The sequence below is a fragment of the Streptomyces sp. S465 genome (genome assembly GCF_026898115.1).
Taxonomy (GTDB): domain Bacteria; phylum Actinomycetota; class Actinomycetes; order Streptomycetales; family Streptomycetaceae; genus Streptomyces; species Streptomyces luomodiensis.
The window spans coordinates 1541398-1770263 of sequence record NZ_CP114036.1; the positions used below are offsets into that span (position 1 = coordinate 1541398).

The window sequence follows — 228866 nt, forward strand, 5'->3', positions numbered from 1 at the left end:
CGGTGGGTGTCGATGAGGCGGAGCATCTCCTGGGGCGTCCACTTGTCCATGACCACCAGGGGGTGGCCGATGTGCAGCGACGAGCTCGCGAACTGGAGGACGGCGGTGTGGTAGAGCGGTGAGCACACCAGATGGACGTGGTCGGGCTCTTCGGCGCGCGGCTTGATGCCGAAGAAGCGCAGGAAGCCGCCGAGGTGGCTGTCCTCGGGGAGCCGCCCGGTCAGCGGGCGGCGGATACCGCGCGGACGGCCCGTGGTGCCGGAGGTGTAGTTCATCACCCAGCCCAGCTCGCGCTCGGCGGGCGGCTCCCCGGACTGCCCCTCCAGGAGCTCGGCGTACGGGCGGAAGCCGTCGATCGCGCCGACCGCGTAGCGGTGGGTCGCGGGCAGCCCCGCCTCGTCGGCGGCGGCGGTCGCCGGCCCGCCGTAGCGCTCGTGCGCGATCAGCGCCTTGGCGCCGGAGTCGGAGACGATCCAGGCGATCTCGGGGCCGACCAAGTGGTGGTTGACCGGCACCAGGTAGAGCCCGGCCTGGGTGGCGGCGAGCGCGGCGACGAAGAACTCCACCCCGTTGGGCAGGACGACCGCCAGGGCGTCGCCGCGGCGCAGCCCGGCGGCGCGCAGCCCGCCGACGAGCCGGTTGCACACGCTGTGCAGCCGCCCGGCGGTCCACTGGGCGCCGTCCGGGGCGATGAGCACGGTACGGTCGGGTTCGAGCGCGGCCTGGGCCCAGAAGCCGTTGGGTGTAGGGGACATGGCGGTCCGGTCCTCCTTCTGACGGCGGTGTCAGGCGATCTGACGGCCGGCGGGTGGGGCGGACGCGGTCAGGCGCGTCCGGCGATGCGGTTGACGCGGTCGATGGCGCGCTCGAAGCCGCGGGTCAGCTCGTCGAAGACGGCCTGGACCGGGCGGACGGAGTCCATCCGGCCGACGATCTGGCCGACCGGCGTGCCGAGCAGGGGTTCCACCTCGTACTTCTGGATGCGGGAGACGGCCTCGGCGACCAGCAGTCCCTGGAGCGGCATGGGCAGCGGGTCCGGGCCGTCCCGGTCCTCCCAGGCGTCGGTCCACTCGGTGCGCAGCTGGCGGGCGGGTTTGCCGGTGAGGGCGCGGGAGCGCACGGTGTCCCCGGAGCCGGCCGCGAGCAGCTTGCGGGTGAGCGCCGCCGAATGCAGTCCGGCCTCCTCGGTGGTGAGCCAGAGGGAGCCGATCCAGACGCCCTGGGCGCCCAGCGCCAGCCCGGCGGCGATCTGTTCACCGCTGCCGATGCCGCCCGCGGCGAGCACGGGCAGCGGGTCCACGGCCCGCACCACCTCGGGGGTGAGCACCATGGAGGCGATCTCGCCGGTGTGGCCGCCGGCTTCGTAGCCCTGCGCGACGACGACGTCGAGTCCCGCCTCCTTGTGGTGGCGGGCGTGGCGGGCGCTGCCGGCGAGGGCGGCCACCAGGATGCCGTGGTCATGGGCGCGGGCGACGACATCGGCCGGGGGTGAGCCGAGGGCGTTGGCCAGGAGTTTCACGGGGTAGTCGAAGGCGACGTCGAGCTGGCTGCGGGCCACCTCCTCGAGCCAGCCGGTGATCCGCCAGCCGGACGCCTCGCCCTCGGCGAGCTCCGGGACGCCGTGTTTGGCGAGGGTGTCCCGGACGAACGCACGGTGACCCTCGGGGATCATCGCCTCGATATCGGCCTCGGTGACCCCCTCCACCTTCTTCGCCGGCATCACGACGTCCAGGCCGTAGGGTGTGCCGTCGGTGTGTTCCTGCATCCAGTCGAGGTCGCGGGCCAGCTCCTCGCCCGCGCCGTAGCGGACCGCGCCGAGCACGCCGAACCCGCCGGCCCGGCTGATCGCCGCGGCCACGGCGGGGAACGGCGTGAAGCCGAAGACGGCGTGCTCGACACCCAGCCTTGTGCTCAGCTCCGTCTGCATGGGCGGCAGGATGCCGCAGGGGGCCGGACGAGGGAAGAGCTTTTCTGACGCTACGTCAGATTCTTTGGGTGCCGCCGCCCACGGCCCGCCCGGTCATCGCCTCTCCAGCACCGCCATGGCCGCGTTGTGGCCGGGGATTCCGCTCACCCCGCCGCCGCGCACCGCTCCCGCGCCGCACAGCAGCACATTGGCGTGGCGCGTCTCCACCCCCCAGCGGCCGGTGCCCTCCTGGGCGTACGGGAAGGCCAGGTCCCGGTGGAAGATGTTGCCGCCGGGCAGCCGCAACTCGGCCTCCAGGTCCAGCGGGGTCTTGGCCTCGACGCACGGCCTCCCGTCGGCGTCATGGGCGAGACAGTCGGTGATCGGCTCGGCGAGGTGCGCGTCCAGCTCGGCGAGGGTGGCCCGCAGCAGCGCGGTGCGCGCCGCGTCGTTGTCCTCGGCGAACAGCCGGGCGGGGGTGTGCAGTCCGAACAGGGTCAGGGTCTGATAGCCCGCGCGGGCCAGCTCGGGGGCGAGGATCGACGGATCGGTCAGCGAGTGGCAGTAGATCTCCGAGGGCGGCCGGTGCGGCAGCTCCCCCGCGGCCGCCTGGCGGTACGCCTCCTCCAGCGCGCCGTACCCCTCGGCGATGTGGAACGTCCCGGCGAACGCCTCGCGCGGGTCGACCTCGCGGTCCCGCAGCGCGGGCAGCCTGCGCAGCAGCATGTTCACCTTGAACTGCGCCCCCTCGGCGGGCGGGGTGGGCGGCTCCTCGCCCAGCAGCCGGGCCAGCTCCCGCGGCGCGGCCCCGACCAGCACGTACCGGGCCGTCGCGGTGGACTCCCCCGCCTCGTCCGCGTACCGCACCTCCGCCCAGGTGCCGTCGGTGGCGATCGCGGTGACCTCGCGTCCGGCCACGATCCGCGCGCCCGCCGCGCGGGCGGCGCCGGCGAGGGCGTCGGTGAACGCGCCCATGCCGCCGACGGGGACGTCCCAGTCGCCGGTGCCGCCGCCGATCACGTGGTAGAGGAAGCAGCGGTTCTGCCGCAGCGACGGGTCATGGGCACGGGCGAAGGTGCCGATGAGCGCGTCGGTGAGGACCACGCCCCGGACGAGGTCGTCGTCGAAGGCGGCCTCGATCGCCTCCCCCAGCGGCCGTTCGAACAGCGCCTCCCACGCCGCGTCGTCCCCGACCCGCGCCCGCAGCTGAGCCCGGGTGGGCAGCGGCTCGGTCAGGGTCGGGAAGACCCGCTCGGCGACGCGCTGGGTCATGCCGTAGAAGCGCTGCCAGGACTCGTACTCCCGGTCCGACCCGGTCAGCCGCGCGAAGGCGGCGCGGGTCCGGGACGTGCCGCCGGCCACCAGCAGTCCGGTGTGGCGCCCGCCCCGGACATCGGGCGTGTACGAGGAGACCGCGCGCTTGCGCACCGCGAAGCGCAGTCCGAGGTCGTCGACGATCCGCCGGGGCAACAGGCTGACCAGGTAGGAGTAGCGGGAGAGCCGCGCGTCCACACCGGGATAGGGCCGGGTGGACACGGCGGCGCCACCGGTGCGGTCCAGCCGCTCCAGCACCAGCACGCTGCGCCCGGCGCGGGCGAGGTACCCGGCGGCGACCAGACCGTTGTGACCACCGCCGACGATCACGACGTCATACGCATCGCTGTGAGACATGTCCTCTGGTTAGCACGGGGTGATCGCCGGGGCCATGCCGTGGGCCCGGTGTGGGCGTGATGGGGAAGGCATGGCGTGGGCTTTTGCTCGAGCGAAGCTATCTGATTTTCATATTTGCGTAATTGGATCGCTGCGTTCCGTAAGATTTTAGGCTCATCCGATGCACGAACCGGCTTCCATGAGCGCTATCTGAACAGAGGGCGCAACACGGCGCACTCGCGGGGCGTGTGGGGGCCACTCCCCGTACGACGAACAGAAGGACAACGAAGTCCGTGAATCTTCAAACCGTGGTGAACGTCGCCACCGCCGTACTCGCCGCACGGGTATTCGGCAGTGACGCCATCGCCCTCCTGCGCCGAGCGGCCGCCATGGGAGTCCGCGTCGGCGTATCGGAACTCCATCGCAGCCACCAGAGGGGAGGGGAACGGTGACCAACGACTTCCTGCGCTCGCGCGACACCGCCTCGATGACCACCGGACTTCCCGCGGACTTCCGTGCCTTCCACCAACTCCACCGCAAGGCGTACATCGACCGGGCCATGGTCTACCTCGGCAACCACGCCGACGCCGAAGAAGCCGTCGACGCCGCCTTCGAACAACTGCTGCGCTGCTGGCCCAAGGTCCTGACCATGGAGAACCCGGCCGCCTACGCCTGGAAGGTGATGAAGAACCGGGTCTTCGACCTCGCCCGCGCCCGCAACCGCGGCCCCGCCCTCCTGGACAACGCGACCTTCGAGACCGCGATCCTCAAGGACGCGGTCGACCCCATCGCCGTCCTCGAGGAGAGCCTGAACCTCTATCAGGCGATCAAGCAACTCCCCGAGCGCCAGCAGGACGTGGTCATCCTGCTCCACTGCCGCGGCTACACCGTCGCCGAGACCGCCACCCACCTCGGCATCACCGAAGCCGGCGTCCGCTCCACCGCCCGCTACGCCCGCCGCCGTCTGCAACAGCTCCTGACCAAGGAAGACCGATGACCTCACCCATTGACCGCATCCTCGCGCGGGCCCTGCTCAACCCCGCCCCTCCCGTCGACCTCGACGCCGCCGAGGCCCGGCTCGCCGCCCGCTACGCCGACCCCGGCGGCACCCCGCCCCATGAGCGGCCCCCGAAAAACCCCCGGCGAACGGCCGCGGCCGCCGGGTGCCCGGCGCCGGGCGTGGACGAACGGATGGCGCAGGACCTGCACACCCTGTGCGAGGCGATCATCGCCCGCCCGGCCGCCCTGACCCAGCTGCGGGACTTCCTCACCCGCCGCATCCTCGAACCGCCCGGCGCCCGTGTCCTGGGCTGCGTCCTGCAACTGGCCTGCCATGAGGACCACGCCCAGTTCTGGTGGCAGTTCGCCGCCGGCGCGGGCGACCCCGCCGCCGCCTACTGCCTCTATCTGCACCACATGGCCCTGAACGAGGACGGCCAGGCGCATGCGTGGCTCGAATGGTGGCACCAGCAGGCGGGCCACGACATCCCGCCGGTCACCGACACCGTGGAGGACTGGGCCACCACCGACCACGAAATGGCCGCCGCCCTCCGCATTCTGCACGGACTCAAAAGGGGGCAGGAGGTCCCGCCCGCCACCACGGCGGTGATCGACTACGTCGCCCGTGCCGTCGACTTCACCGACGACCCCGACATCGACCTCCCGCTGCCCGAACCGGGATTCGCCGACCGCATCGAGGACCTCACCACCGCGCAGACCAGGTCGGCCGCCTCGCCCCCGCCGGACCGGGCGGTGCTGCCCGAGCGGCCCCGCAGCGGCTCACCCGCGTAGGGGTACGCCCGCGTGGCGGTTCATCCGCGTGGCGGTTCATCCGCGTGGCGAACCGGGCTCACCGGGCTCACCGGGCCGTGGTGTCAGCTCTGCCGCGCACGGCGCGCCGCCGCCTCCGCCGTCTCGGCGCGCCCGCCCAGCTGCTTCCGGCAGTGGGCCTCGTCGCCGCGGCTGACCAGGGTGTCGGGGTGGTCGGGGCCCAGCACCCGGGCGCGGGCGCGGGTCACCTCGCGGTAGTCCGCCAGCGCGTCGGACCAGCGGCCGAGCCGGCCCAGGGCGACGGCCACCTCACGACGGCTGACCAGGGTCTCCGGGTGGTCGGGGCCCAGGGCGCGCTCCCGCAGGGCGCACACCTCGCGCGCCTCGGCGAGCGCCTCCTCCCAGCGGCCCAGCCGGCCGAGGCTGACGCCGAGGCCGTGCCGGGCGCGCAGGGTCTCCGGATCGGCCGGGCCCTGGGCGCGGGTGCGGTCCTCGACGAGAGCGCGGTAGACCGCCAGCGCCTCCGAGTCCCGGTCCAGCTTCCCCAGGCCGATGCCGGTCTCGTAGCGGGCGGCGAGGGTGCCGGGGTGGTCGGGGCCGAGGGTGCGGGCGCGGGCGGCGGCCACCTCGCGGAAGATGTCCAGGGCCTCCGCCCAGCGGTCGAGGCGGCCCAGGGCGCACGCCACCTCGTAGCGGCTGACCAGGGTGTCGGGGTGGTCGGGGCCCAGCACCCGGGCGCGGGCGGCGGCCACCTGCTCCGCCATCCGGTGGGCCTCCCCCAGGCGCCCCAGACAGCCCAGGTTGAACGCGAGGTTGTGGCGGCAGCGCAGCGTGTCGGGGTGGTCGGCGCCCATGGTGCGCTCACGGGCGGCGAGCACGGCCGTGTAGATGTCCTGGGCCTCGGCACAGCGGCCGAGCCGGCCCAGGACGAACGCGGTCTCCTGCCGGGCGGCGAGGGTGTCGGGGTGGTCGGCGCCCAGCACCCGCCGGCGGCCCGCCACGACCCGTTCGTACTCGCGCAGCGCGTCGGCCGGGCGGCCCAGGACCCCGAGGGCGAAGGCGATCTCATAGCGGCTGGCGAGGGTGTCGGGGTGGTCGGCGCCCAGGGCGCGCTCGCGCTCGGCGGCCACCGCCCGGTGCGTTGCCACCGCCTCCTGCCAGCGGCCCAGCCGCCCCAGGTGCAGCCCGGCGCGGTGCCGGTCGGCGAGCCGGGCCCGCACCCCGGGCGGAAGCGGCGGCGGGGGCGGCGGAGTCGGCGGGGCGGGCTGCGCGGCGCGGCCCCCGGTCCAGGCGCCGGTGAGCGCGGCCGCCGCGTCGGGCGGGGTGGCCGACAGCGGCCACGCCTCGCCGGTGTGCGCCTTGGAGCCGGTGGTCATGTGCCGGGCCCAGCCCGGAAGGCGGGGAGCGCGCCGTCCCGCGGCCGGAGGCGCACCGCGCGCCTCGGACGGCTCGGACGGCTGAGGCGGCTCGGACAGGTCAGACGGCTCAGGCGGCTCGGACGGGTGAGGCTGCTCGGACGGCCCGGACGGCCCGGACGGCCCGGACGGCCCGGACGGCCCGGACGGCCCGGACAGCTCAGGCGACTCGGGCGGCTGAAGCTGCTCATGCGGCTCGGGGAGTGACGGCTCCGTCGGCCGCCGGGACGGGCGTGCCGGGGCGAGTCGCTCGACGAGCTCGAAGGCGCCCCCCGGGCGGCCTTCCGGGTCCTTGGCCAGCAGATCGAGGACGGCGCGCTCGAACCGCTCGGGGAGTTCGGGCCGGCGTTGGCGCGGCGGGGCGGGCGGGGTGTCACGGTGGCCGACGAGGACGCCCCATGCGTCCTCGAGGTCGAACGGCGGCGCCCCCGTGGCCAGTTCGTAGAGCACACAGCCCAGGGAGTACAGATCGCTGCGATGGTCGACCGGGCCGCCCGCGATCTGCTCGGGCGACATGTAGTGCGGGGTGCCCATGGCCACGCCGGGGCCGGTGAGCCGGGCGGTGAAGCCGACGTCGTGGCCGAGGCGGGCGATGCCGAAGTCGCAGAGCTTCACGGTGCCGTCGGTGAGCCGCATGATGTTGGCGGGCTTCAGATCCCGGTGCACCACGCCCTGGTCATGGGTGTAGGCGAGGGCCGCGGCCGTCTGCTCCGCGATGTCCAGGACATCGGGCACCGGCAGCGGCCGGCGCTCGTTGTCGGCCAGCAGCCGGCTGAGGTCACGTCCCTCCAGCAGCTCCATGACCAGGTACAGCACACCCTCGTGCTCACCGAAGTCATGCACCACCGTGACCCCGCGGTGCTGGAGCGCGGCGGCCACCCGCGCCTCCCGGCGGAAGCGCTCCCGCAGCACACCGGTGAACGCGGGGTCGTGCCGCGACCCCAGTGGTTTGAGGCATTTGACGGCGACGCCCCGGCCGAGCGACTCGTCGCGCGCCCGCCACACCTCGCCCATTCCCCCGCGCCCGATCCGGTCCAGCAGCCGGTACCGGCCCTGGATCAGCCTGGTGTCCGCCATTCTCCCCCCTGCCCTGGCGGAAGCCGGCTCGCGCCGCCCCCGTGGAGGCCGGCCGCGTGCGGCCCCGCCCCCGTCGCATCCCCGCTGCCCAGTATGGCCGCGTTTCGGCGGAGCTTGTAGGGCGAGGGGCGGCTGCCCGGACCGAGTCGCTCGACCGCCCGCAGAATGTGCTTGGGCGGCAGCTGCCAGCGGGCCCTGGGCGGGATGCAGCGCAGCGCCCTGCCCATCGCCCGCAGCCGTCGGGTGACCACCTGGGGCGGGGGCGCGGGGCGCCCGTACAGCTCGTAGGCGTACGAGGGCAGGGACCCGTAGGCGAGCGCGGCGAAGCGCCCCCAGATGACCTCGCGCGCCGGGACGAGCAGGGCGTGGACCGGGGGCCGCCGCAGAAAGGTGTCCACCTCGTGGGCCTCGGGGGTGCCGGCGAGTTCGGGGCGCACCTTCTCGAAGTACGCGGCGAGCGCCGCCGTATCGGCCGGTACGTCGGCCGGGTCGAGGCCGACCAGCCGGGCGGACACCACGTTCTCGGCGACATAGGCGTCCGCCTGGGCGTCGGTGAGCGGATAGCCGGAGCGCCGCATTACGTGGAGGTACGAGTCGATCTCGGCACAGTGCACCCACAGCAGCAGCTCGGGCTCGTCGACCCGGTGCCGGGCGCCGGTGACGGGGTCGGTCAGGGAGAGCCTGCGGTGGATGCCGCGGACCTTGGCGCCGGCCCGCTCGGCCGCCTCGGTGGTGCCGTAGGTGATGGTGGCGACGAACCGCGCGGTGCGCAGCAGCCGGCCCCAGGCGTCCTGGCGGAAGTCGGAGTTCTGGAGGACACCGCGCACCGCGAGCGGATGCAGGGCCTGGAGGTACAGGGCGCGCACCCCCGCGATCCACATCACCGGGTCGCCGTGCATCTGCCAGGTGACCGAACGGGGGCCGTACAGCCCCGGGTCGGCATCGGTTCCGCGCTGCCGTATGGGCGCCGCCATGGCCACCACCTCCCGACGGTCAGCCTAGGCGGCGCCGGGCGGACGCGGCCATGGGCAGCACGCGTCACGACGGGGCCCGGCGCGGCGTCGGCCACGGCGGCGACACCGCGCCGAAGGCTTACCGCCCGTCAGGACGGACGCCGCGCCGCCGCGAGACGCTCGCCCAGCGTGGTGGCGAACTCCTCCGCCCGCGCCAGCTGGGTCCGCAGCTCGGCCACCCGCCGCTGCGCGGCCTCCTGGTAGCCCCGCACCCGCTCCAGCAGGTCCGCCCGCTCGCCGGGGGGCAACTCGGCGCCGGAGTCGAGGCGGTCGGTGGCCTCCAGCAGGTCGCGCATCTGATCGAGGGTGAAGCCGAGCGGCTTCATACGGCGGATGACCATCAGCCGGGCGACGTCGGCCTCGGTGTAGAGGCGGAAGCCGCCCTGGGAGCGGGCGGAGGGGACCACGAGACCGGTCTCCTCGTAGTGCCGGATGGTGCGCAGGGACAACTCGGTCCGGGCGGCGACCTCACCGATCTGCATGTGCTTGCCGTCCACGCCTGTCCTCAGACCCTTCGTCGTCCCCGGCCGGCCGCGTTCCGCTCACCGGCCCGCCGATCTCTACCCTAACGTTAGGGTAGAGTTGCCGACGGTGAGGGCGTCCTGTCGCCCTCCCGCCGTTGCCGTGCCGGGGCCGATGCCGCCCCCGGCGAAGAACCGATTCTTGCAGGAGAACCGCGTGCGTGAGCCCATGACGCCCGACGCCGTGGCTTGTCCGCCGTGACGCTTCGCCCCCGGACGTGAGCCCGGCGGCCCCGTCACGCCGCTCCCCGCTCCCCGCTCCGTCCCCTCTCCGACGTCCGGCCCGCGTCTGCGACGGGGCCGTCCGCGGAGTGCCGGCCCGGCCCTCCGCGCCGTTCCCGCACGCCCCGGTCCGCCGGGAAGGGCGTGCCCGAGCACGAGGTTTCCCACTCCCTTGTCTTCTTCCACCGTCTCCCCGGCCGCGCGCCCGCGCGGTCTGAAACCCGATTGGCTGACCGATCCGAGGGTCTGGCGCACCGAGGTGCTGGCCGGCCTGGTGGTCGGGCTCGCGCTGATCCCCGAGGCGATCTCGTTCTCGGTCATCGCCGGTGTGGACCCGGCGGTCGGCCTGTTCGCCTCCTTCACCATGGCCGTCACCATCTCGGTCGTCGGCGGGCGCCGGGCGATGATCTCCGCCGCGACCGGCGCCGTCGCGCTGGTGATCGCGCCGGTGAACCGTGAACACGGCCTGGGCTACCTGGTTGCCACCGTGATCCTCGCCGGGGTGTTCCAGATCGCGCTGGGCGCGCTGGGGGTGGCGAAGCTGATGCGGTTCGTCCCCCGTTCGGTGATGGTCGGTTTCGTCAACGCCCTCGCCATCCTGATCTTCATGGCCCAGGTCCCCGAGATGACCGATGTGCCCTGGGCCGTCTACCCGCTGATCGCGGGCGGGCTGCTGCTGATGGTGCTCTTCCCGAAGGTCACCACCGTGATCCCGGCCCCGCTGGTGTCGATCGTGATCCTCACCGTCGTCACGGTGGCGGCCGGGATCGCGGTGCCCACCGTCGGCGACAAGGGCGAGCTGCCGTCCTCCCTGCCGGTGCCGGGCCTGCCCGATGTGCCCTTCACGCTCGACACGCTGACCACGGTCGCGCCGTACGCCTTCGCCATGGCGCTGGTCGGTCTGATGGAGTCGCTGATGACCGCCAAGCTGGTGGACGACATCACCGACACCCACTCCGACAAGACCCGCGAGTCCATCGGCCAGGGCATCGCCAACATCGTCACCGGCTTCTTCGGCGGCATGGGCGGCTGCGCCATGATCGGCCAGACGATGATCAATGTGAAGGTCTCCGGCGCCCGCACCCGTGTGTCGACGTTCCTGGCCGGCACGTTCCTGATGGTGCTGTGCGTCGTCTTCGGACCGGTCGTCTCCGACATCCCCATGGCCGCCCTGGTCGCCGTGATGGTCATGGTGTCGTTCGCGACGTTCGACTGGCACTCCATCGCGCCCAAGACCCTCAAGCGGATGCCCGCCGGTGAGCTCACCGTGCTGGTGATCACCGTCGCGGTCGTGGTGGCCACCCACAACCTGGCCATCGGTGTCGTCGTCGGCTCGGTCACCGCCATGGTCGTCTTCGCCAAGCGGGTCGCCCGCCTCGCCGAGGTCACCGCCGTCACCGACCCCGACGGCACCACGGTGGTGTACCGGGTCACCGGGGAGCTGTTCTTCGCCTCCTCCAACGACCTCGTCGGCCAGTTCGCCTACGCCACCGACCCCGACAAGGTCGTCATCGACCTGTCCGCCGCCCACATCTGGGACGCCTCCTCCGTCGCGGCCCTCGACGCGATCGAGACCAAGTACGCCCAGCGCGGCAAGAGCGTCGAGATCACCGGTCTGAACGAGCCCAGCGCCCATCTGCACGGCAGGCTCAGCGGCGAACTCACCGCCGGCCACTGACCAAGAGCGCGGCGGCTCAGCGGCGCACCCGGGGCATCTTCAGGCCGATCCAGGAGATGATCTCCCGCTGGATCTCGTTGTTGCCGCCGCCGAAGGTGAAGACGACGCTGCTGCGGTAGCCGCGCTCCAGCTCACCGTGGAGGACCGCGCCCGCCGAGCCCTCCTTGAGCGGGCCGGCGGCGCCGACGACCTCCATCAGCCAGGCGTAGGCGTCACGGCGCGCCTCGGAGCCGTACACCTTGACGGCGGAGGCGTCCTGCGGGGTCAGGGTGTCGCGCTGGAGGGCGTCCACCATCTGCCAGTTGAGCAGCTTCATGGCGTCCAGCCGGGCGTGGGTGCGGGCCAGCCGGGCGCGCACCCAGGCCAGGTCGATCACCCGGCGGCCGTCGGGGAGCCCGGTGTCGGCGGCCCACTGGCGGACGCCGCGCAGGGCCCGGATGGCCATGGTGCCGTGGGCGGCGAGGGTCACCCGCTCGTAGTTGAGCTGGGTGGTGATCATGCGCCAGCCCTCGTTCTCGGCGCCGACGCGGCGGGTGACCGGGACGCGGATGTTCTCGTAGTAGCTGGCGGTGGTGTCGTGGGAGGCGAGGGTGGTGATGGGGGTGGCGGAGTAGCCGGGGTCGTCGGTCGGGACCAGCAGGATGCTGATGCCCTTGTGGGGTGTGGCGTCGGGGTCGGTGCGGACCGCGAGCCAGACCCAGTCGGCGGTGTCGCCGTTGGTGGTCCAGGTCTTCTGGCCGTTGACGAGGTAACTGTCGCCGTCCCGTACGGCGCGGGTCCGCAAGGAGGCGAGGTCCGTGCCGGCGTCGGGTTCGCTGTAGCCGATGGCGAAGTCGATCTCGCCGGAGAGGATCCGGGGCAGGAAGTACGCCTTCTGCTCCTCGGTGCCGAACCGCATGATGGTGGGCCCGACCGTGTTGAGCGCCATCAGCGGCAGCGGCACCCCGGCCTGGGCCGCCTCGTCGAAGAAGATGAACTGCTCGACCGGGCCGAGCCCGCGCCCGCCGTACTCCCGCGGCCAGCCCACCCCCAGCCAGCCGTCGGTGCCGAGGCGGCGGATGGTCTCGCGGTAGAACCGCTTCTGCCCGGTGGAGTCGGCGAAGCGGGCGTAGGCGTCGTCGGGGACCAGTTCGGCGAAGTACCCGCGCAGCTCATCGCGCAACCGCCGCTGATCAGGGGTGTATTCGAGGTCCACGGCCCCTCCTGGAGTCTCGCGTGCGCCATGACGGCGGTCTGGGAGCGTCCTGGGATCGAGGGGCACGGTAGAACGTGTTCCAGCAATACGGAAGGGCCGTGGACCGGACCGGCGGGCCCGGTCCACGGCGCCGGTCTCAGCCCTCCGCCCGGGGCGGGGCGTCGTCAGTACCGCGCCGCACGACCTGCACCGGCCGGCCCGGACGCCAGGTGCGCAGCACCATCTCCCCGCCCTCCGAGGCGGTGTGCACCACCTCGGTCACCTCGGCGCGGAAGAGGTGGAACGGCTCGGGCGGCCGGATCTGCGCGGCGAACCGGGCCACCGTCTCGGGGTCGGTCACCTCGACCGCCCGGCCGCTCACCCGCACATCGCCCTCGGCGAGCCCCTCGCCCGGACCGGGGTTGGCCTGCACCGAGAACCGCGGATCGCGGCGCAGGTCCAGCGCCTTGCGCGAGTCGGGCATCATGCCCAGCCACAACTCGCCGGAGAGGAAGGTCACTTCGAGGGGGGTGACCCGCGGGGAGCCGTCCTGGCGCAGGGTGGCCAGCACATGGTGGCGGTAGCGCCGGAAGCGGTCCTGGGCGTAGCCGGCGAAGGCGGGTTCGGCCGCCTGGAATCCGGCCCAGCTGGTGGTCGGGTAGGTCATCGCCATGGCGCCCATGCTCGCGGCCTTTCCGGACGTCTCCTGTCGGGATTTCTCGGCCTGCCGGGATTTCTCGGCCTCGCGGGCCTGCTCCGCCTCCCACTCCCGCGCCTGGTCCGGCGGCCGGTAGGCGTTCCACTCGGTGCCGGCCAGCGGATAGGACACCCAGGTGCGGGCGTAGGCCGGGGGCCGGTCCCGGCCGCGCCGGAGCAGCAGCGCGGTGGGTTCGCGGGAGGTCCGCCGCAGCAGCGCGGGCAGGGTGGTGGACCGGTTGTTGCCGCTGGTCTGGGCGGAGGAGCAGCCCGCGTGGTACGCGACGGGCAGGGCGCGGTCGCCGGTCACCAGACAGGGCGGTCGCAGCCCCAGCCGCTGGAGCCCCTGTGCGGCAGTGCGGTAGCGCCCGGTGGTGCGGTCCGACTGGGCCGCGGTATGGCCGAGGACGACGAGCTGGCTCGCGAGGTGGAGCGTGATGACGATGCCGAGGGCGGCCGCCAGGTGCCGCGGTGAGCGTGCGGTCCGCACCGCGCGGGGGATCAGCCCGGCGATCGGCAGCGCCAGCAGCGCGTAGGCGGGCATCAGGAAGCGCGGTGCGGAGTAGCCGATGAGCAGCAGATACGGCAGGGCGAGGGCGGCCGCGCAGACGACCGGCAGCACGGTCAGCGGTACGGCGGGGAGCCGGGCGCCGGGGCGGCCGAGACCCACCCGCACCCGGCGCAGCGCGTGGCGGTCGCGCAGGGCGGCGCTGACGGCGAGGAGGGTCAGCACCGGCAGCGCCAGCCACCACACGGTCAGCTCCGGGTGGCGCAGCGGCACCTCGCAGGGGCGGCACAGCTGCGGTCCGTTGAGGCTGCGCAGCGCGGCCCCCACGCCGAAGTGCAGGCCCATGCCGCCCTCGACGTCGCTGGAGATGCCCAGCCGCTCCCCGATGCCGCCGAACCGGTCGTACGCCTCGCCGATCCACTGGGCGGCGCCGAGCAGCGATCCGCCGATCAGCGCGGGCAGCGCGGGCCGCCACAGGCGCGTTGCGATCGCGCCGATCAGCAGCGGCAGCGCGAGCCATCCCCCGTCGGGGGTGCGCACCAGGGTGACGCCCGCGAGGACGGCGGCCAGCCACCAGCGGGCGCCCGGTTCGCCGGGGACACGGAGGAACCAGCCGACGGCGGCGACGGCGCCGATCGCCACCCACAGGTTGGGCATCACCGCGGGCCCGCTGATCTGGGTGATCCACAGTCCGGAGAAGAGCAGCGCGGCCAGGGCGACCTGAGCCGGGGGCAGCAGCCGGGTCCAGACCCGGAAGGCGCCGTAGAGCGCGCCCGCGGACGCCAGCACGAGCAGGACGCGCAGCGCCCAGACCGAGTCGGTGGCGGCCACCACGGGTGCGACCAGGAGACTGATGCCGCGCGAGCGGGGTGCGCTGAAGTACGCGGACGGGGTACGCGGATCGACCTGGGAGACGTACACGGACTCGTCCCAGCCCAGCGCGTGCCCGGTGTGCGGGATCACCACGGCGAACTGGACCACGGCGTAACCGACGGCGACCAGCCCGAGCCAGGGGGCCGGGCGGCGGTACCGAAGCGGCTGACGGGGCTGGGCGCGCGGGGGCAGGACGGCGGCCGCCGGTGCGGCAGTATTCTCCATGCGCGCACCATATGATGTCTATGTACCTTTTTCGTCCTATTGGGCCATTCGGCCCAGCGTCCCAGGGGTGCATGGCCGCGACGGATCCGTACGCTGTTGCAGCGGTGCACAGCCCCCCACCCGGCGGAGGACGGACACACCCATGAAGATGCTCATCAACGTCCCCGAGACCGTGGTCGCCGACGCGCTGCGCGGACTGGCCGCCTCGCACCCCGAACTGATCGTCGACGTGGAGAACCGGGTGATCGTCCGGCGGGACGCGCCCGTCGAGGGCAAGGTGGCACTGGTCTCCGGCGGCGGATCGGGGCACGAGCCGCTGCACGGCGGTTTCGTGGGGCCCGGCATGCTGGACGCCGCCTGCCCCGGCGAGGTGTTCACCTCCCCGGTGCCGGACCAGATGGTGCGCGCCGCGGCGGCGGTGGACAGCGGCCAGGGCGTGCTGTTCGTCGTCAAGAACTACACGGGCGACGTGCTCAACTTCGACATGGCCGCCGAGCTCGCCGAGGACGAGGGCATCCAGGTCGCCAAGGTCCTGGTCAACGACGATGTGGCGGTCGACGACGGCCTCTCCACGGCGGGCCGGCGCGGCACCGGGGCCACCGTGTTCGTGGAGAAGCTCGCGGGCGCGGCGGCCGAGGAGGGCGCGCCGCTGGAGCGGGTGGAGTCCATCGCCCGGCGGGTGAACGAGCTCTCGCGGAGCTTCGGGGTCGCGCTCAGCGCCTGCTCGACCCCGGCCAAGGGCGGCCCCACCTTCGACCTGCCCGCGGGCGAGCTGGAGTTGGGGGTGGGCATCCACGGCGAGCCGGGGCGTGAACGGCGGGCGATGATGACCTCCCGTGAGATCGCCGACTACGCGGTGGAGACGGTGGTGGCCGACCTGCGCCCGGACAATCCGGTGCTGCTGCTGGTGGGCGGCATGGGCGCGACCCCGCAGCTGGAGCTGTACGGCTTCGCCGCCGAGGTGCACCGGGCGCTCGGCGAGCGCCGGGTGGCGGTGGCGCGTACGCTCGTCGGCAACTACATCACATCACTCGACATGGCGGGCGCCTCGATCTCCCTGTGCCAGGTCGACGAGGACCTCCTGCGGCTGTGGGACGCGCCCGTGCGGACCGCCGGGCTGCGCTGGGGCGCCTGAGGCCGGCCGGTTCCGATACGAACGCTGTCGCCGTTGGCTACGACCGAGGAGGCGCCTGTGTCCAGCAGTGAACCCGCCGTCGACGACGTGCTCGACACCCCTTTCTTCCTCCGCTGGCTCACCGCCGCGGCCGCGTCCGTGAGCCGTGAGGCGGCCCGTCTCACCGACCTGGACGCCGCGATCGGCGACGCCGACCACGGCACCAACATGCAGCGCGGCTTCGCCGCCGTGACCGAGGCGCTGGAGAAGGAGCCGCCGGGCTCGCCCGGGGCCGCGCTGATCCTGGCCGGGCGCCAGCTGATCTCCAAGGTGGGCGGCGCCTCCGGACCGCTGTACGGGACACTGCTGCGGCGCGCCGGCAAGGCGCTCGGCGACGCCGAGCGGATCACCCCGCAGCAGCTGGCGGACGCGCTGCGGGCCGGCGCGGACGCGGTGGCCCAGCTGGGCGGCGCCGCGCCCGGCGACAAGACGATGCTGGACGCGCTGTTCCCCGCCGTCGAGGCGCTGGGCGCGGGCGCCGGGTCGTTCGCGGCCGCGGGCGAGGCCGCCGAGAAGGGGGCGCTGGCCACCGTGCCGATGACGGCCCGCAAGGGCAGGGCCAGCTATCTGGGTGAGCGCAGCGCCGGCCACCAGGACCCGGGCGCCACCTCCGCTGCGCTGATCATCGCGGCGTTGGCGGAGGCGGCCCGATGACCGACGAGGGTGAGAAGGAACTGGTCGGGATAGTCCTGGTGTCGCACAGCGCGGCGGTGGCGGACTCGGTGGCCGAGCTGGCGAAGGAGCTGTCCGGCGGTGGCGCGGCGCCGGTCCGCGCCGCGGGCGGCACCCCGGACGGCGGATTCGGCACCAGTCCGGAGCTGATAGCCGAGGCGGCCCAGGCGGTCGACCGGGGTGCCGGGGTGGCGGTGCTGGTGGACCTGGGCAGCGCGGTGCTGGCCGTCAAGGCGCTGCTGGCCGAGGGCGACGAACTGCCGGAGGGCACCCGATTGGCGGACGCGCCGCTGGTGGAAGGCGCGGTGGCGGCGGTCGTCACCGCCTCCGCCGGGGCGGATGTGGACGCGGTGCTCCAGGCGGCCACGGAAGGCTACGACTACCGCAAGACCTGACCGGTCCCGGCCACACGCCGGACGTCCAGCGCCCTATTGAACGGGGTCCCGCCGGTCAAGGCGGGGCCCCGTTCAGTTGCCCGTTCCCTCTTACCCCGTTCAGCTTTCAACGAACTCTCCGCACCCCTATTGCACACCCGCTTATTTCCCTGATACTTCGCACGTACGGGGCGAGTTACCCGGTTTCGGCCCGCACCGGACGCGGCGGCTGCTTCCCCGCCCGCGCGGCCCACAAGTGATAGGCGCGATAGCAGAACGGGCTTCCGAATCCGTCGATCTTGCGTCTAGACTGCACACGTCCAATGGGGGGACCGGCGGCACTCAGGGGGAATACATGGGCGTCATTGAGTGTACCCGCGCACACCTGGCAGCCATCGAACCGATGATGCCCACGCGGATGCCGCGCCGACCAGGGTCCCATTGCGGCCCGGTCTGTAATCACGTGCGGAAATGACCGCCCGCGTCACCCGGATGGCTCCCTGAGCGCCTGAGCTTCGCACCCTTCGCAGCGCGTTCGACATTTCGACCAGGCACCGCAGTCGCGTCATGCGACTGCCTTCATGGTGTCGTGCACAGCGCCGTACACCGCATGGGCGGCAGTCCGTCCATTCCACCCGAGCCAAGGGTTTCCGCGTGCCTGTTTTCGTCTCCTTGATCAACGGATTTCGACATCTCGACGTGGAGGAGTCACTCGTATGACCGCACCCACGCTCATCCCCGGCCGCTTGGACGCCGATGCCGTCCGGGAGTCGGTGGACGTCGTACTCGAAGACTTTCTGACGGCCAAGGCCCGTACCACTCCGCAACACCATCTGCCGTATCTCTCCGGACTGCTCAAGGATTTCCTGTCCGGCGGAAAGCGCATACGGCCCCTGTTGTGTATCACCGGCTGGCAGGCCGTCGGCGGCGGCGGGGACGGCGAGGCGGTGATCCGGGTGGCCGCCTGTCTGGAGATGTTCCACGCCTTCGCGCTGATCCACGACGACGTCATGGACGACAGCGACACCCGCCGCGGCCGGCCGACCATCCACCGCACCCTGGCCGCGCTGTGCGCCGCCGGCCGCAGCCCCGACCAGATCGAGCGGTTCGGGGTCAGCGGGGCGGTGCTGCTCGGCGACCTCGCCCTCGCCTGGTCGGACGAACTCCTGCACTCGGCCGGTCTCACCCCCGCCCAGTTCGACGCCGTGCTCCCACTGCTGTCGGAGATGCGCACCGAGGTGATGCTGGGCCAGTACCTCGATCTGGCGGCCACCGGCGAGCTGACCGACGATGTCGAGGCCACCCTCACCGTCAACCGGTACAAGACCGCCAAGTACACCATCGAGCGTCCGCTGCACCTCGGAGCCGCCATCGCGGGCGCCGGCCCCGCGGCCATGGAGGCGTTCACCGCCTACGCCCTGCCGCTGGGCGAGGCGTTCCAGCTCCGGGACGATCTGCTGGGCGTCTACGGCGATCCGGAGTCGACCGGCAAATCCCAGCTGGACGATCTGCGGGCCGGGAAGAACACCACCTTGACCGCGCTGGCCCTGCGCGGCTCCGACCGCGCCCAGGCGGCACGGCTGCGCAGCCTCATCGGCAATCCGCTGCTGGACGAGAAGGGCGCCGCGACCATCCAGGAGATCTTCGCCGCCACCACCGCCCGGGAGGCCGTCGAGCAGATGATCGACGACCGCAGGACGCAGGCCCTGCGGGCCCTCGACGACGCCCCCTTCACCGCGGACGCGGTCAACGCGCTGACCCGGATCGCCCGCATGGCCACTGTGAGGAACTCATGACGACCGATCTCTTCCCGGCCGGAGCCCAGGACATCAGCCACCGCACCGTCCGCCCCTATCTGGAGGACTGCACCCGCCGCTTCCAGGAGATGTTCGACCGCCATGTCGTCACCCGGCCCACCAAGGTGGAATTGACCGACGCCGAACTGCGCGAGGTCATCGACGACTGCAACGCGGCGGTGGCTCCTCTCGGAAAATCGGTTTCCGATGAACGCTGGATCTCCTATGTGGGGGTGGTCCTGTGGTCCCAGAGTCCCCGCCATATCAAGGACATGGAGGCGTTCAAGGCCGTCTGCGTCCTGAACTGCGTGACATTCGTCTGGGACGACATGGATCCCGCGCTGCACGACTTCGATCTCTTCCTGCCCCAACTGCGCAAGGTCTGCGAGAAGTACTACGACCCCGAGGACGCGGAGGTCGCGTACGAGGCGGCCCGCGCCTTCGTCACCAGCGACCATATGTTCCGCAACTCGCCCGTCAAGGCGGCGCTGTGCACCACCTCCCCGGAGCAGTATTTCCGTTTCCGGGTCACCGACATCGGAGTCGACTTCTGGATGAAGATGTCGTACCCGATCTACCGGCACCCGGAGTTCACCGAACACGCCAAGACGAGTCTGATCGCGCGGATGACAACCCGCGGACTCACCATCGTCAATGACTTCTACTCCTATGACCGCGAGGTCTCCCTGAACCAGATCACCAATTGTTTCCGGCTCTGCGATGTGAGCGACGAGGCGGCGTTCGAGGAGTTCTTCCAGGCCCGGCTCGACGACATGATCGAGGACATCGAGTGCATCAAGGCGTTCGACCCGCTGACGCGGGACGTCTGCCTCGATCTGATCTACGGCAACTTCGTGTGGACCATCGGCAACAAGCGCTACAAGGCGGCCGTCAACGACGTCAACTCCCGTATTCAGTAAGGAAAGGGGGACCGTGACTTCCGCGAAGAGCTCCGCACCGCCGGAGCGCCCCTGGGCCACCGGCACGGCGCCCGGCTCGGTGCCGCTGCTGGGACACACCCTGGCGCTGTGGCGCCGGCCGCTCCAGTTCCTGGCCTCCCTGCCCGCCCACGGCGATCTGGTGGAGGTCAGGCTGGGGCCCAGCCGCGCCTATCTGGTCTGCCATCCCGAGCTGGTCCGCCATGTGCTGCTCAATCCCCGGGTGTTCGACAAGGGCGGGGTCTTCGACAAGGCGCGGCAGCTGCTCGGGAACAGCCTCTCGGTCTCCCGGGGCGAGGACCACCGCTACCAGCGGCGGATGATCCAGCCCGCGTTCCACCCGCCCAGGATCGCCGCCTACACCGCCGCCGTCGCCGATGACACCCGCACGGCGATCGGCTCCTGGCAGCCGGGGCGGACCCTGGACATCAGCGACACCATGCACGCCCTGCTGATGCGGGTCGCCGCGCGGACGCTGTTCTCCACCGGGGTCGACGAGGCGACGATCGACGAGGCGCGCCACTGCCTGCGCATCGTCTCGCACGGCATCTACAAGCGCACCATGGCGCCGTTGGGGATCATGGAGAAGCTCCCCACCCCCGGCAACCGGCGCTATGACCGGGCCAATGCCCGGCTGCGGCAGATCGTGGACAAGATGATCAGCGACCGCCGGCGGTCCGGCGCCGACCACGGCGATCTGCTCTCCACGCTGCTGCGCGCCGAACACCCCGAGACCGGGCAGGGGCTGGCCGACGGCGAGGTCCTCGACCAGGTGGTCACCTTCCTGGTCGCCGGGAGCGAGACCACCGCCTCGACCCTCGCCTTCGTCTTCCATCTCCTGGGCGCCCACCCCGAGGTGGAGAAGCGGGTGCACACCGAGATCGACGAGGTGCTCCAGGGCCGCTCGCCCGCCGCTGAGGACCTGCCGTCGTTGGAGTACACCCGCGCGGTCATCACCGAGTCGCTGCGGCTGTATCCGCCGTCGTGGATGGCGATGCGGGTCACGGCGGCCGAGACCGAACTCGGTGGCCGGACCGTCCCGGCGGGCACGATGATCCTCTACAGCGCCCAGGCGCTGCACCACAATCCCGAACTGTTCCCCGATCCCGAGCGGTTCGACCCCGAGCGCTGGCTCCCCGACCGCGCGGGGGAGGTGCCGCGCGGGGCGCTGCTCCCGTTCGGCGCGGGCAGTCACAAGTGCATCGGAGACGTCCTGGCACTCACCGAGACCGCCCTCATCGTGGCCACGATCGCGAGCCGGTGGCGGCTTCGCCCGGTGCCCGGGACGGCCTTGCGCCCCGAGCCGAAGGCGACGCTCGAACCCGGCCCGCTGCCCATGGTGTGCGTGCCACGCTGACGGCGCGCCATCCGGGGTCCGCCCCGGACCGGGCGCGCCCCGGACCTTCCGTACCCGACCTCGCGAGTGAAGGACTCTTCCGCATGAGGACCGCGCAGCAACCGGCGACGCGCCACTGGCGGCACGCCCTCGCCCCCGGCGGGCTTCCGCTGGCCGGCCACGCCCTGCTCATGGGCCGCAAACCGCTTCAGTTCCTGGCCTCCCTGCCCGCCCACGGCGATCTGGTCGAGCTCCGGCTGGGACCCCGGCCCGCGTATCTGCCCTGTCATCCGGAGCTGGTCCAGCAGGTGCTGGTGAACGCGCGGGTCTACGACACCGGCGGACCGGTGAAGGAGAAGGCCAAGCCGATCCTGGGCAACGGTCTGATCACCTCCGACTGGGCGGACCACCGCAGGCAGCGCCGGCTGGTGCAGCCCGCCTTCCAGGCCGCCCGGATCGCCCGGTACGCGGAGGTGATGGAGCGCGAGTGCGCGGCCGAGTCGACGGCGTGGACGGCGGGCCGGCCCGTCGACGTCAGCCATGAGATGCTCGCGCTCACCGCGCGGGTGACGGCGGGTGCGCTGTTCTCCACCGATATGGCGCCGCATGCCGTGGCCGAGATCCAGCACTGTCTGCCGGTCGTCGTGGAGGGCGCCTACCGGCGGGCGATCGACCCCACCGGCCTGCTGGCCGGGCTTCCGATCGCGGCGAACCGGCGCTTCGACGACGCGCTCGGCAGGCTCAACCGGCTCATCGACCGCATGATCGACGACTACCGGGCGGCGGACCGCGGCGACCGCGGCGATGTGCTGTCGGCGCTCTTCGCCGCCCAGGACGACGAGACCGGCGGCACCCTGTCCGACCAGGAGATCCACGACCAGGTGATGACCCTGCTGCTGGCCGGGATCGAGACCACCGCCTCGGCGCTGACCTGGACCTGGTTCCTGCTCGGCCGCAATCCGCGGGCCGAGGCCGCGCTGCACGCCGAGGTCGACGAGGTGCTGGGCGGGCGGGCCCCGGTCTACGCCGACGTGCCCCGGCTCGCGTACACCCAGCGGGTGTTCAGCGAGGCGCTGCGGCTCTTCCCGCCCGCGTGGCTCTTCACCCGGACCACCACCGAGGCCACCGAACTCGGCGGGCGGCGGCTGCCCCCGGCCTCGGACGTGCTGATCAGCCCGTATGTGCTGCACCGCGATCCGGCCCTGTTCTCCGACCCGGAGTCCTTCGACCCCGACCGCTGGCTCCCGGAGCGGGCCAAGGACGTGGCGCGCGGCGCGTATCTGCCCTTCGGCGGCGGCAGCCGCAAGTGCATCGGCGATGTCTTCGGCATGACGGAGGCGACGCTGGCCCTGGCCGCGATCGCGGGCCGCTGGCGGATGCGCCCGATTCCGGGGACGAAGATCCGGCCGAGGCCGCAGATGAGCCTCACCGCCGGTCCGCTGCGCATGCTTCCGCGACCGCGCTGAACGCGCTGCCCCACGGACCGCGGTGTTCGTCCGCCGCGGTCCGTCGACACACCTCAGGCGCCGGCGGCGCGGGCACCGGCGCCGGACGTGGGGGTGAACCGCACCGGCAGCCGGCGCGGCCCGCGCAGCATCAGGCCGGGCCGCCAGGCGAGGTCGGCCGGTTCGGCGTCCAGGGCGAGGCCGGGACAGCGCTCCAGCAGGGTCCGGACGGCGATGGCCCCTTCGAGCCGGGCCAGCGGGGCGCCCAGGCAGTGGTGGACGCCGTGCCCGAAGGCGAGGTGGCCGCGCGGCGAGCGCCGGATGTCGAAGCGGTCCGGGTCGGCGAACCGGCGGGGGTCCCGCGACCCGGAGGCCAGGACCACCGCGATGGACTCCCCGGCCGGAATGGCGGTGCCGGCGATCTCCACCGGCTTCCTGGTGAAGCGGAACGCGGCGCTCTCCACCGGGCCGTCATAGCGCAGCATCTCCTCGATCGCGCCCTCCAGCAGCGACCAGTCGGCGCGCAGCGCGGCCAGTTGCCCGGGGTGGCGGAGCAGCGCGAGGGTGCCGCTGGAGATCAGGTTGGCGGAGGTCTCGTAGCCGGCCACCAGCAGGACGAACGCCATGCCGAGCATCTCCTCGGCGCACAGCACGTCACCGCCCGCGTCCATGGTGCGGACCAGGGAGCTGAGCAGATCGTCTCCGGGGGCGCGGCGCTTGGACGCGATGAGTTCCGCGAAGTAGCCGGTCAGGTCCTGGACGGCGGCACCGGCGGCCTCCGGCCGGGTCAGGTCGGAGCTGTCCAGGTACCAGCCGTGGAACGCCTTGCGATCCGCCTCCGGCACGCCCAGCAGCTCGCAGATGACGGCCAGCGGCAGCGGCAGCGCGTAGTCCTCGACGAGGTCGGCCCGGCCCGAGGGGGTCATCACGTCCAGGAGTCCGTCCGCGATCCGCTGTACGCGGGGGCGCAGGGCCTCGATCCGGCCCGGGGTGAACGCGCGGGCCACCAGCCCCCGCAGCCGGGTGTGGTGCGGCGGGTCGGTCTGCACCATGTTCCGCCCGATGGCGTTGCCGCCGTCGTCCCGCCAGGTGGCCGAGTGACGGATGTCATTGCTCAGCCGGGGGTCGGTCAGCGCGGCACGGGCCTCCTCGTGGCCGACGACGAGCCAGAACTCACCGGAGGTGTCGGTGCGCACCCGGTGGACCGGGCCCCGTTCCCGCAGCCGCGCGTAGACCGGATACGGATCGGCGACGAAATCCGCGCCGAGCGCGGACAGATCCTGGGGCATGGCGATCCCGTCAGTCGGTTGGTGGCTTCCCCCGAAACCAGAACCGGGGACCGTTCCCCGCTCTCTCGATGATCTTAACACCTAACCGGAGAGATTCCCCCGGTTAGTGTTAGGGTTCGGGCCATGGGCAGCCGTGTGGAGAAAGAGACACCGTTGCGCCGAGACGCACGGCGCAACCGCGAGATGCTGATAGCAGCCGCCCGGGAGATCTACACGGATCAGGGTGTGGACGCCCCGCTCGACGACATCGCCCGTCGGGCCGGGGTCGGCAGCGCCACCCTCTACCGGCGGTTCGCCGGCCGGGCGGAACTCATCGAGGCGGTATTCGGCGACTCCCTGCGGGACATCCTGCGGGCCGCCGAGGAGGCCCGCTCGGCGCCCGACGCCTGGGCCGGCCTGACGGCCTATCTGGAGCGCATCTTCGGGCTGCTCGCCGCCGACCGGGGCACCAACGACCTGATGACCACCGGCATCCAGGGCGTCCCCTCGCTGGACGCGCTCCGCAAGGAGAACCACAAGACGCTGGACGTCCTGCTGCGCCGTGCCCAGCGGCAGGGCGCGGCCCGGGACGACGCCACCGCGGAGGACCTGCTGTTCCTGCTGGCCGCGCTCGGCCGCGCGGTCCCCGGCTCGACCGCCGCCGCGCCGCTGGCCTGGCGCCGCTATCTGGCCCTGCTGCTCGACGGGCTCCGCCCCGAGGGCGCCCACGCGCTCCCCGCCCCCTCGCTCACCCCGGACCAGCTCGGCGCCGCCATGCTCCAGCTCGGCAAGGCACGGCGGCCGCGCGCGGGGCGCGCGGACTAGCGGTCAGCGAACCAGCCGGTCAGCGGGGTGGCCGGGGGGCCCGGCGGGCCGCGCGCGCCGTGGGGAGGTAGCGCAGCCGCTCGGGCAGCAGCGGGACGAGGACGCGGACCACGGCGCCGAACCGGCGCAGCCGCCGCTCGTCCCGGCGGGTCCAGGTCAGCCCGAGGCGTTCCCGGACGACGGGCGGGAGCAGGCCGGTGATGACGCACACGTGCAGCCGCGCCGGCGGCCGACGGAGCGCGGGCCACAGGGTGCGCAGCGGCGCGCGGGAGCCGGGGGCGGCGGGATCGGCCGGCGCGGATCGAGCAGTTCCCGTGCCACGGCGTCAGCTCCAGCTCCTCGCGGACCATCGCCTCGACGTACGGCCAGTACTCCTCGGGCGTCGCGGGCATGTCACGCCGCTTGATGCCGAGGATGTCGCCGAGCCGCAGCAGCTCGTCGTAGAGGCGGCGTTCCTCCCGTTCGTCGAGCGGGCGGGCCAGATAGCGCGCGGCCCGCAGGAAGGCGGGGCAGGCGGTGGCGGGCATCCTGGAGCGGTGACCGGCCGGAGCGCGGCTCAGCCGCGCACCACACGGACCGGGAACGGCTCCCGGGCCGGCGGACCGGGCCGCTGACGGGGCACGTTCACACGTCGAGTCCTCCTCGCTTGACCAGCTGGCTGGCGATCACGTTCCGCTGGATCTCGTTGGTGCCCTCGCCGACGATCATCAGCGGGGCGTCCCGGAAGTAACGCTCCACGTCGAACTCGGTCGAGTAGCCGTAACCTCCGTGGATGCGGACCGCGTTGAGCGCGATCTGCATGGCCGTCTCGGAGGCGAACAGTTTGGCCATGCCCGCTTCCATGTCCACGCGCCGGCCGGCATCGGCCTCACGGGCGGCATAGAGGGTGAGCTGACGGGCTGCCGTGAGGGAGGTGGCCATGTCGGCGAGGTAGTTGCCGATGGACTGGTGCTTCCAGATGGGCTTGCCGAACGACTCACGTTCCTGTGCGTAGGCGAGCGCGTCCTCCAGGGCGGCGCGGCCGACGCCGAGTGCGCGGGCCGCCACCTGGAGACGCCCGGTCTCCAGACCCTTCATCATCTGGGCGAAGCCCTCGCCCTCGACACCGCCGAGCACCGCGTCCTCGGGAGCGTGGTAGTCCTCGAAGGACAGCTCGCAGCTCTCCACACCCTTGTAGCCGAGCTTGGGCAGGTCCCGGGAGACCGTGAGTCCGGACCCGTGCTCGACGAGCAGGATGGAGATGCCCTTGTGTGCGGGGGATGCCTCGGGGTCGGTCTTGCACAGCAGGGCGATCAGCTGTGAGCGGCGGGAGTTGGTGATCCAGGTCTTGGTCCCGTTGACCACGTAGCCGTCGTCGTCCTTACGGGCGATGGTGCGCATGGCCTGGAGGTCGGAGCCGCCGCCCGGCTCGGTGAGGGCCATGGTGGCCCGTATCTCACCGGTGGCCATCCTCGGCAGGTACCGCTGTTTCTGCTCTTCCGTGCCGAAGTGCAGCAGCAGTTTGGCGACGACGGTGTGCCCGCCCATGGCACCGGCCAGGCTCATCCAGCCCCGTGCCAGTTCCTCGGTGACCAGGACGTAGCAGGGGGTCGACACCGGAGCGCCGCCGTACTCCTCCGGGACGGCGAGACCGAAGATGCCGAGGGCCTTCATCCGCTCGATGAGCGCCTCGGGGTAGGTGTTGGTGTGGTCGAGTTCCCGCGCGACGGGCTTGATGTCCTTGTCGACGAAGTCGTGCACCGTCCGGACGATGAACTGCTCGTCCTCGGACAGGATGTCGAGGGTGCTCATGGGAAGAGGTCTCCTTGCCGCGGTCTGGGGAGTGGCCGCGAGGGGGTCGGACGGCCATGCGTTGGCCTCCGGAGGTATGGGTGGCCCGGACTCGAGTAACATCATCGGCACTCATGAGCGGCTGTGTGAAATAGCGATCCATGATGGATCCATACGGGTCGCGGATGGCCGGGAAGGAGGCACCCTGATGGACGTCAAACAGCTGAAGGCGCTCGTCACGGTCGCCGAGGTGGGCAGCGTGACCCGCGCCGCGGAGCTGCTGCACCTGGTGCAGCCCGCCGTCACCCGGCAGATCCGCACACTGGAGGAGGAACTCGGCGTCTCCCTCTTCCAGCGCACACGACAGGGCATGCGGCCCACCGAGGCCGGGGAGATCCTGGTGGACCGGGCGCGCCGGGCCCTGAACGAGCTGGAGCGGGCGCGCGCCGAGGTACAGCCCCGCCCCGGAGAGGTGACCGGCATCGTCACCCTCGGCCTGCTGGAGAGCACCAGCGACCTGCTGGCCGAGCCGCTGGTGTCGGCCGTCGGCGTCGCCCACCCGGGTGTGGAGCTGCGTCTGCTGACCGCTTATTCCGGCCATCTCCAGCAGTGGCTGGACGACGGCGACCTGGACCTGTCCCTGCTGTACAACCTGGACAGCTCCCCGTCCCTCAACGCCCGCCCCCTGGTCCGTGAGCGCCTGTGGGCGGTGGCCCCCACCGCGGCCGGGCTGCGCGCGGATCACCCGGTGCCCTTCGCGGAGGTCGCGGCGCGCCCCCTCGTGATGCCCGCCTCCGGCCACGCCCTGCGCACGCTGATCGATGGCGCGGCGGCCCGTTCGGGGGTCGCCATGGACGTCACCGTGCAGACCAACTCCATGCGCGTGCAGAAACAGCTCGTCCTGGCCGGACACGGCTGGACCATCCTGCCCGGCGTCGGCATCGCCGACGACGTCGCGAACGGCGCGCTCAGCGCCGCTCCCCTGTCCGAGCCCGACGTATGGCGGTCGATCGTCCTGGGGACCCCGCGGTACGGACGCGTCCCACCGGCCGTCGAGGTCGTCGCGCGGGAACTGACCCGCCTGATCGACTCGGCCGCGTCACACGGGCGGTGGCCCTCCGCCCGGTTGCACACGCCGGACGGACCGGGCGCGGACGCGTGACGCGGATGCCGCCTCGCGCCGATGATCGAACCGACGCTTCCGCCCGTTACCGATGGCGGGATCGCGGTGGCGTACCAGGCCCGCGACGCGGCTCGCCACCGGCGCGGCGGAGCGCGCCGCACCGTCCGGTCCGGGACCGTCGCGCGCCTCCCATCTGGACGCCACCCAGTCGCCCGCCGCCGCCCACAACCGTCGAAGACCGCATCGATCGCATCGAAAACCGCATCGAAGACCGCATAGAAGACCGCACTCCTCACCTGAAGCGCGAGGTCACACCTACCATGCAGCCCGGTACCGCCCCCCTCAGCTCCTACGTCGAAACGTGGCACCCCGAGCCGGTCACCGCGCACGACCCGATGGACCCGGGCCCCACCGCCGCCGTGTCGGCCCTCCTGGATCTGCCCGAACCCGCCGCGAAGGACGGTGACCCGCTCCCTCCGCTGTGGCAGTGGTTCCACTTCCTGCACTGGCCCGCCCAGCACGACCTCGGCCCCGACGGCCATCTGCGCGCCGCCCGCTTCCTGCCGCCGCTGCCCGACCGGCAGCGCATGTTCGCCGGGGGGCGCTGCGAGATCGTCGAGCCGCTGCGGCTGGGCGAACCGGCCGAGCGGACCAGCAGCCTCGCCGCGGTGACCCCGAAGCGGGGCCGCAGCGGCGAGCTGCTGTTCGTGACCGAGCGCCAGCAGTTCCGCCAGTCGGGCCGGGTGTGCATGGTGGAGGAACAGGACATCGTCTACCGATCCGGCCGCAGCGGCGGCGGACGGCACCCGGCCACCATCGACGACACCTCCACGCCCGATCCCGAGAGCCCCTGGCACCTGCGCCTCCAGCCCGGCCCGACGCTGCTGTTCCGGCTCAGCGCCCTCACCGCCAACGCCCACCGCATCCACTACGACGCCCCGTACTGCCGCGACACGGAGGGCTACCCCGGCCTGGTCGTCCACGGCCCGCTGCTCGCCCTGCTCATGCTCGACGTGGTACGCCGCAACGCCCCCGAACGCCGGGTGCGCTCGCTGTCCTTCCGGCTGCGGCGGCCGGTATTCGCCGGCGAGCACATCCTCGCCGAGGGCGCACCTTCCGACACCACCGTCCACCTGCGCACCGCGACCCACCGCGACGCCCAGCACGCCACCGCCGAGGTGACCTTCGCATAACCAGGGACATCCGAACCGCACACCGCGGCCCAGCGCACCGGTTCCGTCCCCTCAGGTCCCTGAACCGCCCATCCGCGAGCGGGCATGATGGCCACACGCACAACCGGCCGCGGAACTATGTCGCCCCACCACATGTGCGCCTGATCCGCGCCTTCCTACCGTGTGCCCGACACGTACCGTCCCCACCGCACACGAGGAAGTGGCGCACATGGCCTCGGCATCAACCGCTCCCCCACCTCCCGGCAACCTCCGGCGCATCGTCGCCGCGAGCCTCATCGGCACCACCATCGAGTGGTACGACTTCTTCCTCTACGGGTCGGCGGCCGCACTCGTCTTCAACCAGCTCTTCTTCCCCGACTCCGATCCGCTCGTCGGCACCCTGCTGTCGTTCCTGACCTACGCGGTCGGCTTCGCCGCCCGGCCGATCGGCGCCCTGGTCTTCGGCCACTACGGCGACCGGCTCGGCCGTAAGAAGCTGCTGATCCTGAGCCTGCTGATGATGGGCGGCGCCACCTGCGCCATCGGGCTGCTGCCCACCCACGCCACGGTCGGCTCGGCGGCGCCCGTCCTGCTCACCGCGCTGCGCCTGGTCCAGGGCTTCGCGCTCGGCGGCGAATGGGGCGGGGCGGTGCTGCTGGTGTCGGAGCACGGGGACGCGCGGCGGCGCGGGTTCTGGGCGTCCTGGCCGCAGACCGGCGCCCCCGCCGGACAGTTGCTGGCCACCGGGGTGCTCTCCGCGCTGACCGCGCTGCTCTCCGACGACGCCTTCGCGTCATGGGGCTGGCGGGTGCCGTTCCTGCTCTCGGGCGTGCTGGTACTGGTCGGCTTGTGGATTCGGCTCTCTGTCGATGAATCGCCGGTGTTCAAGGCGGCGCTGGCCCAGGCCGAGGCCCGTAAGGCCGCCACGGGCCGGGACGGCGCCGCCGCCGAGAAGACGCCGCTGGTCGCGGTCCTGCGCCACCACTGGCGGGATGTGCTGGTCGCCATGGGCGCGCGGATGGCGGAGAACATCAGCTACTACGTCATCACCGCCTTCGTCCTCGTCTACGCGACCTCCGACCACGTGGGCCTGGACAAGCAGACCGCGCTGAACGCCGTACTGATCGCCTCGACCGTGCACTTCGCGGTCATTCCCGCGTGGGGCGCGCTGTCGGACCGGATCGGACGCCGCCCGGTGTATCTGCTGGGCGCGGCGGGCGTGGGCGCGTGGGCCTTCCCCTTCTTCCTCCTCATCGACACCGAGGACTTCCCGGCCCTGGTGCTCGCCGTAACGGTCGGGCTGGTCTTCCACGGGGCGATGTACGCGCCCCAGGCGGCCTTCTTCTCCGAGATGTTCGCGACCCGGATGCGGTATTCGGGGGCGTCGATCGGGGCCCAGTTCTCGTCGGTCGCGGCCGGCGCGCCCGCACCGCTGATCGCCACCGCGCTCCTGGCCGACTACGACAGCGCCACGCCGATCGCCCTCTATGTGATCGCGGCGGCCCTGCTCACCCTGGTGGCCGTGGGCGCCGCCAAGGAGACCCGGGACCGCGATCTGGCCGCCGTCGAACCGGCCACGGCGCCCTCCCCGCGGCCGGCGGGGAGGACGGAGAGCGAGACGGGAACGGGACCGGGAACGGGGCCGGGAACGAGGACAGGGACGGAGACAAAGACAGAGACGGAGACAGAGACGGCGGAGCGCCCGGCCCGTTCGTCCTCGGCTCAGTAGCCCAGGGCCGAGGCCAGGCGGTGCAGCCGCAGGGCGAGCTGGATCTCCAGGGAGCGGGCGGGCGACTGCCAGTCGGGGCCGAGCAGCCGCCCGACCCGCTCCAGCCGCTGCGCCACCGTGTTGACGTGCACGTGGAGCGCGTCCTTCGTCCGGGCCGGGCTCATCCCGCCGGCGAAGTACGCGTCGAGCGTGCGGATCAACTCGGTGCCGCGCCGCTCGTCGTAGTCGAGGACCGGACCCAGGGTGCGGGTCACGAAGTCCTGGACGCCGGTGCCGTCCGGGGCGCCGTCGCGGGTACCGGCCAGCAGCAGGCCGAGGAAGCCGAAGTCCTCGGCGGCGGCGCCCTGTCCGGCCCGGCCCAGCGCCCGCAGGGCGGCCAGACAGCGCCGCGCCTCGGCGTAGGCGGCCGCCACCTTCCCGGGCCACCCGGCGGGCGCGGCCACCGGTGCGGAGGCGCCGACGGTGACCGGGGCGTGCACGGCGGTGCCCAGCTGCCGGGCGGTGCGGCGGGCGAGGGCGTCGGCGGTGTCGCCCTCGGCCAGCGGCAGCAGCAGCACGGTGCCGCCGTCACGGGTGGCGGCCAGACCGTGCCGGGTGGCCGCCAGATGGGAAGCGGCGGACCACAACCTCCGGCGCCCGGCGGCATCCTCAGCGTGCGCACCGCCGGCCCCGCTTCCGGCTGCGCCGCCAGAGCCGCTTCTCGATGCGCCGCCGGGCCCGCCTGTGGACATCCTCCCGGACCCGCCACAAGGTCCGCCTCTCGGTGCGTCGTTGGATCCGCTTCGGGGCATGCCCCCAGACCCGCCTACGGGCGCGCCACCAGACCCACCCCCGGGTGCGCCACCAGACCCACCCCCGGGCCCACCTCCGGGTGTGCCGCCAAGTCCGCTTCTCGATGCGCCACCGAATCCACTCCGGGGCGTGCCCCCAGACCCACCTACGGGCGCGCCACCGGACCCGCTTCCGGGCGCGCCACCAGACCCGCTTCTCGATGCGCCACCGAATCCACTCCGGGGCGTGCCCCCAGACCCACCTACGGGCGTACCACCAGACCCACCTACGGGTGCGCCACCAGACCTACCTCCGGGTGCGCCACCAGGCCCACCTCCGGGCGCGCCACCGGACCCGCATCGGAATGCGCCATCGAACCCGCCCGTGGGTGTCTCACCGGGCCCGCCCGCAGATGACCCGCCGGGCCCGGCGGCGGGTGTGCCGGTGTCCGGGGCATCGATGCTCGCGGCGAGCACCACGTGGGGCGCGTCCAGGTCCGCCCGGAGCCGTGCCGCGCGTTCGCGCAACAGCCGGGGTTCGCGGTCGGGGGCGTCGAGGAGGTCGTCCAGGAGCTCACCGCGCACCCGCTGTTCGGCCTCGCCCGCCGAGCGGCGGGCGAGTTGCAGCAGCGAGGTGACCATCGCGGCCCGCTCCAGGGTGCGCTGGTCCACGGGGTCCAGCCGGGGGTGGCCGCGCAGGATGAGCGCGCCGAGCAGTTCGCCGCCCGCCGATACGGCGGCGACCCAGTCCTGCTCGCTGTCGCGCACCGCGCGGCCGTCGGCGCGGGACCGGTCGACGGCCGCCGCGGGCGCCTCGTCGGCCTCGACGAACTCCACGGAACCGCTGAGCACTTCGGCCACAGCGTCGGCCACGTCATGCACCCCGCCACCGCGCAGCACCAGCTCGGTGAGCCGGTCGTGGACGTCGGAGGCGCGCTCGATGACCCCGCTGCGGTCCCGGATGATCTCGTTGGCGGCCTCCAGCTCGGTGAGCGCCGTACGGGTCTCGGCGAGCAGATGAGCGGTGTCGATCGCCACGGCGGCGTGGGCGGCGAACGAGCCGAGCAGCGCTATCTGTTCGCGCTCGAACACCCGGGCCCGGCGGTCGGCCGCGAACAGCACGCCGATGACGCCGCTGCCGAGCAGCAGCGGCACCCCGAGGATGGCCACGAGTCCCTCGTCCCTGACACCCGCGTCGATGGTGCCGGTGTGCTGGAACCGCGGATCGTGGAAGTAGCTTTCGGTCACATAGGGACGGGCGGTCTGGGCGACCAGACCGCCGAGCCCCTCCCCCATGCCGAGCCGCAACTGCTGGAAGCGGGCGGAGACCGAACCGTCGGTGACCCTCATATAGGTGTCACCGGCCGTCGGGTCGTTGAGCGTCAGATAGGCGACCTCGGTGCCCAGCAGGGAGCGGGCACGCTGCACGATCGCCTGGAGCACCGCGTCCAGATCGCGCAGTCCCGCCAGGTCGTGGGCGGTTTCGAAGAGCGCGGACAGCTCGGCCTCACGACGCCGCCGTCCCTCCAGCTCACCGCGCACCCGCAGGGCGAGCAGCTTGGCGCGCTCCAGGGCCGCCAGCCGGTCGGCCGGGGCCTTGTCCGCGCGGGCGCGCAGCACCGGGCGCTCGTACGCCTCGGCGGGCGCTCCGCGTACGAGCAGTTCCAGGTAGGGGGTCTCCGGCTGGTCGTCGGGCATGAGCACAGACATACTCCCGACGGGCGCGGCGGCGCCAGGCGCGGGGCGGCCCGGTGACGTCACCTCGACGGGGCGGCCGGGCAGGACGCGGTCCGGTGGCTGAGCCAATGGGCCACCATCCGACGGTGGCTGAGCCAATCGGCCCTCATGGCTGCGTGGCTGAGGCTGAGGCTGAGCCAATCGGCTTTCGTGGCCGGGTGGCTGAGCCAATCGCCCCTCCCCACCACGTGGCTGAGCCAATCGTCCTTCATCAACTGGTGGCCGGTCCTGTGGCTGTGGGCCGCTCAGTGGGCGGTCCATCCGCCGTCCATGCTGAGCGAGGCGCCGGTGACGAAGGACGCGTGCGGACCACAGAGGTACGCGACGGCCTCGGCGACCTCCTCGGGTTCGACCAGCCGCTTGACCGCCGCGTCGGCCAGCAGCACCTCGGAGAGGACCCGTTCCGGCGAGATCCCGTGGGCCTCGGCCTGGTCGGCGATCTGCCGCTCGACGAGCGGGGTGCGCACATAGCCGGGGTTGACGCAGTTGGAGGTCACCCCGTGCGCCGCGCCCTCCAGGGCGGCGACCTTGGAGAGCCCCTCCAGACCGTGTTTGGCGGCCACATAGGCCGACTTGTACGGCGAGGCGCGCAGCCCGTGCACCGACGAGACGTTCACGATCCGGCCCCAGCCACGCGCGTACATATGGGGCAGCGCGCCACGCACCAGCCGGAACGGGGCCTCCAGCATCACGGTGAGCACGCGGGAGAAGACCTCGGGCGGGAAGTCCTCGATGGGCCGGACGAGTTGCAGCCCGGCGTTGTTGACCAGGATGTCGGTGCGGGCGGCGGCCCGTTCGGCGGCGTCGAGGTCGGTGAGGTCGAGGGGGTGGGCCTCGACCGGACCGGGCAGCCCGGAGGCCGCGGCGACCAGGTCGGCGAGGCCCGCGGCGTCCAGATCGACGGCCCGCACCCGCGCCCCGGCGGTGGCCAGCCGCAGCGCGCAGGCCCGGCCGATGCCCCCCGCGGCGCCCGTGACGAGTGCGGTACGGCCGGACAGATCGAGGCCGTCGGACGGCCGGGGGGCTGGCCCTGGTGTGGTGGACGCGCTCATGAGGGGCACATTAGGCAGCCGTCGCGCCCGGACCGATGTGCCGACGCCACATACTTCACTCCGCGGCGATGGGGTCGAACCACGCCGGGCCGTCGTCGAGCGCCTGCTTGATCCGGGACAGGGAGAAGTCCTCCATCTCCGGCAGCGCGTCGAGCGGGAACCAGCCCACGTCCAGCGACTCGTCGTCGTTCACCCGCGCCTCGCCGCCGACCGCGCGGCAGCGGAAGCAGATGTCCACGAACTGGCACACGTCGTCGTTGGGGTAGGTCACCGGCGCCAGCGTCCGTACGAGCACGATGCGCTCGGGGACACAGCGCACCGCGGTCTCCTCCTCCACCTCGCGAACCACCGCGGTGCCCGGCTGCTCGCCGGGCTCGGGGATGCCGCAGATGATCGTCCAGCGACCGTTGTCGGCCCGGCGGCCCAGCAGCACCCGGCCCTGGTCGTCGAAGACCACGGCACTCACGCCCGGCAGATAGAGCAGCTGGTGGCCGATGGAGGCCCTGAGGTCGCGGATGAAGTCGGGGGTCGGCATGGGCAGAGGGTATCGGGCGGAAAAGGGAACGCGCCCGGTGGCCGTACCTCGCGTCCCACGCCCGGTGATTCAAGTGATGCACGGCCGACTCATCGTTTCTGCGCACCATATACACATTCCTTACGACAAGCGCTACTGTTCCGGATGTCATGGCTCGTATCCCGGCCGTAAGGCCGCCGGATGCGATGCCCGTCACGACGGGGGGTCGGCGGGATGACGTCATCAGTGGTGGAACCGGTCGTCCAGGGCCACGGCAGACCGGCCGAGGGGCGCGCCGGGGCATCCGATGTCGCGGGGGTCCTGATCCTGGGCGGCTGCGCCGTCTGGGCCCTGATCGCCGCCATGGGGCGGCCGGCCCGCCCCGAGGGGGTGCTGCTGGCCGTGCTGGCGGTGGCCGCCGGTTACGCATGCGGCCGGATGGCCGGATCACTGCTGCCGGTCACCTCGACGGCCGCCGCCGGGCTCGCGGGACTCGCCCTGGCCTGCATCTCGCCGCACGGGATCACCGGCCATGAGGGGCCGGGCGCGGCCCAGCTCACCCTGGCCACCGGCGCGGTCTGCTGCGCGGCCTGGGCCGCACCGCACGCCCTCCGCCCGGCCCTGTGGCTGCTGGCCGCGGCGGTCACGCTGACGGCCGTGGTGGGCGGCTCGACGGCGGGCGCGGCGGCGAGCGGCGCCGTCCTGCTGTGCTCGCTCGCCGCCGCCCGGCCGCGCCGGCTGCCGGCACTCGCCGCGTGCGCGCTGATCGCGGCGGTCGCGGTGGGCAGCACCTGGGCGGTGGCCAAGGACGCGGTCCCGGGCGGGCTGCCGTCCGCCCTGCGGGCCCAGCTCACCGAGCACCGGGTCCGGCTGTGGCAGGACGCGGCCCGTATCGGCGAGACGGACTGGGTGCGTGGTGTGGGCCCGGACCGGTTCGGCGAGCTGAGCTCGGCGGCGGCCCGGCCGGAGGGCCTGGAGGCCAAGCCCCATTCGGCGCCGCTCCAGCAGGCGGTCGGCCAGGGGCTGCCGGGGGTGGCGCTGCTGGGCGCGGCCTTCGGCTGGCTGCTGCACGCCCTGTGGCGCTCCTTGCGTCCCACTCCGGTGGTCCTTACGGCGGCCGCGACCCTGACGGCCCTGGCCGTCGAGTCCTGTCTGGGCAACGCCCTCAGTTTCTCCGAGATCACCGCGGGAGCGGGCCTCCTGGCCGGACTGGCGACCGCCAGCCGCCTGGACGACGGCCCGGGAACGCTTCCCTGACACCGGGTGCGGCCGGCGGGTGACACCGGGTGCGGCCGGCGGGGGCGCCTGGCTCGAGGGGAACGTTCCCCGGACAGAAAACGCGTCCCCCTCTTACGGGGGACGCGGACTCCTACGGGGGACTGGACCGGCTTTCGGGGGACGCGGACCGGCTAGACCTGGGACGCGCGGGCCGCGATCAGCCGCAGCCGGTCGCGGATGACCCGGACGGCCGCCTCCGCGTCGTCCACCGTGACCGTGAAGACGCGGCCGTCCCCGAGGCGGACCACCAGGCCCTCGCCCCGGCGCACCACCACCGCCGTGCCCTTCTCGGGGCGCCAGCGGTAGCCCCAGCCGCCCCACTGGCAGGGGGTGACCTTGTGGGCCACATCGGCGTGGACCACATCGCTGAGCGGGATACGGCGGCGCGGGAGCCCGATATGGCCGCAGCGGACCTCCAGCACCTCGTCGTCGACCCGCACCGCCACATGGACGAAGGCGAGGGTGCCGAAGAGCATCAGCAGTCCGGCGGTGACACAGCCGATGACGGACATCAGCAGCGGGGCGAGGCCCGAGCCCCACGGCGAGTCGACGGCGAGGTCGACACCGAGCGCCAGGCATGCGGCGCCCGCCACGGCCAGCACCCACTGCACGCGGTTGTGGGCGCGGCCGGTCCAGACCTCGGGCGGCTGCCCGTGGGCGGTCGGCTTGCCGTGGTCGTGGTGCCTCATGGTTGGCAGCGTACTCACCTTCCGGCACCACGGCAGCGGGGCGGATGAAACCGCTGGTGGGGCGCGTTTCGGTCAGCTCATCGCACGAGGCGTTCCGGTCAACCGCGCGCCGGGGCGACGGACGCCAGCAGCGCTCCCTCGGCGTAGACCAGGGCGGCCTCCGGCAGGGTGGCCTCGCGTCCGCTGAGGAGGACGGTCAGGCCGCCCGGGGGTACCTCGCCGGCCGGGGGGAAGGGGTCGGCGCCGATCCGGCGCAGGGCCTGGGCGGCGACGGCCGCGGCCGAGCCGTGGAGGGCGATCGGGGGCGCGTCGGGCTGTTGCACGGCGGCGCGGATGCGGTCGGCGACCAGTTCGTAATGGGTGCAGCCCAGGACGACGGTCGTTACCTCGCGTGGGGTGCGGGCCGCCGCGGCGGCCACCGCGGCGTCGATGCCCTCGGAGTCGGCGTGCTGCACCGCGTCCGCGAGCCCCGGGCACGGCACCTCGGTGACCTCGACGCCGTCGGCGAAGTCGCGGATCAGTCCGCGCTGGTACGGGCTGCCGGTGGTGGCCGGGGTGGCCCAGATCGCGATCGGCCCGCCACCGGCCGCCGCGGGCTTGATCGCGGGCACGGTGCCGATGACCGGCAGTCCGGGCTCCAGTTCGGCCCGCAGCGCGGGCAGGGCGTGGACGGAGGCGGTGTTGCAGGCGATGATCAGCGCGTCGGGGCCCAGGGCGGCGGCGGCCCGCGCGCAGCCCAGGGCGCGTTCGGTGACGTCCTCGGGGGTGCGCGGTCCCCACGGCATGGTGGCGGGGTCGGAGGAGAGGACGAGATCGGCGTCCGGCCGCAGTCTGCGCATCGCGGCGGCGGCGGGCAAAAGCCCGATTCCGGAATCCATAAGCGCGATCTTCACCCGGTCACTTTAAGGGATCGGTCCCGTGCGCCCGACGGCCGGGCCCGCCTTCCGGCAGACTTCGGCGGGTGAGCGCGCTGATGTGGATCGCCGCCGGGTCCCTGGCCGCATGGCTGTGGCTACTGCTGGGTCAGGGCTTCTTCTGGCGTACGGACGTCCGACTGCCCCTGACCGGCCCACCGAACTCGTCCGGCCCCCCGGACCCGTCCGGGTCCCCGGAGCCCGCCGCATGGCCCTCGGTGGCCGTCGTGGTGCCCGCCCGGGACGAGTCCGCGGTGCTTCCGGAGAGCCTGCCCTCGCTGCTCGCCCAGGACTATCCGGGGCCCGCGGAGATCTTCCTGATCGACGACGGCAGCTCGGACGGCACCGGGAAGCTGGCCCGTGAACTGGCGGACGAGTACGGCGGGCTGCCGCTGACCGTCGACTCCCCCGGCGAACCCGGCCCCGGCTGGACCGGCAAGCTGTGGGCGGTGCGACACGGCATGGCGCTCGCGGCGCGGCGTCCCGCCGTCGACCGTAAGGACGGCGGCGGCGTCGACTATCTGCTGCTGACGGACGCGGACATCGCCCATGAACCCGATTCCCTGCGGGAGTTGGTGCGCGCGGCCGAGGAGAACGGGCTGGACCTGGTCTCCCAGATGGCGCGGCTGCGGGTGGCGACCTACTGGGAGCGGCTGATCGTGCCCGCGTTCGTCTACTTCTTCGCACAGCTGTACCCCTTCCGGTGGGTCAACCGGCCCCGGGGGCGCACGGCGGCGGCCGCGGGCGGCTGTGTGCTGCTGCGCCGGGAGGCGGCCGAGCGGGCCGGGGTCCCGGAGGCGATCCGGAAGTCGGTCATCGACGACGTGGCGCTGGCCCGCGCGGTGAAACGGTCCGGCGGACGGATCTGGCTGGGTCTCGCCGACCGGGTCGACAGCGTGCGGCCGTATCCGCGCCTGGGCGAGCTGTGGCGGATGGTCTCGCGCAGCGCGTACACCCAGCTGCGGCACAATCCGCTGCTGTTGCTGGTGACGGTCGCGGGACTGGCGGTGGTGTATCTCGTACCGCCCGCGGCGGTGGCCGCCGGAGTGCTGACGGGGCGCCCCGCGCCGCTGGCGGCGGGCGCCGCCGCCTGGCTCCTGATGGCGGGCACCTACGTCCCGATGCTGCGCTACTACCGGCAGACCCTGTGGCTGGCGCCGCTGCTGCCCCTGACGGCCCTTCTCTATCTGCTGATGACCGTGGACTCGGCGGTGCGGCACCACCTCGGACAGGGCGCGGCCTGGAAGGGGCGCACCTACGCCCGACCCAGCGCCGCGCCCTGACGGCCGCGCCGCGCGTCCCCGATCGTCACTTGCGGCCTGGGGTCCAGTTCATGCCCCAGCCGTAGGCGTGGTCGAGGGTGCGCTGCGGGCTGACACCGCGCTCCGGCACCAGGTAGCGGGCCTCGCGCTGGACGACGAGGTCGCTGCCGGTGTTGGTGATGAGCACGAGCGCGCAGACCGGGGACGGGACGGTGCACTCGTCGAGCGAGAAGTCGATCGGGGCGCCGAACTGCGGTTGCAGGGTGACCGTGGCGTGGAGGTTGGCGAAGCTGCGGGCGCCCTCGTAGATGGTCACGAAGACCAGGATCCGGCGGAACGACTGCCGGTGGTCGAGGTTGATGGTGAGGTTCTCACCGGCCGCCCGCGCACCGGTCCGGTCGTCGGCGTCCAGGTGGATGAAGGGCGGTTGGTGGAGTGAGCCGAAGGAGTTGCCGAGCGCCTGGACCACGCCCTTGCTGCCGTCGGCGAGTTCGAACAGCGCCCCCAGGTCGAGATCGAGGTCGTTGTGCATGGCCATGGCCTTGCCGAGCTTGGAGGCCCAGCCCGAGAACTGCTTCTGCACCTGCCAGTTGAGGTTGATCCGCATGGTGCCGGAGGTGCCGCCCTGCTTGGTGAGCGAGACCGCGGGCGCCTCCTTGGTCAGGGTGACCTTGCTGAGGCTCACCGGCGCCGGGGCGGGCGCCGGGGCCGGGGCGGGCGGTGCGGCGGGCGGGGGCGGCGGAAGGGGCGTGGAGACGGCGGTGGGCGGCGGAGGCGGGTATCCCCCGGCCGGAGGGCCGGACGGCGGCGCGGGGGCCGCGTACGGGGTCTGGGCCGCGTAGGGGTTCTGTCCGACGTTCGGCGGGCCGGCCGGAGCGGGGGCGGCGGGCGGGACCGGGCTCTGCCGCGGTTCGTCGACGCTGATGCCGAAGTCCGTGGCGAGCCCCGCCAGCCCGCTCTGGTACCCCTGGCCCACCGCGCGGAATTTCCAGGCGCCCTGCCTGCGGTACAACTCGCCCAGGACGAAGGCCGTCTCGACCGTGGCGTCGTCGCTGTCGAAGCGGGCGAGCTCGGCGCCGCCGGCCGCGTCCAGCACCCGGATGTGCAGACCGGGGACCCGCCCGAACGTCCCTCCGTCGGCCGAGCCCGCGAGGACCACGGTGTCGATGGCCGGCTCGACCCGGGCGAGGTCCACCGAAAGGGTGTCGGTCACCGCGTCACCCGTGGTCCGCTTCCCCTCGTGGCGCACCGCGCCCGAGGAGTGCGCCGCCTGGTTGTAGAACACGAAGTCCCCGTCGGACCTGACCTTTCCGGACACCAGCAGCAGCGCCGAGGCGTCCACGTCCGGCACCCCCGGCCCGGTGCGCCAGCCGAGCTCGATCCGCACCGCGTCCGCCGGTACTGGCGTGTTACCGCCCTTGCGCATGGCCATTGTGTCCCCCTGCCTCTCTCTTCTTCGGTCACCCGGGTCGCCCGGCCGCCGAACCACGTCGTACGACCGGCGGTTACCCCGTGAAAACGCGCTCTTTACACGAACTCAACGTACCCTGACGACCGATTTTCCCGGGTTCGCTCTGATTGGGGATCCGCGGCCACTCCGAACACTGAAAACAACCCTCCTACCGGGCTCCCCAATCAGCACATCGTGGGCTTAACTTATGGTCTATGACCTCCCCCCGCAGCACTTACGGTGGCGGCTACTACTCCTCGCCGTCCTTCCCGGACACCCCCATCTACGACAGCCTTGTCGCCGAGCGGGGGACACCGCAGATCGCACCCATCAGGGTGCCGTCCGCCTACGACACCGGAAGTCATCTTCCGGCCCTGCCCTCGGCGCTGCCGGCACTGCCGGCCGCTCCCTCCCCGCAGCCCCCGCAGCAGGGATACCAGCAGCACACGCCGCAGCCCACCGGTCTGCAGCAGGCGCACACGCCCTACATCCCGCAGCAGCCCACGGGGCCGCGGGGCTACCCGGGCGCCCAGCAGCCGCAGGCGCAGCGGCCCAGCCCTGCCGCGCCGATGGGGTACGAGGCGATGCGCCCGGCCATGACCCGTCCGGTCGCGCCCCGCCCGGCGGCGCCCGCGCCGTCTCCTTACGACGACCCTTACGGTCGTCAGCAGCAGTACCCGGGCGGCCGGTCGCCGCAGCCGGGAGGCGGCTACTGACACGATTCGGGAGGTGAAGCGACCGGGCCGGTGCCCGGTCGCGGGAAGGATCGGGCCGGACGGGGTCTCCCCGTCCGGCCCCAGACGTGTCCGGGCACCTGACCCCGGTCGCCGAGGGCCGTTCGGCCCCTCCCCAGCGGTGGGGCGCACCGCGATGCTGGACCGAGCACTGCCGCGAGCCGGTCTCCGTCGCCGGGGGCGGGCCGGGCTCTCACTCCACTGCGGTGATGAGCGTCATCGACCGGCGCGCCCCCGTTCGGCGTGGGGCGCGGGACCGGAGGGGAGCCGGTCCCGCGCTCCGCGCGACAGGTGCTCCCGGCCCGCCGTAAGGGCGTTCTCTCACCCTTACGGCCGTGCTCCGCGCGGGCTCACCGGCCGGTGCCGCACTCCGCGCGGGCTCACGGGCCCGTTTCGCGCTCCCTGAGCCGCTCGGCGATCACCGCGGCCTGAATGCGCCGTCCCACGCCCAGCTTGGACAGGATCGCGGAGATGCGGTTCTTGACGGTCTTCTCGGCCAGGAACAGCCGCTCGGCGATCTGCCGGTTGGTCAGCCCGTCGCCGATCAGCAGGAGGATCTCCCGCTCCCGGGGGGAGAGCTGCTCCAGTTCCACCGGCCCGCTGGGCGCGGGTCCGCGCAGCCGGGCCATCACCCGGGCGGTCGCGCCGGGGTCGAGCATGGAGCGGCCGCCGGCCACGGTGCGCACCGCCGACACCAGATCGGATCCGTTGATCTGCTTGAGCACATAGCCGGCGGCGCCGGCCATGATGGCGTCGAAGAGCGCCTCGTCGTCGTCGAAGGACGTCAGCATCAGACAGGCGAGGTCGGGGAGGCGGGTCCGCAACTCCCGGCAGACCTCGATCCCTTCGTGGTCCCCGCCGTCGCCCGAGGAGCCGAGCCGGACGTCGAGCACCGCGACCCGGGGCCGTACGGCGGGGGCGCGGGCGAGGGCCTCGCGGGCGTTCGCCGCCTCGCCGACCACCGTCAGATCGGACTCGGCGTCGAGCAGATCGCGCAGTCCGCGCCGCACCACCTCGTGGTCGTCGAGCAGAAAGACCCCGATGGGGCCGTCGGGGTCGGCTGTCTGGGGCACGGCCTCTCCTCCATCGGCGCGCGGGTCGCCGGTCGCGATCCGGCTGCCCAGCTTTACGGTCTGCCGCGGGGAAGCGTAAGGGGCCGTTCGGCCCCCGAGCCGCCCGCCGCACCCACCGTCCCGATCATGGCGAGATCCCGCCCGCGTATGGCCCGTAAAGGTCCAGCAGCCGGGTGCGGGCGCTCTGTAGTCTGCGCCCGATCACCTGGGCACAGGCCAGCGCGAGGGCGTAGCCGAGCGCCGGGTCCTCGTCGCACAGCCGGCGCACCGCCTCCGCGTCGAACTCGTGCGCGCGCACCGGGCTGAGCGCCTCCGCGCCCAGATGCCAGGTGTCCGGCGGGAACAGCCAGGACCAGCCGATGAGCTCCCCGGGGCCGAGGGTCTCGATCACCGCGGCCCGCCGCCCCGGCACATGCAGATCGAGGGTGACCGCGCCGGTGCGGATGATCCAGAAGCGGTCGGCCTTGCGGCCCTCCTCGAAGATGCGCGCCCCGAGGGGAAGGACACATCGTGGGCGAGCGCCATCACCCGCTCCCGGTGTTCGGTCTTCAGCGCGCTCAGAAGTCCCATCATGACCTCACTCTGCCGTCTCCTCTCCCCCCTCGCCCCTCGGCGGTCACTACGCGTATGAGAGGCGGACGATCCAAAGCGATACACCGACGAACGGGTATCGCTTCACCCTTACCCATTTCCGGTCACGTTTCCGATATGACACGTCATTTATGGTCGCGACAACCGATGAGGCCAGACTCCCCGTACCCTCGGCTGCTTCACCGACCCTGTGATGTCGCTCGTACTCGTCACCAACGGGAGGCACTGGTGCTAGCCGACCCTCGTCGTCGGTCCGCCGATCGAGCCGGAGAACACCTGCTTCAGCGCCGTTTCACCGCCGACGAGCTGCCTCGGCTACGGGTGCAGGTCGAGGAGTGCGCGGCCTGGGCCGGGCTCAGCGAGACCCGCCGCGGCGACTTCGTACTGGCCGTCGACGAGATCGCCAACAACGCCATCGAGCACGCGGGCGGCACCGGATCCCTGCTGCTGCGGCGGATCGGCGACGAGCTGGAGTGCCGGATCAGCGACTCCGGCCCCGGCTTCTCCGAGGACGTCATCCCGCAGATCCTGCCGGGGCTGGACGGCGCGACCAACGGCCGCGGGCTGTGGCTGACCCGGCTGGTCACCGACCGGCTGGCGATCAGCGCGGGGGCGGTGGGCGCCGTGGTGACGCTGGCCATGCGGCTGCGCTGAGCGAGCCGCCGGACTCCCTCGGCCACGGGATCGGCGGAACGCCGGGACAATGGGAAGAGACATATCCATGTGCCGGCGGGAGAGGCGGTGGGCACGGTGGAGCTTCCCGTGGTCGTGGGGGTCGACGGTTCGGACGCCGCCTCGGACGCACTGGACTGGGCGGCCGAGGCGGCCGGGCGCCGCGGCCTTCCGCTGCGCATCGTCCACGCCTCCCTGTGGGAGCGGTACGAAGGGTACGTTCCGGGGACGGCCGCCGACCGCCCCGCCGAGCGGCTGCACAGCGAGGCGGTGCTGGCCACCGCGGCCGAGCGGGCCGGGCGGCGGGTGCCGGCCCTGAAGGTGATGACCGACCTGGCCGCCGACGACGCGGTCACCGCCCTGCTGCGCGCCGGGCAGAGCGCCGAGGCGCTGGTGGTCGGCTCGCGCGGCCGCGGCGAGTTCGCCTCCCTGCTGCTGGGCTCGGTCGGACTGGGCATCGCGGCGCGCGCCCAGTGCCCGGTGGTCGTGGTGCGCGGCCGCCCGGAGAACGTGCACGGTGGGACGAACCGGGTGGTGGTCGGGATCGCCGAGCGCGAGCGCCCCGGCGAGCAGGAGCCCACGCCGCCCTCCGCCGCGGTCGCGTTCGCCCTCCGCGAGGCGCGGCTGCGCGGCGGCGAGCTGGTGGCCGTGCACGCATGGCGCTGCGCGGGCCCCGAGGACCACGGGGCGCGCGAGGACCACGCACGGCGCGCCGCCGAACTGCTGGACGAGGCGCTGGGCGGCGCCACGGCGGCCGGGCTGGCGCCGGTGCCGGTGGCGCACCGCCCGGTCGAGGGATCGGCGCGCAAGGCGCTGCTGGACGCCTCGGCGCACGCCGATCTGCTGGTGGTGGGGGCGCGGCGGCGGCAGGGGCACTTCGGCATGCAACTGGGGCTTGTCAACCACGCCGTTCTGCATCACGCCAAGTGTCCGGCCGCCGTGGTGCCGGTTTCCTAGGCATCGGCCCCCGGCGGCCCACCGACCCTGGCCGAGTTCCTTCGCTCGCCGTCACCATCCGTGCCCGCCCCGGATACCCTGCTGGTGAGAGGCGCGAGGGGGATGGAGGCCAGGTGTCGGGCAGCGCGGACCAAGGACGCCATCCGGCCCTCCCCCAGCTCCGGCTCGATCAGCTTCTCGACGAGCTCCAGGCGCGGCTGGACGCCGCCCGGTCCACCCAGGACCGGATGCACAACCTGCTGGAGGCCGTGCTCAGTGTGGGCCGCGAGCTGGATCTGGAGCAGGTGCTGCGCCGGATCGTGGAGTCCGCGGTGGTGCTGGCCGACGCGGAGTACGGCGCGCTGGGCGTGGTCGACCGGCATCGGCTCTCCCAGTTCCTGCCGGTCGGCATGTCCGGGGAACAGGCGCGCCGCATCGGTCCGTTACCCAGTGGCCACGGACTGCTCGGCGAGCTGATCCGTCACCCCCAGCCGCTGCGGCTGACCGATCTGTCGGAGCATCCGGCGAGCTACGGCTTTCCCGAGCACCATCCGCCGATGCGCTCGTTCCTGGGCGTGCCGATCCGGGTCCGGGACGAGGTCTTCGGGAATCTCTATCTGACCGAGAAGCGCGGCGGCGCCCAGTTCGACCCCGACGACGAGGCGGTGCTGACCACCCTGTCGGTCGCCGCCGGGGTGGCCATCGACAACGCCCGGCTGTACCACGAGAGCCGGCGCCGCGAGCAGTGGCTGGAAGCGCTCGGCGTCATCACCCGTACGCTGCTGGCGGGCACCCCGGCGGGCGAGGTGCTGAGCATGATCGCCCGGCTCGCCCTCCAGGTGGCCCTCGCCGACTCGGCGGCGATCCTGCTGCCCGCCGCGGGCACCGATTCCCTGGTGGTCGAGGTGGCCGAGGGGCATGACGCGGAGCGCGTCGGCGGGCTCGTGGTGCCGTCCGACGGCTCGCTGGCCGGGCTCGCCGCCCGCACCGGGCGCCCCGCGGTCGCCTCGGACATACGGGTGGACTCGCGGGCCCGGTCCTGGCCGCTGCCGGCTCCGGAGAGCGAGTTCGGCCCGGTGGTGGCCGTCCCCCTGGTGGCCAACGAGCGGGCCTCGGGTGCGCTGCGGCTGTGCCGGCTCGCCGGGCGGCCGCCCTTCGACGACCACGAGGTGCAGCTGCTGTCGGGGTTCGCGGCGCAGGCGGCCCTCGCCCTGGAACTGGCCCGGCACCGCGCCGAGTCCGAGCACATGGCGCTGCTCCAGGACCGTGACCGGATCGCCCGGGACCTTCACGATCTGGCCATTCAGCGGCTCTTCGCGACCGGGCTGACCCTGCAGAGCGCGGGCCGGCTGATCGAACGCCCGGAGGCGTCCGAACGGGTGCGGCGGGCCGTCGACGACCTGGACGAGACCATCAAGATCATCCGGTCCACGATCTTCGCGCTGCGCACGGTCGGGGACGAGGACGGCGAACCCGCCACTTTGCGGCGCCGGCTGGTCAAGGCCGTCCGGTCGGCCTCCGACACCCTGGGGTTCGCACCGTCGCTGCTGATGGACGGCCCGGTCGACACCGATGTGCCGGACGAGACCGGCGACCATGTGCTGGCGGTGCTCGCCGAGGCGCTCAGCAACACCGTGCGGCACGCCCACGCCCAGCGGGCGGAGGTGCGGCTGACCGTCGACGGCGCCATCACCCTGACGGTCACGGACAACGGGGTGGGCATCGGGGATGCCGCCCCCAGCGGCGGGCTGGTCAACATGCGCTCCCGGGCCGAACTCCTGGGCGGCACTCTGGACATCGAGGCGCCCGAGGCGGGCGGCACACGGCTGGTGTGGTGTGTCCCCCTGACCGCCGACGGCCCGCCGGAACGGCGAAAGGGCTGACCCCGTGATATTGCTCTCTCTTCACCGAATCAGCGCATATCCGGCCCGCGATGCGGTACCCACGAACGGGAAAGGGGGTGTGTGATCCATGCGAACGATCTGGGGGCTGTGGCGCTGGCGGCGCAACCCGCTGCGCCGTAGGACCGACCTGCTGGAGGCGTACGCGGCGCTGGTGGCCGCGTCGCTCATCCTGCTCGTCGCCCCCGTTGTCGGCTGGATGTCGGGGTCCTGGGCGCACGGAGCGCTGGAGAAGGTCGCGCGCGAGCAGCGCGCCGAGCGTCATCCGCTCTCGGCCACCGTGCTGAAGGTGCTGCCGCAGCCACCCATCGACTCCGATCCCGAGACCGCCTCCGCCGCGGACGCCCACCGTCGTGTCCTCGCCCGCTGGACGGGGCCGGACGGCAGCAGCCACCAAGGCGCCCTGGCGGCCCGTCCCGACGCCGACCCCGGTGAGCGGTTCCGGATCTGGACCGACGACCACGGCCGCCCGGTGGGCCGCCCGCTGGACGCCGCCACGACCACCACGCACGCCGTGCTGGCCGGAGTCGGCGCGGCCGCGGGGACGGTGGTCCTGGTGGACGGCGCCCGGCGGCTGGTCGTATGGCGGCTCATGCGCCGGCGCTACACGCAGTGGGACATCGCCTGGGCGCGAGCCGGCCAGGACTGGGGCCGGGCGGACGCCGACAGCTAGCGTCGGCGGGCGGGCCACGCTCAGGCGTTACGGACGCCCGTGGACGGGCCGTTAATTGTCATATGAACGCCAATCCCGCCCGTCGTCCACAGGCACGTCAACTCACGGTGCCGTGCGCACGCTACGGTGGGCACTCCATATGCGCAGCGGCAGTCGGCAGCGGCGGTCAGGCGCGCACACCGACTACGCACGAGGTGGGGGCACAGCAGCACCATGGCACAGGGCTCGGTCGTCCAGGTGACGCACAGCGGAACGTCGCGGTGGCGGCGCCGCACCGGAGAGTACGCCTCCCTCACGGCGGCCCTGGAGGCCGCCGGGGACGGTGATGTGCTCTCCATCTCGCCCGGCACCTACCGCGAGAATCTGGTGGTGGGCCGGGCCGTCACCCTGCGCGGGCCCGAGGGCTCCGCCCGCGGTTCGGTGCGGATCGCGCCGGTGGACGGCGTCGCGCTGACGATACGGGCCTCCGCCACGGTCCAGGATCTGCATGTCGAGGGCCAGGACTCGGCCGCACCCGCGCTGCTGATCGAGGACGGCACCGCGGAGCTGGCGGACGTCCGGGTCGCCACCCGCTCGGCGGTCGGCATCGAGGTGCGCGGCGGCGCCCGGCCGACCGTGCGGCGCTGCACCGTGGACAACCCCGCGGGCGTCGGGCTCAGCGTGTTGGACGGCGCGGGCGGGGTGTTCGAGGAGTGCGAGGTGGTGGCCGCCGGGCAGTCCGGGGTGGCGGTGCGCGGCGGCGCCCGGCCGCGCCTGGAGCGCTGCCGGATCCACCACGCCTCCGGGGCCGGGCTCTCGCTGACCGGGGAGCACACCTCCCTGGAGGCCGTCGGCTGTGAGGTGTACGAGATCCGGGGCGCCGGGGTGCAGGTCTCCGGGCGCGCGACCGGGCATCTGACCGACTGCCGGGTGCACCGCACCACGTCCGACGGGGTGAACCTGGACACGGACGCGGTGCTCACGCTCGCCGACTGCGAGATCCACGACATCCCGGAGAACGCGATCGACCTGAGGTCGCGTTCGGTGCTCACGCTGACCCGCTCCACGGTGCGCCGCTTCGGGCGCAACGGCCTGTCGGTGTGGGACCCGGGCACCCGGGTCGACGCCAACCAGTGCGAGCTGCACGAGAGCACCGGCGACTACCCGGCGGTGTGGGTGAGCGACGGGGCCACCGCCGTGCTCGACTCGTGCCGGGTGCGCGAGGTGCCGGACGCGCTGTTCGTCCTGGACCGGGGGTCGCGGGTCGATGTGGTCGACAGCGATCTGTCACAGGTGCGCTCCACCGCGGTCTCGGTGAGCGACGGGGCCATCGTCCAGCTGGACGACTGCCGGATCCGGGAGGCGGCCACCGGGGCGTGGTTCCGTGACCACGGCAGCGGCGGCACGCTCGCCAACTGCACCATAGACGGCGCCTCCACCGGAGTGATCGTCACCAAGGGCGCCGATCCGACGGTCGAGCGCACCACGGTCTCCGGGCCGACGGAGGCCGGGTTCTATGTCTCCGCCGAGGGCCGCGGCACGTTCACCGGCTGCCGGGTGACCGGCAGCGGGGGCTATGGCTTCCACATCATCGACGGCTGCCGCACCACCTTGACCCGGTGCCGTACGGAGCGGTGCGCGCGCGGCGGTTACGAGTTCTCCGAGGCGGGCCCGGTCGTCGAGGACTGCACCAGCGACGAGAGCGCCACCACGGCGCCGGGCTCTCCGGCCGCGCCCGCCGCGCCCGGTGTCACCACGCCCGCCGTGCAGACCGCCGCCTCGACGGGCGGGCTGCTGGGCGGGGTCCCGGCGCAGCGGTCCGCCCAGACCGCCGCGCCCGCCGCCGAGCCCCCGGTCGCCGTCCGCCCCTCCACCGAGGTGCTGGGCGAACTGGACGCGCTGGTCGGACTGGAGAGCGTCAAGCGCGAGGTGCGGGCCCTCACCGACATGATCGAGGTGGGCCGGCGGCGTCAGCAGGCCGGGCTCAAGGCCGCCTCCGTCCGCCGCCATCTGGTCTTCACCGGCTCCCCCGGCACCGGTAAGACGACGGTCGCCCGGCTCTACGGCGAGATCCTGGCCTCCCTCGGGGTGCTGGAGCGCGGCCATCTGGTGGAGGTCTCCCGGGTGGACCTGGTCGGTGAGCACATCGGCTCCACGGCCATCCGCACCCAGGAGGCGTTCGACCGGGCGCGCGGCGGAGTGCTGTTCATCGACGAGGCGTACGCCCTCTCGCCGGAGGACTCCGGCCGGGACTTCGGCCGGGAGGCCATCGACACGCTGGTGAAGCTGATGGAGGACCACCGGGACGAGGTCGTGGTCATCGTGGCCGGGTACACCGCCGAGATGGAGCGCTTCCTGACCGTCAACCCCGGTGTGGCCTCCCGTTTCTCGCGCACCATCACCTTCGGCGACTACGCCCCCGAGGAACTGCTGCGGATCGTCGAGCAGCAGGCCGAGGAGCAGGAGTACCGGATCGGCGAGGGGGCGGCGGAGGCGCTGCTGAAGTACTTCACCGCCCTTCCGAAGGGCCCGGCGTTCGGCAACGGCCGCACCGCCCGGCAGACCTTCGAGGCGATGGTGGAGCGGCACGCGGGTCGGGTCGCCCAGCTGAGCGACCCGACCACGGACGACCTCACGCTGCTCTATCCGGAGGACCTGCCGGAGCTCATCTGACCGGCCTCCTCCGGCGGTGGCGGCGTCTGCTCCGGCAGCCGGGCCAGCAGCCCGGCCCGCTCCCGGTCGAAGAGCGGGTCGGCCTGGTAGTCCCCGTGCCCCAGGATCGGCGCGGGCAGCGGGTGTTCGGTCGTACGGCCGTAGACCATCGGGTCCTTGAACGGGTCGCAGTCGACCTCGGGCCCGCTGCCGTCGGGCAGCCGGATGGGGCCGCCTATCGGGTCGGTGTACCGCCACAGATTGCGCCAGCGGCGCATCTCGCCGTGGAGCGAGAGCAGTTGGTCGGGGCCGAAGTAGGCGGGGAACCAGCGCCCGTAGAGCCGCTCCAGCGGTGAGCCGTAGGTGAGCAGCGCGATCCGGCCGCGGGTGCGGTGGTCCACCTGCCAGGCCGCGGCGGCGGCCAGCACACTGCCCTGGGAGTGGCCGGAGATGACCAGCCGGCCGCCGTACCGGCGGGTCCAGGTCTCCATCCGCCAGGTCAGATCGGGCACCGCCCGCTCGGCGTAGCACGGCGGCGCGAAGGGGTGGGCGGCGCGCGGCCAGAAGGTGCCCACGTCCCACAGGATGCCGATGGTGCGGCGGGCGGCGGGGCTGCGGTAGGCGCGGCGGGCCCAGGTGATCAGCATCAGAAAGGCCAGCCCCATCAGCCAGGAGCCCAGTGCCTGCGCGGTCTGGGCGGCGGCGTCCACGACCCCGGGCGCGCCGTCGGCGGCCCGCCCCGGCACCTCGTCCGTGACCCAGGCCCCGACGATGGCGAGGGCACCGAGCAGCAGGGTGAACAGCGCGACGGGGCCCACGATCCACGGGACGGAGTCGGTGAGGCCGGCGCGGGCGATCGTGCCCGCGATCCGCCGGGTGCGCACGGCGTCGGGGCGCTCCTCCGGATAGCCGTCCATGATGGTCGGCAGCAGCCGGTTGCGCACCCGCCACACCCTGACGCTGAAGATCAGCAGCAGTCCGAGCAGGACCAGCAGCAGCGCGGGGATGGCCGTGGCCAGCCAGGTCAGCAGAACCGGCGGGGCGATGCCCGGCCCCTCACCGGGGGTGGCGCCGCCGTCCAGCCAGTCGGCGAACCGCTGGGCGACACCGCCGGCCAGCACCGCGCCGAGCCCGCAGGCGAGCGTGGCGACGGCGGGTCCGGCCAGCCCGAGCAGCGGGGTGCGGCCCAGGGCGTAGCCGCCGCGTCCGGAGCGCGCGGCCCGGTGGAGGGCCAGGGCGCACACCGCCATGGCCACGATCAGCGCGCCCTCCCCGATGACGATGGCGCAGAACGCCTGGTTGCCCGGAAGCTTGCCGGTGGACACCCAGCCGGGGCGGGACCAGCCGGCGTGCAGGACGGAGAGCGCCAGCACGGCGAGGGCCGCGCCGGGCAGCGCGGTGATGGTGATGCGGTCCAGCTCCCCGTCGACCTTGGTCTCGCTGCGGCCGCGGTGGCACACCACGGCCACCACCGCGGCCGCGCCCAGGGTGATCAGCGCCAGCAGCGCCCAGCCCGCGGCGTCCTGGAGGCCGCTGCCGCCCGGTTTGCGATCGTAGGTGGTGGTGGGCAGGGTCAGGCCCGCCGCGATGGTGAGGAACCCGGCGGCGGTGTGCGCGGCGCGCAGCCGGGCCACGATCCGGCGGCCGTACCAGAAGCCGGGCAGGCACAGCGCGGGGCGGTTGCCGGCCTCGGGGGCGGCCTCGTCGACGGGGCGCTCCAGCGGCGGGGAGGACTCGTACGCGCTCCAGGTGCGGTTGGACAGGTACCACAGCAGTCCGGTGAGCGCGCCGGGCAGCACCGCGGCCAGCGCGAGCCTGCGGCCGGGCTGGCTCCACCAGCCGTGGTTCTCCGGGGAGAGGAAGGCCAGCCAGGACGTGTCCGCGGCACAGTCGGCCGAACCGGCGCACTGCCAGGCGACCAGGTCCAGGGCCACCTCACAGGCACCGGCGATCAGCAGCACGGTCAGGCTGAGCGCCACGAGCCGTACGAACAGGCCGTAGGTGCGCACGGTCCGCTCGCGCCGGTCGGCCGGGGGCCGCATCCAGTGGGCGAGGTTGGCGACCATGAAGGGCAGCAGGAGCAGCCACAGGGCGCGGGAGCTGTTGCCCGAGGTGAGGTTGCACCATACGTACGCCTCGCGGATCGGGCCCTCGCGGCCCGGCTCCTCGCGCTCCTGCGGCGAGCGCCGCTCGGCGTCCACGTCCTCGGCCCTGCGGTAGACCGCGGCGGTCTCGTCGCCGGTGACCAGGCTGGTGCACGGATCGTCCAGCATCTCCTGGGGGGTGGTGCCGCCCACTCCGTGGACGAGCAGTTCCAGGTCGGGCGGCGGCGCTCCGCCCGCACCGGCCGACGTCGCCGGCTGCGTCGCGTCGGCCGGTGTGTCCGTACGCGTGGTCGATGCCACCGTGTCCCCCGATCCGGTGCGGTGCGGTCGTTCTGCTCCCAGAGTGTGCCCACCGGTCCCCGCTCCCGACCCTGACGGGGCGGGCGTGGCGAAATCGTGACCCGGGGTACTGCGCCCCTCGGCTGTCCCCGCCCCGTGCGAAGATGAACGCGCGGGCGACGAGGGCCGACCGGAAGGAGACGAGGCAGGGTGAGCGACAACCACAACCTGCTCGCGGAGCAGCGGCGTGCCCTGATCCTCGATGAGGTCAGGCGGCGCGGCGGGGTGCGGGTCAACGAGCTGACGCGCAAGCTCAATGTCTCGGACATGACGGTCCGTCGCGATCTCGACGCGCTGGCGCGGCTGGGCGTGGTGGAGAAGGTGCACGGCGGGGCCGTGCCGGTGGCCGAGGCGAGCACGTACGAACCGGGGTTCGAGGCCAAGTCGGAGCTCGAGCTGAGCGCCAAGGAGGACATCGCGAAGGCGGCGGCCGCGATGGCCACCCCCGGCACCGCGATCGGCCTGGCCGGGGGTACCACGGCCTTCACGCTGGCCCAGCAGCTGCTCGAGGTGCCGGATCTGACCGTGGTGACGAACTCGGTCCGGGTGGCCGATGTGTTCTACAACGCCCAGCGGTCGGCGGCGCTCGGCGGTGTGGGCCCGCGCCCCGGCGCGGCCACCGTCGTGCTCACCGGCGGAGTGCGGACGCCGTCGGACACGCTGGTGGGGCCGGTCGCGGACGCGGCGGTGCGCTCGCTCCACTTCGATGTGCTGTTCCTGGGGGTGCACGGCATATCGGTGGAGGCGGGCCTGTCGACGCCGAACCTCGCGGAGGCGGAGACCAACCGCCACTTCGTCCGGGCCGCGCGGCGGGTGGTGGTGGTCGCGGACCACACCAAGTGGGGCACCGTGGGGCTGAGTTCCTTCGCCTCGCTGGACCAGGTCGACGCGCTGGTCACGGACCCGGGGCTACCGGAGGACGCGCGGGCGGAGATCTCCGAGTACCTGCCGGAGCTGGTGGTGGCGGGCGAGCCGTCCCGCACCGCAGACATCTGACGTCATGTCACTTATCGTGTGCCCATGACACACCGGCTGCGTTCCGTCGGACTGGAGTACGCCGAGACCGCCCCGGTGCGGCTCGTCTTCGTCGCCGAGATCTCGGCCGCTCCGGAGGCGGTGTTCGAGGCGCTCGCCGACGTCGAGGGCTGGCCGCGGTGGTACCGGCAGGTGACCGGGGCCCGCCCCACGGACGGCGGCAAGGGCAGGGAGATCCGCCTCAAGGGCGGCACCCTCTTCCATGAGACGGTCATGGCGGCGGATCCGCACCAGCGCTACGCCTACCGCGTCGACGAGACCAACGCACCGGGGCTGCGGGCCCTGCTGGAGGAGTGGACGCTGCGGCCCTCGGGCGCGGGGACCGTGGTGCGCTACGTCTTCGCGCTGGACGGCACGGCGCTGCTGCGCGGTGCCGTGCGGGTGCTGCGGCCGGGTCTGCGGCGCGCGTTCCACCAGGCGGTGCGGACCCTGGACCGCCGGCTGGCGGCGGCCTGACGTCCGTACCGGCCGACGGTGGTCTGAGTCCGTACCGGCTGCCGGCGGCCTGAGTGCGTACCGGCCGGGGTTCGGCCGGTACGTCAGCCGGGCCGCCAGTCGGTCCGTCAGTCGGTCCAGGTGCCGGTGGCGAGAAAGACGTCGAGCGTCTTCGCATGGGGCTCGATGTCCAGCCCCTGCTCCTCCAGCCACGCGTCCGAGTAGTACTTGTCCAGATACCGCTCCCCCGGATCGCACAGCAGCGTCACCACGCTCCCGGTCCGCCCCGCGGCGACCATCTCGGCGACGATCCGCAGCGCGCTCCACAGCCCCGTCCCCGTGGAGCCGCCCGCCCTGCGGCCGATGACCCGCTCCAGAGCGCGGACGGCCGCGACGCTCGCCGCGTCCGGGACCTTCATCATCCGGTCGATCGCGCCCGGTACGAAGCTGGGCTCCATCCGGGGGCGGCCGATGCCCTCGATGCGTGAGCCGTGGTCGCTGGAGGCACCGGTGTCGTGGTGCACCCAGCCGTCGAAGAAGCAGGAGTTCTCCGGGTCGGCGACGCATACCCGGGTGTCGTACTGCATGTAGTGGATGTAGCGGGCGATGGTCGCCGAGGTGCCGCCGGTACCCGCCGTGGCCACGACCCACGCCGGTTCGGGATAGCGCTCCAGACGCAGCTGCTCATAGATCGACTCGGCGATGTTGTTGTTGCCGCGCCAGTCCGTGGCCCGCTCGGCGTAGGTGAACTGGTCCATGTAGTGGCCCCCGGACTCCGCCGCGAGGGTGATGGACTCCTCGTACATCGTCCGCGGGTCGTCCACGAAATGGCATTGGCCGCCATGGAATTCGATCAGGCGGCACTTCTCCCGGCTGGTCGTGCGGGGCATCACCGCGATGAAGGGCACCCCGATCAGCTTGGCGAAGTACGCCTCGGATACGGCGGTCGAGCCGCTGGACGCCTCGATCACGGGCTTGCCCGGCCGGATCCAGCCGTTGCACAGCCCGTAGAGGAACAGCGAACGTGCCAGACGGTGCTTGAGACTCCCCGTGGGGTGGGTGGACTCGTCCTTGAGGTAGAGGTCGATCCCCCAGCGCTCGGGCAGCGGGAAGCTCAGCAGATGGGTGTCCGCGGACCGCTGGGCGTCCGCCTGCACCTTGCGTACCGCCTCCTTCAGCCATCCGCGGTAGCCGTGGTCGCTGCGGTCCACGTCGATCGTCTCGGTGATCCCGCCCGCCGTGCCGTCCAACGCCCACTCCTCCTGCTTGTGCCCGTGCCCAGCCCGAGTGGCATACTCGTGCCGGTTCGCTCCTCATTGTCCCCCGGTGCGCCCTGGTGTCCCGGGCCGGTCACGGGCACACTGCCCAGCAGGGAAAATGAGAGGCGGCGGCACATGTGCCCGTCGGAGCCATCGGGGAGGCGGTTGTGATGGCCGATACCGAGTTCAACGCCAGGGGAGTGCGGATCGAGCGGTTCCTGCGCTCGGTCACCCGCGCCGGACAGGTCTTGATCAAGGACGGCAGGCTGGAGTTGCTGACCAGTTACGGCCGCGAGATCGACAGCGCGCCGGTGCAGTCGGTCCGCGCCAGCAAGCCCTGGTTCGTGGACGGGGACCAGGCCATGGCCACCGTGAACGGCACCCGCTACCGCCTCACCCTCGGCTCCCAGGACACCAAGTCCACCTCGGCCAAGTCCGGCTCCGGCACCGCCAGCCGCTTCCTCGACGCCGTCCGGTCGGCCCGGGGGCGCACCCGGAAGTAGTGGGGCGGCCGAGTTGCGCAGGCGCGCGGTGGGACCGACCCTGGACGCGTATCAGTATCACTGAGGGTCAACAAGCGGTGACGCTGAGAACCGTCCCACCGGTCGCGCCCAGCAGCCACCACTGCTGAACGTGTTCGTCGCCCGCATCTGCATCAGGCTAGCCCCAACTTCTTCAGGGAGTCGCAGCCGTGATCAGTCGTCCTAGCAGGCATTGCACGGTGGAGCTCCAGGCCCTGCCGTCGCGGATCGGACAGGTCCGCAGAATCGTGTCGGCGCAACTGCGCTACTGGCATCTGGATCCGCTCATCGACCCGGCGGCGCTCGGCGTCACCGAACTGCTCACCAATGTGCATCGGCACGCCGAGCCGGACAAACAGTGCACGGTGGAGATCGCCCTCATGCTGGACCGGCTGACGGTTTCGGTCCGCGACCAGGATCCCCGGCTGCCCCGCCTCCGCGCCTGTGATCCCGTCTCCACGCACGGCAGGGGGCTCGCGCTGGTCGCGGCCGTCAGCCAGAGCTGGGGAATGCACGCACGGGACGACGGCAGCGGGAAGGTGGTCTGGTTCACGCTGGCCGTGCCGCGCTCCACCACCACCGCCACGTCGCCCTTCGCGGCGCATGGAGCGGGCCGCAGCGCGCCGCCCCGCCGCACGGACGTCTCCCGCCCGGCACCGGCGCCCGCCGCGCCCATCACCGGTCCCGCGCCCATCACTGGCCCAGCGCCCATCAGCGGTCCCGCGCCCGAGCCCGCCACCGCCCCGGCGCCGGCCCCCGCACCCGTCACCCCGGCTCCCGCACCCGTGGCTCCGGCACCGGCCCCGACCCCCGTCGCCCCGGCGCCCGCACCGGCCGTCGCGCCCGCTCCGGCGCCCGCGGTGCGCGATCGAGCCCCCGCGGCCGCCCGGTCGGCCGTATCCCCCTGAGCGAGCGTCCCGCCTCCCGCGAGGCGGGACGGCCTGACAATGTTCTGTACCTACTAGTGTGTACGCTGACGCCATGACGTCACCGATGCTCGCCATGCAGTACCGGATCACCTTGCCCGCCGACTACGACATGCGGATCATCCGGCGCCGGGTGGAGACGAAAGGGCCGCTGCTCGACGACTTCCCGGGGCTGGGCCTCAAGGCGTACGGCATCCGTGAGCGCGGCGTGGACGGCTCGCCGGTCCATCAGTACGCCCCGTTCTATCTGTGGACCGCGCCCGAGGCCATGAACCGCTTTCTGTGGGGGCCCGGATTCCAGGGCATCGTCCGGGACTTCGGCAGGCCCCCGGTCGAGCACTGGCACGGGCTCGCCTTCGAACGAGGCCCGGCCACGGGCGCCGTACCACGCGCCGCCACCCGCCACGCCACTCCGGTCCCGGCCGCCGCCGATCCGGCGGCCGCCGTCGAGGACGCGCTGGCGCGGCTGGCCGAACGGGCCCGCACGGACGGCGTCCACGCGACGGCCCTCGGCATCGACCCGCGCGGCTGGGAGCTGATCCACTTCACCCTCTGGGAGGACTCCGCACCGCCCTCGGAGCCCGGCGACCGCTACCAGGTGCTCCATGTGTCGGCCCCGGACCCGGACGCGCTCCCCCGGGGACGGCAGTGGTGACCGCCGTAAGGACGGCTCCCGGCGGCCTCACCGCACGGCCTGGCGCGGCGGTTCGCCCGGTCCGGCGGCAGCCGGCTCAGCCCACGCCCAGCGCCGCCAAGGGGTCGTCCAGCACCGGCTGCCACGCCAACTCCGCCGCCCCCACCAGGCTGTTGTAGTCCAGCGTGCACGGCAGGATCGGGACGCCCCCGCTCCGGCCCCACAGGCTCCGCTCCGCCACCACCGCGCGCAGCCGCTCCGGGTCGGCCTCCAGGAGCTCGCGGTGCAGCCCGCCGAGGATGATGCGGTCGGGGTTGAGGATGTTGACCAGATTGGCGAGTCCGAGGCCGAGGCGGTCGATGAGCTGCTCGACGGCGGCCCGTACGGACCCATCCGTGGGGTACTCCTCGCGCAGCAGGTCGCGGGCCTGCTGCAACAGGGACAGCTCCGGGCCCGGGTCGCGTCCGGCCGCCGTGAGGAAGGCGAGCGGATCGGCCTCGATGTCCAGACAGCCACGGCTGCCGCAGTGACAGGGCGGGCCCTCGGGGTTGACGGTCAGATGGCCCACCTCGAGGGCGAGCCCCGCGCTGCCCGTGTGCAGCCGTCCGTCCAGCACCAGCGCGCCGCCGACGCCCCGGTGCCCGGTGGCGACACAGAGCAGGTGCTGGGCGCCGCCGCCCGCGCCGTGGCGGTGTTCGGCGAGCGCGGCCAGGTTGACGTCGTTGCCCGCGAAGCCCATGAGCGGCCCCCGGTCGTCGCCGCGGACGCCCGCGGCGGCCAGGCTGCGGGTGAACAGCTCGCGCACCGGAGCGCCCGCGGGCCAGGCGACGTGCAGCGGGTTCAGTGCGGTGCCCTCCGGTTCGGCGACCGCGGACGGGACGGCGAGCCCCGCGCCCACACAGCGGCGGCCGGTCTCCCGCAGCAGCTGGGCACCGGCCTCGACGACCGCGTCGATGACGTGCGCCGGGTCCGCGGGCACGGTCATGCAGCCCGGGGCGGTGGCCACGATCCGGCCGCCGAGCCCGACGAGCGCCGCCCGGAAACCGTCGGCGTGCACCTGGGCGGCGAGCACCACCGGCCCGTGGGGGGCGATCGAGAGCCGGTGCGAGGGACGGCCCTGCGCCCCGGCGGCCCCGAGCGGCCGCGAGTCCACCTGGATCAGGCCGAGCGCCTCCAACTCGGCGGCGACGGCGCCCGCGGTCGCGCGGGTCACCCCGAGTTCGGCCGTGAGCACGGCGCGGGTGGGGGCGCGGCCGGTGTGGACGAGCTCCAGCGCCGGGCCGAGAGCGCTTCGGCCGCGCTCGAGCCTTGTCCGTGTCTGGGTCACGCCCCTATTCTCACTTTGTGCCGACTCGAAACAAAACACGGACGGCCATCCGGGGCGCGCGCCGCTCCGCCACCACCGATCGTGACCTCGCCCGGCTCCGCGCCGCCATCACCGCGTTCTTCTTCCTCGACGGCTTCGTGTTCGCCGGATGGGTCGCCCGTATCCCCGCGATCAAGGACCAGACGAGCGCCTCGGAGGGCGCGCTGGGACTGGCCCTGCTCGGGGTGTCCGCGGGCGGGACGGCCACGATGATGGCGACCGGACGGCTCTGCCGTCGCTTCGGCAACCACCCGACGACGGTCGCCGCCGGGGCGCTGTTCGCGGCCTCCGTCGCGCTGCCGCCGCTGACCCACTCCGCACTCGCCCTCGGGCTGGTGCTGCTGGTCTTCGGCACCGGGTTCGGCGCGCTCAACGTGGCCATGAACAGCGCGGCCGTCGATCTCATCGCCGCCCTGCGCCGTCCGGTCATGCCCGGTTTCCACGCCGCCTTCAGCCTGGGCGGGATGGCCGGGGCCGGGCTGGGCGGGCTGATCGCCGATCACCTCTCCCCCACCCGCCATCTGTCGCTGCTCGCGGTCTTCGGGCTGCTGCTCGCGGCGGCCGCGGGCCGGACGCTGCTCACGCAGCCGGTGCCCTCGCCGCCGGTGCCCTCGCCGCCGGGGGACGTCGAGCCGCCGGCCGAGCCGGCAGCCGGGTCGGGGTCCGGGTCCGCTGCCGCCGCCCCCGAGCCATCGCCCGGGGCGCGGCCGGGCCGCGTCCGGTGGCTCGTCGCCGTCTTCGGCCTGATCGCGCTCTGCACGGCGTACGGCGAGGGCGCGATGGCCGACTGGGCCGCGCTCCATCTGCACCAGGACCTCGACGCGTCCGCCGGGCTCGCCGCCGCGGGCTACTCCGTCTTCGCCCTGATGATGGCCGTCGGCCGGCTGACCGGCACCGCGCTGCTCGAACGGCTCGGCCAGACCAGGACGTTGATAGCGGGCGGCGCCACCGCCGCGGCCGGCATGCTGCTGGGCTCGCTCGGGCCCACGGTCTGGCTCGCGCTCCTCGGCTTCGCGGTCACCGGGCTGGGGCTGGCCAACCTCTTCCCGGTCGCGATCGCACGGGCCGGCGCGCTGACCGGACCGGGCGGGGTCGCCGCGGCCTCCACACTCGGCTACGGCGGCATGCTGCTGGGCCCGCCCACGATCGGCTTCCTCGCCGACTGGTACTCGCTGCCCGTCGCGCTCACCACGGTCGCGGCGCTGGCGGCGGTGGCGGCGGTCGTCGCGTACGGGACACGGAACGCCACGCGGTCGTCCGGGAGTTGACTCCTCCCCGGCCGGCCGCCCCTTCGCCCGCCTCTCCTCCGGCGCGGCTCGGGGTCTGTCGGTGGTGGCTGGCATGATGCGGCCATGGAGACTGCCGCGTTGATCGAGATCCTGGACCGCGAGGGCCGGCTGCTGGCCGCCGCCGCGGCCGAGGCCGGGGTGGACGCCCCGGTGCCCACCTGTCCCGGCTGGCGGGTCAGGGATCTGCTGGAGCACCTGGGCGGGGTGCATCTGTGGGCCACGCGCTTCGTCGCCGAGGGGCTGACGGAGCGGGTGCCGGCGCCGGCCGCGCCGGAGCTGGACGAGGCCGGGCTGGTGGCGTGGTACCGCGAGTGCCACCGCGCGCTCGTGGACACGCTGACCGCCGCCGATCCGGAGGTGAAGTGCTTCACCTTTCTGCCCGCGCCGTCCCCGCTGGAGTTCTGGGCCCGGCGCCAGGCCCATGAGACGGCCGTCCACCGGGTCGACGCGGAAGCGGCGCGGGGCGGGGACTTCTCCCGGTGCACCCCGGAGTTCGCCGCCGACGGGGTCGACGAGCTGCTGATCGGTTTCCACAGCCTGGCGCGGTCCCGGGTGCGCACGGAGGTTCCGCGCACCCTCCGCGTGAGCGCATCGGACCGGGACGCGGTCTGGACGATACGGCTGTCGGAAGACGTACCGCGGATCGAGCGCGGCGGTGAGGGCGCGGCCGACTGTGAGCTCGGCGGGCCGGCCCACGATCTCTATCTCGCGCTCTGGAACCGGCTGCCGATCACCGCGCTGAGCGTGGCGGGCGACGCGGAGCTGGCCACGCTGTGGCGGGAGCGCTCGGGCATCTGATGCGCCGGTCACATCGGTTACCGGCGAGTAGGGTGTCGTGTTAGCTTCGCGTCATGTCTCGTCGTTCGATGTCTCCGCGCGGTCTGCGGCGCGCGATGAACTGCTGGCCGCCCTACCTCTTCGCCGGGGTACGGGTGGTCCACCTCGCCGAGGACTGGGGCAGCGCTCGGGTCAGGCTGCGGCTGCGCCGCTTCAACGCCAACTACGTGGGCACCCAATTCGGCGGTTCGCTGTTCTCGATGAGTGACCCGTTCTGGATGCTGCTGGTGATGAACCGGCTGGGCCGGGAGTACATCGTCTGGGACAAGGCGGGCGAGATCGACTTCGTCTCGCCCGGCCGCGGCGATGTGTTCGCCGACTTCAAGCTCACCGAGGAGCGCCTGGAGGAGATCCGGGAGGCCACGGCGGACGGCGGCAAGGCGCTGCCGTGGTTCGAGAACGACGTCGTCGCCGCGGACGGTACGGTCGTGGCACGCGTGCGGAAGCAACTGTATGTGCGCCGGAAGCGTCGTGACGGGCAGCGGGCCGGCGCGGACTGACCCGGCACCGGCCGACGGACACCAGGCGACGGAGGGCTGATACGAGATGACCGGACCCCGTTCCCCGGACGAACGCGACGCGCTCACCGTCGAGATCGTGTTCGCCCTCGTCACGGCCGGTCTGCTGGCGGCCGTGCTCTACGTCGCGGTCGCGAGTCCCGCGCTCTTCGGCGACCTGGGCCGGGCCCAGGAGGCGGCTTGGCAGACGGCCGCCTTCGCCGCGGCCACCGTCGGGTTCACGGTCCGGCTGGTGCGGGTGCTGTGGCTCTTCTCCCGGCAGCGGCGCTGATGGCCCCGGGTCCGCGGCCGTCACACTGGCAGTGCGCGGGGTCGCGCTGGGACCGCCGCGGGCCCGCGCTGGTCTGGCGCCACCCGCTCCACGGTGAACGGATCTCCCCGCTGACGCCGGACCGCCCGCTGTCCTTCACCAGCGGGCCCCGGCGCGAGTGCGTCGGCGTCCGCAGGGGCGCCCGGCACACCCCCTGCCCGGCCGGGGCCGAGGTCCCGGCCGCCGCCGTCTCCGCCCAGTGCCCGGACTGCGCCCGGCTGGACCGCTCGTACTCCGTGGCCGCCGACACCCGTACGGACGATCCGCGCCCTTACGACGTCTATCTCGCCTGGTTCGGCCCGGAACTGCTCAAGGTCGGGATCACCGCGGCCGAGCGGGAGGGGGCCCGGCTGCTGGAGCAGGCCGCGCTCTCGTACTGTCTGCTGGGCCGTGGCCCGCTGATGGCCGCGCGGCGCGCCGAGGCCGTGCTGGGCACCGCGCTCGGCGTCCCGGACCGCTTCCCCTACACCGCCAAGCGCGCCGCCCGCGAGGCCCCGCCGCCCCCGGAGCGCCGAGCGGCCGACCTCGCCGCACTCCACCGGCGGGCGCGCGGCCTGGGCGGTCTGCCGGAGTCGCTGGCCCTGGCGCCGTTCGAGCCCGTGCACCATGACGCGGCGTTCCATCTCGTTCCATCTGGACCGGGTGCGCCCCGCGCTGGGGCTGATCCAGCTCGTCCCCTGAGCCACCGTGGCCGGCCGTATCGACGCCGTGGCGGGCCCGGACATCCATCTGACCTCGACGGACGGCCGGCCCCTGCTGCTGGACACCCGCCGGCTGGCGGGCTGGCCCCTGGCGTCGGCCGCGGCGGACGCCCCGACGACGGCGCCGGTGGCGGCGTGGGAACGGGAAGCGCAGGCCCCGGAGGGGCTGTTCTGACCGCCGCGTGCCCGGGAGCCGTTACGTTCAGCCGAACCAACCGGGCCGGACCAGGCCCGACGCGTAGGCGAGCACGAGGAGTCGGGCGTGGTCGCGGGCCACCGGTTCGACCATGGTGCGGCTCACATGGGTCGTGGCGGTGAGCGGGCCGGCCCCAAGCCGGCGAGCGATCTCCTGACTCGACGGCCCCATGTCCACCAGGGCCGTCACCTCCCGCTCCCGCTCGGTCAACTCCGCGTCGGGGCCTCGCCGATCAACCTCGATGCCCGGCTGCGCCGACGGCAGGGCGTGGAAACCGGCGCGTACCAGGACCTGGTCATCGGCGACGCGGGACCGGTGTGTTCCTCCTGTCCGAGACCGGAATCCGGGCCCGGACGCGGACCCCGCCGTCCGCGTGGGCGCCCGCCTCCACGGTGCCGTCGAGCGCGGCGGCCCGCTCACGCATGCCGACCAGACCGTTACCGCCGCCCGTCACCCCGCCCCCCAACCCCAGCCGCGCTCTCCCTGAACCGGCATCACCCAGGCCGTACTCCGCCGCCGGACCGGCGTCGCTCACGACGCACCCGACCGGAGCGATGCCCGCCCCGGGGCGGGCGTCGCTGCGGGCCTAGCCCCGGTCCATCGCCGCCAGGGCGCGACGGGCGGCCGGGTGGGTGCGGACGAGGTCGCCCAGGGTCGTGGTGCCGCGGGTGATCTTCGTGAAGGCGCGCCAGGCCGGGCGGAAGCCGGTGATCGCCGCGTGGAACATCCCGGGGCGGCGGGCGAAGGCCGCGTAGAGGCGGCGGCCGACGCCCATCTCCACTCCGAGCCCGGCCTTGATCGCGAAGGCGTAGTTCAGGGCCTGGCGGCGGGCGTCCACCGCGTCGTGCGCCTCGGCGACGCGCACCGCCCACTCCCCCGCGAGGCGGCCCGAGCGCAGCGCGTAGGAGATGCCCTCGCGTGTCCACGGCTCCAGCAGCCCGGCCGCGTCCCCGCAGACCAGCACCCGGCCGCGCGACAGCGGCGAGTCGTCGGAGCGGCAGCGGGTCAGATGGCCGGAGGAGATGCTCGGCTCGAATCCGGCGAGGCCGAGCCGGGCGATGAAGTCCTCCAGATAGCGCTTGGTCCCGGCGCCCTCGCCGCGCGCCGAGATGACGCCGACGGTCAGGGTGTCGCCCTTGGGGAAGACCCAGCCGTAACTCCCGGGCATCGGACCCCAGTCGATGAGCACCCGGCCCGCCCAGTCCTCCGCGACGGTCGGCGGAACGGGGATCTCCGCCTCCAGGCCGAGATCCACCTGGTCGAGCTTGACACCGACATGCGCGCCTATGCGGCTGGCGCTGCCGTCCGCGCCGACCACGGCCCGCGCCAGCACCGTCTCACCGTCGGCGAGCACCACGGCGACCGTGCGCCGGTCCGGCACGGCCGGGCCGTGCTGCTCGACGCGGGTGACCGCGACGCCCGTACGGACCTCGGCGCCCGCGTCCTTGGCTGCCTCGACCAGGGCGGCGTCGAACTCCGGCCGGTTGATCAGCCCGAAGAGCGCCTGCTTGGAGCGGCGGGTACGGGCCAGCTTGCCGTTCAGCGAGAAGGTCACCGCGTGCACCCGCTCCCGCAGCGGCAGTTCGAACCCCGGCGGGAGCGCGTCGCGCGAGGGGCCGATGATGCCGCCGCCGCAGGTCTTGTAGCGCGGCAGTTCGGCCTTCTCCAGCAGCAGCACCCGGCGCCCGGCGCAGGCGGCGGCGTGGGCCGCGGAGGCACCCGCGGGGCCCGCGCCCACCACGACCACGTCCCATACCGTCTCATTGTCCGGGGCTGCGTTGTCGCTGCTCACGTGTGGATCCGCTCCCAATCGACCGATCTGATCCGCCTACCCGGCATCCTACGGCTCGCCGATGGATGACCCCGCTGTGGGATGATCGGCCACGCGGTCACGAGCCGTACATACGTGCCCATCGCAGCGCATCCCGCCGCTTGCCCGTCGCAACCCAGGAGTGTCACCCATGGAGCAGGCACCTCTCGCCGCCACCGTCGCCGCCCTACAGCCGCGCGCCAGGGCCGAACTGGCCGAGTTGGTGACCTTCAAATCGGTCGCGGACCCGGCGCAGTTCCCACGCGACGAATGTGAGGCCGCGGCGCGCTGGATCGCCGACGCGCTGCGCGCCGAGGGGTTCGAGGACGTGGCGCTGCTGGACACCCCCGACGGCACCCAGTCCGTCTACGGCTTCCTGCCCGGCCCGGCCGGCGCCCCGACCGTGCTGCTCTACGCGCATTACGACGTGCAGCCCCCGCTGGACGAGGACGCCTGGCTCACCCCGCCCTTCGAGCTGACCGAGCGCGACGGCCGCTGGTACGGGCGGGGCGCGGCGGACTGCAAAGGCGGCGTGATCATGCACCTCACCGCCCTGCGCGCGCTCAAGGAGCACGGCGGGGTCCCGGTCAACGTCAAGGTGATCGTGGAGGGTTCCGAGGAGCAGGGCACGGGCGGGCTCGAGCGCTACGCCGAGGCCCACCCCGAACTGCTGGCCGCCGACACGATCGTGATCGGCGACGCGGGCAACTTCCGGGTCGGGCTGCCGACGGTCACGGCCACGCTGCGCGGTATGACGATGCTGCGGGTCTCGGTGGAGACCCTGGCGGGGAACCTGCACTCCGGCCAGTTCGGCGGGGCCGCCCCGGACGCGCTCGCCGCGCTGATCCGCGTCCTGGACTCGCTGCGCGCCGAGGACGGCTCGACGACGGTCAAGGGCCTGGCGGCGGACGCGGTGTGGGACGGACTTCAGTATCCGGAAGAGGAGTTCCGCAACGACGCCAAGGTGCTCGACGGGGTCGGGCTGATCGGCTCGGGTACGGTCGCCGACCGCATCTGGGCACGTCCCGCGGTCACCGTGATCGGCATCGACTGCCCGCCGGTGGTCGGCGCCACCCCGTCCGTCCAGGCGAGCGCGCGGGCGCTGATCAGCCTGCGGGTGCCGCCGGGCGTGGACGCGGCCGAGGCGAACCGGCTGCTGACCGAGCACCTCCAGTCCTCGGTGCCGTGGGGCGCGCGGCTCTTGGTGGAGCAGGTCGGTCAGGGCCAGCCGTTCCGCGCGGACACCACGAGCCCGGCGTACACGGCGATGCGGGAGGCGATGCGCCTGGCCTACGACGGGCAGGAGATGGCGATCGCAGGACAGGGCGGCTCGATCCCGCTGTGCAACACCCTGGCCTCGCTCTACCCGGAGGCGGAGATCCTGCTGATCGGGCTGAGCGAGCCGGAGGCCCAGATCCACGCGGTCAACGAGAGCGTCTCCCCGCAGGAGTTGGAGAAGCTCTCGCTCACCGAGGCGCTGTTCCTGGGGATGTACGCGGTGGGCAAGGGCTGAGCCTCCCCTTCCTGGCCGCTTTGGGTGGCGGCGCTTTCCGTGGCGCCGCTTCCCGTTGCCCTGCTTTACGTGGCCGCGCTTGCCGTCGCACTGCTTGCCTCACCGCTTGCCTTCGCACCGCTTGCCGTCGCACCGCTTTACGTGGCCGCGCGTTCCGTCGCACCGCGGCGGTCAGCCGGTGCGGGGCAGCCCGTGGGGACGCCCGCTTCGAGGTAGAGCGGGCGTCCCTGCTCACGGGCGCGCAGCGCCCAGCGGAGCCTGCTCAGCCGTACCGGCGGCAGCAGCGCGGCGGCCTCGGTCTCGGTGACGAAGCGCCAGCCGCGCAGTTCGGAGCCGGGCAGCAGCACCTCGCGCGCGGCCTCGGTGGAGAGCTTGCCGCCGTCGAAGAGCAGCCGCAGGCCCCCGTAGCCGGGCGGCTGGGGGCGCTCCCAGTCGGCGACCAGCAGCCGCAGCGGTTCATCGAGCCGTACGCCCAGTTCCTCGGTGACCTCGCGCACCCCGGCGCACATCGGGGGTTCGCCCGGCTCGACGACGCCGCCGGGGAACTCCCAGCCGGGTTTGTAGGTGGGGTCGACGAGCAGCACCCGGTCCTCCTCGTCGAACAGCAGCACCCCGGCGGCCAGCGTCTCCGCCGTCGGCTCCGGGGTCTGCACGATGTCGCAGCTCCCGGCGCCCCCGCGGACGGCGTCGGCGATGTGCTCGGCGGTCTGGCGCGGGGTGAGCCCGGTGGTGTCCACGACATGGGCGTCGGCGGTCAGCCAGGTCAGGGCCGCTCGGTAGGGCGCGAGATGGGCCAGGCACCACTGGCGTACGGACTCGTTCGCGTGCGCGTCACCGGGTATCTCCTCGCGTTCGGCTATCCGCTTGCGAAGGATCGTTTCATCGGTGTGCAGCAGCACATGCCGCACGGGGATGCGACGAGCGGCGAAACCGCCGAAGATCTCATCCCGGTACTCCTGCCGGAGGACCGTCATCGGGACCACGAGCGGGCCGCCGACCTCGGCGATCAGTGCCGCTCCGGTGTCCACGACCAGCCGGCGCCACGAGGGCAGATCCTGGTAGTCGGACACCTGTTCAAGACGTTTGCGCGGAAGCATCATCCGCAGACCGTTACCGACCAGCTCCGGGTCGTAGAACGTGCTGCCGGGCATGAAGTCCACCAGTTCACGGGCCGCGGCGGTCTTACCCGCACCGAATGCACCGTTCAGCCAGACGATCACATTTCCCCCTATTCCATCGCCTCCTGACAGTTGCCCGCATCACCCTGCCACGGAAACGCCCGAAGACGACCGAGTGACGGATCGCGCGGCCCCGGATACCACGCCCGGTGAAGGGCTCGCGCTCGTCCCTCTGACGGGCTTCGGCGCCCCGCGGTTCGCCGACGGGGGCATCGGCTACCTCGAGGACGGGGGCATCGACCACCTCGCGTACGACAACTGCGATAACCAGGGTGTCGACGCCAAGCGGCGCCACCGCCGCGTTCCGGGCGCACGGCCCAGGGGGGAAGAGACGGCAGCAGCGGGGCTCAGCCGCCGGTCGGAGGGGTGCCCGCCGCCGGGCCGAAGCCCTCCAGCCGGGCCTCCTGCGCCGCCGCGGCGGCCGCGCCCACCAGTCCCGCGTCGGTGCCCATCTGGGCCGGGACGACCTCCAGTCCCTGGACGAACGACAAGGTCGCGTAGTCGCGCAGGGCGCGCCGCAGGGGCGCGAACAACACATCCCCGGCGCCCGCCACCCCGCCTCCGACGACCGCCACCTCGATCTCGACGAGCGCCGCGGTCGCGGCGATCCCGGCGGCCAGGGCCTGAGCGGCCCGTTCGAAGGAGGCCCGCGCGACCGGGTCACCGGCCCGCGCCGAGGCGGCGACGGCCTGCGCGCTGGTGTCGCCGTCCGGACCCGGGCGCCAGCCGGCGTCCAGGGCTCGGCGGGCGATGTTGGGGCCGCTGGCGATCCGCTCCACGCAGCCGCGTCCGCCGCAGGGGCACAGGTCCCCGTCCAGCTCCACGCTGATGTGGCCGATGTGCCCGGCGTTGCCGGTCGGGCCCGGGTGCAGCCGGCCGCCCAGCACCAGTCCGCCGCCCACGCCGGTGGAGACGACCATGCACAGGGCGTTCTCCCGGCCGCGCGCCGCGCCCTGCCAGTGCTCGGCGGCCGTCATCGCCGGCCCGTCGCCGACCAGCGACAGCGGCAGGGCGCCGGTGGTCTCCCGGACCCCGGCGACCAGCGGGAAGTCACGCCAGCCGGGGATGTTGACCGGGCTCACGGTGCCCACGGAGGCATCCACCGGGCCCGCGCTGCCGATGCCGACGGCGGCGACCCGGGACCAGTGCGCGGTGGCCGACAGCTCCTTGAGCACGGCGGTGACCTGCCGCATCACCGTCGTGCCGGCCTCCTGGGCGCGGGTGGCGCGGCGGGCGCGTACGACCAGCTTGCCGCTTCCGTCCACCAGGGCGCCCGCGATCTTGGTCCCGCCGATGTCGAGTGCGGCGATGAGGTCACGTGGCATAGGTGTCGACTCTCCTGGTGGGCGTGCTGATGGCCATGGGCGTTCGGTGTGCGGCAACAGTCTTCCCGCGACTGACAACGTTGTCCAGGGGCTATGCTCGACACTCCTTTTCCCACGACGACCAGCGACGGGACGAGCGCACTGTGACCGACACCGCCCCGGACACCGCCAGCCGCACCCCCACACGCCGTTACGGCACCCGGCCCACCATGAAGGACGTCGCCGCACGGGCCGGGGTCGGCCTCAAGACCGTCTCCAGAGTGGTCAACGGCGAACCGGGCGTCACCCCCGACACCGAGCGCCGCGTCCAGGAGGCCATCACCGCACTCGGTTTCCGCCGCAACGACAGCGCCCGCATTCTGCGCAAGGGCCGTACGGCGAGCATCGGGCTGGTCCTGGAGGATCTGGCCGACCCCTTCTACGGTCCGCTGAGCCGCGCCGTCGAGGAGGTCGCCCGTGCCCACGGCGCGCTGCTGATCAACGGATCCAGCGCGGAGGACCCCGAGCGCGAGCAGGAGCTGGTGCTCGCCCTGTGCGCGCGCCGGGTCGACGGCCTCGTCATCATCCCGGCCGGCCATGACCACCGCTATCTGGCCCCCGAGATGGCGGCCGGGGTCGCCACCGTCTTCGTCGACCGGCCCGCCGGCCGGATCGACGCCGACGCCGTCCTCTCCGACAGCTTCGGCGGCTCCCGCGACGCGGTCGCCCATCTGATCGCCCACGGCCACCGCCGGATCGGCTTCCTCGGCGACCTGCCGGGCATCCACACCGCCGCCGAGCGGCTGCGCGGCTATCACGCGGCGATGAGCGAGGCCGGGCTGCCGGTCCACGACGCCTGGGTCTCGCCCGGCCCCACCGACCCGGAGCGGGTCCGGGCCGCGGCCACCGCGATGCTGAACGCCGCCGAGCCGGTCACCGCGCTCTTCGCGGGCAACAACCGGGTGACGGTCACGGTCGTACGGGTCCTGGCCGAGCGCCCCGCGCCCGCCGCTCCGGTGGCCCTCGTCGGCTTCGACGACTTCGAGCTCGCCGATCTGCTCTCCCCCGGGATCAGCGTCATAGCCCAGGACTCGGCCCAGCTCGGCCGCACCGCCGCCGATCTGCTCTTCCGCCGCCTCGACGGCGCGGCCGGGGACCCGCGGCGGGTCGTCCTGCCGACCCGGCTGATCCCGCGCGGGTCGGGCGAACTGCCCCCGCCCGCGACCTCCACGCCCTGAAACGGCCCCTCATCGCCCCTGCCCCCGTCGCCGCCCGTTCCCCCGAACACCGCTCCCTCTCCGAACGCCTGAACGGCCCCGTTCCGGTTGCCCCGGCCCCCCGTCGCCCCGAGGGTGGACGCGGAGGGCCGGGACCCGGCCGGCGGAACGAGGGAGACGCGATGAGCGGGCGCCGAACGCGGACGATCTGCGCGGTGAGCCTCACGGCCGTGCTGGCGCCGGCCGCCGTCGGCTGTTCGGACGGCGGGGGCAGCCCGTCGTCCCAGGTGTCCCGGGCCTCCGCCGCCATCGCGTCCGCGAAGGCGTCGGCCAAGGCCGAACTGGACAAGATCAAGGGCGGTGCCCAGGCCAAGCGCGAGGTGAAGGTGGGCCGGGTGACCCACGGCGACGGGGGACGGGCCGTGGCACCGCTGACCGTGACCAACAAGAGCGCGCACACCGCGAGCTACGCCGTGGAGGTCACCTTCCGGAACGCGGACGGCGATGTGGTCGACGCCGTCGTGCTGCGCCTTTCCACAGTGCCGCCGCACCGGCCCACCAAGGCCACCGCGCGCAGCCACCGCGCGCTCACCGGCCGCGTCACGGCACAGGTGGGCACGGCGGTGCGGTACTGATCACCAGGGTGCCCGTTCGTTCTCTTCTCACTTCTCAGGCCGCGAGCACCTTGGCCTTGGCCCGCTCGTACTCCTCGGGCGTGAGGTCGCCGTGGTTCTTGAGCTCCACGAGATGCTCGAGCTCCTCCGCCCGGCCCGTCGTGGCGGTCGTCCGCACGAACTCCCGGAAGTCCGCCTCCGCCTTCTCGGCCCGCTTCATCTCGCGCACGCCCATCTCGCGGCCGCGTGCCACCAGGTACAGGAAGACGCCGAGGAAGGGCAGCACCAGGACGAAGACGGTCCAGCCCGCCTTGGCCCATCCGTTCAGCGAGTCATCGCGGAAGAGATCAGTGAACACGCGGAACAGCAGAAACAGCCACAGGATCCACAGAAAGACCCACATCGTGGTCAGGAACACATTCAGCAGTGGGTAGTCCATCGTCTGCCTCCCGTCGGACCCGCCCGGCGGGACCGCGAGGGCCCCACCAGGCCCACGACCTCAGCTTACGGCGGCCCACCCCCCGGCGGCGCAGCAGCGGATGCCGCGGGGGCGGACGGGGCGTAGGAATGGGAAGGCGGGGGTGGCACCGCGCGGCGGAGACCGGAAGGGCGGGCGGCCATGGACCTCCGGATTCTTCCACTCGCCGTCACCATGATGGCCGGGCCGCAGATCGTGGCCGCCGTCATCCTGGTGACCACCGCGCGACCGGTGCGGGTGTGCCTGACGTTCCTCCTCGGGGTGGCGGCCGCGACGACGGCGGGGGTCGCTCTCGCCCTGGGGCTGTGCGGACTGCTGGGGCAGGCCGTCCCACCGGGCAGCCCGGCCGACCCGGGGTCGGCCGCCTCGGTCGTCCAGCTGGTGCTGGTGGGACTGCTGGCGCTGGTCGCGGTGAAGAACGTGGTGCGGCGGCGGACGGTCGAGCCGCCGAAGTGGCTGGGCTCGCTGATGGAAGCCGGTCCCCGTAAGGCGCTCACGACCGGCTTCCTGATCATCCTGTTCATGCCGTCCGACATCGTGGTCATGCTGACCGTGGGGGTGAATCTGGAGCAGCACGAGGCGGGGTTGGCGGCGGCCGTGCCGTTCATCGCCGCCACCGTGCTGATCGCGGCACTGCCGCTGCTCCTCTACCTCCTCCTCGGCGAGCGGGCGCGGCGCGCGATGCCCCGGCTCCGGGAATGGCTCACCACCCACAGCTGGGTGATCAATGTCGCCGCGTGCCTGATCTTCATCGTGCTCATCCTGACGCCCTGACGGCCTGATGACGGCCTGTGGGGCTGGGGACCTAACCAGAACGTCCCCTGCCGTGCGCCCCCGTCCGGCCCGTGGCGGCCAGGAGGGCGACCACCGCGAGGGCGGCCAGCAGGATCACCACCAGGAAGAGCACCGTCAGCACGGTGGGATGGTTCCACAGGGCGAACACCGCGGCCGGCACCAGCAGGACCGCCGTCGTCAGCCCCCGCCGGTGGTCCGCGGTCCAGGTGCCGGCCCGTCCGGTGCGCATTCCGTGGTCCGCTCCCCAGCGGGCCACGCTGTCGGCGAGGATCTCGGCCCGGCCGCGTACCGTGCTCGGCAGCCGTCCGGGGCCGGCCAGATAGGCGCCGGCCGCCACCACGACGCCGAGCACCAGCACGGTGAGCACCGTGACCCGCAAGAAGCGCACCACCGTGTCGAAGAGGACCGCGGCGGCCTCCCGGGACAGCACGCTCGCCGGCACGTGGTCGAGGCAGTAGCGGCGGCCCACCACGAGGGCCAGCGCCAGGGCGAGGGAGGTCAGCGCGGTGCCCAGGGCCGCGCGGGCGAGCGCCCGGCGGCACCGGCGGGCGAGCAGCACTCCGATGCCGCCGAGGGTCACCGTCAGCGCGGGCAGCCAGTTGCCGGCCAGGTCGAGGAAGTGCGCCGACCGCCTGATGGTGGCGAGCCGGTCGGAGTGGAAGAGGACGAGCCGCTGGTGGATGTCGGGAATACCGGTCACCACAGGGAGTCCGGCGTCCACCAGCTGGTCTCTGACCCGTTCCACGGCGGCGCCGACGTTGAGGGTGACGGTGTGGCCCTCGACCCCGACCGGTCCGCCGCCCTTACCGGTGAGGGCGCCCACGACGGCGGTGTGGGCGGCCCGGTTGGCGCCGGTCCACACGGCGGGGAAGTGCTCACTGTGCACGATGTGCGCCGCGACCTTCCGCACCGCCTGGTCCAGGGCCGAGTCCAACTGCGGGGCCAGCCCCTCGATGGTGTCGGCGGCCCGGTCCGGAAGGCCGTGGGCGCGCAGCCAGGAGGCGATGTCGGCGGTGATCTCGCGGCTGTTGTGGCGGATGTCGACGGCCTCGCTGACCTGGTCCACGGCGGTGTCCTGGATCGCCGGGTCCTTCGCGAGCGGGGCGACCGTCGCCACGTAGCGGTCGGTGTCCAGGACGATGTCGTGGACCCACACCGTCAGCACGGACACCGGTACGAGCAGGCAACCGAGCAGGATCAGCAGGGCCGACACGGCGCTTCTGGCCATGACATCCATCTCCCGCCTTCCCCGGCGGGGGCGCATCCCGGGTGACACGTGCGGGTGAGCGAACATGTCCAAGCGGATCAGCGGCCCCGGCGGCGCCCGGACGGCTCCCCGCCCCCGTCGAACCGGCGGGCTCCAGTGGGTCCCTGAGGCCCCGACGGGCCTCAGGACCCCGCTCCGGACCCGGCGGATCTCTGCGCCTGGCGAACCCGTGGGCCCCGGCGGCCCCGCGGACCCTGGCGGGTCTGATCCATGGCGGGCCGGTGACCCCGGCGAACCTCCGGACCCCGGCGGGCCGGTGGCCCCGGCAGCCCTCCGGACCCCGGCAGCCCCGTGAACGCCAACTGCCCTCTGAACCCCGCCGGACTCCGGACCCCGCCGATCCCGTGGACCCCGGTGGGCACGAATCCTGACGGGTCGGTGGCCCCGTGGGGTGCCGGTGGGCTGGTGGCGGCACCGGGGCTCTGCGGCCCGCCGGGCTCCCGCCTCCGGTGGGGCCCTGGGCTTCCGGGGGCGATCAGGGGGTGGCCGGGGTGCGGCCTGCCAGGGTGTCAAGGTCGGTGCGGGCCAGGCCGGTCAGTCGTTCGACCTCGGCGGCGTCGAGGGCACCGCAGTCCAGGCCGCGCAGCAGATGGCCGCTGAGTGCCTTGGCGGTGGCCGGTTCGTCGGCGATGCCGGTGCCCCCGGCCGTACGGTCCACGTACGCGGCGAGCCGTTCCGCCGCGGCTTCCAGGCCCTCGCGGTAGAAGGCGTAGACGGCGGCGTAGCGGGTGGGGAGATGGCCGGGGTGCATGTCCCAGCCCTGGTAGTACGCGCGCGCCAACGACCGCCGGACCAGACGGTGGTGGAGCCGCCATGCGTCGTGGACCCGCTCGGTGGGGCCGACGGGCAGGACGTTGGTCGAGCCGTCGGAGAGCCGTACGCCGGTGCCCGCGGCGGCGACCTGCATCACGGCCTTGGCGTGGTCGGCGACGGGGTGGTCCATGGCCTGGTGGGCGGCGCCGACCCCGCAGGCGGCGCTGTAGTCGAAGGTGCCGTAGTGCAGCCCGGTGGCCCGCCCCTGGGCGGCGTCGATCATACGGGCGACGGTGGCGCGGCCGTCGGGGCCGAGGATGGCCTGGGTGGTCTCGATCTGGATCTCGAAACCGATGCGGCCCGGGGCGAGCCCGCGGGCCTTCTCGAACTCCTCGCACAGCCGGACCATGGCGGTGACCTGCTCGGCGTAGGTCACCTTGGGGAGGGTGAGCACCAGGCCGTCCGGCAGTCCGCCGGCCGCCATCAGCCCGGTGAGGAAGATGTCGAGGGTCCGGATGCCGCGGTCGCGCACGGCGGCCTCCAGGCACTTCATGCGGATGCCCACATAGGGCGGCGCGGTGCCCTCCGCGCAGGCGGCCGCGACGAGCGAGGCGGCGCGGGCGGCCGCGGCGTCCTCCTCGGCGTCGGGTCGCTGGCCGTAGCCGTCCTCGAAGTCGATGCGCAGGTCCTCCACGGGCTCGCGCTCCAGCTTGGCCCGGACCCGGGTGTGGACAGGTTCGGCGAGGTCGTCGGGGAGGCCGAGGACGGCGGCGAAGGAAGCGGTGTCGGGGGCGTGTTCGGCGAGGGCCGCCAGCGCCTGGTCGCCCCAGTCGCGCACGGTGCCGGCGGTGAACAGGTCGGCGGGTACGTAGACGGTGTGGACGGGCTGGCGGGTGCCCGGGGCGCCGGGGTAGCGGCGGGCGAGCTCGGCGTCGACGGCGGCGAGGGAGTCGGCGATGGAGGCCCGTACGGCACCGGACAGGCTGGTCTGCACCGTTTTCCGCGGCTTCCGAGTCTTCCGGGGCTTGCGAGACTCCTGAGACTCTTGGGGCTGTCGAGGCTGCTGAGGCTTCATGTCCGCTCCTCCCCCACTTCCACCGCTTCCGCTTTGCGGAAACGATGATCCGTAAGGCGAAGTTATCGGCGCGTTCGACAGCGGGTCAACACCCACCCGGCAGACGCGAGACCGGCAGACCCGAGGCCCCGCACGCGGATCGCGTACGGGGCCTCGCCAACGCCCTCCGGAGATCAGCCCTTGCGGGTCTTGACCTCCTCGGTCAGCTGCGGGACGACCTCGAACAGGTCGCCGACCACGCCGTAGTCGACCAGATCGAAGATCGGGGCCTCGGCGTCCTTGTTCACGGCCACGATGGTCTTCGAGGTCTGCATACCGGCCCGGTGCTGGATCGCACCCGAAATACCCGCCGCGATGTACAGCTGCGGGGAAACGGTCTTACCGGTCTGGCCGACCTGGCTGGTGTGCGGGTACCACCCCGCGTCCACCGCCGCACGCGAGGCACCCACAGCCGCACCGAGCGAGTCGGCCAGCGCCTCGACCACGGGGAAGTTCTCCGCGCCACCCACACCACGGCCACCGGAGACCACGATCGCGGCCTCGGTCAGCTCCGGACGCCCGGTCGACTCACGCGGCGTACGCGACACCACCTTCGTCCCGGTGGCCTGCTCGGAGAAGGACACCTCCAGCGCCTCCACCGCACCCGCGGCCGGAGCGGCCTCCACCGCCGCCGAGTTCGGCTTCACCGTGATCACCGGAGTGCCCTTGGAAACCCGGGACTTGGTGGTGAACGCGGCGGCGAACACCGACTGCGTGGCCACCGGCCCCTCCTCCCCCGCCTCCAGATCCACGGCATCGGTGATGATGCCCGAACCGATACGGACCGCGAGCCGGGCCGCGATCTCCTTGCCCTCCGCGGAGGACGGGAACAGCACAGCGGCCGGGGACACGGACTCGTACGCCGCCTGAACCGCGTCCACCTTCGGCACGACCAGATAGTCGGCGAACTCGGGCGCGTCAGCGGTCAGCACCTTCACCGCACCGTGCTCGGCCAGGGCGGACGCGGTGTTCTCGGCACCGGAGCCGAGGGCGACGGCGACCGGCTCGCCGATACGGCGGGCCAGCGTCAGCAGCTCCAGGGTGGGCTTGCGGACGGCACCGTCCACGTGGTCGACATAGACAAGGACTTCAGCCATGAAAATCGCTCTCCTGCGAAATGCGAAAGATCTGGGGCGGTAAGGTCAGCGCGGCTCAGATGAACTTCTGGCCAGCGAGGAACTCGGCGAGCTGCTTACCACCCTCGCCCTCGTCCTTGACGATCGTGCCGGCGGTACGGGCCGGGCGCTCCGTCGCACCGTCCACGGCGGTCCAGGCACCCTCGAGACCGACCTCGTCCGCCTCGATCTCCAGATCCTCCAGGTCCCAGGACTCCACCGGCTTCTTCTTCGCCGCCATGATGCCCTTGAACGACGGGTAACGGGCCTCACCCGACTGGTCGGTCACCGACACCACCGCCGGAAGCCGCGCCTCCAGCTGCTCGGTCGCGGTGTCCCCGTCACGGCGCCCCTTCACGGTGCCGTCCTCGACCGACACCTCCGACAGCAGCGACACCTGCGGCACGCCCAGCCGCTCCGCCAGCATCGCCGGGAGCACACCCATGGTGCCGTCGGTGGAGGCCATACCGCAGACCACCAGGTCGTAGCCGGTCTTCTCGATCGCCTTGGCCAGCACCAGCGAGGTACCGATGGCGTCGGTGCCGTGCAGATCGTCGTCCTCGACGTGCACGGCCTTGTCCGCACCCATCGACAGCGCCTTGCGCAGCGCGTCCTTGGCGTCCTCCGGCCCCACCGTGAGCACGGTGATCTCCGCGTCGTCGGCCTCGTCGGCGATCTGGAGGGCCTGCTCGACCGCGTACTCGTCCAGCTCCGAGAGCAGGCCGTCCACCTCGTCCCGGTCCACCGTCAGGTCATCGGCGAAACGCCGGTCGCCGGTGGCGTCGGGCACGTACTTCACACAGACAACGATCCTCAAGCTCACGCCGGCTCTCCTACTGCATCGTCTCTTCCGGGCTGCCTTGTGCTGGCAGCATAGGCGCCCTCGGGTGCTCTTCCCGGTCGGTTCGCGGCCGGGGCGGCTCATCCACCGTACGAGATATTACTCGCCAGTACATCCAGGGTGTTCCCCGGAAGCAACCCGGTTGAACTGTGACCTTGCCAACGGGTGAGCAGCGGGACGACGCCCTCACCGCGGAGACGGCTCAGTCGCGCAGCGCGTTGAAGCGCCCCTGGTGGTACAGGAGCGGACGGCCGGTCCCGGTCGCGGTGCCGTCGGTGACCTCGCCGATCACCACCCGGTGGTCCCCGGCGGGTATGCGGGCCACCACCCGGCACACCAGCCAGGCCAGCACCCCCTCGAGCACGGGGACGCCCTCGGGTCCCGGGCGCCAGCGGGTGGCCGGGCCGAAGCGGTCGGCACCGCTGCGCGCGAAGGTGGCGGCCAGCTCCCGCTGGTGCTCGTCCAGGATGTGGACGCCGACGTGCTCGGCCTCGGAGAGCACCGGCCAGCTCGAGGAGCCGGTGCCCACGCCGAAGGAGAGCAGCGGCGGCTCGGCGGCGACGGAGGCGAGGGAGGTGGCGGTGAAGCCGACCGGGCGGGTGCCCTGGGCGGTGATCACGGCGACGCCGGCGGCGTGCCGGCGGAAGACGGAGCGGAGGAGCTCGGACGTCGCGAGCGAGGACGTGCCGAGGTCGTGGGTGGCCGTCATGGAGTTGTCCTTCTGCCGGAGGGATGGGCGGGGGGCGGTGCTCGTCGTCGTTCGCTCACCCCTCCGGACAGCGCGCGCTGGCGGTCCGCACCAGGTCCACGTGCACCCGTCCGTAGAGAAGGAATCCAGGCCGCATGACGTTCACCCTGACCACGCCGGGTGCGGACCGTCAAGGGGGACCGGGGCGCGGCGGCTCACACCGCATCACCCAGAGCGGCGATGACATCGACCCGGCGCGGCTGCCCGGCGGCCCGCCGCACGATCCGCCCGGCCGCGTCGAGCACCAGCACGGTGGGGGTGCGGGTGATGCCCAGCGCCCTGACGAGCTCCAGCCGCGACTCGGCGTCGATCTCGACGTGCGCCACCCCGGCCACCATCGCGGCCACCTCGGACAGCGTCCGCCGGGTGGCCCGGCAGGGCTGGCAGAAGGCGCTGGAGAACTGGACGAGCGTCGCCCGCTCCCCCAGCTCCGCACCCAGCTCGGCGGCGTCCAGCCGCCGGCTTCCGTCGCCGTCCCGCACCCGCGCTCCTCCCGATCGGACCTCCCCGGTACAGCGTCCCGGGCGGCGGGGGGATTCCCCGGCGGGTCCCCGACGTGATGAGGATCTCCCGGTCAGGCGGCGCCACGCGGTAGCACAACGAGACGACATCGGGCAGCATCTGGCAGAAGCCGGAAACCTACGGCCGCGTAACTTCCGCCGGGAGAGCCCTCCCCGGGCATACAACGAAGGGTCCCCAATGGCAGAGCTCGTCTACCCGCCGGTGATCGGCATCGCCCGCACCATGTTCAAGACGCTCGATCTGCGTTTCGACATCAAGGGCACCGAGAACGTCCCGCGGCGGGGCGGCGCGGTTCTGGTGAGCAACCACATCGGCTATCTCGACTTCATCTTCTGCGGGCTGGCCGCCCGTCCGGCCAAGCGGCTGGTGCGGTTCATGGCGAAGGAGTCGGTCTTCCGGCACAAGGTGTCCGGGCCGCTGATGCGGGCGATGAAGCACATCCCGGTGGACCGGGCGGCGGGCATGGAGGCGTACAAGCACGCCCTGAGGGCACTGCGCTCCGGTGAGATCATCGGGGTCTTCCCGGAGGCGACGATCTCGGAGTCCTTCACCCTCAAGAACTTCAAGTCGGGCGCGGTCCGGCTGGCCCAGGAGGCGGGTGTCCCGCTGCTGCCGATGGCGCTGTGGGGGACACAGCGGCTGTGGACCAAGGGCCACAAGCGGGCCCTTGGCCGGCATCGCTTCCCGATCACGATGCGGGTCGGTGAGCCGATGGCGGCCGATCCGGCCGAGCCCTCGGACACCCTGACGGAGCGGCTGCGCGGCCGGGTGCAGGAGCTGCTGGAGGCGGCGCAGCGGGCGTATCCGGTGCGGCCCAAGGGTCCGGACGACACCTGGTGGGTCCCGGCCCACCTGGGCGGCACCGCCCCCGCCCCGGCCGAGGCCCTGACCCTGAACCGGCGCCGGTAGCCCGGACGCGCGGTATGCGCCGGGCGGGCACGGCGGCCCGCCCGGTGCGTACCGCGCGGGCCCGGTCGGCCGCTAGACGCGGCCCATCTCCTCCTTGAGCGCCGTGATGAAGCCGTCCACGTCGTCCTCGGTGGTGTCGTAGGAGCACATCCAGCGCACATCGCCCGCGGTCTCGTCCCAGAAGTAGAAGCGGTACCGCTTCTGGAGACGTTCGCTCACCTCGTGCGGGAGGCGGGCGAAGACCGCGTTGGCCTGGACCGGGTGCAGGATCCGCACCCCGTCCACCGCGCGGACGCCGTCGGCGAGCCGCTGGGCCATGGTGTTGGCGTGGCGCGCGTTGCGCAGCCACAGATCGCGGGCGAGCAGGGCCTCCAGCTGGACGGAGATGAACCGCATCTTGGACGCCAGCTGCATGGACAGCTTGCGCAGATGCTTCATGGCGCCCACCGCGTCCGGGTCGAGGACGACGACGGCCTCGCCGAAGAGCATGCCGTTCTTGGTGCCGCCGAAGGACAGGATGTCGACGCCCGCCGCGTTGGTGAACGCGCGCATCGGCACGTCCAGGAACGCGGCGGCGTTGGCCAGCCGGGCGCCGTCGAGGTGGACTTTCATCCCGCGCTCATGGGCGTGCTCGCAGATGGCGCGGATCTCGTCCACCGTGTAGACGGTGCCGAGCTCGGTGTTCTGGGCGATCGAGACCACCTGCGGCATCGCCCGGTGCTCGTCGTCCCAGCCCCATGCCTGGCGGTCGATGAGCTCGGGGGTGAGCTTGCCGTCCTCGGTGGGGACGGTGAGCAGCTTCAGCCCGCCGACGCGCTCGGGCGCCCCGCACTCGTCGACGTTGATATGCGCGCTGTCGGCGCAGACGACCGCGCCCCAGCGGTCGGTGAGCGCCTGGAGGGCGACGACGTTGGAGCCGGTTCCGTTGAACACCGGGAACGCCTGTGCGTGCGGGCCGAAGTGGCTGCGCATGACGTACTGGAGATGCGCGGTGTAGTCGTCCTCGCCGTAGGAGACCTGGTGGCCTCCGTTGGCGAGGGCGAGCGCGGCGAGGATCTCCGGGTGGACGCCTGCGTAGTTGTCGCTGGCGAAGCCGCGTACGTCGGGGTCATGGTGACGGCGGGCGTCGGTCCTCACGGCTTGGGGGTCAGCCACTGGCGGGTTCCGTTCACTTCCCGGGCGGGCCGGTCCCAGAGTCCGGTGATGGCCTCGGCCAGCTCCTTGACGTCCGTGAAGCCCGCGAACTTCGCGTTGGGGCGCTCCGCCCGCATGGCGTCGTGCACCAGCGCCTTGACCACCAGGATGGCAGCGGCCGCCGACGGGCCGGCCTCGCCCCCCAGTTTGTGGAAGGAGTCGGCGAGCGCGAGGGTCCATGCCTCGGCGGCGGCCTTGGCGGCGGCGTACGCGGCGTTGCCGGCGGTGGGCCGGGACGCGCCCGCCGCGCTGATCAGCACATAGCGGCCCTTGCCGCCGCGCAGCAGGGCGTCGTGGAAGGCGAGGGAGGTGTGCTGGGCGGTCCGGATCAGCAGATCGTGCAGGTGGTCCCAGTCGGCGAGCGGGGCGTCGGCGAAGGTTTTGCCGCCGCGCCAGCCGCCGACCAGGTGCACCAGGCCGTCGACCCGGCCGAATTCCTTCTCGATGCGGTCGGCCCAGGCGCGCGTGGCGTCCAGGTCGAGCAGGTCGACGGTCTCACCGGTGACGGTGGCCCCGCCGTGGGCCCAACGGGCCGCGTCCACGGCCTCGGCCAGCCGGGCCGGGTCGTAGTCGCAGGCGACGACGATGGCGCCGGCCTCGGCGAGGCGGAGCAGCGTGGCCCGGCCGGCCGGGCCGGCCGCGCCGGCCACCGCCACCACGGCGCCGTCCAGTGGCCTGATCCCCGGCTCGTTCGGGCTCGGGCTCGACGTCGGTGTGGTCATGCTCGCTGCCTCCTCGTCCTGCTCCGCCCGGGGGTCATGCGCCGCCGCGGAGCTCATGCCGCCGCCGGCAGGTCGCTGTCGGCCGTGATCCCCTTGGTGGAGGCGACCACGTCACGCAGCTTCTTGGCGAGCGCCTCGTAGAACATGCTCAGCGGAAACTCGTCGGGGAGCACGTCGTCGACGAGTTTGCGCGGCGGCTGGGTCAGGTCCAGGGCTTCGGGACCCTTGGCCCAGACCGAGCCGGGGTGCGGTGCGAGGTAGGTCGACACCAGCTCGTACGCCTTGAACCAGTGGACGAGCTTGGGGCGGTCGATGCCGTCGCGGTAGAGCTTCTCGATCTCGCCGCACAGCTGGTTGGTGACCTGCGAGGCGCGGGACCAGTCGATGTGCAGGGTGTTGTCCGTCCAGCGTACGACGTCGTGCTGGTGCAGGTAGGCGAAGAGCAACTGGCCGCCGAGCCCGTCGTAGTTGCGGACCCGCTCGCCGGTGACGGGGAACCGGAACATCCGGTCGAAGATCACGGCGTACTGGACGTCACGGGCCTGGGCGACCCCCTCGCCCTCCAGCCGCACGGCCTCCTTGAAGGCCGTGAGGTCGCAGCGCAGCTCCTCCAGTCCGTACATCCAGAACGGCTGCCGCTGCTTGATCATGAAGGGGTCGAACGGCAGGTCGCCATGGCTGTGGGTGCGGTCGTGGACCATGTCCCACAGGGCGAACGCCTCCTGGCAGCGGTGCTGGTCGGCGAGCATGTCCTGGATGTCCGCGGGCAGTTCGAGCCTGAGGGCCCGGACGGCGGCCTCGCTCACCCGGCGAAAGCGGGCCGCCTCGCGGTCGCAGAAGATGCCGCCCCAGGTGAACCGCTCGGGGGCGGCGCGGACGGCGATGGTCTCGGGGAAGAGCACCGCGGAGTTGGTGTCGTAGCCGGAGGTGAAGTCCTCGAAGGCCAGGCCGCAGTAGAGCGGGTTGTCGTAGCGGGTGCGCTCCAGCTCGGCCAGCCAGTCCGGCCAGACCATGCGCAGCACCACGGCTTCCAGGTTGCGGTCCGGGTTGCCGTTCTGCGTGTACATGGGGAAGACCACGAGGTGCTGGAGGCCGTCGGCGCGGGTGCGGGCGGGCTGGAAGGCGAGCAGCGAGTCCAGGAAGTCGGGGACGCCGAAGCCGTCCTCGGCCCAGCGGCGCAGGTCGGCGACGGCCGCCCGGTGGTAGTCGGCGTCGTGCGGAAGCAGCGGGGCGAGCTCCTCGAGGGCCTCGATGACGCGTCCGATGGTCGCCGTGGCGAGCTCGGGGGTGGGCGCGCCCTCGGCGTCGAAGTCGATGGAACCGTCTTTGGACTGCCACGGACGAATCGTTTCGACAGCGTCCTTGAGCATCGGCCAGGCCGGATGGTCGACCACACGCTCTGAAGGCAGAACGCCACCTTCCGCTACTGCGGACGAAAGGATTTCCGTCATGACCACTCCCTCACCGGAGAAACTCGCGTGAGACCACGGTATCCATGGACGCCTCCCTCGCTCAAGCGGTGGTACCGGAAATCATCCTGCGCCACACCCGCACCACCGCAGTTTTTCCTGCCCCCATCGGCTCGGCTCATGCCATGGGCGTGCCCCGGCAGTCCTGTCATCGGCGGCCGGTAGGGTGTGCGCCGGTCCGGGCGGCCCGTCCGCCGCCGAGCCGACGACAACCGCTTTTGCACTGCCTCCCCCCGACCCGACGAAGGCCGCCAAGGGCTGGCCGTCAGAAGAGCGAGACAGCGTTGACTTTTCTCACCATCGGACACCGCGGAGTGATGGGTGTCGAGCCGGAGAACACCCTGCGCTCCTTCATCCGCGCCGAGCACGAGGGCATGGACGTCATCGAACTGGACCTGCACCTCAGCAAGGACGGCGCACTCGTGGTGATGCACGACGCGCACGTCGACCGCACCACCGACGGAGCGGGCCCGATCAGCGACTTCACCCTCGCCGAGCTGCGCGAGCTGGACGCCGGGGACGGTGAGCGGATTCCGGTCTTCGAGGAGGTCGTGGACGCCGTGAAGGCACCGCTCCAGGCCGAGATCAAGGACACGGCGGCCGCCCGCGCGCTGGCCGAGGTGCTGACCCGCCGCGGGCTGCTGGACCGGGTGGACGTCCTGTCCTTCCACGACGAGGCCCTCGCCGAGATCCGCACCCTGCTGCCGGCCGCCCGCACCGCCCTGGTGGCCAGCCGCTACGGCCTCGATGCGATCGACCGGGCACACGCCGTCGGCGCGGGGATGCTGGTGCTCAACCTCCGCAGGCTGACCCTGGAGCTGGTGGAGCGGGCGCACACCGCCGGCCTCAAGGTCATCGGCTGGACCGTGAACACCCCCGACCATCTGAAGCTGGCCCGCGGCCTGCGCCTGGACGGCGGCACCACCGACTTCCCCGAGATCCGGCGGGCGGTCCGCTACACGGCGTGACGCCCCCGCGGATCCCCGTCATCCGTACGGCGACCCCTGCGGCGCCATGGGCGCTCAGCCGAGGGGCTTGACCAGCAACTCGAACTCGAGGTCGGCGCGGCGCGGTACGCCGAAGCGCTCATCGCCGTACGGGAACGGGATCATCCGGCCGGTACGGGCGTAGCCGCGCCGCTCGTACCAGGCGATCAGCTCCTCGCGGGCGGAGATCACCGTCATGTGCATCTCCGTCGCCCCCCACTCCGCCGCCGCGAACCGCTCGGCCTCGGCGAGGATCACCTTGCCCAGGCCCCCGCCCTGCAACGTGGGCCGGACCGCGAACATGCCGAAGTAGGCGTGGTCACCGCGGTGCTCGAGCTGGCAGCAGGCGATCAGCTCACCGGCCCGCTCGACGATCATCATGCGGCTGTTCTCGTCCCGCACCACGGCCGCGACGCCCTCCGGGTCGGTGCGCTGCCCGCCCAGGATGTCCGCCTCCGTGGTCCACCCGGCCCGGCTCGAATCCCCGCGGTAGGCCGACTCGATCAGGGCCACCAGCTCCGCCACATCCGCCTCGGTGGCCGGGCGGAAGGCGAGCGGGGCGGCGGGGCGTACGGTGGCGTCCGCGGTGTCCATGGCGTCGGCGGGTCCTTTCGTCGGGCGGCAGTAGACCTTAACCTGCCCCAAACGGGGCGGGAAACGGGACGGGTTGCGTAGGGTCGCGGCATGGTTCACGTACTGAGCAGCCGCACCCTGCTGCGGCCGACGGACCCCGAACGCTCCCGGGCCTTCTACGGCGAGACCCTCGGCCTCGCGGTCTACCGGGAGTTCGGCACCGGCCCCGAGCGCGGCACGGTCTACTTCCTCGGCGGAGGCTTCCTGGAGGTCTCCGGCCGCTCCGACACCCCGCCCTCCCCGGGCCTCCAGCTGTGGCTCCAGGTCACGGACGCGACCGCGGCGCACGAGGAGCTGACCGCGAAGGGGGTCGAGGTGCTGCGCCCGCCGCAGAAGGAGCCGTGGGGACTGGTGGAGATGTGGATCGCGGACCCGGACGGACTCCAGATCGTGCTGGTGGAGGTGCCCGAAGACCATCCGATCCGCTACCGACCGGGGATCTGACAGCCGAAGATGACCGCCGCCGCGCCGGCTCGGGCCAGCGGTCGAACGCGGCTCGGAGCGCGGCCACGGCGACCTCGGGGAGTACGTCCGCCCGGTGCGGCGAGCGCGGCCTCGGGGTGCGCCGCCCCGGCACCGTCCGCCGGTGCCGGGGCGGCGCGGGGAGGATCAGCCGACCTGGCTGCTGTCCTTGTGCTCGCCCCAGCCGTGCCAGCGGTCGATCTCGATCCAGGCGCTGACCCGGGCGCGGTCCCGCTGCGGGTAGTCCTTGCCGAGGTAGTGCCGGGCCAGCCGGTCGATATCGCTCAGATCCTCGTCGTCCTTGATCTCGACGACCCGGCCGATGATGCTGACGTGGTTGTACCAGTCGCCCTCGTCGATCACGGTGAGGGTGACCCTGGGGTCGTTGCGGATATGGGTCAGGCGCTTGCGGCCCTCGTCCATGTTGACCAGGACCCGGCCGTCGTCCCAGAGGTACCAGGTGGCCGTGGACACCGGCTGGCCATCGGACCGGAGCGTCGCGATCACGGCCGGGTTGGGCTTCTTGAGCATGGCGACCGCGGCCTCGGCGAGCGGGGGATTCGACACGGACTCTCCTCCTCGTTGAACAGGTTGCACGTCCCGTCGTGCGGCTCGGGCCTGCTTGATCCACGGGCCGCACCTCTCACGTTGCCACACCGCGCGCCCCGCGTTCCCCGCCGCACCGCGCGCCTCGCGTTCCCGCCACGGGGCACGCCGTGTGCTCCCCCACTGCGCCCGTGCGCTCGCGTAGCGGGCACCGGGGCAGGGGATGTCTCCGGTCCCACGTTCCTCCCCGGAGGTGTGCCGTGCACGGACCCGCGCTCGTCGGCTGGCTGCTGGTCGCGCTCTGCGCTGCCACGGGGGGCTACTGCCTGCTCCAGATGCGCGGTGAGCCGCCCGGACCGGGCCGGCGGATCGCGGGGGCCGAGGCGTTGATGGGGTGGGGGATGGCGGTGATGGCGGTGCCGTCCACCGTGCTGGACCCCCGGCCGTGGGGGCCGCCCGCCTTCGCGGCGGTCTTCGCCGTGGCCGCCGTAAGGGCGCTGCTGCCGGCGCGGCGCGGCGCCGGGCTCCCGGGACACCATCTGCATCACGCCATCGGGGCGCTGGCGATGGTCTATATGGCGCTCGCGATGATGACGGGCGCCACGGGCGGCCACCATCACACCGGCGCGATGGCCCCGGACCGGATGGCGGCCGGGGTGCCGCCGCTGACCGGGGTACTGCTCGGGTACTTCGCGGTGTACGTCGTATGGTCCGGGCTGCGGCTGGTATCGATGACGGACGGCGCCGTGGACGGCCGCGACGGCCGCGCGGCCGGTGCGGTGGGGGCCGGTCCGGCCGGCGCCGGCCGGCCGCGGCGGCCTGAGCTGCGGCATGCCTGGAGACTGTCGATGGGGATCGGGATGTGCGCGATGCTGCTGACCCTGTGAACGGGCGGTGGGCCCGCCCCGGTCGCGGGGTGGTGTGCGTCACTTCGCCGCCGGTACCCGTACCGGCCCCGGCGTCGTGATCATAAGGTGACCGCCATGATGGTCCCGTTCGCGCTGATGGGCCTCGGCGCACTGGCGGCGGCAATGGCGCCGCGCCTGCTCTCCCGCTCCGACTGGATCGACCGCGAACCCGTGCTCGCCCTGTGGGTGTGGCAGTGCGTGGTCGTCGGTGTGCTGTTGTGCTGCGCGCTGACCATGGCGCTCACCGCGGCGGCCGCCTGGGAGGTCGTGCGCGGCAATGTCTTCGCCCCCGCGCCCAAGGGCGTGGTGGAGGCGTACGCGCTGTCCGGCTACGGGCCGTTGGCCGGGCCCGTGGCCCTGGTACTCGCCTTCGGGGCGGTGTGGAGCGCGGTGATGCTCACCCGCGAGATCGGCCGCGCCCGCGCCTGGCGCCGCCAGCACCGGGCCGAACTCCTCGTCCGCTCCCCCACGTTGCCCGGTGAGGAGCCCAGCGGGGAGCGTCTGGTGGTGCTGGAGGGCGACAAACCGGACGCCTGGTGGCTGCCCGGCACCACGCCCCGGCTCATCATCACCACGGCGGCGCTGCGCCGCCTCAAGGGCCGCCGGCTGGACGCCGTCATCGCCCATGAGCAGGGCCACGCCCGCGCCCGCCACCACTGGCTGCTGCACTGCTCGGGCGCGCTGGCCTCCGGCTTTCCGCGGGTGACCATGTTCGCGGCGTTCCGCGACGAGGTGCACCGGCTGGTCGAGCTGGCCGCCGACGACTCCGCGTCACGGCGCTTCGGGCGCACCACCACCGCCCTCGCGCTGGTCGAACTCAACGAGGACCGCGGGGTGTTCGGCCCCTGTCCCAGCGCGCTCGCCCAGGTCCCGCAGCGGGTGGACCGGCTGCTGGCCCCGGCCTCCCGCCTCCCCGCGGCCCGCCGCTGGCGCCTTACGGCCACGGCGGCGCTCGTCCCGGCCGTGCCGCTGCTGGTCACCTTCGTCCCGGCGCTGCGGGCGCTGGGGTGGGGGTAAGCGTTCGCCGCTCTCGGCACAAGGTCACCTCCGGGCACAAGGTCACCTCCGGGCCGTCGCACGGCCTCCTGGCTCCCGGGCCCGTCCGTCAGCGATCATCGAGCCATGCAGCCGGCTCCCCTCCCCCGCCAGGCCGCCCGCACCGCGGCCGTGTTCACCGCGCTCTTCCTGGTGCTGCTCGCCCTGGTGGCCGCCCGTTGGGGACCGCTGGAAGGCGTCGACCGGGACATCGTCGTCGATCTGCACCGCTCGGCGGTGGAGCACCACGGCTGGACCCATGTGAACCGAGTGCTCACGGACTGGCTCTGGGACCCCTGGACCATGCGCGCGCTGCTGGCCGTGGCCGTGGGATGGCTGCTGTGGCGCCGGGAGCGGTGGCTCGCCCTCTGGGTCGCCGTGACGGCGGCGGTGGGGACGGCGCTGCAACAGGCGGTGAAGAGCGCCGTCGACCGGCCGCGCCCCCGGTGGTCGCATCCGGTGGACTGGGCTCACTACGCGGCCTTCCCGTCCGGCCACGCCCTGACCGCGACAGTCGCCTTCGGGCTGCTGCTGTGGCTCATGACGCTGCACGGGGCGCCGGCGGCATGGCGGCGGCTCATAGCCGTCGTGGCCGCCGTGTCGGTGCTGGGCGTCGGCTTCACCCGGCTGTACCTGGGCGTGCACTGGCCCAGTGACGTGCTGGGCGGCTGGCTGCTGGGGGCGGCGCTGGTGTGCGGGGCGATCGCCTCGTACGGCTACGCTCAGGGCCGTAGGAGCGAGCACGAGTCGTCCCGTGGTGGAAGAGTGCGGTCATGAGCAATCTCGATCTGAGGGCCGCGCCGACCGTATGCGGCGGCCGGAGTGACGTCACCGCCCGGCCGGTGCGCGAACTGCTGGCCGCCAAGCAGGTCCCGCTGGGTGAGTCCACCATGGTGCGCCGGCTGCTGCCGAACATCGGGCGGCGCATGATCGGCGCCTGGTGCTTCATCGACCACTACGGCCCGGACGACATCGCCCAGGAGCCGGGCATGCAGGTCCCGCCGCATCCGCACATAGGGCTCCAGACGGTCAGCTGGCTGCACGAGGGCGAGGTGCTGCACCGGGACAGCCTCGGCAGTCTCCAGACGGTGCGCCCCGGCGAGCTGGGGCTGATGACCTCGGGCCGGGCCATCGCGCACTCCGAGGAGTCCCCGCGCGAGCACGCCCGGCTGCTGCACGGGGCGCAACTGTGGGTCGCGCTGCCCGACGGCGACCGCCATATCGCCCCCCGCTGGGAGCACCACCCCGAGCTGCCCCTGGTGACCGGCGGCAAAGGGCTGCGGGCGAGGGTCCTGCTGGGCGAACTGGACGGCGCGGTCTCGCCCGGCACCACGTTCACCCCGCTGGTGGGCGCGGACATCGCCCTCGCGGCGGGCACCGACACCCGGCTGCCGGTACGGCCCGACTTCGAGTACGCGGCGCTCACCATGTCCGGCGAGGCCGAGGTCGACGGGGTGCGCCTGGCGCCCGGCTCCCTGCTCTACCTCGGCTGCGGACGGACCGAACTGCCGCTGCGGGCGGATGTGGACAGCGCGTTCATGCTGCTGGGCGGGGAGCCGTTCGAGGAGAAGATCGTCATGTGGTGGAACTTCATCGGACGATCATCGGAAGAGATCGTACAGGCCCGCCGGGACTGGATGGAAGGCCGGCGGTTCGGTGAGGTGGAGGGGTACGACGGTGATCCGCTGCCTGCTCCGGCGTTGCCGTCGGTAGCCATGAAGCCCCGGGGAAACCGCAACTGACCTGCGATGACGTTTGTCGGCCCGGTCGCCGTCTCCGGGGGTTCCCGCGGCGCCTCGCTTCTGTTCCGGGGTCACTTGATGAGGCGGTGACGGGCCGGTGGAGGGGAGCCTGCTGAGACGACCGCCGGTCCAGAGCTTGGCCGTCTGTGAGCGGTTTCAGGCATGCTTTTGCTGACCTGATGCTGACTTCGCTGACCCGCAGTCAGGTCATGTGGGGGTCAGCTGTGAGCCCCGGGCGACGGCCGGGGCTCGGGAGGAACGGGTGGGGCCCCGGTGCGCCGACGCACCGGGGCCCCACCCGCATCACCACCGTCTCGACAAGGTCACACCGCGTTCTCCGCGCGGGCGACCAGGTCCAGGGCGATGTCGGTGATCATGTCCTCCTGGCCACCGACCATGCCGCGGCGCCCGACCTCGACGAGGATGCTGCGGGTGTCCAGGCCGTAGCGCGCGGCAGCGGCCTCGGCGTGGCGCAGGAAGCTGGAGTAGACGCCCGCGTAGCCCAGGCTGAGGGTCTCGCGGTCGACGCGGACCTCGCGGTCCTGCAGGGGGCGGACGATGTCGTCGGCGGCGTCCATGAGCGGGAACAGGTCGCAGCCGTGCTTCCAGCCCATCAGGTCCGCGACGGCGATGAAGGCCTCCAGCGGGCAGTTGCCCGCTCCGGCGCCCTGCCCGGCCAGCGAGGCGTCCACGCGCCGGACGCCCTCCTCCACGGCGACGACGGAGTTGGCCACGCCGAGGGCGAGGTTGTGGTGGGCGTGGATGCCCAGCTCGGTGGCCGGGTCGAGGACGTCGCGGTAGGCGCGGAAGCGGTCGCGGACGCCGTCCATGGTCAGGCGGCCGCCGGAATCGGTGACGTACACGCAGTTCGCGCCGTAGGACTCCATGAGCTTGGCCTGGCGGGCGAGTTCGGCGGGCTCGGTCATGTGGGACATCATCAGGAAGCCGGCCACGTCCATGCCCATCTCGCGGGCGGCGGCGATGTGCTGCGCGGAGATGTCGGCCTCGGTGCAGTGGGTGGCGACCCGGACGGAGCGGATGCCGAGAGAGTAGGCCTGCTTGAGGTCGTGGAGGGTACCGATGCCGGGCAGCAGCAGCGTGGTGGGCACCGCCTGCCGGGTGGCGTCGACGGCGGCCTCGATCCACTCCCAGTCGGTGTGGGCGCCGACGCCGTAGTTGATGCTGGAGCCGGACAGGCCGTCGCCGTGAGCGATCTCGATCGCGGCCACCCCGGCGGCGTCCAGGGCCGCGGCGATGGTGCGGGCCTGCTCGACGGTGTAGCGGTGCCGGACGGCGTGCATGCCGTCGCGCAGGGTCACGTCCTGGATGCACAGAGCGGGCGGGGTGGCGGCGGTGCCGTTGGTCTCCGTCGCGGTCATCGTGCGGCCCCCTCGGTGGAGCGGTGTGCGGCCATGCGCTCTGCGGTACGCAGCGCGGCCGAGGTCATGATGTCGAGATTTCCGGCGTAGGCCGGGAGGTAGTGTGCGGCGCCCTCGACCTCGAGGAACACCGAGACCTTCGTCGCCTCGGTGCCGGCGGCCCCGTCAGGCAGCAAGGATCGCAGCGGATCGTCGTCCGCCACACGGTCGAACTGCACCTTCTGCTTGAGGCGGTAGCCGGGCACGTACGCCTGGACGCGGCCGACCATCTCCTCGACGGAGGCCGTGACCGCCTCGGTGTCGCAGTCGGAGACCAGGCAGTGCACGGTGTCGCGCATGATCAGCGGCGGCTCGGCGGGGTTGAGGATGATGATCGCCTTGCCGCGTGCGGCGCCGCCGACCTGCTCGATCGCCGAGGAGGTGGTCTCGGTGAACTCGTCGATGTTCGCCCGGGTGCCGGGGCCCGCGGAGCGGGAGGAGATGGAGGCGACGATCTCGCCGTAGTGGACGTCGGTGACGGCGCTCACCGCGGCGACGATCGGGATCGTGGCCTGACCGCCGCAGGTGACCATGTTGACGTTCGGCACATAGAGGTGGGCTTCGCCGTTGACCGGGGGCACCACGTAGGGGCCGATGGCCGCCGGGGTGAGGTCGATCAGGGTACGGCCGAGGGGGCGCAGCACCTCCTCATGGCGCTTGTGGGCGCCGGCGGAGGTCGCGTCGAAGACGATCCGCACGTCGGCGAACTCGTCCATCGTGACGAGACCGTCGATTCCCTCGTGGGTGGTGGCCACCTTCAGGCGGCGGGCGCGGGCCAGGCCGTCCGACTCCGGGTCGATGCCGGCCATCGCGGCGATCTCCAGGGTCTCGGACAGGCGCAGCACCTTGATCATGAGGTCGGTTCCGATGTTGCCCGACCCGATGACCGCCACCTTGGTCCGGGCGTTGGTCTCGCTGCTCACGCGTCGTCTCCTTCTGCTGCTTCTGCGGCGAACCCGACCCGCACGGAGCCCAGGTTCGAGATGCGGGCTTCGAACACATCGCCCGGGGCGGCCACGGCCATCGGCCCCAGGGCGCCGGTCAGCACCAGGTCACCGGCCCGCAACGGGTCGCCCATGCCGGCGAGGGCGGAGGCCAGCCAGGCGGCGGCGTTGAGGGGGCTGCCGAGACAGTCGGCGCCCGTGCCCTCGGAGGCCACCTCGCTGTTGCGGGTCATCGTCATCCGTACGGAACGGAGGTTGACCGCGCTCAGCGGCACCGGGGAGCCTCCCAGGACGTACAGCCCGCAGGAGGCGTTGTCCGCGACGGTGTCGGTGATGGAGATGTCCCAGTCCTTCACCCGGCTGTCGACGATCTCCAGGGCGGGCAGGGCGAAGTCGACCGCACGCAGCACGTCGACGACGGTGCACTCGCGGTGCGGCAGGTCGCTGCCCAGCACGAGCGCGACCTCAGCCTCCACCTTCGGCTGCAGCAGCCGCCCGACAGGCACCACGCCGTCCTCGGGCACAGCCATGTCCGCGAACAGCGCGCCGAAGTCCGGCTGCGCCACGCCGAGTTGCTGCTGAACGGCCCGGGACGTCAGGCCGATCTTGCGGCCGACGATCCGGCGGCCGGCGGTCAGGCCGCGCTGGACGTTCAGCCACTGGACGAGGTAAGCGGTCTCGATGTCACCGTCGTCGAGGAGCGTGCGCACCGGCGGGCAGGCGGTCCCGGTGCGGGCGGCCTCCGCCAGCGCGTCAGCGGCCTTGACCACGGCCGGCGAGACGGCGTCCGGCGGGACGCGGTCAGGGACGGTCGGCACGGGCTACCTCCAGAAAGAGGGAAGGGGGGCGGGGGCTCTCGATGCCCCTGTGGCATCTCTCGGTATAGACACCACGTCCCCGCTGCGACAATCTTTGTTCCGTGACACGGAACAACACCGGCGGCAGCATGCTGGAAAAGGCTACGCTGATCCTCGAATGCTTCCGATCAACCGGCGGCCCTTACCGCCTGTCGGAACTTTCGGAACGCACGGCCCTGCCCAAGCCGACGGTGCACCGCCTGGCGGCGGACCTCGTACGCCTGGGGTGGCTGGAGCGCTCGGGTGCCCACTACCGGCTCGGCGCGAAGCTGTTCGAACTCGGCTCGCTGGTACCACGCCGCCGCGATCTGCGCGAGACAGCCCTGCCCTTCCTGCAGGATCTCTTCGAGGCAACCCGCGAGACCATCCACCTCGGAGTCCGCGAGGGCCTGGAGGTCGTCTACCTCGAGCGCATCCACGGCCACGACGCCCTGCAACTGCCCTCCCGCATCGGCGGCAGCCTGCCCCTGACCTGCACCGCAGTGGGCAAGGCGCTGCTGGCCTTCTCCGGGGCCGAGCTGACCGAGGAGGTGCTGTCCGGGCCGCTGCCGAGCCTCACCCCGTTCTCGATCACCGACCCGGCACGGCTGCGCATGGCCCTGGAGAAGACCCAGGTGTCGGGCCTGGCCTACGAGGAGCAGGAGGCCGCACTGGGAGTGAGCTGCATCGCGGCCCCGGTGTTCGCCGGCGGCACGGCCGTGGCCGCCCTCTCCGTGGCGGTCCCCCGCTCTCGTTTCCGCCCAGCCCAGCTGGCTCCGGCGGTACGAACGGCCGCCCTGGGCCTGTCCCGCGTCCTGCGCGGAAGCGTCTGACCGCGGCACGCTCACGGCCGGCGCTCACGCCGGAGGCCAAGCCGGCTCTGCCGGGAAGACCCGCGACGACGAGTACGAACGCCGATCTCCGTGCCCTGAGGAGTCAACGCGACGGCGCTGAAGAGCCGGGTACGCTTTCGCTCATGCGGGTAAAGGCTGCGGCATGATCGACGGTCTCGAACGGGCCGTACGGATGCTGGATCTCTTCTCCTCCGACGCTCCCGAGTGGACGGTCAGCGACGTGTGTCGCGCACTCGACCTCCCCAAGACGACGGTCTGGGACTACATGCAGAGCATGGCCGCTCTCGGCCTTCTGCGTCGCACGGGGCGCGGCCGCTACCGGCTCGGATGGCACTCCTTCCAGCTGGGACTCCGCGCGCGGATGACCTCGGAGATCTCCGGTCCGGCTTGGTCGGAGATGCGCGACCTGGTCGACGCCCACCACGAGACGGTTCAGCTGGCGTCCCGCTATCGCGGCGAGGTCGTCTACCTGGAGAAGATCGCACCGCCCACCGGGGTCCGCGTCAATGCGACACGCGTGGGCGAACGGCTCCCGGCTCACTGCACAGCGGCCGGCAAGGTGCTGTTGGCCTATCTCTCCCCCAGTGAGCTCCGAACCCTCTATGGCGAGCTGCGGCCCCTCACCGCTCGTTCCATCAGCACGTTCTCCGCGCTGGAGACGGAGCTGTCCGCAGTTCGCGAGCGCGGGTACGCCCTGGACGTCGAGGAAGCCGTCGAAGGCATGTGCTGTGTCGCCGCACCGATCAGCAATCGACACGGCGACGTGTCGTGGGCACTGAGTATGAGCTTCCTCGAGTACCGGCTGCCCACCCATGGGGATGCGTACGCCCGCGCGGTGCTCGATGCAGCTCGGCGGCTCTCCGAACACACACCTTGACCCGACCCGTCGGACCGGCTGGCTCCCGAGAGGCGGCGCTTCGGCGTCTGTTCGGCTGAGCCGAACAGCGCGTTGTCGACGGATGTGAGGCAGGTTACGGTCACGGAAACACCGCCCCCTCGTGAATCTCAAACCTGGTTCGCACTGCCGCGCTGTTCGCGCAAGCCGTAATAGCGCCGAGCGCTCCACTTTCTCCAGCGCGTCCCCGGTTCACTGCAATGGAGTTTTCCCGATGACGAATGCAAGCAACAAGGCGAGTCGACGGATCGGAATCGACATCGGAGGCACTTTCACCGATCTCTTCGTAATCGAAGGGAACGGCGAGTCTCGCATCTACAAGTCCCCGACCACCCCGCACGACCCTTCCGTCGGCCTGCTGAACGGGTTGACCAAAGCGGCCGGCAGCTTCGGTGAGTCGCTGGAGGACTTTCTCGGCGGGGTGTCGACGATCGTGCACGGCACGACGATCGCGACCAACGCCGTCCTGACTCGTCAAGGGGCGAAGACGGGCTTCGTCACGACGCGCGGCTTCCGTGACCTGCTGAACATGCGCCGCGGCATCCGGGAGCGTCAGAACGATTCCAAGTACGCCCCACCGGTTCCGCTTGTCCCCCGGGATCTCATCGCCACGGTCCGCGAACGTATCGACGTATCGGGCCATGAGATCGTCGCGCTGCACGAGGAGGACGTGCGTACGGCAGCGCGTGAATTCCGCGAGCAGGGCGTCGAAGCGGTCGCGGTCTCCTATCTGTGGTCCTTCTTGGATCCCGCTCACGAACAGCGCACCGCAGAAATCCTGCGCGAGGAACTCCCCGGCGTTTTCGTCACGATATCCAGCGATGTCGTGCCGCAGATCCGCGCCTATGAGCGACACAGCACCACGGTGCTGAACGCCTTCGTCGGACCCAAGCTGCAGAACTACCTGGCGAACATCGAGCAGCAGCTGGCAGACCGCGGCTTCGGCGGAACCCTGCTCATCGTGCAGTCCAACGGCGGTGTGATGTCGCCCGAGGTCGCCAGTGAGTCGGCCGTCAACGCCCTCATGTCCGGCCCGGCGGCCGCGCCGGGCGCGGCCCTGCAGTACGCCCGCCGGCACGGCTCCGAGGACGTCATCGCCGTCGATATGGGAGGCACCAGTTTCGACGTCGCGCTGGTACGTGACGGCGAGTCACTGCTGACCAGCGACAGCGAGATCGGCGGCTATCGCGTTGCCCTGCCGATGCTGGACATCCACACCGTGGGAGCGGGTGGCGGCTCGCTGGTGTGGGTGGACTCCGGCGGCATCCTCCGGGTCGGTCCGCAGAGCGCCACGGCCAACCCGGGTCCTGCCTGCTACGGCCGCGGTGGCGAGAATCCCACGACCACCGATGCGGACCTCCTCATGGGCTACCTCAACCCGGACATGTTCGGGGACGGTGCCTTCACCCTGGACGTCGAAGCGGCCCGCACGGCCGTCGAGGAGAAGGTCGCGAAGCCGCTGGGGCTCTCGGTCACCGAAGCGGTCGAAGGCATCTACCGCGTGGTGAACGCGACCATGGCCGAGGCCGTCAGCGCCGTGTCGGTCAAGCGCGGCATCGACCCCCGGGAATTCACCATGGTGGTCGCCGGCGGCGCGGGCCCGATCCACGCCGTGCCGATCGCACAGGAACTCGGGATCAACCGCATCATCGTCCCCCGCGAGTCATCGGTGTTCTGCGCCGTCGGCACCCTGCTGACCGACCTCAAGCATCTGTACGCGCGCACCTTCGTCTCGGACGTGGACTCCCTGGATCTGGACCGGGTCAGCGAGCTGTACCGGGAGATGCGGGACGAGGCCGTCGAGACGCTCCGCTCGGAGAACGTGGAGGACGACGCGATCGACCTGGTCTTCAGCGCCGACGTGCGGTACATCGGCCAGTTCACCGAGATCGAGGTCCCCGTGACCTTCAACGGTGAACTCACCCGGGAGTCGCTCAAGCAGCTGGTCATCGACTTCGAGGGGAGGCACGAGGTCCTCAACGGCTACGCCATGCCGGGGCAGGCCACCGAGCTGATCAACGTGCGCCTCACCGCGCTGGGCCGCACCGCCAAGCCTGCCCTCGCCGACTACGCCTCCGCAGGCGAGGACCCCTCCGCTGCGCGCAAGGGCACCCGTGAGGCGATCTTCTCCAGCTCGCCCGTCCAGACCGACGTCTACGACGGTCTCGCCCTGCGCCGTGACAACCGCATCCTCGGCCCCGCGATCATCGAGCAGCCCACCACCACCGTCGTCCTCCTCGAGGGCTACGCCATGACGGTGGACTCGCAGGGCAACTACGTCATCGAGCCGGCCAACTGACCGGCCTGAAGGGAAGCAATCCGATGGCACAGACCCACCCCACGTCCAACCCCATTCTCGTGGCCGTGATCGGCAGCGCCCTGGACGGCATCACCAGCGAGATGGGCCAGACCATGCTGCGCACGTCGCGCTCGCCGATCTTCGTGGAAGCCCGCGACTTCGCGACGTCTCTCTTCAGCGCAGACGGCCGGCTGCTCGCCCAGACCCACTACATTCCCGTCATCGGTGGGGCGACGCCGTTCGCCCTGCGCGCCATCGCGGAGTTCTTCGGTGACGACGTGCACGACGGCGACATCTTCATCCACAACGATCCGTTCAACGGCGGCTCGCACCTGCCGGACATCACCATCGCCCGGCCGGTTTTCTGGGACGGCGAGCTCGTCTTCTGGGCGACGACCAAGGGACACAACGTCGACGTCGGCGGCGGCGGTGTCGTCGGGTTCAACCCCGGAGCCCGGGATGTCCTGGAGGAGGGTATCCGCATCCCCCCGGCCCGCGTCGTCGAAAGGGGCCGGCTGCGGCGTGACACCTGGGAGCTCATCCTCTCCAACGTGCGGATGCGCGCCCTGGTGGAAAGCGTGCTGAACTGCCAGATCGGCGCCACTGCGATCGGCGAACGGCGCCTGAGGGCGCTCCTGGAGAAGTACGGCCGGCAGACCATCAGCGACGCCACCGACGAGCTGCTGCAGGCGAGCGCACGCCAGGTCCGCGCCGCGATAGCCGACATCCCCGACGGCGAGTACAGCGCCGACGCACTGATCGACAACGACGGCATCGACAAGCACCGGTCCTACCGGATCGCCCTGACGGTCAAGGTCGACGGCGAGCACCTCACCTTCGACTTCAGTGAGAGCGACGAGCAGGCCAAGGGCTTCATCAACAGCACGATCGCCAACACCGTCTCCTCGGCCCATCTGGCCCTGTTCGGCTGCATCGACCCGGACATCCGCTACAACGCCGGTGCGATCGAACCGATCGACGTCGTTGCCCCCGCAGGCTCCATCACCAACCCCGATGACCCGGCGCCCGTCGCCGCGTGCACCGTCCCTACCTGTGAGGCCATCGCCTCAGCGGTCTGGGTGGCTCTCTCCCAGGCCATTCCCAGCCGCGCCCACGCCGGCTGGGCCCGCTGGTGCACGCCGGCCACGATGGGGACCAACCCCCGCACCGGGCGTCACTTCGGCGACCTCCACTTCCTGGGCAAGGGCGGCAGCGGTGCCACCGAGGGCTTCGACGGCTGGGACCACCTCTCCCCCTCGAACACCCTGGGCGGACTGCGCACTCCGGACCCCGAACTGCACGAGCTGGACACGCCGTACCTGCTGGAGGAGCTCGAGTACCTCCCCGACAGCGCGGGTGCCGGCCAGTGGCGCGGCGGTCTCGGCGTGCGTTACCGGTGGCGGATACTGGCCGACGACATCGCCTGCGCCACCTACGGCAGCGGCTTCAAGCCCGAGACCGCGCCCGTGGGCCTGCTCGGCGGCAAGCCCGGCATCGTCCAGAGCCTGACCCTGTCCCGCGCCGGCGCCGACCCCGTCGAGGTCGAGTCCAACTCGTTCTACACCCTCAACAAGGGCGATGTCTTCGAGGTCATCGCGAGCGGTGGCGGCGGGTTCGGCGATCCGCATCTCCGTCCCGCCGAGCTGGTGTTGCGCGACGTCCGGGAAGGCATCGTCTCGATCGACGCCGCCCGTACCGTCTACGGCGTCGACATCGACCCGGACACCCTGGAAATCCGTCAGGACCGGACCCAGAAACTGCGCGCCGCGGGCTGACCACCGCGCCCCATCCTCCTTTCGAGCAACAAAGGAAGTCCCCCCATGGCCAACATCAGCCTCGCCGTGGCCGCGAGCCACGCTCCTGGCCTGGTCGGCATGTTCGATCAGGCGCCCCGAGAGTCACAGCAGGTGGTCAGCTCCGCCTACGGTTCGTTGACACGGCAGATCCGTGAGGCCGATCTCGACGTGATCATCATGATCGCCAACGACCACATGGCGAACAATCGCATCCGGGAGTACCCGGATTTCATCGTCGGCATGGCACCCGAGCACCGGGGACCGGCCGAGTTCTTCAAGGACTGGCTGGCGTGCGGCGAATACGCGATTCCCGGCCGCCCGGACATCGCCGAAAAGATCTTCAACGGTCTGAACCAGCGGGGCGTGCATGTCTCCGCGACCCGCGAAAACCTGAACTTCGACGACAACATCTCGGTCCCGGTGGTCAAGACCGAGATCGAAGCCAGCGGCGTTCCGATCATCCCCGTCCTCCAGAACGTCACGGTCCCCCCCTTCCCCGATCAGCACCACTGCTATGAGATCGGTCGGCAGCTGGCCGATGTCATCGCGCACGACCTGCCGTCCGACCTGCGCGTCGGCCTCTTCGCCACCGGCGGCATGAGCCACGAGCCCGGAGGCGTCCGGGACTTCTGGATCGATGAGGACTTCGACAACTGGTTCCTCGGCCTGCTCGGGAACGGCGACCACGACAAGGTCCTGGCCGAGGTCACCCTGCAACGGCTGGAGGAGGCCGGCAGCGGCGGCACCGGAGAGCTGCTGAGCTGGATCCTCGTGATGGGAGCGATCGGCGAGCGGCCCTGCAACGTCCTCGGGTACACCGCCTGGGACAAGTGGCGCTGCGGCATCGGTGCCGTCAGCTGGGACATGACCTCGGCGCCTGCCGGACGCTGAAGAGGAGATCGCCATGAGTCTGGAAAGCATCAACCGAGCCCTGGTCTCTCACGATCTGGTGCAGGACCTCAAGTGGAACGCCGACCTGCGCCAGGAGTTCGAGAAGGACGAGTCGGCCGTGCTCGACCGCTATGAGCTGACCCCGGCCGAGCGCACCGCCATCGAGGAACGGGACTTCCGTACCCTCTACGACCTCGGGTTCCACCCCTACCTCGGGGCACAGTTCGCGCGGATCCTCTTCGCCAACAACAAGTCCGGCGCCACCAGCGCCGTCCAGCAACTGCTGGCATCGATCCGTCAGGAACGGGATCCCGGCCGCGGCGAAGCGAGCGAAGCGTGACGCGCAAGTCCGCCCCCCCCGGCCCCGGCTGACGCGCCGGGGCCGGGGGGCCGCCTCCATGAGCTGCCTGCCGGACCCGGCACCGTACGAGTCGGGGTGATCGATCCGGCGGCACCGCCGGTGCTCACGGTCGACCCCGGCGACGAGGTCACCCTGTCGACCTGGGGGCATTGGGGCAATCGGGTCACGCCGGACACCGTCATGGAGGACTTCCCAGCCCTCCGAGCGGCCTTCCCGGACGCCCTCGGGCCCCACTCGCTCACCGGCCCCGTCCATGTGCGCGGAGCGCGTCCCGGCGACACCTTGGTGGTGGACGTGCTGGCGCTCACACCCGCAGCACACGGGTTCAACCTGGTGGTGGCCCAGCCCCGTGGCAGGGGCGTCCTGCGCGACCGGTTCCCCGCGGGAACGATCCGCCACTTCGAGCTGGACCGCAGCTCCATGACCACCACCCTCGGTGGCAAGGTGAGCGTGCCCCTCAAGCCGTTCCTGGGCATCATGGGGGTGGCGCCGGCCGAGGACGGTCCGCGGAGCACGGTGGAACCCGGCCCCTTCGGCGGCAACATGGACCTCTCCGAACTCGTCGTCGGCTCCCGTCTCAGACTGCCCGTCTTCCGGGACGGCGCCGGCTTCTACTGCGGCGACGGCCACGCGGTCCAAGGGGACGGCGAAGTGAACCAGACCGCCATCGAAACCGGCATGGACCATGTCCGGTTGCGGTTCACGGTGGAACAGGGAGTGCGGCTGCGTACCCCCCGGGCCGAAACCGAGACTCATTTCGTCTCCACCGGTTTCGGGGCGAACCTCGAGGACGCCGCCCATGACGCGGTGGACGATCTGGTGTACTGGCTGGTCGAGGAGGGGCTCGATCCAGAAGAGGCCTACAGCCTCTGCTCCATCGCTGCGGATGTCCGCGTGACCCAGATGGTGAACAACGTCGTGGGCGTTCACGCCGTCATCGAGAAGTTCACCCGCCGGCCATAACCGGTGTCTCGGCCGGTGCAGGACAGCACAGTGAAAGGAATTCCGATGACCACCATCGATATCCCCGAATACCGGACCAACGACTTCTTCGGTCTCGAAGACAAGTGGTTGCCCACCGCTGACGGCGAGCTCACCCACTACCACGAGCTCGGCGAAGGGACCCCGATCCTCTTCCTGCACGGCTCGGGGACCGGTGTCACCGCCGCCGCCAACTGGTGGCTGAATCTGCCTCACCTCGCCGAGCAGGGGCGCTGCGTCGCTATCGACTCCATCGGCTACGGCCAGACCGTCGTGACGCCGGGCACCGCATACGGGATCCGAGAGTGGGGCCGGCATGCGCTGCGGGTCCTCGACGCATTGGGCATCGACAAGACCTGGATCGTCGGCAACTCGATCGGCGGCTGGGTCGCCCTGCAGCTCGCCATCGACGCCCCCGAGCGTCTCCTTGGCATCGTTTCGATGGGCACCGGAGGCGCGAAGAAGACCGCAGCGTTGGCCGGCCATGCCAAGCCCGAACTGTCGCCGGCCGGCATCCGCCGCACCCTGGAACAGTTCGTCGTGGACACGGACTTGGTCACCGACGAACTGGTCGACCTGCGCTATCAGGCGGCTCTGAACGACAGCGCGTCGAGCCGACTGCAAGAGGTCGTGGCAGCCCGCGACCGCGACCGCGACATGCTGCCGCTCGACCTCGATGCACTCTCGAAGCTGGAGATACCCGTGCTGCTGATCCACGGGATGCAGGATGTGGTCATCCCCGTCTCGCGGACGTGGGAACTTCTGCACACCATCCCTGACGCCGACGCACACCTCTTCAGCCAGTGTGGCCACTGGTCCCAGGTCGAACGCGCCGAGGAGTTCAACGAGGTGGTCAGTCAATACCTCCGCAGGCACGCGAACTGCCGCTGATCGCTATTTTTCCCACGCCCCGGCCCCTCCCCTTCCCTCGCTTCACCCCAACCTCTCAGCACAGGGAGCAGTCATGTGTGAGCTGGAAGTTTCCGATATCGAAAGCGGTCATTCGCCGACCGCAGTGCAGCGGCGACACCTCCTGCGGGGCGCCGGCGGAGCCCTGGCGGTGACCGGCCTGCTGGGAGCGGGCCTGGCCACGCCGGTGTCCGCCGCCCCGATACGGTCCTCCAAGCGGGCCGCCGCGGAGCTCGTCCTCCTGGGCACCCAAGGCGGGCCCCCGGTGGAGCCCGACCGTATGGGCATCGCGACCGCGCTGGTCGTCGACGGTGCGACATACCTGATCGACTGCGGTCGCGGCGCCACGACCCAGTACCTGCGGGCCGGCCTGAGGTTCGACGACCTCAAGGCCGTCTTCCTCACGCACCTGCACGCCGACCACGTGGCCGACTACTACAACTTCTTCCTGCTGGCCGGGGGACTGCCGAACAGCCGCAACGACGTCATCACGACCCCGGTCCCGGTCTACGGGCCCGGCCCCGCCGGGGCCCTGCCGGCCAAGTTCGGCGGCGGCCAGGCACCGACGGTCGACCCCGGCAACCCCACCCCGGGCACGTACGACCTCACCCAGTCCTGTCACGACGCCTACGCCTACAGCAGCAACGTATTCCTGCGGGACTCGGGGATCGCCGACATCCGCACCCTCGTCGACGTCCACGAAATCCGGCTCCCGGACGTGGGGGCCGACCCCCTGACCCAGCGGGCGCCGGCGATGAGACCGTTCCCTGTGATGGAGGACGACCGGGTACGAGTCAGTGCCGTGCTGGTCCCGCACGGCCCGGTCTTCCCCTCCTTCGCCTTCCGCTTCGACACCGACCACGGCTCGGTCACCCTCTCCGGAGACACCACCTACACCGGCAACCTGGAGACACTGGCACGCGGCTCGGACCTCCTGGTACATGAGGCGGTCAACGTCCAGGGCGCCACACTGTCCCCGGCCTTCCGCAGCCACCTGCTCCAGTCCCACGTGGAGGTCCAGAAGGTCGGCGCCATCGCGCAGCGCTCCGACGTCCCCCGCCTGGTGCTCTCGCACATCGGCGATCAGGCCGTACGGCCGATCAACACCGCCCGGTGGCGCCGCTGGGCGCAGCAGGGCTACGACGGCAGGGTCCACATCGGCAACGACCTCGACCGCATTCCACTGAGGTGAATCCTGGGGCGCCGCCGTAGTGATGCTGCACAGCGAGCGGGTGTCGTTCCGCACCGGAACCCGTCCGCTCCAATCCGGGTCTTCGAACTTCAGCGGTGCGTCGTCCCGAGTGGCTCCACCCGGACCGTCTGCCCGTCGCACTGCTGATGCCGGTAGCCCGGCGCTGCCGACGCCGGTCGTTCACTGACCAGGTCCCCCAGCTATCGGCGCGGATCACCATGCGACTGCGGGTCGCGGCCGGACACCGGACAGGCGAAGCCGGGTCCACCGTCATCCAGGCCGCCCGTGATCCGCACCTGTCCTGGCCGACCGTGATGCAGGCCTTCCGCGGGCAGGCCCGCGAAGCCCTCGACGCGCCCCTGCCCGAGGTCGGCGTGCTGGGCGTTGCCGAGACCCGCCGAGGCAGGCCAGTTCCGCAGAGTCCGGTAATCACCGCCGCAGCAGTTGGCACAGGGTGTTTCGCAGATCGCCGACGTCGCGCACGGTGTCCAGGGACAGGCACTGCGCGATCCACCGCTCCCAGTGGCCGTCACCTGCGTCAGCGCCGATGGTGCGGCGGAACTTGGCCGTGACCGCGTCACCGGGCAAGGGACGGGCGGCGCCTCCACCGCTGCCCAGGCACTCCTTCTCGACCCGCTGTCCGTCCGCGAGATCGACGACCACGCGCGCGCCCCAGCGGTCCGGCAGGTGAGCGTCGAGTCCGGGGGCGTGGCCCAGGGTCACCTCCGGCACCCCCTGCGGCAGCGCGCCCCTGTAGAAGCCGACGTCCGCGGCGGCTCCGTGGAGCCACGCGGCGACGGCGAAGACCGCGCTGGCCGCGGCCTCGGTGGGACCCGCCGGCGCACGATCGGCGGTGACAAAGCGCAGCAGCGCCTCGGGCAGCAGGATCTCGATGCGTCGGGCCTCCGCGATCGGCCGCCCCTGGGCCGCCAGCGCCCCCAGCGCGTCCAGCGCCGCGTGCAGCGGCCGGGCGCACGGATACACCTTGAACACACAGCCGTTCAGGTGCGGTTCCGTCTCGGTCGAGGCCGGTGCGGCGCGCGTGCCCAGCGCCGCGGCGGCGGGCCCGTCCAGCAGGGTGCGGCTGGCCCGGGCGCCGATGCGGGCCAGGTGGGCGGCCTCCGCTCCGTCGGCCGCCGCGCGCCCGGCCAGCAGGTAGTGGCCCGCGCCGAGCTCGTCCGCGCTGAGCAGCCCGCCGAGACCGGCAGCGGCCAGGCCCAGGGCTGCGGTGGTCTCCTCATGGTCGAGGTCCAGCAGGCCGGCCGCGGCGGCGGCCGAGCCCAGTGCGCCGAAGACGGCGGTCGGCCACCAGGCGGTGCCGTACAGGCGGGGTCCGCCGAAGCGCAGTCCCGCCTCGACGATCACCTCATAGCCGGTGATCACGGCGTCGACGACCGCCCTGCCCGACCGTCCTTCGCGGTCGGCCACGGCCAGGGCGGTCGGGACCACCACGGCCGCGGGTACCACCGCCGCGGCGGGGTGCAGGGCGTCGTACTCGTCGGCGTGTGCGAGCACGGCCTCCGCCCACAGGGTCGTGCGCAGCCCATGCCGGCCGGCCAGGGCGGGCGTGCGCAGCCCCCCAAGGACACCGGTGTCCGTCACGGCACGAGATCCGGGTAGACCCCTTCCACCTGAGCGGGGACGTCCAGTTCGATCCCCGCGAGGGCGAGGAAGGGAGCTCCGCCGTTCTGTGCGATCGAGGCGCATATCGGTTTGAGCCGTCGCGCGTCGGCCTCGACGTCGTCGGTCACCGCGCAGAACGCCGAGACCGTCAGTGGGACGGCCTCGGCGGCGCGGCCCGCGGCCTCGGCTCCCTCCCGCACACGCGCGACGGCACCGGCCAGGGTCTTCGGCGAGGCGCCGCTGAGCAGGATGACGCCGTCCGCTGTCTCCCCGGCGAGCCGCAGGTTCCGCGGTCCGCTGGCGGCCACGTGCACCGGTACGTCCGGCTGAGGATCGCGGAGCCGGGAGCGGACGCCGCCGAAGTCCCACTCGTGCCCCGCCAGCAGCGCCCGCAGCATGCCCAGTCCCTCACGCAGCGCGGCCCCGGTGCTCGGGCGCAGACCGATGGGGCCGACCGAGCTGTTGCCCACACCGAGTCCCAGGGTGAACCTGCCGGGGGCGAGCTCGGCCACACTGCGCGCGGCCGAGGCGACGACGGCCGGGTGCCGGGTCACCAGGTTGGTGACCGCGGTGCCCAGCCCGATCCGTTCGGTGTGCAGCGCGGCCGCGGTCAGCACCGTGAACACGTCCCGCCACAGCATCTGTGAGTCGGGGAACCACACCTGGTCGAAACCGAGTTCCTCGGCCCGGCGCACGGATCCGACCAGCCGGTCCGCTCGGTCGCACGGCGGGATGCGGACACCGACCCGCAGGCCGGCGTCCGGCCCGGCCGCTGCCGGGGCGTTCATGCCCGCCCCTGGCCCAGGAACTCGACCGCGAGCTTGTTGAACCGGTCCGCGTGCTCGTGCTGAGGCCAGTGTCCGCACTCCGGGAAGATCTCCAGGGCCGAACCCGGGATCGACTGCTGCATCCGGTGCGCTTCGGGAACGTCGCCGAAGGGATTCTGCGCGCCCCAGACGATCTGGGTGGGCGCGGTGATCCGGGCCATCTGCTCCGGGGTGAGGAGGTCTTCGGTCCGGTTCTCCATCTTCTGCAGGCACAGCAGCTCGTCGATGCCGGCGACGAACTCGGGCCGGTGGTAGATGGTGTGGCGCACGTCGACGAGTTCCTCGGAGACGTTCACCGCGTCGTGCATGAGCAGTTCCAGGCGGCGGCGGGTGAGGTCCCTGTCGTCGCTGGTGACAGCTGCCTTGGTGCTGGTGCGGATGCGGTCCATGACCTCGGGGTTGGCCACGGTCCCGCCCGGGGCCACGAGGATCAGCCGCCCGACGCGGTCGGGGTGGTCGGCGGCCAGGCGGCCGGCCACCCAGCCGCCGAGCGACTCGCCGATGAAATGGGCCCGCTGGATGTCGCGGCTGTCGAGGTAGTCCAGCACGTGCCGCACGTAGCGCGGGATGCGCAGGTCCCCGCCCGGGTTGTCGGTGTAGCCGTGGCCCAGCATGTCGAGGGCGTGCAGTTCGAAGTGCTCGGACAGCTCCGGCACGTTGCGCACGAACGCCTCGAGGTGGCCGCTGGTGCCGTGGAGCATCACGACGGCCTCGCCCGCGCCGGCGCGCAGCACACGGGTACGCGTCCCGTTCACCGGCGCGTACGACACCTCGAAGCCGGTGCCGGTCAGATGGGTCCAGATGGTCATGCCGATGTCTCCTTGGACGAGGGGGTGAGGAGGCTGACGCCCATGCCGGTCAGCCAGTCGGGAACGGCCCCGTAGGCGAGAGTGCGGCCGGTCGGCGGCCCCGCGGGCGAGGTGAGGGCCGCGGTCATCGCGATCCAGGCGCGCAGTTCGTGTGCTCCGTTGCCCGCTTCCTTTTCGATCTGTTCGTCGGTGTGGTCGAGGAGGGCGGAGAGGTCACCGGTCTCGAGCAGACGCAGGAACCACTGGTCGAACTCCTCGTTGATGTCCGGTTCGGCGGCCCGGATGATCTGGCGGCGGCGCACCTCGTACTCGCCCCAGGAGGTGCGGCCGTTGAGCCAGGCCTCGACCAGGAACCGGTCGTCGTCCGACAGCGCGTCGAACCACTTGGGCCAGGGCAGCCGATGGGAGAGCCCGCCGGAGGCGATGACCGCGATCCGCTTGTCCTGTCCGTCGCCGCGAATGGCGGCGCCGAGCGAGGCACCGAGCGTGTGGCAACGGCGCAGGGAGGGCAGCGGTGGCGCGAACATGTTGATGACGATCGGGACGACCGGCACGTCGAGGGCGGGCAGCAGGTGCTGCAGCGAGTGGGTGATGCCGTGGTCGACGGTCAGCCGCAGGGAGAAGGCGGGGTCGAACCCGTCGGTCACCAGGCCGTCGACGACGCTGCGGGCCAAGTCGGTGTCGACCGGGAGCTGACCGCCCGGTGTGCCTGCTTCTCCGGCGCCCTGCACCTCGCCGACGCCGATGGTGAAGGCCGGCATCAGATCCAGGAACATGCCGCGGAAGTGGTTGGAGCCGATCACGACAACGGCGTCCGGGCGGGCCTCGGCCAGCGCCTCGCGCGCCTGGGTCAGGCCGTCACGGAACCGGTGTGCCGCGGGCAGGTGGTCGACTTCGGCCCAGTGCGTGTTCATCAGGGTGCTGTGCGAGGCCCCGACGCCCAGGACCAGCCGGCTCATGAGTCCTCCCCTTCTTCTCCGGCGCTCGGTCGCGTTCGCCGTGCGGCCGCGTGTGAGGGTGATCCGGTGAGCCCGTTCATGCGGCGCTCCGTTCTTCGGTGCACAGCGCGATCGCGGTGTGCACGATGGCCCGGGTCAGCCGGACGGCCTCCCGGATGTCGACGACGTTCATCCCGGACGGGAAGTCCAACGGCAGCGGGGCGTCCGCTCCGATACGGTCCATGCCGATCCGGGCCGTCGGCAGACCGCGGGAGCGCAGGATGTTGGCGTCGGTGGCGCCGCTGTTGGCGACGATGGGCTCGTGCGGTCGGCCGGCGATCTCCTCCCACGCGGCCTTGGCCGCCGCGACGACCGGGGCGTCCTCGGACGTGTGGGTGCCGGGGATGGCGAGCACCATGTCCCAGTCGAGCTCGATCTCGGGATGGGCGGCGGTGATCGCGTCGATGGCGGCGGCGAACTCGCGGCGTACGTCTGCGGGTGTCGAGCGGGGGCTGGTGCGCAGGTCGACCATGATCCGGCACAGGGCCGGGGTCACGGCCGCCATCCGCGGCCAGCCGCCCTCCACGGAGGACACGATGCCCTGCGGTGCGACCAGCCCGTCGGTGTGCCGGGCGGCGTACTGGGGGAACCAGCGCTCCAGGGCCTCGATCACGGTGGCGGCGTGGGCGATGGAGTTGCGGTACGGCATCCGGTGCCGGCTGCCCACGTAGGTGTAGGTGCCGCGTACGCGGACCTCGAACCAGCACAGTCCCACCTCCTCCCAGGCAACTGCCCAGCCCGGCTTGGCGATCAGCGCGTGGTCGGCCCACCAGCCCTGCTCGAGCAGGAACGAGCAGCCGCTGCCCTGGCCGGCGTTGTGCCGGGTCAGACCGCGGGTGGTGCGGCCGTTGGTCGGCATCCCGCCGGCTCCCAGTCCGACGATGAGATCGCCGCGCAGCGGGATCCGGGCGCGGGCGATCGCCTCGGCGGCGGCGACGACCGCCGCGCCGTGCCCCTTGGGGTTGCCGGCGCCGAGGCCGAGCACGTGGTGGCCGTGCACCTGTGCGCGGGGCTGCATGTCCGCCCGCAGCTCGGGTCCGACCCAGGGCACGTCCTCGTCGGGGTCGCCGACGGTGAGGGTGTCGATCGGGGCATAGAGCAGCAGGTCCTCGCCACTGCCGTCACCACGCAGTCGGCCGACGGCGTTGGCCTGGCGGTCGTCGATCGCCTGGTAGTGGGCGTCGAGTCCGGCGTGCTCGAGGGTCGTGGTCAGCCAGCGCGCGAGCTGCGCTTCCTCACCGGTCGGGCTTGGCATGTCGACCATGGCGACGACGAGTTCGGTGAGCCGTTCGGGGCTGATGAGCTTCCACGCCTCCTCGGCCCAGGTGTGTTGCTGCCCGCTCAATCCGCTCATCGCGCATCCGGGCGGACAGTGCGGACGGTGGTGCCGCGCCCCAGCCGGACGAGCAGACCGGTGCGCTGCGCGGCCACGGCGGCCACGACGGTGGCAAGGGTGATCAGGACAGCGGTGCGAGAGGACATGGCAATCAGCTCCTGTGGGTGAGGAACGCGTCGGCGAGCGCGGCGACGGCGGCCGGGCGCTCTGCCTGCGGATGGTGGGCGGTCCTGCCGACGACGGCGAGGTCGCCGCGGGGCAGTGCGTCGGCCAGTGCCGCCGCGTAGTCGGGGCCGGCGAAAGGGTCGTGGCGCCCCCACAGGACCAGGGTGGGGGCCTTGACTGCGCCGAGGGCATGGCCCAGGTCCTCGGCCGGCGCCGGCATGGCGGCGGTCGCGAGCGCGCCGTCGGTGACGCTGGCACGGTAGCGGGCCAGCACCGTCGACTCCGGGATGCGGGCCGTGTCGTACCACTCCAGCGCGGCCAGCAGCGCCCGCATCTTCGCCGGACTGGGACCGTCACCGCCGTAGTACTCGGCGCGGACCCGGGCGCCGAGCCCGGGATCCGCGCGCAGCGGGCCGGCCCCGCCCGGTGCGGGCGTGGGCCGGCTGCCGATGAGCACGATCCGGCCGATCCGCTCCGGCCGGTCGGCCGCGAGCCTCAGCGCGACCAGCCCCCCGTACGACTGGGTGAGTACGTCGACCCGACCGGGTCCGACCCGATCCAGCAGCGCGGCGAGCGCGTGGGCGGCCGCCGTCGGGGACCGCCGCACTGCGGACGGCCCCGTCACCGAGCCGCCGTAGCCGGGCAGGTCCGCCCACAGCCACCGGCGTTCGGGCCGCATGGCCATCACCGCGCCGAAGTCCGAGGTCGCGTGGCAGCCCGGGCCACCGCCGTGCAGGACGACGGTGACCGGGCCGTCTGCGGCGCCGGCCCAGCCGTGGACCGGTCCGGTCACCGGCTCAGTGGCCGACACGGCGCTCGGTGGGCTGGACCACCGGTGCGATCTGCTCGACGTGCCTACGCCAGGCGTTGATCGACAGGTCGGGCCGGTACAGCCGCTCCGGCGGGGCGTCGGTGACGTTGACCATCCAGGCGTCCTGCCGGGTGAACTGGCCGTGGAACAACCACCGGAAGGCGGCCAGGTACTTCGCCTTGAAGGCCAGGGCCGTGGCGCCGGTCTCGAAGCGCACCATCAGCTGCACGTAGCGCACGTGGTCGGCGTCGACGGGGACGTACCACTCGTAGTGGATGAACTTCGGGTAGGCCACCCGCAGCAGGCCGGGCATCCGGACCGACACGAAGCCGGGGATGTCCATGGCGGAGATCACGGAGTTGGCGTCGCCGTTCTTGTCGGGGTGGTCGGGCAGCGGCACCCGCTTCCACCAGCGCTTGTTGGTGAACGTGCCGACGCCGGGGAACTCCGCCTCGTAGTGCAGTTCGTCCTGCACCCGGACCAGCCAGCCGTCCTTCTCGACGATGCGCGTCTTGTTCCAGGTCGGCATGACCTTGAACAGGCGCCACAGCGCCGTGTTGTGCAGGTACTTCGCGTGCCCCTCGTCGAAGCCGTTCTCGGCGGCGAACCGCCAGTTGCCGTCGCGGACCTCCGTGCGCCCGCCGAGCACCAGCGTGTTCCCGGTGAGCTCGGTGGGGATGTCACGCTCGACCGGCGGGGGTTCCTCACCGGGAGCCACGTCGCCGATGTACACCCACAGCATGCCCAGGCGCTCCTCCACCGGGTAGGTGGCGACGGAGAGCTTGCCGCAGATGGGACTGTCGGGGCCGTCGGTGATGACGGCGTCGAGCTTTCCGGTCTTCAGACCGAAGGTCCAGCCGTGGTAGGCGCAGCTGATCGTGCCGGGGAACTGCCGGCGGCCCTCCGACAGCGGCACGCCGCGGTGCGGGCAACGGTCGTGCAGGCCGCGGACCGTGTCGCCGTCGCGGATCAGCACGATGCGCTCGCCGGCCAGGGTGATCGGCACCGGCTTGTGCTGGACCTGGTGCGCCCAGATGGTCGGGTACCAGTAGTTGCGGAAGCCGAGTCCGGCCGAGTTGTAGACCGGCCACGCCGACCAGTCGGTGCCGTCCTGCACGGGCGGGCCGGGCTCGGCCGGCTCCGTCGGGCGGGCCGCAGTGCCGCGGGTCCGCGGCACCCGACGGGGTGCGGCCTCGGGAGTCGGGTCGGTGGGTGCGCTCACGATGTCTCCAGTCAACGGGAGGTTCGCACGAGATGCCGTGCGATCGTCAGGGTCGGGGACCGGGCGGTCTCACAGGTCGAGCACGAGCTCGGGGGTCCGCGCACGCGACACGCACGGCAGGAAGGCGTCGGTGCGGTCGGGCTCGGTCAGCGAGTCGCGGTGCAGGGGCAGGCCCTTCAGAACCGGGAGCTCGCAGCTGCCGCAGACGCCGTCCCGGCAGGCGTTCGGCACGTCGATGCCGGCCGCGTCCAGGACGTCGAGGGCCGAGCGGTCGACGGGTACGGACAGCCGTCGGTCGGACCGGCTGAGGACCACATCGAACGCCCGCAGGTCGTCCTCGTCGTCGCGGGGGCGGGCGGAGAAGCGCTCGACGTGCAGTGTCCCCGTCGGCCAGACCTCGCAGCGCTCTTCGACGGCCGCGATCAGGCCCTCCGGGCCGCAGCAGTAGACCGCCAGGCTGTCGGCCGGCTCGCCCAGGGCCGCCTCGAGGTCGAGGTGGCCATTTTCGTCGAAGGGCCGCGATTCGACCTTGTTCTCATAGGGCGCGAGCTCGGCCAGGAAGGCCATCGAGCGGCGGGAACGCCCACCGTAGAGCAGTCGCCAGTCGCGGCCTTCCGCCTCGACCCGGCGGATCATCGGCAGCAACGGCGTGATCCCTATGCCGCCCGCGATGAACAGGTAGCGGTCCGCCGCGACGAGCGGGAAGTGGTTGCGGGGCCCTCCCACTTCGACGAGCTCGCCCGGACGCAGGGTCTCGTGCACATAGCGGGATCCCCCAGCGGAGGCCGGCTCCCGCAGCACCGCGATCCGGTAGCAGTGACGGTCCGCCGGATCACCGACCAGTGAGTACGGGCGCACCTGTTCGGGCAGCCAGAGGTCGATGTGGGCCCCGGGTTCCCAGGTCGGCAGCAGGCGCCGCTCGGGATCGGCCAGTTCGACGGAGAGCACGCAGTCGGACTCCCGCCGCAGGGCGACCACCTCGAGTTCCAGGACGCCCATCTCGCTGTCGGACATCTCCACCTCCACCTTCGGTACTAAGTACGGTACGCATTACGGCAAAGGTCGGGAAGCCCTCGCGAACCGCTCGTACTTAGTACGGTACGAGCTACGGCGAGATCTGTGAAGCCCCAGATCCACCGGCCCCAGGCAGTCGGTTCGCACAGGTGCCGGCCCGCACGGCGTACTGGACTTCGAACGAGACACTGTCCGGTACGTTTGCTTCGACAGTGATCAGGAGGACCCCATGGCGCGGCAGCAGACTCGGTCCCAGCGCGGCGACACCCCGCTTTCCCCCGAGCGGATCATCGAGACGGCCTTGCGCATCTCCGACACGGAAGGGGATCTGGACCGGCTGACCGTACGGCGGCTGGCCACCGAGCTGGGCGTGGGCACGATGACCCTCTACAGCTACTTCCGCGGCAAGGACGAGATCCTCGACGGGATGGCCGACCACGTGCTGGGACGGATGCGGCTGCCCGCGGAGCCCGACGCCGGACCGGCCGAGGCTCTGCGCACCGTCGGACACGCCTTCCTGGCCATGATGCGCGAGCACCCGAGCGTCGTCCGGCTGTTCTCCACACGCATCACGGACAGCCCCGCCGCGCTGCGCGGCGCCATGGAGGCGGTGCTGCGGCGGCTCGTCGACGCCGGGATCCCGGGACCGCTGGCCGTACGCTGCTACGGCTTCCTCATCACCTACGCCATCGGCTTCGCCAGCTACCAGACGCCACGGCCGTGGGGACGGGCGGCCGCCGAGGACGGGGCCGAACAGCGCCGACAGCGCCGGCACTTCTACGCCGCACTGCCGATCGACGAGTTCCCCCTGGTGGTGGACCTCGCTGAGGAGGTCACCGAACTGCCGTCCGACGCACAGTTCGCCGCCGGCCTCGAGGCGTACATCGACAGCACGCTCCGCACGCTCGAGCAGCACGCCGCCCGGTCCTGAGGCCGATCGCGGCTGCCCCACTTCCCGCCACCGAACACCCGCGAGTGCACGGTCGCCCGCTCTGGCGGTGGGCCGGGGCTTTCTTAACCGCACGCCCACGTGCGCGAAAGTTCGACGTCAGGGAACCGTGACGAAGCCCTTGACGCTCACAGAGTGGCCCGTACATAGTACGGGTCACTGCACGATATGCCGTACGGAGCTGTTCGGCCGGCGGTGACTTTCCGTTCGTACTCGTGCATTCCATCCAGCTCGACGTCTGCCCATCCGCGCCACCACGGCGGGAGCCCGCAACGGCCGACTGCACGCGAGTCCGGGATCCGAAGGATCCAGACCTCGCCCACGTCCCTCTTCCGATCGGCCGACCCGCTCGGCGACCCACATTTTCCGGAGGACGCATGACCACGACGCGGTCTGCACCAGAGCAGAGCAGGAGGGCAGTGTTCGCGAGCTGGATCGGCACGACGATCGAGTACTACGACTTCGCGATCTACGGCCTCGCCGCTTCACTGATCTTCGCCCCATTGTTCTTCCCGGCCACGGACCAGGCGGTCGGAACGCTGCTGTCGCTGTCCAGTTTCGCCGTGGGCTACCTGACACGGCCGCTCGGCGCCCTGGTCTTCGGCCACTTCGGCGACCGCGCCGGCCGCAAGACCGTACTGATCGTCACACTTCTTCTCATGGGCGTGTCGACCTTCGCGATCGGACTGCTGCCCAACTACTCACAGGTCGGCATCGCCGCCCCCGTGCTCCTCATCGTGGCCCGCCTGTTGCAGGGCTTCTCCGTCGGCGGCGAGTACGGCGGCGCGGTACTGATGACGGTGGAACACTCCTCGGACCGCAAGCGCGGCCTCTTCGGTTCCGTGGTCAACACCGGCGCGACCGTGGGTCTGGTGCTGGCCAACGTGGTCTTTCTGCTGGTCTTCCAGCTTCCCGACGACCAGATGCTGTCGTGGGGCTGGCGCGTTCCGTTCCTGGTCAGCAGCGTTCTGGTGGTCATCGGGCTCATCGCACGGTACTCACTGGAGGAGTCACCCGACTTCGCCGCGGCCAAGCAGCAGGGCACCGTCCGGGAACTTCCGTTGGCCGAGGTGCTGCGCCACCACCTCGGCACCGTACTGCTGGTGGCGGTCGGCATCATCGCCGCCGGCAGCGCCTTCACCATGGCGACGGTGTTCTCCCTGACCTACGGGAAGGTCGCTCTCGGCCTGGACAGCAGCACGATGGTCGCCGTGCTCCTGCCCTCGACCGCAGCGATCCTCCTCTGCCTGCCGCTGTTCGGCCAGCTCTCCGACCGGATCGGGGTACGGCCGGTGTTCCTGGCCGGCGCCGCCGCCCTTGTCGTGCTGCCCTTCGCCTGGTTCGCACTGCTGGACACCCGCCAGTACGGCCTGATGGTGCTGGGTTTCGCGCTGCTGTTCATCGGCTACTCCGCCAGCTACGCCGTGGTGCCCGCCTACTTCTCCCAGGTCTTTCCACCGGCCGTCCGGTTCACCGGCATGTCGATCGGATTCACCCTCGGCCTCGTCGCCGGCAATGCCATCGCTCCCGCCGCCTCCGCATGGCTCCTGGAGACCACAGGGAGCTGGATTGCCATCGCCTGCTACATGGCGGTCACCGGACTGGCGTCCCTTGCAGCCGGTCTCTTCCTGCGCATCCCGGACGCCGACACCGACCGGCAGCCGGCCGCCAAGGTGCCGGCCGAGACCGGACAGGCGGCCAGATGAGCATGGCCGCCACGACTTCGCGCCGCGGGTATGCCGACACCCGCCACGGCCAGGTGCACTACACCGAGCACGGCAGCGGCACCCCGGTGCTCCTGCTGCACCAGACCCCGCGATCGTGGGACGAATACCGCGACGTCCTGCCGCTGCTCGGCGGTGAGTTCCGGGCCATCGCCATGGACACCCTGGGCTTCGGCCAGTCCGCCCGACCGCCCGGGCTGTGGACCATCGAACTGTTTGCGGCCGGAGTGCTCGACCTGTGCGATGCACTGGGCCTCGACCAGGTCTTCCTGGTCGGGCACCACACCGGCGCGGTGATCGCCCTGGAGGTGGCCGCGTCCGCCCCGGACCGGATCCACGCCCTCGTCCTCTCCGGCATGCCCTTCGTCGACGCCGAGCGCCGGCGGCGTGTGGCCCGCCGGGCGCCCATCGACCATGTCGTGCCGGCACCGGACGGATCGCACCTCATGCGGCTCTGGAACAACCGGGCCCCGTACTACCCGGCGGACCGGCCCGACCTGCTCGACCGCCTGGTGCGGGACGGGCTGGGCGTCCTCGACCGTGTCGAGGAGGGGCACATGGCGATCAACCGTTACCGGATGGAGGAACGGATCGCTCTGGTCCGCGCGCCGACGCTCGCCCTGTGCGGTGAACTGGACGAGTTCTCACTGCCGGACCTTTCGAAGATCACCGCCTCGATACCCGGAGCCCGTGGGGCCGTCCTGCCCGGAACGGGCGTACCGGCCGTCGACCACCGGCCCGAACGGTTCGCGGCGACGGTCCGCGATTTCCTGCGGCACCCGCGCCAATGCCCGGAATCGGCCGACGCATCCCGCACCGGACCGCTCACCGACCCCCGCCCCTGCTGACCTCCCAAGGAGCCCAGCCATGGACCTCCACCACAGGACCCTCCCCCTGCCCGGAACGACCCTTTCCTACCACGTGACCAGAGCATCCGCCCCCGGAACGCCGGTCGTGCTCCTGCACCCGTGGTTCGGCTGCTGGCAGTTCTGGACCTCGACCATGCGGCACCTCGCCGGGCGGCCGTGCTACGCCGTCGACCTCTACTCGCCGGCCGCCGGCGAGTGGTCCGCCGCCCCTGGACCGACCGCTCTCGCCGACGCCGTGGTGGCGATGATGGACGCCGAGGGGCTGGACCGGGTCGACGTGGTGGGCAACTCAGTCGGCGGAATCGTCGCCCAGGTCATCGCCTCCACAGTGCCGGAGCGCGTGCGCCGACTCGTCCTGGTCGGCACAGGCGCGAGCACACAGGGCGCTCTGCCCGGCTTCGCCCGAGCCGTCGACCGGTGGATCGAGACCGGCCGCGACGGCGGGGCCGCCTCCCGGGCCGCCGCCGAGGACACCATCGGGATGCTGTTCACCGGCCGCCCCGACGCCGCGACCTGGGAGACCTACGTCCAAGCGGTCCTGGGCACGGACCCGGCGTACCTGGCGGCCGTCCTCGGCGCGGCGCGGAAGCTGGACCTCACGCCGCGGCTCGCACGCATCACCGCGCCGACACTCGTGGTCCGCGGCAGCCGGGACTGCGCGCGCACCGCGGAACACGCGGCCGTGCTCGCGGCGGAAATCCCCTCGGCCCGCTCGGTCGAGATGCCCGGCGCCGGCCACTCCCCCATGGTCGACCGGCCGGACCGGTTCTCCGACCTCGTCTCGGCCCACCTCGACGAGGAGGCCCCAGAGACCGTCGGCAGCGGCCGGTGAGCCTCGGATTCGGCCACCTGGCCCGCATCGGCCACCTGTATCCGTCGGGCGGACTGTGCGACTACGAGATCCAGTCGATGGCCCCCGAGGGGGTGCAGTTCGTCACCACCCGCCTGCCGTTCCGCACCACCGGCGTCGCCGACGACCTGCGCCTGCTCCAGAACCTGGAGCAGCATGCCCGGCTGCTGGCGGACGCCGACGTCGACGTCATCGCGGTCAACTGCACCGCCGCGACGCTGCTCGCCGGACCGGAGCGGATCAGAGAACGCATCAGCGAGGCGACCGGGATCGGCTCGATCACCACGATCGAGGCGGTGCTCGCGGCGCTTTCGGCCGCCCGGATCCGCCGGCCCGCACTGCTGACGCCGTATCCGGACGAGGTCGTCCACGCGGAGACGGAGTTCCTCCACTCGCACGGCATCGAGGTCGCCACCCATCTGGGTCTGCCCCGTGCCACGCCGGTCGAGCAAGCCATGATCGAACCCGGCAGATGGCTCGGCCTCGCGAGCACGCTCGACCCGTCGACGATCGACGGCGTGCTTTTGAGCTGCGCGGGCATCCGCATCGCGGGGGCACTGCAGCGGATCGAGGACCGGCTCGGTCTGCCCGTCGTGGCCAGCAACCAGGCCCTGCTGTGGCATCTGCTGCGCACCCTGGGCATCCCCGCACGGCCGAAGGGGTACGGCGCGTTGCTCGCAGGCCGCTTCGACAGCGGGACGCCCTGCCCTTGAAAACACGCTCAGCCGCGATCGGCCAGCAGCCACCCAGCGCGCGGCACGATCGGGCTGAGCCCGAGCTCCCGCAGCGTCTTCCAGACCGTGGCGACAGAGGCAGTCACGACCGGTATGTCGAGGGCGCTCTGAATCTGCTCCACCACAGGCAGCGAGGGCATCTGCACACACGCGCTGAGCACCAGTGCGTCCACGCCGGAGGTATCGACCTGGGCGGCGATGTCGACGAGCTGCGTCGGGTCCAGCCTTCCGACCGCGAGGTTGTCCGAAACCTCCAGGCTCACGGAGTCGTGGACCTCCACCCCCTCGGCCTCGATGTAGTTGCAGACCGTCTGGGTGAGCGGCTTGATGTACGGGGTGATCACCGAGATCTTCTTCGCGCCGAGGTGCTGCAGTCCCTCCACCAGTGCCCCAGCGGAAGAGACGACGGGAGTACCGCCGGCAACCTCGGCCAGGCGCCGCTGACTCTCGCGGTGGTAGCCCGTGGCACGCGTCATGATGGCCACGAGGCAGGCGTAGGCCATCACATCGACGTCGGCGTCCGCCAGTTCGCGGGCGCAGCGCAGCGACTGGTCGTCCATGTCCCGCAACTGATCGGGGGTCACCTGCTGCATCCGCATGCGCGATGAGTGGAAGGTGAACTTCTCCGGCAGCACCTCCTCACGGGCTCGGAGCATCGCCGGGATCTCGGTTTCCATCGTGGTGTTCGAACTCGGCACGATGAGGCCTGTGCGGATCGCGGGCATGTGAGTCTCCTTGGTCGTGTGGTCAAGCGGAATGCGATGGGCTGCCAGGTGTGGGCAAAAATGCATGCACTCAAAGCGCTACGAGTGGGCAGGCGGGAGAGGGTCGCCTCGATTCGAAGTGCGGCCGACCGTCAAGGGGTCACGCCGCGCCGTCCCGGACGTGAGCTCCTTCGGACTCCGGGACGTACTGAATCGTGGTGGTGGCGAGAGGCGGCAGTACGCGGGCGTCGCTGCGGCGCCAGCGGATCGTGGTGTGACGGTCGGCCTGGTGGCCGGCAGGCGGCTCGATTTCGATACCGACCCCGCGAGCCGCGGTCAGCAGAGAGTCGAACGTGTGGTCCGGTTCCTTGTCGAGGATCATGCCCATGGCTGCGTCGATGAGGTGGAACTCGAGGAGTTGTTTGGCCAGGACTCCGTCCCTGTTACGGATCGCCGTCAGGAAGACCCGGTCGACGTGGGTGAAGTCCTCTGGAATCTCCGGGCGGGAGAAGTACAGACGCTGATGCCGGTAGATCTTCATGTGCAGCGATCTGACGACCTCCCGGAACGAAGGCGGGTAGTGGCTCAGAGCGAGTTCATGGAAACGCAGGTGCGCTTCCTGGTAGTCCCTCCTTCGATGACGGTTGCGGTCCATCACGTCCAACGTGTCTTCCATTGCCGTGAGTTCGGCATCGCTGAGATCAGGGGTGATCGCCGCCACGGTCGGCGGTTCGATCAGTAGCCGCATCGCGTAGCACTCTTCGACGGATTCGTCGCTCGCCGGCGCGACCTGCATGCCCCGGTTCGCCTCGGCCACCAGGAGGCCGTCGGCCTCCAGGCGGTGCAGCGCTTCGCGCAGCGGCGTCCGGGAAGTCTCCAGTTCGGCGGCGAGCGCACCCTGCGACATGCGGAATCCGGGCATGTATCGCCCTTCGATGATCCGCTCCCGCAGCGTCTGATAGATCTCCTCGACCGTCGTCCCCGGCCGCGTACCCGTGGCCATCAGACGTCCCCCTCCCCCTCCGCGCGGTCGTCGGCTCCGAAGGAGACAGCGAAGAGTTCGCTGAAGCGCTCCGGGTCCTGCGCTGCGATGATCTCCAGCTGCATGGCGTCGAGCAGGATCCGGTAGCCCCGCCTGGGGACGTGCAGCTCCAGTCGCTCGCCCTGTCGCGTCCATACTTTGCGCACCTGCACGCCGGTGAACTCGTTGCCGATGCCGAAGCTTTCGCCGACCCGGACGATGCCGTCGCCCAGTGGCGGTTCGTTGGTCATGTTCCCTCCTTCGGGTCTGTCTCAATGATCTCAGGAGGGACCCCGTACACGTCGGACTTGACTCCACTCAGCACGGGGAGGGCCTGGCGGCACGCCGCCACCTCGGTCAGATCCAGGTCGACGACGTGCCAGGCGGCGGCTTGCTCCCCGAGGTCAGCGAGCACGGCGCCCCAGGGGCCGACCGCAAGAGCATGCCCGTAGGTGGGAAACGCGTCATCGGCATCGTGGCCCTGGCCCCTGACCGTGGCCGAGGCAACCACGTAGGCGGCGTTCTCGATGGCGCGGGCACGCAGCAGCACCTCCCAGTGGGCCTCACCGGTCCGCTGAGTGAAGGCGGCGGGGACGAGCAGGACCTCGGCTCCGGCCTGTGCCAGTTTCCGGTACAGCTCCGGAAAGCGCACGTCGTAGCAGATCGTGAGGCCCACCACGGTGCCGCCGACACGGAGCAGCACCGGACGGTCACCCGGCGCCTCGACGCCGGACGCCTCGAAGGACTGATTCCCGATGCGGGCGTCGAAAAGGTGGATCTTGTCGTACCCGCCGGCCATCTCGCCCCGGGCGTCGATCACCAGGGCGGTATTGCGGATGCCGTCCGGCCCGCGCCGCTTGAAACCGCCCAGGACGACCACCGTGCCTGATTCCTCGGCGGCCTGCCGCAGGCCGGCGATCTCCGGCGCCTCGACGGCCAGGGCGGCCTCACGCATCTCGGTGTTGGTGCCGAGCATCAAACCGTTCTCGGGCAGCAGGACCAGATCTGCGCCGGCCGCGGCACACTCGCGCACCATCTTCACAGCGGTAGCCGTGTTGGCGGCCAGGTCGCGAGTGGCGTGCCACTGCGTGAGGCCGACCCTGAGGGTCCGGTCAGTCATGGCCGCCCGCCCTTGCCGGCTCCCGTCCTGGCAGCAGCATGTCGACGACGGTCCAGCCACCACCGGAGGCTTCCATGGGCTCGTACGCCAGTACCTCACCACGCACACCGGGGCCGGTGAGGCCGAGCATGATCAGCCAGTTGGGGAACTCGTACTGACCGTGGTCGAGCAGTGCGTACGGCTCGAGGTTCGCCAGGTCATTGCCCCGCCCGGCCTGCAGCATCTGCAGGAGGTAGGTGTCGAACTCGACATCCACACCGCCGAACTTGCCCGGGTCGAGCCAGTGCGACAGGCCGCCCGTGGCCAGCATCGCCACCTTCTTGTCCCGTTCCTCGACCACACAGCGCAGCACCTGCCCGAAGGCGCGGGCACCGAACGGAGAGAACGAGCGGGCCGGCTGCGTGATGACCGGGATCACCGGCAGGTCCGGACGGGGCAGCAGCTGCCGCAGCGGAACGATCAGCCCGTGGTCGAGGTCGATCTGTTCGCACTCCTCGACCTCCATCTCCTCGGCACGGATCGCGTTGGCCATGGCGCGGGCGTATTCGGGCGCACCGGTCAGGGTGAGATCCAGGTCCGGCCGCTTGAAGAACTCCATGGAACCGGTGTGCTTCTCGCCGGTGCCGATGACGAAGGCGCCGGTGCGGAAGGACTGGAAGTGACAGTCAGCGGTCACGATCAGCAGATCCGGGTCGGCTGCGGCGATCCGCTCGGCGAGCTGTTCGTACCCCTCTGTCAGGCGAGCGACCCCGTCGGCGGGGTCCACCTCGGGCCGAGCCAGCAGGTCGGGCACATGCGAGCAGCCACCGGCGAAGACCAGGTTCTCGGGAACCTCCGGGTCGGGCAGCGGCGTTGCCGTCTCGACGTGGAAGCGCCCCGAGCTCTTCGAGTCACCCAGGTCGTCGGCGAACCACCGGCTGACCAGGATGGTGATGCCGTCGATGACGCCGGCCGAGCGAAGCCGGTCGCGGTCGCCGGCGGCGATCACTCCAGCCCATTCGGCGTCGAGGCCGAGCTCGGCGGCGCCCACGGCGGCCGGGTCCAGCCGGAAGCGGTTCAGCAGGGCGGTGTCCTTGCCCAGCGCGAGAATCGCACGTTCGAGTGTGCGGGTGTCCATCTACGCTCCCTGTCCCGTCAGACGGCCCTCACGGACGACCGCCGTGCCGTCGATCTCGACGGTGCACCCGCGCATCGGGATGTCGAGGTGTGCCGGGGTCTCACGGTTCGCGAAGCGGTTCGGGCCGGTGGACCACATGAAGTTGCCGGCCGTGGAGCGCAGTTCCTGTCCGTACAGGGACCGCGGCTCGTAGACCTCGAAGGCGGACCAGCGGGCCACCGGGTGGACACCCCAGCCCATGTGGGAGACCGCGAACACGTCCGGGTCGTCCCAGGCGTCGAAGTAGTCCTGCAGGACGAACGCGTCGTTGCCCTTGCCCTCGATTCCGGTGATGAAGCCCTTGTCGATGGTGAGGGTGACGGTGTCGCGCACGGCGCGCTGCCACGGGATCAGCACGTCGCCGGGCTGGAGCACGATGGTGCCCTCGGCGGTGCGGTCGCGGGGGAAGCAGGCCACGAAGCCGCTCGGCCAGTGATCCCAGCGACCAGGCTCGTCGACGTACCCCCACTGGTGGGTGACCGGCAGGTCCTCACCGGAGATGTCGGCGGTCAGGTCGGTGCCTGCGGAGCTGGTGACACGCAGCGTGCTGCCCGCCTTGAGAAGCCGGCCGCCGGCCTCGACGGTCTTGCGGAGGTCCTCGTCGCCCATCAGGCGCTCCAGCACGTCGGCGGGTTCCGCGACGAACAGCATCCGCTTGCCGTTGCCGGTGATCCTGGTGCGCACGTCGGAGTGAATGAGACCGCCGACGGTCACGTCGATCACCAGATCGCACTCGGCCGCCGCGGCGAGGAGCGCAGCGACCTCGCGGCCGTCGGCCTCGTACGGGGGCAGCATCGGGTTGGACAGACTGGAGGCGGTGAGTACCAGGGCTCCGGCGCCGATGTCCCGGGCGGCGGCCACGGCCGCTTCGGAGTACTCGGTCTTCTGGCCGAGCTCGGAGATGACTGCGACCGTCTCGTTCGGAGCGAGCTTGCACAGCTTGTACTGGTCCACGAACAGTTCACGCAAGGTCTTCGGCATGACGTCTTACCAATCTTGTCGGTCGGTCAAAGCGTGGAACGGATGGCGCCGCCGTCGACGGCGAGGGTCTGGCCCGTGACGAACGAGGCGGCCGGCGAGACGAGGTAGGCCGCAGCCTGCGCGATCTCGTCCGGCTCGGCCCAGCGGCCCAGCGGAACGGCGGAGACGACCTTGCCGACCTCGGCTTCACGGGTCGTACCGTTGGCCGCCGCCTTGGCCGCCACGATGTTCTCCATGCGATCGGTGCCGGTGGCCCCGGGCATGAGCTGGTTGACCCGCACACCCTGCTCCGCGAGCTCCAGCGACATCTGCTTGGTCAGCGCGGAGAGCGCCGAGCGCATGGATGCCGACAGGACTCCTCCGGAAGCGGGCTGCTTCACCCAGGTGGAGGTGATGAACAGGATCGATCCGCCGCCGTTCGCCGCCATCGCTCGGGCTCCGGCAGCCGCCAACTGCACGGCCGGTCGGACGAGTTGTGCGTAGGCCGCGTCCCAGTCGGCAAGGCTGGGCTCGAGTACCGGCATGATCTTCGGGCCGGGAGTGTTCACGACCAGGACGTCCAGCGAGCCGTGTGCGGCGATCACCCCGGGGATGAGTCTGTCGACGGCTTCGGGGTCCAGCAGGTCCGTGGGGTACGAGGTCTGGCCCTCTGCCTCTACCGCCGTTCGGGCGCTGACGGCAACGACGGCTTCCTCGGCGACCAGCTGCCGTGCGATCGCCTGCCCGATGCCCTTGCTCGCGGCGGTGACCAGGGCCACCTTGCCCTTGAGTCCGAGATCCATGACGCCTCCGCTCAGTCGTGGACGGTGATGGCCCGCTCGGGGCAGCCCTCGGCCGCACGGCAGGCGGCGTCCTTGTCGGTCACCGTGCCGTCGCCGATGACGCTCGCATAGCCCCACTCGTCGAGCTGGAAGACCGTGGGCGCCTCTTCCGCGCAGGTGCCGTATCCGTTGCACTTGGTGGAGTCGACTGTTGCTTTCAACGGGACTCTCCTTCGATCGTGGTGGTACGGGTGTCGCTCTCGCTGCTTCGGGTGGTGCTGATGTCGATGTGTCCGGGGAACTCCCCCAGTACGGTCCGTGCCCACGTCGCGGCACCGTCGAGGAAGGCGCAGGCGCCCCGGCCTGGCAGGGTCTGCCCCCAGCGGGCGAGGTTGTCCCGGTCGCGTTCGGTCGCCGTGCCCGCGTTGAGCGAGGCGAAGGCGTCCCGGATGGAAGCGGTGCCCTTGACGCACACACCGCACTGCTGAGCGGACTGCGCCGCGTACCAGGCGGAGACCTCAGCCGCGACGGCGATCGGATCCTCGTGGGATCCGAGTGCGGTGATCGCCGCGCAGCCGAGACCCGATCCGGCGCCCCGGACGTCCTCGTACGTGCAGACCGTCGTCGCGTGCGCCGGGCCGAGCAGACCGCCGAACCAGCCACCCATCAAGAATCCCGTCGGTGGCGAGGTGAACCCGCCGGCCAGGTCGAAGAGTTCGGCCACGGTCAGCCCGTAGGGGACCTCGTAGACACCCGGCCGGGCGCAGGCCCCGCTGAGAGTGACGAGGGTGGTGCCAGGTGAGTCCGTACTTCCGTGAGCACGGTATGCCGCCGCTCCGTGGCGGGCGATCCAGGCCGCATGAGCCAGCGTCTCGACGTTCGACACCAGCGTCGGCAGGCCGTCCACTCCCTTCTCGCCCACCCGGGGCGGACGGGCCGTCGGCAGTGCCGGGCCTCCGCTGATCGACCGGCAGACCGCCGTCTCATCGCCCGCGACGTAGGTCGGTTCCACGACATGCACGTCCAGGCGGACCCCTGCCGGCAGGGCGGCCGGATCATCCGCTTCGAGCTCCGCGATCGCGGCCCGGACAGCCGTCTCGGTCTCCGGATGAGAGAGGTACACGACGGCACGGTCGGCACCCACGGTGCGAGCGGCGATCAGCAGCCCGTCGAGGACCAGATGGGGGCGGTGTGTCAGCAGCCACCGGTCCTTGTGCGAACTCGGTTCGCCCTCCTCCCCATTGGCCACGACCACACGAGGCCCTGCCGCCTCCGCGACCCCGCGCCACTTGACGTGAGCGGGAAAGCCGGCGCCTCCCCTGCCGCGCAGGCCGGCGGCCTGGAGTTCAGCGATCACGTCGGGGCATGTCGGCGGACCATACGTACTGCGTTCCCGCTCGGAGCCGAGGTCCAGCGGACGGTCGACGGCCAGGCGGGGCTCGATGCCGGGAGCGTGCCCGACGGTCGTCACGAAGGCCGGGCGCGCGGCAAGCACGGTCGGTGTTTTCATGGGGCCGTCACCACTCTCGACAGGTGCTGCAACACCTCGTCCAGGCCCAAAACGTCCGCGTACTTGGCGTCGATGTCGAACATGTTGGCCTCATGCGGTCCCTCAGCCCGATCGCCCACACACTCGCGGGGCACAAGAACGACATGGTTCTCGGCACACGCGTCGATGACGGTGGCCCGGACGCATCCCGAAGTGGTGGCGCCGCAGACGATGACAGTGTCGACTCCCGCGGCGGCCAGCTGCTGTGCCAGGTCCGTTCCGTGGAACGCGGAGGCGGCTTTCTTGACGATCACCGGCTCCCCCTCACGGGGCGTGATCCGCTCGTCGACCTCAACCCACCGCGAGCCGGCGGTGAGCACACGCAGCGCGGGCATCTTGCGCAGCCAGACGAGTTCGTCCAGGTCGCGACGCTCGTACGAGATCGTGGTGAAGAAGACCGGCAGGCCGGCCTCTCTGGCCCGATCCAGCAGCTGAGCCGTTCGATCGACAACCGCGTCCAGATCCGAACCCGGAGGAGAAGCAGGATCGGTGAAACCGTTGATGAGGTCCACGACCACGACGCCGGGCCACCGGCCGGCATCGCCAGTCGTCAGCCGCTCCCCTACTCCCCGATCACGGTACTGCTCGCGTACCGCCTCCGCCCACTCACTCATCGAAGGCCGGCTTCGGCCAGGTGCCGGGCTCGGCACGCATGATGTCGGCGTAGTGGCGGTAGAGGTTGCGCTGCACGCCCTCCTCGTACCTCGTCCAGTACGCCACGCCCGGGCCCACCCAGTCCTCCACCCGCTTGGCGATGCCGACGCCCTCCATACCCATCTGGTAGTTGAGCTTGAAGTCCAGGAGGTCGGCGGCCACGGAGCGGCCGGTGCGGCTGACGGTGATCCACGGCTCGGTGTCGTCCATCTCGAACGCGCCGCCCATGGAGAACGTGCCGAGTCCGGCCCGGTAGGCCCGGTCCTTCTGCTCGGGTGTCATGTTCTTGTACACGCAGAACCAGTTCCAGATCTCGACCTGGCCGGCCCCGTGCGGCTGCCACATGCGGATGGTGACGACGCCGGTCGGCGCGTGGTGGGCGCCGTCCTCGGTCATCGGCAGCGCCAGCATCGAGAAGTTCGGGAAGACGTTGGCGACCATCACGCGGGAGCGCCGCGCGATGTCGAGCTGATGATCGCTGATGCGGCTGGTGTTGAAGGTCTCGACGAGCTCCTCGGGGAAGCCGAAGAACTTCGGACCCGGCTCGTCCTCGGTCGGCGCCATCGAGAACGACAACGAGTGCCCGGGGGCCGCCTGGATGTGATAGCCCATCATGTTCTCGCGGAAGGGCACCGGGAAGGCTCCGATCTCCCATACCGACCGGTGCAGTGTGCCCAAGTGGTAGTCGTCACCGGAGAAGTTCTCGCTGCCCGACTTCCAGTTGGCGTCGATGACGAACCGCTGCGGCGGTCCGACCACCTCCATGCCGTGCTCGTTCAGGCCGAACAGCAGGTCCAGGTACCAGGCCATGCCGCCCAGGTACTTCTCCAGCGGTGGAGCGGACGGGTCCAGCGTCGCGAAGATCAGGCCGTGGTACGACTGCACCCGCGCGGCCTTCGACAGCCCGTTGCTCTCCTTGGACATCCCGCCGAAGGCGTTGCGCCACAGCGGCGCACCCACCAGGTCGCCCTTCGCGTTGTACGTCCAGCCGTGGTACGGGCAGCGAAAATGCGAGGTGTTGCCCGAGTCCGCACGGCACACCTGCACACCGCGGTGCCGGCACGCGTCGAACAGGACGTTGACCCCGCCCTCCTCATCGCGGATCACGATGAAGTTGTCCTCGCCGATCTTGCGCAGGACGTAGTCACCCTTGGCCTCGACCTCGGACTCGTGCGCGAGGTACACCCAGCACCGGCCGAAGATCTTGCGCAGTTCGAGGTCGTAGATCTCCTGGTTGCCGAACAGCCCTGCGGGGATCTCGCCGTCCACGAGCCCCGTGGCGAGTTCGTCGAGAAGCGCGTCGGCTCTCGTGCTCTTCGCCTGCGTCATCGCCGCGTCCCTCTCAGAAGAATCAGAAGAAGATGGAAAGGTTGTGCGTGCCGATCACCGTGAGATCCAGCAGCACCTCGCGGCGCAGGAGGCGCAGCGCGCCGTTTTCCCTGCGCAACTGGTCGTGGCGTTCACCCGAGAGGAGCTGCGGCTGCGTCTGCTCCTGCCGCGTGCGGTAGACGAGGAGATTGCTCCGGACACCGACGAGGTCCGGATCCTCGGGGTCTGCGGTGACCCTGACACCGGTCACGAAGTGTCGGATACGGGACGGCGGGTCCTCCGCCCAGGCATAGCGGGTCTCATTCCGCGCCACCCGGCTCTCCAGCGACCCGTACGTCTCGTCCAGGTGGAACGCCCCGCTGACGAACCCGGTGCCGCGCGCCCGCTCCACCGTCTGCCGGATCGGCACCTGGTAGACGACGTCGCGGCTGACCATCGCCTCCAGCCACTCGCGTTCCCGGTAGGCGTCCAGCAGCTCGGCCTCGGTGTCCATCCACTCGGCCACCTCGTTGTAGAGGGCGCTGCCCACCCTCACTCTGACTCCGGAACCGATCACGGAGGCCCCTCCTTTCACGAAGGTGGACACACTTTTGCATGCACTTTTGCCTCTGGCAATAGGGCGGAGCACTCTGGTCACAGCCGCCCGGGAAGGTGTCCCCACTGGAACATACGGGCACAGGACAGCAAGGCGCTGCCGCGGCAGCTGTCGTCGAGGCGGGCTACGTGGGCAGGTCGTGCAGCGTATGGCCGGGTGCGATATGCCTGTGAGGGGAAGAACCTCCTGCGTAGGAGTCACCATGGCAGGACACCGGAGCACCTCCACAGATCCGCACGATGATCCTTTCGGTGCGGCGGATCCCGTCACGGCCACCACCGATGAACAGGGCATTGTGACCGGGTGGAGTGAAGGGGCGCGGCGTCTGCTCGGCTACCGATCAGGGGATGTCGTGGGGCGGCCGGCTGTCGGACTTCTCGCTGAGGATGTTCATCCTGCCGGGCAGTGCCTGGCCGGGCGACGGAGCTGGAGCGGCCAGGTGGCGGTGCGGCACCGGGACGGCCGCCGTGTGACGGGTGAGCTGCTCGCGCATCGTCGGGTGACGCAGAACGGATCCGACTGGCTCCTCGTGTGGGGCACGGCCCGGGGGCCGCGCCTACCGGGGGACGGCATTCCGGCACAGTGGTGCCTCGACCAGGCGCCGTGCTCTCTGGCGATCTTCGACACGGATCTGCGGTACGTGCTGACGAACGCCGACAACGAACGCCTGGTCGCTCTCACCACGGACCAGCTGCGCGGTTTGCGCGTGGTGGAGGCGCACCCACACCCGGAGTGCGAGAAGATCGAGCGCGCCATGCGCCGCGTAGTGGACACCGGTGATCGGCAGTACCTCGAGATCTACCTGCGCGTCCCGGGCGAGAGGCGCGAACATGCGTGGGCGATCCATCTCGCCCCGCTGAACGACCCGGCCGGTCGCCTGTGCGGCGTGTGCTTCGCGGCGCAGGACACCACCGAGCAGTACGAGGCACGGCAGCGGCTCCTGCTCCTCAACGAGGCCGGCACCCGCATAGGCACCAGCCTGGACATGGCCCTCACCGCCCGGCAACTAGCTGACCTGGCCGTTCCCCGGCTTGCGGATTTTGTCAGTGTCGACCTGCTGACCAGCCTCGACGCCGGCGGCGAGCCCCCGCCCGGACCGGTGGCGGGCCCGGTCACCATGCGCCGTACCGCCCAGCTGTCCGTCCTTCAGCGCACACCTGAGTCCGCGGTCGCACTGGGAGCGGAAGTCACGTGTCCAGAGCCTTCCCCTCCTGCCGAGTGGCTGGCGATGCCGCCGGCCACGTACCGGATGACCGACCCCGCCCTCGCCCGGTGGGCGGATCACGAACCTGCCCAGTTCGCCCGCCTCCGCGACGCGGGGACTCATTCGGTGATGGTGGTGCCCCTGCGGGCCCGCGGCGCCACCCTGGGGGTGGCCGTCTTCCTCCGTCATCGCAACCCAGAGCCCTTCGAGCGGGACGACCTGCTGCTGGCAGAGGAGATCACCGCCCGGACGGCCGTCTGCATCGACAACGCCCGCCGCTACACCCGCGAGCACACGACCGCCGTCACCCTCCAGCGCAGCCTGTTGCCACAGCGGTTGGCCGAGCAGACGGCGCTCGAGGTCGCCTCCCTCTATCTGCCCGCCGGCGCTCAGGCCGGAGTGGGCGGCGACTGGTTCGATGTCATCCCGCTGTCAGGCGCCCGGGTCGCCCTGGTCATCGGCGATGTCGTCGGCCACGGCATCCAGGCGTCCGCCACCATGGGCCGGCTGCGCACCGCGGTGCGCACCTTGGCCGACATCGATCTCCCGCCCGACGAGCTGCTCACCCACCTGGACGACCTCGTCATACGCCTCTCCGCAGAAGCCACCGCGGATTCCGACCCGCAGATGACCGGGGACATCGGTGCCACGTGCCTGTACGCGGTCTACGACCCGGTCTTCCGCCGCTGCGCTCTGGCCCGCGCCGGCCACTTCCCGCCTGTGGTACTCGGCCCGGACGGCACCGTGGACCTTCTCGACCTCCCCGCCGGCCCACCGCTCGGCCTGGGCAATCTCCCCTTCGAGACAGCAGAGGTCGAACTGCCCGAAGGCAGCGTCCTGGCCCTCTACACCGACGGCCTGGTCGACAGGCGCGACCGTGACGTCGAGGAAGGGCTCGACGCGTTGCGCCACGCCCTGGCCCGGCCCGTCGGCTCTCTTCAGGCCGCCTGTGACGCCGTGCTCGACGCGACGCTCCCCTCTCGCTCCGACGACGACATCACGCTGCTCCTCGCCCGCACCCACGCCCTGCCGGCCGACCAGATCGCCACCTGGGACGTCCCGGCCGACCCCGCAGCCGTCGCCCGAACCCGCAAGAATGCCCTCGCCCAGCTGACCGCATGGGGACTGGAGGAACTCGCGCTCGTCAGCGAGCTCGTGGTCAGCGAACTGGTCACCAACGCGATCCGATACGGTCAGCCGCCCATCCGACTGCGGCTGATCCACGATCGCAGCCTCATCTGCGAGGTGTCCGACCACAGCAGCACGGCGCCGCACCTCCGGCGTGCCCGGGTGTTCGACGAGGGCGGACGCGGCCTGCTTCTGGTCGCCCAGCTCACCCAGCGCTGGGGAACCCGGTACGCCCGGCTCGGGAAGACCATCTGGGCCGAACAGGACCTTCCCGCCGGCTCAGCACGTGAATGAATCTCGGCACTGCGCGATGGGCACTTGGCCGGCCGCGCCGCGGTCACGGGGCCGGCCGAGCCTGAGACGGACCACGGTATTGCTCACCGCCAAGAGTGCATGCAAAAGTGTATTCGCTTCACGGTTTCCGGTCGCCAGAGCGGCCACCGTACCTGGGCTCGCGGCACACCAGCCGCACGGTGGCTGCCGGCACGTTCCGGCCGACGACGGCGAGGCCGACGCAGCGCCTTCCCCCACGACGTCGCGCTCCGCCGTGGAATCACAGACAACTACTCAATGTATGTGGAGGTCCCCGTGGGAGCACTTGACGGGCAAGTGGTGGTGTTCACCGGCGCCGGAGCGGGCATCGGTCGCGCGGTCGTCACGCGGTACGCGTCCGAGGGCGCGCGCGTCGTCGCCGTGGACATCACCGACAAGGTGAAGGAACTGGCTGACGAGCTCGGGGGCGTGGTCATCCCGGTGGTCGCGGATGTGCGGTCCTGGGAGGGCAACGTGCAGGCGGTCGCCGCAGCCACCGAGGCCTGGGGCCGAGTCGACGTCTTCGTCGGCAACGCGGGCATCACCGATGCGGCCCGGCCGCTGGAGGACATCCCTGGACACCAGCTCAAGGCCGGGTTCGACGAGCTCTTCGGGGTGAACGTGCTCGCTCCCCTGCTCGGCGTCCGGGCGGCCCTGGACGAGCTCATCCGCTCGCGTGGCTCGGTCATCCTCACTGGCTCGTTCGCGGGGGCCAATGCCGCCGGCGGCGGCGTCCTCTACACCGCGTCGAAGCACGCAGTGCAGGGCCTGGTGCGCCAGCTCGCTTACGAACTCGCTCCGGATGTGCGGGTGAACGGTGTCGCTCCAGGGGTGGCCCCGACCCGGTTGAAGGGAACCACCGCACTCGGGCAGGCGGCCACCGACTCGGTGCTGGACGGCACCCGCGAGGCACTGCCCCTGCAGGAGATCCCGACCGTCGATGCCTACAGCGGGATCTTCACCCTGCTCGCTTCCCGTTCCGAAGCGGCCGTGATGACGGGGACGATGGTCAGTGCGGACAGTGGGCTGTCCGTCCGCGGCATCGCCCGGCCGGGTGGCCGGGTCGGGCGTACCGACGCGGGAGCGTCCAGCGGTGAGAGCCGGTGACCGGGCAGGACCTGTCCGGGCATGTGGCCGTGGTCACCGGTGCGCGGCGGGGAATCGGCGCGGCGATCGCGGCGGTTCTGCTCGACCATGGTGCGACCGTGGTAACTGGTGGCCGCGATGGGGCTCTCCTCGCCCGGCAGGCCGAGGAGTTGGGCGAGCGCGGTCGCGTGATTCCCTGCGCAGCGGATCTGCGCACCGCAACGGGCCGGACACGCTTGCTGGAGGCGGCGGGCCGGGTGGACATTCTGGTCAACAACGCCGGTGGCTTCACCCGTGCCTCCACCACCCGCGACACGACGCCGGGCGACTGGCAGCAGCAGCTCGAGATCAACCTCACCATCCCCTTCCTGCTGTGCCAGAGCGTGCTGCCCGGAATGATCGAACGAGGCTGGGGCCGCATCCTCAACATCGGCTCGGTGGTTGCCTCGGCCCCCCAACTGGGCAACGCCATCGGGTATGTGGCCGCCAAGTCCGGGCTGGTCGGTTTCACCCGGCAGCTCGCCGCCGAGGTGGCCGGGCTGGGCGTGACCGCCAATGTACTCAACCCCGGGACCGTGAAGACGGAGCACCTGGACGAGTACTTCGCCGCCTCGGACACCGTCTCGGAGCAGACGCTCAGCGCGGCCATCCCGGTCGGGCGGCTGGGCCGCCCCGACGAGATCGCCGCCATCGTCCCGTATCTGGTCTCGGACGCGAGCGGTTTCCTCACCGGATCCGTGATCGACATCAACGGAGGTGCGATCCATGCCTAGTGCCGCACAGAGCGGCCCCCTGCCGCTGGCGGGAAAGGTAGCCCTGGTCACCGGAGGCGCGGCCGGCGTCGGCCGCGCCGTGGTGCACGGGTATGTCGAGGCGGGTGCGAAGGTCGCGGTGCTGGACCGCGACGCGGACCGCCTGGGCAAGCTGTGCACGGAAATGGGTCCGGACGTCCACGGCACGGTCGGCTCGGTAGAGAAACTGGTCGACAACCAACGGGCTGTCAGCGAAGCGCTGGAGGCGTACGGCCGCCTCGACGTGTTCGTCGGCAACGCGGGCGTCGGAGCGGGCAACCTGCCGCTCGCCCAGGTGCCGGCCGAACACCTGGAAGCTGCGCTCGACGAGATCTTCGCCATCAACGTCAAGGGGTACCTGCTCGGCGCCCGCGCCTCCCTGGCCCCACTGCTGCGGACGCGGGGAAACATGATCTTCTCCTGTTCCCTGGCCAGCTACCGCGCGGTCGACGACGGCGTGCTCTATGTCGCGACCAAGCACGCCGACCTCGGCATCGTGCGCCAGCTGGCCTGGGAGTTCGCCCCGCATGTGCGGGTCAACGGCGTCGCTGTCGGCGTGGCCCGCACCCGCATGGAAGGTCTGCACAGCCTCGGCCAGGAGCCGATCGACGCTGTCCTCCCGGGGGCCGAGCACGTGATCCCGCAGGGATTCATCCCAGAACCGGAGGACTACGCGGGCGCGTTCGTCTTCCTCGCCTCGGATGCCGCCCGGGTCGCCACCGGCGAGTGCCTGTGGGCCGACAGCGGGTTCGGCGTGCGCGGCATCGGCAGCCCGGCCGGGGGAAGAAACCTGCGCGCCGATGCGGTGGAGTTGCGAACACGGCGTGAGAGCGCCCGGTCCCTGATCACCGACGCCGGCTGAGCTGCCCGGTCTCCTGAGCTGCCGGGCAGCTCTGCGGCATGCCCGCGTATCGCCGCTCCGGTGCGCGTTGTCCCCTTCTCAGTGCGGTGTTCTGACCAAGAACTTCCGCTGCACGGCCATTGACGTGGCTTCTGCCCGGCACAAAGTATTCACTTCTGCATGCACTTCCGTATGCACTCTCCGAACTCCCTTCTCCTCTTGGAGCGACCATGTCGCCGGCCCAGGACGCCCCTCTCTTCCCTCCGCGGACCAGACCCACCGACGATCCCGCCGTCGTGGCCGAGCAGCGCGCCGAGGACTACAGCAACCATATGGTTCCGCTGACCGCCCGGGTCGGGCGCTGGCAGCTGACGATGTCGTACTGGTCCCTGCTCAGTGCGATGGTCTGGCTGTTCTACGGCGCGCCGGCGGCGAGCCTGTACGGAACGGTCGACGCGCTCATCGCCATCGGCATCTCGGTCGCGACCTACTCACTGATCAACGCCCTGTTCGCCCGATGGGGCCGGCGCAGCGGCCTGAACAACCGGCGTGGTCCAAGCGATCCTCGGCCTTGCCGGAATGATCCTGATCGTGGTGTCACAGGCCCGCATCAACAGCCTCAACCACTACCAGCGTCCGCGAACTGGGGCCGATTGATCACCCATCTGATCGGTGTCCGGCTCAGCCGCACGGTGCTGGTCGTCCTCACCTCAGCCGTGGTGTTCCTGCTGATGCTCACCGACGTCTTCAGCTACCCGCAGTCCGCACTGACCTGGCAGGGCGTGTTCCTGGTCAGCTGGGTCGGCATCGCGCTCACTCACTACGCGCTCGTACCACAGGACCGCGCCGCAGGACCGGAGTTCCGCGCGCTACGACTGCCCAGGGTCACCTGGGGACTCGGGGTGTGGCTACTCGCCTCCGCCGTCGGTATCCACCTCGCCGAGGCGCCAGGTGTGCCCACGCCGCCGGCCGGCACGGCGCAGTTGGTCGCGTTGGTGGTCAGCGCGGTGCTGTACGCAGTCGTGGTGAAGCTGCGCCCGGTGGCGGAGTCGACCGCTGCCGGCCCGCGCGGCGAAGTGGACGATCCGGCCGCCACCTGGGCCGAGTGCCACCGCTGCATGAAGGCGTACGTAGTCCTGGAGATGGACCGCGAACCGGCCTCGGGCAGCACACCGGTCTGCGACGCCTGCGCCACGACAAGTCTCGTGCCCGGACGTTCCTGACCTTCCCGACCGGCTGTCGGACGGCGCCGAGGAGCCTGTCCGACCACTTTTCCCACCTCACAGGAGGCCCGACGATGGCTTTCGACAGCTTGTTCCAGCCCGGCACGATAGGGGCCCTGACACTGCGCAATCGCGTGGTCAAGTCCCCCAACACGACCGCGACGTGCAACGCTGACGGCACGGTGACCCCCCGTACCGTCAACCACTACCGGCGGCTCGGCGAGGGCGGTACCGGCCTCGTCATGGTCGAGTACACGTACGTGGACGATGACGCCAGCAAGTCCATTCACGGCCAGCCCGGGGCGAGCCGCCAGGATCACGTCGCCGGGCTCGGCTGGCTCGCCGACGAGGTCCGTTCGACCGGCGCGGCGATCGGACTGCAGCTGGTCCACTCCGGTCGGCAGCGGTTTCTGGGCACCCACCCGATGAAGTCCGCGTCGTCCTCGTCCTGGGACGTGGCCGAGGCGCCGTTCGGCGTCGTCCCCACGCCGCTGACGGTCGAGGAGATCGCCGGAGTGGTGCGCAGTTTCGGTGAGGCCGCGGCGCGCGCCTGGGCGGCACGGTTCGATCTGGTGGAGATCCACGCCGGCCACGGCTACATGATCACGAACTTCCTGTCCCCGCACACCAACGACCGCTCCGACGACTACGGCGGCTCCTTCGAGAACCGCGCACGGATCCTCCTGGAGATCGTCGACAGCGTCCGCGCCCATGTGCCACGCGAATTTCCGCTGAGCGTGCGGCTCTCGGTGAGCGACTACGAACCGGACGGCATCGTGATCGAGGAGACCGTGGAGCTGTGCCGGCTGCTGGAGCAGCACGGTGTGGATGTCATCCATGCCTCGGGTGGGTACCACGCCAAGCAGGAGTGGGAGGTCAGCTCCTGGTACATGCCGCGGCAGCCCCACCGCTGGGGTTGGGAGAAGATCAAGTCGGCCGTGTCGGTCCCGGTGATCGCCTCGGGCTCCCTGGTCACTCCGCAGATCGCCGACGAGGTCCTGCGGTCCGGCAGCGCCGACTTCGTCTCGCTCGGCCGCGCCATGCTGGCCGACCCGAGCTGGGCCGAGAAGGCACGCGAAGGGCGGCAGCTGGAGATCGTGCCGTGCATCCGCTGCAACGACGGCTGCCTGGAGCGGGGGCTCGACCAGAAACGCAGCGTGGGCTGCACGGTCAATCCCGAGGTGGCGGAGGAAGGCCGGTTCCCGCTCGGCACGGCCCCAGCGCCCAAACGCGTCGCCGTCGCAGGGGGCGGCCCTGCCGGGCTGCGCGCGGCCGCGGCCCTGCACGACCGTGGACACACGGTCGTACTCTTCGAACCCGGCGAGCTCGGCGGAGCGTTGAACCACGCTCTGGGGTCCACCGTGAAGCAGGACCTCGCCGGCCTGCGGGAGCACCTGGTGCACGAGGTGACCCGGCGCGGGATCGAAATACGCACGGTGACCGCGGACGCAGCCTCGCTCACCGACGGGTTCGACGAGGTCGTGATCGCGACCGGGGCGCCCCAGCGCGCGTTCCCTGGTCCGGTGGCCGAGAGCGCTCCGGTGCTGGGGCCCGGCGACATCACGAACCGACGTGAGGAACTGGCCGGGCGCCGGGTCGTGGTCGTCGGTGGCGGCTTCCAGGGCTGCGAGTCGGCGCTACGGCTGGCCGAACTGCCCGGCACCACAGTCCTCGTCCTGGAGCGCGGCGAGCGGTTGATGCGCGGCAACGAAGTGAAGTACGACGCGCTCGTGCTGCCGGGCCGGCTGGCGGAGGCGGGCGTCGAGGTGCGGATGGGTTGCGAGGTCGTCGCGGTCGAGGACAAGGGCGTGCGTCTGCACGCTGCGGACGGAAGCGAGGGGACGGTCGAGGTGGATGCGGTGGTGCTCGCGCTCGGCCGGGAACCGGCACAGGGCACCCTGGCAGCGAAACTGTGCGAGGCGGGGGTTCCGGTGGTGACCATCGGTTCGGCAGCGGTGCCGGGCCCGGTCTACGACGCGCTGCATACGGCGTACTTCACTGCGCGCCGCATCTGACGAGCCCCATACCTGCGACGGACCGGGCCCCCACCGAGGGACCCGGCTGGCTGGCCCCGGCTCTACCGGGGCCGGCACCGCACCGTGCCATCGTGCGGTCGGTCAGTCGGCGCAGTGCCTGAGGTGCGTCGTGGGGTACGTTCCGTGCTCGGATCCGTTCGGTGACCCAAGTGGTGCAGCGGGGCAGCCAGTCGGAAGAGGTCCAAGTGAAAGGGCAACGCCGCACCGGCAGACGGTGCGACGCTGCTCGTTCCCCACGACCCCGTGATGCGTCAACCGCCCTGGCAACTTCCCACATCAAGGGCGTCGCGCGTGCTGACTCGGCCGCCCTGCCTCCTCCGGTGCGCGGGCCACGGTCGCTGCGGGCCGAGGACATACTCCGCCTCGCAGCCGGAACACCCGGTGCATCCGGCCTGCCCCCCCACGGCACGGCCCGGAGGGCGCCCATGCGTCGCCGCCGCCGGTGCGGAACACCGGACCGCGACGTCGGACCGTGACGTCGGTCCGCATCGGCCTCTCACACCGTCGTGGTGGTGGCCTGGTAGCCCCATGCCTCGGCGATCTCGGCCAGCCGCGGCGGGAGGTCCGGGCGGTGGTCGACGCGGCGCGCGGGCTGGATCTTGCCCGATTTGATCGTGGTGCTCCAGTCGCCCATGTGCGGACGGAAGGTGCCGTGGTCGTGCCGGCCGTAGTCGAGCATGCCGGCCTCCCATTCGACACCGAGGTAATGGCAGATCTCGCGGGTGGCCTTCTCAGGCTCACCGGTGAGCTGTTCGTAGGTGACGGTGTGGCCGGGCAGCGTCTGCCGGGCCTCTTCCAGCTTCTCCGCGTACCGCAGCACCTCGGCGTGGATCTGTGCCAGGTCGGGCTTCTGGCGGCGGTTGACCAGCGACGTGACCACCCCCTCGGGGTGCCGCAGCAGAAACAGGTAGCGCGCCTGGGGCCAACATCGTCGCAGCCGGGGCCAGATGAGCGCGTTGGGCGGGGTCTTGTCGACCACGATCTCCTTGCCGCTGCGCTTGAGCTCCAGATCGAGCACCCGGTCCCACAGCAGATGCTCCAGTTCGCTCTTGTCGAGTTCCAGCTCCTTCATGGCATCCGGGGTGAAGTCGCGGTCCATGTGCACGTGCAGGGTGCGCAGATGCATCTCGTGCGGAGCGCGGATCTTCGAGTGGCTGTTGAGCAGCACGCGCAGCAGAGTGGAGCCGGAGCGCACCGGGGAGAGGATGAAGACCGGCGACTCGACCAGCCGGGGCGTGTGCGGGGCCACGTAGCGATCCGTCTCATCGGTTTCCCGGGTACGACGGGCAGCGGCGGTGCCGCTGCCCGCGTTTGACGTCGGCGGGCGCAGGGCCTGGACCAGGAGCCTGCCTCGCCGCTTCAGCCCCTTGCTGACGGCGCTCATCGGAACATCTCGCACTATTCCACCCTTTCCCGGACCCCAAGTCGGCGCGTCACTCCCCCGGTTGACGCGATTGCAGGGGGACAGGGCAAACTCAGGGTGTCCAGGAGGTGACGGGACGCCGCGAGGGCTCCGCGGTCACCGGTCGCCACCTGCGGTGATGTGCTTGGCTTAATTTATGCTTTACGACAGCATCCACTCGGCCGGTGATGCCCCAGGCGGCCGCGGTGTGGTCCCGGCAGGTCCCTCGTGGCGATGCGCCGCCGGGTTCACACGTTGACGCCGTAGTCCTTGGCGATGCCCACCAGGCCCGACGCATAGCCCTGGCCGATCGCGCGGAACTTCCACTCCCCGTCCCGCCGGTACAGCTGGCCGAACACCATCGCGGTCTCGTCGTGGCCGTCCTCGGTCAGCTCGTAGCGGCACATCTCCACACCGGCCGCCTGGTGCACCACACGAATGTAGGCATCGCGCACCCGGCCGAAGGTGTGGGCCGCGCCGCCCTGATCGTGGATCGACACCACGAACACGACCGACTCCGCCTCGGGCGGCAGCGAGGTGAAGTCGACGGCGATCTGCTCGTCGTCCCCCTCACCCTCGCCGGTCCTGTTGTCGCCGGTGTGCCGTACGGAGTTCTCGGGTGTGGCCCGGTTGTTGAAGAAGACGAAGTGCTGATCGGACAGGACCCGGCCGTCCGCCCCCAGCACCAGGGCGCTCGCGTCGAGGTCCACATCGCCGGGACCGGTGTTCACCTTCCAGCCGAGGCCCGCGACGACGCTGGCGACGCCGGGCTGGGAACGGGTGAGGGAGAGATTGCCGCCTTTGGTCAGGCTCACAGTCACAGGGCACAGCTCCTGGGTTCGAAGTGATCAACAGGCGCCTAGAATCTACAGCACTGTAGAACCACGGATGCGCGGCTGCTTTTCGCGACAGCTGTCTACAAACCTGTAGATTCTGCTCCCGTGTCACGTCATGGGTAAGCCGACAAGGAGACGCAGATGGCGCTGTGGGACCGCCTCAAGTACTCGGTCCAGACGATGCAGGCTCAGCTCACGGCGAAGAAGACCGAGCTGCAGAGCGGGGCGTTCCGGGACGCGAGCATGGCGATGTGCGCCCTGGTGGCGGCGGCGGACGGCACGATCGACCCGTCCGAGAGACAACGCGTCGCCCAGCTGATCGCCACCAACGACGTGCTCCAGAGCTTCCCCTCGGACGATCTGCACCGCCGCTTCGAGGACCATCTCGATCAGCTGACCGCGGACTTCACCCTCGGCAAGGTCGGCGCCTTGCAGGAGATCGGCAAGGCGAAGAGGAAGCCCGCCGAGGCACGGGCCGTCATCCAGATCGGCATCGTCATCGGCTGCGCCGACGGCCACTTCGACGACAGTGAACGGGCCGTCGTCCACGAAGTCTGCTCGGCCCTGGACATTCCGCCGGCCGAGTTCGACCTGCACCGGGCGCTCCGGGTCCCCCGTCAGGACCGCGGCCCCCAGGCGGACCGCGGGACGCGCTCCGCGGCCGCCATACCCGGCGACGACCTTCAGGTCTTCCTCAAGGCGCTGGCCAGCGGGACCCGCCAGAAGCTCTTCTCGCACTTCTCCGACGGGGAGGAGCTGACGGTCGGCGAGGTCGCCGAGCGGGCCGGGCTCGGCCCGTCGACCACCTCCGAGCACCTCGCGGTCCTCCGCCGCGGCGGCCTGCTCCAGTCGACGCGCAGCGGCAAGCTGGTCCGCTACCGCGCCGACCGGGAAGGCATCGCCGAACTGCTCGAACAGCTCCACGGCTACCTCCTCGCCCCGCCCGAGCCCGACCCGGCCCCGGCCGAGTCGCAGGACAGCGGCCCGCCCCAGGGCTAGCGGCGCCCGCCCCAGGGCTGGCGACGGGCGCGCGACGGCTAGCGACGGGGAGCGCGTCGCCGGACGCCCCGTTCGAGGACCCGCTCCAGCAGGTGCAGCGCCTCCACCACCCGCTCCCGGTCCTCTCCCAGTCCGGCCAGCAGTTCCGCCTCGACCGCCAGCTGGCGGGGGAACATGGCGTCGATCACCTCGCACCCCGCCGGTGTGGCGGTGACCAGGGCGGCGCGGCGGTCCGCGGGGCTCGGGCGGCGTTCGACGTAGCCGCGCTTCTCGAGCTTGGCCAGCGTCTTGCTGACGGCCGCGCGGGAGCACCCCAGGCTCTCGGCGAGCCGCCGGGCGATCACCGGGTCGTCGGCGTGCCGCAGCTGCACTAGCACGTCGACCTCCGGCGCGGTCAGCGGGGCACCGTCGTACAGCGGCTCCAGGGCGACGGTGAGCAGCACCTCCATGCGCTTGAGGGGCCCCACGACATCCATGGGAGAGGTGTCGAGGTCGGGGTTGGCCGCCGCCCACAGCGCGCGAAAGTCGACGGAGGTCGAGGGGTGAGTCATGGTCGCCGCCAAAATTGTTAACCAGTAGACGAATGCTTTACCGTCTCGGGCATGGTAGCCAAGTCACCGCAGCCGGTGCCCACGGTGTCCGCCGTCACCGCCCCATCCCGCCGGCCCGCCGCTCTGATCGCGCTCCTCGGCGCGCTGACCGCCGTAGCGCCCCTGGCGATCGACATGTACGTGCCCGGCTTCCCGGAGATGGCCCGCACGCTGCACACCAACGACTCCTCCGTGCAGCTGTCCATGACCGGGTTCCTCGCCGGGCTGGTCATCGGGCAGCTGGTCATCGGTCCGCTGAGTGACGGCCTCGGCCGTCGCCGTCCGCTGATCGCCGGAACCGCGCTGTTCGTCGTGTTGTCACTGGTGTGCGTGGTCGCGCCCACCATTGAGCTGCTGATCGTCGCCCGGTTCCTCCAGGGTGTCGCGGGTGCCGCCGGCATGGTGCTGGCGCGAGCGGTCCTCACCGACCGCTTCCACGGGCCCAGACTGCCGCACTACTTCTCGCTGCTGAGCATGGTGCTGGGCGTGGCGCCGGTCGCGGCGCCCGTCATCGGAGGTGCGGTGCTGTCGGCCGGCAGCTGGCGGTGGGTCTTCGGGGCTCTCGCGCTCTTCGGGGTCGCGCTCTTCCTCGCGGTACTGCGCGGGGTCCCGGAGTCGCTGCCGCCGGAGCGCCGGCAGCAGGGCGGGGTGGCCGGCAGCTTCCGGGCCATGGGCCGGCTGCTGGGCCACCGGGCCTTCCTCGGCTGCGCGCTCACGCTGGGGTTCACCAGTGCCGCGCTGTTCGCCTACATCGCCGGGTCCAGTTTCGTCTTCCAGGACGTCTACGGCACGTCGGCGGGGCTGTACAGCCTGATCTTCGCGACGAACGCATGCGGCATGCTGCTCGCCAGCGCGGTCTTCGGCACGCTGTCGCGGCGGATGGCGCTGGGCACGCTGCTGAGCGCGTCGGTCGCCGTCGCCTCCGCCGCCGTCCTGCTCCAGGTGCTGCTGCTCGCCACGGTCGGTGGCAGCCTGGCCGGCACCTGGGTCACCGTCTTCTTCGCCGCTTTCGGCATCGGCGGCGTCTTCCCGGCCACCATGAGCCTTGGGCAGTCGTTCGGACGGGAGGCGTCCGGAGCCGCGTCCGCGCTGCTCGGCGGGATCCAGTTCCTGTTCGGCGCCGCCGCCTCACCGCTCGTCGGCGCCTTCGGCACCACCAGCGCCACGCCGATGGCCGGCACGATGCTCACCGCCCTGGTCTGCGCCGCCGGCTGCCTCGTGCTGCTGATACGTCCCTGGCGGTCCGCCGACTGACCGGCGCCGATCAGGCTACAGATTCTTCTGCGACCGGACGGCGGGACGTAGGCCCGGCCGCGCGCGGCGGGGTGGCGTCCGCGCCGTTTCGGGCAGACCTCGCGGACCACTACACCCGCCAGGCGCTGTCGACGGCGGCGCGCTCCGCGCGCCGGGCGACGGAGCTGGTCCGCGACCGGGTACGGGAAACCGGCGCCGGGTACGTCCTGTGCTACTGCCGGGTACGTCCTGTGCTACTGCCGCCGCCACGACGACGCGCACCGTCTGGACCAGCCCGCGCAGGCGGCCGCGGCCGCAAAGGCCCTGCGCCACCAGCGCGCGTGGTTCGCGGACCTGCGGGCCGGCGCCGGCCGCGGACGCCCCCCTGGCGCTGGTCGACGCCGACGCGCCCCAGGAGCTCTTCCGGGCCATGGACGTGCCGTATGTGGTGAACCACTGGTGGTCCTCCGTCATCGCGGCCAAGCGCACTGCACGACGACGTCGGACGGTGGCTCGGCGCCCTGCCGGAGGGGTCCGGACGGCTCACGGGGACCGCCGCTCCCGCAGATCGCTCGCCTTGACCCCGATCAGCAGCAGGGCGACGGCGAGCAGGGCGATACCCGCGCTGATCTGCAGGCCGAGGGAGAGGCTGCCGGTGGCGTCCTTGATGAAGCCGAGCAGGGACGGGGAGGCGGCCGCGGCGAACGAGCCCATCGAGGTGACGAAGGCGATTCCGGTGGCGGCCGCGCGTTCTCCCAGGTAGATGGAGGGAATCGAGTAGAAGACGGTGAGGCCGGAGTAGTGGGCCGCGGCGAGGACCGCCAGCAGCGCCACGACGACGGTGACGTTGTTGCCCGGTATCGACAGCGCCACCATGGCGAGGGCGGCGACGGTCCAGCTGAGGGCCGCGTGCCAGCGGCGTTCGAGGGTGCGGTCGGAGTGGCGGCCCACGATCAGCATGACCACGATGCCGAGCAGGGGCGGCAGGGCGGAGAAGAGGCCGAGGTCGAGGACGTCGCCGACGCCCGCCTCGGCGATGATCCGCGGCGTCCAGAACGACACGGCGTTGGCGAGGGTGTAGGCGCCGCAGGCACACAGGCCGATGATCCACACCTTGGGGTCCCGCAGCGCGTGGCGCAGTCCGCCGTGGCCATCGCCGGCCTCCTCTCCGCCCTTGCGCCGCTGGTCGGCGGCGAGGTCGGCGTGTACGGCCGCCCGCTGCGCGGGGGTCAGCCACCGGGCCTGTGCGGGTTCGTCGACCAGCCACAGCAGGACGACACCGGCGAGCAGGAGCGGGGGGATGCCCTCGACGATGAACAGCCACTGCCAGTCGGCGAGGCCGGCGACGCCGCCGAAGGTGTGCATGATGCTGCCGGACATCAGGGAGCCGAGGACGCCGGAGATGGGCACGCCCGCGAAGAACACCGCCGTCATCCGGGTGCGCCGGGCGGAGGGGAACCAGCGGGACAGGAAGTAGAGCGCCCCGGGGAAGAAGCCGGCCTCGGCGACGCCGAGGAGGAACCGGGCGATGTAGAAGGTGATCTCGTCCCGGACGAGTGAGGTGGCGACGGTGACGACACCCCAGGACGCCATGATGCGCACGAGTGTCTTGCGGGCGCCGATCCGGGCGAGCAGGCTGCTGCTCGGCACCTCGAAGAGGATGAAGCCCACGAAGAAGAGGGTCACGCCCAGGCCGTAGACGGCGGAGCCGAAGCCGAGGTCGCGTTCGAGGCCCTGCTGGGCGATTCCGATGTTGGTGCGGTCGATGAAGCTGACCACGTAGCAGATGACCAGGAGCGGCATGACGCGCCAGGCGATGGTGCGGTAGGTCGCGGTGCGGTCGACCGAGGCTGTCTCGGCGGCGTCGGCGTCCTGGGATCCGGTGAGAGTTGAAGGGTCGGCCACGACGTACGACTCCTTTGCGATGAGCGGCTGCGTCGCCGGGGCGGCGGCGGTGCGAGTTTCCGACGCTTCCGTTGATAAAGTCAACACCCTCGGCGGAGATACCATGCCGCCCATGGTGAAACGTGAGGGTGGCGGAGACCTGGTACCGATCTCCGAGCTGCTGTCCTACCGGCTGTCGCGCACATCGTCGGCGCTCTCGCGCAGTGCGGCACTGAGGTACCGCCGCGAGTTCGACGTGAGCCTCGGCGAGTGGCGCACCATCGCACTGATCGCGGCCGATCCGACCCTGACCCTGAACCGCCTGGCCCGCCGGGCAGGACTGGACAAGGCGCAGGTGAGCCGAGTGGTGCGGGGACTGGTGGAACGGGGTCTGGTCAGCCGGACCGAGGGGTCGGGGCGCAGCCGCCAACTGGCCCTGACCGAGGCGGGGGTGACGGTGTACCGGGGCCTGATCGCGGCGGCGAACGAGCGGGACGCGGCGTTCACGGCGGTGCTCTCCGACGAGGAAGCGCAGGCGCTGGGGCGCGCGCTGGAGAAGCTCACCGATCTCGCGCTGTCCCTGGAGCGGCGCGAGCGGGATCATCTCGACGACACCTAGGTGTTGACTTTATCAACACAGCGAGGGTAGTTGTGGTGGAGTCATCCATGAGGAGGTGGCTCGATGACCGACGCGGTCACGATCTGCGAATGCTTCGCCCGGGACGGGCTCCAGCACGAACCCACGTTCGTGCCGACCGAAACCAAGATCGCCCTGCTGGAGGCATTCGCCGCCGCCGGCTTCCGCCGTATCGAGGCGACCGGCTACAGCCATCCGCGGTGGGTCCCCGCCTTCGCCGACGCCAGTGAGGTGCTGGCGGGTGTCGCCCACCGCCCCGGTGTGGCGTTCAAGGCCACGTGTCCCAACCCGCGGGCCGTCGAGCGCGCCCTGGCCGACCTCGAGCGCGGAACGGGCGCCGAGGAGCTGAGCCTGCTGGTGTCGGCCAGTGAGAGCCACACCCAGAAGAACCTGCGCACCACCCGGGAGCGGCAGTGGGAGCGGGTCACCGAGATGGTCGCGCTGGCCGGCGGCCGGTTCCGGCTGATCGGGGTGGTGTCCGTCGCGTTCGGCTGCCCCTTCGAGGGCCAGGTCGACCCGGGCCGGGTCGCCGAGGACGTCGCCCGCTTCGTCGACCTGGGCGCGGACGCCGTCTCGCTGGGGGACACCACGGGTGTCGCCACCCCCGCGGCCGTGGCCGGCCTCTTCAGGCGGCTGGAGCGGGCGCACCCCGGGCTGCCGGTCATCGCCCACTTCCACAACACCCGCGGCACGGCCATCGCCAACGCGGTGGCCGCCCTGGACGCGGGCTGCCGCCACTTCGACAGCGCCCTGGGCGGCGTCGGCGGCCATCCGTCGAAGATCGGCTACGGTGCCGGCCTCACCGGAAACGTCTGCACCGAGGACCTGGTGAGCCTGCTGGACGCGATGGGCGTCGACACCGGCATCGACCTCGACGCGCTCGCCGCCGCGTCCCGGGCCTGCGAGGAGGCGCTGGACCGGCCCCTGCACAGCATGGTGGCCCGAGCCGGCTTCGCCCGCTCCGCGGCCGCCGCCTGACCCGCCGCACGGCATACGATCCCCCACCGCACGACCGAGGAGAACCTTCCGTGACCGTCACGACCAGCGGGCAGCCGGCCGACACGGGCGCAGCGGCCGCCGATGTGCTGCTCGTCGAGGACCGCGGCCCCGTCCGCGTCCTGACCCTCAACCGTCCCGGCAAGCTCAACGCGCTGAACACCGCGCTCACCCGGGCCCTGAGCACCGCCCTCACCGCGGCCGAGGACGACCGCGACGTCCGCGCCGTCGTCCTCACCGGCGCCGGCCGCGGCTTCTGCGCGGGCGCCGATCTGTCGGAGTTCTCCACCCTCACCCCCGACCAGCCGGACGCCGTCCTGGAGCGGGCCGCACTCACCGCACACCTCCAGACGCAGATGCAGCACATGGGCACACCCGTCGTCTCCGCGGTGCGCGGCGCCGCGGTGGGCGGCGGCGCCGGGCTCGCCATCGGCGCCGACATGGCCGTGGCCGGTACGGACCTGAAGTTCGGCTATCCCGAGCTGCGGCACTCGATCGTGCCCGCCCTGGTCATGACCGGGCTCCAGCGCCACCTCGGCCGCAAGCTGGCCTTCGAACTGGTCAGCACCGGCCGGCTGCTCACCGCCGCCGAGGCCGCGGCACACGGCCTGGTCAACCACGTGGTCGAGCCGGAGGCGGTGGTCGAGACCGCGTACGGCATCGCCGAGCGGTGGGCCGCCGTGGAACCCCGCGCCATCCGCGCCGCCAAGGACCTCTTCTACCGGGTCGCCGACCTGCCGACCGAGGCCGCGATGCGGGCCGGCCAGGACGTCAACGCCCTGATGCGGGGGTTCCGCCGGTGAGCGCGCACCCCGCCCCCGGCCCGCTCGACGGCATCACCGTCCTCGACTTCTCACGGGTCCTGGCGGCCCCGATGGCCACCCAGATCCTCGCCGAGCTGGGCGCCACCGTCATCAAGGTCGAACGGCCCGGCCGCGGCGACGAGACCCGCGGCTTCGAACCCCGGCTGCCGCACGGCGAGAGCGCCTACTTCTTCGCGTTCAACCGCGGCAAGCGCTCGATCACCCTGGACCTCAAGGACCCCCGCGGCCAGGACCTCGCCCGCCGCCTCGCCACCCGCGCCGACGTCGTCGTCGAGAACTTCCTGCCCGGCGCCATGGACCGGCTGGGGCTGGGATACGACCGGCTCGCCGCGGACAACCCGGCCCTGGTCTACGTCTCCGCCACCGGTTTCGGGCAGAGCGGCCCCGACCGCACCCGCAAGGGCTACGACACCGTCTTCCAGGCGCTGTCCGGCGTCATGGCGATGACCGGCGAACCGGACGGCCCGCCGAGCAAGACCGGGATACCGGTGGCGGACATGACCTCCGGGCTCTGGGTCGTCATCGCCACGCTCACCGGACTGGCCGGGCGCGCCGCCACCGGCCGCGGCCGCCACTACGACGTCTCCATGATGGACGTCCAGCTCTCGTTGCACGCCCTGAACGCGGCCCGGCTGTTCGCCCTGGACGAGGACCCGGTGCGCACCGGCACCCAGCACCCCGGCCGGGTCCCCTCCGCCGCGTTCCAGGCGGCCGACGGCGGCTGGCTGCACATCAGCGGCAGCGACCAGCACTGGGCACCGCTGTGCGCCGTCCTCGGCCTCGACGACCTCGCCGCCGATCCCGGGCTGCGGCACAACGCGGGCCGCGTCGCCGAGCGCGACCGCGTGATGACCGCCCTGCGGACGGCCATCGCCGGACGGGAGCGCGAACCGCTGCTCAAGGAGTTGCGCGCCGCCGACATCCCGGCCGGCGAGGTCCGCGGCGTCCGCGAGGCCCTGGCCGACCCGCACGCGCGGGCGCGGGGTGTCGTCGCGGAGTTCGAGCACCCCACCGAGGGCGCCTTCCGCGCCCTGCGCACCCCGCTGCGGGAGACCACCGGCGCGCCGCCGCCCACCGACGCCCCGCCGCTGCTGGGTGCCGACACCGACGCGGTGCTCACGGAGTTCGCCGGACTGGACGGCGGCGAGATCGACGGCCTGCGCGCCGCGGGGGTGATCTGAGGTGACCGACGTGACCGACGTGACCGATGTGACCGAGCCGGCCGGAACGACAGAGCCGGCCGACCCGCCGCGGGTGCGCTGTGCGGTGGCCGACGGGATCGCCCGGGTCGAGCTGGCCCGGCCACGCGCCCGCAACGCCGTCGACCTGCCGATGTGCCGGCAGCTGCGGACGGTCTTCGAGGAGCTCGACGCCGACGACTCCGTCCGTGTGGTGCTGCTGTCCGCGCAGGGCCCCGCGTTCTGCGCCGGGGCGGACCTCAAGGAGCGGGCCGGGCGGGACGCCGCCTGGGTCCGCCGGCGGCGGGTGGCCTCGTTCGCCGCCTACGACGCGATCGAGCGGTGCCGCCGTCCCGTCGTCGCGCTCGTGCACGGCGCGGTCGTGGGCTCCGGCGGTGAGATCACCCTGGCCGCGGACTTCGCCGTCGCCGCCGAGGGCACCACGTTCCGCTTCCCGGAGCCGCACTGGGGCACGGTGGGCGCCACCCAGCGGCTCCAGCGCGTCATCGGCCGGCGCCGCGCCAAGGAACTGCTGTTCACCGGCCGCCCCATGGCCGCCGCCGAGGCCCTCCACTGGGGTGTCGTCAGCCAGGTGGTGCCCGAGGAGGAGTTGGCACGGACGGGCGCGGAGATCGCCGCCACCGTCGCCAAGGCCCCGCCCCTGGCGATCTCGCTGACGAAACGGGCCGTCGACCTCGGCGGCGAGACGGACCTGGACCGCGGTATCCGGATCGAGATGGCGGCGATCGAGCAGTGCCTGGCCGACGACGGCTGGCGGGACGGCGTCGACCGGTTCACCCGCCGTGGCGCCGGCCACGCGCCCAGCACCGATGAGGAGAGGCGATGAACCTCCGGACGGTATGTCCCCTGACCGCGCACGAGGCGCTGGAGCGGGCCGCGCTGCTCGCCCCCGACGTGGAGGCCGTGGTCACCGCCGAGGAGCGGATCACCTACGGTGAACTCGCCGCCGAGGTCGCCCGGATCCGGTCCGCCCTGACCGCCGCCGGCATCGGCCGCGGCGACCGGGTCGGCCTGTGCCTCGGCAACGGGCCGCGCTGGGTCGCCCTGTTCGTCGCCCTGGGCTCGGTCGGCGCGGTGACCATCCCCGTCAACACCCGGTACACCGCCGACGAGGTGCACCACACCCTCGCCCACGCCAAGGTCTCCACGCTGTTCGTCGCCGACCGCGTGCTGCGCGTCGACTTCCTCGCCATGCTGCGCGAGCTCGGCATCGGCGAGGACGGCGCGGCCACCTGCCGCAGCCTGCCCGATCTGCAGAGCGTCGTGGTGTGCGGGACGGACGTGCCCGAGTGGGCGACGGCATGGCCGCGGTTCCTGGCCGGGGCCACCGGCGAGGTCCCCGCCACCGGCACCCCCGACGACATCCTGCTGGTCCAGTACACCTCCGGCACCACCTCCCGCCCCAAGGGGGTGCTGCTCACCCAGCGCAGCATGTGCGCCGACGGGTTCTTCTCCGGCGCGCGCCTGGGCCTGCGCCCCGGTGACCGCTTCCACAGCGCCCGGCCGTTCTTCCACGTCGCCGGCAGCACCCTGTCCGTCCTGGCGTCCCTCCAGCACGCCACGACGCTGGTGACCATGGGCCGGTTCGAGGCGGCCGAGGCGCTGCGGCTGATGGAGAGCGAACGCTGCACCCACTTCTCCGGCAACGACACCATCGCGCTGATGCTGCTCAACCACCCCGACCGCGCGCACCGCACCCTCCGTCTGCGGGGCGCGTGGGTCGCGGCCTCGCCCACCATCATCCGCCGGGTGATCGACGAGCTGGGCGCCACCGAGTGCGTGGCCGGATACGGTCTGTCCGAGGCCTCGCCCAATGTGGCCCAGTCCTGCTGGTGGGAGGACGACCAGGTCAGGGCGTCCGGTGCGATGCTGGTGGAGCCCGGGGTGGAGGTGCGCATCCGCGCCGTGGACGACTCCCGTGACTGCGGTCCCGGTGAGCCGGGCTCGATCCTGGTGCGCGGCTGGAACGTCATGCGTGGCTATCTGGACGCCCCGGAGGCGACCGCCGCCGCCATCGATGCCGACGGCTGGCTGTCCACCGGGGACGTCGGCACGCTCGACGCCACGGGCCGGCTGCACTTCGTGGGCCGCACCAAGGACATCATCCGGGTCGGCGGTGAGAACGTGGCCCCGGCCGACGTGGAGAACACTTTGCACCGCCATCCGCGGGTGCGGCAGGCCGTCGTGGTCGGTGTTCCGGACGAGCGGCTGATCGAGGTGCCGTTCGCGTTCGTCGTCCTCAACGAACCGGGCGGCACCACCGAGGACGAGCTGATCACGTGGGCGCGCGCCCATATGGCCGGGTTCAAGGTGCCCCGCCATCTGCGCATCGTGGAGGGGTTCGAGGGCATCGGCATGACCGCCAGCTCCAAGGTGCAGAAGAACCGGCTCGCCGAACACGCCCGCGCGCTGCTGGCCCGGCGGGACGACGAGGTGCCGGCGTGACCCGTATCCCCACCTCCGTCACCCGGCTGCTCGGGATCGACCTCCCCGTCATCCAGGCCGGCATGTCCTGGGCCTCCTCGTGCTCGGCCCTGCCGCTGGCGGTGAGCGAGGCCGGTGGCCTGGGGGTCGTCGCCGCGGGCCCCATGCGCCTGGACGACCTGGCCCGGACCCTCGACGAGATGGCCGCGGGCACCGACCGCCCCTGGGCGGTCAACCTGCCGCTGTACCGGGCCGGGGCCGAGGAGGTCATGGATCTGCTCCTCGCCCGCCGCCCGCCGGTGCTGATCGCCTCGCAGGGCGGACCGCGCCGCTATCTGGAGCGTTTCCAGGACATCGGCACCGTCTGCCTGCATGTGGTCGCCGGGGTCGAGCATGCCCGCAAGGCCGCCGACGCGGGCGTCGACGGGCTGATCGCCGTGGGCGCGGAGGCCGGCGGCCACCCGCCGCCCGCGATGGTCACCACCCAGGTCCTCGTCCGCGCCGTGGTCTCGGCCGTCCCCGACCTCCCGGTGATCGCCTCCGGCGGGGCCGCGGACGGCTCCGGGCTGGCCGCGATGCTCGCCCTGGGGGCGGGCGCCGCCCAGTTCGGCACCCGGTTCCTCGCCACCGAGGAGGCCACCGTGCACCCCGGCTACAAGGCCGCGGTCCTCGCCGCCGGTGTGGACGGCACCCGCACCGTCGGACACGGCCTCGGTGTCATCCGCGCCGTGGCGAACGAGTTCACCGCGCGCATGCGCCGCCTGGAGGAGTCCGGCGCCGAACTCGACGTGCGGCGCAAGGAGTTCCAGGCCGCCAGTCTCAAGGACGCCGCCCTGCACGGCCGGGTCCAGGAGGGCAAGGTGGAGGCGGGCCAGTCGGCGGGGCTCATCGACGCCGTGCTCCCGGCGGCCGCCGTCGTCGAGCGCATCGTCACCGAGTACCGGGCCGCGCTCACCCGTCTGCCGCGGCCGGTCGGCCCCGAACCGGGTCCCGCCCCGGCGGAAGGGGTGTGAGCGGGGCATACCATGCCGGAAGTCCCGGCTCCGGGCCGGGTCGGGCCGAGCCGAGGGAGCGTGGGCTGTGACGGTCAAGGGCGCGCTGTTCGACTTCTCCGGGACGCTGTTCCGGGTCGAGTCCACCGAATCCTGGTTGCGTACCGTGCTGGAGCGGAGCGGGACCGTCGTCCCGGACGAGGAGGCCGCGCGGTACGCGCGGGAGCTGGAGGAGGCCGGTGCGCTGCCCGGCGGGGCCGCGCCGCTCGCGGTGCCACCGCCGCTGGAGGAGCTGTGGCGGGTACGGGACCGCGGCGCCGCACTGCACCGGGCCGCCTACACCGGGCTGGCCCGCGAGGTGCCGCTGCCCGCCCCCGAGCTGTACGACGCCCTCTACGACCGCCATATGGAGCCCGCCGCCTGGCGGCCCTATCCCGACGCCCGTGAGGTGCTGGGCGAGCTGCGCCGGCGCGGGGTGCGGGTCGCGGTGGTCAGCAACATCGGCTGGGACCTCCGCCCGGTCTTCCGTGCCCACGGCCTGGACCCGCTGGTGGACGCCTATGTGCTCTCCTACGAGCACGGCGTCCAGAAGCCGGACCCGAAGCTGTTCGGGGCCGCGTGCGACGCGCTGGGGCTGGACCCGGCCGACACGGTGATGGTGGGCGACGACCGCCGGGCGGACGGGGGCGCGGCGGCCCTGGGCTGCCGGGTCCATCTGGTGGACCATCTCCCGGTGGACCGGCGTCCAAACGCCCTGCGCGCGGTGCTCGGCCTGCTGCCGGACGGCGCCACGGCCCCATAGACCGAGGCGGCCGGTTCGGGCGTTCCCCCGTGTCGCCCGAACCGGCGCCAGGCATACGGCGCCCTAAGGAGATCGGCGGACAACCGAACGCCCCCCTGAGTATATTGGCTGACAGCCAGCCAACGCAGGAGTTACAGCATGTCCCCCCGAAGCCCATCGGTCAATGAGGAGTTGCGCCGCCGGTCCCAGGTCCGTCTGCTGGAGGCGACGGTCGAGCTGGTCGACGAGCGCGGCTACGAGGCGACCACCCTCGCCGATATCGCCGACCGGGCCGGGGCGGCCCGCGGTCTGGTCTCGTACTACTTCCCGGGCAAGCGGCAGCTGTTGCAGACGGCCGTCCACCGGCTGATGCACATGGAACTGGCCCGCGGTCTGGAGCGGGAGCCGCGTCCGGAGGGCGAGGGGGCCGGGCGGGAGCTGCTGGCGCGGGCGATCGACGCGATCCTGGGACTGGCCCGGGACCGGCCGCGGCTGATGCGCACGCACATGGCGGGCATCCTCACGGCCGAGGGCTTCATCCAGTGCCCCGAGCAGCAGCGGCTGGCCGCCCTGCTACGGGACACGGTCGTGGCGTACGGCTCCGAGGACCCCGAGACCGACTACCGGCTGCTGCGCGCCCTGCTGATGGGCGCGGTGGTCGCGGTGCTGCTGCCGGGCGCGCCGATGGCGCCCGAGCGGCTGCGGGCCGAGCTGTTCCACCGCTACCGGCTGGACTGGCAGCTCGGGCTCCCGCCGGGCGAGGAACCGCCCGGCGGGAGCCGGATGAGCGCTCAGGGACAGCCCGGATGAGCGCTCAGCGGTAGTCGGGCTGGGTCTGGGCGTTGAGCTCGCCCAGCCGGACCGAGGCGGCGCTGTCGGTGCGCCGGTCGTCGATCTTCAGGACGTCGAAGCCCTTGGCGATGTCGTTGGAGTAGATGTAGCCGTTGTAGTAGTACGCGGACCAGGAGCCGCCGGTGACCAGCGTGTCGGTGGAGAGCGGCCCGCGCTCGAAGTAGCCGATCTCCTTGGGCTGGTCGGAGTCGGTGAAGTCCCAGATGGAGACGCCGCCCTGGTACCACGCCTGGACCATGATGTCGCGGCCCTTGGCCGGGATCAGCGAGCCGTTGTGGGCGACGCAGTTCTCGGTGTCGGCCTGGTGGCGCGGGATCTTGTAGTAGCTCCGGAAGACCAGCTTGCGCCGGTCGCCCTTGCCGACGATGTCGTAGATGCCGTCGGCGCCGCGGTTCGGGCCCACCTCGGCGTTGCAGGTCGCGGCGCCGCCGCCGCCCAGCTCATCGGTGAACACGACCTTGGTGCCGCGCTCGTTGAAGGTGGCCGAGTGCCAGAAGGCGAAGTTGACGTTGTCCTCGACCCGGTCGATGACCCGCGGCTTCGCCGGATCGGCGATGTCCAGCAGGATGCCGTCGCCCATGCACGCGCCCGCCGCCAGCTTCAGCTTCGGGAAGGTGGTCAGGTCATGGCAGCCGGTGGTCTGGGAGACACCGGGGTTGGCGGGGGCACCGGGGTTGCCGCCGTCCGGGAAGAGCACGGGGAAGTCGATGACCGCGGCCTTCTCCGGGGACTCACGGGGCACCTTGATGACGGAGATGCCGTCGTGCGGGGGCTGGCAGTCCGGGAAGGTGGTGCTGGGCGCGTACGAGGAGACGTAGATGTAGACGTCCTTGCGCTCGGGCACCAGGGTGTGGGTGTGCGAACCGCAGGAGGTCTCGACGGCGGCGACGTACCGCGGGTTCCGCTTGTCGCTGATGTCGAAGACCTTCATGCCCTCCCACGAGGACTTCTCGGTGGCCGGCTGGGTGGTGCTGGTGCAGGAGTTGTCGCTGCGCGAGGAGTCGGTGGACAGGAAGAGCAGATCTCCTGAGACCGATACGTCGTTCTGCGACCCCGGGCAGAGCACCTGGCTCACGATCTTCGGGCTCTTGGGGCGGCTGATGTCGTAGATGACGAAGCCGTCGTAGTTGCCCGCGAAGGCGTACTTCCCCTGGAAGGCCAGGTCGGAGTTGGTGCCCTTGAGGTCCTGCTTGGGGATGTGGCTGAGGTGGCTGACGTTGTCGCTGTGCACGACCTGGTCCACGCCGGGGATGTCACCGTTGTCGATGGCTTCCCTGGTGTCCGACCGCTGACCCTTCGTCACCGTCTCCTGGTGCGGGACGTCACCGGGGTCGGGGGTCGCGGCCGCCGGTCCCGCGGCCAGCAAGGTGGCCACCAGCCCGAAGGCGGCCACGGCCGCGCCGAGGTATCTGCGCCGCTGCGGGGATCTTTCCCACGGCTTCACTGCGTCCTCCCTTTGTCGCCGTCTGGCGTCCGGAGTGGAACGGTTGACGGATCGGGGGAAGTATCGCCCTTTCCATGTACACCACAACAGGTGGCAACATGTTCGTAAAGAGATTTTCCCAACGCGCCCGGCCGTAGGACGACGTTGACGTGCTAAGACGGTCTGCGGATCCCAAGCGCCCCAGGAGGACACGGTGTTGAACCGCCGTACGACGCTCCACACCGCATCACTCGCGGCCGCCACGGCGGCCACCGCCCTGGCACTCGTCCTGACCGGCTGCGACACGGGAAGCGGTGCGGCCGACGCCGGGAAGGGCCGGGACGGAAAGCCCGCGGTGATCGCACCGGGCAAACCCGGCGAGGCGGCGCACACCCTGTCGGCCGAGGAGGCGGCGAAGGCCGGGGACGACGACTCCCCCAACGCGGCCGACCGCTCCTACGTCCGCATGATGATCGAGCACCACCGGCAGGCCCTGGTGATGACCGGCCTCGCCGCCGACCGGGCCGGGTCGGCGAAGGTCAAGCGGCTCGCGGAGCGCATCGCCTCCGGCCAGAAGCCGGAGATCGAGGCGATGCTCGGCTGGCAGAAGACGGAGGGCGGCGAGGCGGAGGGCGGCGAGACCAAGGGCGGCGAGACGGCGGGCACGGGCGGGCACCAGGGCCATGCCGCGGCGATGCCGGGGATGGCCACCGAGGCCCAGCTGGCGCGGTTGCGCGCCGCCAAGGGCGCCGACTTCGACGCGCTCTTCCTCAAGCTGATGATCGCCCATCATCAGGGCGCGGTCTCCATGGCCACGGATGTGCTCGCACAGGGCAACAACGTCCGGGTGGAGGAGATGGCGGGCGATGTGATCGCGCAGCAGAGCAGCGAGATCCGGCGGATGCGGCAGATGTCGTAGCGTCCCGCGCGGGGCCGTGGGGCGACACTGGTCGAGCCCGGCTCGCGGCGCGGTCGCGGCCCCGTGGAACGACGGCCGGACGCGTCACCCGTGCCGGGCGCCCGGCGCGTAGTGCCGGACACGGCGCCCCGCCGGGTGGGATGCTGGAGACATCCTGCGGAAGGAGCTCCCCCGTGCTTCGTGTCGCGGTTGTCGGATCCGGGCCGAGCGGGGTGTACGCCGCCCAAGCGCTCGTCCAGCAGCAGGCCGTTCCCGATGTGTCGGTGCATGTGCTGGACCGGCTGCCCTGTCCGTACGGGCTGGTGCGCTACGGCGTCGCACCCGACCACGAGAAGATCAAGTCGCTCCAGCACACGCTGCGCGCGGTCCTGGAGCACCCACGGGTCAGCTTTCTCGGCCATGTGCACGTGGGCCCGCCCCCACTGGTGCCCGAGCGGCTGCTGGGGCTCTACCACGCGGTGGTCTACTGCGTGGGGGCGGCGACCGACCGGCGGCTCGACGTGCCGGGCGAGGATCTGCCGGGCAGCTTCTCCGCGACCGAGTTCGTCTCCTGGTACAGCGCCCATCCCGACGCGACCGGCGGCGCCTTCGCGCTCGGCGCGGACTCCGCCGTCGTCATCGGGGTGGGCAATGTCGCCGTGGACGTGGCGCGCATCCTGGCCCGCGGGGCGGAGGAGCTGAAGCCCACCGATGTGCCGCACGCCGCCCTCGGGGCGCTGGCCGAGAGCCGGGTCTCGGACATCCACATGGTCGGCAGGCGCGGTCCGTCACAGGCGAAGTTCACCACCAAGGAGCTGCGTGAGCTGGGCGCGCTGACCGGCGCCGAGGTACTGGTGCGCGCCGAGGAGCTGGCGCTGGACCCGGCCTACGGCGACCCGTCCGGGCTGCCGGGGATCAACCGGCGCAATGTCGAGGTGCTGCGCGACTGGGCGCGGCGTCCGCCTGCGGGCCGGCCGCGCCGCATCCATCTGCGCTTCTTCCTGCGGCCCGTGGCGCTGCTGGGCGAGGGCGCGGTGCGCGCGGTGCGCTTCGAGCGGACCGTGCCGGACGGGCGCGGCGGGGTCGCGGGCACCGGGGTCTTCGAGGACATCGAGGCGCCGCTGGTGCTGCGGTCGGTGGGCTACCGGGGGGTGCCGCTGCCGGGGCTGCCGTTCGACGAGGAGCGCGGCACGGTGCCCAACGCGGCGGGGCGGGTGCTGCGCGGCGCGGGGCCCTCGCCCGGGGAGTACGTGGCGGGGTGGATCAAGCGCGGGCCCACCGGGGTGATCGGCACCAACCGGCCGTGTGCGAAGGAGACCGTGGCCTCGCTGCTGTCCGACGCGGAGATGCTGGCCGCCCGCCCGGTGGCGGCGGACCCGCTGCGGGCGCTGCGCGAGGCGGGGGTGGAGCCGGTGGAGTGGACCGGCTGGCTGCGGATCGAGGAGGCCGAGGAGGCGCTCGGGGCGGCGCTGGGGCGTACCAGGGTGAAGATCGCGGACTGGCCGGGGCTGCTGGGCGCGGCGCGCGGACTTCAGTGAGCGGACTTCGGTGAGCGGACTTCGGTGAGCGGGCCGGTCCGCGCGCCGGGCCGGTTTCGCGCGCCGGGCCGGGCCGCGCGCCGGGCCGGGCCGCGCGCCGGGCCGGTCCGCGCGCCGGGCCGGTCCGCGCGCCGGGCCGGTCCGCGCGCCGGGCCGGTCCGCGCGCCGGGCCGGTCCGCGCGCTCCCAAGGGGTTGACACACGGCGGCAACACCCCTGAAATCAACAGATTGTTCAAGCCTTCTACGGTCGCGTCACCTTGATCCGTCGCTCATCCCGTCGCCGTGCGAGGAGACGCCATGACGTCCGTACGCCATCCCGTGGACACGGTGCCGCCGCCCGGCCGGCTCGCCGCCTTCGGACTCCAGCATGTCCTGGCCATGTACGCGGGCGCGGTGGCCGTGCCGCTGATCGTGGGCGGGGCGATGAAGCTGTCGCCGGCCGATCTGGCCTATCTCATCAACGCCGATCTGCTGCTGTGCGGTATCGCCACGGTCCTCCAGTGCGTGGGGCTGTGGCGGTTCGGCGTCCGGCTGCCGATCATGCAGGGCTGCACCTTCGCGGCGGTCACCCCGATGGTGCTGATCGGCACCGAGGGCGGCGGACTGCCCGCGATCTACGGTTCGGTGATCGTCGCCGGGGTGGCGATGGTCCTGCTGGCACCGGTCTTCGGGCGGCTGCTGCGGTTCTTCCCGCCGCTGGTGACCGGCACGGTGATCCTGATCATCGGACTTTCGCTGCTGCCGGTCGCGGCCAACTGGGCGGCGGGCGGCCAGGGCGCGGCGGACTTCGGCACGCCGAGGAACCTGGGCCTGGCCGCCGGGGTGCTGGCCCTGGTCCTGGTCGTGCAGCGGTTCGCACCGGGTTTCCTGGGCCGGGTGGCGGTGCTGGTGGGGATCGTGGCCGGGACGGTGGCCGCGATACCGCTGGGTTTCACCGACTTCTCCGGGGTGGGCGGCGCCGACTGGATCGGCGTCTCCACCCCGTTCCACTTCGGCGCCCCGGCGTTTCCGGTGGCGGCCGTGGTGTCCATGCTGGTCGTCGCCCTGGTGACGATGACCGAGACCACCGGTGACGTCATCGCGGTGGGCGAGCTGACCGGGCGCCCGGTCGACGCGCGGCGGCTGGCGGACGGGCTGCGCGCGGACGGCGCCGCGACCGTGCTCGGCGGGGTCTTCAACACCTTCCCGTACACCGCCTTCGCGCAGAACGTCGGCCTGGTGGGGATGACCCGGGTGCGCAGCCGCTGGGTGGTGGCGGCCGCGGGCGGCATGCTGGTGGTGCTCGGTCTGGCGCCCAAGCTGGGCGCGGTGGTGGCGGCGGTTCCGGCTCCGGTGCTGGGCGGGGCCGGTCTGGTGATGTTCGGTACGGTCGCGGCGAGCGGGCTGCGGACACTGGCCGGGGTGGATTTCCGGGACGGCCACGACCTCACCGTGGTGGCGGTGTCGGTCGCCGTGGGGCTGCTGCCGGTCGGCGTACCGGGGCTCTACGCGAAGTTCCCCGACTGGTTCCAGACGGTGATGGACAGCGGGATCAGCGCCGGCTGCGTCACCGCTATCGCGCTCAACCTGCTCTTCAACCACCTGCCGGGCGGGCGGACTTCAGCTCCGGCCGCCGCCGAGGCGCCGCTCCTGGAGGGCCGCGGCGGCCAGGACGCTGTCGAGCAGACCGGGGAACAGCGCGTCTAGGTCCGCCCGGCGCAGCGCGTTCATCTTGGCGGTGCCCCGGTAGATCTGGTGGAGCACACCGCTTTCCCGCAGCACCCGGAAGTGGTGGGTGGTGGTGGACTTGCTGACCGGCAGGTCGAAGACCGAACAGGACAGCTCGCCCCTCTCCTCGGCGAGCGTCCGCACCACCCGCATCCGCATCGGGTCGGAGAGCGCGTGCAGCACGTCCTCGAGGCGGATCGCCTCGCGCCGCGGATGCTCCAGCGAGCGCCCGGTCGCCTGGGGCGCGGTCGGCGTGGTCTGCGTCTGCACGGCTGCTCCTCATCGCCTGGTTCCGGAACCTTCAGTGTAGTTTGACGATCGCCGTACTTTTGACGATCGCCGTACTACGGCTGCCTCGACCGTGTACCCCGGACCGCACTACCGGATCGCGCGGTGGTACTGGTCCGGGTTGTGCACCCGGCCACCCAGCTCGGCCGCGGCGCGGCGCGGGAAGTAGGGGTCCCGGAGCAGTTCACGGCCCACCAGGACGGCGTCCGCCGCACCGTCCGCGAGGATCTTCTCGGCCTGCTCCGCCTCGGTGATCAGCCCGACCGCGGCCACCGGCAGTCCGGTCTCCCGGCGCACCCGCGCGGCGAACGGCACCTGGTAGCCGGGCTCCAGCGGAATGCGCAGCCGGGGCGCGTTGCCGCCGCTGGAGACGTCGAGGAGGTCCACTCCGTGGTCCTTCAGCAGGGCGGCGAGCCGGACGGTGTCATCCGGCGTCCAGCCGTTCTCCTCCAGCCAGTCGGTGGCCGAGATGCGGAAGAACAGCGGCAAGTGCTCCGGCCAGACCGCACGGACCGCGTCGACGACCTCCAGGGCGAAGCGGACGCGGTTGCCGAAGGAGCCGCCGTAGCCGTCGGTGCGGTGGTTGCTGTGCGGGGAGAGGAACTCACCGATGAGGTAGCCGTGGGCGCCGTGAATCTCGGCCACCTTGAAACCGGCCTCGAGCGCGCGCCGCGCGGCGTCCGCGAACTGGCGGGTGATCTCGCCGATCCGCTCCTCGGGCAGCTCGTCCGGCACCGGATGGCCCTCGTCGAACGCGACCGGGCTCGGCCCCAGCGGCCGCCAGCCCCGCTGCCCGGCGCCGAGCGGCGCACCGCCCCTCCAGGGAGCGTCGGTGGACGCCTTACGGCCGGCATGGGCGAGCTGGATGCCCGGAACGGTGCCCTGTGCCGTGAGGAAGCCGACGATCTTACGGAACGCCTCCACCTGGGCGTCGTTCCAGATGCCGAGGTCCCCGGGGCTGATACGGCCCTCGGGGGAGACGGCCGTCGCCTCGACCAGGATCAGCCCGGTGCCGCCGGTGGCGCGGGCGCCGTAGTGGACGAAGTGCCAGTCGTTCGGAACCCCGGCGGCCTGGTCCGGGTCCGCGCTGTACTGGCACATGGGCGCCATCCAGAGGCGGTTGGGGATGGTCAGCGACCGCAGGGTGAAGGGTTCGAAGAGGGCACTCACAGACGTCTCCGTTTCTCCTCGCGCGGGCCCGGCCGGGCCCGCGCTTTGTACGATAACCATCGTAGTACGACGAACGTCAAATGAGGATGTCCTCCGTATGTCGGCCATCCCTTCCGGTCCCGCGCACGCCCTCCCCACCGTTGTCGGTGGCGAGGTGCAAACTCTGAGATGACGGACACATCCCGGCTCGTTCGCCGATGTCGTCCGCCGCCCCTGTCCGCACTCCAAGGAATGAGCCGTCATGGACGACGTCCTGCTCGCCGTCGGCACCCGCAAGGGTCTCTTCCTCGGCCGCCCCGGCGGCCGAGGGGGCTGGGACTTCACCGGCCCCCACTTCCCCATGCAGGCGGTGTACTCCGTCGGTATCGACACCCGGGGCGGCCGCCCCCGGCTGCTGGCCGGCGCGGACAGCTCGCACTGGGGCCCCTCGGTCTTCCGCTCCGACGACCTGGGGGTCAGCTGGCACGAGTCCGCCAAGCCCGCGGTGAGGTTCCCCGCGTCCACCGACACCTCGCTGGAGCGGGTCTGGCAGTTGCAGCCGGCCGGGCCCGGCGCGCCGGGGGTGGTCTACGCGGGCACCCAGCCGGGCGCGCTGTTCCGCTCCGAGGACGGCGGGGAGACCTTCACCTTCGTCCGCGGCCTGTGGGACCACCCGCAGCGGCCGCGGTGGGGCGCGGGCTTCGGCGGGCAGGCCGTGCACACGGTCGTCACCGATCCCAGGGACCCGCGGGCGCTCATGGTGGCCGTGTCCTCCGGCGGGGTGTACCGCTCCGCCGACGGCGGGGAGAGCTGGGCGCCGTCCAACGACGGGCTCAAGGCCGAGTTCCTGCCGGACCGGTATCCGGAGTTCGGGCAGTGCGTCCACAAGATCGCCCGGGACCCGGTCGACCTGGACCGGCTCTATCTCCAGAACCACGGCGGGGTGTACCGCAGCGACGACGGCGGGGCGCACTGGTCCGAGATCGGCAAGGGCCTCCCGGCGGACTTCGGCTTCGCGGTCGCCGTCCATCCGCGCCGCAGCGGTGTCGCGTACGTCTTCCCGGTCAACGACGGCTCCGACCGCTACCCCCCGGACTACCGCTGCCGGGTGTTCCGCACCGAGGACGCGGGCGCCACCTGGGAGGAGCGGTCCGCCGGGCTGCCCGGCGAGCACCACTACGGGGTGGTGCTCAGGGACGCGCTGCGCACCGACGACGCCGATCCGGCCGGGGTCTACTTCGGCAATCGCAACGGCGAGGTGTACGCGAGCGCCAACGAGGGCGAGAGCTGGCGGCAGATCGCCCGTCACCTCCCCGACGTGCTGTGCGTCCGGGCCGCCGTGGTCGGCTGACCGTGACCGGGAGGTGGCGTCCGGCCGCCCGCTGAGCCACTAGAGTGACGCGGTGTGGCAGCACGACCTTTGCATGAGATTGTCGAAGCGGGCTGGGCCAAGGCACTTGAGCCCGTCGAGGAACGCATCGCGGCGATGGGCGACTTCCTGCGGGCCGAGATCGCGGCCGGCCGCACCTATCTACCCGCCGGGCGGAATGTGCTGCGCGCCTTCCAGCAGCCCTTCGACGAGGTGAAGGTGCTGATCGTGGGTCAGGACCCGTATCCGACGCCCGGCCACGCGGTGGGGCTCAGCTTCTCGGTGGCGCCCGAGGTCCGGCCGCTGCCTGGCAGCCTGGAGAACATCTACCGCGAACTGCACACCGACCTCGGCCTGCCGCGGCCGTCCAACGGCGATCTGACGCCGTGGACCCGGCAGGGCGTTCTGCTGCTCAACAAGGCGCTCACCACGGCCCCGCGCCGGCCCGCCGCCCACCGCGGCAAGGGCTGGGAGGAGGTCACCGAACAGGCCATCCGGGCGCTGGCCGGGCGCGGCCGCCCCCTGGTGTCCATCCTGTGGGGCCGCGACGCCCGTAACGTACGGCCGCTGCTGGGCAGCCTGCCCGCGGTCGAGTCCGCGCACCCCTCCCCCATGTCGGCCGACCGGGGGTTCTTCGGTTCGCGTCCGTTCAGCCGCGCCAACGACCTGCTCGTACAGCAGGGAGCGCAACCCGTGGACTGGCGTCTTCCCTGACCCCATCGTTCCAGGTGGGCGAGGGGTAGTCTGCCCGCCATGACGACACATCCGAACACCCCTGCGGGCTGGTACGCCGACCCCCAGGGCACGCCGAACCAGCTGCGCTGGTGGGACGGTGCCCAGTGGACCGCGCATACCCACCCGGGCCAGCCCGGCCAGGCCGGGCCGCCGCAGGCCGCCCCGCCCCACCCCAACCCCGCCAAGGTCCAGCACCAGGTGCAGCAGCAGGCGCAGGTGGCGCCCACGGCGGGCGGCGGCGGCACGCTGTTCACCGAACCGGTGCTGGTGGTGAACCAGAAGGCCAAGCTGATCGAGCTCACCAATGAGTACAGCGTCTTCGACCAGCACGGGCGCACCATCGGTTCGGTGGTCCAGGTCGGGCAGAGCACGCTGAAGAAGGTCGCGCGGTTCGTCTCGAGCCTCGACCAGTTCATGACGCACAAGCTCGAGATCCGCGACGCCCACGGGCAGCCGCACCTGGTGCTCACCCGGCCCGCGAAGTTCATCAAGTCCAAGGTGCTGGTGACCCGCCCGGACGGACAGCCGGTCGGCGAGATCGTCCAGCAGAACGCCATCGGCAAGATCAACTTCGGTATCCACGTCAACGGCCAGCAGATCGGCGCCATCAAGGCGGAGAACTGGCGGGCCTGGAACTTCGCCATCGTCGACCACACGGACACCGAGATCGCCCGGATCACCAAGACCTGGGAGGGCCTGGCGAAGACGATGTTCACGACGGCGGACAACTACGTGCTGCAGATCCACCGCCAGCTGCCCGATCCGCTGCTGAGCCTCGTGGTCGCCACGGCCCTCACCGTGGACACGGCGCTCAAGCAGGACGCGCGCGGATTCGGCTGAGCCGGTGGACGACACGGTGCCCGGGGATGCGACGACGCATGTGCTCGGGATCGATTCGGGCGGCTCCGGCGTACGGGTGGGGGTGGCGCGCGCCGACGCTCCCGGCGGCTCCGCGACGAAGCCGCTGACCTGGTCCTCGTCCACGCCCGCGGGCGTCGGCGCCCGGGGCATCGACGCGGCGGACCTGCTGGCGCGGGTGCTCCCCGCCGCCCGGGAGCTGCTGCGCGAGGCCGGGGCACGGCACATCGGCGCCGTCTGCGTGGGCGCGGCGGGCATGGCCACCCTCGGCGACGATCTGCGCGCCCGGCTCCCGGACGCGCTCGCGGACGCCTTCGGTGTGCGGCGGCTCGCCCTCGCGGCGGACGCGGTGACCGCCTACGCCGGGGCGCTGGGACAGCGTCCCGGCGCGGTGGTGGCGGCCGGAACGGGCCTGATCGCGCTGGGTGCGGTGCCCGAGGGCCGGACCGGCGGCGGATGGCGGCGCACCGACGGCTGGGGGCATCTGCTGGGTGACTGCGGCGGCGGAGCGTGGATCGGCCGGGCGGGCCTGGAGGCGGCGATGCGCGCGTACGACGGGCGCGCGGGCGGTTCCAAGCCGCTGCTGGCCCGGCTGGAAGCCGTGTTCGGCCCCGCGGCCGGACTGCCGGGAAAGCTGTATCCGCGCCCCGACCGCCCCGCCGTCCTGGCCTCCTTCGCCCCCGAGGTGGGCCGGTGCGCGGATGAGGATCCGGTCGCGGCGGGCATCCTGCGGGACGCCGCCCGCCATATCGCCGAGGCCGCCGAGGCGGTCTGCCCCCGGCTGGAGGCCGGCGAGGTGGCACTCACCGGCGGGCTGTTCCGCATGGGCGCGCCGCTGCTGACGCCCGTGGGCGAGGCGCTGGCGGCGCGGCTGCCCGGGGTCCGGGTCGCCGAGGCGGCCGGGGATCCGCTGGACGGGGCGCTGTGCGTCGCGGCGGCGCTGGCGGTGGACGGTCTGCGCCTGCCACGGGACCCGGGACTGCTCACCGTCATCTGAGCGACTGAGCGACTGAGCGACGCCCGGAAGCGATAGGACGCGAAGTGCCCACTCTGCGAGGTGCGGAGCACGGAGTGCCCCATATGGCCCGCCATGACCGGTCATTCCGGACACATGGCAGGTTCTTCGAGCAAAGCATGGTCCCTGAGCGCACATCGCCGCACAGCGTCCTTCGGCAAAGCGGGACAGATGCCCCCAGTCACACCCTCCCGAACAGCCGAGCCCATCGAGCGACTAACATGCGGCGCCATGAGCTCCCCCACTGGGCCCGCGTCCGGCCTGCCTGTACGAATGCCGCGTCCCCGCCAGCCCGGACGGCACCGCCGGCCGGAGCCCGCCGCCGCGCCTCTGGGCGCACCTCCGCTGGTGCTGGCCGTCCCGGGCACCCCGGACGACGGTGCCCGGCGGCTGGCCGAGGAGCTTGTGAGCATCGCCCGTTCCGAGATGCCCGGACTGGACGCCCAGATCGGTTTCCTGGACGGGGACGGCGCGGAGTACCCGCAGCTCGAGGCCGTGCTCACCCGCGCCGCCCAGGAGAACCCGGAGCGGCTGCGGCAGGCGGCCGAGGCCGCCAAGGCGCTGGCCGACGAGGCGGCGGAGGCGATCGCCGCGGCCGAGGCCGCGGGCGAGGTGATCGACGAGGTCCCGCCCGTCCCCACGGTCCCCACCGACGGCCCGGCGGCCGTCGTGGTCCCGTTGCTCGCGGGCCCGGACAGCTCACAGCTGCGCCGGATACGCCAGGCCGTCATGGGCAGCGGCTCCGCGGCCGAGCTCACCGATGTCCTGGGCCCGCATCCGCTGCTCGCCGAGGCCCTGCACGTACGGCTGTCGGAGGCGGGCCTGGCCCGCGCCGACCGCGCCCGTCTCTTCACGGTCGCGACCGCCGCGGACGGCATCATCCTGGCCACGGTCGGCGGTGAGGAGGCGGCCCAGGCCGGTGGCATCACCGGCATGCTGCTCTCCGCGCGCCTCGCGCTGCCGGTGATGGCCGCCGCGCTGGACGAGGACGGGGCCGTGGTCCGCGTCGCCGAGCAGCTGCGCTCGGCCGGCTCCACCCGGCTCGCGCTCGCGCCGTACCTCATCGGCCCGGAGGTCTCCACGGAGCTCATCTCGGCGGCCGCCGAGGAGGCGGGCTGCGCGGCGGCCGAGGCACTGGGCGACTACCCGGCCGTGGGCAAGCTGGTGCTGGCGAAGTACGCGGCGGCGCTGGGCATCGCGCTCCAGCAGCCGTCACCGGCGCTGCGCTGACCCGACGGACGACGCGGCGGGGGCGGTGACCGGCACGGTCACCGCCCCCGTTCGGCATCCGGCGCACGTCAGCCGAAGACCACGCAGGACGCCGCCGGGACCGGGACCGAACCGCCGCGCCGCGGCACCCCCGTCGAGGGGTCGATGTCGAACCAGGTGACAGCGCCCGAGCGCTCATGGGCCGCGTAGAGCCGACGGCCCGAGGGGTCGAGCGTCAGATGGCGGGGCCAGTGGCCGCCGCAGGGCGTGGTGGTGACCAGCTCCATGCGGTCGCCGGGCGTGTCGAGGGCGAGGGTCGCGATGCTGTCGTGACCGCGGTTGGCGGCCCATACGAAGCGGCCGTCCCCGGAGACCACGACCTCGGAGGGGTAGGTCTGGCCGTCCGTGCCGTGCGGGAGCACACGGGTCTCGCCCAGCGGTTCGAGGGCGCCGGAGGCCGCGTCCCAGCGGCAGGCCGTGATCGTCGGGGCGAGCTCGTTGACGACATACGCGCGGTCGCCGCGCGGATGGAACGCCAGATGGCGCGGGCCGCTCCCCGGCCGCAGCCGGACCTCGCGGTGCGCCCGCGGTCCGGGCAGCGCGTACACCCGCACCGCGTCGATCCCCAGATCGACGGCGAGCAGCCAGCCGCCGGACGGATCGGGCACCACCGCATGCGCGTGCGGTCCGCGCTGCCGCTCGGGGTCCGGCCCGCTGCCCTCGTGCCGCAGCACCGCCGTCGGCTCCCCGAGCCGGCCGTCCGCCAGGACCGGCAGCGCGCTGACGCTGCCGGAACCGTAGTTGGCGGTCAGCAGCTGCCCGCCGGCGAGCGCGAGATGGGTGGGCGCCGCGCCGCCCACCGGCACCGGCTCCCCGAGCAGCGCGGGCCGATCCTGGCCGACGTCCAGGGCGGCGGCCGCTCCGTCGTCGGTCTCGCTGACCGCGTACAGAACGCGCCCGCCGGGGGCGAGCGCCAGCCAGGACGGGTTGGCGACCACGTCCGTGGAGTTCCGGATCCGCACCGCGCCGGTCTCGTCGTCGACCTCCGCGACGGTGATCCCGGCACCGCCCTCCGAGGTGAACGACCCGATGTAGGCCCGCCGCCCGCCGCCTGTCACAGCCACCGCACTCCCCTTCCACCGACTCCGGTTCCGGTTCCCGCTCGAGGCCGACGGTAACAGAGCGGTCTAGACCAACACGCCGTTACGCCGGGGCGACGCGGCCCCGTCGGCACGGCCGGCCGGGCTCTTGGCATGCTGTTCCCATGAGCAGCTTGCCCGCCGTGATCTTCGACCTCGACGGCACCCTCGTGGACAGCGAGCCCCTCTACTACGAGGCGGGCCGGCGGACCCTGGAGCGGTATGGGGTCACCGGTTTCACCTGGGAGGAGCACTGCCAGTTCATCGGGATCGGCACCCGCGAGACCCTGGAGGCCCTGCGCGACCGGTACGGCATCGACGCGCCCGTGGAGGAGCTGCTCGCCGTCAAGAACCGGCACTATCTGGAGCTGGCCGCCGCCACCGAGGTCTTTCCCGCGATGCGCGCCTTCGTGGAGCGGCTGAGCGCCGCCGGGCATCCGCTGGCCGTCGCCTCCGGGTCCTCCCGTTCCGCGATCGAGAGCGCGTTGAAGGCCACCGGACTGGACGCGCTGCTGTCCGTCCGTGTGTCCGCGGAGGACGTCGGCCGGGGCAAGCCGGAGCCGGATGTGTTCCTGGCCGCCGCACGGCTGCTGGCCGTCGATCCGGCCGACTGTGTGGTGGTCGAGGACGCCGGTCCCGGGGTGGAGGCGGCGCGGCGGGCCGGGATGCGGTGCATCGCCGTGCCGTACGCGGGCGGACCGGCGCCGGACACCGGCGCGTTCGCCTCGGCGGGGATGGTCTTCCCGGGCGGGCAGCCGGAGTTCGACGCCCAGCGGGCCTACGAGTGGCTCCACACCGCGTAGTCGACACGATCCGCACCTCGCCACCGGCCCGTCTTTCCCTGGCGGTCGCCGTGCCGGCGACAACGGCACCAACAAGAAGCTGTTGAGAGGACTGACCCCCGCTACCGGCGGCGCGCTCCGGAGGGGAGAGTCTTCGCAACCGCTTCACCACATGTCCACGGACCGCCGGGACGAAACTGATCAAGTGCGGTTAGAGTGTGTGCTTCGTTGCAGTACCGCTACCCGTTGTCCCTCTACGCGCCACGGAGACCCCCCATGTCCAGCGCGTCCCCCTCCAGTGGGCGTCATCGCAAACCCAAGCCCATGAGCCTCGCGGTCCGCCGCGCGTTCATCGTCGCGGCCATCCCGGTCACCGGCGCGCTGCTGTCCGCCCCGTCCGCGCTCGCCGCCGACAAGAGCGTCAAGTCCACCGGTACGACCCGGTCCGTGGCCGCCGAGGGACTCGATCCCGCCGAGCAGAAGATCGCGGACGAGCTCAACACCCGGTCCCAGGACCCGGACCTCGGCACCACCTTCAGTGGCATCGTGCTGGACTCCGCGTCCGACAAGGTCATCTGGGAGCACAACGCCGAGACCGCGCTCATGCCCGCGTCCAACGCGAAACTCGCCACCGCCACGGCGGCGTTGACCATTCTCGGCCCCGAGCACCGGTTCACCACCAAGGTCGTCTACGGCCACGGCACGCTCACCCTCATAGGCGGCGGCGACCGCATGCTGACCACCGCCGACCTCACCGAACTGGCCAAGTCCGCGGCCGCGGGGGTCAAGCTCGCGGGTCTGGACTCGGTGAAGGTGCGGATCGACGACAGCCTCTTCGCCGAGCCGACCCTCGCCCCCGGCTGGAACGACTCCTACTACGACGACCAGATCTCGCCGGTGCGTTCCCTGGTGGTGGACGGAAAGCTGTCCGCGGACACCTCCCTCGACGCGGGGAAGGTCTTCGCCCGGCAACTCGCCGACCAGGGCGTCACCGTGGACGGCGAGGTCACCCGCGGCACGGCCTCGGTGACGGACGTCCCGGTGGGACGGCATCTGTCCCCGCGGCTGTCCGAGACGGTCAAGAAGATGCTCAAGGAGAGCAACAACGACATCGCCGAGACGCTGCTGCGCATGACCGCGCTCGGCGCCGGCCAACCGGCCACCTTCGAGGGCGGCACCCAGGTGGTGCGGGACGTCCTCAGCCATCGGTACGGCGTCTCGATGGCCAACTTCGAGCTGTACGACGGCAGCGGGCTGTCCCGCTCGGACCGCATCCCGGCCCAGACCATCGCGGACATCGTCGATCTGCTCACCGATCCGCGCTACCGCGGTCTGCTGCGCTCCATCGACGAGGGACTGCCCGTGGCGGGCGAGGCGGGCAGCAGCCTGGGCCCCGAGTGGGGCCGCTTCGACACCCCGGACTCCGCATGCGCCGTCGGCCAGGTCAAGGCCAAGACGGGCACCCTGACCGGCGCCATCGCCCTCAGCGGCCTGACCAAGGCGCAGGACGGCCGGTGGAAGGTCTTCTCCTTCGTCGAGAACGGGTCCACCGCCGACCCGGCCGCGATCAAGGACACCGTCGACGGCCTCGCCGCCACGGTCAACGGCTGCCGGGCGTAGCCCCCGGCCCCACGGCCCCACGGTCCCAGGGCCGCCGGGTACGGCCCCCGATGGCGGGGCATCGCCCGGCGGCCGCCTCGACGGCGACCACCGCCGCATCCGCCGGGCGCGGCTCAGCGGGGCAGCAGCAGGTGGTCGGAGCGCGCCGAGGCCACGGATGACATGACGAGCGAGGCCGCCCCGATGGCGCCCCCGTTCTCGCCGAGCGTGGTGCCCCGTACGTCGACGGTGTGCACCTCGCCGACGGTCAGCAGGGACGCGGTGATCGACGGGATGACCCGCAGATAGGTCCCGGCGAGCGCCGGCCAGTTCGGGCCGCCGAGCACGATCGTGCCGACGTCCAGGATGTTGGCGAGGTTGCCCGCGACGCGCGCGATGGCGCTCGCCGACTTGCCCACGATGGCGGCAGCGGTCTGGTCGCCGCCATCGGCCAGGGCGCAGAGCCTGCCGAGCGCGATCTCCACACTCAGGAAGTCGTCCAGATCCACGGGCGGCAGCGTTCCGGCGTCGACGGCCGCGGAGACGAGGTGAACGGGGGCACAGGTGATCGCGATACAGCCCCGGCCCCCGCAGGGACATCGGGGGCCGTCGGGATCGCCGCTCAAGTGCCCGATCTCCCCGAGGTTGTCGGACGAGCCGCGCTTCACCTCGCCGTCCAGCACGATGCCCGCGCCGATTCCGGTGCCGAGGTAGATGAAGGCGAAGTCCGAGAGCGCGCCGCCGCCTGCCCAGAGTTCGCCCGTGGCCGCGGCGATGGTGTCCTTCTCCAGTACGACGGGGAGCCCCATGCGGTTCTCCAGTTCCTCGCGGAGCCGCACCACGCCCCAGCCGCGGAGGTTGGGCGGCCCCACGACGGAATCGGCCATCACAGGGCCCGGCGTCGAGACACCGAGCCCGGACACCCGGGGCAGCGGGATCCCGCCGCGGCGCACGAGGTCGCCGACGGCGTCGACGATCGCCTCCAGCGCGTCCTCGGGGCCGTCGGTGGTGGGGGTGGCGATCGAGGTGTGGTCCTCCACCTCGCCCGCGAGGTTCATCAGCACCAGGGTCATCCGGGCGGGGTCGATGTGCAGACCGACGGAGTACTGTCCGCGGGCCACCACCTGGAACACCGTCCGGCGCGCTCCCGTGTCGGCCTCCTTGCGGCCGGTCTCCTCGATCAGTCCCGCGCCGACGAGGCGGCGGCAGATGTTGGAGACGGTCTGTGCCGTGAGGCCGGTGCGCTGCGACAGTTCCACCCGGCTGATGTTGGGGCTGCGCCGCACCAGGTCCAGCACGAGCAACTGGTTGTAGTCGCCCACCCGAGGGAGGTTGGACCCTCGTCGCTCCATATGCCGCTGTTCCTCTCCGCTTCTGGCGACCCATGGGCGCGTGCCCGCCGTGGCGGTGCCCCTCCGGCGCGTGCCCGCGCGTATCGCAGGAGCAGAGTTTAAACGATTTCTTCACACCGTAAATCAATTTGATTGTGTTAGCGTGCCAGCCAACTGGTGGGCCCTTCACATGCGGTGAGCCCGGTTCCGGTGATGCCTCCTGAGGAGAAGCAGCATGAAGTTGAGGAAGTGGAGCCTGGCCGCCCTGGCCACCTGCCTCGTCGTTCCGCTGGCCGCTTGCTCCGGCTCCGGCCCCCGGAACGGCGTGGTGAAGCTCGTCCTGCGGCAGTTCGATCCCGAGAGCGAGACCAAGGGGCTGGCCGCCGCGATCGACAAGTGGAACGACAAGCACCCGAAGATCCAGGTCGAGCTGGAGACGCTGAGCCCGAACAACGTGCAGCAGTTCGCCCGTGAGGCCAACGCGGAGGACGGCCCGGACATCGACACCATCGGCTACAGCGACGTGGCGTTCCTGGCCAAGCCGAGGATCCTGCTCCCGCTGGACGACTACATCAAGAGGGACCCGCCGGCCGACTACCAGGACCTGCTCGCGAAGGACACCATCTCCTTCGACGGCAAGACCTGGGCCATGCCGTGGACGGCCGACACCATGGCGCTGGTCTACAACCCGAAGGCGCTCGCCGAGGCGGGTGTCGACAGCCCGCCCACCACATGGGCGGAGCTGGCGGCCGACGCGAAGCGGATCAGCTCGGCGGGTTCGGGCGACACCACCGGCTTCTGCTTCCCCGCCTCCGGCTCCGCGACCAGCGCCCAATGGTTCCCCATCAACTACTACCTCTGGTCGCACGGCGGCACCCTCATCGAGAAGGACTCCTCCGGGAACTGGCGGACCGGGGTGTCGCAGAAACGGCTCGCCGAGGTGATCGACTACTTCACGGGCCTGTTCTCCTCGGGCGCGGCGCCGAAGGCCGACCAGGCCGTGCAGGACTACAGCGACCCCAGCATCGTCAACAGCCTCGCGAACGGCTCGTGCGCGATGAGCTACCTGCCGCCGTCCACGTTCGCCCCGCTGGAGAAACAGGCGAAGTCCGCGGGCACGACGCTGACGACCGCGGTGATGCCCTCGGGCCTCACCGCCGGCGCCACGCATCTCGGCGGCCGGGCACTCGGCATCAACCGCAACACCGCCCACCCCGATCAGGCGTGGCGGGTGGTGAAGTACCTGATGAGCGCGGAGACCTTCGCAACCTACGGCCAGTTCCCAGCCTCCAAGGCGACACTCCGGCAGGTCGATGTGCCCGCCTCGCAGCGGGCGTACGTCCACCAGCTGCCGCACGCCCGCTCGTTCGGCCGCTACCTCGGTTCGGAGGCGACGATCGCCTCGATCGAGCAGATCGTCAACCAGAACTTCTCGGCCGTCTACTCGGGCCAGAAGTCCAGCTCGAAGGCTGCCGGGCAGATCCTCGACGGGCTGACCGAGGCACTGGAGGGCTGAGCGTCCGATGGTTTCCCGTCCGGTCTCCCGTCCCACGGCCCGTCGGCCCTACGTACTGACGATCCCGGCGCTCGTCGTCATAGCCGTGCTCTTCCTCTTCCCGAGCGTCTACAACGTCGTGCTGGCGTTCCAGAAGCTCACTCCGTACGACCTGCCCAGCGACGCCGAGTGGGTGGGCTGGGACAACTTCGAGTCGATCTTCACCGACCCCGAGATCGGCTCCGCCGCCTTCAACACGGTCTTCTGGCTCACGGCCCTGACCGTGGTGGTCCGCCTCGTCCTCGGCCTGGGGCTCGCGCTGCTGCTCCAGAGCCGGGTGCTGCACCGCTGGCGCCTGCGCGGTGTCGCCCGCACGCTGGTCCTGGTGCCGTGGATGGTGCCGCCGGTCGTCGCGGTGGCCTGCTGGAAGTGGATCTTCGACGCCAACACCGGTGTTCTCAACCAGTTCCTGGTCAGCATGCACATCCTGGACAAAGGCGAGGCCTTCCTCGCTCAGACCAGCACGGCGTGGTGGGCGGTGGCCGCCATCGTCGTCTGGCGCGAACTGCCCTTCGTCGTGATCGTCTTCATGGCGGGCCTTCAATCGATCCCGCAGGAGCAGTACGAGGCCGCCGCGCTCGACTCGGCCGGACGCTGGCAGTCCTTCCGGTACGTGACGCTGCCCCATCTGCGCCCGGTGATGATCGTCGTCGTCCTCATGACCGTGATCCAGACGTTCAACAACTTCGTCTACGTCTGGCTCACCACGGGCGGCGGCCCCGGCACCTCCACACAGGTGCTCGCGACACAGCTGTACTCCTCCGCGTTCGTGAGCAACGAACTCGGCCAGGGAGCCGCCATCGGCATCGTGATGACCGCGGTGATGGGCGTCTTCGCGCTGGTGTACCTGCGCGTGACGAGCGACCGGGAAGGACGGTCCGCGTGACTGCCGACGTGACGACGAAGGCGACCGGCCGGGCGGCCGGGGAGGAACAGGTCGTCCGGCCCGACCGGGAGCGGCGGCGCGCACGGGACCTGCTGGTCATCATGCCGACGTCTCTCATCCTCTTCGTCCTGGTCTTCCCCGTGCTGTGGATGGTCCTCACCTCGCTCCGGCCCACGACGGCGCTCGCGGCCAGGACCCCGTGGAGCGAGTACGTCGACGGGCTGGGATTCGGCGCGTACGGAAGGCTGTTCTCCGATTCCCACTTCGGCCGGTACCTGCTGAACAGCCTGCTCGTCTCCGCGGTGAGCACGGCCTGCACGATCGTGCTCGCCTGTCTCGCGGCGTACGGCCTCTCGCGGTTCCGCTTCCGGCTGCGCGGCACCGTCCTGGCCGTCGTGCTCGCCACGCAGCTGCTGCCCTTCGTCGTGCTGATCACACCGCTCTACATCGCCCTCGGCGAGGTCGGCCTGCTCAACTCCTATGTGGGCCTGATCATCGTGTACGTCGCCATGACGCTGCCGCTCGCGATCTATCTGACGCTGGGCTACTTCAACACGATCCCCGTCGTGCTCGACGAGGCGGCGCGCGTCGACGGCTGCTCGACCGTGGGCATCGTCTTCCGCGTGATCTTCCCGATCGCGCTGCCGGGCATCGCCACGGTCGTCGTCACGACCTTCATCGCGACCTGGGAGGAGTACTTCTTCGCGAGCGTGCTGATGACCAGCGACGACCTGAAGACCGTCCAGGTCGGACTGTCCTCGTTCTTCGGGGAGTACGCGAGCGACTGGGGCATGATCATGGCCGCCGCGACCGTGTCGACGATCCCCACCATCGTGCTCTTCTCCGTTGTCCAGAAACGTCTCGTCGCCGGAATGGCCGCTGGGAGCGTCAAGGAATGAACCCGATCAACACCCGACCGACCGCAGTACCCCCACGTGCCGACCGGCCGAACGTGGTCATCATCTACGCCGACGATCTGGGCTGGGGCGACCTCGGCTGTTTCGGCGCCGAGGACTTCGACACCCCGGCACTCGACGGGCTCGCCGCCTCCGGTGTCCGCCTGCCGCAGTGGTACTCCAACTCGCCGGTCTGCTCCCCGTCGCGGGCGGCATTGCTCACCGGCAGGCACCCCGCCCACGCCGGTGTGGAGTCGATCCTCGGTGGGTCCCGGCACACCATCGGACTGCCGCCGCAGTCGACGCTCGCCAGCTCCCTGGGCGAACGCGGCTACGCCACCGGCATCTTCGGCAAGTGGCACCTCGGGGTCGACCCCGACTACGGGCCGCTCAAGCGCGGTTTCGACGAGCACTTCGGCTTCCTCGCCGGCTGCGTCGACTACTACTCGCACATCTACTACTGGGGCGAGCAGCACAACCCCCTGCACGATCTGTGGGAGGGCGAGGACGAGGTCTGGCTCAACGGCGAGTACCTCACCACCGTCATCGCGCGCCGGGCCGGCGACTTCATCAGGCGCAACGCCGACCGGCCGTTCTTCTGCTACGTGCCGTTCAACGCGCCGCACTACCCGATGCACGCGCCCGCCGAATACGTCGCGCAGTTCGCCCACCTCCCGGAGGGACGGCGGATGATGGCGGCCATGGTGAAGGCCATGGACGACGGCATCGCCGAGATCCTCGGCACCCTCGCATCGCTCGGCCTGCGGGAGAACACGATCGTCCTCTTCTCCTCCGACAACGGGCCCTCGATCGAGGAACGCAACTGGCTGAACGGGGAGGAGATCTCCTACAACGGCGGTTCGGCGGGCGGCCTGCGCGGCCACAAGGGCTCGCTCCTGGAAGGCGGCATCCGGGTGCCCACGATCATCTCGTGGCCGGCTCGGCTGCCCGCCGGGCAGTCCAGCGACCTCGTCGGCTTCATGGCCGACGTCGTGCCCACCGTCCTGGAGGCTGTGGACGGAACGGCGCCGGCGGACGAGACGATCGACGGCCGTTCCCTGCTGCCGCAACTGGCCAGTGGCACGACCGGGCCCGATCGCCGGCTGTTCTGGAAGCACGAGGGCCAACTGGCGGTGCGCCACGGCCGCTGGAAGGTCGTACTGAACGCCTGCGACAGCCTGGAGGCGGACGTCGTCGTGCCCGAAGGGCTCTACGACCTCGACGAGGACCCCGGCGAGCAGCGCGACCTGTCGCGGACCCACCCGGAGCGCTTCCAGCGGATGCGCGAGGAACTCACGGACTGGGCGGCACGCTGGACCGGCTGACGCATCGCGCACCGGGGGGGGCCGGCCCGGCTCCCCCCGCCTCGCCATCCCGCCCTGGGACAGCTTTCCCCACCGCACGGCCGGCACCGGCCGGCGACAGCCCGCACAGACCGTGAAGCCCGTCGGGAGGACGTATGCACGACACCACCGCCCAGATCGAGATGCGCGTCGAGCGCTTCGTGCGGGAGCGCGTGGCACCCGCCGTGGAGCGCCGTCACGTCGCGCTCGACGTGACGGCGTGGGAGGTGCCCGACGAGCCGGTGCCCTTCGCCGAGGCCGTGCGGCAGGACTTCACGCCGTTCGCGCCCGGCATGCCGTGGAGCAAGCCGTGGGGCACGACATGGTTCCATGTCACCGGTGAGGTCCCCGAGGGGTGGGGCGGACCGGAGGTCGCCCTCGAAGTGGTCGTCGACCTCGGCTTCTCGGCCCGCCAGCCCGGTTTCCAGGCCGAGGGGCTCGTCTACCGGCCGGACGGCACGATCGTGAAGGGCATCGAACCGCTCAACGCGGCCGTTCCCGTCGGCCCCGACACGGTCGACCTCTACCTCGAAGCCGCCTCCAACCCCGATGTCGGCGGGCACTACTTCTACCTGCCCACTCCGCTCGGCGACAAGAAGACCGCGGGCACCGACCCCATGTACACCCTGCGCAGGATCGACCTCGTCGAGCGAGACCTCACGGTCGACGCCCTGGTGCGGGACTGCTGGACCCTCGTCGGTCTGATGGGCGAGCTGGAGGAGTCGCTGCCGCGCCGCGCCGAGATCCTGCGCGCGCTGGAGCGCATGTGCGACGCCGTGGACCCCGACCGGGTGGCCGAGACCGCCGCCGCCGGCCGGGAGGCGCTCGCGGACGTGCTCGCCTCGCCCGCCTACCCCAGCGCGCACCGGGTGGTCGCGGTGGGCCACGCCCATATCGACTCGGCCTGGCTGTGGCCGACGCGGGAGACGATCCGCAAGTGCGCCAGGACGTTCTCCAACGTGCTGGCCCTGATGGACGAGTACCCGGACTTCGTCTTCGCGTGTTCCAGCGCCCAGCAGTACGCCTGGGTCAAGGAGCACTACCCGGCGCTGTTCGAGCGCATCCGGGAGCGGGTCGCCGAGGGCCGCTTCGTGCCCGCGGGCGGCATGTGGGTCGAGTCGGACACCAACCTTCCGGGCGGCGAGGCGCTGGCGCGCCAGTTCGTGCACGGCAAGGGCTTCTTCCTGCGCGAGTTCGGCTTCGAGCCGGACGAGGTGTGGCTGCCCGACTCGTTCGGCTACACGGCCGCGCTGCCGCAGATCGCGCTCGCGGCCGGCGCGACCTCGTTCCTCACCCAGAAGATCTCGTGGAACGAGACCAACCGGATGCCGCACCACACGTTCTGGTGGGAGGGCATCGACGGCAGCCGCGTCTTCACGCACTTCCCGCCCGCCGACACCTACAACTCCGACCTCTCCGGCGCCGATCTGGCCCGCGCCCAGCGGCAGTACGCGGAGAAGGGCGTCTCCAACGTCTCGCTCGTCCCGTTCGGATTCGGCGACGGAGGAGGCGGCCCGACCAGGGAGATGATGGAGGCCGCCGCCCGTACGCGGTCGCTGGAGGGCTCGCCGAAGGTCGAGGTCGGCACGCCGCGCCACTTCTTCGACCTGGCGAAGGCGTCCCACCCCGCGCCGAGCACATGGTCGGGGGAGATGTATCTCGAACTGCACCGCGGCACCTACACATCGCAGGCGAAGACCAAGCAGGGCAACCGCCGCAGCGAGCACCTGCTGCGCGAGGCGGAGCTGTGGAACGCCACCGCCGCGTGGCGCGGGCTCGCCGAGTACCCGTACGACGCACTCGACACCGCGTGGCAGACGGTTCTGCTGCAACAGTTCCACGACATCCTGCCCGGCTCCTCCATCGCCTGGGTGTACCAGGACGCGGAGCGCAACTACGCGGCGATCGCCGCCGCGCTGGTCCCGCTGATCGACTCGGCGCAGCGCACCCTCGCCGGCGAGGGTGACGCCCCCATCGTGTTCAACGCCGCCCCGGTCGCCGCCGCGGGCGCCCCCGCGCTCGGCGCGGCCCGTGGCGCCACCCCGGCCTGGACCGCTCCGGTGGCCACCGGCTCCGGCTGGGTGCTCGACAACGGCGTGGTCAGGGCGTCCTTCGACGCGGCGGGCCTGCTGGTGTCCTTCGTCGAGCTGGGGTCCGGCCGGGAACTCATCGCCGAGGGCGAGCCCGCGGCGCTGCTCCAGGTCTGCCGCGACCTGCCGAACCAGTGGGACGCCTGGGATGTCGACGCGCACTACCGCCACAACATCACGGAGCTGCGCGAGGCGGACGCGGTGGAGGCCGGGGACGAAGGGCTCGTCGCGCGGCGCTCGTTCCAGAGCTCGACGTTCGTCCAGACCTACCGCCTCGCGGAGGGCGCTCGCGAGCTGGACATCGAGACCCGGATCGGCTGGCGCGAGCAGGAGAAGCTGGTGAAGCTCGCCTTCCCGTTCGCGGTGCACGCCGACCGCGCCTCGTCGGAGGTGCAGTTCGGGCACGTCCAGCGACCCACCCACGCGAACACGTCCTGGGACATGGCGCGCTTCGAGACCCCGGCGCACCGCTGGGTGCACGTCGGTGAGCCGGACTTCGGCGTCGCCGTCGCGAACGACTCGACGTACGGCCATGACATCACCCGGTGCTGGGCCGCCGACGGCTCGACGTACACCCTGGTCCGCCAGTCCCTGCTGCGCGCGCCGCGCTTCCCCGACCCGCGGGCGGACCAGGGCGAGCACGTACTGCGCACCGCCGTACGCCCCGCCCCGACGGTGCTGGAGGCCCTCGACACGGGCTACCGGCTCAACCTCCCGGTGCGCACGGTGACCGGCGGCGGCCCGGTGACCCCGCTGGTCACCGTGGACTCCCCCGCGGTCGTGGTCGAGGCGGTCAAGCTCGCCGAGGACCGCTCCGGGGACCTCGTGGTACGCCTCTATGAGGCGCGGGGCGGCCGTGCGCGGACCCGCGTCGAGGTGTCCGAGCCCTACGCCCGCGCCTGGACGACCGACCTCCTGGAGCGCGAGCCCGCCACCGTGGGCAACTCCGCGGTGCGGTCCGCTTCCTGGGACGCGGGGGAGCCGGTGGACATCACGTTCCGGCCGTTCGAGATCGTGACGCTGCGGGTGCGGCGGGCCTAGGGCGTGTTGCGAAAGTCCCGCCTGCCCCGCGACGCCTGGCACGCGCGCTCGCCGCGTTGTCGGGATCGTCCGAGTAGCCCCACTACGAGGACGACCCTCCGCCTTGCGATCACACGCACCAGACGCCGCGGGGCCCGCCCTCCGGGCGGACGGCGCTACTTCCGCAACACGCCCTAGCCGATGGCCGGCGGGCCGACCGGCCCGCCGGCCACCGTCCTCCCACGCATCACGGGAAAGCATGATGACCCCATCCACCTCATAACCGAAATGGCCTATTTCGCGCTTCTTGGCGTGTAGGGCCGTCAATAGGATGGCGCCGATCATCAATCAGGGGGGAAATGTGTTGCGTAAGCGATCGACATTGACCTTTGCGGGAATCGTGCCCGCCTTCAGTGAGATCGCAGCACCCGCGGTCGCCGATGGTCGAAGAGATCCTGGTGGCCCCGTGGTGTACGCGGATTGCGCGACGCCGCCGTCTGGCACCCGGAGTATGACCGTGCAGGGCGCCGACCGCTAAAGCCTGTCGCGGGAGACCGTGGTCGGGAATTCTCCCGCGCTGATGGCTGCCGCTTCCGGACGAACCTCACCCCGCGGTAGCTCGCGCCGCCCGTGGAGACGATGACCGCGGCACAGGCCGCGCCGGACCCTTCCTGCGGACGGTGCCAACGCGCCTGGCCAGAACCACGGGCGGAAAGAGAACGGTCCATCGATCCGGGCCGGACGGCAAGGTCGGCAAAACACCGAGCGAGGAGGGGACGTGCAGCCTGAACGTGTGTCGGAACTCGCGGATCTGTTATCACGCGCGCGCAGTGCCAGGGCGGGCATGGGCAATGCCGTCCTGGTCCGGTCCGTCTCGGGAATGCGCTGTTCCGCGCTCCTGGGCGAGGTGGCCGAACGCGTGCGGCGCTTGGGCAGCATGGTCTGGAGCCTGTCGTGTTCTCCTTCGGACGCCCACCGTCGGTTCGCGGTCGTCCGCCAGCTGCGGGCCGCCTCGCTCAAGGTCGCCGGCCGGGACGAGAACGTCGAGGGCGAGGAACCGCTCAGCGGAACAAGCGAAGGCACCGGCCCCTTCGACCATCAGCTCTTCGAAGCCCTGTGGGAAGGCTTCACACAGGGCGCCCGCCGGCATCCGCTGGTCGTCATCGTCGATCACATCCAGTGGATGGACGAGACCTCACTGCGCTGTTTCGGCTTTCTGGTACGCCGCCTGCACCATCTGCCGGTCTTGCTGATCCTGGCCTACCGTACGGACGAAACCCCGGTCGACCGCACACTGATCGACGACATCTCCACGTGCGACCGATGTCAGTCCCTCACCCTCAGCCCGCTCTCCCCGCACAGCGTGCGCGACATGGTCGAGACCGCCTATTCCGGGCAGGGCTGCGACGACGAGTTCGTACAAGCCTGTGCCGAGGCCACCCACGGGCGTCCCTCCCGTCTGGAAAAGCTGCTGGCGTCCCTGACCGCCGACGCCGTGCCCCCTCGGGCGTCACAGGTCGACCGGGTGCGGCGATGCGGTGAACGGCTACAGGCCGAGGCCGCCGCCGCCCGGCTGCTGCGCCAGCCCGCCACCCTCCGCGAGGTCGCCGAGGTCGCCGCGGTACTCGGCGAAGAAGGCGATTGCGCGGTGATCGCGGACATGCTCAACCTGTACGGGGACACGATCTGGGGACTCACCGCGGAGCTGACCCGGGTGGGGGTCTTTCGCCCGACGGGCACCCCCGAGCGGTACCGCTTCACCAATGCCGAGCTGTGGAGGCTGATCCACCGGGACATGTCCGCCGATGCGCGGCGCGCGCTGCACATGCGGGCCGCCCGGCGGCTGAACGACCTGGGGGCGCCGCTGCCGCAGGTCGCCGAGCACCTGCTACAGGCCGACGTGGCCGAGGACGCGTGGGCGTGCGGTGTCCTGAAGAACGCCGCGGACGACGCCCTGAGGGCGGGCGACCCCAAGACGTGTGCCGAGTACGCGTGGCGTGTGCTCCGGGACTGGATTCCGGAGGAAGAGCGCGCGGAGGTGCTCTGGCTGCTGGGCCGCGCCGAGGTGCTCTTCGCGCCCGCGGCCGCCGACCGCCATCTGGACGAGGCGGTCCGCCTCTTCTCCGATCCGGCGCGCCAGGCGGCGGCGATCGTGGAACGCGCCTACGCACGGGTGCTGCGGCAGGGCAGTGCCGAGTCGGCGCTGCGCCCGCCCCGCACCGTACTCGCCCATGTCGACGAGAAGGCGTTCGCCGAGCTGGCCGATACGGAGCTGAGCCTGAGCGTGCAGTCCCTGACCAGTACGGTGCCCGAGGGGGGAAGGGCGCCGGTCGTGGCGGCGCCCGACCGGCCCGCCCTGAGCCACACACTCGGCGTCACCCCCGGCGAGCGGGAGCTGCTGGCAGCCATGGCCGGCGATCTGGCCTGCCGGTCCGAGCCCCGCGACGTCCCGCTGGAGCTGGTGCACCGGGCGCTGGCGGGCGAGCGGCCGGCGGACAGCGCTTCGCTGGTGCTGCTGCTGCGATGTATCACCGTACTGACGTGGGCGGGGCAGCTGCGTGAGGCGCAGCGCTGGGCCGATCACATGCTGACCACAGCGCTGGACCAGGACGCGCTCTTCCCCCGGGTGATCGCTCATTGCCAGCGCGCCGAGATCGCCGTGCGGCTGGGTGATCTGTCCCTGGCGCTCACCGAGGCCAAGTGGGCGCAGGCCCTCACCACCGCCCATCATGAGGTGAAGAGCTGCCATGCCGTCGCGGTGACCGAGGTCGCCCGGGTGCGCGGGGCCATGGGCCACTGCGAGGAGTCCGTCGGCCTCCTCCAAGGACTCCACGATCTGCCCGCAAGCGCCCTGGGCATTCGGGGTATGTTGCGCCTGCACTCGGGTGACCTCCGGGGCGCACTCGCCGACCTGATGGAGTGCGGGCACCGGCTGGAGGCACTGGAGATCGTCAACCCCGCTCTGAGTGCCTGGCGCGGCTGCGCCGCGCTGGCGTGGAAACGGCTCGGAAACGACGCGGAGGCCCGTCGGCTCGCGGAGACGGAGGTCGAACTGGCCCGGCGCTGGGGCAATCCCGCGGTCATCGGCCAGTCGTTGCGCTCGCTGGGGGCAGTGAGCTCGGGGGCGGCGGCGGAGCGCGCGCTGGCCGAGTCCGTGTCCCTGCTCGAGCAGACCGACGCCCGGCTCCAGCTGGCGCTTTCCCTCGTCGCGGCGGGCCAGGCGCAGGGGCGCAACGGTTCTTACGCCCATGCCCGGCAGGCGCTGCACAGGGGAATGCTGCTCGCCGAGGAGTCGGGCGCGCGGTCGCTCACCGCCGAGGCGCACCAATCGCTGCTCGCCTCGGGGGGACGGCTTCGGCGCACCCCGGTGTCCGGACTCCCGGCCCTCACACCGACCGAGCGTCGTATCGCCATACACGCCGCCCGGGGCAGAACCAACAAGAGCATCGCCGATCTGCTGCACATCACCCCGCGCACCGTCGAGGTCCATCTCACGCATGTCTACAGCAAATTGTCCATCCGCGGACGGAACGCCCTGCCCGACGCCCTGGGCGCGGTGCTGCGCCACGAGTGCTGAGGGGTGCACCCGGCCGGCCGGTGGAGACGTCCGGGCCTACCGGCGCCCCACCACGGCGAACCCCAGCAGCAGCACGAAGCCGTCACCGGCCACGAAGCTCTGCCAGGCGGTCATCGCCCGGAGATACGCCGTCATGCCGACCGCGCCCCGCTCGACCAGCGGCAGCAGCCGCTCCGGGGACAATTGCGGCGCCAGGGCCGCGAGCCCCACTTCGTCGCTGGTGTAGGCGAACGGCCGCACGGTCACGTCGGTGAAGCCGGCGTCCCTGAGCACGCGGGGCAGGCGCCGGGCGATCAGCCGGTCCCCGCCGGCCGCGGACTGCGCCGCGCCGAGTGCGCGGTACGCCTCTTGGGCCAAGCCCGACAGGTCGGGCTCCGCCGTCCCCCACAACCCGGCATCGACGTCGATCACGACAAGGTGCCCGCCCGGCCGCAGGACCCGGCGCAGCTCCCGTGCCGCGGCGACCGGCTCCCGCAGGTGCTGGAAGACGTACCTCGACAGCACCAGGTCGAACGTCGCGTCCGCGAACGGTGTGTCGCCGATGTCGCCCAGGAACAGCTCCAGTTCCGCTCCGGCCGCCGCGCGGGCGCGCGCCCGGTCCAGGAGTCCGGGGTGCGCGTCCAGCCCGACGACTCGGGATTCCGGCAGCGCGGCGCTCAGTTCGGCGGTCACCGCGCCGTTTCCGCAGCCCGCGTCCAGCACCGCCCCACCGCCGGAGGGCGCCAGCGGCTGGAGGATGCGCCACTCGTGCGCCCAGGTCAGCGTGGCCTGGTGGGCCAAGCGCTCCACCTCCTGCTCGAATCCGCCCAGTTCCCTTTCGGGGCGGTAGCTGTGAGCGCCTGGTGTCACCGGCCCTCCCGCCTCACCCATGGCGCCGCTCCACCCGCATCAGCAGACCGTCCCGCGGACGCAAGGTGACCAGCGCCTCGGGGACGACCGTGGTGCCGGGTGCCCGCGTCAGCCGGAGCCGCTGGAGGACGACCGTGAGGACGAGCATCGCCTCCGTCGTGGCGAAGGCCTGTCCGATGCAGACCCGGGGGCCACCGCCGAACGGCAGGTACGAGTGAACCGCCCGGCTGTGCCGGCGCTCGGGCCGGTATTCCTCGGGCGCCTCCCAGTACTCCGGATGCCGGTGCAGCGTCCAGGGGCTGACGCACACCAGCGTGCCGGCGGGGATCCGGAACCCGCCGAGGAGGTCGTCGTTCACCGCGCGCCGGGAGATCAGCCACACCGGCGGGAACAGGCGGATGGCCTCGTCCAGACACTGCCGGGTATGGACCAGCTCGGACAGGTCCGCGGCGGTCGGCAGCCGGGTACCCAGGACCCGGTCGATCTCGGTTCGCACCCGCGCCGCGTGCTCGGGGTACCGGTCGAGCAGGTGGAGCGTCCAGCTGAGGGCCTTCGCGGTGGTCTCGTGACCGGCCATGACCATGGTCAGGACCTGGTCGTGCACCTCCTGGTCAAAGAGGGCGTCGCCGTGCTCGTCCCGGGCGCCCAGCATCGCGTCCAGCAGGTCTCCGGGGTGCCCGTGGGGGCCGGTCAGCCGCCGGGCCCCGATCATGGTGCCGACCACCCTGTCCAGGAAGCCCTTCGCGCCCGTGTACGCCCGGAGCCGGGCCCGGACGTCCTCGTCCTCGGGCGGGGTCCCGTCGAAGTGCCCGATGAACCGGTTGATGTCGTCGACCGCCTGCCCGAAACCACGTCCGGCCGCGGTCAGTTCGGAGCCGAGCAGCGCGGAGGCCACCACCCGCAGGGTGAGTGAGGTGAAGTCGTGGTCCACCCGGACGGCATCGCCCCGGTCGGCCGCCTCGCCCCAGGCGGTGGCCAGGTCGAGAGCCGCCTCGACCATCAGGCCGTCGAACGACTCGACCGCCACCCGCCGGAAGGATGGCGCGCACAGTCGCCGCTGCCGCTCCCACTGCGCGCCGTTGCTGGTGAGCAGCCCCTTTCCGAGCAGAGGGGTCAGCATGAAGTCGTCCGGCGTCCCGGCCTTGGTGTAGTTGGTGTAGTTGTCCTTCAGGATGTGCCGGGCGAGTTCGGGCGTATTGGCGAACCACACGGTCTGGCCGCGGGTGCGATGGCTGCAGAGGTCGCCGTACTCGGTGACCAGGTCCGAAAGGAAGGTGAGCGGGTCCGCGCGGATGCCGGCCAGCGCCAGGTCCTCCGCCGGCCCTGGGGGGCGGTCGTCGGAGCCGGCCGTCGGGATGGCGTCGGACCGGGTGGGGCGGGGCATGACACGTCTCCTTCGAAGCGGCGGGTCGGGGGTCGTGCGCCCGGCACGACCTGTTGCGGCCCGCGGCACCGGGCGGGCCGCGGGGCAGCGGTGGATCAGGACATCTGCCGCTGGACGAGGCGGTAGAACATGCCGTCCTTGTCCTTCAGCAGTTCCTCCGGACTGCCGGCCTGCACGAGCCGGCCGGCGTCCAGAACCAGCACCCGGTCCGCCCGCATCACCGTCGACAGCCGGTGGGCGATCACGATGCGGCTCGCGTTCAGCCGCCGCATGCTCTGCGTGACGATCTCCTGGGTGCGGTTGTCCAGTGCGCTGGTGGCCTCGTCGAAGAAGAGGATGCGGGGCCGGCCGATCAGCGCACGGGCGATCATGAGCCGCTGTCGCTGGCCGGCCGACAGCGTCGTCGCCCCTTCGGAAAGGACGGTGTGCATGCCCATCGGCATCCGTCCGAGATCCTCGTCGAGTCCGGCCATCTCGGCGGCCTCCCACGCTTCGTCGAGCGAGTAGTTGCCCATGCCGCAGATGTTGGACAGGACGCTGCCGGCGAACAGGTTTCCGTTCTGGAGCACGACACCGCACTGTCGGCGGACGGCCGTCACGTCGAGCGACGACAGGTCCATGCCGTCGTACAGGACCGCTCCGGTGGTGGGCTCGTCGAAACCGATGAGCAGCCTGAGCAGCGTCGACTTCCCGCACCCCGTCGGCCCCACGATGGCGACGAACTCCCCCGGCCGCGCCTGGAAGCTGACATCGTGCAGCACCGGCGGCTGATCGTCGTGATAGCGGAAGCTGACGTTGCTGACCTCGATCTCGCCGTACAGGTCGCCGGGCGACTCCTTGGTGGCCGACACCTCCGGCACCTCGGAGATCACCGGTTGCAGGCCGTCGAAGAGCGGTATCACCGCTGACGCCATGGTGACGCTCCCGGTGACCTGGACACAGGCCGCCAGCATCATGCCGTAGGCACTGTTGAAGGTCAGGAAATCGCTGACGGAGAGCTGGTGGCTGGCCGGGCCGCCGACGAGCGCGAACAGCAGCAGGGTACACACCAGCAGATATCCGGAGTTGAAGACGGTGACCACGTTCTGCAAGCGGCGCGCGCGGGAGGACAGCCTCCGGGACTGGGCGAATCCCAGAGCCCAGTGGGCGTACGCCCGGTCCTCCGCCACGGCGACGCGCAGCTTGGACAGACCGCCGAGCATCTGGAAAAGGGTTCCGGCCAGCTTGTGGTCGTGCTCGGTCAGTCGCTGCTGCCATGTGGTCTGCTTGATCCCCACCACCAGGCAGACCCCGCCGCCGGCGAGTGCCAGGGCCAGCGCCATCAGGGCCAGGGGGACGCTGTAGAAGAACAGCAGACTCAGGTTGGTGACGAACAGCAGGCAGCCCAGTACCACCTGGTTGGTGATGCCGGACAGCACCTCCCGGATGGTGCTGACACCCATCGCGGAATTGCTCAGCTCTCCCGTGGAGACCTTGGTGAAGAACGCGGTGGGAAGCCGCAGGAGCCGGTCCCACACCGCGGCTTGTGCCCGCCCCTCGAAGCGTCCCTCCAACCGCAGCAGCGACAGGTTCTGGACCGCCGACAGCACCGCCGAGAACACCGCCGCGGTGAACAGGACCACGCACACCTGCGTCACCGGCCCCCGATCGGCACGGGGCACCAGGTCGCCGAGCACCTTGCCGGTGAGCACCGGAACCAGCAGTCCGAGCAGTGCCGCGGCCAGTCCGAGTCCGACCATCACCCCGGCGTCCCGCGCGCTGCCGCGCAGACCGAACCGGACCAGAGCGCCCCGGCTCAGGGGTTCGTCCGGCAGCGGCGGGTAGAACATCCACGCGGTGTTCTCCAGCCGTGCGGCGTAGGCACGGCCGACCCGCACGGCCTTGCCGCCGGGCTGCCGGGCCTCGTACCGGCCCCGCCGCCAGATCAGCGCCACCGGGGTGCGCTTGGTGGCGGTGTCGCCCGGCGGGTCCCCCGGTCCGCCGGTGGTATCCGGACCGAGATGGGCGAACAGCGGCCCCAGGTCCGTGCGCCACCATCTGCCGTCCAGACGGATCTGCCGGGTGCGGAAACGCGAGGACACCGCGATCCGCTCCACGGGGCCCAGCCGGGCGTCGGAGGCCTCCGACGTGGAGGCGCGGGTGATGTCGACGCCCGAGGCGTGTCCGACGATGCGGGCCACCGCCAGATAGGTGTCCTGGTCGGAGGGGTCGAAGTCGCCGTCCCCCGGCAGCCCGAACGGGTCGAGCACGGCCGTCAGAGCGCGGGAGGAGCGCTGTAGCGTCTCGGCGTCCAGTTTCCGGCGCTGTCGCATCTCGCGGCGGGCCGTGGACCGTCGGCTGATCATCCGATCGGTCAGCCGTCGCATGAGAAGGCGCTGCTGGGACAGGACCTCGTGGGCGAAGTCCGGGTCGGCCATGACCTCCGCGGTGCGCAGGACGCCCACCACCGCGCCCTTGGGGGAGCGCACCCAGTCCGCCTCGGTGACCAGGAACCGTTTCGTGGTGCCTCGGCCGGGCCAGCCGGATGTGGCGAACGCGTCGGATGCGGACGGTGGGGACGGCGGGGGTGACGGGGCTGGTGGGGGCGGTGGAGGTGGTGGGGTGGCGGCGGGCCGGGAGCGCGCGTCGGCCTCGTTGACGTCGGTCAGCGCCAGTCCGACCGAACCCTGGAGCACCTGGATCCAGACCGCGCCGTCGACCGAGCGTGCCATGGACCCGGCCGGCAGCCGGGTGCGGCGCGAAGGCCGGGACACCCCGTCGGCGCTGTCCGTTTCCAGCGGGACGAATTCCCTCGGTGGCAGCTCGGTCCGCACGGCGTCGGCCAGTGCCACGAACCCGGCGTCCAGCCCGGCCGCCAGTTGCGCCGCCAGCCGGCTTCCCGGCCCGCCGTCGCGCGGCCAGGCGCCGTGTCCGGCAGTGCGACGCACGACGCAGAGCGCGTCGACCAGCGTGCCGTCGCGCACGGCTCCGCCGGGCAGCGGTTTGCCGACGAGGACCGGCCCGTCCGACCGGCCGCCGCACAGTACGGTGCCGGTCCCGACGCGGCACAGGAAGGTCCAGCGTCCGCTGTCCTCCTCGCTGACGGCGAAGAGGTCCAGCATGCCCTCGGTGACGAACCACAGGCGCCCGGGGTCGTCCAGTGCGAAGACGCCCTCTGTCCGAGGACCGAGGATCGCGGCGAGCTCGGAGAAATCCATCGCTTCCGAGCCGGACCAGATCGGGAAGTGGGATGTGGTCACTGCTTCATTGCTCCCGGATCAAGTCGGCGTACAGTCCCTCCGCCCCGACAAGGGTGTGATGCGTGCCGCGCTGCACGACCCGGCCGTGATCCAGTACCAGGATCTCGTCACTGTCCCGGATCGTCGACAGCCGGTGGGCGATGATCACGCAAGCGCAGCCGAGCCGGCGGAGGTTGTCGTCGATGCGCTTCTCGGTCTCCGCGTCCAGGGCGCTCGTGGCCTCGTCGAGCACCATGACGCTGGGCCCGCGGACCAGTGCGCGGGCGATCTCCAGACGCTGCCGCTGGCCTCCGGAGAAGTTGGAGCCGCCCTCGGCGACGACGCTGCCGAGGGTGCCCGGCCGGGAGGCCACGACGTCGTAGACGGCCGCGGCGCGCAGAGCGGCGACGATCCTGTCGTCGGGGATGGAGGTGTCCCACAAGGTGACGTTCTCCCGGACCGTTCCCTCGAAGAGGAAGATGTCCTGGTCGACGAAGGCCACCGCGCTGCCGAGGGTGTCGCGGGCGTACTCCCGGCGTTCCCGGCCGTCGAAAAGGATCTGGCCGGACCACGGCTCGTACAGACCGGCGATGAGCCGGCTCACCGTGGACTTCCCGCTCCCCGAGCCGCCCACCAGCGCCACGCGCTGTCCGGGCCGCACGGTCAGGTCGAAGTCCCGCAGCAGCGGATCCCCCAGCGGGCTGTATCCGAAGGTGATACCGCGCAGCTCCACGCTCGCCACGCTGGTGGGCCGGCGGGAGGCCGGAGACGGCGAGGGGGCGGGCCGGTCCGGGGCGTGGCGCCGGGGCTCCCGCGGCGCCGGTGCCCGGCCGGGTCCGCCGTTCGGCGCGCCGGCCGGGCCGCTGCCGGGCGCCACGGCACCGAAGTCGGCGGCCAGCGGGAACCGTTCGATGTCCTTGAGCCGGTTGATGTCGGCGGCCACGTCCTGCACCCGCGGCCCCAGGTTGGTCAGCTGGGAGACCGGACGGCTGAAGTTCGTCACCAGCGTCTGGAAGGCGACCAGCAGACCGATGGAGATGGCCCCGTCGATCGCCTTGAGACCGCCGATCAGCAGGATGCAGCCGCTGTCCACCGCCGCCAGGAGCGGTGGTACGACGGCGAGCAGCGCGGTGGGCGTGCCGAGGACCTGCGATCCGGAGACCACCTTGGCCTGGAAGCCCGCCCAGCGCCCGAAGTAGTCGTTCTCGGTGCCTGACGCCTTCATCGTCTCGATGAGCTGGAGGCCGTTGAACGACGCCGCTGTCAGCCGCGCCCGGTCCGCCCGGAGTTTGGACACCGCGTCGCTGCGGAGCCGTGACACCAGGCGCAGCACCACGATGTTCAGCAGGGCCACCCCGACGCCGATCACGGTCAACTCGGCATCGTAGGTCCACAGCAGGATCGCGTAGAACACCACGAGCAGCGCGCTGACCGCCGCGGTCGCCACGTCCCGGGACAGGATCTCGGCGACTCTGTCGTTGGAGGCGACCCGCTGGGAGATCTCGGCCGGGTTGCGCTGCGTGAAGAAGACCACCGGCAGGCGCAGCAGGTGCCGGACGACGCGGGCGGAACTGCGGATCGCCGTCGACGACTCCACCCGCAGCAGATGTGCCTGCTGAAGCAGGGTCAGCACGACGGTCAGCCCGGCGGCCACGCCCATCGCGCCGAGCAACGGTGTGATGAAGGAGTGATCGCCGTTGTTCAGTACCCGGTCGATGAAGGCCCGCGTGAACGCGGGAACCGCCACGCCGGGGATGATCAGCAGGATACTGGCCAGGAGCGCGAGCAGCAGGGCCCCACCGTTGCTGCTGTAGCGGGCGTACAGGTCCGAGAGGATGCGCGGGGGGCGTCCGCCGCGCTGGAAGTCCGGCCCGCGCTCGAAGGTGAGGACGATGCCGGTGAAGCTGTTGTCGAACTCCTCGAGGCTGACGGTGCGCTTGCCGGAGGCGGGGTCGTTGAGGTGGACCACCGGCCGTCCGAGCCGGGTGCCCATGCCCTCGTAGACCACGAAGTGGTTGAAATTCCAGAACAGGATCGTCGGCGGCCGCAGCGTGCGGAGTTTTTCCACCTCCATCTGCCGGCCTCTGGCCAGCAGGCCGTAGCTTCTGGCCGCTCGCAGCAGGTTCGACGCCTTGGCCCCGTCACGGGAGACGCCGCAGGCGGTCCGCAGCTCCTCCAGGGGGACGAACCGCCCGAAGTGGCCCAGCACCATGCTCAGTGAGGCCGCGCCGCATTCGACCGCCTCGAGCTGGATCACGGTCGGGGTACGGACGCGCATCCGCTTATCGGAGCGGCCCTCGCGCCGGCCGCGCCGCATCCCGTGGTGCGGCTGTTCGCTCGCCGCCTCGGAGTCGGCCTTCCGGCCCGGCGTGTGCTGTGGGGGAACGGATCGAGTCGTCATCGCGGCAGCAGCCAATCAATGGGGCGCTCACCGGGCAGCCGGCCGATGGCGCTGACCTGGGTCCACGAGTTGATGCGGAACGGCGGTCCGGACGTTGTGGTCCAGCGGTAACCGCTGGGCACGTCGGCGTCGCGGTCCGGGTCGACGGTGATCCGGATCGGTCCGCCTTGCTCCAGGAGTTGTGTGGCCAGCAGTTTGTTCCCGCCCAGGAAGTCCTGCACCTGCTGTTCGGTCTGGGGGAATTGGTCCATGGCGGTGACCCGGCCGCGCATCAGGCCGAACGCCTGCGCGGGAGCCGACGCCACGTCCATGTCCACCCTGTCGCCGATCTTCAGCAGGCCCGCCTTGTCCGCGGGGGCGAACAGGACGGCCACCATCCGGTCGTTCTCGCCGTCGGTGCGCTCCACCGTCATGAACGTCGCGCCCGCGGCGACGTACTGCCCGTTGCCGACCAGCAGGGCGATCGCCCGGCCGGAGAAGGGGGCCCGGACGGTCTTGGTGGCTCCTTCGGCGTCGACCAGGGACAGCACCCGAGCGCCCTTGGTCACCACGTCCCCGGTGTCGACGAAGACGTTCGACACCGTCCCGCTCTGCGGACTTTCGACCTTGGACACCCCCAGTGGATGGGTGAGGATGCCCGGCACGTTCACGCTCCGGGCCAGTTCGCCGTTGAAGGACCACACCAGGCCGCCCACGATGATCGCCCCCACGACCGCCAGCACCGCCCAGGCACGCGGCCGGGTCAGGCGCACCGGGCTGTCCAGGTCGTCGGGTTGGCGCAGGTTCTCCAGTGCCTTACGCCGGAACTCCATCGCCGCCCTCCTTCCCGAGGCTGCCGAGCAGGAACTCGCCGACGGTCGACTCGCTCTCCCAGGGCACCCCGGAGGCGGCGGCGAAGGCGTCGGAGTCGCCGCCGCCGAGCCCGCAGCCCGCGAGCCCCATCGCGGTGGCCACGCTGTACATCACCTGGTAGAGCACCCCCACGTGTTTGAGCACCAGGGCGTAACCCATCGAGGAGTACTTCCACATCACCCTCCCGAAGCGCGCCGTGATCAGCAGCGTCACCTGCGGCGGAGCGGACATCTGCGCGGTCGCGCGGGACATCTCGGCCAGGCGGGTCAGCGCCGGTCCGGGCTCGGCGACCAGCTCCAGCCGGTGTTCCTCGGGGTCGTAGTGGTACAGGCCCGGTGCCACACCGTCCACCTGGTGGATCAGCGGATAGATCTCCAGCTCGTACGCCCGGCCGCCGGACGGGTAGGGCCGGTCGCCCAGTTCCTGCGAACCGTCGTCGTACCTGCCCCGGTTCCGTGCGCTCCGGTACAGGAACTCGCCCAGCTGCCCGGCCGTGAGCGGCGCCGCGCTGTCGTGCAGCCGTAACGACCGCCGGTCCTCCAGTACCTCGGTGAGGGTCCGGTCGCTCGTGCGCAGCGCCTGGAGGTCCGCCCGGGGCAGCTCCACCGAGCGGCCGTCGAAGGGCGGCCGGACCGAGGGCAGCGGCTCGGCGAAGCCCTTGGCCCAGTAGGTGCCGCCGTACGGCAGGTCGTGGCGTCCGACGCGGGTACGGCTGTGGAACCACAGCTCGTGCGGCGACCACTGCGCGAAGCGGAAGTCTTCCTCGGCGGCGCCGCTCCGCGGAACCAGAAAGCCGTGCCGGGCCAGGGCGCTCAGCAGCGCGGGGACCGCTTCCGGCCAGTCCACCGGGTAGGTCCGCGCGCCCGCGGGGTCGCGGGGGTCCCGCTGTGCGGGCAGCGCGGCCAGCAGACCGGCGAGCGCCGGATCGTGCAGTTCGGCGGCGACGTGCGCCAGCGGCGACTCCAGCACCATGCCCGTGCCATCGGCGCGCAGCACGGCGAAGCGGGACATCCGCAGCTCGGCCGGGTCGCCGTCATGCTGGAGAACGGGCGGAACGGTGGGGCCGAGCGGGCGGAAGGTCAGCAGCGGCGCTCCCGCGACCTCCAGGGTGGCGGAGAGCCAGCCGCCCGCCCGCAGCCTCCGCAGCAGCGTGGGAATCTTGAGCATGCCCAGCTCGCCCTCGTGGCTCCGGACGACGTCCAGCAGCTCGTCGCTGCCGGTCTCTTGGGTGGCGAGCAGCTCCATGGCCGCCGTCAGTCCGGGTGACAGCGCACCCAGCGAGGTACCGCGCTGCCCGATGAGAATCTGGGTCGCGCCGCTGGGGACGGTGACGATCCGGGCGCCCGGGTGAAGCCGCAGGAGTTCACCGACACGCACCGGACCGGGGGCGGGTGGGGGGTTGCTGATGGCGCCGGAAGGATCGGGACCAGTCATGTCATCTCCAGGGAGACCGCGGTGGGGAAAGCCCTGACACGGGGCGAGGACGTGCTTGTGGGGGCGGGTCAGAAGAAGACGCTTCGCGGGTTCATCCGGTCCTCGGCGGTTGCCGCGGACAGCCAGCCCAGTTCCACTGGTACGGAGTAGAGCCGGCCCGGACCCAGCCGGCGCCAGAAGTGGCGCATGCCCGGGACCATGACCTTGGCGACCTTCAGCTCCAGGTCGGGCAGGCTCTGGTCGAGGACGATCACTTCGAGGCCCGCCTTGCGCACCCGCTCGACCCCGCCCCGGATGTCCGTGGCCAGGTCACCGGAGAACAGGCCGGAGTAGCTGCCGGCCGAGGTGGTGGGGAGGTTCGGGGCCGGCACGACCCAGGGGTCCTGGGCGGCCGTCACCTGCTGGAGCCATGCGAGCGTGTCCGGGTCGTCCTCCCAGTAGTCGGTGGACCCGTCCGCCTTGCGGTTGATCACCGCCGGCAGGAACTGGTTGACCTCGGTCAGGGCCCGCAGGACGGCGATCCGCACGTCCAGGTGCGCCCCGAATCCCAGCAGCACGTCCTCCACCGGGTGGTCGATCCGGCGCGAGACCGCGGCGAAGGTGGGGATGCCCAGGTCGGTGGTGATGTCCACCGCCTCCAGGCTGCGGTTCATGCCGGCGTAGAACTCACGGAGGGTGTCGATGTACGGCTCGTGCAGGCTGTCGAGATCGAAGCCGGGCCGCAGCGCGCGGTTGTACCACCACAGGCCGACCGCGTCGCGCTCGCAGAGTTCGTAGAACGCCTGGAGGATCGCCTCTTCGAGGGTGTTCCCGGCGGCGTTGCCGTTGCCGTCGCTGAAACAGTAGAAGTGGTCCACCAGGTCGGGGTGGCCGAACCAGGCGTATCCCGCCGGCACCAGTCGCTCCCGGTCGTGCGTCAGCGACCACGCCGCCGTCCAGTCGATCTCGCGGCCGGTGTCGAACGGTTCCGGCACGATGTGCAGCCGGCCCGCGCCGTTGTGGTTCCATTCCTCCCGGCCGGCGTACTGGGCCTCGGAGTACAGCAGCAGGTCGCCTGCGTGCACCGCCAGGTCGGGACCGAGCGCGTCGAAGCTGGCCCGGCGGGTGGGGCGGTCGTCGCGCCATACTCCCGAGTACCGTTCGATGGCCTCGCACATTCCGCTGACCCGGGCCTGGATGTCGGTGCGGCCCTTGCCGCCGCTCTGGCCGCGCAGGTTGCGGCGCAGCATGGCGAGGTTGTCGCCGGGCATCGCGAAGTTGTGGCCGGCCGAGTAGCTGTAGGTGACGCCGTTGTCGACGTCATTGAGCAGCCGCAGCGAGCTGACGGCGCCGGTCAGCCGGCTGATGTGCTTCTGCAGCCGCTTGTAGGTGTCGTCGGGGCGCATCGTCCGGTGCCCGCCGTCCGCGCTGAACCGCACGGCCTGCTCGGTCAGTTCGATCCGGGGGTCGATGTGCAGGACCGAGGGGTCTCCGCAGCCGGGACACTGCGGCTGCCGGATCAGCTGGTGGCGTTCGGTCCGCATGGTCGGGACATGCACCGAGATCAGGACTCCCCGGTAGTCGGCCGCCTCCGCCCCGATGATGCCGGCCACGGCGCCGACGACCATCTGTGCCGCAAGCCCTCCCGACCAGGGGGAGGCCGCCACAGAGGTGAGGATCGGAGCGTCGTCGCCCCGCTTGCGCTTGAGGTACGCCTCCACCTGCCGATTGCCTTCCAGCCGCCGGGCCAGGCACTGCCAGCATCCGGTGACGTCCGGCACCAGGTAGGGGCCGGTCCAGACATCGGCGCCGGTGGGCTTGGCCAGCAGCCAGGGGATGCCGGCCCCGCGCAGGCGGGCGTCGACGGCGGTGAGTTCGGGGTTGCCGTAGTCGTCGGCGAGCACGACGGCCAGGGTCGGAGCGGTGGCACCGGCCGCGGCGGCGGTGACCGGCCGTACCTCGATGCCGGTCGTCCGCAGCGCGGCCACCACCTCCGCCTCGTCCACCGCACCCACCGAGGTGATCTCCACCTGGGCCTCGTCCAGCCGCCGGGTGGCCTCGGCGGCGTCCACGCCCTGGGCCTCCCAGAAGGCCACCGAGGCACGGTCGGTCCCGACAGGGCCCTCGGCGAGGTGGTGGAAGCGCTGGAACTTGCTGATGGCGAAGACGACTTCACCCAGGGTGAACCGGTCGGAGAGCTTCAGGGCTATCTCGGCGATCGTGTGGGTCCCGTCCAGGAAGGGCACCACCTCGGCGACCGCCTTGCCCTGCACCAGATAGTGGCCTTCCTCCGACACCAGGAAGACCCGATCCGGACTGACGACCTGCGGGACAAGGTGTGCCTTAAAGCGAGGCAGATCCACGGCGCCCTCCAAAGACATCTCGACGTGGTCCGACACTTTATTACCCGTCGGGACAGGTAAAGCAAGGAATTCAGGACGACCGTCGGCTATTCTTTCGGCGCTCCTCGGCTGCCTCTGCCGGGTGGCTTTCTTATCCGTAGGGGGGCCTCTCCCTATCCCTATGAGTCCCTCACCTCCGACCGCCCTGAGCTGCGATAACACTATGGGTCGGCGGGTTCCGCGGATACCGGTGAGGCCGCAAAAAGATGGAACCACAAGGGAAAAGACCGCAGTTGACTGGGCGGTGGTCGGCTCTGAATGATTTCCGCATCCACCCGAATCCGGCTCGGCCCGGAATCGACAAGCGATAAGGGGGGCCCATGGAACCCAGGGAGAGGTCGGCATTCGTCAGCTCTTACACCAAGGTGCTGACGGCTGCCTGGTCCAACGACGCATACGTGACGCGACTGGAGACGGACCCGCGCGCCGCACTGGCCGAGCAGGGCCTGGAACTGCCGGCCAACGCGAGCGTACGCATCGTCCGGAACATCGGGGGCGACCCCGACCTGGAAGCCCAGGTGGCCCTCTGGGAAGCCGGCAAGACCAGCGGTGTCTACGAACTGAGGGTACCGAGCTCACCCCAGATCGAGGACCGCGAACTGTCCGAGGCCGACCTGGAGGCCGTAGCGGGCGGCGACAACACCTACTGCTGCTGCTGTTCTCCCTGCTGCTGCTGCACCTGACACAGGTACGGCGGCGCGGCGCCCCTCGCCCTCAGCCCTCGATCACGCTCTGAATCCCAAGGTGGTGCAGATGCCCGGACCGGAAGTCATCGGGGTGTCCGGACTGCGCAAGTCCTACGGAGCCGTACCCGTGCTGCACGGGGTCGACCTCCATGTGCGACGCGGCGAGATCTTCGCTCTGCTCGGCCCGAACGGCGCGGGGAAGACCACCACGCAGGAGATCCTCACGGGCTTCAGCAGCCGCGGCGCCGGGTCGGTCAGCGTCCTCGGCCAGGACCCCGTCGGCGCCGGGCCCCGGTGGCGCGCCCGCATCGGCATCGTCCCCCAGGATGTGGGTTCCTTCGACGAGCTCACGGTCAAGGAGGTCGTCTCCCACTTCGCCTCCCTGTACCCCGACCCCTTCCCCGTCGACAGCGTGATCGAGCGGACGGGGCTCGGCGAGAAGGCGAACGAACGCACCGCTCGGCTCTCCGGTGGTCAGCAGCGCCGCCTGGACATCGCGCTCGGCATCGTCGGACGCCCCGAACTGGTCTTCCTCGACGAACCCACCACGGGACTGGATCCACAGGCCCGGCGCGTCACCTGGGACCTGATCCGGACGCTGGCCACGAACGGCACCACAGTGATGCTCACCACCCACTACCTCGACGAAGTCGAGGTGCTCTGCGACCGGGTCGCCATCCTGCTGCGCGGGAAGGTCGCCGCGGAGGGCGCGCCCAAGGACATCGGCGGGCGCGCCGACGGTGAGGCCGTCATCGAGTTCCACGCCGGAGGCGCGCTGCGCGGGGCGGGCCTGCCGCCCGTTCAGCAGCCCGGGGCGCCTCCGCTCGGACGGGCGGAGGGCCAGGTCCGGATCAGCACGGACGCACCGGCCGCGACGCTGCGCGTCCTGCTCGACTGGGCGGCCCGGCTCGGGAGCGACGACCTCCCGGGACTGACCGTCACCAGGCCCACGCTGGAGGACGTCTACCTCCGGATGATCGCATCGGCCGACGCGACGACCGCGGCGCCTAAGTCCCGGCGGGAGAACACCGGATGACTGGTGGAAGGGAAACCACGGCCGTGGGGGATCGATCCGGACTCCGCCCGCGCCCACAGCGGATGCCCTCGATCGGCAGGGTGGCGGTGGCCCGCGCCGGCATCGAGCTGAAGTGCTACTTCCGCAACCGGCAGGCGGTGATCTTCACCTTCGCCCTGCCGCTCGTGCTGCTGCTGATCTTCGGCGTGATCTACAGCGGCGACGCCCCCGGCACCCACACCCCCATGAAACAGGTGCTGATCGCCGGAATCATCGCCTCCGGCATCATGAGCACCACGTTCTCCAGTCTCGCGGTCGCCATCGCGATCGAGCGCGACGACGGCACCCTGCGCCGACTGGCCGCGACCCCCATGTCACCGGCGTCGTACTTCCTGGCCAAGGTCGCCCAGGCCTTCGTCACGGGAGTGCTCGAGACCGTGGTGCTGCTGACCGTCGGCGTCGGTCTGTTCGGCCTGCACCTTCCGAACACCGCGGCACGCTGGTTCACCTTCGCCTGGGTCGTGGTCCTGTCCATCGTCGCCTGCTCCTTCCTCGGCATCGCCTACAGCCGGGTGGCGCCCAACGCGCGCGCCGCGGCGCCCGTGGTGCAACTGCCGTACCTGGCGCTCCAGCTCGTCTCGGGCGTGTTCTTCGTCTTCACCTCCCTCCCCGGCTTCATGCAGGTGGTGGCGGGATGCTTCCCGCTCAAATGGATGGCTCAGGGCCTGCGGTCGGCGTTCTTGTCCGACTCCTTCCAGCAGTCCGAGGCGGCCGGCAGCTGGGAGCACGGGCGTACGGCCCTGATCCTCGGCGGGTGGTGTGTGGCCGGACTCCTGCTGAGCCTGACGGCCTTCAAGTGGGAGCGGGCCAAGAAATGAACGCGCTCCCGAGCCCCCGAACTCCCGGCCTCGAGGCGGGATCGTCCGGGCGTCGGCCGTGACGCCCGGAACACTTTCACAAAGGAGACCCATGGAACCCAGAGAGAGGTCGGCATTCGTCAGCTCTTACACCAAGGTGCTGACGGCTGCCTGGTCGAACGACGAATACGTGACGCGACTGGAGACGGACCCGCGCGCCGCACTGGCCGAGCAGGGCCTGGAACTGCCGGCCAACGCGAGCGTACGCATCGTCCGGAACATCGGGGGCGACCCCGACCTGGAAGCCCAGGTGGCCCTCTGGGAAGCCGGCAAGACCAGCGGTGTCTACGAACTGAGGGTACCGAGCTCACCCCAGATCGAGGACCGCGAACTGTCCGAGGCCGACCTGGAAGCCGTAGCGGGCGGCGACACCTACTGCTGCTGCTGCTCACCGTGCTGCTGCTGCACCTGACCTGATCGTGCACCGCATGAACCCGCTGGCCGTAACGGACGAGGAATTCGTTCGTTACGGCCAGCGGGCCCAATGGAGCCGGGCAACGCAACCGAGACGGGGAAGTGTTCGAAAAATGACGTCAGCCGACCTGCCGGCCGGGCTCGGCCCGCCCTCCGCCGTGGCTGGACGGCGCCAGGTGCACCTGGTCGAGATGACCGTGATGCCCGGCGTCCGCTACAGCACCGTGCTGGGCTACCTGCAAGCCGCCGCCGAGGCGGCCCCGGACCTCGCCGCGGCCTGTTCCTTCACCAAGCATGTGTACATGCAGGGCGGGGACGCTTTCGAGGCCGCCTGCGCCAAGGTGCTGGGCGCGCTGGAGGATCCCCTGGCGGTCGCCTTCACCGTCTACTTCTGGAACCGGCCCAGCACGCTCGAACTGGCCCGGCGGGTCAAGGAGCGCTGGCCCCGCTGCCGCATCGTGATCGGCGGCAACGATGTGACGCACCAGCAGGTGGTGTTCACCGAGGCGCCCTGGGTCGACGTCCTCGTCCACGGCGAGGGAGAGTTGCGCTTCCGCGACCTGCTGCGGGTATTCCTGCGCCACGAGGAGCCGGCCACCGCGGACGACGAGTTGGCGGCCCTGCCCGGCATCAGCTACCTCTCCGCCGACGGCGAGGTGGTCACCACGCCCGAAGCCCCCCGGATCGCGGACCTCGGCGCATTGCCCTCGCCGCTGCTGGGGAACACCTGGACCGACGAGGACATCGCGCGGTCCCGGATGCTGGTGTACGAGACCAACCGGGGCTGCCCCTATTCCTGCGCCTTCTGCTACTGGGGCGGGGCCACCAACTCCAAGATCCGCCAGTTCCCCATGGACCGCATCCAGGAGGAACTGGAGCGCATCGTCCGGGTCGCCGCCGACGGCACCCAACTGTTCATAGCCGATGCCAACTTCGGCATCGTCGCACGCGACGTGGACATCGCACGCCACATCGTGGAACTGTGCCGGCGCCACAACAAGCGGCTGCTGGTGATGACGAACTGGGCGAAGAACACCAACGGCCGTGTGGTGGAGATCGCGGGAATCCTCTACCGGGCCGGGCTGACCGGGGCCATCACCCTCTCGGCACAGTCCTTCGACACCGAGGTGCTACAGATCGCCAACCGCCGCAACATCCGGGTCGACAACTACCGCCGTATGCAGACCCAGTTCCGGGCCCAGAACATCCCCACCTACACCGACCTCATCTGGGGCCTGCCCGGTGAATCCCGCGCCACCCACCTGGCCGGGATCGAGGAGGCGATCGCCTCGGGCGGCTCACCCGTCATCTACCCTCTGCTGCTGCTCAACAACACCGACTACACCCACGACCGCTTCCGGGACGACCACGGTCTGCGCACCGGGTACCTGCCCTGCGACCCCGGGAACACGGACCTGATGGCCGACGTCGTGATCGAGCACTCCCGGATGACGTTCGAGGACTGGCTGAGCGGGATGGCCTTCCGGATCCCGCTGACGCTCTTCCACAAGTGCCTGCTCCGCTCGACGTTGCGCGTCCTCGCCGAGGTCTCCGGTGTGCGCACGGTGGACCTGGTGGAACTGCTCGGCCCGTTCCTGCGCGAGGGGGGTGGGGACGACCCCTTGATCGCCTTCCTGATGGCCGACTACGCCCGTGCCTGGCGGGAGCCCGCCGCCTTCAACCGTGATCTGCTGTACGGGTACGTCGGGCGTCCGGTGATCCACGAAGAAGTCCACTACCAGGCGATGCTGCGGCGCATGGTGGGCGACGAGGGCCGCGCGGCCCACTACGCCCGAGCCGCCGTGGACTTCCTGTACGAAGCGCTCACGTCCCGAGGGAACCCCCTACCGGACCGCGCCGACCTCGACATGGTCACCGACCTGGACCTGGCGGCGGCAGCCGTGTTCCGTGCGGGGATCCACGGGACGGCGGAGCACCACGAACTCGCCCTGCCGGAAGCGCTGTTCGACCTGTTGAGGCGTTACGGCGACGTGCCGGGCGGAGCGCCCGCGGCCGTTTCCGGCGACCATCTGGTGCGTGTCCGGATCGAGGTGCCCGAGGCGAGAACGCGGTACCCTTTCAGCGCGTACGCGCTCTCGGTCTGGCACGGCAGCGGACGGCCTCTCCACGATGTCGACATGCGCCTCGATGTGCACACCCGCCGGACGGGGAGGCTGTCAAGACGATCGCGGTATCACCCACAGCCTAGGAAGACCCCGGCGGCTCCGGCCGCCGAACCCACCCCTCGGGAAGGATCCCTGCCGTGAACCGAAACCTGCGCAATGCCACCCCGGTCGCCTATGCGGCGCTCATCCTCTTGGGCTTCCTCATCGACACCACCGTCGGAATCGCCGTGATCATCGTCGGTGGCATCCTCATCAGCGTACTGTACACCGCCACCAGGGGCGGCCGTGCCGCGGACGCCACACCGCGCCGGGCCCGTCGGCAGCGCAACCGCAGCTGAGGCGGCACGGCGGGCACGGGACTGCCCGCCGCCTTCCTTGTGCTCCTGACGGGACCACAGGACGTTGCCGTTGTGCACGCCGATGCCGCCCAGTGCCCCGGAGCACTGGCGGGCGGCGCCCACGCAGTCGGTGGAGAGGAGGCATGGTGAACAGCGATCGGGACGACGGGGCCGGTCCTGTCGACGACCACGCAGAGTCCGACCGCGCCGATGAGGGCACGTACGAGTTCACCTACGTTGGGCCGCGGCTGCAAACCTGGTACATGGTGAGCGCGGCGGACGGCGCCGAGCCGGAGAGCGCGGAGCCCCAGGACGAGGCGCCGGGGCCGTCGGCACCCGGTGCCGTACCGCAGGCGCAGCAGCCGCAGCAGCCACAGCAGTTACAGCAGCCGCAGCCGCAGCCGCAGCCGCAGCCGCAGCCGCAACACCAGCCCGGTCACAGCGGTCACGGCTTCCCGCAGCCGAACGACCCCGGCCGGCCCGTAGCGCCCGTCTGGCCCGTACCGCCCGGTCAGCCGGTACCGCCGATGGGCGGCCCGCGGCCGGACGCCGGGCCGGGCGGCCCGCAGGCCCATCGGCCCGAAGTGGACCAGCGGCAGCGCACCGGCCAGGGCGGCGCCCCGCTCGGCCACACCGCGGCGGTCGAGCTGAGCTCCGATCGCCTGCTGCGCAACCAGCCCAAGGCGAAGAAGCCGGGGGCCAACGCCCGGCCGAGCCGCTTCAAGCCCGGCGCCAAGAAGGAGGCGGCGGAGCGGCAGCGCAAGCTGGACCTGATCCGCACCCCCGTCCTGTCCTGCTACCGCATCGCGGTGATCAGCCTCAAGGGCGGTGTCGGCAAGACCACGACGACCACCGCCCTGGGAGCGACACTCGCCAGCGAGCGGCAGGACAAGATCCTGGCGATCGACGCCAACCCGGACGCGGGCACGCTGGGCCGCCGGGTGCGCCGTGAGACCGGTGCGACGATCCGCGAACTCGTGCAGGCGATCCCGTACCTGCACACCTACATGGACATCCGCCGGTTCACCTCTCAGGCGCCCTCCGGCCTGGAGATCATCGCCAACGACGTGGACCCCGCGGTGTCGACGACGTTCAACGACGAGGACTACCGGCGGGTCATCGAGGTGCTGGGCCGCCAGTATCCGGTGATCCTCACCGACTCGGGCACCGGCCTGCTCTACAGCGCCATGCGCGGAGTGCTGGACCTGGCCGACCAGTTGATCATCGTGTCGACGCCGTCGGTGGACGGCGCGTCGAGCGCGAGCACCACCTTGGACTGGCTGGCCGCGAACGGCTATGCCGAACTCGTCTCCCGCAGCATCACCGTGATCTCCGGGGTGCGCGAAACCGGCAAGATGATCAAGGTCGAGGACATCGTCGCGCACTTCCGGACCCGCTGCCGCGGGGTGCAGGTGGTGCCGTTCGACGAGCACCTGGCGGTCGGCGCCGAGGTGGACCTAGACATGATGCGGCCCAAGACCCGGGAGGCGTACTTCGACCTCTCGGCGATGGTGGCCGAGGACTTCACGCGGGCGCAGCGGGCGCAGGGCCTGTGGACCGGCGGCGGTGGCAACCAGCCGTCGGTGCAGCCCCCGCCGATGCCGGGCCGGTACCCGGCGCCCGGTCCCTACGGGGGCGCTGCGACCGGCTACCCGCAGCCGTACGGGCCCCAGCCGCAACAGGGCCACGGCTACCCGCCACCCCCGCCACCTCGGCCCGGATCCAACGGCTGATTCCGGAGCGTGAGGCAGCCGCCGTCAGGCGACCTCTAGCCGAGGAAACTCAGCCGCACCTGACGGTCGGGGTTGTCCTTGTTCGTGTCGACCAGGCACACCGACTGCCAGGTGCCCAGGGCGAGCCTGCCGCCGATGACCGGGAGGGTCGCGTGCGGGGGGACGAGGGCGGGGAGGACGTGGTCCCGGCCGTGGCCGGGGCTGCCGTGGCGGTGGCGCCAGCGGTCGTCCGGGGGCAGCAGGTCGCGCAGCGTGGAGAGCAGATCGGTGTCACTGCCGGCGCCGGTCTCCAGGATCGCGATCCCGGCCGTGGCGTGCGGGACGAAGACGTTGAGCAGGCCGTCGCCGCCGTTCGCCACGTCCCGTAGATACGCCTCGCAGTCGGCGGTGAGGTCGGCGACGGTCTCGGTGGAGCCGGTGGTGACGCTGATGGTGTGGGTACGGAATGTGCTCATGGCACCATCCTGGTACGCCACCGCGGAAAACTCCCGTCGTAAAACTCCCGCAACAAAGGTCCGAGGAGCAAGACACCGTTGACCGGTTCCGGGCGTCCTCGCTAGCTTCGACGTCATGTCTACGTCAGCCCTGCTCACCACGCGCGGTCATATCGACCTGCTGCGGGTGGCGTCCGCCGCGTGTCCCGGCCCCCGCTGACCTTCTCCCCCACTCCCCCTCCCCGCTTCCGTCTCGTTCCGCTCTGCCGTGCCGACCGTCGTGTCGTACGGGCATCGAGGCGTACCCCTTTTGTGGAGCCCCCATGTCCCCGGTTCTCGAACCGGTCGTACCGCTGTCCGCGCGCCGCCGCACCGTGCCGCGCTGGCTGCGCCGCACGACCGGACCGATTCTTCTGCTGGTGCTCTGGCAGGTGTCCAGCGCCACCGGTGTGCTGCCCTCCGACATCCTGGCCTCCCCTGGCACCATCGCCCGTACCGCCTCCGACCTGCTGGCGGACGGCACCCTGCCGCACGCCATGCTGGTGTCGGTGCAGCGGGTGCTGATCGGCCTGCTGCTCGGCGGGGTCGTCGGCGTCTCGCTCGCGCTGGTCTCCGGGCTCTCCCGGCTCGGGGAGGACCTGGTGGACGCGAGCGTGCAGATGCTGCGCAGCATCCCCTGGGTCGGCATGATCCCGCTGTTCATCATCTGGATGGGCATCGGCGAGGCCCCGAAGATCGCGCTCATCGCACTCGGCGTCACCTTCCATCTGTATCTGAACGTCTACGCGGGCATCCGCGGCGTGGACGCGCAGCTCATCGAGGCCGGGACCGCGCTGGGGCTCGGCCGCTGGGGGCTGATCCGCCATGTGGTGCTGCCCGGTGCGCTCCCCGGGGCCATGACCGGGCTGCGGTACTCCCTCGCCACCGCCTGGCTGGCGCTGGTCTTCGGCGAGACGATCAACGCGGATGACGGGATCGGTTTCCTGCTCAACCGCGCACGGGAGTTCTTCCAGACCGATGTGATCGTGGTCTGCCTGATCGTCTACGCCGCCCTCGGCCTGCTCGCCGATTTCATCGTCCGCACTCTGGAGAGGCTGCTGCTGCAATGGCGACCGAACTTCACCGGCAAGTGAACTCCCCGGAACAGGGCGCGAAGGGCGAGACCGGCGACGCCGCGGTGCGGATTCGCTCGCTGACCCGGTCGTTCGACGGCCGCGCGGTCATCGACGACCTCCAACTCGACATCCGGGCGGGCGAGTTCGTGGCGCTGCTCGGCCGCAGCGGCTGTGGCAAGTCCACGCTGCTGCGGGTGCTCGCCGGGCTCGACCGGGAGATCGAGGGCGAGGTGCTGGTGCCGCGCCGCAGGGCCGTCGCCTTCCAGGCGCCTCGGCTGATGCCCTGGAAGAAGGTGTGGCGCAATGTGCTGCTCGGGCTGCCCGGCCGCCCCGGGCGGGCCGTCGCCGAGCAGGCGCTCACGGAGGTCGGTCTGGGCCACCGTGTCGACGCCTGGCCCAAAACGCTCTCCGGTGGTGAGGCACAGCGCGCCTCGCTCGCCCGTGCGCTGGTGCGCGAGCCGGATCTGCTGCTGCTGGACGAGCCGTTCGGCGCGCTGGACGCGCTCACCCGGATCACGGCCCAGCAGCTGGTCGCCGAGTTGTGGCAGCGGCGCGGCTGCGCGGTGCTGCTGGTCACCCACGATGTGGAGGAGGCGCTGCTGCTGGCCGACCGCGTCCTGGTGATGGACGGGGGTGTCATCGCGCATCAGGTCCGGGTGGACCGGGACCGGCCGCGCGACATCGCCGATCCGCTCCTCGCCGAACTGCGCGCCGAACTCCTGGACCGGCTGGGTGTGAGGGCGCCCGAGCCGGCCGTCCACACGGTCGGCTGAGCCGGTCCCGGCCCAGCCGGTCCGGGCCCAGCCGATCCCGGCCCCGTGCGACCCGTATCGCCCGCACCACCCGTACCGCCCGCACATCTGCTCGCACTCTCGCGAACCTGTCGAACGGACCTGCTGACATGAGACGGCGAATCGTCCCCGCCCTGTCCCTCCCGCTCGCCCTGCTGCTGTCCGCATGCGTCAGCTCGACGTCGCACAACGGCTCCGGCTCCGCCGGCAACACCGACGGCAAGGGCGATGTGACCCTCAACGTCGGTGACCAGAAGGGCAACGACGAGGCGGTGCTGCGCGCCGCCGGGCAGCTGAAGAACCTTCCGTACAAGATCAAGTGGTCCACGTTCACCTCCGGTCCGCCGATCCTGGAGGCCGTGAGCGCCAAGGCCGTGGACATCGGCGGGGTCGGCAACACCCCGCCCGTCTTCGCCGCGGCCGCCAAGTCCCACATCAAGGTCGTGGCCGCGAAGCACGGCACCTCCGACGGCGAGACGATCCTGGTCAGGAAGGGTTCGCCGGCGAAGAAGGTGGCCGACCTCAAGGGGAGGTCGGTCGCGGTCGCGCAGGGCAGCTCGGCCCACTACCAGCTGGTCGCCTCGCTCCGTAAGGCCGGGCTGTCGATCAGGGACGTCAAGGTCAGCTTCCTTCAGCCCGCCGATGCCCTGGCCGCCTTCAGCCGCGGCAAGGTGGACGCCTGGGCCATCTGGGACCCGTACACCTCCCAGGCGCTGCGCCAGTCGGACGCGCGGGTCCTCACCACGGGCCAGGGCGTGGTCAACGGCCTCAACTTCCAGGTCGCCAACCCCTCCTCCCTGAAGGACGGGAAGAAGGCGAAGGTCATCAAGGACTATCTCGGGCGGCTGCGCCGGGCCCAGGACTGGGTCTACCAGCACCCCGAGGCGTGGGCGAAGGTGTGGGGCAAGGAGACCGGGCTGCCGTACCAGGTGGCGCTGGACTCCGTGAAGCGGACCAACGGCACCCGGGTGTACGTCGCCGTCGACAAGCCCGCCATCGCCTCGGAGCAGGAGATCGCGGACACCTTCGCACAGCTGAAGCTCACCCCGCGCCGCTTCCGGTTCGCCGATTACGTGGACACCCGCTTCAACGGCGACCTGCCGCCGTCCACCTCGGCGCCCCGCACCTACCAGAAGGGCTCCTGACCCGCACCGTCGAGGGCTTGTGTTCGTGTGCGCTCCAACTCCTAGGGTCCGCGGGCATGGAGACCACGGAGCACACCAGGACACTGGGCCGCAGCGGCATCGAGGTGAGCGCGCTCGGCTTCGGCTGCTGGGCCATCGGCGGTGAGTGGCGGTCCGCCGACGGGCAGCCGCTGGGCTGGGGCAAGGTCGACGACGAGGAGTCCGTACGGGCGATCCGGCGCGCGCTCGACCTCGGCGTCACCTTCTTCGACACCGCCGATGTGTACGGCACCGGCCACAGCGAACGCCTGCTCGGCCGCGCCCTCGGCAGGCGGCGCGCCGATGTCGTCGTCGCCACGAAGTGGGGCAACCTCTTCGACGAGCGGGCCCGCGTCCGCGACGGACAGGACGACTCCCCCGAACACGCACGCCGCGCCCTGACCGCCTCCCTGCGGCGCCTGGACACCGACCACATCGACCTGTACCAGCTGCACATCGCCGATGCCGACCCCGAACGCGCCGCCGCACTCCGCGATGTGTGCGAGGAGTTCGTGCGCGAGGGGCTCATCCGCGCCTACGCCTGGAGCACCGATGACCCCGCACGGGCCGCCGTCTTCGCGCAGGGCCCGCACTGCGCGGCCGTCCAGCACTGTCTGAACGTGCTCCAGGACGCGCCCGAACTCCTCGCCCTCTGCGCGGAGTCGGACCTCGCGAGCGTCAACCGCAGCCCCCTCGCCATGGGATTGCTCACCGGTAAGCACACCGCCGGACGCGCCCTGGAGGCCGGTGACATCCGCAGCGCGCCACCCGCCTGGCTGCCGGGGTTCACCCCGGACACCGGTGCCGATCCGGACTGGCTCCGGCGGGTGGACGCCCTGCGGTCCGTGCTCACCAGCGACGGCCGTACCCTCGCGCAGGGCGCCCTCGCCTGGATCTGGGCCCGCAGCCCGCGGACGGTCCCGATCCCCGGCTTCCGTACGGTCGCCCAGGCCGAGGAGAACGCGGGGGCCATCGCGAAGGGACCGCTCACCGCCGGGCAGACGGCCGACATCGACCGCATCCTGGGGCGCCGAGCCGCGGGGCGGCGTCAGGACTGAAGCACCACGGTTTCCTCGGTGACCAGGACCGCCACCGAACTCATATCGATGAACCTGCCCTCGTCCGGGTGCACCAGCTCCCGGTAATTCTCGGACGCGAAGAAGGCGTCGTGATCCGCCCAGCTGTCGAACCAGATTTCCGTGAGGCCGTCGTAGGCGGGGCGCGGATAGCCGTCGGCGGGCACCGGGTGGGAGACGGTGTACTTCTTCACGTACTGCCGCGCTTCCGGAATGGAGGTGAACAACGGGGCGTGGCGGTTTCGGTGGTGCTCCACGAATTCCTCGAAGGTCATTCCATCGATGCGGTTGATCATGAAAGCGAGCTTGATCATGGACTTCCTCTTGTTCCTCGCTCGCGGTCGCGAGCCGTGGGGGTAACCTAAACGCTCACATCGATGTCATGGGCAAGTCGCCGTGACCCAGTGCACACGAGGAGGCGGGGAGATGCGGATCGGTGAACTGTCCGCCCGGACGGGAGCCAGCCGTCGATCACTGCGCTACTACGAGCAGCAGGGCTTGCTGGTGGCCTCCAGGTCCCCCAGCGGCCAGCGGTACTACGACGACGCGCACGTCCAGCGGGTGTCGCTCATCCAGCAATTCCTCGCCGCCGGAATGTCCAGCAGAACCATCGCCCAGATGGTCCCGTGCATGACGGAGCCCACCATGGGCCGGGCCCGGCAGGCCCTGGCCGCGATGAACAGGGAGCGAACCCGGCTGTCGGCCGCCATCGACGACCTCACCGCCGCCAGAGAAGCGCTCGATCACCTCATCAGCGTCAACGAGGACTTCCTGGCGGACGGGACGGCTGACCGCGCCTCGGCCTGACGTGACCGACACCGTGCCGGGGAGTCACCCGCGCATCGGCTCGGCGGCCGGCTCCGCGGGCGACTCGGTGGTCGGCCCGGTGGTCGGCCCGGTGCGGGTGCCGCGGATGACCAGGCTGAGGCAGCCCAGTGCCACCAGGGCCACTCCGGAGAGCATCGCGGGGTAGGAGAGCCAGTTGGACAGCGTGGCCAGCAGGGCGGGCAGCAGGAAACCCGCGTAGGCGAGGGTGTAGTAGACGCCGGTCAGGCCGGCCAGGTCCGCCGCGCCCGCCATCCGCTGGATCTCCAGCAGCCCGGAGACCACCGCGATCCCATAGCCCGCGCCCAGCGCGACGGCGGCCGCCACCGCCAGCCACGGGGAGCGCAGGACGGCGTTGAGCGCGCACAGCGCGGCGCCGAGCAGCATCACCGCCATCGCCACCACGGGGGCGCGCCCCTTCCCGGTCCCGGTCGTACGGTCCAGCCGCTTGGCCACCGGCTGAACGGCCGCGCCGGTTCCCAGGGTCAGTACCGTCAGCGCGGTCGCGTAGGCGAGCCCCCAGTGGCCCACGCGCGTTTCGACCAGTTGCGGCATCACCGCGTAGGCCAGTCCGGCCGCGCCGAACACCCACGGTGCCATCGGGAGGACCACCAGCCGGAACCGCCGGCGCGCGGGTGCGGGGACGCGCAGGTCGTCGATCAGCCCTCGCAGGACTCCCCGGTCCGCGCCGGCCGCCCAGGCGCCCGGCGCCCGGGTCTCCGGCACCCGCAGGAGCAGCGGCGGGACGGCGACGGCGATCACGATGTGCACGACGTACGGGGTCACCATGGGCCAGGGCCCCCACTGGGCGAGGGCGCCCGCGACGCCCGCGCCGAGGGCGAAGCCCGCCGTCTGGCAGAGCGCGGCACGGCGGGCGGCGAGCCCGGTGTCCGCGCCGGTGGACAGCTCCTTGACCCAGCTGCTGCCGACCGACATGGCGATGCCGACCGCCACCCCGGTGATCAGCCGGCCGGCGTAGATCGCCCAGGAGCCGTCGGCTCCGAAGCTCAGCACCAGGCTGGCGAGCACCGAGGCCACGGTGCCGAGCATCAGGACCGGCCGGCGGCCGCGCCGGTCCGACACCGGCCCGGCGAGCAGCAGTCCGGGTATCAGTCCGACGACGTAGGCGCCGAGGAAGGCGTCCACGCTGAGGGTGGAGTAGCCGCCGAGCCGGCGGTACATCAGCAGCAGGGGGGTGAACTGGTTGCCGCCCCAGCCGCAGACGAACATCGCTGCGGCGACCGGTCGCCACGCGCCCGAGCGGGGCGGGGTGGCAGGCGGCTCGACGACCCGCTGGGTTTCGAGCATGGTGAGGTACGGATTCCTTGTGCGCGTGGGTCGCGGCGGCGCCGTTGCCGCCGGTGGATCAGCGGTCGCTGCCGGATCGCCCCGGCGAACCGTGGGTCGCGGTGAGGTGGGCCCGCAGGGCCACCGCGAAGGTGTCGGCGGCCCCGGCCAGGAGATGGCCGAGCAGCGTCTCGTGCTCATCGGCGAGCACATGCAGCCGCTGCGGCCGGGGCCGCAGCGCGGAGACGCTCATCCGGCGCTGCCGATCGCCGAGCGTGGAGTAGAAGCGGCTGGCCAGGCGGTTCCCGGAGGCGTCGACGATGCCCCGGTGGAACGCCTCGTCCGCCGCGGCGAAGCCGTGGACGTCCCCGGCCCCGGCGAGGTCGCGCTGGTGCGCGATCAGGTCGCGCAGGCGCTGCTCGCCGTCGGCCGTCAGACCGTCCCGGGCGATCCGCTCCGCGGCGGACTGCTCCAGGGCCTGCCGCAGCTCCAGCACGTCCGCGGCCTCGCCCGGGGGCACCGGCACGACGACCGCGCCGCGCTTGGGGTGCAGGGCCAGCAGTTCCTCCGATTCCAGCCGGAGGAACGCCTCACGCACCGGCGTGCGGCTCACCTGTACGCGTTCGGCGATCTCTCCCTCACTGATCAGCGTGCCGGCGGCGAGCTCTCCGCTGAGGATGAGCTCCTTCGTCACCGAGTACACCGTCTGTGCTGCTGATGAACGCCCTGTCGTCGCGGCCATGACCCACACAGTAGCACTCATAGATACAAGCTTGTATCTATGCGGGGCGGATGATGTCGTGGGCGGCGGTGAGGAGTTCGGTGACGAGGGTGTCGACGCGCACGGCGTCCGTGGCCGTCGCCTCCGCGCACTGCTCGGCGCGGTCAGTGGCCGGCCGCCACTTCGTCGAGGAACAGGTGGTTGCGCTCCAGCACCGTGAGCAGGTTCCGCAGCAGCGGGGAATCGTCGTCCTCCCGCCACGCCAGATCGAGCCGGACGCTCAGCGCGTCCTCGATCGTCTTGCACCGCACGCCCTCGCGGGGGGCGGAGCGAATGGAGTCGGGCAGGACGGCGATGCCGAGGCCGGCGGCGACCAGCGCGAGGGCGGCGGAGGTCTCGGTGACCTCGTAGGCGGGGCGCGGATAGAAGCCGGCCGCCAGGCAGCCGCGGACCACGGTGTCGTTGACGACGGAGCCGAGCGCGGCGCCGTACATGACGAAGTCCTCGTGCCGCAGCTGCTCGACGCGCACGGTGTCCGCCTCGGCGAGCCGGTGCTGCTCGGGGACGGCCACGACCAGGGCCTCGGTGGCGACGGCGCGGTGTGCGATGCCTTCCTGGCGGACCGGTGGCCGCAGCACGCCGACGTCCAGGCGGCGCTCGATCAGCCCCGCCTCCTGTGCGGGCGTGAGCATCTCGGTGTGCACCTCCAGCATCACGTGTGGCATCTCGCGCTTCACCAGCCGTGCGAGCGCGGGGAGTTGCCGGTAGGAGGCGGAGCCGGTCAGGCCGATCCGCAGCACACCTTCCGCCCCCGAGGCGAAGCGCGCCACGCGGGCGACCGCCTCGTCGACGGCCTTGAGGATGCGCTCCGCATCGGTGCGGAACACCTCACCGGCGCCGGTCAGCGCGACCTGCCGGGTGGTCCGGCTGAACAGCTCCACGCCCAGTTCGGCCTCCAGTCGGCGGATCGCCTGGGAGAGCGGGGGCTGGGCCATGTGCAGCTGTTCCGCGGCCTTGCCGAAATGCCGGGTCTCGGCGACGGCCGCGAAATACCGCAGGTGCCTGAATTCCATCCGGCGCCCCTTTCGTGGCTCCGGGGCCCTCGATTACGCCACAGCGTAGGAGCGCCTCACATACGACACAAATACCTGGTTCCCACTTTATTGAGACGCCGCGCATATCAATAACCCCCTGGGTCAACCCTGGGCACATGTCTGGGGCCGACTCTTCACTCGGCTGTCATGGTGCTGCAAAGCGGCCGTAATACGCCGTCGCCGACCGGATCGCCCGGCCGGCGGGACACGGATCAGCGGAGGAACGGGACCATGGCCGAGGCTTTCAGCCGTGCGCGGACCATCCTCGACGGCGCCCTCGTGGAGGACCCGGACACCGGCACATACCGGGTCCGGCGGAGTGTCTTCACCGACGAGGAGCTCTTCGAGCTGGAGATGAAGCACATCTTCGAGGGCAATTGGGTCTATCTCGCGCACGAGAGCCAGATCCCGGAGGCCGGTGACTACTTCACCACCCATATCGGCCGCCAGCCCGTCGTGATCTCCCGCGACAAGCAGGGGGAACTGCACTGTCTGATCAACGCGTGCAGTCACCGGGGCGCGATGCTGTGCCGCCGGAAGACCGACAACCGCACCACCTTCACCTGCCCGTTCCACGGCTGGACGTTCAGCAACAGCGGACGGCTGCTGAAGGTGAAGGACCCGCGGGATGCCGGTTATCCCGAGCAGTTCAACAAGGACGGCTCCCACGACCTGACGAAGGTCGCCCGCTTCGAGAACTACCGCGGTTTCCTCTTCGGCAGCCTCAACCCGGACGTCAAGCCGCTGACGGAACACCTGGGGGACGCGGCCGTCGTCATCGACATGATCGTCGACCAGTCCCCGGAGGGTCTGGAGGTGCTGCGCGGCTCCTCCACCTACCAGTACGACGGCAACTGGAAGCTCCAGGCGGAGAACGGCGCCGACGGCTACCACGTCTCCGCCACCCACTGGAACTACGCCGCCACCCAGGCCCGCCGCACCTCCGGCGAGTCCAAGAACGACACCAAGACGATGGACGCGGGCGGCTGGTCCAAGCAGCAGGGCGGCTTCTACTCCTTCGACCACGGCCATCTGCTGCTGTGGACCAAGTGGCTGGACCCGGCCAACCGGCCCCTGCACAGCAGGCGTGCGGAACTGGCGGAGCAGGTCGGCCCCGAGCGCGCCGACTGGATGATCGGCGTCTCCCGGAACCTGTGTCTGTACCCCAATCTGTACCTGATGGACCAGTTCAGCTCGCAGATCCGGCACTTCCGGCCGGTCTCCGTCGACAGGACCGAGGTCACCATCTACTGCATCGCCCCCAAGGGCGAGCCCGCCGAGGCCCGCGCCCAGCGCATCCGGCAGTACGAGGACTTCTTCAACGCCACCGGCATGGCCACCCCGGACGACCTGGAGGAGTTCCGCTCCTGCCAGAAGACGTACCTGGCCACCGCCGCTCCCTGGAACGACCTCAGCCGCGGCGCCGTGCACCGGATCGAGGGCCCGGACGAGGCCGCCAAGAAGATCGGCATCAACCCGGTCGCCAGCGGGGTGCGCACCGAGGACGAGGGCCTCTACCCCATCCAGCACGGCTACTGGCTCGACACCCTGCGCAAGGCCCTGGACCTGGAGGCGGCGAAGTGACCACGGCGACCGGCGAGACCACCCTCGAGGACATCCGGCGGTTCCTCTACCGCGAGGCCCGCCACCTCGACGACCGCGAGTTCGAGAAGTGGCTGGAGTGCTACCACCCGGACGCCGAGTTCTGGATGCCGGCCTGGGCCGACGACGACGAGCTGACCCGTGACCCGCGGCGTGAGATCTCGCTGATCTACTACCCGAGCCGGGCCGGTCTGGAGGACCGCGTCTTCCGCATCCGCACCGACCGCTCCAGCGCCACCAGCCTGCCCGAGCCGCGCACCGGCCACAACATCACCAACGTCGAGATCACCGGCCGGGACGGCGACCTGCTGCACGTGCGGTTCAACTGGTTCACCCTCTCCTACCGCTACCAGACCACCGACACCTACTTCGGCACCTCGTACTGCACGCTCGACCTCTCCGGCCCCGAGCCCCTGATCCGGCGGAAGAAGGTGGTGCTGAAGAACGACTACGTGCACCACGTCGTGGACGTCTACCACCTGTGAACCAGCCGCCCAGCACCCCTCCCGAAATGAGCACCAGCATGTCCTTCCAGGTCGCCCTGAACTTCGAGGACGGCATCACCCGGTTCATCGACTGCCGCCCGGACGAGACCGTCGCCGAAGCCTCCTACAAGGCCCGGATCAACATCCCCCTCGACTGCCGCGACGGCGCCTGCGGCACCTGCAAGTCGCTGTGCGAGTCGGGCCGTTACGACGGCGGCGACTACATCGACGAGGCGCTGTCCGACGACGAGGCGGCGGCCGGCTACTGCCTCCCCTGCCAGATGACCCCGCACAGCGACCTCGTGCTGCGCATCCCCTCCTCCTCGGCCGCCGCGAAGACCGGCGCGGCGGCGCACACCGCCACCGTCACCGACATCCGGCGGCATTCGGCCGGCACCGTCGAGTTCGCCCTGGAGGTGGACGACCGCGACGCGCTGGACTTCCTCCCCGGCCAGTACGTCAACGTGGCCGTCCCCGGGACCGACCAGGCCCGCTCGTACTCCTTCAGCTCCGGCCCGGACCAGCGGCAGATCTCCTTCCTGGTGCGGACCGTGCCGGGCGGCGCGATGTCCGAGTACCTCGGCGAGCGGGCCCGGCCCGGCGACCGCGTCGAGTTCACCGGACCCATGGGCAGCTTCTATCTGCGCGAGATCACCCGCCCCGCCCTGCTGCTGGCGGGCGGCACCGGGCTGGCGCCGCTGCTGTCGATGCTGGAGGGGCTGACCCGCAAGCCCCCCGCGCACCCGGTCCACCTGCTCTACGGCGTCACCACCGACCAGGACCTGGTCCACCTGGACACCCTGGAGGACTACGCGGAGGTCATCCCCGGCTTCACCTTCGACCACTGTGTCGCCGACGCCGCCAGCACCGCACGCAACAAGGGCTTCGTCACCGGCCTGATGGACGCCTCCACGCTGCACGACGGCGATGTGGACGTCTACCTGTGCGGCCCGCCCGCCATGGTCGAGGCGGTGCGCGGCCACATCGCGGCCCTCGGCGTGACCCCGGCGAGCTTCCACTACGAGAAGTTCACCCCGGCCCCCGCGCGCGAGACCGCGGAGGCGGCGTGAGGGCGCACCCCGGCCGGTTCGCCGGCCGGAGGGTCGTGGTCACCGGTGCGGCCCAGGGCATCGGGCTGGCCGTGGCCCGGCGGCTGGCGGCCGAGTCCGCCGAGCTGGTCCTGGTGGACCGCTCCGAGCTGGTGCGGGAGGCCGCCACCGAGCTGAAGGCCGAGGCGGTCACGGCCGACCTGGAGACGTACTCCGGGGCCGCGAGCGCCCTCGGCCAGGCCCTCGGCCCGCACCGCCGGGTGGACGTCCTGGTCAACACCGTGGGCGGCGCCATCAACTTCAAGCCGTTCACCGCGTTCACCGCCGAGCAGATCCAGGCGGAGGTGAACCGCTCCCTGATGCCCACCCTGTGGTGCTGCCGCGCGGTGCTGCCCGCCATGGTCGAACAGGGCCACGGCACGATCGTCAACGTGTCCTCGGCGGCCACCAGAGGCATCCACCGCATCCCCTACTCGGCCGCCAAGGGGGGCGTCAACGCGCTCACCGCCTCGCTCGCCCTCGAGTACGCCGACGCCGGCATCCGCGTCGTCGCCACCGCGCCCGGCGGCACCCAGGCGCCCCCGCGCCGCATCTCCCGCGGCACACCGGAGCGCCGCACCGAGCGGGAGGAGGCGTGGTTCCAGGCCCATATCGACCAGACGCTCGCCTCCTCCCCGATGGGACGCTACGGCACCCTGGAGGAACAGGCCGCGGCCATCTGCTTCCTCGCCTCCGACGAAGCCTCGTACATCACCGGCACCGTGCTGCCGGTCGCCGGTGGAGATCTCGGATGACCGGGGTCCACGGTGTTAGCGTGCTGGTCCATGAACGACCGCGACGACCTCGCTGAGCTGCGGCGACACCTCATCGGACGGGTCGCCGAGAGCGCCGCGCTGACCCGCGCGGTCGACGCCGCCCGCGCCGGCCGGCCCGCCGTCCTGCTCGTCGAGGGCCCGGCGGGCATCGGCAAGACCGCCCTGGTCGACCATGTGCTCGCCACCCGGGAGACCTGCGCGACGGTGCGGGTCGCGGGCGTCTCCTGGGAGTCGGACCTGCCGCTGGGCGTCGCACGGCAGCTGCTGCGCGCCGACGCCCCGCGGTCCGTCCTGGAGGCGGCGGACCTGCTCCACGACCGGTGGACCGCCGACCAGGAGGACGCCCCCCTGCTGGTGGTCGTGGACGACGCGCACTGGGCCGATGTGGAGAGCCTGCGCGCGATCCGCTCCGCGCTGCGCCGGATGACCAACCAGCGCGTCCTGGTCGTGCTCGTCGCCCGGGACGAGGTGGACCAGACGGCGGAACCGCACGCGGACACCCCGCTGCCGGTGCTGCGCACGCTGGAGTTCCTGGACGGCTGCCGCGACAACGCGGTGCGCCCCAGCCCGCTGACCCCCGAGGACGTCAGGACCCTCGCGCACGACGCCCGTGGCCTCGCCCTGGATCTGCCCGCCGCCCGCCACCTGTGCCGCCACACCCGGGGGAACCCCCGCCACATCCGCCGGCTGCTGACCGAGATCCCGCCGGAGACATGGCAGGACTGGCGGCCCGAGCTGCCCGCCCCGGCCCGGTACACCTCGGCCGTCCGGCACCGGCTCACCCGCTGCGGCCCGGCCGCCCGAGCGCTGGTGGAGGCGTGCGCCATCCTGGACGACGACGCCCCGCTCGCCGAGGCCGCCGCACTGGCGGACATCGCCGATCCGCTGCCCGCGGTGGACGAGGCCCGCGCCGCCGGACTGCTGGTCGCGGGCGTCGAACCCGGCCGTATGCTGCTCTCCTTCGCCCATCCGCTGACCCGGGCGGCCGTGCTGACCGGGATCGGCCTCGCCCGCCGCGCCGACCTGCACCGCAGTGCCGCGGCGAGCACCGAGGACCGCGGCCGCCGGCTGGCGCACCGGGTCGCCGCCACCCCCTCGGCCGACGCGGCCCTCGCCGAGGAACTCGACCGGCACGCCACCGAACGGGCCCGAGCCGGTGAGTGGGCGGCCGTGGCCGACACCCTGGTCCTCGCCAGCCGGCTCAGCCCCGGCCGGGCCGCCCGCGAGGACCGGCTGCTGCGCGCGGTGGACGCCATGATCGGTGCCGGGGACGTCCCCCAGGCCACCGTCTTCGCCGGGCAGCTGGAGAGCTTCCACGCGGGCACGCTGCGCGAAGTCGTGCTCGGCTACCTGGCGATCATGCGGGGCCGCCCGGCGGAGGCCGACGCGTTCCTGACCCGCGCCTGGCGGAGTTGCGACCCGAAGCTCCAACCGGACCTGATGGCCAGGATCTGCCAGCGCCGGGTGCTGCACGCACTGGGCCGCTGGGACGGAGCCGACCTGGTGACCTGGGCCCGGCGGGCCGTGGAGGTGGCCGATCCCACCGATCCCTCGGCCATCGAGTCGGAAGCCGTCCTGGGCCTCGGACTCGCGGGGTCGGGCCGCTATGAGGAGGCGGTGGCGGCCTACGAGGCGGTCGCCGCCCGGCTGCCCGGAGGCGCCCAGCCGCAGCGGTTCCACCTGGGCCGGGGCTGGGTCGACCTCGCCCTGGACGCCCCGGAGGCCGCCCGCCGCCGCCTGGAGGCCGCCGTCCCCACCGGCTACCGGATGGGCTCCACCCGTATCTCGCTGTGGGCGCAGGGCTTGCTGGCCCGCACTCAGTTCGCCCTCGGCACCTGGCCGGAGGCCCTGGAGACGGTGCAGCGGGCCGCCGCCCGGCTCGCCGAGGTGCGCATCGAATTCGTCCGCCCGCTGGTGCACTGGACCGCGGCCCAGATCCACGCGCTGCGCGGGGACTGGGACGAGGCCGACCGGCACCTCAACGCCGGCGCCGCCGCCCCGCACCAGTACGAGGTGATGCTGGTGCCGTCCTGTCTGGCCCGCGCCCAGGTCGCCGAGGCGCGCGGCGACTACCCACGGGTCCTGGAGGCGCTGTCCCCCATCGTCCACTTGCCCTCCCGCGCCTCGATCGACGAACCGGGCTTCTGGCCCTGGCAGGACGTCTACGCCAACGCCCTGGTGATGACCGGCCGCCTGGAGGAGGCCGACGCGTTCCTCGCCCCGTACGAGGAGCTGGCCGCCCGCCGCGGCCACCGCTCCACCCAGGCCCGCCTGGGGCTGGTCCGCGGCAGGCTCACCGGGGCGCTCGGCGACATCGACACCGCCCGCACCCGGTTCGAGCAGGCCCTCGCCCACCTGGAGTCCCTGCCGCTCCCCTACGACCGCGCCCGGGTGAACTTCTCCTACGGCCAGACCCTGCGCCGGGCCGGTAAACGCCGCGAGGCCGACACCGTGCTGACCAACGCCCGCGACACCTACGTCACCCTCGGCGCCCGCGCCTACGTCGCACGCTGCGACCGGGAGATCCAGGCCGGCGGCGTCCACACCGCCCGCGTCACCCCGGGCCTGTCCCACCTCACACCCCAGGAACGGGCCGTCGCCCGGCTGGTGGCGGCGGGGGCGACCAACAAGCAGACCGCGCTGGAGTTGTACATCTCCGTCAAGACGGTGCAGTACCACCTCACCCACGTCTACTCCAAGCTCGGCGTCCACTCGCGCAGCGAACTGGCGGCGCGCTTCAAGGAGCCGCCCCAAGGCGCCTGATGCGGTGTCCGGTTGCTGGCACCTCGCGGTCGGCCACGGGTAACCGCTGGTCGTCCCGCGCCCCGTTCGGAGCGCGCGTATTTTTTTTCTGGCTCTTGACAAAAATCGGCGGTGGTTCGCATGCTGTGCGGCATGCCCTCTCAGGACGGCCTCTGCCACGCATCATGCGGGCACCCGAAGAGTTCGCACGCGAACTGCCGCGCCACCACGGCCGCGGCGCGATGTCGCTGACGCGTGGGTAAGACATCGCGGAAGCTCCTGGGGGACGACCCCGTCGTTCCCTGATCTCCCTTCCCCTTCTCTTCTCTCCCCCTCCCCTCCACTCGACTCTTCTCACACCACCCTGCGCGGGCGCGGCCGTCCGGCGGACACGCCGGGGCCGTCGCTCGGCATGGACGCGCGCCCGCCACGACGAAGAAGGACATGACTGATGACCAGATCCGAGAACCCCTCGCCCATCGGCAGACGGACGTTGCTGGCCGGAGTCGCCGCCGGCTCCCTGGGAGTGGCGGCGGGACTGCCCGCGACCGCTGCCCAGGCCGCGCCGGTCGAGGCCGCGCCGAAGCGGCGTTACCCGTCCAACTGGCCCGCACTCGAGCCCTACGGCCTCGCGGACACCCGGCTGGACCTGTGGCCGCGCGAGGACAACTCCTTCGTCCTCCCCCTTGAGTTGCGCCCCCGTGACAAGGAGCGCGGCCAGGTCTGGATGCGGGACACCTACGTCAACTGCTTCGTCGTGGACGGCCGCCCGCTCTACGTCGCCACGGGCACCACCCGCGTCCCCGGACTGGAGGTGGCCGGCCCGTGGAACGACGGCATCTTCGTCTGGGTGGCCCGGTCCCTGCGGGGGCCGTGGCGGCTGGCCGACACGACCCGCATCCGGCCCGGCGCCGAGCGGGGCAAGGTGTGGTCGCCCGAGTTCGTCGGCGAGAACCGGCCCGGACGCACGGTCGTCGCGCCGTGGCAGGAGTACTGGTACGACGACCAGTTCGGCAAGCGCGGCCAGGCCTGGGCCCCGGAGGTGCACTACTTCCGCGGCAAGTGGTACATCGTGGCGTGCATGGGCGACCACTCCCAGAAGGTGGGTTCGTTCCTGCTGGTGAGCGACGGCGGGGTGGAGGGCCCGTACCGGCTCATCGAGGGCAACCTCGAAAAGCCCTTCGGCGAATCGTTCATCGGGGGACCGGCTTTCATCAAGCCCGGCGCGTACTACCACATCGACGGCAGCCTCTACACCGAGCGTGACGACGCGTGGCTGGTGCTGCACAACAACCTGTACGCGAAGTTCCGGCCCGACATGGAGGACATCGTCCCGGCGACGAACCTCCCGGCGTTCCAGCAGACGCCCTACTCGCCCGAGCCGTATCTCGAAGGCGCGTACGTGTTCAAGTACGGGGGCAAGTACTACCTCGTCCAAGCCGCGTGGAACAGGACGTCCGTCAACCCCGACGGCACCACGCGATACGCGTACGACACGGCCGGCACCGGCCGTGTGCAGTACCAGTACGACGCCGTCGTCGCCGTCTCGGACCGCTTCGAGGGCCCGTACTCCCAGCGGTGGACCGCGGGGGTCGGCGCCGGCCACAACAACTTCTTCGAGGATCACCACGGCCGGCTGTGGGGGACGTTCTTCCGCAACCCCAACGTCGGCTACTGGTCCGACGCGTCGCGCCTGGCCGACGCCGCCGTGCCCGGTGTCGTACGGCTGGAGTGGACCGGCCCGGAGGGCAATCGCCTGTACGTCCAGCGCCGTAACCGCGGGCACGCGATCGGCGGCTGACCACCCGTGCGGCGGCCGGTTCTCCCCGCGCGGGGAGAACCGGCCGCCGCCGTGTCGGCACCTGCGGCTCTTGACAGTGCCGCCACCCGCCACATACGTTCACGCCACACCCATCAGGAGCGGCCGAGAGACCTGGCTCGTCGACGCCGCGGCAACGAGGTGTCGCGATCCGCGGCAGTGCCGGGTGTGAACACCAGGACCGATGGGAGTCATGGTGAGGGCATCGCGCGTCAGGCTGGTGCGAACCGCGGTTCCGCTGCCGGTCTGGACGAAGCGTCGGCACGTGGACCTGTGCCGGACCCACGCGGCGCTCTGTCGCTGACGGTTCGCCCCCTCTTTCCCCCCTTCTTTTCACTTTCCCCTGGCAGGCCCGCGCCCCCCGTGGCCCCGGGCCGGGCCTGGTTCCCCCTGTCCGGGTGTTCACCCGCCCCCAGCAGACGCCGCACCGAGACGTCACCGCGATGCCGGTGAGAATGGACGAGTCGTGAGCGCGAAACGGCCCAGAACGCTGAAAACCGTGACCGGAGCCGGCGGCACGTCGGAGACCTACGACCTGGCGATCGATCCGACCCGGTCCACACTCGACACCGCGGTGCGGGTGGCGAAGCTCGCCGAAGCCGCGCGGATCGACGCGCTCTTCACCGCCGATCTGCTCAGATTCGACGCCCAGGGCGCCATCGGGTCGCAGGAACCGCTGGTCTTCGTCTCGGCGCTGAGCCAGGTGACATCGCGGATCGGCCTGATCGCCACGGTCTCGACCACGTTCAGCCACCCGTTCAACCTGGCGCGGCTGTTCGGCACCCTCGATCACGTCAGCAACGGGAGGGCCGCCTGGAACCTGGTGACCTCCTCGGTCGGGGAGGAGAACTTCGGCCCCGGCGAACTGCCCAGCCCCGAGGAGCGCTACGCCCGCGCCGCGGAGGCGCTGGAGGTGGTCAACGCGCTGTGGGACAGCTGGGAACCCGGTGCGCTGACCGGCGGCCCGGACGGAAAGGCGGTGCTGCACCGCGACCGGGTGCACCCGATCCACCACTCGGGCCGGTTCTTCGACGTGGCCGGTCCGCTGAACATCCCGCCGCTGCCGCAGCGGCGCCCGGTGCAGATCCAGGCCGGGCAGTCCGCGGCGGGGACCGCGCTGGGCGCCCGCTACGCCGAGATCGTCTTCACCTCGCTGCCCACCCTCGACCACGCGGTGGACTTCACCCGGAAGATCCGTGGCCAGGCGGAGCGGCTGGGACGGCCCGACGGGCTGCCGCTGATCTTCAGCTCGTTCCACGCCACCTACGGCGCCACCGAGGAGGAAGCACGGCGGCTGGTACGGGAGAAGCGCGAGTCGATCGACTTCGAACGCGGCCGCGCCCAGGTGGCCGACATGCTCGGCGGCGGAGTCGACCTGTCGGACCTCCCCCTCGACGCGACGCTGCCCGAGAGCCTGCTGCCCGACGTGGCCTCGGTGAACCGCCGCCGCGGCCGGGTCGACATCTTCGCCGGCTACGCGCGGCAGGGGTACACACTGCGGGAACTCATCATCGCGGCGCAGGACACCGGGCACTGGGCCGCCGCGGGCACCCCCGAGCAGCTCGCCGACGCCGTCGAGGAGCGGTTCCGGGCGGGGGTGCTGGACGTGATCTCGCTGAGTGGCCTCGCGGACCCGCGCCAGCACGACTTCGTGGTCAACGGTCTCCTGCACGAGCTGCGCAAACGGAAGATCGTCGCGCCCGACTACACCGGCACCACCCTGCGCGAGAACCTCGGCCTGGAACTGCCGGCCCGCGCCACCGCTCCGGTGCGGGTCTGACCCGCCCCGGCCGGCGCGGGAAGGGGGCGGGGCGGCCTCGCGCCGCACCCGCCCCACCGCACGGCGCCGCGGGTCACAGGGCGGCGAGCACGGTCTCCACGACGCGGTCGGTGGCCAGTCCGTACCGGTCGTGCAGGGTCGGGAGGGCGCCCGCCGCCAGGAACTCGTCCGGGAGCGCCACGGGGGTGTGGTCAACGTGCCGTCGGCGCCTCAGCGGTCCCGGCGCCGGCCCGCGGTCCGCTGGAGCCCGCCGGCCCGCTCCGCGGCGTGGCCGGCGATGTCCCGGCCGACCTGGTAGCCGAAGACCATGGCCGGGCCGATGTTGGCTCCGTATCCGGGGTAACCGCCGCCGAAGACGCTGACGGCGGCGGTGCCGACGGCGTACAGGCCCGGGACCGCCTCGCCCGTCGAGGCGACCACTTCACTGCGGCGGTTCACCGAGAGTCCCGCGTAGGTGCCCAGGTCACCCATCTGGATGCGGACGGCGTAGTAGGGGGCCTTGTCGATGGGGGCCAGGTTGGGGTTGGGCTTGTGCTCCATGTCGCCCTTGAAGTGGTGGAACCAGTTCGAGCCGCGCTTGAACCTGCGGTCCCGCCCCAGGGCCGCGTCGGCGTTGAACTCCGCCAGGGTGCGCTTCAGCGCGGCGGCCGGCACGTCGATCCGGGCGGCCAGTTCCTCGATGGACGAGCCCGCGACGAGGTAACCGACCTTCTTGTAGTACCAGGTGGGCAGCGGCCAGGGCTTGGCGTAGCCGATGCCGTACGTGTGCATGGCCTTCTTGTCGGCGATGATCCAGCCGAAGGTGTCCCGCTCACCCGCGTTCTCCTTGATCATTTCCACGCCGAAGTCGTGGTAGGAGAACGACTCGTTGGCGAACCGCTCACCCTTGCGGTTGACCGCGATCAGTCCGGGCAGGCCGAACGCGCGCAGATGGGGGAAGATCCGGTCCTGCCCGCGCAGGTTCTTCCAGACGGTGACCGGACCCCAGGAGGCGGGCTGGTGCGGCCGGGTGTCCAGCACACCGCCGTGCGGCTCGGCCAGGTAGTAGCTGTCCCCCTGGTGACCGATGGTCGGCGTGAAGTGGTTGTCGCCGCGCGGGTCGTGCCCGAAGACCTGGGTGCGCAGCCTGGTGTCGCCGGAGAAGCCACCGGCCGCGATCACCACACCGCACCCGGCCCGGACCCTCCCGGAGTGCGCACCGGTCAGCACCGCGCCGTCCACCACCCCGGCGTCGTTCTTGAGGATCTCGGTGACCTTGGTGTCGGTCCACATCGGGATGCCCATGTCCCCCGCGCTCGCCAGCATGCGGGTCATCAGCGCGTTGCCGTTGGTGCGGGTGAACGCCCGGCGGAAGAGGGTGCGCTCCACCCAGGTCGTCACCAGCCGCCGCAGCACGTAGAGGAACGCTTTGAGGGACCGGTTGGCCTTGAGGAACGTGGCGATGTCCGGGCCGATCTCGGGCATGTAGCCGAACACGGTGTACGTGTAGAGGTAGGGCTGTACGCGCAGCCGGTTCCGCTTCAGCATCCGGCCGCTGGCCTTCTGCACCGTCAGGGCCCGGCCGGACTTCCGGGCGCCCGGGGTGTCCATCTGGTAGTCGGGCGCCATCTCGGGGTAGTGGAACCGCACATCGGCGTCGTTCTCGAAGAAGTCCAGCGCCTCGGGCACCAGGTCGAGGAAGGCCGCGACGGCGGCCGGGTCGTGGGAGTCGCCGGCGAGCGCCTTGATATAGGTCTCGGCCTCCTCGCGGGTGTCGCCCTCGGCGACCCCCTGCTTGTTGCCCGGGACCCACAGCCAGCCGCCGGAGATGGCGGTGGTGCCGCCCAGGTACGGCTCCTTGTCGACGACCAGGACGTCGAGGCCCTGCTGCTTCGCCTTGAGGGCAGCCGAGATCCCGGCGGCGCCGGAACCGATGACGAGCACATCGCACTCGTAGGTCGTATCACTGGTCTTGTCGCTCATGATGTCCAACTTTCGCGGCTCGGAACTCGGGTGGACGGGGCTCGGTGGCGGGGCTCAGTGGGCGGTGTAGCCCCCGTCGATGACGAGCTCGGTGCCCGTCGTGAACGACGATTCGTCGGACGCGAGGTACAGCACGCCGTAGGCGATCTCGTCGGGCTCGCCCTGGCGGGCGATCGGGTTGCCCAGGACCAGTTGCCGGTAGTACTCGTCGGCGCCCAGCGGGCTGCCCTCGGCCGAGGAGCGGCTCATCCTGGTCCGCATGGAGCCGGGGTGGATGGAGTTGACCCGGATGCCGTGCGGGCCGTAGACGACGGCGTCCGACTTGGTCAGCAGCCGGACCGCGCCCTTGGAGGCGTGGTACAGCGGGACGTTGCCGCCGCCGGTCAGGCCGTGGATCGAGGAGAAGTTCACGATGCTGCCGCGGCCCCGCTCGATCATGTGCGGCACGACGTACTTGGTCAGCAGCCAGGTTCCCTTGAGGTTGACCCCGATGACGGCGTCGAACTCCTCCTCCGTCGCCTCGTGCGACGGGGCCGGACGACCCAGGATGCCGGCGCCGTTGACCAGGACGTCGGGGGCGCCGAACCGCTCGGCCACCTGCCGTACGGCGCCCTCGACCTGGGCGGCGTCGGTGATGTCCAGGGTCCAGTCGGCCACCGCGTCGGTGCCCCAGGGCTCGGCGGGCGCCGTCCGGTCGAAGTTGGCGACCCGGGCCCCGTGGGCGGTGAGCATGCGGACGGTGGCGGCGCCGAGGTCGCCGCTGCCTCCGGTGACGATCGCGACCTTGCCGGCGACGCGTCCGGTGTGCTGCCGGTCAGCGCTCATGATGCGTGCTCCTTCGCTTGGTTGTGGTGGGTCAGGGGGTGCGGCCCGCGGTGAGCCGGAGGGCCTCGGCGGCCACCGACGCCGGGTTGGTGAGCGCGATGGGCCAGCCGGTGTCGCCTCGGCGAGGAAGGTGCGCCCGGCGGCGGAGCCGGTGACCATGTCGAGTTCGCCCAGCCGGCGGCGGGCGTCGAAGTCCGTGGCGGACGCGTCGCGGTGCAGCATCGAGGTCATCCACCAGGAGAAGTGCTGGGCACGCCAGATACGCTCCGAGGCCGTCGCCCCGTACCGCTCCAACAGGGCGGGCTCGCCGTCGAGGAGGAAGCGCTCCAGCGCCTGGGACAGCACGGCCACGTCGCAGATCGCGAGGTTGAGGCCCTTGGCGCCGGTCGGTGGGACCGTATGGGCGGCGTCCCCGGCGAGGAACAGGCGTCCGTGGCCATGAGCCCGGCCGGTCCGGCACCTATGATGCCGACCTGTGTGCGGGCATGGGTGGTCTGTGCGGTCATGCGGTGGTTACCCGTTCTGGCGAGAGCGGTGGGCCGGCGGGCACACACCGCGAGTGCTGACCCGCTGTCAGCGGTGCTGAGGAGTCGGGCGGTCCGGCCACGGCGGCCGGGCCGGCGCGAAGCGGACCGTCGTCTGCCGTTCATGTTCCGGTCGTTGGCCCGTGTCCGGCTCGTCGACCGATGTGACCAGCGTGCAGCGCGGCCGAGGTGGCCCACAACACACATTCCGTTCAATGGGAAGGCGGGTCACGGGGAAAGCCGTTGGCGGCCGTCGCCCGGCAGCCGGGGGCCGTGGCTGCGCAGCACGTCCTCGTCGGCGGTGGGAGCGCCCATGGCGCGGGAGATGCCCCGGCTGGCCGCGAGCAGCGCCGGGACCAGGGCGCGGGGGTTCGGGTCGGCGGCCGGGATGACGATGGACAGCGCCGCGACCACCTCGCCGTCACCGCCCCGGACCGGGGCCGCGACGCCCGTACCCGACTGGCTGATCATCTGGGCCGCGACGACGAACCCCTCGTGGCGCACCTGCGCCAGCAGGGAGCGGAGGTGCGCCGGATCGGTGACCGTGCGGGCCGTGTACCGCCGCAGTCGCCACGACAGGACCTCCTCCTGCAACTCCAGCGGGCTGTGGGCCAGGAGCACCAGGCCCGCCGAGGTCGCGTGGATCGGGAGCCGGCCGGCGATTTTGGTGATGTTCCGCACCGCGCCCCGGGCGGACAGGCGTTCCAGGTAGAGCACGTCGGTGCCCTGGAGCACACCGATCTGGGTGTGCTGCCGCACCACCGCCTGGAGGTCCTCCATGAACGGCATCGCCACTTCGCGCAGATCGAGGACGCGGGACGAGCGGGACGCCAGCTCCCAGAGCTGATAGCCCATGCGTACCCGCTTGCCCTCGGCGCGGTCGAGGGCGCCGAGTCCGACGAGCTCGTTGACGATCCGATGGGCCGTGGCCACCGGCAGATCGGCGCGCCGGGCGATCTCCGAGACGGTGAGGGCGGGCGAGCTGGACGTGAACAACCGCAGGATGCGCATCGCGCGGCTGAGCACCGACTCACCGGCGTTGGACCTGGCCATATGCGGTCACCTTCCGTTCCAGACTGGCACACGTCCTCGCCGGCGCACCAGCGCCGGCGAGGACCGCCGCGATACCGGCCTTCGTGGGTGGCGAGCCCTATATCTCCGCGGCCAGGCGCCCCAGCATGGGCGTCCACTCCCACGCGGTGACGGCGCCGACCAGCGAGTGGCGCCGGAACGGATCGTCCTCGGTGTGCCGGACGGCCTCCTCCTTGGTGTCGGCGCGGATCAGCAGCAGGGCGCCGGGGGCCTCGTCGGGCCCGAACGGCCCGGAGCAGAGGTTGACGCCCCGGTCGCCGAGCGCGCCCAGGTACTCCTTGTGGGCCGGGCGGTGCTCGTCACGCCCCGCGGTGTCGTCGGTGTAGGTGTAGATGACGGCGAAGACCGGCATGCCGGGTCCTTCCTCTCGTACGGGTGGGGCGGGCGCCGGACCGCTCAGCGGCGCGGCAGCGGCTTGCCCAGCTCGGCCAGGGGGACCCGGTGGGTTTCGCGCGCGGTCAGGACGGCGGCCGAGGAGACCACGCCGCAGACGGCGGCGAACACCGCGACCGGAATCCAGCCGGTGACGCCGTCCCCCATGATCGCGAACCCGATGGCCGGGGCGAACCCGGCGAGCAGGAAGCCGAACTGGCTGCCGACGGCGAACCCGGAGTAGCGCACCCGGGCGGCGAACAGCTCGGAGAAGTACGCGGGCCACAGGCCGTTCATGCCCGAATAGGCGACACCGTTGAGCAGGACGGCCACCAGGACGATCAGCGGAACGCTCCCGGTGGACACCGCCCAGAAGTATCCGCAGACCAGGACCGCGCAGCTCAGGGCGGCCGTGATCCACACCGGCCGGCGGCCGACCCGGTCCGAGAGCGCCGCCGCCGCGGGCACACCCACCACCGCCACCGCGTTCGCCGCCACCGACACCCACAGCATGGTCGATCTGTCCAGACCGACCGCGTCCGAGGTGGCGTACGCCAGGCCGAACACCATGAAGACGGTCTGGAACACCGCGAAGAGCGAGGCGAACAAGACCTTGAGGACATCGGCCCACTGCGTGCGGAAGAGGTGCGCCAGGGGCAGCGGCGGCAACGTCTCCCGGTCCGCCTCGGCGGTGAAGACCGGTGTCTCGTCCAGTCGCCTGCGGACGAGGTAGGCCAGCACGATCATGACGATGCCGAGCCAGAAGGGCACTCGCCACCCCCATGACATCAACTGGTCTTCCGGCAGGGCCGCCACCGGGATGAACACGAGGTTGGCCAGCAGGATGCCGGCCATCGTGCCGGACATCGCGAAGCTGGTGAAGAAGCCCCGGCGCCCCTCGGGCGAGTGCTCCAGGGTCAGGGTGCTGGCGCCGGCCGCCTCACCGCCCGCGGAGATGCCCTGGCCGAGGCGGGCGAGCACCAGCAGGATCGGGGCCACGATGCCCACCTGCTCGTAGGTGGGCAGCACTCCGACGGCCAGGCTCGAGACGCCCATCATGAGGAGGGTGAAGACCATGACCTTCTTGCGGCCGACCTTGTCGCCGAAGTGGCCGAGGATGACACCGCCGATCGGACGTGCGGCGTAGCCCACGCCGAAGGTGGCGAGGGCGGAGACGGTGCCGACCGCCGGGTCGCCGGAGGAGAAGAACAGGGTCGGGAAGACCAGGGCGGCCGCCGACCCGTAGCTGAAGAAGTCGTAGTACTCGAGCATGCTGCCCAGGAACGCGGCGAGCGCGGCCTTCCTGGGCTGGGTCCGAGGACCTCCGGGACCGCCGATCAACCGGTCGCCCGGTGGGTGGGCGGCTGTCGGCGGCGGGGTGGGTGCGGACATGGATTCCTCCGTACGCGGCTCGCGGAGAGAGTTCCTGTGTGGTTCGCATGCGATGGTCGGATGAGCGTGGCCTCAGTCACACGGACCGCGATACAGCCATTCCGTCCAATGGGAAACTTTCCGCTCCCCTCACTGCGGGCCGCCATATCAGGCCGCCACCGCCCTGTACCTCAGAGAGGGACAGCAGCCAGTGATGCCGACCTCTCCGCATCGAGGTGTACCGTAGTCAGCAGGTTCGATTCGCGACTCCCCCAAGATTCTCACCATGACGTTCGTCCCGTAGAGAGGGACACAAAAGGAAGATCGAGGGAGCGCAGCAAGGGAGCACACGACCATGGCAAGCGGACGGGTACAGGGCAAGGTGGCCGTCGTCACCGGTGGGGCACGTGGTATCGGCGCGGAGATCGGCAGGCTCCTCGCCGCCGAGGGCGCCACCGTGGTGGTGGCCGATCTGGCGCCCGCAAAGGACATTCCCACGTCCGCCGAGGGCGGTCCGGCCGATTACCGCCGGGTGGACGTCACCGACGAGGCGTCGGTGCGCGCCGCGTTCGACGACATCGTCGCCACCCACGGCCGGATCGACGTCCTGGTCAACAACGCCGGTGTGCCCGGCCCGATCAAGCCCTCCCACGAGGTGGTGGAGGAGGAGTACGACCTTCTCTTCGCCGTCGACGTCAAGGGCGTCTGGCTGTGCACCAAGCACGCGGTGCGGCACATGCTGGAGCGGGGCGGTGGCAGCGTCATCAACATGTCGTCCATCTACGGCCTGGTCGGCGGCGCCCGCATCCCGCTGTACCACGCGGCCAAGGGCGCGGTCCGGATGATGACCAAGGCCGACGCCGCCACCTACGCCACGTCGGACATCCGGGTGAACTCCGTGCACCCCGGCTCGATCGAGACCCAGCTGAGCACGTCGCTCTCCGCCGACCCGTCGCCCGAGGCCGCCGCCTACGCGCAGCGGATGCTGGACAACACACCGGTCGGCCACCGCGGCACCCCCGAGGACATCGCCTACGGCGTCCTCTACCTGGCCTCGGACGAGTCACGCTTCGTCACCGGCACCGAGCTGGTGGTCGACGGCGGTTACACCGCCGTCTGACCGGCCCGGAATCATGGGTGCCGGGCGCCGCCGCGCGGACACTGCGGCGGCCGACACCCATCGACTCACCGAGAGGACGCCGTGGCCGACGCCAAGAGCTACATCATCGAGTCCCTGGACACCGGACTGCGTCTGATGCGCCTCTTCCTCACCCATGACACGCTGTCGGTCACCGACGCGGCCAGGGAGCTGGGAGTGGCCCGCTCCACCGCGCACCGGGTGCTCAGCACCCTCGAGGCCCGCGGCTTCGCCACCCGCGACGCATCGGGCCGCGGCTACTCCGCCGGACCCGAACTGGTCACGCTGGGCCGTCCGGCCGGCTACGGCCCCGAGATCAGGGCCCGGCTGCGGGTGGTGCTGGACGCGGCGGCCACCGCCACCGGAGAGACCATCAGTGCCGTCGCCCTGATCGGCGACCAGGTCATCATCACGGACGGCCGGGAGTCGCCCCATCCGGTGCGCGCCGTCCTGGAGACCGGCCGCGCCCACCCCGCGCACGCCACCTCGGCGGGCAAGGTGCTGCTCGCCCAGCTGACCACCGAACAGGTCTGTGCCCTCTACCCGGAGGAGCGGCTGCCCGGCGTCACCACGCACACCCTGGTCTCCCGTACCGCCCTGCTGTCCGAACTGGCCCGCGTCCGCGCGCTCGGCCGCGCCGACAGCGTCGGCGAGTCGGTCTGGGGGATGAACGCCGTCGCCGTGCCGTTGGCCGGCCACAGCTGGCGCGACCGGCTGGCGCTGATGGCGTCCATGCCCGCGGACCGGGGCGGCGCGTCCGAACTCGCCCGGCACGCCGCGGCGTTGCGCGAGGCCGCGGGTCTCCTGCCGCCACCGGCCGGCTGACGCCGGGGCGTCCGGCGATGGCGAGGAGGGCGAACACCGCCGCCACCCCCGGTTCGGCGGTCGGCGAGCTGTTCACCGACCGCCTCGTCGAAACCCTGGCCGGCTGCTCCGTGGCGCTGGTGGTGCTCCGGGCCACCGGGCGGCGCGGGCCCCGGATCGCCCAGGTCCGCCAGTACCACCGCACACTGGACGCCATCGCCGGGCCGCTGGCCCGCCTCGACCGGGGCGACCTGACCTCTTCCGGGGCACGGCACGCCCACCGGGACGTCGCTTACGAACGGGAACGGCACAGCGCGATGCTCGCCCGTGCCCTCGACGACGACCCCCGACTGTCCGCCTGGCTGTCCGTCGACCGAGCCCTCGGCCACCTGGCCCACGACGCGCCGGCCGCCGTCTGGCATCCGCGTGCCACCACCGCCCTGTCCCCGGGCGCCACCCGAGACGTACTGCTCCGCACCCGGCGGGAGCCGGAGCCCCGGGGCCACCGGCCCGGCGGACGCCGCCCGCGCGGTGGCCGGTGCGGCACGGCCCGCCACGCCCTCGCCACCGGCCGTACGACTGTCCCTGCCCGCTCAGGTGCCCCGGCGGCCGGGCGTGGTGCGGGCGACGTCAATGGCCGTCCAGGCCATGCCGAGCGCTCCGTCGAGCACGGCTCGGTCGGCTGCCGGGGTGATGCAGGCGGCGGTGAACTCGGGCTGGTGGTTGACGGCCGGATGGCAGTCCAGTCCGAGCATGGGGTGGATGGTGGGCACCACGTGTGAGACGTTGCCCATGTCGGTCGCGGCGCCGACCACACGGTCCGGCAGTTCGGGGAAGGACCGTCCGAGTGCGGTGGCGTTGGCCACCCACAGCGCCAGCAGGTCGGGATCCGGGCGCAGATCGGCGTAGTCGGGGCCGGCCGGTGCCGTGGTCAGTTCGCAGCCGGTGGCCAGCGCCCCGGCTTCGAAGCAGCGGTGCACCCGGCGGGCCAGCGGCTGGAGGGTGTCGAGCCGGTCCGTGCGCACGATCCACCGGCCGCGGCTGACGTCGGGGATGATGTTCGCGGCGGTGCCGGCCTCGGTGACGATGCCGTGGACGCGGTCGGAGGCGGCGGTCTGCTGGCGCAGCAGGCCGATGGCCACCTGGGCGAGGGTCATGGCGTCGGCCGCGTTGGTGCCGAGTTCGGGGTAGGCACCGGCATGAGCCGGCTTGCCACGGTAGGTCACGTCGAACTGGGTGACGGCCAGGCCCGGCATGGCCGCCATCTCGACCGCGGCCGGATGGACCATCATCGCGGCGCGCAGCCCGTCGAAGGCGCCCTGTTCGAGCATGCGGACCTTGCCACCGCCGCCCTCCTCGGCGGGGGTGCCGAGGACGCGTACGGTCAGCCCGAGTTCGTCCGCCAGGGGGGCGAGCGCGAGGCCGGCGCCGACCGCCGCGGCGGCGATGACGTTGTGGCCGCAGGCGTGTCCGATGTCCGGCAGGGCGTCGTACTCCGCGCAGACCGCGATATGCGTCGGGCCGCTGCCGATGGTCGCGTCCACCGCTGTCGGCAGCCCGTAACACCCGTGCCGGACGTCGAATCCGGCGTCGCTCAGAGCGTCCGCGACCCATCGGCTGGCCAGGTGCTCCTCGAAGGCCGGTTCCGGGTGGGCGTGGATGCGGTGCGAGAGGGCGGTCAACTGGTCCTCGGCCGCGTGGACACGGCGCGCCGCGGCGTCCTTCGCGGCGTCCCCGGTGAGCGGAGAGTTCATGGTCGTCGCCGTTCCGTTCGTTAGGCGTCGTTCGGTACGCGTCGTTCGGTACGCGTCGTTCGGTACGCGGATCGGGGTCAGTCATCGAGCCGGTCGGCCATGAGCTCGCCCGCCATGATGGTGGCGAGGTTGGTGTTGGCCCGCGGCACCGACGGGAAGACCGAGGCGTCCACCACCCGCAGCCCCGTCACGCCCAGCACCCGGCACGCTGGGTCGACGACCGTCTCGGGTGCGTCCGGCGCGCCCATCCGGCAGGTGCTCGTGCCGTGCTGCGCGTCGACGACGGTGGCCAGCAGGTGGTCGTCGAGGTCGGCGTCGCTCGCCAGCACCTCGAACAGCGGCCGGTTCGCCTCTTCCAGCGATCCGCCGAGGATGGCGGCGGTCTCCTCGCGGCGGCCCAGCTCGACGAGGGTGCGCACGCCCTCCCTCAGCGGGGCGAGATCGCGTTCGTCCGACAGCATCCTCTGGGCGACGCGCGGATGCGCCGAGGGGTCGGTCGAGACCAGGGTGAGCTCTCCGCGCGAATGCGCCCGGTTCAGCCAGACGCCGTAGGCACCGGCGTGTGTCCCGGTGTCCGCGGTGGCCATCGCCAGCACGTTCTGGTTCATCGACGCGAACAGCAGGTCGTTCGTGTGCGTACCGGCCTGGCTGGACCAGCGCACACAGACGTTGGTGTGCCGGTCGTGCGCGGAGGTGATGGCCGCTTCGGGCCGCAGGGGCAGGGAGAGCAGCACCATCGCGTGGTCCTGCATGCCGTGACCGACCGGGAGCTCCTGGCGGACCTCGATGTCCAGCGCCCGCAACCGATCGGCGGGGCCGATGCCGGAGCGCAGCAGGATCGCCGGCGAATGGATCACCCCCGCGCTCAGGACGACCTCGTCCGCGTGCTCCGTGACGGCCACGCCGTCGATCACCGCGCGCACACCGACGGCGCGGTCCCCCTCGAAGACGACGGTGTCCACGAGGGCGTCGCCGCGGATGGTGAGGCCGGGCAGGGCACGAGCCGGTTCGAGGTAGCCGTCGTTGACGCTGACACGACGCGCGTCACGGGAGTTGATCGGGTACGGCGACACACCGGTGGCGCCGGGGGCGTTGACGTCGGGGGCCCAGCCGAACCCCGCGGCGAGGGCCGAGTCGGCCAGGGCGCGGTCGACGGCGCCCCAGGCCTCTTCCGGCATCCGGTGGACCGGGGTGGGCCCGCCGCGACCGTGGTGGGGCTGGTCGCCGAAGTCCTCGTCGTCCTCGAGCCTGGCGAAGTACGGCAGGACATCGCCCGGCGCCCACCCGTGGCATCCCAGCCGGGCCCACTCCTGGAAATCCTCCATCGGCGGCCGGATGGCGATCTGGCCGTTGATGGACGAGCTTCCGCCGACTCCCCGGCCACGCCAGTACGGCGCCTGGGGCTGTTTCTCGGTCCGTGCGGAGTCCAGACCGGCCCAGACCAGAGGCGCCGAGACGGCGGGATCCATCAGCGCCACCGCCGGATTCGGCGAGCGCCATACCTCCGGCATCTGGGCCGAGCGGTAGTCGGGGCCCGCCTCCAGCAGCAGCACCCGCCTGCCCCGGCCGGCGGCGCGGGCGGCGAGCACCGCACCCGCCGAGCCCGCGCCGACCACGATGAGATCCCAGCCGCGTTTCGCCATGTCTTCACCCTTGAATACGGAAACCGAATGCGGGAACGAACGTCTTGCGTCGGCACGTCCGGCGCGGATGGCTGTAATCTGGCGCACCCCATAACGTTCAGTCAAGGGTGAACGTTCAGTCTTTTCTGTACGGGAGAAGTCGATGCCGCATGCCGCCGACGACGGTGAAGCCACCGACCACAGCCGGCTGATCGAGGACTTCGGCCTTCGGATCGGGCGCGCGATGGGGTGGCCCCCCATGGCCGGACGCCTGGCGGGCATCTTGATGCTCAGCCCGGCTCCCATGACGCTCTCCGAGCTCCAGCACGCACTCGGTGCCAGCAAGGGCTCGGCATCGGAGATGACCCGCCTGCTGATCACCCACGGCACGGTCGACCGCGTCAAGGTCCCCGGCGTCCGGCAGGCCGTGTACGCCTGGCGCGACGACGCCTGGGCCGGCTGTCTGCACCACCAACTCGACCAGACCAGGCTGCTCCTGGAGCTCGCGGAAACCGCCCGGGACCACAGCGGCCGCCTCGCGCCCACCCAGCGGACACGACTGCGTGACATGCACGCCTTCTACGACTTCATGGTGCGCCAGCTCGAGGGCGTGCTCGACACGTACAAGCGGCGACTGCGCACCCCCGACGGGCACGAGCCCAGGTGAGTCACCCGCGAGACCTCAGAAGAGCTCAGGCGTAGCGGAAGGCCCCGTCGCCGCCCCGAGGACGCGCGTCTGGTGACAGCCGTAGGCGAAGACCGGGACGCCGGACCTGCTCGCCGGGGCGAAGATGTGCCGTCGATGGGCGTACCGCACGGCGACGGTGAGGCCCGCACGGGCTCCGCCCAGCGCCGCCGCGCTCAGGCAGAGCTTCCCCGTGGTGACGCGCTGGATGGACCCGTGCCATACCTGACGCCACGGGCGGCGATCGGCGTATCCCGAACGGTGGGGATCAGATGAGGGTTTCGCCGCCGTCGACGGTGATGACCTGCCCGGTGACGTAGGTGTTGGCCATCAGGAACAGGGCCGAGGCGGCGGCTTCCTCGGCGGTGCCGAAGCGGCCGAGGGGAACGGCCGAGCCGGCGGCGGCGACCGCGTCGTCGGAGTCCAGCCCCGGCAGCGAGCGCAGGAGCGGGGTGTCGATCCGGCCGAAACGGACGGCGTTCACGCGCAGCCGTGCGGGGGCGAGCTCCACGGCGAGCGCCCTGGTGAGGGTCTCCACCGCACCGACCACCGACAGCGGGGCGGTCATACCGGGCGCGGGGCGGACCACGAGGATGCCCGAGCTGAAGGTGAGCGAGCCCCCCGCGGGAAGCCGGGTCGCCGCCATGCGGGCGGTGGTGAAGGCCGCCCCGAGACGGGAGTCGACGGCCGCGCGGATGTCGTCGGCCGACAGCTCGGTCAGGGGGCCGACGCCCGTGAGGCCG

Annotated in this window: 203 protein-coding genes, 8 pseudogenes and 1 riboswitch (2 of these 212 only partly in view); of the genes and pseudogenes, 116 read left to right on the forward strand and 95 right to left on the reverse strand. The window is 71.7% G+C overall.

All coding sequences use genetic code 11. The features are described 5' to 3' along the window. From N6H00_RS06485 to N6H00_RS06495, 3 genes are all read right to left on the reverse strand, one after another. Positions 1 to 755, reverse strand: the beginning of a protein-coding gene (locus N6H00_RS06485) for an acyl-CoA synthetase (RefSeq protein WP_268970607.1). The gene continues 817 nt to the left of window position 1, outside the view; 755 of the gene's 1572 nt are visible here — the first part of the coding sequence; it begins with the start codon at positions 753 to 755; the stop codon falls past the left edge of the window. A 68-nt stretch (positions 756 to 823) separates the two neighbouring features. Further along, positions 824 to 1927, reverse strand: coding sequence for an NAD(P)H-dependent flavin oxidoreductase (locus N6H00_RS06490; RefSeq protein ID WP_268970608.1), 1104 nt, complete (start codon positions 1925 to 1927; stop codon positions 824 to 826). 93 nt (positions 1928 to 2020) lie between these two features. After that, entirely contained in the window at positions 2021 to 3577 is a 1557-nt protein-coding gene (locus N6H00_RS06495) for a phytoene desaturase family protein (RefSeq protein WP_268970609.1), read from the reverse strand. Positions 3578 to 3849: 272 nt separating this feature from the next. On the opposite strand from N6H00_RS06495, the gene N6H00_RS06500 reads away from it, so the two are divergent. From N6H00_RS06500 to N6H00_RS06510, 3 genes are read left to right on the forward strand one after another with little or no spacing between them, the layout of a single operon-like run. Then, a complete protein-coding gene (locus N6H00_RS06500) occupies positions 3850 to 4008 on the forward strand; it encodes a hypothetical protein (RefSeq protein ID WP_268970610.1) in 159 nt (52 codons plus the stop codon). Continuing rightward, a complete protein-coding gene (locus N6H00_RS06505) occupies positions 4005 to 4553 on the forward strand; it encodes a sigma-70 family RNA polymerase sigma factor (protein ID WP_268970611.1) in 549 nt (182 codons plus the stop codon). The genes N6H00_RS06500 and N6H00_RS06505 overlap by 4 nt, the downstream gene beginning before the upstream one ends. Beyond that, on the forward strand, positions 4550 to 5347 hold the full coding sequence (locus N6H00_RS06510; protein WP_268970612.1) for a hypothetical protein: 798 nt from the start codon (positions 4550 to 4552) through the stop codon (positions 5345 to 5347). Before N6H00_RS06505 ends, N6H00_RS06510 begins: the two co-directional genes overlap by 4 nt. Positions 5348 to 5430: 83 nt before the next feature. On the opposite strand, the gene N6H00_RS06515 is transcribed toward N6H00_RS06510, so the two are convergent. The 3 genes from N6H00_RS06515 to N6H00_RS06525 form a co-directional block, all read right to left on the reverse strand. Next, positions 5431 to 7818, reverse strand: a complete 2388-nt coding sequence (locus N6H00_RS06515) for a serine/threonine-protein kinase (protein WP_268970613.1) — start codon at positions 7816 to 7818, stop codon at positions 5431 to 5433. Beyond that, positions 7800 to 8792, reverse strand: coding sequence for an oxygenase MpaB family protein (locus N6H00_RS06520; RefSeq protein ID WP_268970614.1), 993 nt, complete (start codon positions 8790 to 8792; stop codon positions 7800 to 7802). Before N6H00_RS06520 ends, N6H00_RS06515 begins: the two co-directional genes overlap by 19 nt. Before the next feature lie 128 nt (positions 8793 to 8920). After that, positions 8921 to 9328, reverse strand: a complete 408-nt coding sequence (locus N6H00_RS06525; protein ID WP_268970615.1) for a MerR family transcriptional regulator — start codon at positions 9326 to 9328, stop codon at positions 8921 to 8923. 418 nt (positions 9329 to 9746) lie between these two features. On the opposite strand from N6H00_RS06525, the gene N6H00_RS06530 reads away from it, so the two are divergent. After that, positions 9747 to 11252 carry a SulP family inorganic anion transporter gene (locus N6H00_RS06530; protein ID WP_268970616.1) on the forward strand — a complete coding sequence of 502 codons (1506 nt, stop codon included), beginning with the start codon at positions 9747 to 9749 and terminating at the stop codon, positions 11250 to 11252. Between the two features lie 16 nt (positions 11253 to 11268). Here the strand turns inward: N6H00_RS06530 and N6H00_RS06535 are convergent, their stop codons facing one another. Both N6H00_RS06535 and N6H00_RS06540 read right to left on the reverse strand, forming a co-directional pair. After that, complete coding sequence (locus N6H00_RS06535) at positions 11269 to 12447, reverse strand: acyl-CoA dehydrogenase family protein (RefSeq protein ID WP_268970617.1); 1179 nt, start codon at positions 12445 to 12447, stop codon at positions 11269 to 11271. Positions 12448 to 12583: 136 nt separating this feature from the next. After that, the gene (locus N6H00_RS06540) at positions 12584 to 14728 is read right to left on the reverse strand and encodes a pyridoxamine 5'-phosphate oxidase family protein (protein WP_268970618.1); all 2145 of its coding nucleotides are present in this window, start codon (positions 14726 to 14728) and stop codon (positions 12584 to 12586) included. A 142-nt stretch (positions 14729 to 14870) separates the two neighbouring features. Between N6H00_RS06540 and dhaK the strand changes: the two genes are divergently transcribed. From dhaK to N6H00_RS06575, 7 genes are all read left to right on the forward strand, one after another. Further along, positions 14871 to 15863 (forward strand): dihydroxyacetone kinase subunit DhaK, encoded by a 993-nt coding sequence (gene dhaK, locus N6H00_RS06545; RefSeq protein ID WP_268970620.1) that lies wholly within the window; start codon positions 14871 to 14873, stop codon positions 15861 to 15863. Between the two features lie 57 nt (positions 15864 to 15920). Next, positions 15921 to 16556 (forward strand): dihydroxyacetone kinase subunit DhaL, encoded by a 636-nt coding sequence (dhaL, locus tag N6H00_RS06550; RefSeq protein WP_268970621.1) that lies wholly within the window; start codon positions 15921 to 15923, stop codon positions 16554 to 16556. Continuing rightward, positions 16553 to 16969, forward strand: a complete 417-nt coding sequence (gene dhaM, locus N6H00_RS06555; protein WP_268970622.1) for a dihydroxyacetone kinase phosphoryl donor subunit DhaM — start codon at positions 16553 to 16555, stop codon at positions 16967 to 16969. Before dhaL ends, dhaM begins: the two co-directional genes overlap by 4 nt. Before the next feature lie 695 nt (positions 16970 to 17664). Further along, positions 17665 to 18744: a polyprenyl synthetase family protein gene (locus tag N6H00_RS06560; RefSeq protein WP_268970623.1), complete on the forward strand. Its 1080-nt coding sequence runs from the start codon at positions 17665 to 17667 to the stop codon at positions 18742 to 18744. After that, positions 18741 to 19664 (forward strand): terpene synthase family protein, encoded by a 924-nt coding sequence (locus N6H00_RS06565; protein WP_268970624.1) that lies wholly within the window; start codon positions 18741 to 18743, stop codon positions 19662 to 19664. The genes N6H00_RS06560 and N6H00_RS06565 overlap by 4 nt, the downstream gene beginning before the upstream one ends. A 13-nt stretch (positions 19665 to 19677) precedes the next feature. Continuing rightward, a complete protein-coding gene (locus N6H00_RS06570) occupies positions 19678 to 21039 on the forward strand; it encodes a cytochrome P450 (RefSeq protein ID WP_268970625.1) in 1362 nt (453 codons plus the stop codon). Between the two features lie 83 nt (positions 21040 to 21122). Then, positions 21123 to 22484, forward strand: a complete 1362-nt coding sequence (locus N6H00_RS06575) for a cytochrome P450 (protein WP_268970626.1) — start codon at positions 21123 to 21125, stop codon at positions 22482 to 22484. Between the two features lie 53 nt (positions 22485 to 22537). Here the strand turns inward: N6H00_RS06575 and N6H00_RS06580 are convergent, their stop codons facing one another. Beyond that, positions 22538 to 23752 (reverse strand): cytochrome P450 family protein, encoded by a 1215-nt coding sequence (locus N6H00_RS06580; protein WP_268970627.1) that lies wholly within the window; start codon positions 23750 to 23752, stop codon positions 22538 to 22540. A 123-nt stretch (positions 23753 to 23875) separates the two neighbouring features. On the opposite strand from N6H00_RS06580, the gene N6H00_RS06585 reads away from it, so the two are divergent. Continuing rightward, a complete protein-coding gene (locus tag N6H00_RS06585; RefSeq protein ID WP_268970628.1) occupies positions 23876 to 24556 on the forward strand; it encodes a TetR/AcrR family transcriptional regulator in 681 nt (226 codons plus the stop codon). Positions 24557 to 24575: 19 nt separating this feature from the next. Here the strand turns inward: N6H00_RS06585 and N6H00_RS06590 are convergent, their stop codons facing one another. From N6H00_RS06590 to N6H00_RS06595, 3 genes and pseudogenes are all read right to left on the reverse strand, one after another. Continuing rightward, the gene (locus tag N6H00_RS06590; RefSeq protein WP_268970629.1) at positions 24576 to 24767 is read right to left on the reverse strand and encodes an oxygenase MpaB family protein; all 192 of its coding nucleotides are present in this window, start codon (positions 24765 to 24767) and stop codon (positions 24576 to 24578) included. A gap of 49 nt (positions 24768 to 24816) precedes the next feature. Beyond that, positions 24817 to 25083 (reverse strand): annotated as a pseudogene (locus N6H00_RS40425) (oxygenase MpaB family protein); the annotation flags it as partial. A 97-nt stretch (positions 25084 to 25180) separates the two neighbouring features. Continuing rightward, entirely contained in the window at positions 25181 to 26347 is a 1167-nt protein-coding gene (locus tag N6H00_RS06595; protein ID WP_268970630.1) for an acyl-CoA dehydrogenase family protein, read from the reverse strand. A gap of 187 nt (positions 26348 to 26534) precedes the next feature. On the opposite strand from N6H00_RS06595, the gene N6H00_RS06600 reads away from it, so the two are divergent. From N6H00_RS06600 to N6H00_RS06610, 3 genes are all read left to right on the forward strand, one after another. Then, on the forward strand, positions 26535 to 27488 hold the full coding sequence (locus N6H00_RS06600; protein WP_268970631.1) for a LysR family transcriptional regulator: 954 nt from the start codon (positions 26535 to 26537) through the stop codon (positions 27486 to 27488). A gap of 281 nt (positions 27489 to 27769) precedes the next feature. Beyond that, positions 27770 to 28642, forward strand: coding sequence for a hypothetical protein (locus N6H00_RS06605; RefSeq protein ID WP_268970632.1), 873 nt, complete (start codon positions 27770 to 27772; stop codon positions 28640 to 28642). 208 nt (positions 28643 to 28850) lie between these two features. After that, complete coding sequence (locus tag N6H00_RS06610; RefSeq protein WP_268970633.1) at positions 28851 to 30350, forward strand: MFS transporter; 1500 nt, start codon at positions 28851 to 28853, stop codon at positions 30348 to 30350. On the opposite strand, the gene N6H00_RS06615 is transcribed toward N6H00_RS06610, so the two are convergent. The 3 genes from N6H00_RS06615 to N6H00_RS06625 form a co-directional block, all read right to left on the reverse strand. Next, positions 30344 to 32818 carry a GAF domain-containing protein gene (locus tag N6H00_RS06615; protein WP_268970634.1) on the reverse strand — a complete coding sequence of 825 codons (2475 nt, stop codon included), beginning with the start codon at positions 32816 to 32818 and terminating at the stop codon, positions 30344 to 30346. The genes N6H00_RS06610 and N6H00_RS06615 overlap by 7 nt on opposite strands. Before the next feature lie 284 nt (positions 32819 to 33102). Beyond that, positions 33103 to 33909 carry a 3-hydroxybutyrate dehydrogenase gene (locus N6H00_RS06620; RefSeq protein WP_268970635.1) on the reverse strand — a complete coding sequence of 269 codons (807 nt, stop codon included), beginning with the start codon at positions 33907 to 33909 and terminating at the stop codon, positions 33103 to 33105. A gap of 55 nt (positions 33910 to 33964) precedes the next feature. After that, entirely contained in the window at positions 33965 to 34444 is a 480-nt protein-coding gene (locus N6H00_RS06625) for an NUDIX hydrolase (RefSeq protein ID WP_268970636.1), read from the reverse strand. Positions 34445 to 34657: 213 nt separating this feature from the next. Here N6H00_RS06625 and N6H00_RS06630 point away from each other — a divergent pair, with 213 nt between their 5' ends. Next, complete coding sequence (locus tag N6H00_RS06630; protein ID WP_268970637.1) at positions 34658 to 35680, forward strand: O-antigen ligase family protein; 1023 nt, start codon at positions 34658 to 34660, stop codon at positions 35678 to 35680. Positions 35681 to 35832: 152 nt separating this feature from the next. Here the strand turns inward: N6H00_RS06630 and N6H00_RS06635 are convergent, their stop codons facing one another. Together N6H00_RS06635 and N6H00_RS06640 are read right to left on the reverse strand one after the other, a co-directional pair. After that, entirely contained in the window at positions 35833 to 36390 is a 558-nt protein-coding gene (locus N6H00_RS06635) for a hypothetical protein (protein ID WP_268970638.1), read from the reverse strand. 98 nt (positions 36391 to 36488) lie between these two features. Beyond that, complete coding sequence (locus N6H00_RS06640) at positions 36489 to 37283, reverse strand: glutamate racemase (protein WP_268970639.1); 795 nt, start codon at positions 37281 to 37283, stop codon at positions 36489 to 36491. 68 nt (positions 37284 to 37351) lie between these two features. Here N6H00_RS06640 and N6H00_RS06645 point away from each other — a divergent pair, with 68 nt between their 5' ends. Next, on the forward strand, positions 37352 to 38587 hold the full coding sequence (locus tag N6H00_RS06645; protein WP_268970640.1) for a glycosyltransferase: 1236 nt from the start codon (positions 37352 to 37354) through the stop codon (positions 38585 to 38587). Between the two features lie 25 nt (positions 38588 to 38612). On the opposite strand, the gene N6H00_RS06650 is transcribed toward N6H00_RS06645, so the two are convergent. Continuing rightward, positions 38613 to 39992: a TerD family protein gene (locus tag N6H00_RS06650; RefSeq protein ID WP_268976857.1), complete on the reverse strand. Its 1380-nt coding sequence runs from the start codon at positions 39990 to 39992 to the stop codon at positions 38613 to 38615. Positions 39993 to 40231: 239 nt separating this feature from the next. On the opposite strand from N6H00_RS06650, the gene N6H00_RS06655 reads away from it, so the two are divergent. Continuing rightward, complete coding sequence (locus N6H00_RS06655) at positions 40232 to 40732, forward strand: DUF6643 family protein (RefSeq protein WP_268970641.1); 501 nt, start codon at positions 40232 to 40234, stop codon at positions 40730 to 40732. A 398-nt stretch (positions 40733 to 41130) separates the two neighbouring features. On the opposite strand, the gene N6H00_RS06660 is transcribed toward N6H00_RS06655, so the two are convergent. Together N6H00_RS06660 and N6H00_RS06665 are read right to left on the reverse strand one after the other, a co-directional pair. Then, complete coding sequence (locus N6H00_RS06660; RefSeq protein ID WP_268970642.1) at positions 41131 to 41823, reverse strand: response regulator; 693 nt, start codon at positions 41821 to 41823, stop codon at positions 41131 to 41133. A 124-nt stretch (positions 41824 to 41947) separates the two neighbouring features. Further along, positions 41948 to 42396 (reverse strand): annotated as a pseudogene (locus tag N6H00_RS06665) (cyclic nucleotide-binding domain-containing protein). A gap of 246 nt (positions 42397 to 42642) precedes the next feature. Here N6H00_RS06665 and N6H00_RS06670 point away from each other — a divergent pair. The 5 genes from N6H00_RS06670 (at position 42643) to N6H00_RS06690 (ending at position 49248) form a co-directional block, all read left to right on the forward strand. Then, on the forward strand, positions 42643 to 43068 hold the full coding sequence (locus N6H00_RS06670) for an ATP-binding protein (protein ID WP_268970643.1): 426 nt from the start codon (positions 42643 to 42645) through the stop codon (positions 43066 to 43068). A gap of 87 nt (positions 43069 to 43155) precedes the next feature. Beyond that, a complete protein-coding gene (locus N6H00_RS06675; RefSeq protein ID WP_268970644.1) occupies positions 43156 to 44043 on the forward strand; it encodes a universal stress protein in 888 nt (295 codons plus the stop codon). 113 nt (positions 44044 to 44156) lie between these two features. Then, positions 44157 to 45905: a sensor histidine kinase gene (locus N6H00_RS06680; protein ID WP_268970645.1), complete on the forward strand. Its 1749-nt coding sequence runs from the start codon at positions 44157 to 44159 to the stop codon at positions 45903 to 45905. 88 nt (positions 45906 to 45993) lie between these two features. Next, positions 45994 to 46596, forward strand: coding sequence for an Rv1733c family protein (locus N6H00_RS06685; protein ID WP_268970646.1), 603 nt, complete (start codon positions 45994 to 45996; stop codon positions 46594 to 46596). Between the two features lie 213 nt (positions 46597 to 46809). Beyond that, on the forward strand, positions 46810 to 49248 hold the full coding sequence (locus N6H00_RS06690; RefSeq protein WP_268970647.1) for a right-handed parallel beta-helix repeat-containing protein: 2439 nt from the start codon (positions 46810 to 46812) through the stop codon (positions 49246 to 49248). Here N6H00_RS06690 and N6H00_RS06695 read toward each other — a convergent pair. After that, complete coding sequence (locus tag N6H00_RS06695) at positions 49218 to 51632, reverse strand: hypothetical protein (protein WP_443072905.1); 2415 nt, start codon at positions 51630 to 51632, stop codon at positions 49218 to 49220. The two genes, N6H00_RS06690 and N6H00_RS06695, sit on opposite strands and share 31 nt — an antisense overlap. Before the next feature lie 189 nt (positions 51633 to 51821). On the opposite strand from N6H00_RS06695, the gene N6H00_RS06700 reads away from it, so the two are divergent. Next, on the forward strand, positions 51822 to 52667 hold the full coding sequence (locus tag N6H00_RS06700) for a DeoR/GlpR family DNA-binding transcription regulator (RefSeq protein WP_268970648.1): 846 nt from the start codon (positions 51822 to 51824) through the stop codon (positions 52665 to 52667). A gap of 24 nt (positions 52668 to 52691) precedes the next feature. After that, the gene (locus N6H00_RS06705; protein ID WP_268970649.1) at positions 52692 to 53162 is read left to right on the forward strand and encodes an SRPBCC family protein; all 471 of its coding nucleotides are present in this window, start codon (positions 52692 to 52694) and stop codon (positions 53160 to 53162) included. 107 nt (positions 53163 to 53269) lie between these two features. Here the strand turns inward: N6H00_RS06705 and N6H00_RS06710 are convergent, their stop codons facing one another. Further along, complete coding sequence (locus N6H00_RS06710) at positions 53270 to 54391, reverse strand: PLP-dependent cysteine synthase family protein (RefSeq protein WP_329618515.1); 1122 nt, start codon at positions 54389 to 54391, stop codon at positions 53270 to 53272. A 179-nt stretch (positions 54392 to 54570) separates the two neighbouring features. Between N6H00_RS06710 and N6H00_RS06715 the strand changes: the two genes are divergently transcribed. From N6H00_RS06715 to N6H00_RS06725, 3 genes and pseudogenes are all read left to right on the forward strand, one after another. Beyond that, entirely contained in the window at positions 54571 to 54903 is a 333-nt protein-coding gene (locus N6H00_RS06715; RefSeq protein WP_268970650.1) for a hypothetical protein, read from the forward strand. 188 nt (positions 54904 to 55091) lie between these two features. Beyond that, positions 55092 to 55547: pseudogene (locus N6H00_RS06720) on the forward strand (ATP-binding protein); the annotation flags it as partial. A 367-nt stretch (positions 55548 to 55914) separates the two neighbouring features. Next, positions 55915 to 56502 carry a DUF4865 family protein gene (locus N6H00_RS06725; protein WP_268976860.1) on the forward strand — a complete coding sequence of 196 codons (588 nt, stop codon included), beginning with the start codon at positions 55915 to 55917 and terminating at the stop codon, positions 56500 to 56502. A gap of 76 nt (positions 56503 to 56578) precedes the next feature. Here the strand turns inward: N6H00_RS06725 and N6H00_RS06730 are convergent, their stop codons facing one another. Continuing rightward, positions 56579 to 57808 carry an ROK family protein gene (locus tag N6H00_RS06730; protein WP_268970651.1) on the reverse strand — a complete coding sequence of 410 codons (1230 nt, stop codon included), beginning with the start codon at positions 57806 to 57808 and terminating at the stop codon, positions 56579 to 56581. Between the two features lie 17 nt (positions 57809 to 57825). Here N6H00_RS06730 and N6H00_RS06735 point away from each other — a divergent pair, with 17 nt between their 5' ends. The 6 genes and pseudogenes from N6H00_RS06735 (at position 57826) to N6H00_RS06760 (ending at position 61677) form a co-directional block, all read left to right on the forward strand. Then, a complete protein-coding gene (locus N6H00_RS06735) occupies positions 57826 to 59115 on the forward strand; it encodes an MFS transporter (protein WP_268970652.1) in 1290 nt (429 codons plus the stop codon). Positions 59116 to 59199: 84 nt separating this feature from the next. Beyond that, positions 59200 to 59934 carry a maleylpyruvate isomerase family mycothiol-dependent enzyme gene (locus N6H00_RS06740; RefSeq protein ID WP_268970653.1) on the forward strand — a complete coding sequence of 245 codons (735 nt, stop codon included), beginning with the start codon at positions 59200 to 59202 and terminating at the stop codon, positions 59932 to 59934. 53 nt (positions 59935 to 59987) lie between these two features. Next, complete coding sequence (locus N6H00_RS06745; protein WP_268970654.1) at positions 59988 to 60473, forward strand: DUF4442 domain-containing protein; 486 nt, start codon at positions 59988 to 59990, stop codon at positions 60471 to 60473. A 46-nt stretch (positions 60474 to 60519) separates the two neighbouring features. Continuing rightward, positions 60520 to 60762, forward strand: a complete 243-nt coding sequence (locus N6H00_RS06750) for a DUF6332 family protein (protein ID WP_268970655.1) — start codon at positions 60520 to 60522, stop codon at positions 60760 to 60762. Continuing rightward, a pseudogene (locus N6H00_RS06755) lies at positions 60762 to 61286 on the forward strand (DUF2797 domain-containing protein); the annotation flags it as partial. The gene N6H00_RS06750 and the pseudogene N6H00_RS06755, both read left to right, overlap by 1 nt. A 202-nt stretch (positions 61287 to 61488) precedes the next feature. Beyond that, positions 61489 to 61677, forward strand: a complete 189-nt coding sequence (locus tag N6H00_RS06760) for a hypothetical protein (RefSeq protein WP_268977290.1) — start codon at positions 61489 to 61491, stop codon at positions 61675 to 61677. Positions 61678 to 61704: 27 nt separating this feature from the next. Here the strand turns inward: N6H00_RS06760 and N6H00_RS06765 are convergent. The 3 genes and pseudogenes from N6H00_RS06765 to N6H00_RS06775 form a co-directional block, all read right to left on the reverse strand. After that, positions 61705 to 61914: pseudogene (locus tag N6H00_RS06765) on the reverse strand (LuxR C-terminal-related transcriptional regulator); the annotation flags it as partial. Between the two features lie 79 nt (positions 61915 to 61993). Then, positions 61994 to 62158 (reverse strand): annotated as a pseudogene (locus N6H00_RS06770) (sensor histidine kinase); the annotation flags it as partial. Positions 62159 to 62284: 126 nt separating this feature from the next. Continuing rightward, positions 62285 to 63490, reverse strand: a complete 1206-nt coding sequence (locus N6H00_RS06775; protein WP_268970656.1) for a geranylgeranyl reductase family protein — start codon at positions 63488 to 63490, stop codon at positions 62285 to 62287. 169 nt (positions 63491 to 63659) lie between these two features. Between N6H00_RS06775 and N6H00_RS06780 the strand changes: the two genes are divergently transcribed. Next, positions 63660 to 65021 carry a dipeptidase gene (locus N6H00_RS06780; protein WP_268970657.1) on the forward strand — a complete coding sequence of 454 codons (1362 nt, stop codon included), beginning with the start codon at positions 63660 to 63662 and terminating at the stop codon, positions 65019 to 65021. Positions 65022 to 65158: 137 nt separating this feature from the next. Here N6H00_RS06780 and N6H00_RS06785 read toward each other — a convergent pair whose 3' ends face one another. Beyond that, complete coding sequence (locus tag N6H00_RS06785; protein ID WP_268970658.1) at positions 65159 to 66241, reverse strand: NUDIX hydrolase; 1083 nt, start codon at positions 66239 to 66241, stop codon at positions 65159 to 65161. Between the two features lie 305 nt (positions 66242 to 66546). Then, on the reverse strand, positions 66547 to 67524 hold the full coding sequence (locus N6H00_RS06790; RefSeq protein ID WP_268970659.1) for an ROK family protein: 978 nt from the start codon (positions 67522 to 67524) through the stop codon (positions 66547 to 66549). Positions 67525 to 67667: 143 nt separating this feature from the next. Between N6H00_RS06790 and N6H00_RS06795 the strand changes: the two genes are divergently transcribed. Beyond that, positions 67668 to 68741 (forward strand): LacI family DNA-binding transcriptional regulator, encoded by a 1074-nt coding sequence (locus N6H00_RS06795; RefSeq protein ID WP_268970660.1) that lies wholly within the window; start codon positions 67668 to 67670, stop codon positions 68739 to 68741. Positions 68742 to 68902: 161 nt separating this feature from the next. After that, a complete protein-coding gene (locus tag N6H00_RS06800) occupies positions 68903 to 69355 on the forward strand; it encodes a hypothetical protein (protein WP_268970661.1) in 453 nt (150 codons plus the stop codon). A 34-nt stretch (positions 69356 to 69389) separates the two neighbouring features. Here the strand turns inward: N6H00_RS06800 and N6H00_RS06805 are convergent, their stop codons facing one another. Further along, positions 69390 to 69773, reverse strand: coding sequence for an SHOCT domain-containing protein (locus tag N6H00_RS06805; protein WP_268970662.1), 384 nt, complete (start codon positions 69771 to 69773; stop codon positions 69390 to 69392). Positions 69774 to 69953: 180 nt separating this feature from the next. Between N6H00_RS06805 and N6H00_RS06810 the strand changes: the two genes are divergently transcribed. Next, entirely contained in the window at positions 69954 to 70586 is a 633-nt protein-coding gene (locus N6H00_RS06810; protein ID WP_268970663.1) for a GAP family protein, read from the forward strand. Positions 70587 to 70617: 31 nt separating this feature from the next. On the opposite strand, the gene N6H00_RS06815 is transcribed toward N6H00_RS06810, so the two are convergent. The 7 genes from N6H00_RS06815 to N6H00_RS06840 form a co-directional block, all read right to left on the reverse strand. Then, positions 70618 to 71835, reverse strand: a complete 1218-nt coding sequence (locus tag N6H00_RS06815; RefSeq protein ID WP_268970664.1) for a hypothetical protein — start codon at positions 71833 to 71835, stop codon at positions 70618 to 70620. A gap of 514 nt (positions 71836 to 72349) precedes the next feature. Then, the gene (locus tag N6H00_RS06820) at positions 72350 to 73621 is read right to left on the reverse strand and encodes a DUF6986 family protein (protein ID WP_268970665.1); all 1272 of its coding nucleotides are present in this window, start codon (positions 73619 to 73621) and stop codon (positions 72350 to 72352) included. 254 nt (positions 73622 to 73875) lie between these two features. Further along, positions 73876 to 74838, reverse strand: coding sequence for an electron transfer flavoprotein subunit alpha/FixB family protein (locus N6H00_RS06825; RefSeq protein ID WP_268970666.1), 963 nt, complete (start codon positions 74836 to 74838; stop codon positions 73876 to 73878). 55 nt (positions 74839 to 74893) lie between these two features. Continuing rightward, positions 74894 to 75679 (reverse strand): electron transfer flavoprotein subunit beta/FixA family protein, encoded by a 786-nt coding sequence (locus N6H00_RS06830; protein ID WP_268970667.1) that lies wholly within the window; start codon positions 75677 to 75679, stop codon positions 74894 to 74896. Between the two features lie 220 nt (positions 75680 to 75899). Beyond that, on the reverse strand, positions 75900 to 76406 hold the full coding sequence (locus N6H00_RS06835; RefSeq protein WP_268970668.1) for a flavin reductase family protein: 507 nt from the start codon (positions 76404 to 76406) through the stop codon (positions 75900 to 75902). A gap of 55 nt (positions 76407 to 76461) precedes the next feature. Then, positions 76462 to 76542, reverse strand: a complete 81-nt coding sequence (locus N6H00_RS40110; RefSeq protein WP_311039782.1) for a putative leader peptide — start codon at positions 76540 to 76542, stop codon at positions 76462 to 76464. 58 nt (positions 76543 to 76600) lie between these two features. Further along, complete coding sequence (locus N6H00_RS06840; RefSeq protein ID WP_268970669.1) at positions 76601 to 76927, reverse strand: TlpA family protein disulfide reductase; 327 nt, start codon at positions 76925 to 76927, stop codon at positions 76601 to 76603. 217 nt (positions 76928 to 77144) lie between these two features. Between N6H00_RS06840 and N6H00_RS06845 the strand changes: the two genes are divergently transcribed. After that, entirely contained in the window at positions 77145 to 77876 is a 732-nt protein-coding gene (locus N6H00_RS06845; RefSeq protein WP_268970670.1) for a lysophospholipid acyltransferase family protein, read from the forward strand. Between the two features lie 72 nt (positions 77877 to 77948). Here the strand turns inward: N6H00_RS06845 and N6H00_RS06850 are convergent, their stop codons facing one another. Genes N6H00_RS06850 through N6H00_RS06860 form a run of 3 tightly spaced genes read right to left on the reverse strand, consistent with a single transcriptional unit; the run spans position 77949 to position 81243 of the window. After that, on the reverse strand, positions 77949 to 79013 hold the full coding sequence (locus tag N6H00_RS06850) for a threonine aldolase family protein (RefSeq protein ID WP_268976861.1): 1065 nt from the start codon (positions 79011 to 79013) through the stop codon (positions 77949 to 77951). Further along, complete coding sequence (locus N6H00_RS06855) at positions 79010 to 79792, reverse strand: SDR family NAD(P)-dependent oxidoreductase (RefSeq protein ID WP_268970671.1); 783 nt, start codon at positions 79790 to 79792, stop codon at positions 79010 to 79012. Before N6H00_RS06855 ends, N6H00_RS06850 begins: the two co-directional genes overlap by 4 nt. A gap of 53 nt (positions 79793 to 79845) precedes the next feature. Further along, positions 79846 to 81243 (reverse strand): DUF6421 family protein, encoded by a 1398-nt coding sequence (locus N6H00_RS06860; protein ID WP_268970672.1) that lies wholly within the window; start codon positions 81241 to 81243, stop codon positions 79846 to 79848. Between the two features lie 302 nt (positions 81244 to 81545). Between N6H00_RS06860 and N6H00_RS06865 the strand changes: the two genes are divergently transcribed. Then, on the forward strand, positions 81546 to 82229 hold the full coding sequence (locus N6H00_RS06865) for a glycerophosphodiester phosphodiesterase (RefSeq protein ID WP_268970673.1): 684 nt from the start codon (positions 81546 to 81548) through the stop codon (positions 82227 to 82229). A 54-nt stretch (positions 82230 to 82283) separates the two neighbouring features. Here N6H00_RS06865 and N6H00_RS06870 read toward each other — a convergent pair whose 3' ends face one another. Further along, positions 82284 to 82841 carry a GNAT family N-acetyltransferase gene (locus N6H00_RS06870; protein WP_268970674.1) on the reverse strand — a complete coding sequence of 186 codons (558 nt, stop codon included), beginning with the start codon at positions 82839 to 82841 and terminating at the stop codon, positions 82284 to 82286. A gap of 90 nt (positions 82842 to 82931) precedes the next feature. Between N6H00_RS06870 and N6H00_RS06875 the strand changes: the two genes are divergently transcribed. Then, positions 82932 to 83324, forward strand: coding sequence for a VOC family protein (locus N6H00_RS06875; RefSeq protein WP_268970675.1), 393 nt, complete (start codon positions 82932 to 82934; stop codon positions 83322 to 83324). A 165-nt stretch (positions 83325 to 83489) separates the two neighbouring features. On the opposite strand, the gene N6H00_RS06880 is transcribed toward N6H00_RS06875, so the two are convergent. Next, positions 83490 to 83909 (reverse strand): PPOX class F420-dependent oxidoreductase, encoded by a 420-nt coding sequence (locus N6H00_RS06880; RefSeq protein ID WP_268970676.1) that lies wholly within the window; start codon positions 83907 to 83909, stop codon positions 83490 to 83492. Positions 83910 to 84148: 239 nt separating this feature from the next. Between N6H00_RS06880 and N6H00_RS06885 the strand changes: the two genes are divergently transcribed. From N6H00_RS06885 to N6H00_RS06900, 4 genes are all read left to right on the forward strand, one after another. Beyond that, complete coding sequence (locus tag N6H00_RS06885) at positions 84149 to 84775, forward strand: DUF5134 domain-containing protein (protein WP_268970677.1); 627 nt, start codon at positions 84149 to 84151, stop codon at positions 84773 to 84775. Positions 84776 to 84871: 96 nt separating this feature from the next. Further along, a complete protein-coding gene (locus N6H00_RS06890) occupies positions 84872 to 85813 on the forward strand; it encodes a M56 family metallopeptidase (RefSeq protein ID WP_268970678.1) in 942 nt (313 codons plus the stop codon). Positions 85814 to 85918: 105 nt separating this feature from the next. Next, positions 85919 to 86608 (forward strand): phosphatase PAP2 family protein, encoded by a 690-nt coding sequence (locus N6H00_RS06895; protein ID WP_268970679.1) that lies wholly within the window; start codon positions 85919 to 85921, stop codon positions 86606 to 86608. Then, positions 86605 to 87573: a pirin family protein gene (locus tag N6H00_RS06900; RefSeq protein WP_268970680.1), complete on the forward strand. Its 969-nt coding sequence runs from the start codon at positions 86605 to 86607 to the stop codon at positions 87571 to 87573. The genes N6H00_RS06895 and N6H00_RS06900 overlap by 4 nt, the downstream gene beginning before the upstream one ends. Before the next feature lie 323 nt (positions 87574 to 87896). Here the strand turns inward: N6H00_RS06900 and dmpG are convergent, their stop codons facing one another. Genes dmpG through N6H00_RS06915 form a run of 3 tightly spaced genes read right to left on the reverse strand, consistent with a single transcriptional unit; the run spans position 87897 to position 90753 of the window. Beyond that, positions 87897 to 88952: a 4-hydroxy-2-oxovalerate aldolase gene (gene dmpG, locus N6H00_RS06905; protein ID WP_268970681.1), complete on the reverse strand. Its 1056-nt coding sequence runs from the start codon at positions 88950 to 88952 to the stop codon at positions 87897 to 87899. Continuing rightward, positions 88949 to 89914, reverse strand: coding sequence for an acetaldehyde dehydrogenase (acetylating) (locus N6H00_RS06910; RefSeq protein ID WP_268970682.1), 966 nt, complete (start codon positions 89912 to 89914; stop codon positions 88949 to 88951). Before N6H00_RS06910 ends, dmpG begins: the two co-directional genes overlap by 4 nt. Continuing rightward, positions 89911 to 90753, reverse strand: a complete 843-nt coding sequence (locus N6H00_RS06915; protein WP_268970683.1) for a 2-keto-4-pentenoate hydratase — start codon at positions 90751 to 90753, stop codon at positions 89911 to 89913. The genes N6H00_RS06910 and N6H00_RS06915 overlap by 4 nt, the downstream gene beginning before the upstream one ends. Positions 90754 to 90881: 128 nt before the next feature. Here N6H00_RS06915 and N6H00_RS06920 point away from each other — a divergent pair, with 128 nt between their 5' ends. From N6H00_RS06920 to N6H00_RS06960, 9 genes are all read left to right on the forward strand, one after another. Further along, positions 90882 to 91604 (forward strand): IclR family transcriptional regulator, encoded by a 723-nt coding sequence (locus tag N6H00_RS06920; RefSeq protein ID WP_268976862.1) that lies wholly within the window; start codon positions 90882 to 90884, stop codon positions 91602 to 91604. A 163-nt stretch (positions 91605 to 91767) separates the two neighbouring features. Next, on the forward strand, positions 91768 to 92502 hold the full coding sequence (locus tag N6H00_RS06925; RefSeq protein WP_268970684.1) for an IclR family transcriptional regulator: 735 nt from the start codon (positions 91768 to 91770) through the stop codon (positions 92500 to 92502). A gap of 232 nt (positions 92503 to 92734) precedes the next feature. Next, positions 92735 to 94819 (forward strand): hydantoinase/oxoprolinase family protein, encoded by a 2085-nt coding sequence (locus N6H00_RS06930; protein WP_268970685.1) that lies wholly within the window; start codon positions 92735 to 92737, stop codon positions 94817 to 94819. Positions 94820 to 94842: 23 nt separating this feature from the next. Continuing rightward, the gene (locus tag N6H00_RS06935) at positions 94843 to 96594 is read left to right on the forward strand and encodes a hydantoinase B/oxoprolinase family protein (protein ID WP_268970686.1); all 1752 of its coding nucleotides are present in this window, start codon (positions 94843 to 94845) and stop codon (positions 96592 to 96594) included. Positions 96595 to 96639: 45 nt separating this feature from the next. Continuing rightward, entirely contained in the window at positions 96640 to 97506 is an 867-nt protein-coding gene (locus N6H00_RS06940; RefSeq protein ID WP_268970687.1) for a hypothetical protein, read from the forward strand. Positions 97507 to 97519: 13 nt separating this feature from the next. Continuing rightward, positions 97520 to 97846 carry an extradiol ring-cleavage dioxygenase gene (locus N6H00_RS06945; RefSeq protein WP_268970688.1) on the forward strand — a complete coding sequence of 109 codons (327 nt, stop codon included), beginning with the start codon at positions 97520 to 97522 and terminating at the stop codon, positions 97844 to 97846. Positions 97847 to 97942: 96 nt separating this feature from the next. Continuing rightward, positions 97943 to 98830 (forward strand): acetamidase/formamidase family protein, encoded by an 888-nt coding sequence (locus tag N6H00_RS06950; RefSeq protein ID WP_268970689.1) that lies wholly within the window; start codon positions 97943 to 97945, stop codon positions 98828 to 98830. Positions 98831 to 98875: 45 nt separating this feature from the next. Further along, the gene (locus tag N6H00_RS06955) at positions 98876 to 99739 is read left to right on the forward strand and encodes an alpha/beta fold hydrolase (RefSeq protein ID WP_268970690.1); all 864 of its coding nucleotides are present in this window, start codon (positions 98876 to 98878) and stop codon (positions 99737 to 99739) included. A gap of 73 nt (positions 99740 to 99812) precedes the next feature. Further along, complete coding sequence (locus tag N6H00_RS06960; RefSeq protein ID WP_268970691.1) at positions 99813 to 100949, forward strand: MBL fold metallo-hydrolase; 1137 nt, start codon at positions 99813 to 99815, stop codon at positions 100947 to 100949. A gap of 429 nt (positions 100950 to 101378) precedes the next feature. Here N6H00_RS06960 and N6H00_RS06965 read toward each other — a convergent pair whose 3' ends face one another. From N6H00_RS06965 to N6H00_RS07005, 9 genes are all read right to left on the reverse strand, one after another. Next, complete coding sequence (locus N6H00_RS06965; RefSeq protein WP_268970692.1) at positions 101379 to 102551, reverse strand: MmgE/PrpD family protein; 1173 nt, start codon at positions 102549 to 102551, stop codon at positions 101379 to 101381. Continuing rightward, entirely contained in the window at positions 102548 to 103360 is an 813-nt protein-coding gene (locus N6H00_RS06970) for an LLM class flavin-dependent oxidoreductase (protein ID WP_268970693.1), read from the reverse strand. The genes N6H00_RS06965 and N6H00_RS06970 overlap by 4 nt, the downstream gene beginning before the upstream one ends. Further along, complete coding sequence (locus tag N6H00_RS06975; protein WP_268970694.1) at positions 103357 to 104208, reverse strand: alpha/beta fold hydrolase; 852 nt, start codon at positions 104206 to 104208, stop codon at positions 103357 to 103359. Before N6H00_RS06975 ends, N6H00_RS06970 begins: the two co-directional genes overlap by 4 nt. Next, complete coding sequence (locus N6H00_RS06980; protein WP_268970695.1) at positions 104205 to 105167, reverse strand: catechol 1,2-dioxygenase; 963 nt, start codon at positions 105165 to 105167, stop codon at positions 104205 to 104207. The genes N6H00_RS06975 and N6H00_RS06980 overlap by 4 nt, the downstream gene beginning before the upstream one ends. A 76-nt stretch (positions 105168 to 105243) precedes the next feature. Beyond that, a complete protein-coding gene (locus N6H00_RS06985; RefSeq protein ID WP_268970696.1) occupies positions 105244 to 106560 on the reverse strand; it encodes a M20/M25/M40 family metallo-hydrolase in 1317 nt (438 codons plus the stop codon). Further along, complete coding sequence (locus N6H00_RS06990; RefSeq protein WP_268970697.1) at positions 106557 to 106688, reverse strand: hypothetical protein; 132 nt, start codon at positions 106686 to 106688, stop codon at positions 106557 to 106559. The genes N6H00_RS06985 and N6H00_RS06990 overlap by 4 nt, the downstream gene beginning before the upstream one ends. A gap of 5 nt (positions 106689 to 106693) precedes the next feature. Beyond that, the gene (locus tag N6H00_RS06995; protein WP_268970698.1) at positions 106694 to 107500 is read right to left on the reverse strand and encodes an alpha/beta fold hydrolase; all 807 of its coding nucleotides are present in this window, start codon (positions 107498 to 107500) and stop codon (positions 106694 to 106696) included. Positions 107501 to 107504: 4 nt separating this feature from the next. Then, entirely contained in the window at positions 107505 to 108740 is a 1236-nt protein-coding gene (locus N6H00_RS07000; protein WP_268970699.1) for a Rieske 2Fe-2S domain-containing protein, read from the reverse strand. Between the two features lie 69 nt (positions 108741 to 108809). Continuing rightward, positions 108810 to 109754 carry a PDR/VanB family oxidoreductase gene (locus N6H00_RS07005; protein ID WP_268970700.1) on the reverse strand — a complete coding sequence of 315 codons (945 nt, stop codon included), beginning with the start codon at positions 109752 to 109754 and terminating at the stop codon, positions 108810 to 108812. A 229-nt stretch (positions 109755 to 109983) separates the two neighbouring features. Here N6H00_RS07005 and N6H00_RS07010 point away from each other — a divergent pair, with 229 nt between their 5' ends. The 5 genes from N6H00_RS07010 (at position 109984) to N6H00_RS07030 (ending at position 114859) form a co-directional block, all read left to right on the forward strand. Continuing rightward, complete coding sequence (locus tag N6H00_RS07010; RefSeq protein WP_268970701.1) at positions 109984 to 110685, forward strand: TetR/AcrR family transcriptional regulator; 702 nt, start codon at positions 109984 to 109986, stop codon at positions 110683 to 110685. Between the two features lie 437 nt (positions 110686 to 111122). Continuing rightward, positions 111123 to 112409 carry an MFS transporter gene (locus N6H00_RS07015; RefSeq protein WP_268970702.1) on the forward strand — a complete coding sequence of 429 codons (1287 nt, stop codon included), beginning with the start codon at positions 111123 to 111125 and terminating at the stop codon, positions 112407 to 112409. Positions 112410 to 112411: 2 nt separating this feature from the next. Beyond that, entirely contained in the window at positions 112412 to 113275 is an 864-nt protein-coding gene (locus N6H00_RS07020; RefSeq protein ID WP_268970703.1) for an alpha/beta fold hydrolase, read from the forward strand. Between the two features lie 73 nt (positions 113276 to 113348). Further along, complete coding sequence (locus N6H00_RS07025) at positions 113349 to 114128, forward strand: alpha/beta fold hydrolase (protein ID WP_268970704.1); 780 nt, start codon at positions 113349 to 113351, stop codon at positions 114126 to 114128. Further along, positions 114125 to 114859 carry a maleate cis-trans isomerase family protein gene (locus N6H00_RS07030; protein ID WP_268970705.1) on the forward strand — a complete coding sequence of 245 codons (735 nt, stop codon included), beginning with the start codon at positions 114125 to 114127 and terminating at the stop codon, positions 114857 to 114859. The genes N6H00_RS07025 and N6H00_RS07030 overlap by 4 nt, the downstream gene beginning before the upstream one ends. 8 nt (positions 114860 to 114867) lie before the next feature. On the opposite strand, the gene N6H00_RS07035 is transcribed toward N6H00_RS07030, so the two are convergent. From N6H00_RS07035 to N6H00_RS07090, 12 genes are all read right to left on the reverse strand, one after another. Next, complete coding sequence (locus N6H00_RS07035) at positions 114868 to 115605, reverse strand: maleate cis-trans isomerase family protein (RefSeq protein ID WP_268970706.1); 738 nt, start codon at positions 115603 to 115605, stop codon at positions 114868 to 114870. 139 nt (positions 115606 to 115744) lie between these two features. Then, positions 115745 to 116587 (reverse strand): GntR family transcriptional regulator, encoded by an 843-nt coding sequence (locus N6H00_RS07040; RefSeq protein ID WP_268970708.1) that lies wholly within the window; start codon positions 116585 to 116587, stop codon positions 115745 to 115747. Further along, complete coding sequence (locus N6H00_RS07045; RefSeq protein WP_268970709.1) at positions 116587 to 116856, reverse strand: hypothetical protein; 270 nt, start codon at positions 116854 to 116856, stop codon at positions 116587 to 116589. Before N6H00_RS07045 ends, N6H00_RS07040 begins: the two co-directional genes overlap by 1 nt. Next, entirely contained in the window at positions 116853 to 117725 is an 873-nt protein-coding gene (locus N6H00_RS07050) for a nitrilase-related carbon-nitrogen hydrolase (RefSeq protein ID WP_268970711.1), read from the reverse strand. Before N6H00_RS07050 ends, N6H00_RS07045 begins: the two co-directional genes overlap by 4 nt. Continuing rightward, entirely contained in the window at positions 117718 to 118842 is a 1125-nt protein-coding gene (locus tag N6H00_RS07055) for a hypothetical protein (protein WP_268970712.1), read from the reverse strand. Before N6H00_RS07055 ends, N6H00_RS07050 begins: the two co-directional genes overlap by 8 nt. Continuing rightward, entirely contained in the window at positions 118843 to 119862 is a 1020-nt protein-coding gene (locus tag N6H00_RS07060) for a hypothetical protein (protein WP_268970714.1), read from the reverse strand. Positions 119863 to 119888: 26 nt separating this feature from the next. Beyond that, complete coding sequence (locus tag N6H00_RS07065) at positions 119889 to 120644, reverse strand: SDR family oxidoreductase (RefSeq protein WP_268970715.1); 756 nt, start codon at positions 120642 to 120644, stop codon at positions 119889 to 119891. Positions 120645 to 120655: 11 nt separating this feature from the next. After that, positions 120656 to 120844, reverse strand: a complete 189-nt coding sequence (locus tag N6H00_RS07070; protein ID WP_268970716.1) for a ferredoxin — start codon at positions 120842 to 120844, stop codon at positions 120656 to 120658. Continuing rightward, the gene (locus N6H00_RS07075) at positions 120841 to 122133 is read right to left on the reverse strand and encodes an NADH-ubiquinone oxidoreductase-F iron-sulfur binding region domain-containing protein (RefSeq protein ID WP_268970717.1); all 1293 of its coding nucleotides are present in this window, start codon (positions 122131 to 122133) and stop codon (positions 120841 to 120843) included. Before N6H00_RS07075 ends, N6H00_RS07070 begins: the two co-directional genes overlap by 4 nt. Then, entirely contained in the window at positions 122130 to 122786 is a 657-nt protein-coding gene (locus tag N6H00_RS07080; RefSeq protein WP_268970718.1) for an isochorismatase family protein, read from the reverse strand. Before N6H00_RS07080 ends, N6H00_RS07075 begins: the two co-directional genes overlap by 4 nt. Further along, on the reverse strand, positions 122779 to 124155 hold the full coding sequence (locus N6H00_RS07085; protein ID WP_268970719.1) for an aromatic ring-hydroxylating oxygenase subunit alpha: 1377 nt from the start codon (positions 124153 to 124155) through the stop codon (positions 122779 to 122781). The genes N6H00_RS07080 and N6H00_RS07085 overlap by 8 nt, the downstream gene beginning before the upstream one ends. 22 nt (positions 124156 to 124177) lie before the next feature. Continuing rightward, positions 124178 to 124711, reverse strand: a complete 534-nt coding sequence (locus N6H00_RS07090; protein ID WP_268970720.1) for a 3-phenylpropionate/cinnamic acid dioxygenase subunit beta — start codon at positions 124709 to 124711, stop codon at positions 124178 to 124180. A 241-nt stretch (positions 124712 to 124952) separates the two neighbouring features. On the opposite strand from N6H00_RS07090, the gene N6H00_RS07095 reads away from it, so the two are divergent. The 6 genes from N6H00_RS07095 to N6H00_RS07120 all read left to right on the forward strand — a co-directional run bounded on the left by N6H00_RS07095 (position 124953) and on the right by N6H00_RS07120 (position 133350). Continuing rightward, positions 124953 to 127376 (forward strand): SpoIIE family protein phosphatase, encoded by a 2424-nt coding sequence (locus N6H00_RS07095; RefSeq protein ID WP_443072906.1) that lies wholly within the window; start codon positions 124953 to 124955, stop codon positions 127374 to 127376. Positions 127377 to 127670: 294 nt separating this feature from the next. Then, a complete protein-coding gene (locus tag N6H00_RS07100) occupies positions 127671 to 128501 on the forward strand; it encodes an SDR family NAD(P)-dependent oxidoreductase (protein ID WP_268970721.1) in 831 nt (276 codons plus the stop codon). After that, on the forward strand, positions 128498 to 129253 hold the full coding sequence (locus N6H00_RS07105; protein WP_268970722.1) for an SDR family NAD(P)-dependent oxidoreductase: 756 nt from the start codon (positions 128498 to 128500) through the stop codon (positions 129251 to 129253). The genes N6H00_RS07100 and N6H00_RS07105 overlap by 4 nt, the downstream gene beginning before the upstream one ends. Next, the gene (locus N6H00_RS07110) at positions 129246 to 130133 is read left to right on the forward strand and encodes an SDR family oxidoreductase (RefSeq protein WP_268970723.1); all 888 of its coding nucleotides are present in this window, start codon (positions 129246 to 129248) and stop codon (positions 130131 to 130133) included. The genes N6H00_RS07105 and N6H00_RS07110 overlap by 8 nt, the downstream gene beginning before the upstream one ends. Before the next feature lie 209 nt (positions 130134 to 130342). Beyond that, positions 130343 to 131335 (forward strand): hypothetical protein, encoded by a 993-nt coding sequence (locus N6H00_RS07115; protein ID WP_268970724.1) that lies wholly within the window; start codon positions 130343 to 130345, stop codon positions 131333 to 131335. Positions 131336 to 131409: 74 nt separating this feature from the next. Beyond that, positions 131410 to 133350, forward strand: a complete 1941-nt coding sequence (locus N6H00_RS07120) for an oxidoreductase (protein WP_268970725.1) — start codon at positions 131410 to 131412, stop codon at positions 133348 to 133350. 517 nt (positions 133351 to 133867) lie between these two features. Here the strand turns inward: N6H00_RS07120 and N6H00_RS07125 are convergent. Both N6H00_RS07125 and N6H00_RS07130 read right to left on the reverse strand, forming a co-directional pair. After that, entirely contained in the window at positions 133868 to 134755 is an 888-nt protein-coding gene (locus N6H00_RS07125; RefSeq protein ID WP_268970726.1) for a sulfotransferase family protein, read from the reverse strand. Between the two features lie 266 nt (positions 134756 to 135021). Further along, positions 135022 to 135594, reverse strand: coding sequence for a TerD family protein (locus tag N6H00_RS07130; RefSeq protein WP_268970727.1), 573 nt, complete (start codon positions 135592 to 135594; stop codon positions 135022 to 135024). A gap of 156 nt (positions 135595 to 135750) precedes the next feature. Here N6H00_RS07130 and N6H00_RS07135 point away from each other — a divergent pair. Next, positions 135751 to 136203: pseudogene (locus tag N6H00_RS07135) on the forward strand (tellurite resistance TerB family protein); the annotation flags it as partial. Between the two features lie 108 nt (positions 136204 to 136311). Further along, positions 136312 to 136608: an ArsR/SmtB family transcription factor gene (locus N6H00_RS07140; protein ID WP_268976864.1), complete on the forward strand. Its 297-nt coding sequence runs from the start codon at positions 136312 to 136314 to the stop codon at positions 136606 to 136608. 38 nt (positions 136609 to 136646) lie between these two features. Here the strand turns inward: N6H00_RS07140 and N6H00_RS07145 are convergent, their stop codons facing one another. Then, the gene (locus tag N6H00_RS07145) at positions 136647 to 137159 is read right to left on the reverse strand and encodes a MarR family winged helix-turn-helix transcriptional regulator (RefSeq protein WP_268970728.1); all 513 of its coding nucleotides are present in this window, start codon (positions 137157 to 137159) and stop codon (positions 136647 to 136649) included. Between the two features lie 51 nt (positions 137160 to 137210). On the opposite strand from N6H00_RS07145, the gene N6H00_RS07150 reads away from it, so the two are divergent. Further along, entirely contained in the window at positions 137211 to 138452 is a 1242-nt protein-coding gene (locus N6H00_RS07150) for a multidrug effflux MFS transporter (RefSeq protein ID WP_268970729.1), read from the forward strand. Between the two features lie 522 nt (positions 138453 to 138974). Here N6H00_RS07150 and N6H00_RS07155 read toward each other — a convergent pair. Then, positions 138975 to 140336 carry an MFS transporter gene (locus tag N6H00_RS07155; protein WP_268970730.1) on the reverse strand — a complete coding sequence of 454 codons (1362 nt, stop codon included), beginning with the start codon at positions 140334 to 140336 and terminating at the stop codon, positions 138975 to 138977. A gap of 112 nt (positions 140337 to 140448) precedes the next feature. Here N6H00_RS07155 and N6H00_RS07160 point away from each other — a divergent pair, with 112 nt between their 5' ends. The 9 genes from N6H00_RS07160 (at position 140449) to N6H00_RS07200 (ending at position 148978) form a co-directional block, all read left to right on the forward strand. Continuing rightward, complete coding sequence (locus N6H00_RS07160) at positions 140449 to 140934, forward strand: MarR family winged helix-turn-helix transcriptional regulator (RefSeq protein WP_268970731.1); 486 nt, start codon at positions 140449 to 140451, stop codon at positions 140932 to 140934. A 63-nt stretch (positions 140935 to 140997) separates the two neighbouring features. Beyond that, positions 140998 to 141930 (forward strand): hydroxymethylglutaryl-CoA lyase, encoded by a 933-nt coding sequence (locus N6H00_RS07165; protein WP_268970732.1) that lies wholly within the window; start codon positions 140998 to 141000, stop codon positions 141928 to 141930. A gap of 50 nt (positions 141931 to 141980) precedes the next feature. After that, positions 141981 to 142751, forward strand: coding sequence for an enoyl-CoA hydratase/isomerase family protein (locus tag N6H00_RS07170; RefSeq protein WP_268970733.1), 771 nt, complete (start codon positions 141981 to 141983; stop codon positions 142749 to 142751). After that, on the forward strand, positions 142748 to 143953 hold the full coding sequence (locus N6H00_RS07175; protein ID WP_268970734.1) for a CaiB/BaiF CoA transferase family protein: 1206 nt from the start codon (positions 142748 to 142750) through the stop codon (positions 143951 to 143953). Before N6H00_RS07170 ends, N6H00_RS07175 begins: the two co-directional genes overlap by 4 nt. 10 nt (positions 143954 to 143963) lie before the next feature. After that, a complete protein-coding gene (locus N6H00_RS07180) occupies positions 143964 to 144797 on the forward strand; it encodes an enoyl-CoA hydratase/isomerase family protein (RefSeq protein ID WP_268970735.1) in 834 nt (277 codons plus the stop codon). Continuing rightward, positions 144794 to 146416, forward strand: coding sequence for an AMP-binding protein (locus N6H00_RS07185; RefSeq protein WP_268970736.1), 1623 nt, complete (start codon positions 144794 to 144796; stop codon positions 146414 to 146416). The genes N6H00_RS07180 and N6H00_RS07185 overlap by 4 nt, the downstream gene beginning before the upstream one ends. Further along, positions 146413 to 147408 (forward strand): NAD(P)H-dependent flavin oxidoreductase, encoded by a 996-nt coding sequence (locus tag N6H00_RS07190; protein WP_268970737.1) that lies wholly within the window; start codon positions 146413 to 146415, stop codon positions 147406 to 147408. Before N6H00_RS07185 ends, N6H00_RS07190 begins: the two co-directional genes overlap by 4 nt. A gap of 67 nt (positions 147409 to 147475) precedes the next feature. Further along, the gene (locus tag N6H00_RS07195) at positions 147476 to 148189 is read left to right on the forward strand and encodes an HAD family hydrolase (RefSeq protein WP_268970738.1); all 714 of its coding nucleotides are present in this window, start codon (positions 147476 to 147478) and stop codon (positions 148187 to 148189) included. 138 nt (positions 148190 to 148327) lie between these two features. Continuing rightward, positions 148328 to 148978: a TetR/AcrR family transcriptional regulator gene (locus N6H00_RS07200; RefSeq protein ID WP_268970739.1), complete on the forward strand. Its 651-nt coding sequence runs from the start codon at positions 148328 to 148330 to the stop codon at positions 148976 to 148978. A gap of 4 nt (positions 148979 to 148982) precedes the next feature. Here the strand turns inward: N6H00_RS07200 and N6H00_RS07205 are convergent, their stop codons facing one another. Continuing rightward, positions 148983 to 150464: an LVIVD repeat-containing protein gene (locus N6H00_RS07205; protein WP_268970740.1), complete on the reverse strand. Its 1482-nt coding sequence runs from the start codon at positions 150462 to 150464 to the stop codon at positions 148983 to 148985. Positions 150465 to 150657: 193 nt separating this feature from the next. Here N6H00_RS07205 and N6H00_RS07210 point away from each other — a divergent pair, with 193 nt between their 5' ends. From N6H00_RS07210 to N6H00_RS07220, 3 genes are all read left to right on the forward strand, one after another. After that, positions 150658 to 151362 (forward strand): DUF305 domain-containing protein, encoded by a 705-nt coding sequence (locus N6H00_RS07210; RefSeq protein WP_268970741.1) that lies wholly within the window; start codon positions 150658 to 150660, stop codon positions 151360 to 151362. 173 nt (positions 151363 to 151535) lie between these two features. Beyond that, positions 151536 to 152879, forward strand: a complete 1344-nt coding sequence (locus N6H00_RS07215; RefSeq protein ID WP_268970743.1) for an FAD-dependent oxidoreductase — start codon at positions 151536 to 151538, stop codon at positions 152877 to 152879. A 298-nt stretch (positions 152880 to 153177) separates the two neighbouring features. Next, positions 153178 to 154566: a nucleobase:cation symporter-2 family protein gene (locus N6H00_RS07220; RefSeq protein ID WP_268970744.1), complete on the forward strand. Its 1389-nt coding sequence runs from the start codon at positions 153178 to 153180 to the stop codon at positions 154564 to 154566. Here N6H00_RS07220 and N6H00_RS07225 read toward each other — a convergent pair. Both N6H00_RS07225 and N6H00_RS07230 read right to left on the reverse strand, forming a co-directional pair. Continuing rightward, positions 154480 to 154857: an ArsR/SmtB family transcription factor gene (locus tag N6H00_RS07225; RefSeq protein ID WP_268970745.1), complete on the reverse strand. Its 378-nt coding sequence runs from the start codon at positions 154855 to 154857 to the stop codon at positions 154480 to 154482. The two genes, N6H00_RS07220 and N6H00_RS07225, sit on opposite strands and share 87 nt — an antisense overlap. Positions 154858 to 154965: 108 nt before the next feature. Further along, positions 154966 to 156045, reverse strand: a complete 1080-nt coding sequence (locus N6H00_RS07230; RefSeq protein ID WP_268970746.1) for an NADH:flavin oxidoreductase/NADH oxidase — start codon at positions 156043 to 156045, stop codon at positions 154966 to 154968. A 241-nt stretch (positions 156046 to 156286) separates the two neighbouring features. On the opposite strand from N6H00_RS07230, the gene N6H00_RS07235 reads away from it, so the two are divergent. The 5 genes from N6H00_RS07235 (at position 156287) to N6H00_RS07255 (ending at position 161231) form a co-directional block, all read left to right on the forward strand. Beyond that, positions 156287 to 157375, forward strand: coding sequence for a WD40/YVTN/BNR-like repeat-containing protein (locus N6H00_RS07235; RefSeq protein ID WP_268970747.1), 1089 nt, complete (start codon positions 156287 to 156289; stop codon positions 157373 to 157375). Positions 157376 to 157429: 54 nt separating this feature from the next. Beyond that, positions 157430 to 158107: a uracil-DNA glycosylase gene (locus N6H00_RS07240; RefSeq protein ID WP_268970748.1), complete on the forward strand. Its 678-nt coding sequence runs from the start codon at positions 157430 to 157432 to the stop codon at positions 158105 to 158107. Between the two features lie 39 nt (positions 158108 to 158146). After that, entirely contained in the window at positions 158147 to 158968 is an 822-nt protein-coding gene (locus N6H00_RS07245; RefSeq protein ID WP_268970749.1) for a phospholipid scramblase-related protein, read from the forward strand. Positions 158969 to 158972: 4 nt separating this feature from the next. Further along, positions 158973 to 159983 carry an N-acetylglucosamine kinase gene (locus N6H00_RS07250; protein ID WP_268970750.1) on the forward strand — a complete coding sequence of 337 codons (1011 nt, stop codon included), beginning with the start codon at positions 158973 to 158975 and terminating at the stop codon, positions 159981 to 159983. A gap of 249 nt (positions 159984 to 160232) precedes the next feature. Continuing rightward, on the forward strand, positions 160233 to 161231 hold the full coding sequence (locus N6H00_RS07255) for a hypothetical protein (protein ID WP_268970751.1): 999 nt from the start codon (positions 160233 to 160235) through the stop codon (positions 161229 to 161231). A 68-nt stretch (positions 161232 to 161299) separates the two neighbouring features. On the opposite strand, the gene N6H00_RS07260 is transcribed toward N6H00_RS07255, so the two are convergent. Beyond that, the gene (locus tag N6H00_RS07260) at positions 161300 to 162334 is read right to left on the reverse strand and encodes a lactonase family protein (RefSeq protein WP_268970752.1); all 1035 of its coding nucleotides are present in this window, start codon (positions 162332 to 162334) and stop codon (positions 161300 to 161302) included. Between the two features lie 140 nt (positions 162335 to 162474). Here N6H00_RS07260 and N6H00_RS07265 point away from each other — a divergent pair, with 140 nt between their 5' ends. Together N6H00_RS07265 and dacB are read left to right on the forward strand one after the other, a co-directional pair. Further along, the gene (locus tag N6H00_RS07265) at positions 162475 to 163152 is read left to right on the forward strand and encodes an HAD family hydrolase (RefSeq protein ID WP_268970753.1); all 678 of its coding nucleotides are present in this window, start codon (positions 162475 to 162477) and stop codon (positions 163150 to 163152) included. Between the two features lie 255 nt (positions 163153 to 163407). Next, positions 163408 to 164751 (forward strand): D-alanyl-D-alanine carboxypeptidase/D-alanyl-D-alanine endopeptidase, encoded by a 1344-nt coding sequence (gene dacB / locus N6H00_RS07270; RefSeq protein WP_268970754.1) that lies wholly within the window; start codon positions 163408 to 163410, stop codon positions 164749 to 164751. A 113-nt stretch (positions 164752 to 164864) separates the two neighbouring features. Here dacB and N6H00_RS07275 read toward each other — a convergent pair whose 3' ends face one another. Beyond that, positions 164865 to 166082, reverse strand: a complete 1218-nt coding sequence (locus N6H00_RS07275; protein ID WP_268970755.1) for an ROK family transcriptional regulator — start codon at positions 166080 to 166082, stop codon at positions 164865 to 164867. Between the two features lie 214 nt (positions 166083 to 166296). Here N6H00_RS07275 and N6H00_RS07280 point away from each other — a divergent pair, with 214 nt between their 5' ends. From N6H00_RS07280 to N6H00_RS07305, 6 genes are all read left to right on the forward strand, one after another. Next, positions 166297 to 167577 (forward strand): ABC transporter substrate-binding protein, encoded by a 1281-nt coding sequence (locus N6H00_RS07280; RefSeq protein WP_268970756.1) that lies wholly within the window; start codon positions 166297 to 166299, stop codon positions 167575 to 167577. Positions 167578 to 167584: 7 nt separating this feature from the next. After that, the gene (locus N6H00_RS07285; protein WP_268970757.1) at positions 167585 to 168502 is read left to right on the forward strand and encodes a carbohydrate ABC transporter permease; all 918 of its coding nucleotides are present in this window, start codon (positions 167585 to 167587) and stop codon (positions 168500 to 168502) included. Continuing rightward, entirely contained in the window at positions 168499 to 169401 is a 903-nt protein-coding gene (locus N6H00_RS07290; protein WP_268970758.1) for a carbohydrate ABC transporter permease, read from the forward strand. Before N6H00_RS07285 ends, N6H00_RS07290 begins: the two co-directional genes overlap by 4 nt. Then, positions 169398 to 170723 (forward strand): sulfatase-like hydrolase/transferase, encoded by a 1326-nt coding sequence (locus tag N6H00_RS07295; protein WP_268970759.1) that lies wholly within the window; start codon positions 169398 to 169400, stop codon positions 170721 to 170723. Before N6H00_RS07290 ends, N6H00_RS07295 begins: the two co-directional genes overlap by 4 nt. 134 nt (positions 170724 to 170857) lie before the next feature. Then, entirely contained in the window at positions 170858 to 173872 is a 3015-nt protein-coding gene (locus N6H00_RS07300; protein WP_268970760.1) for an alpha-mannosidase, read from the forward strand. Between the two features lie 757 nt (positions 173873 to 174629). Further along, on the forward strand, positions 174630 to 177428 hold the full coding sequence (locus N6H00_RS07305) for a helix-turn-helix transcriptional regulator (RefSeq protein ID WP_268970761.1): 2799 nt from the start codon (positions 174630 to 174632) through the stop codon (positions 177426 to 177428). A 36-nt stretch (positions 177429 to 177464) separates the two neighbouring features. Here the strand turns inward: N6H00_RS07305 and N6H00_RS07310 are convergent, their stop codons facing one another. From N6H00_RS07310 to N6H00_RS07340, 7 genes are all read right to left on the reverse strand, one after another. Beyond that, a complete protein-coding gene (locus N6H00_RS07310; protein WP_268970762.1) occupies positions 177465 to 178277 on the reverse strand; it encodes a methyltransferase domain-containing protein in 813 nt (270 codons plus the stop codon). A 13-nt stretch (positions 178278 to 178290) separates the two neighbouring features. After that, positions 178291 to 179661, reverse strand: coding sequence for a cytochrome P450 (locus N6H00_RS07315; RefSeq protein ID WP_268970763.1), 1371 nt, complete (start codon positions 179659 to 179661; stop codon positions 178291 to 178293). Between the two features lie 95 nt (positions 179662 to 179756). Next, positions 179757 to 182900, reverse strand: coding sequence for an NHLP bacteriocin export ABC transporter permease/ATPase subunit (locus tag N6H00_RS07320; protein ID WP_268970764.1), 3144 nt, complete (start codon positions 182898 to 182900; stop codon positions 179757 to 179759). Between the two features lie 4 nt (positions 182901 to 182904). Then, a complete protein-coding gene (locus tag N6H00_RS07325) occupies positions 182905 to 185280 on the reverse strand; it encodes an NHLP family bacteriocin export ABC transporter peptidase/permease/ATPase subunit (RefSeq protein WP_268970765.1) in 2376 nt (791 codons plus the stop codon). Continuing rightward, positions 185277 to 186092, reverse strand: coding sequence for an HlyD family efflux transporter periplasmic adaptor subunit (locus tag N6H00_RS07330; protein WP_268970766.1), 816 nt, complete (start codon positions 186090 to 186092; stop codon positions 185277 to 185279). Before N6H00_RS07330 ends, N6H00_RS07325 begins: the two co-directional genes overlap by 4 nt. Beyond that, on the reverse strand, positions 186076 to 187566 hold the full coding sequence (locus N6H00_RS07335) for a SagB family peptide dehydrogenase (protein ID WP_268970767.1): 1491 nt from the start codon (positions 187564 to 187566) through the stop codon (positions 186076 to 186078). The genes N6H00_RS07330 and N6H00_RS07335 overlap by 17 nt, the downstream gene beginning before the upstream one ends. 68 nt (positions 187567 to 187634) lie before the next feature. Beyond that, on the reverse strand, positions 187635 to 189842 hold the full coding sequence (locus tag N6H00_RS07340; protein ID WP_268970768.1) for a TOMM precursor leader peptide-binding protein: 2208 nt from the start codon (positions 189840 to 189842) through the stop codon (positions 187635 to 187637). A gap of 425 nt (positions 189843 to 190267) precedes the next feature. Here N6H00_RS07340 and N6H00_RS07345 point away from each other — a divergent pair, with 425 nt between their 5' ends. From N6H00_RS07345 to N6H00_RS07375, 7 genes are all read left to right on the forward strand, one after another. Further along, positions 190268 to 190630 (forward strand): hypothetical protein, encoded by a 363-nt coding sequence (locus N6H00_RS07345; RefSeq protein ID WP_268970769.1) that lies wholly within the window; start codon positions 190268 to 190270, stop codon positions 190628 to 190630. 70 nt (positions 190631 to 190700) lie between these two features. Beyond that, positions 190701 to 191669: an ABC transporter ATP-binding protein gene (locus N6H00_RS07350; RefSeq protein WP_268970770.1), complete on the forward strand. Its 969-nt coding sequence runs from the start codon at positions 190701 to 190703 to the stop codon at positions 191667 to 191669. 23 nt (positions 191670 to 191692) lie between these two features. Then, entirely contained in the window at positions 191693 to 192526 is an 834-nt protein-coding gene (locus N6H00_RS07355; RefSeq protein ID WP_268970771.1) for an ABC transporter permease, read from the forward strand. Positions 192527 to 192617: 91 nt separating this feature from the next. Beyond that, entirely contained in the window at positions 192618 to 192977 is a 360-nt protein-coding gene (locus tag N6H00_RS07360; RefSeq protein ID WP_268970772.1) for a hypothetical protein, read from the forward strand. 115 nt (positions 192978 to 193092) lie between these two features. Next, on the forward strand, positions 193093 to 195246 hold the full coding sequence (locus N6H00_RS07365) for a radical SAM protein (protein ID WP_268970773.1): 2154 nt from the start codon (positions 193093 to 193095) through the stop codon (positions 195244 to 195246). Next, positions 195243 to 195443, forward strand: a complete 201-nt coding sequence (locus N6H00_RS07370) for a hypothetical protein (protein WP_268970774.1) — start codon at positions 195243 to 195245, stop codon at positions 195441 to 195443. The genes N6H00_RS07365 and N6H00_RS07370 overlap by 4 nt, the downstream gene beginning before the upstream one ends. A 143-nt stretch (positions 195444 to 195586) precedes the next feature. Next, positions 195587 to 197176: a MinD/ParA family ATP-binding protein gene (locus N6H00_RS07375; protein WP_268970775.1), complete on the forward strand. Its 1590-nt coding sequence runs from the start codon at positions 195587 to 195589 to the stop codon at positions 197174 to 197176. 35 nt (positions 197177 to 197211) lie between these two features. Here N6H00_RS07375 and N6H00_RS07380 read toward each other — a convergent pair whose 3' ends face one another. Next, positions 197212 to 197631, reverse strand: a complete 420-nt coding sequence (locus N6H00_RS07380) for a YjbQ family protein (RefSeq protein WP_268970776.1) — start codon at positions 197629 to 197631, stop codon at positions 197212 to 197214. Positions 197632 to 197746: 115 nt separating this feature from the next. Between N6H00_RS07380 and N6H00_RS40430 the strand changes: the two genes are divergently transcribed. The 5 genes from N6H00_RS40430 (at position 197747) to N6H00_RS07400 (ending at position 201737) form a co-directional block, all read left to right on the forward strand. Next, positions 197747 to 197830, forward strand: a complete 84-nt coding sequence (locus tag N6H00_RS40430; protein WP_443073196.1) for a putative leader peptide — start codon at positions 197747 to 197749, stop codon at positions 197828 to 197830. A 103-nt stretch (positions 197831 to 197933) separates the two neighbouring features. After that, positions 197934 to 198743 (forward strand): ABC transporter permease, encoded by an 810-nt coding sequence (locus N6H00_RS07385; protein WP_268970777.1) that lies wholly within the window; start codon positions 197934 to 197936, stop codon positions 198741 to 198743. After that, positions 198716 to 199498, forward strand: a complete 783-nt coding sequence (locus N6H00_RS07390) for an ABC transporter ATP-binding protein (protein WP_268970778.1) — start codon at positions 198716 to 198718, stop codon at positions 199496 to 199498. The genes N6H00_RS07385 and N6H00_RS07390 overlap by 28 nt, the downstream gene beginning before the upstream one ends. 128 nt (positions 199499 to 199626) lie before the next feature. Further along, positions 199627 to 200661, forward strand: a complete 1035-nt coding sequence (locus N6H00_RS07395) for an ABC transporter substrate-binding protein (protein ID WP_268970779.1) — start codon at positions 199627 to 199629, stop codon at positions 200659 to 200661. Positions 200662 to 200717: 56 nt separating this feature from the next. Further along, complete coding sequence (locus N6H00_RS07400; RefSeq protein WP_268970780.1) at positions 200718 to 201737, forward strand: aldo/keto reductase; 1020 nt, start codon at positions 200718 to 200720, stop codon at positions 201735 to 201737. Here N6H00_RS07400 and N6H00_RS07405 read toward each other — a convergent pair. Continuing rightward, complete coding sequence (locus N6H00_RS07405; RefSeq protein ID WP_268970781.1) at positions 201728 to 202069, reverse strand: EthD domain-containing protein; 342 nt, start codon at positions 202067 to 202069, stop codon at positions 201728 to 201730. The genes N6H00_RS07400 and N6H00_RS07405 overlap by 10 nt on opposite strands. Before the next feature lie 112 nt (positions 202070 to 202181). Between N6H00_RS07405 and N6H00_RS07410 the strand changes: the two genes are divergently transcribed. Beyond that, a complete protein-coding gene (locus N6H00_RS07410) occupies positions 202182 to 202562 on the forward strand; it encodes a MerR family transcriptional regulator (protein ID WP_268970782.1) in 381 nt (126 codons plus the stop codon). A gap of 24 nt (positions 202563 to 202586) precedes the next feature. Here the strand turns inward: N6H00_RS07410 and N6H00_RS07415 are convergent, their stop codons facing one another. The 3 genes from N6H00_RS07415 to N6H00_RS07425 form a co-directional block, all read right to left on the reverse strand. Further along, a complete protein-coding gene (locus tag N6H00_RS07415) occupies positions 202587 to 203888 on the reverse strand; it encodes an MFS transporter (RefSeq protein WP_268970783.1) in 1302 nt (433 codons plus the stop codon). A gap of 58 nt (positions 203889 to 203946) precedes the next feature. After that, positions 203947 to 204609 (reverse strand): GntR family transcriptional regulator, encoded by a 663-nt coding sequence (locus N6H00_RS07420; protein WP_268970784.1) that lies wholly within the window; start codon positions 204607 to 204609, stop codon positions 203947 to 203949. Positions 204610 to 204752: 143 nt separating this feature from the next. Continuing rightward, entirely contained in the window at positions 204753 to 205661 is a 909-nt protein-coding gene (locus N6H00_RS07425; RefSeq protein ID WP_268970785.1) for a LysR substrate-binding domain-containing protein, read from the reverse strand. Between the two features lie 252 nt (positions 205662 to 205913). On the opposite strand from N6H00_RS07425, the gene benA reads away from it, so the two are divergent. From benA to N6H00_RS07460, 7 genes are all read left to right on the forward strand, one after another. Then, the gene (benA, locus tag N6H00_RS07430) at positions 205914 to 207266 is read left to right on the forward strand and encodes a benzoate 1,2-dioxygenase large subunit (protein WP_268970786.1); all 1353 of its coding nucleotides are present in this window, start codon (positions 205914 to 205916) and stop codon (positions 207264 to 207266) included. After that, complete coding sequence (gene benB / locus N6H00_RS07435; RefSeq protein WP_268970787.1) at positions 207263 to 207769, forward strand: benzoate 1,2-dioxygenase small subunit; 507 nt, start codon at positions 207263 to 207265, stop codon at positions 207767 to 207769. The genes benA and benB overlap by 4 nt, the downstream gene beginning before the upstream one ends. A 26-nt stretch (positions 207770 to 207795) precedes the next feature. Further along, a complete protein-coding gene (benC, locus tag N6H00_RS07440) occupies positions 207796 to 208839 on the forward strand; it encodes a benzoate 1,2-dioxygenase electron transfer component BenC (RefSeq protein WP_268970788.1) in 1044 nt (347 codons plus the stop codon). Continuing rightward, the gene (gene benD / locus N6H00_RS07445; RefSeq protein ID WP_268970789.1) at positions 208836 to 209612 is read left to right on the forward strand and encodes a benzoate diol dehydrogenase BenD; all 777 of its coding nucleotides are present in this window, start codon (positions 208836 to 208838) and stop codon (positions 209610 to 209612) included. Before benC ends, benD begins: the two co-directional genes overlap by 4 nt. Positions 209613 to 209642: 30 nt before the next feature. Beyond that, complete coding sequence (locus tag N6H00_RS07450; protein WP_268970790.1) at positions 209643 to 212396, forward strand: helix-turn-helix transcriptional regulator; 2754 nt, start codon at positions 209643 to 209645, stop codon at positions 212394 to 212396. A 430-nt stretch (positions 212397 to 212826) separates the two neighbouring features. Continuing rightward, positions 212827 to 214176 carry a family 43 glycosylhydrolase gene (locus tag N6H00_RS07455; RefSeq protein WP_268970791.1) on the forward strand — a complete coding sequence of 450 codons (1350 nt, stop codon included), beginning with the start codon at positions 212827 to 212829 and terminating at the stop codon, positions 214174 to 214176. Between the two features lie 107 nt (positions 214177 to 214283). After that, positions 214284 to 214385, forward strand: a riboswitch (SAM riboswitch). 308 nt (positions 214386 to 214693) lie between these two features. Continuing rightward, entirely contained in the window at positions 214694 to 215974 is a 1281-nt protein-coding gene (locus N6H00_RS07460; protein WP_268970792.1) for an NtaA/DmoA family FMN-dependent monooxygenase, read from the forward strand. A 210-nt stretch (positions 215975 to 216184) separates the two neighbouring features. On the opposite strand, the gene N6H00_RS07465 is transcribed toward N6H00_RS07460, so the two are convergent. The 6 genes and pseudogenes from N6H00_RS07465 to N6H00_RS07490 all read right to left on the reverse strand — a co-directional run bounded on the left by N6H00_RS07465 (position 216185) and on the right by N6H00_RS07490 (position 222141). Further along, a complete protein-coding gene (locus N6H00_RS07465; RefSeq protein WP_268970793.1) occupies positions 216185 to 217936 on the reverse strand; it encodes an FAD-dependent oxidoreductase in 1752 nt (583 codons plus the stop codon). Between the two features lie 54 nt (positions 217937 to 217990). Further along, positions 217991 to 218992, reverse strand: a complete 1002-nt coding sequence (locus N6H00_RS07470) for an SDR family NAD(P)-dependent oxidoreductase (protein ID WP_329618667.1) — start codon at positions 218990 to 218992, stop codon at positions 217991 to 217993. 21 nt (positions 218993 to 219013) lie between these two features. Then, a pseudogene (locus tag N6H00_RS07475) lies at positions 219014 to 219208 on the reverse strand (FAD-dependent monooxygenase); the annotation flags it as partial. Positions 219209 to 219513: 305 nt separating this feature from the next. After that, the gene (locus N6H00_RS07480; RefSeq protein WP_268970794.1) at positions 219514 to 220338 is read right to left on the reverse strand and encodes an IclR family transcriptional regulator; all 825 of its coding nucleotides are present in this window, start codon (positions 220336 to 220338) and stop codon (positions 219514 to 219516) included. Between the two features lie 97 nt (positions 220339 to 220435). After that, positions 220436 to 220729: a YciI family protein gene (locus N6H00_RS07485; RefSeq protein WP_268970795.1), complete on the reverse strand. Its 294-nt coding sequence runs from the start codon at positions 220727 to 220729 to the stop codon at positions 220436 to 220438. Positions 220730 to 220773: 44 nt separating this feature from the next. Next, the gene (locus tag N6H00_RS07490) at positions 220774 to 222141 is read right to left on the reverse strand and encodes an MFS transporter (protein WP_268970796.1); all 1368 of its coding nucleotides are present in this window, start codon (positions 222139 to 222141) and stop codon (positions 220774 to 220776) included. 334 nt (positions 222142 to 222475) lie between these two features. Between N6H00_RS07490 and N6H00_RS07495 the strand changes: the two genes are divergently transcribed. After that, the gene (locus tag N6H00_RS07495; RefSeq protein WP_268970797.1) at positions 222476 to 223240 is read left to right on the forward strand and encodes an SDR family NAD(P)-dependent oxidoreductase; all 765 of its coding nucleotides are present in this window, start codon (positions 222476 to 222478) and stop codon (positions 223238 to 223240) included. An 81-nt stretch (positions 223241 to 223321) separates the two neighbouring features. Further along, positions 223322 to 224083, forward strand: coding sequence for an IclR family transcriptional regulator (locus tag N6H00_RS07500; protein WP_268970798.1), 762 nt, complete (start codon positions 223322 to 223324; stop codon positions 224081 to 224083). Between the two features lie 572 nt (positions 224084 to 224655). Here N6H00_RS07500 and N6H00_RS07505 read toward each other — a convergent pair. Together N6H00_RS07505 and N6H00_RS07510 are read right to left on the reverse strand one after the other, a co-directional pair. Then, on the reverse strand, positions 224656 to 225816 hold the full coding sequence (locus N6H00_RS07505; RefSeq protein WP_268970799.1) for a M20 family metallopeptidase: 1161 nt from the start codon (positions 225814 to 225816) through the stop codon (positions 224656 to 224658). Between the two features lie 77 nt (positions 225817 to 225893). Continuing rightward, positions 225894 to 227459 carry a GMC family oxidoreductase gene (locus N6H00_RS07510; RefSeq protein WP_268970800.1) on the reverse strand — a complete coding sequence of 522 codons (1566 nt, stop codon included), beginning with the start codon at positions 227457 to 227459 and terminating at the stop codon, positions 225894 to 225896. Positions 227460 to 227601: 142 nt separating this feature from the next. Between N6H00_RS07510 and N6H00_RS07515 the strand changes: the two genes are divergently transcribed. Continuing rightward, positions 227602 to 228105 carry a GbsR/MarR family transcriptional regulator gene (locus N6H00_RS07515; RefSeq protein ID WP_268970801.1) on the forward strand — a complete coding sequence of 168 codons (504 nt, stop codon included), beginning with the start codon at positions 227602 to 227604 and terminating at the stop codon, positions 228103 to 228105. A gap of 286 nt (positions 228106 to 228391) precedes the next feature. Here N6H00_RS07515 and N6H00_RS07520 read toward each other — a convergent pair whose 3' ends face one another. Further along, on the reverse strand, positions 228392 to 228866 hold the 3' portion of the coding sequence (locus N6H00_RS07520; protein WP_268970802.1) for an SDR family NAD(P)-dependent oxidoreductase. 338 nt of this gene lie beyond the right edge of the window; only the last 475 of its 813 coding nucleotides appear in the window; its start codon lies off the right edge, out of view; its stop codon occupies positions 228392 to 228394.

What these genes read in the sequence shown, in the direction of transcription:
- N6H00_RS06955 (WP_268970690.1), top strand. Translation starts at nt 98,876, where the DNA reads ATGACCACCATCGATATCCCCGAATACCGGACCAACGACTTCTTCGGT.
- N6H00_RS07480 (WP_268970794.1), bottom strand. Translation starts at nt 220,338, where the DNA reads ATGGCCAGGTCCAACGCCGGTGAGTCGGTGCTCAGCCGCGCGATGCGC.
- N6H00_RS07045 (WP_268970709.1), bottom strand. Translation starts at nt 116,856, where the DNA reads ATGACCAACGAACCGCCACTGGGCGACGGCATCGTCCGGGTCGGCGAA.
- N6H00_RS06930 (WP_268970685.1), top strand. Translation starts at nt 92,735, where the DNA reads ATGACGAATGCAAGCAACAAGGCGAGTCGACGGATCGGAATCGACATC.
- N6H00_RS06980 (WP_268970695.1), bottom strand. Translation starts at nt 105,167, where the DNA reads ATGAGCCGGCTGGTCCTGGGCGTCGGGGCCTCGCACAGCACCCTGATG.
- N6H00_RS07350 (WP_268970770.1), top strand. Translation starts at nt 190,701, where the DNA reads ATGCCCGGACCGGAAGTCATCGGGGTGTCCGGACTGCGCAAGTCCTAC.
- N6H00_RS06715 (WP_268970650.1), top strand. Translation starts at nt 54,571, where the DNA reads ATGGCCGATACCGAGTTCAACGCCAGGGGAGTGCGGATCGAGCGGTTC.
- N6H00_RS07125 (WP_268970726.1), bottom strand. Translation starts at nt 134,755, where the DNA reads ATGAGCGCCGTCAGCAAGGGGCTGAAGCGGCGAGGCAGGCTCCTGGTC.
- N6H00_RS06510 (WP_268970612.1), top strand. Translation starts at nt 4,550, where the DNA reads ATGACCTCACCCATTGACCGCATCCTCGCGCGGGCCCTGCTCAACCCC.
- N6H00_RS07020 (WP_268970703.1), top strand. Translation starts at nt 112,412, where the DNA reads ATGGCCGCCACGACTTCGCGCCGCGGGTATGCCGACACCCGCCACGGC.
- N6H00_RS07335 (WP_268970767.1), bottom strand. Translation starts at nt 187,566, where the DNA reads ATGACTGGTCCCGATCCTTCCGGCGCCATCAGCAACCCCCCACCCGCC.
- N6H00_RS06990 (WP_268970697.1), bottom strand. Translation starts at nt 106,688, where the DNA reads ATGTCCTCTCGCACCGCTGTCCTGATCACCCTTGCCACCGTCGTGGCC.
- N6H00_RS06595 (WP_268970630.1), bottom strand. Translation starts at nt 26,347, where the DNA reads ATGAGCACCCTCGACATCCTGTCCGAGGACGAGCAGTTCATCGTCCGG.
- N6H00_RS06940 (WP_268970687.1), top strand. Translation starts at nt 96,640, where the DNA reads ATGGCCAACATCAGCCTCGCCGTGGCCGCGAGCCACGCTCCTGGCCTG.
- N6H00_RS06515 (WP_268970613.1), bottom strand. Translation starts at nt 7,818, where the DNA reads ATGGCGGACACCAGGCTGATCCAGGGCCGGTACCGGCTGCTGGACCGG.
- N6H00_RS06625 (WP_268970636.1), bottom strand. Translation starts at nt 34,444, where the DNA reads ATGCCGACCCCCGACTTCATCCGCGACCTCAGGGCCTCCATCGGCCAC.
- N6H00_RS06740 (WP_268970653.1), top strand. Translation starts at nt 59,200, where the DNA reads ATGGAGACTGCCGCGTTGATCGAGATCCTGGACCGCGAGGGCCGGCTG.
- N6H00_RS06490 (WP_268970608.1), bottom strand. Translation starts at nt 1,927, where the DNA reads ATGCAGACGGAGCTGAGCACAAGGCTGGGTGTCGAGCACGCCGTCTTC.
- N6H00_RS06860 (WP_268970672.1), bottom strand. Translation starts at nt 81,243, where the DNA reads ATGACGGAAATCCTTTCGTCCGCAGTAGCGGAAGGTGGCGTTCTGCCT.
- N6H00_RS06845 (WP_268970670.1), top strand. Translation starts at nt 77,145, where the DNA reads ATGGCAGAGCTCGTCTACCCGCCGGTGATCGGCATCGCCCGCACCATG.
- N6H00_RS07145 (WP_268970728.1), bottom strand. Translation starts at nt 137,159, where the DNA reads ATGACTCACCCCTCGACCTCCGTCGACTTTCGCGCGCTGTGGGCGGCG.
- N6H00_RS06635 (WP_268970638.1), bottom strand. Translation starts at nt 36,390, where the DNA reads ATGAGGCACCACGACCACGGCAAGCCGACCGCCCACGGGCAGCCGCCC.
- N6H00_RS07160 (WP_268970731.1), top strand. Translation starts at nt 140,449, where the DNA reads ATGGTGAAACGTGAGGGTGGCGGAGACCTGGTACCGATCTCCGAGCTG.
- N6H00_RS06810 (WP_268970663.1), top strand. Translation starts at nt 69,954, where the DNA reads ATGGACCTCCGGATTCTTCCACTCGCCGTCACCATGATGGCCGGGCCG.
- N6H00_RS06495 (WP_268970609.1), bottom strand. Translation starts at nt 3,577, where the DNA reads ATGTCTCACAGCGATGCGTATGACGTCGTGATCGTCGGCGGTGGTCAC.
- N6H00_RS06520 (WP_268970614.1), bottom strand. Translation starts at nt 8,792, where the DNA reads ATGGCGGCGCCCATACGGCAGCGCGGAACCGATGCCGACCCGGGGCTG.
- N6H00_RS40430 (WP_443073196.1), top strand. Translation starts at nt 197,747, where the DNA reads ATGTCTACGTCAGCCCTGCTCACCACGCGCGGTCATATCGACCTGCTG.
- N6H00_RS06800 (WP_268970661.1), top strand. Translation starts at nt 68,903, where the DNA reads ATGAGCGGGCGCCGAACGCGGACGATCTGCGCGGTGAGCCTCACGGCC.
- N6H00_RS06620 (WP_268970635.1), bottom strand. Translation starts at nt 33,909, where the DNA reads ATGAGCGCGTCCACCACACCAGGGCCAGCCCCCCGGCCGTCCGACGGC.
- N6H00_RS07075 (WP_268970717.1), bottom strand. Translation starts at nt 122,133, where the DNA reads ATGAAAACACCGACCGTGCTTGCCGCGCGCCCGGCCTTCGTGACGACC.
- N6H00_RS06655 (WP_268970641.1), top strand. Translation starts at nt 40,232, where the DNA reads ATGACCTCCCCCCGCAGCACTTACGGTGGCGGCTACTACTCCTCGCCG.
- N6H00_RS06560 (WP_268970623.1), top strand. Translation starts at nt 17,665, where the DNA reads ATGACCGCACCCACGCTCATCCCCGGCCGCTTGGACGCCGATGCCGTC.
- N6H00_RS06690 (WP_268970647.1), top strand. Translation starts at nt 46,810, where the DNA reads ATGGCACAGGGCTCGGTCGTCCAGGTGACGCACAGCGGAACGTCGCGG.
- N6H00_RS40110 (WP_311039782.1), bottom strand. Translation starts at nt 76,542, where the DNA reads ATGCGGCCTGGATTCCTTCTCTACGGACGGGTGCACGTGGACCTGGTG.
- N6H00_RS06835 (WP_268970668.1), bottom strand. Translation starts at nt 76,406, where the DNA reads ATGACGGCCACCCACGACCTCGGCACGTCCTCGCTCGCGACGTCCGAG.
- N6H00_RS07050 (WP_268970711.1), bottom strand. Translation starts at nt 117,725, where the DNA reads ATGACTGACCGGACCCTCAGGGTCGGCCTCACGCAGTGGCACGCCACT.
- N6H00_RS06900 (WP_268970680.1), top strand. Translation starts at nt 86,605, where the DNA reads ATGAGCAATCTCGATCTGAGGGCCGCGCCGACCGTATGCGGCGGCCGG.
- N6H00_RS07425 (WP_268970785.1), bottom strand. Translation starts at nt 205,661, where the DNA reads ATGGAATTCAGGCACCTGCGGTATTTCGCGGCCGTCGCCGAGACCCGG.
- N6H00_RS07150 (WP_268970729.1), top strand. Translation starts at nt 137,211, where the DNA reads ATGGTAGCCAAGTCACCGCAGCCGGTGCCCACGGTGTCCGCCGTCACC.
- N6H00_RS07515 (WP_268970801.1), top strand. Translation starts at nt 227,602, where the DNA reads ATGCCGCATGCCGCCGACGACGGTGAAGCCACCGACCACAGCCGGCTG.
- N6H00_RS07360 (WP_268970772.1), top strand. Translation starts at nt 192,618, where the DNA reads ATGGAACCCAGAGAGAGGTCGGCATTCGTCAGCTCTTACACCAAGGTG.
- N6H00_RS07465 (WP_268970793.1), bottom strand. Translation starts at nt 217,936, where the DNA reads ATGAGCGACAAGACCAGTGATACGACCTACGAGTGCGATGTGCTCGTC.
- N6H00_RS07390 (WP_268970778.1), top strand. Translation starts at nt 198,716, where the DNA reads ATGGCGACCGAACTTCACCGGCAAGTGAACTCCCCGGAACAGGGCGCG.
- N6H00_RS07380 (WP_268970776.1), bottom strand. Translation starts at nt 197,631, where the DNA reads ATGAGCACATTCCGTACCCACACCATCAGCGTCACCACCGGCTCCACC.
- N6H00_RS07420 (WP_268970784.1), bottom strand. Translation starts at nt 204,609, where the DNA reads ATGGCCGCGACGACAGGGCGTTCATCAGCAGCACAGACGGTGTACTCG.
- N6H00_RS07010 (WP_268970701.1), top strand. Translation starts at nt 109,984, where the DNA reads ATGGCGCGGCAGCAGACTCGGTCCCAGCGCGGCGACACCCCGCTTTCC.
- N6H00_RS07255 (WP_268970751.1), top strand. Translation starts at nt 160,233, where the DNA reads ATGAGCTCCCCCACTGGGCCCGCGTCCGGCCTGCCTGTACGAATGCCG.
- N6H00_RS07405 (WP_268970781.1), bottom strand. Translation starts at nt 202,069, where the DNA reads ATGATCAAGCTCGCTTTCATGATCAACCGCATCGATGGAATGACCTTC.
- N6H00_RS07495 (WP_268970797.1), top strand. Translation starts at nt 222,476, where the DNA reads ATGGCAAGCGGACGGGTACAGGGCAAGGTGGCCGTCGTCACCGGTGGG.
- N6H00_RS07485 (WP_268970795.1), bottom strand. Translation starts at nt 220,729, where the DNA reads ATGCCGGTCTTCGCCGTCATCTACACCTACACCGACGACACCGCGGGG.
- N6H00_RS06985 (WP_268970696.1), bottom strand. Translation starts at nt 106,560, where the DNA reads ATGAGCGGATTGAGCGGGCAGCAACACACCTGGGCCGAGGAGGCGTGG.
- N6H00_RS06960 (WP_268970691.1), top strand. Translation starts at nt 99,813, where the DNA reads ATGTGTGAGCTGGAAGTTTCCGATATCGAAAGCGGTCATTCGCCGACC.
- N6H00_RS06780 (WP_268970657.1), top strand. Translation starts at nt 63,660, where the DNA reads ATGGAGCAGGCACCTCTCGCCGCCACCGTCGCCGCCCTACAGCCGCGC.
- N6H00_RS06685 (WP_268970646.1), top strand. Translation starts at nt 45,994, where the DNA reads ATGCGAACGATCTGGGGGCTGTGGCGCTGGCGGCGCAACCCGCTGCGC.
- N6H00_RS07245 (WP_268970749.1), top strand. Translation starts at nt 158,147, where the DNA reads ATGACGACACATCCGAACACCCCTGCGGGCTGGTACGCCGACCCCCAG.
- N6H00_RS07095 (WP_443072906.1), top strand. Translation starts at nt 124,953, where the DNA reads ATGGCAGGACACCGGAGCACCTCCACAGATCCGCACGATGATCCTTTC.
- N6H00_RS06540 (WP_268970618.1), bottom strand. Translation starts at nt 14,728, where the DNA reads ATGGAGAATACTGCCGCACCGGCGGCCGCCGTCCTGCCCCCGCGCGCC.
- N6H00_RS06630 (WP_268970637.1), top strand. Translation starts at nt 34,658, where the DNA reads ATGACGTCATCAGTGGTGGAACCGGTCGTCCAGGGCCACGGCAGACCG.
- N6H00_RS07415 (WP_268970783.1), bottom strand. Translation starts at nt 203,888, where the DNA reads ATGCTCGAAACCCAGCGGGTCGTCGAGCCGCCTGCCACCCCGCCCCGC.
- N6H00_RS07035 (WP_268970706.1), bottom strand. Translation starts at nt 115,605, where the DNA reads ATGCCCGCGATCCGCACAGGCCTCATCGTGCCGAGTTCGAACACCACG.
- dhaM (WP_268970622.1), top strand. Translation starts at nt 16,553, where the DNA reads ATGACCGACGAGGGTGAGAAGGAACTGGTCGGGATAGTCCTGGTGTCG.
- N6H00_RS07055 (WP_268970712.1), bottom strand. Translation starts at nt 118,842, where the DNA reads ATGGACACCCGCACACTCGAACGTGCGATTCTCGCGCTGGGCAAGGAC.
- N6H00_RS07510 (WP_268970800.1), bottom strand. Translation starts at nt 227,459, where the DNA reads ATGGCGAAACGCGGCTGGGATCTCATCGTGGTCGGCGCGGGCTCGGCG.
- N6H00_RS07365 (WP_268970773.1), top strand. Translation starts at nt 193,093, where the DNA reads ATGACGTCAGCCGACCTGCCGGCCGGGCTCGGCCCGCCCTCCGCCGTG.
- N6H00_RS07165 (WP_268970732.1), top strand. Translation starts at nt 140,998, where the DNA reads ATGACCGACGCGGTCACGATCTGCGAATGCTTCGCCCGGGACGGGCTC.
- N6H00_RS06575 (WP_268970626.1), top strand. Translation starts at nt 21,123, where the DNA reads ATGAGGACCGCGCAGCAACCGGCGACGCGCCACTGGCGGCACGCCCTC.
- N6H00_RS06825 (WP_268970666.1), bottom strand. Translation starts at nt 74,838, where the DNA reads ATGGCTGAAGTCCTTGTCTATGTCGACCACGTGGACGGTGCCGTCCGC.
- dmpG (WP_268970681.1), bottom strand. Translation starts at nt 88,952, where the DNA reads ATGACCGCGACGGAGACCAACGGCACCGCCGCCACCCCGCCCGCTCTG.
- N6H00_RS06725 (WP_268976860.1), top strand. Translation starts at nt 55,915, where the DNA reads ATGCTCGCCATGCAGTACCGGATCACCTTGCCCGCCGACTACGACATG.
- benA (WP_268970786.1), top strand. Translation starts at nt 205,914, where the DNA reads ATGGCCGAGGCTTTCAGCCGTGCGCGGACCATCCTCGACGGCGCCCTC.
- N6H00_RS06580 (WP_268970627.1), bottom strand. Translation starts at nt 23,752, where the DNA reads ATGCCCCAGGATCTGTCCGCGCTCGGCGCGGATTTCGTCGCCGATCCG.
- N6H00_RS06895 (WP_268970679.1), top strand. Translation starts at nt 85,919, where the DNA reads ATGCAGCCGGCTCCCCTCCCCCGCCAGGCCGCCCGCACCGCGGCCGTG.
- N6H00_RS06890 (WP_268970678.1), top strand. Translation starts at nt 84,872, where the DNA reads ATGATGGTCCCGTTCGCGCTGATGGGCCTCGGCGCACTGGCGGCGGCA.
- N6H00_RS06935 (WP_268970686.1), top strand. Translation starts at nt 94,843, where the DNA reads ATGGCACAGACCCACCCCACGTCCAACCCCATTCTCGTGGCCGTGATC.
- N6H00_RS07295 (WP_268970759.1), top strand. Translation starts at nt 169,398, where the DNA reads ATGAACCCGATCAACACCCGACCGACCGCAGTACCCCCACGTGCCGAC.
- N6H00_RS07330 (WP_268970766.1), bottom strand. Translation starts at nt 186,092, where the DNA reads ATGGAGTTCCGGCGTAAGGCACTGGAGAACCTGCGCCAACCCGACGAC.
- N6H00_RS07385 (WP_268970777.1), top strand. Translation starts at nt 197,934, where the DNA reads ATGTCCCCGGTTCTCGAACCGGTCGTACCGCTGTCCGCGCGCCGCCGC.
- N6H00_RS07120 (WP_268970725.1), top strand. Translation starts at nt 131,410, where the DNA reads ATGGCTTTCGACAGCTTGTTCCAGCCCGGCACGATAGGGGCCCTGACA.
- N6H00_RS07450 (WP_268970790.1), top strand. Translation starts at nt 209,643, where the DNA reads ATGAACGACCGCGACGACCTCGCTGAGCTGCGGCGACACCTCATCGGA.
- N6H00_RS06870 (WP_268970674.1), bottom strand. Translation starts at nt 82,841, where the DNA reads ATGGACACCGCGGACGCCACCGTACGCCCCGCCGCCCCGCTCGCCTTC.
- N6H00_RS07490 (WP_268970796.1), bottom strand. Translation starts at nt 222,141, where the DNA reads ATGTCCGCACCCACCCCGCCGCCGACAGCCGCCCACCCACCGGGCGAC.
- N6H00_RS07065 (WP_268970715.1), bottom strand. Translation starts at nt 120,644, where the DNA reads ATGGATCTCGGACTCAAGGGCAAGGTGGCCCTGGTCACCGCCGCGAGC.
- N6H00_RS07280 (WP_268970756.1), top strand. Translation starts at nt 166,297, where the DNA reads ATGAAGTTGAGGAAGTGGAGCCTGGCCGCCCTGGCCACCTGCCTCGTC.
- N6H00_RS06945 (WP_268970688.1), top strand. Translation starts at nt 97,520, where the DNA reads ATGAGTCTGGAAAGCATCAACCGAGCCCTGGTCTCTCACGATCTGGTG.
- N6H00_RS07455 (WP_268970791.1), top strand. Translation starts at nt 212,827, where the DNA reads ATGACCAGATCCGAGAACCCCTCGCCCATCGGCAGACGGACGTTGCTG.
- N6H00_RS06750 (WP_268970655.1), top strand. Translation starts at nt 60,520, where the DNA reads ATGACCGGACCCCGTTCCCCGGACGAACGCGACGCGCTCACCGTCGAG.
- N6H00_RS07110 (WP_268970723.1), top strand. Translation starts at nt 129,246, where the DNA reads ATGCCTAGTGCCGCACAGAGCGGCCCCCTGCCGCTGGCGGGAAAGGTA.
- N6H00_RS07275 (WP_268970755.1), bottom strand. Translation starts at nt 166,082, where the DNA reads ATGGAGCGACGAGGGTCCAACCTCCCTCGGGTGGGCGACTACAACCAG.
- N6H00_RS06600 (WP_268970631.1), top strand. Translation starts at nt 26,535, where the DNA reads ATGGACGTCAAACAGCTGAAGGCGCTCGTCACGGTCGCCGAGGTGGGC.
- N6H00_RS06875 (WP_268970675.1), top strand. Translation starts at nt 82,932, where the DNA reads ATGGTTCACGTACTGAGCAGCCGCACCCTGCTGCGGCCGACGGACCCC.
- N6H00_RS07325 (WP_268970765.1), bottom strand. Translation starts at nt 185,280, where the DNA reads ATGACGACTCGATCCGTTCCCCCACAGCACACGCCGGGCCGGAAGGCC.
- N6H00_RS06705 (WP_268970649.1), top strand. Translation starts at nt 52,692, where the DNA reads ATGACACACCGGCTGCGTTCCGTCGGACTGGAGTACGCCGAGACCGCC.
- N6H00_RS07040 (WP_268970708.1), bottom strand. Translation starts at nt 116,587, where the DNA reads ATGGCCACGGGTACGCGGCCGGGGACGACGGTCGAGGAGATCTATCAG.
- N6H00_RS07470 (WP_329618667.1), bottom strand. Translation starts at nt 218,992, where the DNA reads ATGACCTCGATGCTGCACCGCGACGCGTCCGCCACGGACTTCGACGCC.
- N6H00_RS06745 (WP_268970654.1), top strand. Translation starts at nt 59,988, where the DNA reads ATGTCTCGTCGTTCGATGTCTCCGCGCGGTCTGCGGCGCGCGATGAAC.
- benC (WP_268970788.1), top strand. Translation starts at nt 207,796, where the DNA reads ATGAGCACCAGCATGTCCTTCCAGGTCGCCCTGAACTTCGAGGACGGC.
- N6H00_RS07060 (WP_268970714.1), bottom strand. Translation starts at nt 119,862, where the DNA reads ATGCCGAAGACCTTGCGTGAACTGTTCGTGGACCAGTACAAGCTGTGC.
- N6H00_RS06805 (WP_268970662.1), bottom strand. Translation starts at nt 69,773, where the DNA reads ATGGACTACCCACTGCTGAATGTGTTCCTGACCACGATGTGGGTCTTT.
- N6H00_RS07115 (WP_268970724.1), top strand. Translation starts at nt 130,343, where the DNA reads ATGTCGCCGGCCCAGGACGCCCCTCTCTTCCCTCCGCGGACCAGACCC.
- N6H00_RS07400 (WP_268970780.1), top strand. Translation starts at nt 200,718, where the DNA reads ATGGAGACCACGGAGCACACCAGGACACTGGGCCGCAGCGGCATCGAG.
- N6H00_RS06925 (WP_268970684.1), top strand. Translation starts at nt 91,768, where the DNA reads ATGATCGACGGTCTCGAACGGGCCGTACGGATGCTGGATCTCTTCTCC.
- N6H00_RS06565 (WP_268970624.1), top strand. Translation starts at nt 18,741, where the DNA reads ATGACGACCGATCTCTTCCCGGCCGGAGCCCAGGACATCAGCCACCGC.
- N6H00_RS07375 (WP_268970775.1), top strand. Translation starts at nt 195,587, where the DNA reads ATGGTGAACAGCGATCGGGACGACGGGGCCGGTCCTGTCGACGACCAC.
- N6H00_RS06585 (WP_268970628.1), top strand. Translation starts at nt 23,876, where the DNA reads ATGGGCAGCCGTGTGGAGAAAGAGACACCGTTGCGCCGAGACGCACGG.
- N6H00_RS06615 (WP_268970634.1), bottom strand. Translation starts at nt 32,818, where the DNA reads ATGCCCGACGACCAGCCGGAGACCCCCTACCTGGAACTGCTCGTACGC.
- N6H00_RS07285 (WP_268970757.1), top strand. Translation starts at nt 167,585, where the DNA reads ATGGTTTCCCGTCCGGTCTCCCGTCCCACGGCCCGTCGGCCCTACGTA.
- N6H00_RS06790 (WP_268970659.1), bottom strand. Translation starts at nt 67,524, where the DNA reads ATGCCACGTGACCTCATCGCCGCACTCGACATCGGCGGGACCAAGATC.
- N6H00_RS07395 (WP_268970779.1), top strand. Translation starts at nt 199,627, where the DNA reads ATGAGACGGCGAATCGTCCCCGCCCTGTCCCTCCCGCTCGCCCTGCTG.
- dacB (WP_268970754.1), top strand. Translation starts at nt 163,408, where the DNA reads ATGTCCAGCGCGTCCCCCTCCAGTGGGCGTCATCGCAAACCCAAGCCC.
- N6H00_RS06815 (WP_268970664.1), bottom strand. Translation starts at nt 71,835, where the DNA reads ATGGCCAGAAGCGCCGTGTCGGCCCTGCTGATCCTGCTCGGTTGCCTG.
- N6H00_RS07300 (WP_268970760.1), top strand. Translation starts at nt 170,858, where the DNA reads ATGCACGACACCACCGCCCAGATCGAGATGCGCGTCGAGCGCTTCGTG.
- N6H00_RS07505 (WP_268970799.1), bottom strand. Translation starts at nt 225,816, where the DNA reads ATGAACTCTCCGCTCACCGGGGACGCCGCGAAGGACGCCGCGGCGCGC.
- N6H00_RS06605 (WP_268970632.1), top strand. Translation starts at nt 27,770, where the DNA reads ATGCAGCCCGGTACCGCCCCCCTCAGCTCCTACGTCGAAACGTGGCAC.
- N6H00_RS07080 (WP_268970718.1), bottom strand. Translation starts at nt 122,786, where the DNA reads ATGAGTGAGTGGGCGGAGGCGGTACGCGAGCAGTACCGTGATCGGGGA.
- N6H00_RS07005 (WP_268970700.1), bottom strand. Translation starts at nt 109,754, where the DNA reads ATGTCCGACAGCGAGATGGGCGTCCTGGAACTCGAGGTGGTCGCCCTG.
- N6H00_RS06650 (WP_268976857.1), bottom strand. Translation starts at nt 39,992, where the DNA reads ATGCGCAAGGGCGGTAACACGCCAGTACCGGCGGACGCGGTGCGGATC.
- N6H00_RS07235 (WP_268970747.1), top strand. Translation starts at nt 156,287, where the DNA reads ATGGACGACGTCCTGCTCGCCGTCGGCACCCGCAAGGGTCTCTTCCTC.
- N6H00_RS07265 (WP_268970753.1), top strand. Translation starts at nt 162,475, where the DNA reads ATGAGCAGCTTGCCCGCCGTGATCTTCGACCTCGACGGCACCCTCGTG.
- N6H00_RS06975 (WP_268970694.1), bottom strand. Translation starts at nt 104,208, where the DNA reads ATGACCATCTGGACCCATCTGACCGGCACCGGCTTCGAGGTGTCGTAC.
- N6H00_RS07315 (WP_268970763.1), bottom strand. Translation starts at nt 179,661, where the DNA reads ATGCCCCGCCCCACCCGGTCCGACGCCATCCCGACGGCCGGCTCCGAC.
- N6H00_RS07220 (WP_268970744.1), top strand. Translation starts at nt 153,178, where the DNA reads ATGACGTCCGTACGCCATCCCGTGGACACGGTGCCGCCGCCCGGCCGG.
- N6H00_RS06610 (WP_268970633.1), top strand. Translation starts at nt 28,851, where the DNA reads ATGGCCTCGGCATCAACCGCTCCCCCACCTCCCGGCAACCTCCGGCGC.
- N6H00_RS06855 (WP_268970671.1), bottom strand. Translation starts at nt 79,792, where the DNA reads ATGACCACACCGACGTCGAGCCCGAGCCCGAACGAGCCGGGGATCAGG.
- N6H00_RS06970 (WP_268970693.1), bottom strand. Translation starts at nt 103,360, where the DNA reads ATGAACGCCCCGGCAGCGGCCGGGCCGGACGCCGGCCTGCGGGTCGGT.
- N6H00_RS07345 (WP_268970769.1), top strand. Translation starts at nt 190,268, where the DNA reads ATGGAACCCAGGGAGAGGTCGGCATTCGTCAGCTCTTACACCAAGGTG.
- N6H00_RS07410 (WP_268970782.1), top strand. Translation starts at nt 202,182, where the DNA reads ATGCGGATCGGTGAACTGTCCGCCCGGACGGGAGCCAGCCGTCGATCA.
- N6H00_RS07200 (WP_268970739.1), top strand. Translation starts at nt 148,328, where the DNA reads ATGTCCCCCCGAAGCCCATCGGTCAATGAGGAGTTGCGCCGCCGGTCC.
- N6H00_RS07185 (WP_268970736.1), top strand. Translation starts at nt 144,794, where the DNA reads ATGAACCTCCGGACGGTATGTCCCCTGACCGCGCACGAGGCGCTGGAG.
- N6H00_RS06920 (WP_268976862.1), top strand. Translation starts at nt 90,882, where the DNA reads ATGCTGGAAAAGGCTACGCTGATCCTCGAATGCTTCCGATCAACCGGC.
- N6H00_RS07085 (WP_268970719.1), bottom strand. Translation starts at nt 124,155, where the DNA reads ATGACGCAGGCGAAGAGCACGAGAGCCGACGCGCTTCTCGACGAACTC.
- dhaK (WP_268970620.1), top strand. Translation starts at nt 14,871, where the DNA reads ATGAAGATGCTCATCAACGTCCCCGAGACCGTGGTCGCCGACGCGCTG.